The sequence below is a fragment of the Rhodococcus sp. ZPP genome, assembly GCF_017656075.1.
Taxonomy (GTDB): Bacteria; Actinomycetota; Actinomycetes; order Mycobacteriales; family Mycobacteriaceae; genus Rhodococcus_F; species Rhodococcus_F oxybenzonivorans.
The window spans coordinates 3,607,331-3,838,016 of sequence record NZ_CP058638.1 but is presented as its reverse complement, the minus strand read 5'-3'; the positions used below and the strand labels follow the sequence as shown (position 1 = coordinate 3,838,016).

The 230,686-nt window shown below is 65.2% G+C and carries 206 protein-coding genes and 9 pseudogenes (1 of these 215 only partly in view); 89 read left to right on the top strand and 126 right to left on the bottom strand.

Going from position 1 to position 230,686, the window contains the following annotated elements; genetic code table 11:
- Positions 1 to 849 carry the 5' portion of an AMP-binding protein gene (locus HYG77_RS18165; RefSeq protein ID WP_208960127.1) on the bottom strand. 831 nt of this gene lie to the left of the window's left edge, so 849 of the gene's 1,680 nt are visible here — the first part of the coding sequence; it begins with the start codon at positions 847 to 849; its stop codon lies beyond the left edge, outside the window.
- A 106-nt stretch (positions 850 to 955) separates the two neighbouring features.
- Complete coding sequence (locus HYG77_RS18160; protein ID WP_208960126.1) at positions 956 to 1,735, bottom strand: enoyl-CoA hydratase/isomerase family protein; 780 nt, start codon at positions 1,733 to 1,735, stop codon at positions 956 to 958.
- 244 nt (positions 1,736 to 1,979) lie between these two features.
- On the opposite strand from HYG77_RS18160, the gene HYG77_RS18155 reads away from it, so the two are divergent.
- Both HYG77_RS18155 and HYG77_RS18150 read left to right on the top strand, forming a co-directional pair.
- Positions 1,980 to 3,122 (top strand): LuxR C-terminal-related transcriptional regulator, encoded by a 1,143-nt coding sequence (locus HYG77_RS18155; protein ID WP_208960125.1) that lies wholly within the window; start codon positions 1,980 to 1,982, stop codon positions 3,120 to 3,122.
- A gap of 82 nt (positions 3,123 to 3,204) precedes the next feature.
- Positions 3,205 to 4,095 (top strand): helix-turn-helix transcriptional regulator, encoded by an 891-nt coding sequence (locus tag HYG77_RS18150; RefSeq protein ID WP_208963440.1) that lies wholly within the window; start codon positions 3,205 to 3,207, stop codon positions 4,093 to 4,095.
- A gap of 8 nt (positions 4,096 to 4,103) precedes the next feature.
- On the opposite strand, the gene HYG77_RS18145 is transcribed toward HYG77_RS18150, so the two are convergent.
- A complete protein-coding gene (locus tag HYG77_RS18145) occupies positions 4,104 to 4,424 on the bottom strand; it encodes a 2Fe-2S iron-sulfur cluster-binding protein (protein ID WP_208960124.1) in 321 nt (106 codons plus the stop codon).
- Between the two features lie 344 nt (positions 4,425 to 4,768).
- Between HYG77_RS18145 and HYG77_RS18140 the strand changes: the two genes are divergently transcribed.
- From HYG77_RS18140 to HYG77_RS18105, 8 genes are all read left to right on the top strand, one after another.
- Complete coding sequence (locus tag HYG77_RS18140; protein WP_208960123.1) at positions 4,769 to 6,091, top strand: cytochrome P450; 1,323 nt, start codon at positions 4,769 to 4,771, stop codon at positions 6,089 to 6,091.
- A 4-nt stretch (positions 6,092 to 6,095) separates the two neighbouring features.
- Positions 6,096 to 7,319, top strand: coding sequence for an FAD-dependent oxidoreductase (locus tag HYG77_RS18135; protein WP_208960122.1), 1,224 nt, complete (start codon positions 6,096 to 6,098; stop codon positions 7,317 to 7,319).
- 56 nt (positions 7,320 to 7,375) lie between these two features.
- Positions 7,376 to 8,482: an NAD(P)-dependent alcohol dehydrogenase gene (locus tag HYG77_RS18130; RefSeq protein WP_208963439.1), complete on the top strand. Its 1,107-nt coding sequence runs from the start codon at positions 7,376 to 7,378 to the stop codon at positions 8,480 to 8,482.
- 36 nt (positions 8,483 to 8,518) lie between these two features.
- A complete protein-coding gene (locus HYG77_RS18125; protein ID WP_208960121.1) occupies positions 8,519 to 9,955 on the top strand; it encodes an aldehyde dehydrogenase in 1,437 nt (478 codons plus the stop codon).
- Between the two features lie 620 nt (positions 9,956 to 10,575).
- A complete protein-coding gene (locus HYG77_RS18120) occupies positions 10,576 to 11,580 on the top strand; it encodes a hypothetical protein (protein ID WP_208960120.1) in 1,005 nt (334 codons plus the stop codon).
- Between the two features lie 92 nt (positions 11,581 to 11,672).
- A complete protein-coding gene (locus HYG77_RS18115; protein ID WP_208960119.1) occupies positions 11,673 to 12,824 on the top strand; it encodes an NAD(P)-dependent alcohol dehydrogenase in 1,152 nt (383 codons plus the stop codon).
- A 3-nt stretch (positions 12,825 to 12,827) separates the two neighbouring features.
- Complete coding sequence (locus HYG77_RS18110; protein ID WP_109334183.1) at positions 12,828 to 13,994, top strand: phosphotransferase family protein; 1,167 nt, start codon at positions 12,828 to 12,830, stop codon at positions 13,992 to 13,994.
- Positions 13,995 to 14,003: 9 nt separating this feature from the next.
- Positions 14,004 to 14,501 (top strand): hypothetical protein, encoded by a 498-nt coding sequence (locus HYG77_RS18105; RefSeq protein ID WP_208960118.1) that lies wholly within the window; start codon positions 14,004 to 14,006, stop codon positions 14,499 to 14,501.
- A gap of 275 nt (positions 14,502 to 14,776) precedes the next feature.
- Here HYG77_RS18105 and HYG77_RS18100 read toward each other — a convergent pair whose 3' ends face one another.
- The 7 genes and pseudogenes from HYG77_RS18100 to HYG77_RS18070 all read right to left on the bottom strand — a co-directional run bounded on the left by HYG77_RS18100 (position 14,777) and on the right by HYG77_RS18070 (position 22,935).
- A complete protein-coding gene (locus HYG77_RS18100) occupies positions 14,777 to 15,652 on the bottom strand; it encodes a helix-turn-helix transcriptional regulator (RefSeq protein WP_208960117.1) in 876 nt (291 codons plus the stop codon).
- 10 nt (positions 15,653 to 15,662) lie between these two features.
- Positions 15,663 to 16,784: a LuxR C-terminal-related transcriptional regulator gene (locus tag HYG77_RS18095; protein WP_109334189.1), complete on the bottom strand. Its 1,122-nt coding sequence runs from the start codon at positions 16,782 to 16,784 to the stop codon at positions 15,663 to 15,665.
- A gap of 71 nt (positions 16,785 to 16,855) precedes the next feature.
- Positions 16,856 to 18,306, bottom strand: a pseudogene (locus HYG77_RS18090) (aldehyde dehydrogenase).
- A 406-nt stretch (positions 18,307 to 18,712) separates the two neighbouring features.
- On the bottom strand, positions 18,713 to 19,249 hold the full coding sequence (locus HYG77_RS18085) for a hypothetical protein (RefSeq protein ID WP_109334193.1): 537 nt from the start codon (positions 19,247 to 19,249) through the stop codon (positions 18,713 to 18,715).
- Complete coding sequence (locus tag HYG77_RS18080) at positions 19,249 to 20,469, bottom strand: phosphotransferase family protein (protein ID WP_109334194.1); 1,221 nt, start codon at positions 20,467 to 20,469, stop codon at positions 19,249 to 19,251. Before HYG77_RS18080 ends, HYG77_RS18085 begins: the two co-directional genes overlap by 1 nt.
- Before the next feature lie 12 nt (positions 20,470 to 20,481).
- Positions 20,482 to 21,471, bottom strand: a complete 990-nt coding sequence (locus HYG77_RS18075; RefSeq protein WP_109334196.1) for a hypothetical protein — start codon at positions 21,469 to 21,471, stop codon at positions 20,482 to 20,484.
- Positions 21,472 to 21,519: 48 nt separating this feature from the next.
- Positions 21,520 to 22,935, bottom strand: coding sequence for an MFS transporter (locus tag HYG77_RS18070; RefSeq protein ID WP_162603293.1), 1,416 nt, complete (start codon positions 22,933 to 22,935; stop codon positions 21,520 to 21,522).
- Positions 22,936 to 23,327: 392 nt separating this feature from the next.
- Here HYG77_RS18070 and HYG77_RS18065 point away from each other — a divergent pair, with 392 nt between their 5' ends.
- On the top strand, positions 23,328 to 24,524 hold the full coding sequence (locus HYG77_RS18065; RefSeq protein WP_244461368.1) for an IS701 family transposase: 1,197 nt from the start codon (positions 23,328 to 23,330) through the stop codon (positions 24,522 to 24,524).
- A 52-nt stretch (positions 24,525 to 24,576) separates the two neighbouring features.
- Here HYG77_RS18065 and HYG77_RS18060 read toward each other — a convergent pair whose 3' ends face one another.
- A complete protein-coding gene (locus HYG77_RS18060) occupies positions 24,577 to 26,415 on the bottom strand; it encodes a helix-turn-helix domain-containing protein (protein ID WP_244372936.1) in 1,839 nt (612 codons plus the stop codon).
- Positions 26,416 to 26,982: 567 nt separating this feature from the next.
- Positions 26,983 to 27,774, bottom strand: coding sequence for an SDR family oxidoreductase (locus tag HYG77_RS18055; RefSeq protein WP_109334200.1), 792 nt, complete (start codon positions 27,772 to 27,774; stop codon positions 26,983 to 26,985).
- 390 nt (positions 27,775 to 28,164) lie between these two features.
- On the opposite strand from HYG77_RS18055, the gene HYG77_RS18050 reads away from it, so the two are divergent.
- From HYG77_RS18050 to HYG77_RS18020, 7 genes are all read left to right on the top strand, one after another.
- On the top strand, positions 28,165 to 29,808 hold the full coding sequence (locus HYG77_RS18050) for an AMP-binding protein (RefSeq protein WP_208960115.1): 1,644 nt from the start codon (positions 28,165 to 28,167) through the stop codon (positions 29,806 to 29,808).
- 157 nt (positions 29,809 to 29,965) lie between these two features.
- Positions 29,966 to 31,021: a nitronate monooxygenase gene (locus tag HYG77_RS18045; protein WP_208960114.1), complete on the top strand. Its 1,056-nt coding sequence runs from the start codon at positions 29,966 to 29,968 to the stop codon at positions 31,019 to 31,021.
- 42 nt (positions 31,022 to 31,063) lie between these two features.
- The gene (locus HYG77_RS18040) at positions 31,064 to 31,915 is read left to right on the top strand and encodes a PaaX family transcriptional regulator C-terminal domain-containing protein (RefSeq protein ID WP_109334206.1); all 852 of its coding nucleotides are present in this window, start codon (positions 31,064 to 31,066) and stop codon (positions 31,913 to 31,915) included.
- Positions 31,916 to 32,051: 136 nt separating this feature from the next.
- Positions 32,052 to 33,224 carry a 2-hydroxyacyl-CoA dehydratase family protein gene (locus tag HYG77_RS18035; protein ID WP_109334208.1) on the top strand — a complete coding sequence of 391 codons (1,173 nt, stop codon included), beginning with the start codon at positions 32,052 to 32,054 and terminating at the stop codon, positions 33,222 to 33,224.
- A gap of 27 nt (positions 33,225 to 33,251) precedes the next feature.
- The gene (locus HYG77_RS18030) at positions 33,252 to 34,592 is read left to right on the top strand and encodes a 2-hydroxyacyl-CoA dehydratase family protein (RefSeq protein ID WP_208960113.1); all 1,341 of its coding nucleotides are present in this window, start codon (positions 33,252 to 33,254) and stop codon (positions 34,590 to 34,592) included.
- The gene (locus HYG77_RS18025) at positions 34,592 to 35,527 is read left to right on the top strand and encodes an acyl-CoA dehydratase activase (RefSeq protein ID WP_208960112.1); all 936 of its coding nucleotides are present in this window, start codon (positions 34,592 to 34,594) and stop codon (positions 35,525 to 35,527) included. Before HYG77_RS18030 ends, HYG77_RS18025 begins: the two co-directional genes overlap by 1 nt.
- Entirely contained in the window at positions 35,524 to 36,000 is a 477-nt protein-coding gene (locus HYG77_RS18020) for an SDR family oxidoreductase (RefSeq protein ID WP_208960111.1), read from the top strand. The genes HYG77_RS18025 and HYG77_RS18020 overlap by 4 nt, the downstream gene beginning before the upstream one ends.
- Positions 36,001 to 36,341: 341 nt before the next feature.
- Here the strand turns inward: HYG77_RS18020 and ugpC are convergent, their stop codons facing one another.
- From ugpC to HYG77_RS17995, 5 genes are read right to left on the bottom strand one after another with little or no spacing between them, the layout of a single operon-like run.
- Positions 36,342 to 37,427 (bottom strand): sn-glycerol-3-phosphate ABC transporter ATP-binding protein UgpC, encoded by a 1,086-nt coding sequence (ugpC, locus tag HYG77_RS18015; protein ID WP_208960110.1) that lies wholly within the window; start codon positions 37,425 to 37,427, stop codon positions 36,342 to 36,344.
- 51 nt (positions 37,428 to 37,478) lie between these two features.
- Positions 37,479 to 38,357, bottom strand: a complete 879-nt coding sequence (locus HYG77_RS18010) for a carbohydrate ABC transporter permease (RefSeq protein ID WP_208960109.1) — start codon at positions 38,355 to 38,357, stop codon at positions 37,479 to 37,481.
- Positions 38,357 to 39,322 carry a sugar ABC transporter permease gene (locus HYG77_RS18005; protein ID WP_208960108.1) on the bottom strand — a complete coding sequence of 322 codons (966 nt, stop codon included), beginning with the start codon at positions 39,320 to 39,322 and terminating at the stop codon, positions 38,357 to 38,359. The genes HYG77_RS18010 and HYG77_RS18005 overlap by 1 nt, the downstream gene beginning before the upstream one ends.
- Positions 39,319 to 40,644 carry a sugar ABC transporter substrate-binding protein gene (locus tag HYG77_RS18000; protein ID WP_208963437.1) on the bottom strand — a complete coding sequence of 442 codons (1,326 nt, stop codon included), beginning with the start codon at positions 40,642 to 40,644 and terminating at the stop codon, positions 39,319 to 39,321. The genes HYG77_RS18005 and HYG77_RS18000 overlap by 4 nt, the downstream gene beginning before the upstream one ends.
- A gap of 52 nt (positions 40,645 to 40,696) precedes the next feature.
- Positions 40,697 to 41,719, bottom strand: a complete 1,023-nt coding sequence (locus tag HYG77_RS17995; RefSeq protein ID WP_208960107.1) for a sugar-binding domain-containing protein — start codon at positions 41,717 to 41,719, stop codon at positions 40,697 to 40,699.
- A gap of 149 nt (positions 41,720 to 41,868) precedes the next feature.
- On the opposite strand from HYG77_RS17995, the gene HYG77_RS17990 reads away from it, so the two are divergent.
- The 4 genes from HYG77_RS17990 to xylB are packed head-to-tail and all read left to right on the top strand — an operon-like array spanning position 41,869 to position 46,673.
- Positions 41,869 to 42,873, top strand: a complete 1,005-nt coding sequence (locus tag HYG77_RS17990; protein WP_109335427.1) for an NAD(P)-dependent alcohol dehydrogenase — start codon at positions 41,869 to 41,871, stop codon at positions 42,871 to 42,873.
- Positions 42,874 to 42,883: 10 nt separating this feature from the next.
- A complete protein-coding gene (locus HYG77_RS17985; RefSeq protein WP_208960106.1) occupies positions 42,884 to 44,365 on the top strand; it encodes a mannitol dehydrogenase family protein in 1,482 nt (493 codons plus the stop codon).
- The gene (locus HYG77_RS17980; protein WP_109334228.1) at positions 44,362 to 45,285 is read left to right on the top strand and encodes a carbohydrate kinase; all 924 of its coding nucleotides are present in this window, start codon (positions 44,362 to 44,364) and stop codon (positions 45,283 to 45,285) included. The genes HYG77_RS17985 and HYG77_RS17980 overlap by 4 nt, the downstream gene beginning before the upstream one ends.
- Positions 45,282 to 46,673, top strand: coding sequence for a xylulokinase (gene xylB, locus HYG77_RS17975; RefSeq protein ID WP_208960105.1), 1,392 nt, complete (start codon positions 45,282 to 45,284; stop codon positions 46,671 to 46,673). The genes HYG77_RS17980 and xylB overlap by 4 nt, the downstream gene beginning before the upstream one ends.
- A 43-nt stretch (positions 46,674 to 46,716) precedes the next feature.
- Here the strand turns inward: xylB and HYG77_RS17970 are convergent, their stop codons facing one another.
- Positions 46,717 to 47,721: an NADP-dependent oxidoreductase gene (locus HYG77_RS17970; protein ID WP_109334232.1), complete on the bottom strand. Its 1,005-nt coding sequence runs from the start codon at positions 47,719 to 47,721 to the stop codon at positions 46,717 to 46,719.
- A gap of 34 nt (positions 47,722 to 47,755) precedes the next feature.
- Positions 47,756 to 48,142, bottom strand: coding sequence for a DUF1304 domain-containing protein (locus HYG77_RS17965; protein ID WP_208960104.1), 387 nt, complete (start codon positions 48,140 to 48,142; stop codon positions 47,756 to 47,758).
- 79 nt (positions 48,143 to 48,221) lie between these two features.
- Between HYG77_RS17965 and HYG77_RS17960 the strand changes: the two genes are divergently transcribed.
- Positions 48,222 to 48,815: a TetR/AcrR family transcriptional regulator gene (locus HYG77_RS17960; RefSeq protein ID WP_109334236.1), complete on the top strand. Its 594-nt coding sequence runs from the start codon at positions 48,222 to 48,224 to the stop codon at positions 48,813 to 48,815.
- 12 nt (positions 48,816 to 48,827) lie between these two features.
- Here HYG77_RS17960 and HYG77_RS17955 read toward each other — a convergent pair whose 3' ends face one another.
- Positions 48,828 to 53,303 (bottom strand): AAA domain-containing protein, encoded by a 4,476-nt coding sequence (locus tag HYG77_RS17955; RefSeq protein WP_208960103.1) that lies wholly within the window; start codon positions 53,301 to 53,303, stop codon positions 48,828 to 48,830.
- 223 nt (positions 53,304 to 53,526) lie between these two features.
- On the opposite strand from HYG77_RS17955, the gene HYG77_RS17950 reads away from it, so the two are divergent.
- Positions 53,527 to 54,669, top strand: coding sequence for a beta-mannosidase (locus HYG77_RS17950; protein ID WP_208960102.1), 1,143 nt, complete (start codon positions 53,527 to 53,529; stop codon positions 54,667 to 54,669).
- A gap of 4 nt (positions 54,670 to 54,673) precedes the next feature.
- On the opposite strand, the gene HYG77_RS17945 is transcribed toward HYG77_RS17950, so the two are convergent.
- The 3 genes from HYG77_RS17945 to HYG77_RS17935 are packed head-to-tail and all read right to left on the bottom strand — an operon-like array spanning position 54,674 to position 57,104.
- Positions 54,674 to 55,126 (bottom strand): MaoC family dehydratase, encoded by a 453-nt coding sequence (locus HYG77_RS17945; protein WP_109334239.1) that lies wholly within the window; start codon positions 55,124 to 55,126, stop codon positions 54,674 to 54,676.
- 48 nt (positions 55,127 to 55,174) lie between these two features.
- Positions 55,175 to 55,921, bottom strand: a complete 747-nt coding sequence (locus HYG77_RS17940; RefSeq protein WP_109334241.1) for a GntR family transcriptional regulator — start codon at positions 55,919 to 55,921, stop codon at positions 55,175 to 55,177.
- A 31-nt stretch (positions 55,922 to 55,952) separates the two neighbouring features.
- Positions 55,953 to 57,104 (bottom strand): acyl-CoA dehydrogenase family protein, encoded by a 1,152-nt coding sequence (locus tag HYG77_RS17935; RefSeq protein WP_208960101.1) that lies wholly within the window; start codon positions 57,102 to 57,104, stop codon positions 55,953 to 55,955.
- A gap of 193 nt (positions 57,105 to 57,297) precedes the next feature.
- Here HYG77_RS17935 and HYG77_RS17930 point away from each other — a divergent pair, with 193 nt between their 5' ends.
- The 3 genes from HYG77_RS17930 to HYG77_RS17920 are packed head-to-tail and all read left to right on the top strand — an operon-like array spanning position 57,298 to position 60,375.
- Positions 57,298 to 58,137 carry a CoA ester lyase gene (locus HYG77_RS17930; RefSeq protein WP_208960100.1) on the top strand — a complete coding sequence of 280 codons (840 nt, stop codon included), beginning with the start codon at positions 57,298 to 57,300 and terminating at the stop codon, positions 58,135 to 58,137.
- Entirely contained in the window at positions 58,134 to 59,141 is a 1,008-nt protein-coding gene (locus tag HYG77_RS17925) for a MaoC family dehydratase (protein WP_208960099.1), read from the top strand. The genes HYG77_RS17930 and HYG77_RS17925 overlap by 4 nt, the downstream gene beginning before the upstream one ends.
- Positions 59,142 to 59,166: 25 nt before the next feature.
- Positions 59,167 to 60,375: a CoA transferase gene (locus HYG77_RS17920; RefSeq protein WP_208960098.1), complete on the top strand. Its 1,209-nt coding sequence runs from the start codon at positions 59,167 to 59,169 to the stop codon at positions 60,373 to 60,375.
- 9 nt (positions 60,376 to 60,384) lie between these two features.
- On the opposite strand, the gene HYG77_RS17915 is transcribed toward HYG77_RS17920, so the two are convergent.
- Together HYG77_RS17915 and HYG77_RS17910 are read right to left on the bottom strand one after the other, a co-directional pair.
- Positions 60,385 to 61,602 carry a hypothetical protein gene (locus HYG77_RS17915; protein WP_244372934.1) on the bottom strand — a complete coding sequence of 406 codons (1,218 nt, stop codon included), beginning with the start codon at positions 61,600 to 61,602 and terminating at the stop codon, positions 60,385 to 60,387.
- A 114-nt stretch (positions 61,603 to 61,716) separates the two neighbouring features.
- Positions 61,717 to 62,355 (bottom strand): TetR/AcrR family transcriptional regulator, encoded by a 639-nt coding sequence (locus tag HYG77_RS17910; RefSeq protein WP_109334250.1) that lies wholly within the window; start codon positions 62,353 to 62,355, stop codon positions 61,717 to 61,719.
- Positions 62,356 to 62,433: 78 nt separating this feature from the next.
- Between HYG77_RS17910 and HYG77_RS17905 the strand changes: the two genes are divergently transcribed.
- Complete coding sequence (locus HYG77_RS17905) at positions 62,434 to 63,327, top strand: SDR family oxidoreductase (protein ID WP_208960096.1); 894 nt, start codon at positions 62,434 to 62,436, stop codon at positions 63,325 to 63,327.
- Positions 63,324 to 64,850 (top strand): NAD(P)/FAD-dependent oxidoreductase, encoded by a 1,527-nt coding sequence (locus HYG77_RS17900; RefSeq protein ID WP_208960095.1) that lies wholly within the window; start codon positions 63,324 to 63,326, stop codon positions 64,848 to 64,850. Before HYG77_RS17905 ends, HYG77_RS17900 begins: the two co-directional genes overlap by 4 nt.
- Before the next feature lie 14 nt (positions 64,851 to 64,864).
- Here the strand turns inward: HYG77_RS17900 and HYG77_RS17895 are convergent, their stop codons facing one another.
- The 3 genes from HYG77_RS17895 to HYG77_RS17885 form a co-directional block, all read right to left on the bottom strand.
- Complete coding sequence (locus HYG77_RS17895; RefSeq protein WP_208960094.1) at positions 64,865 to 65,737, bottom strand: hypothetical protein; 873 nt, start codon at positions 65,735 to 65,737, stop codon at positions 64,865 to 64,867.
- 118 nt (positions 65,738 to 65,855) lie between these two features.
- Positions 65,856 to 66,647: an SDR family NAD(P)-dependent oxidoreductase gene (locus HYG77_RS17890; RefSeq protein WP_208960093.1), complete on the bottom strand. Its 792-nt coding sequence runs from the start codon at positions 66,645 to 66,647 to the stop codon at positions 65,856 to 65,858.
- 5 nt (positions 66,648 to 66,652) lie between these two features.
- Complete coding sequence (locus tag HYG77_RS17885) at positions 66,653 to 66,808, bottom strand: lipopolysaccharide assembly protein LapA domain-containing protein (RefSeq protein ID WP_208960092.1); 156 nt, start codon at positions 66,806 to 66,808, stop codon at positions 66,653 to 66,655.
- A gap of 331 nt (positions 66,809 to 67,139) precedes the next feature.
- Between HYG77_RS17885 and HYG77_RS17880 the strand changes: the two genes are divergently transcribed.
- A complete protein-coding gene (locus tag HYG77_RS17880; protein ID WP_208960091.1) occupies positions 67,140 to 67,844 on the top strand; it encodes a hypothetical protein in 705 nt (234 codons plus the stop codon).
- A gap of 3 nt (positions 67,845 to 67,847) precedes the next feature.
- On the opposite strand, the pseudogene HYG77_RS17875 reads toward HYG77_RS17880, so the two are convergent.
- The 7 genes and pseudogenes from HYG77_RS17875 to HYG77_RS17845 all read right to left on the bottom strand — a co-directional run.
- Positions 67,848 to 68,193 (bottom strand): annotated as a pseudogene (locus HYG77_RS17875) (catalase); the annotation flags it as partial.
- Between the two features lie 59 nt (positions 68,194 to 68,252).
- Complete coding sequence (locus HYG77_RS17870; protein ID WP_208960090.1) at positions 68,253 to 69,167, bottom strand: oxygenase MpaB family protein; 915 nt, start codon at positions 69,165 to 69,167, stop codon at positions 68,253 to 68,255.
- Positions 69,164 to 69,838: a TetR/AcrR family transcriptional regulator gene (locus HYG77_RS17865; RefSeq protein WP_109334266.1), complete on the bottom strand. Its 675-nt coding sequence runs from the start codon at positions 69,836 to 69,838 to the stop codon at positions 69,164 to 69,166. The genes HYG77_RS17870 and HYG77_RS17865 overlap by 4 nt, the downstream gene beginning before the upstream one ends.
- A 536-nt stretch (positions 69,839 to 70,374) precedes the next feature.
- Positions 70,375 to 71,760 (bottom strand): acyl-CoA desaturase, encoded by a 1,386-nt coding sequence (locus HYG77_RS17860; RefSeq protein ID WP_208960089.1) that lies wholly within the window; start codon positions 71,758 to 71,760, stop codon positions 70,375 to 70,377.
- A gap of 20 nt (positions 71,761 to 71,780) precedes the next feature.
- Positions 71,781 to 72,881 (bottom strand): ferredoxin reductase, encoded by a 1,101-nt coding sequence (locus HYG77_RS17855; RefSeq protein ID WP_208960088.1) that lies wholly within the window; start codon positions 72,879 to 72,881, stop codon positions 71,781 to 71,783.
- Between the two features lie 92 nt (positions 72,882 to 72,973).
- On the bottom strand, positions 72,974 to 74,047 hold the full coding sequence (locus tag HYG77_RS17850; protein ID WP_109334270.1) for a YihY/virulence factor BrkB family protein: 1,074 nt from the start codon (positions 74,045 to 74,047) through the stop codon (positions 72,974 to 72,976).
- 58 nt (positions 74,048 to 74,105) lie between these two features.
- Positions 74,106 to 74,543, bottom strand: a complete 438-nt coding sequence (locus tag HYG77_RS17845; RefSeq protein ID WP_109335431.1) for a hypothetical protein — start codon at positions 74,541 to 74,543, stop codon at positions 74,106 to 74,108.
- Between the two features lie 119 nt (positions 74,544 to 74,662).
- On the opposite strand from HYG77_RS17845, the gene HYG77_RS17840 reads away from it, so the two are divergent.
- From HYG77_RS17840 to HYG77_RS17820, 5 genes and pseudogenes are all read left to right on the top strand, one after another.
- Positions 74,663 to 75,181, top strand: a complete 519-nt coding sequence (locus HYG77_RS17840) for a hypothetical protein (RefSeq protein WP_208960087.1) — start codon at positions 74,663 to 74,665, stop codon at positions 75,179 to 75,181.
- A gap of 13 nt (positions 75,182 to 75,194) precedes the next feature.
- Complete coding sequence (locus HYG77_RS17835; RefSeq protein WP_208960086.1) at positions 75,195 to 76,364, top strand: zinc-dependent alcohol dehydrogenase; 1,170 nt, start codon at positions 75,195 to 75,197, stop codon at positions 76,362 to 76,364.
- A 43-nt stretch (positions 76,365 to 76,407) separates the two neighbouring features.
- Entirely contained in the window at positions 76,408 to 76,833 is a 426-nt protein-coding gene (locus HYG77_RS17830) for a hypothetical protein (RefSeq protein WP_208960085.1), read from the top strand.
- A gap of 35 nt (positions 76,834 to 76,868) precedes the next feature.
- Positions 76,869 to 77,402 carry a DUF1360 domain-containing protein gene (locus HYG77_RS17825; RefSeq protein ID WP_208960084.1) on the top strand — a complete coding sequence of 178 codons (534 nt, stop codon included), beginning with the start codon at positions 76,869 to 76,871 and terminating at the stop codon, positions 77,400 to 77,402.
- A gap of 71 nt (positions 77,403 to 77,473) precedes the next feature.
- Positions 77,474 to 77,634: pseudogene (locus tag HYG77_RS17820) on the top strand (ABC transporter substrate-binding protein); the annotation flags it as partial.
- Between the two features lie 85 nt (positions 77,635 to 77,719).
- Here HYG77_RS17820 and HYG77_RS17815 read toward each other — a convergent pair.
- The 7 genes and pseudogenes from HYG77_RS17815 to HYG77_RS17785 all read right to left on the bottom strand — a co-directional run bounded on the left by HYG77_RS17815 (position 77,720) and on the right by HYG77_RS17785 (position 82,475).
- Positions 77,720 to 77,920 (bottom strand): hypothetical protein, encoded by a 201-nt coding sequence (locus tag HYG77_RS17815; RefSeq protein WP_208960083.1) that lies wholly within the window; start codon positions 77,918 to 77,920, stop codon positions 77,720 to 77,722.
- Between the two features lie 276 nt (positions 77,921 to 78,196).
- Entirely contained in the window at positions 78,197 to 78,634 is a 438-nt protein-coding gene (locus HYG77_RS17810; RefSeq protein WP_208960082.1) for a DUF4383 domain-containing protein, read from the bottom strand.
- A 693-nt stretch (positions 78,635 to 79,327) separates the two neighbouring features.
- Positions 79,328 to 79,745, bottom strand: a pseudogene (locus HYG77_RS17805) (MerR family transcriptional regulator).
- A gap of 40 nt (positions 79,746 to 79,785) precedes the next feature.
- Positions 79,786 to 80,493 (bottom strand): annotated as a pseudogene (locus HYG77_RS17800) (SulP family inorganic anion transporter); the annotation flags it as partial.
- Between the two features lie 148 nt (positions 80,494 to 80,641).
- Positions 80,642 to 80,860, bottom strand: a complete 219-nt coding sequence (locus HYG77_RS17795) for a hypothetical protein (protein ID WP_159927909.1) — start codon at positions 80,858 to 80,860, stop codon at positions 80,642 to 80,644.
- 13 nt (positions 80,861 to 80,873) lie between these two features.
- On the bottom strand, positions 80,874 to 81,062 hold the full coding sequence (locus HYG77_RS17790) for a hypothetical protein (protein ID WP_208960081.1): 189 nt from the start codon (positions 81,060 to 81,062) through the stop codon (positions 80,874 to 80,876).
- Between the two features lie 327 nt (positions 81,063 to 81,389).
- On the bottom strand, positions 81,390 to 82,475 hold the full coding sequence (locus tag HYG77_RS17785; RefSeq protein WP_208963436.1) for a potassium channel family protein: 1,086 nt from the start codon (positions 82,473 to 82,475) through the stop codon (positions 81,390 to 81,392).
- A 220-nt stretch (positions 82,476 to 82,695) separates the two neighbouring features.
- Between HYG77_RS17785 and HYG77_RS17780 the strand changes: the two genes are divergently transcribed.
- From HYG77_RS17780 to HYG77_RS17760, 5 genes are all read left to right on the top strand, one after another.
- Positions 82,696 to 85,674 (top strand): UPF0182 family protein, encoded by a 2,979-nt coding sequence (locus tag HYG77_RS17780; RefSeq protein WP_208960080.1) that lies wholly within the window; start codon positions 82,696 to 82,698, stop codon positions 85,672 to 85,674.
- A gap of 72 nt (positions 85,675 to 85,746) precedes the next feature.
- Positions 85,747 to 87,408, top strand: coding sequence for a cation:proton antiporter family protein (locus HYG77_RS17775; RefSeq protein ID WP_208960079.1), 1,662 nt, complete (start codon positions 85,747 to 85,749; stop codon positions 87,406 to 87,408).
- Between the two features lie 161 nt (positions 87,409 to 87,569).
- Positions 87,570 to 88,265 carry a TetR/AcrR family transcriptional regulator gene (locus HYG77_RS17770; protein ID WP_244372930.1) on the top strand — a complete coding sequence of 232 codons (696 nt, stop codon included), beginning with the start codon at positions 87,570 to 87,572 and terminating at the stop codon, positions 88,263 to 88,265.
- A gap of 41 nt (positions 88,266 to 88,306) precedes the next feature.
- The gene (locus HYG77_RS17765; RefSeq protein WP_208963434.1) at positions 88,307 to 89,215 is read left to right on the top strand and encodes an ABC transporter ATP-binding protein; all 909 of its coding nucleotides are present in this window, start codon (positions 88,307 to 88,309) and stop codon (positions 89,213 to 89,215) included.
- A complete protein-coding gene (locus HYG77_RS17760) occupies positions 89,212 to 90,813 on the top strand; it encodes a hypothetical protein (RefSeq protein WP_208960078.1) in 1,602 nt (533 codons plus the stop codon). The genes HYG77_RS17765 and HYG77_RS17760 overlap by 4 nt, the downstream gene beginning before the upstream one ends.
- 42 nt (positions 90,814 to 90,855) lie before the next feature.
- On the opposite strand, the gene HYG77_RS17755 is transcribed toward HYG77_RS17760, so the two are convergent.
- From HYG77_RS17755 to HYG77_RS17730, 6 genes are all read right to left on the bottom strand, one after another.
- Positions 90,856 to 91,755: an alpha/beta hydrolase gene (locus HYG77_RS17755; RefSeq protein WP_208960077.1), complete on the bottom strand. Its 900-nt coding sequence runs from the start codon at positions 91,753 to 91,755 to the stop codon at positions 90,856 to 90,858.
- Between the two features lie 250 nt (positions 91,756 to 92,005).
- Positions 92,006 to 94,012, bottom strand: coding sequence for an APC family permease (locus tag HYG77_RS17750; RefSeq protein WP_244372928.1), 2,007 nt, complete (start codon positions 94,010 to 94,012; stop codon positions 92,006 to 92,008).
- A 256-nt stretch (positions 94,013 to 94,268) separates the two neighbouring features.
- Entirely contained in the window at positions 94,269 to 96,431 is a 2,163-nt protein-coding gene (locus HYG77_RS17745; protein WP_208960075.1) for an acyltransferase family protein, read from the bottom strand.
- A 96-nt stretch (positions 96,432 to 96,527) separates the two neighbouring features.
- Positions 96,528 to 97,199: a TrkA family potassium uptake protein gene (locus HYG77_RS17740; protein ID WP_244372926.1), complete on the bottom strand. Its 672-nt coding sequence runs from the start codon at positions 97,197 to 97,199 to the stop codon at positions 96,528 to 96,530.
- Complete coding sequence (locus tag HYG77_RS17735; protein WP_280123268.1) at positions 97,192 to 98,559, bottom strand: potassium transporter TrkG; 1,368 nt, start codon at positions 98,557 to 98,559, stop codon at positions 97,192 to 97,194. The genes HYG77_RS17740 and HYG77_RS17735 overlap by 8 nt, the downstream gene beginning before the upstream one ends.
- A complete protein-coding gene (locus HYG77_RS17730; RefSeq protein WP_208963431.1) occupies positions 98,556 to 99,758 on the bottom strand; it encodes a glycosyltransferase family 87 protein in 1,203 nt (400 codons plus the stop codon). The genes HYG77_RS17735 and HYG77_RS17730 overlap by 4 nt, the downstream gene beginning before the upstream one ends.
- A 536-nt stretch (positions 99,759 to 100,294) precedes the next feature.
- Between HYG77_RS17730 and HYG77_RS17725 the strand changes: the two genes are divergently transcribed.
- A complete protein-coding gene (locus HYG77_RS17725; protein ID WP_244461365.1) occupies positions 100,295 to 101,416 on the top strand; it encodes a PQQ-dependent sugar dehydrogenase in 1,122 nt (373 codons plus the stop codon).
- A gap of 68 nt (positions 101,417 to 101,484) precedes the next feature.
- On the opposite strand, the gene HYG77_RS17720 is transcribed toward HYG77_RS17725, so the two are convergent.
- The 6 genes and pseudogenes from HYG77_RS17720 to HYG77_RS17695 form a co-directional block, all read right to left on the bottom strand.
- The gene (locus tag HYG77_RS17720; protein WP_208960074.1) at positions 101,485 to 102,456 is read right to left on the bottom strand and encodes a TIGR00341 family protein; all 972 of its coding nucleotides are present in this window, start codon (positions 102,454 to 102,456) and stop codon (positions 101,485 to 101,487) included.
- A 404-nt stretch (positions 102,457 to 102,860) separates the two neighbouring features.
- Positions 102,861 to 103,871, bottom strand: a complete 1,011-nt coding sequence (locus tag HYG77_RS17715) for an alpha/beta fold hydrolase (protein WP_208960073.1) — start codon at positions 103,869 to 103,871, stop codon at positions 102,861 to 102,863.
- A gap of 111 nt (positions 103,872 to 103,982) precedes the next feature.
- Positions 103,983 to 105,044: a helix-turn-helix domain-containing protein gene (locus HYG77_RS17710; protein WP_230989996.1), complete on the bottom strand. Its 1,062-nt coding sequence runs from the start codon at positions 105,042 to 105,044 to the stop codon at positions 103,983 to 103,985.
- A 9-nt stretch (positions 105,045 to 105,053) separates the two neighbouring features.
- A complete protein-coding gene (locus HYG77_RS17705) occupies positions 105,054 to 106,025 on the bottom strand; it encodes an alpha/beta hydrolase (RefSeq protein WP_208960072.1) in 972 nt (323 codons plus the stop codon).
- A 102-nt stretch (positions 106,026 to 106,127) separates the two neighbouring features.
- A pseudogene (locus HYG77_RS17700) lies at positions 106,128 to 106,915 on the bottom strand (pirin family protein).
- Between the two features lie 48 nt (positions 106,916 to 106,963).
- Positions 106,964 to 107,473, bottom strand: a complete 510-nt coding sequence (locus tag HYG77_RS17695) for a VOC family protein (protein ID WP_208960071.1) — start codon at positions 107,471 to 107,473, stop codon at positions 106,964 to 106,966.
- 135 nt (positions 107,474 to 107,608) lie between these two features.
- On the opposite strand from HYG77_RS17695, the gene HYG77_RS17690 reads away from it, so the two are divergent.
- The 3 genes from HYG77_RS17690 to HYG77_RS17680 all read left to right on the top strand — a co-directional run bounded on the left by HYG77_RS17690 (position 107,609) and on the right by HYG77_RS17680 (position 109,160).
- A complete protein-coding gene (locus HYG77_RS17690) occupies positions 107,609 to 108,070 on the top strand; it encodes a MarR family transcriptional regulator (RefSeq protein ID WP_159923131.1) in 462 nt (153 codons plus the stop codon).
- 72 nt (positions 108,071 to 108,142) lie between these two features.
- Complete coding sequence (locus HYG77_RS17685) at positions 108,143 to 108,496, top strand: GNAT family N-acetyltransferase (RefSeq protein WP_208960070.1); 354 nt, start codon at positions 108,143 to 108,145, stop codon at positions 108,494 to 108,496.
- Between the two features lie 109 nt (positions 108,497 to 108,605).
- Complete coding sequence (locus HYG77_RS17680) at positions 108,606 to 109,160, top strand: YceI family protein (protein ID WP_208960069.1); 555 nt, start codon at positions 108,606 to 108,608, stop codon at positions 109,158 to 109,160.
- A 126-nt stretch (positions 109,161 to 109,286) separates the two neighbouring features.
- On the opposite strand, the gene HYG77_RS17675 is transcribed toward HYG77_RS17680, so the two are convergent.
- The 6 genes from HYG77_RS17675 to HYG77_RS17650 all read right to left on the bottom strand — a co-directional run bounded on the left by HYG77_RS17675 (position 109,287) and on the right by HYG77_RS17650 (position 115,314).
- Entirely contained in the window at positions 109,287 to 109,673 is a 387-nt protein-coding gene (locus HYG77_RS17675) for a hypothetical protein (protein ID WP_208960068.1), read from the bottom strand.
- 55 nt (positions 109,674 to 109,728) lie between these two features.
- The gene (pip, locus tag HYG77_RS17670; RefSeq protein WP_208960067.1) at positions 109,729 to 110,676 is read right to left on the bottom strand and encodes a prolyl aminopeptidase; all 948 of its coding nucleotides are present in this window, start codon (positions 110,674 to 110,676) and stop codon (positions 109,729 to 109,731) included.
- A gap of 35 nt (positions 110,677 to 110,711) precedes the next feature.
- Positions 110,712 to 113,063, bottom strand: coding sequence for an FHA domain-containing protein (locus HYG77_RS17665; protein WP_208963429.1), 2,352 nt, complete (start codon positions 113,061 to 113,063; stop codon positions 110,712 to 110,714).
- 186 nt (positions 113,064 to 113,249) lie between these two features.
- Positions 113,250 to 114,221, bottom strand: a complete 972-nt coding sequence (locus HYG77_RS17660; RefSeq protein ID WP_208960066.1) for a YhjD/YihY/BrkB family envelope integrity protein — start codon at positions 114,219 to 114,221, stop codon at positions 113,250 to 113,252.
- Between the two features lie 108 nt (positions 114,222 to 114,329).
- Positions 114,330 to 114,896 (bottom strand): YdeI/OmpD-associated family protein, encoded by a 567-nt coding sequence (locus HYG77_RS17655; RefSeq protein WP_208960065.1) that lies wholly within the window; start codon positions 114,894 to 114,896, stop codon positions 114,330 to 114,332.
- A 1-nt stretch (position 114,897) separates the two neighbouring features.
- Positions 114,898 to 115,314 (bottom strand): VOC family protein, encoded by a 417-nt coding sequence (locus HYG77_RS17650; protein ID WP_208960064.1) that lies wholly within the window; start codon positions 115,312 to 115,314, stop codon positions 114,898 to 114,900.
- Positions 115,315 to 115,403: 89 nt separating this feature from the next.
- Here HYG77_RS17650 and HYG77_RS17645 point away from each other — a divergent pair, with 89 nt between their 5' ends.
- A complete protein-coding gene (locus HYG77_RS17645) occupies positions 115,404 to 116,351 on the top strand; it encodes a YafY family protein (protein WP_208960063.1) in 948 nt (315 codons plus the stop codon).
- 32 nt (positions 116,352 to 116,383) lie between these two features.
- Here the strand turns inward: HYG77_RS17645 and hadA are convergent, their stop codons facing one another.
- The 6 genes from hadA to HYG77_RS17615 form a co-directional block, all read right to left on the bottom strand.
- Entirely contained in the window at positions 116,384 to 116,917 is a 534-nt protein-coding gene (hadA, locus tag HYG77_RS17640; RefSeq protein WP_109334385.1) for a (3R)-hydroxyacyl-ACP dehydratase subunit HadA, read from the bottom strand.
- Positions 116,914 to 117,777, bottom strand: coding sequence for a cyclopropane mycolic acid synthase family methyltransferase (locus tag HYG77_RS17635; protein WP_208960062.1), 864 nt, complete (start codon positions 117,775 to 117,777; stop codon positions 116,914 to 116,916). The genes hadA and HYG77_RS17635 overlap by 4 nt, the downstream gene beginning before the upstream one ends.
- Before the next feature lie 205 nt (positions 117,778 to 117,982).
- Positions 117,983 to 119,335 (bottom strand): MFS transporter, encoded by a 1,353-nt coding sequence (locus HYG77_RS17630; RefSeq protein ID WP_208960061.1) that lies wholly within the window; start codon positions 119,333 to 119,335, stop codon positions 117,983 to 117,985.
- A gap of 25 nt (positions 119,336 to 119,360) precedes the next feature.
- Positions 119,361 to 120,566, bottom strand: a complete 1,206-nt coding sequence (locus HYG77_RS17625; protein ID WP_208963428.1) for a cytochrome P450 — start codon at positions 120,564 to 120,566, stop codon at positions 119,361 to 119,363.
- Between the two features lie 28 nt (positions 120,567 to 120,594).
- The gene (locus tag HYG77_RS17620) at positions 120,595 to 121,569 is read right to left on the bottom strand and encodes a PDR/VanB family oxidoreductase (protein WP_208960060.1); all 975 of its coding nucleotides are present in this window, start codon (positions 121,567 to 121,569) and stop codon (positions 120,595 to 120,597) included.
- Between the two features lie 101 nt (positions 121,570 to 121,670).
- Positions 121,671 to 122,426, bottom strand: a complete 756-nt coding sequence (locus HYG77_RS17615) for an IclR family transcriptional regulator (protein WP_208960059.1) — start codon at positions 122,424 to 122,426, stop codon at positions 121,671 to 121,673.
- A 111-nt stretch (positions 122,427 to 122,537) separates the two neighbouring features.
- On the opposite strand from HYG77_RS17615, the gene HYG77_RS17610 reads away from it, so the two are divergent.
- A complete protein-coding gene (locus tag HYG77_RS17610; protein WP_208960058.1) occupies positions 122,538 to 123,761 on the top strand; it encodes an Ig-like domain-containing protein in 1,224 nt (407 codons plus the stop codon).
- Here the strand turns inward: HYG77_RS17610 and HYG77_RS17605 are convergent.
- The 3 genes and pseudogenes from HYG77_RS17605 to HYG77_RS17595 all read right to left on the bottom strand — a co-directional run bounded on the left by HYG77_RS17605 (position 123,731) and on the right by HYG77_RS17595 (position 125,391).
- Positions 123,731 to 124,159, bottom strand: a complete 429-nt coding sequence (locus HYG77_RS17605) for a hypothetical protein (RefSeq protein WP_208960057.1) — start codon at positions 124,157 to 124,159, stop codon at positions 123,731 to 123,733. The genes HYG77_RS17610 and HYG77_RS17605 overlap by 31 nt on opposite strands.
- A gap of 361 nt (positions 124,160 to 124,520) precedes the next feature.
- Positions 124,521 to 124,831 (bottom strand): annotated as a pseudogene (locus tag HYG77_RS17600) (DNA-binding protein); the annotation flags it as partial.
- Between the two features lie 107 nt (positions 124,832 to 124,938).
- Complete coding sequence (locus tag HYG77_RS17595) at positions 124,939 to 125,391, bottom strand: nitroreductase family deazaflavin-dependent oxidoreductase (protein ID WP_109334397.1); 453 nt, start codon at positions 125,389 to 125,391, stop codon at positions 124,939 to 124,941.
- A gap of 160 nt (positions 125,392 to 125,551) precedes the next feature.
- Here HYG77_RS17595 and HYG77_RS17590 point away from each other — a divergent pair, with 160 nt between their 5' ends.
- A complete protein-coding gene (locus HYG77_RS17590) occupies positions 125,552 to 125,851 on the top strand; it encodes a hypothetical protein (RefSeq protein ID WP_208963587.1) in 300 nt (99 codons plus the stop codon).
- 106 nt (positions 125,852 to 125,957) lie between these two features.
- Positions 125,958 to 126,737: an acetoin reductase gene (locus tag HYG77_RS17585; RefSeq protein ID WP_208960056.1), complete on the top strand. Its 780-nt coding sequence runs from the start codon at positions 125,958 to 125,960 to the stop codon at positions 126,735 to 126,737.
- 48 nt (positions 126,738 to 126,785) lie between these two features.
- Here HYG77_RS17585 and HYG77_RS17580 read toward each other — a convergent pair whose 3' ends face one another.
- Together HYG77_RS17580 and HYG77_RS17575 are read right to left on the bottom strand one after the other, a co-directional pair.
- Positions 126,786 to 128,096: a GAF domain-containing protein gene (locus tag HYG77_RS17580; protein WP_244372924.1), complete on the bottom strand. Its 1,311-nt coding sequence runs from the start codon at positions 128,094 to 128,096 to the stop codon at positions 126,786 to 126,788.
- Positions 128,093 to 129,139 (bottom strand): 2,3-butanediol dehydrogenase, encoded by a 1,047-nt coding sequence (locus HYG77_RS17575; protein WP_208960054.1) that lies wholly within the window; start codon positions 129,137 to 129,139, stop codon positions 128,093 to 128,095. The genes HYG77_RS17580 and HYG77_RS17575 overlap by 4 nt, the downstream gene beginning before the upstream one ends.
- Positions 129,140 to 129,319: 180 nt before the next feature.
- Between HYG77_RS17575 and HYG77_RS17570 the strand changes: the two genes are divergently transcribed.
- Both HYG77_RS17570 and HYG77_RS17565 read left to right on the top strand, forming a co-directional pair.
- Positions 129,320 to 130,474, top strand: a complete 1,155-nt coding sequence (locus HYG77_RS17570; RefSeq protein ID WP_208960053.1) for a hypothetical protein — start codon at positions 129,320 to 129,322, stop codon at positions 130,472 to 130,474.
- Positions 130,475 to 130,552: 78 nt separating this feature from the next.
- Positions 130,553 to 132,376: an NAD(P)/FAD-dependent oxidoreductase gene (locus HYG77_RS17565; protein ID WP_208960052.1), complete on the top strand. Its 1,824-nt coding sequence runs from the start codon at positions 130,553 to 130,555 to the stop codon at positions 132,374 to 132,376.
- 286 nt (positions 132,377 to 132,662) lie between these two features.
- Here HYG77_RS17565 and HYG77_RS17560 read toward each other — a convergent pair whose 3' ends face one another.
- Positions 132,663 to 133,727: an IS110 family transposase gene (locus HYG77_RS17560; RefSeq protein ID WP_208960051.1), complete on the bottom strand. Its 1,065-nt coding sequence runs from the start codon at positions 133,725 to 133,727 to the stop codon at positions 132,663 to 132,665.
- A 335-nt stretch (positions 133,728 to 134,062) separates the two neighbouring features.
- Between HYG77_RS17560 and HYG77_RS17555 the strand changes: the two genes are divergently transcribed.
- Complete coding sequence (locus tag HYG77_RS17555; protein ID WP_208960050.1) at positions 134,063 to 135,097, top strand: IS110 family transposase; 1,035 nt, start codon at positions 134,063 to 134,065, stop codon at positions 135,095 to 135,097.
- Between the two features lie 332 nt (positions 135,098 to 135,429).
- A complete protein-coding gene (locus HYG77_RS17550; RefSeq protein ID WP_208960049.1) occupies positions 135,430 to 136,116 on the top strand; it encodes a response regulator transcription factor in 687 nt (228 codons plus the stop codon).
- A gap of 46 nt (positions 136,117 to 136,162) precedes the next feature.
- Here the strand turns inward: HYG77_RS17550 and HYG77_RS17545 are convergent, their stop codons facing one another.
- A complete protein-coding gene (locus HYG77_RS17545; protein WP_208960048.1) occupies positions 136,163 to 136,399 on the bottom strand; it encodes a sigma factor-like helix-turn-helix DNA-binding protein in 237 nt (78 codons plus the stop codon).
- A gap of 166 nt (positions 136,400 to 136,565) precedes the next feature.
- The gene (locus HYG77_RS17540) at positions 136,566 to 138,935 is read right to left on the bottom strand and encodes an FdhF/YdeP family oxidoreductase (RefSeq protein WP_208960047.1); all 2,370 of its coding nucleotides are present in this window, start codon (positions 138,933 to 138,935) and stop codon (positions 136,566 to 136,568) included.
- Positions 138,936 to 139,063: 128 nt separating this feature from the next.
- On the opposite strand from HYG77_RS17540, the gene HYG77_RS17535 reads away from it, so the two are divergent.
- The gene (locus tag HYG77_RS17535) at positions 139,064 to 139,762 is read left to right on the top strand and encodes a Clp protease N-terminal domain-containing protein (protein ID WP_208960046.1); all 699 of its coding nucleotides are present in this window, start codon (positions 139,064 to 139,066) and stop codon (positions 139,760 to 139,762) included.
- A gap of 53 nt (positions 139,763 to 139,815) precedes the next feature.
- On the opposite strand, the gene HYG77_RS17530 is transcribed toward HYG77_RS17535, so the two are convergent.
- The 8 genes from HYG77_RS17530 to hppD form a co-directional block, all read right to left on the bottom strand.
- Positions 139,816 to 140,028: a hypothetical protein gene (locus tag HYG77_RS17530; protein ID WP_208960045.1), complete on the bottom strand. Its 213-nt coding sequence runs from the start codon at positions 140,026 to 140,028 to the stop codon at positions 139,816 to 139,818.
- 57 nt (positions 140,029 to 140,085) lie between these two features.
- Positions 140,086 to 143,883 carry an ABC transporter ATP-binding protein gene (locus HYG77_RS17525; RefSeq protein ID WP_208960044.1) on the bottom strand — a complete coding sequence of 1,266 codons (3,798 nt, stop codon included), beginning with the start codon at positions 143,881 to 143,883 and terminating at the stop codon, positions 140,086 to 140,088.
- Entirely contained in the window at positions 143,880 to 145,241 is a 1,362-nt protein-coding gene (locus tag HYG77_RS17520) for an LLM class flavin-dependent oxidoreductase (protein WP_208960043.1), read from the bottom strand. The genes HYG77_RS17525 and HYG77_RS17520 overlap by 4 nt, the downstream gene beginning before the upstream one ends.
- Before the next feature lie 12 nt (positions 145,242 to 145,253).
- Positions 145,254 to 145,988 (bottom strand): ABC transporter ATP-binding protein, encoded by a 735-nt coding sequence (locus HYG77_RS17515; RefSeq protein WP_208960042.1) that lies wholly within the window; start codon positions 145,986 to 145,988, stop codon positions 145,254 to 145,256.
- Positions 145,964 to 146,821 (bottom strand): ABC transporter permease, encoded by an 858-nt coding sequence (locus tag HYG77_RS17510; RefSeq protein WP_208960041.1) that lies wholly within the window; start codon positions 146,819 to 146,821, stop codon positions 145,964 to 145,966. Before HYG77_RS17510 ends, HYG77_RS17515 begins: the two co-directional genes overlap by 25 nt.
- Complete coding sequence (locus HYG77_RS17505; RefSeq protein ID WP_208960040.1) at positions 146,818 to 147,885, bottom strand: PhnD/SsuA/transferrin family substrate-binding protein; 1,068 nt, start codon at positions 147,883 to 147,885, stop codon at positions 146,818 to 146,820. Before HYG77_RS17505 ends, HYG77_RS17510 begins: the two co-directional genes overlap by 4 nt.
- 292 nt (positions 147,886 to 148,177) lie before the next feature.
- Entirely contained in the window at positions 148,178 to 149,389 is a 1,212-nt protein-coding gene (locus HYG77_RS17500; protein WP_208960039.1) for an ROK family transcriptional regulator, read from the bottom strand.
- A 154-nt stretch (positions 149,390 to 149,543) separates the two neighbouring features.
- On the bottom strand, positions 149,544 to 150,749 hold the full coding sequence (gene hppD, locus HYG77_RS17495) for a 4-hydroxyphenylpyruvate dioxygenase (RefSeq protein WP_208960038.1): 1,206 nt from the start codon (positions 150,747 to 150,749) through the stop codon (positions 149,544 to 149,546).
- 183 nt (positions 150,750 to 150,932) lie between these two features.
- On the opposite strand from hppD, the gene HYG77_RS17490 reads away from it, so the two are divergent.
- From HYG77_RS17490 to HYG77_RS17480, 3 genes are all read left to right on the top strand, one after another.
- Entirely contained in the window at positions 150,933 to 151,463 is a 531-nt protein-coding gene (locus tag HYG77_RS17490; protein WP_109334445.1) for an Lrp/AsnC family transcriptional regulator, read from the top strand.
- Positions 151,464 to 151,653: 190 nt separating this feature from the next.
- On the top strand, positions 151,654 to 152,880 hold the full coding sequence (locus HYG77_RS17485) for a Glu/Leu/Phe/Val dehydrogenase (RefSeq protein ID WP_208960037.1): 1,227 nt from the start codon (positions 151,654 to 151,656) through the stop codon (positions 152,878 to 152,880).
- 97 nt (positions 152,881 to 152,977) lie between these two features.
- Positions 152,978 to 154,342 carry an amino acid permease gene (locus HYG77_RS17480; protein ID WP_208963427.1) on the top strand — a complete coding sequence of 455 codons (1,365 nt, stop codon included), beginning with the start codon at positions 152,978 to 152,980 and terminating at the stop codon, positions 154,340 to 154,342.
- A gap of 50 nt (positions 154,343 to 154,392) precedes the next feature.
- Here HYG77_RS17480 and HYG77_RS17475 read toward each other — a convergent pair whose 3' ends face one another.
- Positions 154,393 to 154,881, bottom strand: a complete 489-nt coding sequence (locus tag HYG77_RS17475) for an SRPBCC family protein (RefSeq protein ID WP_109334447.1) — start codon at positions 154,879 to 154,881, stop codon at positions 154,393 to 154,395.
- Positions 154,878 to 155,210: a metalloregulator ArsR/SmtB family transcription factor gene (locus HYG77_RS17470; protein WP_208960036.1), complete on the bottom strand. Its 333-nt coding sequence runs from the start codon at positions 155,208 to 155,210 to the stop codon at positions 154,878 to 154,880. Before HYG77_RS17470 ends, HYG77_RS17475 begins: the two co-directional genes overlap by 4 nt.
- A gap of 185 nt (positions 155,211 to 155,395) precedes the next feature.
- On the opposite strand from HYG77_RS17470, the gene HYG77_RS17465 reads away from it, so the two are divergent.
- Both HYG77_RS17465 and HYG77_RS17460 read left to right on the top strand, forming a co-directional pair.
- The gene (locus tag HYG77_RS17465) at positions 155,396 to 156,691 is read left to right on the top strand and encodes a glycosyltransferase 87 family protein (protein WP_208960035.1); all 1,296 of its coding nucleotides are present in this window, start codon (positions 155,396 to 155,398) and stop codon (positions 156,689 to 156,691) included.
- Positions 156,692 to 156,782: 91 nt separating this feature from the next.
- Complete coding sequence (locus tag HYG77_RS17460) at positions 156,783 to 159,086, top strand: serine/threonine-protein kinase (protein ID WP_208960034.1); 2,304 nt, start codon at positions 156,783 to 156,785, stop codon at positions 159,084 to 159,086.
- Between the two features lie 143 nt (positions 159,087 to 159,229).
- On the opposite strand, the gene HYG77_RS17455 is transcribed toward HYG77_RS17460, so the two are convergent.
- Positions 159,230 to 159,805 (bottom strand): TetR/AcrR family transcriptional regulator, encoded by a 576-nt coding sequence (locus HYG77_RS17455; protein WP_244372922.1) that lies wholly within the window; start codon positions 159,803 to 159,805, stop codon positions 159,230 to 159,232.
- A gap of 176 nt (positions 159,806 to 159,981) precedes the next feature.
- Between HYG77_RS17455 and HYG77_RS17450 the strand changes: the two genes are divergently transcribed.
- Positions 159,982 to 161,208, top strand: coding sequence for an oxygenase MpaB family protein (locus tag HYG77_RS17450; protein WP_208960032.1), 1,227 nt, complete (start codon positions 159,982 to 159,984; stop codon positions 161,206 to 161,208).
- Here the strand turns inward: HYG77_RS17450 and HYG77_RS17445 are convergent.
- The 3 genes from HYG77_RS17445 to HYG77_RS17435 all read right to left on the bottom strand — a co-directional run bounded on the left by HYG77_RS17445 (position 161,193) and on the right by HYG77_RS17435 (position 165,196).
- Positions 161,193 to 161,699: a DUF664 domain-containing protein gene (locus HYG77_RS17445; protein WP_208960031.1), complete on the bottom strand. Its 507-nt coding sequence runs from the start codon at positions 161,697 to 161,699 to the stop codon at positions 161,193 to 161,195. The genes HYG77_RS17450 and HYG77_RS17445 overlap by 16 nt on opposite strands.
- 314 nt (positions 161,700 to 162,013) lie before the next feature.
- Positions 162,014 to 163,525, bottom strand: a complete 1,512-nt coding sequence (locus tag HYG77_RS17440) for a histone-like nucleoid-structuring protein Lsr2 (RefSeq protein WP_208960030.1) — start codon at positions 163,523 to 163,525, stop codon at positions 162,014 to 162,016.
- A 762-nt stretch (positions 163,526 to 164,287) separates the two neighbouring features.
- Positions 164,288 to 165,196 (bottom strand): hypothetical protein, encoded by a 909-nt coding sequence (locus HYG77_RS17435; RefSeq protein WP_208960029.1) that lies wholly within the window; start codon positions 165,194 to 165,196, stop codon positions 164,288 to 164,290.
- A 557-nt stretch (positions 165,197 to 165,753) separates the two neighbouring features.
- Between HYG77_RS17435 and HYG77_RS17430 the strand changes: the two are divergent.
- Together HYG77_RS17430 and HYG77_RS17425 are read left to right on the top strand one after the other, a co-directional pair.
- Positions 165,754 to 166,145, top strand: a pseudogene (locus HYG77_RS17430) (hypothetical protein).
- A 146-nt stretch (positions 166,146 to 166,291) separates the two neighbouring features.
- Entirely contained in the window at positions 166,292 to 166,492 is a 201-nt protein-coding gene (locus tag HYG77_RS17425; protein WP_109334463.1) for a DUF4177 domain-containing protein, read from the top strand.
- Between the two features lie 127 nt (positions 166,493 to 166,619).
- On the opposite strand, the pseudogene HYG77_RS17420 reads toward HYG77_RS17425, so the two are convergent.
- The 3 genes and pseudogenes from HYG77_RS17420 to HYG77_RS17410 form a co-directional block, all read right to left on the bottom strand.
- Positions 166,620 to 166,874 (bottom strand): annotated as a pseudogene (locus HYG77_RS17420) (Fic family protein); the annotation flags it as partial.
- Positions 166,875 to 166,897: 23 nt separating this feature from the next.
- A complete protein-coding gene (locus HYG77_RS17415; RefSeq protein ID WP_208960028.1) occupies positions 166,898 to 167,701 on the bottom strand; it encodes a hypothetical protein in 804 nt (267 codons plus the stop codon).
- Positions 167,702 to 167,812: 111 nt separating this feature from the next.
- On the bottom strand, positions 167,813 to 168,367 hold the full coding sequence (locus HYG77_RS17410) for a lipoprotein LpqH (protein ID WP_208960027.1): 555 nt from the start codon (positions 168,365 to 168,367) through the stop codon (positions 167,813 to 167,815).
- A gap of 208 nt (positions 168,368 to 168,575) precedes the next feature.
- Between HYG77_RS17410 and HYG77_RS17405 the strand changes: the two genes are divergently transcribed.
- The 6 genes from HYG77_RS17405 (at position 168,576) to HYG77_RS17380 (ending at position 174,661) form a co-directional block, all read left to right on the top strand.
- On the top strand, positions 168,576 to 169,910 hold the full coding sequence (locus tag HYG77_RS17405) for a hypothetical protein (protein WP_208963426.1): 1,335 nt from the start codon (positions 168,576 to 168,578) through the stop codon (positions 169,908 to 169,910).
- Positions 169,910 to 170,980: a hypothetical protein gene (locus HYG77_RS17400; RefSeq protein WP_208960026.1), complete on the top strand. Its 1,071-nt coding sequence runs from the start codon at positions 169,910 to 169,912 to the stop codon at positions 170,978 to 170,980. The genes HYG77_RS17405 and HYG77_RS17400 overlap by 1 nt, the downstream gene beginning before the upstream one ends.
- Before the next feature lies 1 nt (position 170,981).
- Positions 170,982 to 172,499 carry a tetratricopeptide repeat protein gene (locus HYG77_RS17395; RefSeq protein WP_208960025.1) on the top strand — a complete coding sequence of 506 codons (1,518 nt, stop codon included), beginning with the start codon at positions 170,982 to 170,984 and terminating at the stop codon, positions 172,497 to 172,499.
- Complete coding sequence (locus tag HYG77_RS17390; protein WP_208963425.1) at positions 172,499 to 173,779, top strand: CHAT domain-containing protein; 1,281 nt, start codon at positions 172,499 to 172,501, stop codon at positions 173,777 to 173,779. The genes HYG77_RS17395 and HYG77_RS17390 overlap by 1 nt, the downstream gene beginning before the upstream one ends.
- Before the next feature lie 119 nt (positions 173,780 to 173,898).
- Entirely contained in the window at positions 173,899 to 174,309 is a 411-nt protein-coding gene (locus tag HYG77_RS17385; protein ID WP_109334474.1) for a VOC family protein, read from the top strand.
- Between the two features lie 148 nt (positions 174,310 to 174,457).
- Complete coding sequence (locus HYG77_RS17380; protein WP_109334475.1) at positions 174,458 to 174,661, top strand: cold-shock protein; 204 nt, start codon at positions 174,458 to 174,460, stop codon at positions 174,659 to 174,661.
- A gap of 331 nt (positions 174,662 to 174,992) precedes the next feature.
- On the opposite strand, the gene nuoN is transcribed toward HYG77_RS17380, so the two are convergent.
- The 15 genes from nuoN to HYG77_RS17305 all read right to left on the bottom strand — a co-directional run bounded on the left by nuoN (position 174,993) and on the right by HYG77_RS17305 (position 192,111).
- Positions 174,993 to 176,639, bottom strand: coding sequence for an NADH-quinone oxidoreductase subunit NuoN (gene nuoN, locus HYG77_RS17375; protein WP_208960024.1), 1,647 nt, complete (start codon positions 176,637 to 176,639; stop codon positions 174,993 to 174,995).
- Positions 176,636 to 178,237: an NADH-quinone oxidoreductase subunit M gene (locus tag HYG77_RS17370; RefSeq protein ID WP_208960023.1), complete on the bottom strand. Its 1,602-nt coding sequence runs from the start codon at positions 178,235 to 178,237 to the stop codon at positions 176,636 to 176,638. Before HYG77_RS17370 ends, nuoN begins: the two co-directional genes overlap by 4 nt.
- Positions 178,234 to 180,228: an NADH-quinone oxidoreductase subunit L gene (nuoL, locus tag HYG77_RS17365; protein WP_208960022.1), complete on the bottom strand. Its 1,995-nt coding sequence runs from the start codon at positions 180,226 to 180,228 to the stop codon at positions 178,234 to 178,236. Before nuoL ends, HYG77_RS17370 begins: the two co-directional genes overlap by 4 nt.
- 1 nt (position 180,229) lies before the next feature.
- A complete protein-coding gene (nuoK, locus tag HYG77_RS17360; RefSeq protein ID WP_109334483.1) occupies positions 180,230 to 180,529 on the bottom strand; it encodes an NADH-quinone oxidoreductase subunit NuoK in 300 nt (99 codons plus the stop codon).
- The gene (locus HYG77_RS17355; protein WP_208960021.1) at positions 180,526 to 181,410 is read right to left on the bottom strand and encodes an NADH-quinone oxidoreductase subunit J; all 885 of its coding nucleotides are present in this window, start codon (positions 181,408 to 181,410) and stop codon (positions 180,526 to 180,528) included. Before HYG77_RS17355 ends, nuoK begins: the two co-directional genes overlap by 4 nt.
- Entirely contained in the window at positions 181,404 to 182,000 is a 597-nt protein-coding gene (gene nuoI, locus HYG77_RS17350) for an NADH-quinone oxidoreductase subunit NuoI (RefSeq protein WP_109334487.1), read from the bottom strand. The genes HYG77_RS17355 and nuoI overlap by 7 nt, the downstream gene beginning before the upstream one ends.
- Entirely contained in the window at positions 181,993 to 183,336 is a 1,344-nt protein-coding gene (gene nuoH / locus HYG77_RS17345; RefSeq protein ID WP_208963424.1) for an NADH-quinone oxidoreductase subunit NuoH, read from the bottom strand. The genes nuoI and nuoH overlap by 8 nt, the downstream gene beginning before the upstream one ends.
- 5 nt (positions 183,337 to 183,341) lie before the next feature.
- Entirely contained in the window at positions 183,342 to 185,828 is a 2,487-nt protein-coding gene (locus HYG77_RS17340) for an NADH-quinone oxidoreductase subunit G (protein WP_208963423.1), read from the bottom strand.
- 8 nt (positions 185,829 to 185,836) lie between these two features.
- Positions 185,837 to 187,135 (bottom strand): NADH-quinone oxidoreductase subunit NuoF, encoded by a 1,299-nt coding sequence (gene nuoF, locus HYG77_RS17335; RefSeq protein WP_109334489.1) that lies wholly within the window; start codon positions 187,133 to 187,135, stop codon positions 185,837 to 185,839.
- A 1-nt stretch (position 187,136) separates the two neighbouring features.
- Positions 187,137 to 188,111 (bottom strand): NADH-quinone oxidoreductase subunit NuoE, encoded by a 975-nt coding sequence (gene nuoE, locus HYG77_RS17330; RefSeq protein WP_109334491.1) that lies wholly within the window; start codon positions 188,109 to 188,111, stop codon positions 187,137 to 187,139.
- Positions 188,108 to 189,448: an NADH dehydrogenase (quinone) subunit D gene (gene nuoD, locus HYG77_RS17325; protein WP_109334493.1), complete on the bottom strand. Its 1,341-nt coding sequence runs from the start codon at positions 189,446 to 189,448 to the stop codon at positions 188,108 to 188,110. Before nuoD ends, nuoE begins: the two co-directional genes overlap by 4 nt.
- Positions 189,448 to 190,164, bottom strand: coding sequence for an NADH-quinone oxidoreductase subunit C (locus HYG77_RS17320; protein ID WP_109334495.1), 717 nt, complete (start codon positions 190,162 to 190,164; stop codon positions 189,448 to 189,450). Before HYG77_RS17320 ends, nuoD begins: the two co-directional genes overlap by 1 nt.
- Positions 190,165 to 190,399: 235 nt before the next feature.
- The gene (locus tag HYG77_RS17315; protein WP_109334497.1) at positions 190,400 to 190,954 is read right to left on the bottom strand and encodes an NADH-quinone oxidoreductase subunit B; all 555 of its coding nucleotides are present in this window, start codon (positions 190,952 to 190,954) and stop codon (positions 190,400 to 190,402) included.
- Between the two features lie 85 nt (positions 190,955 to 191,039).
- The gene (locus HYG77_RS17310; protein WP_109335456.1) at positions 191,040 to 191,399 is read right to left on the bottom strand and encodes an NADH-quinone oxidoreductase subunit A; all 360 of its coding nucleotides are present in this window, start codon (positions 191,397 to 191,399) and stop codon (positions 191,040 to 191,042) included.
- A gap of 289 nt (positions 191,400 to 191,688) precedes the next feature.
- Positions 191,689 to 192,111, bottom strand: a complete 423-nt coding sequence (locus HYG77_RS17305; protein WP_109334499.1) for a response regulator transcription factor — start codon at positions 192,109 to 192,111, stop codon at positions 191,689 to 191,691.
- Positions 192,112 to 192,317: 206 nt separating this feature from the next.
- On the opposite strand from HYG77_RS17305, the gene HYG77_RS17300 reads away from it, so the two are divergent.
- From HYG77_RS17300 to HYG77_RS17265, 8 genes are all read left to right on the top strand, one after another.
- Positions 192,318 to 192,761 carry a hypothetical protein gene (locus tag HYG77_RS17300; protein WP_208960020.1) on the top strand — a complete coding sequence of 148 codons (444 nt, stop codon included), beginning with the start codon at positions 192,318 to 192,320 and terminating at the stop codon, positions 192,759 to 192,761.
- 88 nt (positions 192,762 to 192,849) lie between these two features.
- Positions 192,850 to 194,241 (top strand): cytochrome P450, encoded by a 1,392-nt coding sequence (locus HYG77_RS17295; protein ID WP_208960019.1) that lies wholly within the window; start codon positions 192,850 to 192,852, stop codon positions 194,239 to 194,241.
- 260 nt (positions 194,242 to 194,501) lie between these two features.
- Positions 194,502 to 195,467: a thiamine pyrophosphate-dependent dehydrogenase E1 component subunit alpha gene (locus HYG77_RS17290; protein ID WP_208960018.1), complete on the top strand. Its 966-nt coding sequence runs from the start codon at positions 194,502 to 194,504 to the stop codon at positions 195,465 to 195,467.
- 14 nt (positions 195,468 to 195,481) lie between these two features.
- Positions 195,482 to 196,513 carry an alpha-ketoacid dehydrogenase subunit beta gene (locus HYG77_RS17285; RefSeq protein WP_109334504.1) on the top strand — a complete coding sequence of 344 codons (1,032 nt, stop codon included), beginning with the start codon at positions 195,482 to 195,484 and terminating at the stop codon, positions 196,511 to 196,513.
- A gap of 1 nt (position 196,514) precedes the next feature.
- Complete coding sequence (locus HYG77_RS17280; protein ID WP_208960017.1) at positions 196,515 to 198,074, top strand: 2-oxo acid dehydrogenase subunit E2; 1,560 nt, start codon at positions 196,515 to 196,517, stop codon at positions 198,072 to 198,074.
- A gap of 9 nt (positions 198,075 to 198,083) precedes the next feature.
- Positions 198,084 to 199,493 (top strand): dihydrolipoyl dehydrogenase, encoded by a 1,410-nt coding sequence (gene lpdA / locus HYG77_RS17275; RefSeq protein ID WP_109334508.1) that lies wholly within the window; start codon positions 198,084 to 198,086, stop codon positions 199,491 to 199,493.
- A 63-nt stretch (positions 199,494 to 199,556) separates the two neighbouring features.
- Positions 199,557 to 200,576, top strand: a complete 1,020-nt coding sequence (lipA, locus tag HYG77_RS17270) for a lipoyl synthase (RefSeq protein WP_208960016.1) — start codon at positions 199,557 to 199,559, stop codon at positions 200,574 to 200,576.
- Complete coding sequence (locus tag HYG77_RS17265) at positions 200,573 to 200,833, top strand: DUF3263 domain-containing protein (RefSeq protein ID WP_208960015.1); 261 nt, start codon at positions 200,573 to 200,575, stop codon at positions 200,831 to 200,833. Before lipA ends, HYG77_RS17265 begins: the two co-directional genes overlap by 4 nt.
- Here HYG77_RS17265 and HYG77_RS17260 read toward each other — a convergent pair.
- The 8 genes from HYG77_RS17260 to HYG77_RS17230 all read right to left on the bottom strand — a co-directional run bounded on the left by HYG77_RS17260 (position 200,812) and on the right by HYG77_RS17230 (position 206,394).
- Positions 200,812 to 202,011: a GAF domain-containing protein gene (locus HYG77_RS17260; protein ID WP_244372920.1), complete on the bottom strand. Its 1,200-nt coding sequence runs from the start codon at positions 202,009 to 202,011 to the stop codon at positions 200,812 to 200,814. The genes HYG77_RS17265 and HYG77_RS17260 overlap by 22 nt on opposite strands.
- Positions 202,012 to 202,157: 146 nt before the next feature.
- Entirely contained in the window at positions 202,158 to 202,634 is a 477-nt protein-coding gene (locus tag HYG77_RS17255) for an Lrp/AsnC family transcriptional regulator (RefSeq protein ID WP_208960014.1), read from the bottom strand.
- A 232-nt stretch (positions 202,635 to 202,866) separates the two neighbouring features.
- Positions 202,867 to 203,277, bottom strand: a complete 411-nt coding sequence (locus HYG77_RS17250; protein WP_208960013.1) for a PIN domain nuclease — start codon at positions 203,275 to 203,277, stop codon at positions 202,867 to 202,869.
- On the bottom strand, positions 203,274 to 203,495 hold the full coding sequence (locus HYG77_RS17245) for a ribbon-helix-helix domain-containing protein (protein WP_208960012.1): 222 nt from the start codon (positions 203,493 to 203,495) through the stop codon (positions 203,274 to 203,276). The genes HYG77_RS17250 and HYG77_RS17245 overlap by 4 nt, the downstream gene beginning before the upstream one ends.
- A gap of 304 nt (positions 203,496 to 203,799) precedes the next feature.
- Positions 203,800 to 203,928 (bottom strand): hypothetical protein, encoded by a 129-nt coding sequence (locus tag HYG77_RS40685; protein ID WP_280123267.1) that lies wholly within the window; start codon positions 203,926 to 203,928, stop codon positions 203,800 to 203,802.
- A gap of 212 nt (positions 203,929 to 204,140) precedes the next feature.
- Entirely contained in the window at positions 204,141 to 204,335 is a 195-nt protein-coding gene (locus HYG77_RS17240) for a hypothetical protein (RefSeq protein ID WP_208960011.1), read from the bottom strand.
- 191 nt (positions 204,336 to 204,526) lie between these two features.
- A complete protein-coding gene (locus HYG77_RS17235) occupies positions 204,527 to 205,201 on the bottom strand; it encodes a response regulator transcription factor (RefSeq protein ID WP_230990003.1) in 675 nt (224 codons plus the stop codon).
- A complete protein-coding gene (locus HYG77_RS17230) occupies positions 205,198 to 206,394 on the bottom strand; it encodes a histidine kinase (protein ID WP_244372918.1) in 1,197 nt (398 codons plus the stop codon). Before HYG77_RS17230 ends, HYG77_RS17235 begins: the two co-directional genes overlap by 4 nt.
- A 170-nt stretch (positions 206,395 to 206,564) precedes the next feature.
- Between HYG77_RS17230 and HYG77_RS17225 the strand changes: the two genes are divergently transcribed.
- On the top strand, positions 206,565 to 206,966 hold the full coding sequence (locus tag HYG77_RS17225; protein WP_109334518.1) for a hypothetical protein: 402 nt from the start codon (positions 206,565 to 206,567) through the stop codon (positions 206,964 to 206,966).
- A gap of 599 nt (positions 206,967 to 207,565) precedes the next feature.
- Here HYG77_RS17225 and HYG77_RS17220 read toward each other — a convergent pair.
- Together HYG77_RS17220 and HYG77_RS17215 are read right to left on the bottom strand one after the other, a co-directional pair.
- A complete protein-coding gene (locus HYG77_RS17220; protein WP_208960010.1) occupies positions 207,566 to 208,366 on the bottom strand; it encodes an SDR family oxidoreductase in 801 nt (266 codons plus the stop codon).
- Positions 208,363 to 208,698: a nuclear transport factor 2 family protein gene (locus HYG77_RS17215; RefSeq protein WP_208960009.1), complete on the bottom strand. Its 336-nt coding sequence runs from the start codon at positions 208,696 to 208,698 to the stop codon at positions 208,363 to 208,365. Before HYG77_RS17215 ends, HYG77_RS17220 begins: the two co-directional genes overlap by 4 nt.
- Positions 208,699 to 208,799: 101 nt before the next feature.
- Here HYG77_RS17215 and HYG77_RS17210 point away from each other — a divergent pair, with 101 nt between their 5' ends.
- Positions 208,800 to 209,522 carry a TetR/AcrR family transcriptional regulator gene (locus HYG77_RS17210; protein WP_208960008.1) on the top strand — a complete coding sequence of 241 codons (723 nt, stop codon included), beginning with the start codon at positions 208,800 to 208,802 and terminating at the stop codon, positions 209,520 to 209,522.
- 332 nt (positions 209,523 to 209,854) lie between these two features.
- Here HYG77_RS17210 and HYG77_RS17205 read toward each other — a convergent pair whose 3' ends face one another.
- Positions 209,855 to 210,616: a hypothetical protein gene (locus HYG77_RS17205; RefSeq protein ID WP_208960007.1), complete on the bottom strand. Its 762-nt coding sequence runs from the start codon at positions 210,614 to 210,616 to the stop codon at positions 209,855 to 209,857.
- A 162-nt stretch (positions 210,617 to 210,778) separates the two neighbouring features.
- Here HYG77_RS17205 and HYG77_RS17200 point away from each other — a divergent pair, with 162 nt between their 5' ends.
- From HYG77_RS17200 to HYG77_RS17165, 8 genes are all read left to right on the top strand, one after another.
- Positions 210,779 to 211,264, top strand: coding sequence for a MarR family winged helix-turn-helix transcriptional regulator (locus tag HYG77_RS17200; protein WP_208960006.1), 486 nt, complete (start codon positions 210,779 to 210,781; stop codon positions 211,262 to 211,264).
- 1,163 nt (positions 211,265 to 212,427) lie between these two features.
- Complete coding sequence (locus HYG77_RS17195; protein WP_208960005.1) at positions 212,428 to 212,970, top strand: hypothetical protein; 543 nt, start codon at positions 212,428 to 212,430, stop codon at positions 212,968 to 212,970.
- Positions 212,971 to 213,091: 121 nt separating this feature from the next.
- Positions 213,092 to 213,424: a hypothetical protein gene (locus tag HYG77_RS17190; RefSeq protein WP_208960004.1), complete on the top strand. Its 333-nt coding sequence runs from the start codon at positions 213,092 to 213,094 to the stop codon at positions 213,422 to 213,424.
- A 207-nt stretch (positions 213,425 to 213,631) separates the two neighbouring features.
- Positions 213,632 to 214,102, top strand: a complete 471-nt coding sequence (locus HYG77_RS17185; protein WP_208960003.1) for a hypothetical protein — start codon at positions 213,632 to 213,634, stop codon at positions 214,100 to 214,102.
- Positions 214,103 to 214,106: 4 nt separating this feature from the next.
- A complete protein-coding gene (locus tag HYG77_RS17180; protein ID WP_208960002.1) occupies positions 214,107 to 214,538 on the top strand; it encodes a hypothetical protein in 432 nt (143 codons plus the stop codon).
- 344 nt (positions 214,539 to 214,882) lie between these two features.
- Positions 214,883 to 215,449 (top strand): hypothetical protein, encoded by a 567-nt coding sequence (locus HYG77_RS17175; protein ID WP_208960001.1) that lies wholly within the window; start codon positions 214,883 to 214,885, stop codon positions 215,447 to 215,449.
- A 98-nt stretch (positions 215,450 to 215,547) separates the two neighbouring features.
- Positions 215,548 to 216,153 (top strand): hypothetical protein, encoded by a 606-nt coding sequence (locus HYG77_RS17170; protein WP_208960000.1) that lies wholly within the window; start codon positions 215,548 to 215,550, stop codon positions 216,151 to 216,153.
- A 266-nt stretch (positions 216,154 to 216,419) separates the two neighbouring features.
- Positions 216,420 to 217,046, top strand: coding sequence for a hypothetical protein (locus HYG77_RS17165; RefSeq protein WP_244372916.1), 627 nt, complete (start codon positions 216,420 to 216,422; stop codon positions 217,044 to 217,046).
- 141 nt (positions 217,047 to 217,187) lie between these two features.
- Here HYG77_RS17165 and HYG77_RS17160 read toward each other — a convergent pair whose 3' ends face one another.
- The 7 genes from HYG77_RS17160 to HYG77_RS17130 all read right to left on the bottom strand — a co-directional run bounded on the left by HYG77_RS17160 (position 217,188) and on the right by HYG77_RS17130 (position 223,190).
- Complete coding sequence (locus HYG77_RS17160) at positions 217,188 to 217,418, bottom strand: hypothetical protein (RefSeq protein ID WP_208959999.1); 231 nt, start codon at positions 217,416 to 217,418, stop codon at positions 217,188 to 217,190.
- A gap of 239 nt (positions 217,419 to 217,657) precedes the next feature.
- Positions 217,658 to 218,035: a helix-turn-helix domain-containing protein gene (locus HYG77_RS17155; protein WP_244372914.1), complete on the bottom strand. Its 378-nt coding sequence runs from the start codon at positions 218,033 to 218,035 to the stop codon at positions 217,658 to 217,660.
- Between the two features lie 49 nt (positions 218,036 to 218,084).
- Positions 218,085 to 218,993, bottom strand: a complete 909-nt coding sequence (locus tag HYG77_RS17150) for a DUF6670 family protein (protein ID WP_208959998.1) — start codon at positions 218,991 to 218,993, stop codon at positions 218,085 to 218,087.
- Positions 218,994 to 219,162: 169 nt separating this feature from the next.
- Positions 219,163 to 219,675: an SRPBCC family protein gene (locus HYG77_RS17145; protein ID WP_208959997.1), complete on the bottom strand. Its 513-nt coding sequence runs from the start codon at positions 219,673 to 219,675 to the stop codon at positions 219,163 to 219,165.
- Between the two features lie 713 nt (positions 219,676 to 220,388).
- A complete protein-coding gene (locus tag HYG77_RS17140; RefSeq protein ID WP_208959996.1) occupies positions 220,389 to 221,294 on the bottom strand; it encodes an SDR family NAD(P)-dependent oxidoreductase in 906 nt (301 codons plus the stop codon).
- An 88-nt stretch (positions 221,295 to 221,382) separates the two neighbouring features.
- Entirely contained in the window at positions 221,383 to 222,279 is an 897-nt protein-coding gene (locus HYG77_RS17135; RefSeq protein WP_208959995.1) for an SDR family NAD(P)-dependent oxidoreductase, read from the bottom strand.
- Complete coding sequence (locus HYG77_RS17130; RefSeq protein ID WP_208959994.1) at positions 222,276 to 223,190, bottom strand: alpha/beta hydrolase; 915 nt, start codon at positions 223,188 to 223,190, stop codon at positions 222,276 to 222,278. Before HYG77_RS17130 ends, HYG77_RS17135 begins: the two co-directional genes overlap by 4 nt.
- 126 nt (positions 223,191 to 223,316) lie before the next feature.
- Here HYG77_RS17130 and HYG77_RS17125 point away from each other — a divergent pair, with 126 nt between their 5' ends.
- Positions 223,317 to 223,940: a TetR/AcrR family transcriptional regulator gene (locus HYG77_RS17125; RefSeq protein WP_208959993.1), complete on the top strand. Its 624-nt coding sequence runs from the start codon at positions 223,317 to 223,319 to the stop codon at positions 223,938 to 223,940.
- Between the two features lie 494 nt (positions 223,941 to 224,434).
- The gene (gene zapE / locus HYG77_RS17120) at positions 224,435 to 225,208 is read left to right on the top strand and encodes a cell division protein ZapE (protein ID WP_348273584.1); all 774 of its coding nucleotides are present in this window, start codon (positions 224,435 to 224,437) and stop codon (positions 225,206 to 225,208) included.
- 118 nt (positions 225,209 to 225,326) lie between these two features.
- On the opposite strand, the gene HYG77_RS17115 is transcribed toward zapE, so the two are convergent.
- Positions 225,327 to 225,482, bottom strand: coding sequence for a hypothetical protein (locus HYG77_RS17115; protein ID WP_208959991.1), 156 nt, complete (start codon positions 225,480 to 225,482; stop codon positions 225,327 to 225,329).
- A gap of 701 nt (positions 225,483 to 226,183) precedes the next feature.
- Here HYG77_RS17115 and HYG77_RS17110 point away from each other — a divergent pair.
- Positions 226,184 to 226,366 carry a hypothetical protein gene (locus HYG77_RS17110; RefSeq protein ID WP_208959990.1) on the top strand — a complete coding sequence of 61 codons (183 nt, stop codon included), beginning with the start codon at positions 226,184 to 226,186 and terminating at the stop codon, positions 226,364 to 226,366.
- A gap of 262 nt (positions 226,367 to 226,628) precedes the next feature.
- Positions 226,629 to 228,344 carry a cutinase family protein gene (locus HYG77_RS17105; RefSeq protein ID WP_208959989.1) on the top strand — a complete coding sequence of 572 codons (1,716 nt, stop codon included), beginning with the start codon at positions 226,629 to 226,631 and terminating at the stop codon, positions 228,342 to 228,344.
- A 12-nt stretch (positions 228,345 to 228,356) separates the two neighbouring features.
- Here the strand turns inward: HYG77_RS17105 and HYG77_RS17100 are convergent, their stop codons facing one another.
- Positions 228,357 to 230,567 (bottom strand): acyltransferase family protein, encoded by a 2,211-nt coding sequence (locus HYG77_RS17100; RefSeq protein ID WP_244372912.1) that lies wholly within the window; start codon positions 230,565 to 230,567, stop codon positions 228,357 to 228,359.
- Positions 230,568 to 230,686 lie beyond the last annotated feature (119 nt).

Genomic DNA, 230,686 nt, shown 5'->3' with positions numbered 1-230,686 from the left:
TTCCTTGATCTGCTCCATCCCACGAACCGGGTCCCACACCTCGATGAGATGCGACGCCGCGCCATGCATGAGAGGGAGGATGATGCTCGTGACCAGACCGGTGGTATGGGTGATCGGCGAGGGCCCGAACTGCACGTCGTCGGGCGTGTAGGCGAACCCCTTGGCCAGCAGACGCGACCCACAGGCCATCGTATTGAACGTGTGGATGCAACCCTTGGGACGGGACGTCGTGCCACTGCTGTAGACGATGACGAACGGCTCGTCGGGTCCGACACCGGGACCGAGTTCGGCAGTCGCCTCCTCCGGGCTCACCTCCACCGACAGCGACTCGAACGACACTGATCCGTTCGGCAACTCGCCGTTACCGCGGACGACGGCGACGTCTTCGAGCGAGTCGACGGCATCCAGGAGTTCGGTGTACATGCCGGCGTAGTCGAACTTCTTGAAATGCTGCGGCGTCATCGCCAGCCGGACCCCGGCATTATTCAAAATGTACTCGACGTCGGCGCGGCGGTAGATCGGCATGATTGGCACGAGGATGGCGCCCAGTCGAGACAACGCGACGGAGATGACAGCGAACTCGATCCAGTTCGGAACCTGAACCGACACACGGTCGCCGGTGGTGACGCCGTGACGTCGGAGGCCCACCGCAAGGCACAGGGCCTTGTCGCGCAGTTGCCGAAAGGTGATGCCTCCGCTGGTGTCGTCGGTGAGGAAGATGCGGTCGCCCCGTTCGGTGACCTGAGCCTCGAGCAGGTCGAAGAAGGTGTCACGGTGCCACTGCCCGGTGGCATAGAACTCTCGGATCTGTTCATCCGAGTAGCGATCGGTGACCGATGCGAACGCCATGGGAAGCCTTCCTCTGAGCGCAGATGTGAAGAGGGAATAACACCCCGTGTTGGCTCTCACAATATAATGGTTAGACCGAAGGATCAAACAGCTACCGGTTCCGCTCTCATCGCATGGCCCATACGGGAGAACGCTTTTCGCGAAAGGCGGTGACCCCCTCGACGATGTCCTCGGTCGTGAACGCGAGTGCGAGCTGGGATTGCAGCGCCGTGAGGGCGTCGGGCAAAGACATGTCGCGGGTGTTGTTGATCGCGTCCTTGCCGAGACGCATGAGAAGCGGCGACTTGCTCGCGAGCTGGCGCGCCCATTCCTGGACTGCGGCGTCGAATTCACCGTCCGGGATGACCCGGTTGACGAGCCCCAATTCGAGCGCTTCCGCGGCGGTGATCGACTCGCCACACATCATCAGCTCGTTCGCCTTGAGCCGCCCTACATTCCGGTAGATCAAGGCGGAGATCATGAACGGGAAGACGCCGACATTGATTTCCGGGCACCCGAACGTGACCGACTCCTTGGCGAGCACGAAGTCGCAGGCCAGAGCGAGCCCGAACGCGCCCGCCACGACGTCGCCACCGGCCGCGCAGATCACGGGTTTCCCGAGGCCGCCGATGAGTTGGTAGAGCCTCGGAAATCGGTCCAGTCCGGCGTATTTGACGATCGTGGGGGTGTCGCTCGCGAACGCCTTCAGGTCACCACCCGCCGAGAAGATCTTCTCGTGCGACGAGGCCAGGACGACCACCCGGACGTCGTCGTCCCCACGGGCGCGCTCGAGCGCGGCCAGCAGCTCGTCGAGCAGATCGTCGGATAGCGCGTTGCGCGTCTCGGGCCGGTCGAGAGTGAGGACGGCGACATGCTCGTCGACGTCGTATCGGACAGGCTGCCCCATGGTACGGATCCTTTCAATTTTGGTCGTACCATTCGACCCTAGTACTTGGTCGTCGCTGGAGACAAGAACCGATGCGATTTACCTGAAGAGGGTGACTAATTTGGACTGACCATATACATTGGTGGCAGGCTCGCGACGGTGGCGAAAGGCCCAGGTGACAACGCTCTATACTGTGCTTTGTGTCACAGGGCGTGCGGCAGCGTCGTCGCCGTCCGTGCGGCAGCCGCGGCGCAAGGAGTAGTGAGTGGTCATTTCGACGAGTCCGTTCGAGCTTGCCCAGCAAGCAGTTGCCGAGTTGCATGAGCTACTGGGGAGCGAACCGAACCTCGTCCGCTTGGCGGACGGCGAGCCGGATCTGACAGTGATCCGCGCGTTCGCGGCCCGGAAACTGCGGGAAGGCCCCGAGTCAGCCGAGCTAGCTGTGCGCCTCGCGGAACTCGTGACACGACTCGACGCTGCGAGCCGGGACGACATCGCTCGCCGGCTCCACGTCCATACCGAGCAGTTCGAGGCGTTGCAGCAGGTGGTCCGCGCCATCGATGCCCGCGCCGACCACATCGCCCGGACAGTGACGCAGGAATTGTGCACGAGCCTGGGATACGGCAAGGCGATGTTCTCCGTGGTTCGCGGTTCCACCTGGTCTCCCATTGCGCTAGCGGTCAACCCCAGCCTGACCGAAGACTTCCACGAACTGGTCACGGCGATCGACGGCCGGGAGATCTCGCTGCGCGAGGCGCCCCGCGAGGCCGAACTGGTGCGGCGCCGTCGGCCGTATGCCGTAGACGGCGTGGACACCTACCGGCACACGTACCGCCCTCTTATCGACCTGTCACGTCCGGCGGGATACATTGCGGTCCCCATCGTCGTCGACTCACGCACGGTGGCAATGATTCACGTGGACCGCCAGAGCGACAGCCTGACCGACACCGATGTCCATATCGTCGGAGCGTTGGCAGGTGTCTGCGCGTCGGTGAAGGAACGTGCAGACCTGCGGCAACAGATCTCTGCGCGCAACGAGCACGTCGACGCCGAGATCCAACGCCTCACTCGCGCACTGCGACATCTCGAGCAGGCACCCGTCACGATGCCGGAACTGGCTACCTGCGAACCCCCCGCAGGCGGGCCGCGTACGGATGTCAATGCGCAAGCACTCGCCATCCCTCGCGCGCACACGCTGACGGCCCGCGAGCGTGAGGTGTTGACGCTGATGGCGACGGGCGCGACAAACGGGACCATCTCTCGGCGGCTGTGCATTTCCGACGGCACCGTCAAGTCTCATGTCCAGCGGATTTTCAAGAAACTCGGTGTCTCGACGCGAGCCGAGGTGGCAGCGCTGTGTGCCCATGCCAAGACGAATGCCCATGCCAAGACGGTGAACGGTGGCTGACGTTCCCCGCTCCGCATCACAACCCGGCGAGAACACTGCGGACGACGAACTCGATCGCGCCATCTCGGACATCCTCACCGAAATGCGCACGGCGAGTCCGGAGCACGCCGTCGAACTCGGCCGGCGTCTCGTCGACCTACTCGACCGCAGAAACACGCTCGCTTCGACGCGGACCGCCGAGATCGATGCAATCGCGAGGAGTATCGATCGCGCCGTGCACGCACTCGACGATGCCGCCTCGAGTGCGGAACTCATGCGGCGAGCGTGCGAACGCGTCGCCGAACTCAGCTCCGCGGACAAGGTTGTGATCTCGCGACTCGACGGCGACCGAATCGTTCCCCTCGCCTCATTCAGCGCCGACCCCGGCACAACGCCCGCTCTGCCCGCCGAGTTCGACCTCCCGGCAGGTTCTCCCGAAGAGCGCGCCCTCGAGACGAGCACGGTCGCGGTCGGCACCCACGTTTCCGCCGAGCTTCGAGAGGCACTGGGCGTTAACGGATTCACCGTCGTCCCCGTCGTCGTCGGTGGAATCGCTGCTGCGCTGCTCCACGTCGGTACATCACTCGACGGCGCGAGGCGCCACGCCCTGGGAGTGTTCGCCGAGGTGCTCGGCGGGTGCTTCGAGCGGGTCGGGCTCGAATCCCGCCGCGACCGCCAGGACGTCCTTCTCCGGGAAGGCACCCAGCGGTGGACCGGTAACACGGAATTCGACGCGGTGACCGCAGGTTCTCCCGACCTTGGGTCGGCCGGGACCCGGCAGGACGATGCCGAGCGGCGACTGCTCGACCCGCTGACCGAACGCGAGGCGGACGTCGTGCGGTTGATTCTCACCGGCGCGTCGAACTCCACCATCGCTGCCGAATTGGTTATCACGGTCGATACGGTCAAGTCGCATGTGAAACGCATCCTCCGCAAACTCGGCGCCACCAACCGCGCCGAATTGATCGCCAAGTATCAGTCCATCACCCGGTGACCCGGCCGTCAGGTGTCCGAGGACGGGACGGTTACCGTGACGGTATCCACGTCCGGCGTCAGCACGAGCTGGCACGCGAGGCGAGAGCACGGCCGGACACCGTCAAGGAACTCGAGGAGATCCTGTTCCTCCAACGTCGGCTCGTCGAAAGCGGGTGCGGAGTCCTCGTCCAGATATACGTGGCAGGTGGCGCACGAGCAGCTACCGCCGCATTCGGCGACGATGCCGGGAAGGTTGTTACGCACCGACCCGTCCATCACGCTCTGGCCTGCTGGGACGTCGACGGACGACGTCGAGCCGTCGGGTAGCTGGTATACGACGGTGGGCATGGGCGGTCTCCTTCGGATTGATCGGTGAGCATCTGCGCGGTCCATCTCGCCGAGGGGTTGCCGTTCCGGGGATCCGGCCGCGTTCTGTACCAGAATTGTGTCGCGGGTCACTCAACCGGCACATCACCACTTCGACGGATTACCCCCCTCCGGTGGGGTGAAGTTCCGCCGCACGAGGCCGCCCCCGACTGCGTGACCGAGCACACATACCCCGTTAGGTGGACAACTTTCGATCAATGGTGTGATGCCCCTCACTCTCGTGGCTGACAGGCTGAAGTCACTCCAGTCGGCGAGGGCGCCGCGCCACACAGCGCCGGAACTCACTGCACCACGAAGGGGAATTGATGAGCACCACAGAACAGGCCACGGAACTGATCCCGGACGCCGTCGCACGTCAGATCGTTTTGCCCGAGGGCCACCGGGACAACGACGCGCTATTCGAGGCCTACCGCTGGCTACGCGAGAACAATCCCCTCGGCCGCGCCGAGGTGGAGGGCTACGACCCCATCTGGCTGGTGAGCAAGCACGCCGACATCATGGAGATCGAGCGCCAGCCCGACATCTTCACCAGCGCTGGGGGTGAGGACAAGGGGTCCGTCAATCCGATCCTGGCGAACCAGGCCGGCGACGCGTTCACCAAAAGCATCAACAACGGCAGCCTCCGCATCCTCGAGACCCTCACCTACCTCGACCCTCCGGAGCACACCGCGATCAAGGACATCGCGCTGGACTGGTTCCGGCCGACCAACCTCGCCAAGTGGGAAACAGTTATCCGCGACCTGGCCAAGGCAGCCGTCGGCAAGCTCCTGGAGACGGATGGGCGGATCGATTTCGTCAAGGACTTCGCACTCCACTACCCCCTCCACGTCATCATGAGCCTGTTCGGGGTACCCGAGTCGGACGAGACTCGGATGATGGCGCTGACGCAGGAATTCTTCGGCACCGCCGATCCCGACGCCGTCCGTGAGGATGTCGAACCTCTCACCCCGGACGCCGCCGCGAAGCAGTGGGTGGCCACAATTCAGGACTTCTACGCCTACTTCGAGCGACTGCTGGAGGACCGTCGCGCCAACCCGCGTGACGACCTCGCGACGATCATCTCGGTGGCGCGCAACGAGAGTGGCGAGTACTACCCCAACGAAGTGGCGTACGGCTACTTCATCGCGATCGCCACCGCGGGACACGACACCACGTCGAGCACCCTCGCCGGCGGCATGCTCGAACTCGGCCGCAACCCCGACCTGCTGGCGAAGGCGAAAGCGGACCTGGCGCTCGCTCCACACATCGTCAACGAGTCGCTGCGCTGGGCATCGCCGGTCAAGCACTTCATGCGGCAGGCGACTCAGGACTACACGCTCCGCGGTCGCGACATCAAGAAGGGCGACCGATTCATGCTTCTCTACCAGTCGGGCAACCGTGACGCGGACGTCATCCCGGATCCCGACCGCTTCGACCCGACCCGTCGGCCCAACAAGCACATCGCGTTCGGCTACGGCCCGCACATGTGCATCGGCCAGCACCTGGCTAAGCTGGAGCTCAAGATCATGTTCGAGGAGTTGCTCCCCCACATCGAGTCGCTCGAGCTGGTGGACGACACCAAGATGATCCAGACCAACTTCGTCGGCGGACTCAAGAACATGCCCGTCCAGATCCAGTTCACCAGGTAGCGTGATGTCGCACCCAACACCGACCGTGGTGATCGTCGGGGCCGGGCATGCCGGCGGCACACTCGCCGGCATGCTGCGGCAGCAGAAGTTCGACGGCCGCATCGTCCTGTGCGGGGACGAAACCCACCCGCCCTATCACCGCCCACCACTGTCGAAAAAGTACGCCGACGACGAGTTCGTCCAGTGGCTCAGACCGGAAGCGTTCTACGCCGACAACGCGATCGAGACGCTGCTGGGAGACCCGGTGGTGGGGATCGACCGCGACGCCCGAACCGCGACGACGGCGTCCGGCTCAGTCCTCGAGTACACGACACTCGTCCTCGCGACAGGCGCCGCGCCGCGAACCTTGACGTTGCCGGGGAGCGATCTCGAGGGTGTGCTCAGTCTGCGCACGCTCGCCGACGCCACGCTGCTGCGCGACGCCGTGCACACCGGATCGGCACTCGTCATCATCGGCGGTGGGTACGTGGGTCTCGAGGTCGCAGCGTCGGCCCGGGCGCGCGGATGCGACGTCACGGTGATCGAACGGGAAGACAGGGTGCTGGCGCGGGTCGCCAGTCCGGAATTATCCAGTGTGCTCACCGCATTTCATCGAGACCGCGGAACTCGCATCATCACAGGCGCCGAGGTCCGCGAGATTTCAGGCACGGACGGACGGGTTAATGGGGTCGCGCTCGGGGATGGTACCGAAATCCCCTGCGACATGGTCCTGGTGGGTGTGGGTGCGATCCCGAACGACGCGCTGGCCCGGGAATCGGGTATCGAATGCCTCGCGGGTATCGTCGTGGACGGTTCGGCACACACCAGCGACCCGGACGTCCTTGCGATCGGGGACGTGACCTACCGACTGCACGACACACTCGGCAAGATGGTGCGGCTCGAAAGCATCCCCAGCGCAGTCGAACAGGCGAAGCAGGCGGCGGCGGTCATCATGGAAGCGCCACTTCCTCCGCACGAGGTACCGTGGTTCTGGTCCGACCAGTTCGACCTGAAAATGAAGATGGCCGGGATGGTCGGCCCCGACACGAGAGCTGTCCTGCGCGGCAACCCCTCCGAGTCTTCCTTCGCCCTCTTCCATCTGAACACCGACGGCATTCCGGTCGCCGTCGAGACCGTCAATGCTGCAGCCGAATTCATGGCGGGCAAGAAATTCATCAGCAACCGCACCAAGATCGACCCCGCCGCGCTCGCCGACCCCGTTATTTCGTTACGGGAAGCCGTTCTCTGAGCATTTCGATTTCGGCCGGTCTCACTCGCCGGCCTTCAAGACATGGAGTAATGATGATGGAAGCATTCGCAGCAGTCGCGAGAGAACCGGGCACCGAGTTCACCCTGGAGTCGATCACTATCGAAGGCCCCCGCGCCGGTGAAGTACTCGTGGAGATCGAGGCGGTCGGTATCTGCCACACCGACCTCGCCGCCCGCGACGGGGCCCTGCCGACCGCGCTGCCCGCCGTCCTCGGACACGAAGGATGCGGCATCGTCAAGCAAGTCGGCGACGGCGTCACCAAGGTCGCCCCCGGTGATCGGGTCGCCATCACCTTCAACAGCTGCGGTACCTGTCCGTCCTGCACCACCGGGGCGCCCTCGTACTGCCACCAGTTCATGCACCTCGCCTACGACGGCGTCCGCGACGACGGCACCGGCCCGATCACCACCACCGACGGTGAGTCTCTGACCGGTCTGTTCTTCGGGCAGTCCTCCTTCGCCACCCACAGCATCGCGTTCGAACGCAACGTCGTGAAGGTCCCGGGCGACGTCCCCGCCAAATTCCTCGCACCCCTGGGTTGTGGGATTCAAACCGGCGCAGGTGCGGTGATGCGCTCACTGAACTGCCGACCCGGATCGGCCGTGCTCGTCGCCGGTGCCGGATCCGTCGGTCTGGCCGCCGTGATGGGCGCCGTCGTCCGCGGCTGCGCCACGATCATCGCCGTCGAACCGCACCAGTCGAGGCGTGAGCTCGCCCTCGAACTCGGCGCCACCCACGTGGTCGACCCCACCGCCGGCCCGGTCGCCGAGCAGGTCCGGGCCATCATCCCCGCCGGGGTGGACTACGCCATCGACACCTCCGGCATCCCCGCCGTGATCGAATCCCTCGTCGGCGCCATGACCTTCCACGGCAAGATCGGTCTCATCGGCGTGCCCGCCGACCCGGAGTCGTCGGTGCCGCTCAACATCATCAACTCCCTCGCCATGGGGCTGACCATCACCGGGATCATCGAGGGCGACAGCGTCCCCGACGACTTCATCCCCGAACTGGTCGACCTGTACAAGGCCGGCAAATTCCCCGTCGACAGACTCGTCACCACCTTCCCCTTCGCGAAGATCAACGACGCGATCGACGCCCAGCACCGCGGCGAGGTCCTCAAACCCGTCCTCGTGCACCACTGACCACCCACTCCGACCCTCACTGACGAAGGACACCCGATGACGATCGACTACCCCGATCTCTACATCCGCGGCGGATGGGCACGGCCGTCCGGCGATGCCACCATTTCGGTCATCTCCCCGACCACCGAGCAGCAGATCGGCTCCGTGCCGGAGGGCACCGACACCGACATCGACGACGCCGTCGAGGCCGCCCGCACCGCTCTCACCGACTGGGGGTCCCGGACCGCGGCCCAGCGCGCCGAGGTTCTCGGGCGCTTCGCCGACGAACTCGAATCCCGCGCCGAAGACACCGCGACCCGGGTGAGCAGCCAGAACGGCATGCCCATCACCCTCGCCCGGCAGTTCGAGGGCGGCTTCCCGCCGGTCCTGCTGCGCTACTACGGTGAGATGGCCGCGAAGCAGGAAGACGAGATCCGGCCCGGCATGCTCGGCGGGTCCACCCTCGTCACCCGCTCTCCGATCGGCGTCGTCGGCGCCATCGTCCCCTGGAACGTGCCGCAGGCCATCACGTTCCTCAAACTCGCCCCCGCCCTCGCCGCCGGATGCACCGTCGTCCTCAAACCCTCCCCCGAGACCGTCCTCGACGCGTTCCTGATGGCCGAGGCCGCCATCGCCGCCGGACTTCCCGCCGGGGTACTCAATATCGTGCCCGGCGGCCGAGAACTCGGCGCCTACCTCGTCGCCCACCCCGGCATCGACAAGGTGTCCTTCACCGGCTCCACCGCCGCCGGCCGAGCCATCGGCCGCACCTGCGGCGAACTGCTCCGCCCCGTCACCCTCGAACTCGGCGGCAAATCCGCCGCCGTCATCCTCGACGACGCCGACCTCGCCGCGAACCTCGAATCCTTCTACGCCGCAACACTACTCAACAACGGGCAGATCTGCTGGCTCGGCACCCGCGTCCTCGCACCCCGCTCCCGGTACGCCGAGATCGTCGACACCATCACCGACCTCGCCAAGGGACTGTCCGTCGGCGACCCCCTTGCCGACACCACCCAGATGGGACCGCTGGTGTCGTCGCGGCAACGCGACCGCGTCGAGGGCTACATCGAGAAGGGCCGCTCCGACGGCGGACGGGTCACCGCGGGCGGCGGCAGGCCCGCCGACGCCACACACGGGTGGTTCGTCGAACCCACCGTCTTCGCCGACGTGCAGACCGGCCACACCATCGCGCAGGAGGAGATCTTCGGACCCGTTCTGTCCGTCATCCCCTACACCGACGAAGCCGAAGCGATCGCCATCGCCAACCACTCCGACTACGGCCTCGGCGGCTCCATCTGGACCGCCGACCCCGAACGCGGCACCGAATTCGCCCGCCACGTCGCCAGTGGAACCGTCGGCATCAACGGCTACACCAACGACCCCACCGCCCCCTTCGGCGGCATCAAGAACAGCGGCCTCGGCCGCGAACTCGGACCCGAAGGCCTCGCCAGCTACCAACAACTCAAAAGCATCTACCTCGACGTCCGCTAACCCCCGGGTCGGTGCAGCCGTGCGACACACGCACGGCCGCACTGGCTTATTCAGACAATGAGCACCGGAGACGCCGTCACCGAAGAAGAGCTCGCCATGGTCGACTTCGCAGGACGAATAGATCTTTTCGGTGTGAGTAACTTGAAAAGGTTGCACCACCGCGGACTTGGAATCGCGGGTTCGCAGTACGCGCGAAAGTTCTTGCTCTCGAGGACTGCGCACATCTGTGAACGTGCGCGTTGGCACCGAATTCACACAGGTCAGTCCACGTCGTCGAGGCGCAGTGTCGGCATTTCTGTCCCGACTATCACCCTCAGGTTCCTCGAGAGCCTACGTTCCCCACTACGGTAAAGGTCCTTGCTGCGTGGCGGGTGAACATCGCCCTCATCGGTGACGAGCAGCTGGAATCAACGACGGCCTCTAACACGGCACCATGCGCGGTATTCGGCTGCGGTGAACGGCCGACGGTTCCAAGAGCTCGAATAACCGTCTCGTCTCACTCCCCCGCAAGGAAGAAATCGCGTGCTCTTCTGGGTCATTTCGGGGAGCACACGTAGCGTGGATCACACTGCGCTGCCTACGGTCATCAGGAATTCATTCCGAACAACCGAGGAGCTGCTGTGATCACCGCTGCGGACGTGGACTACCACACAAGCGAGCCATCGGCCCATACCTGGGCTGAGACCATCGTCTTGGTCTTCTCTGTTCCGGAAGCCGGAATCCTGGGCAACGCCTACGTGTTGTCTCGGCCGAATGTCGGCGCCACCATTTCGTCGGTGGTCGTTCACTCCGGATTCTGCACCCATCCCTATGAGATCGACTTCACCGACCCTCAGATGCATGTGCCAGCGCCGAAGACGTTCTCGAAGTTCACCCTCGAGAGTGGGCTGAGTCTCGAGGCAACGAACGCGCCCCGCGATTTCCGAGTGTCGTACGAGCACGCACTCGGCGCCTGCCGCTTCGACCTCGAGTTCCGGGGGCTGCACGAACCCTTCGACGTTCACGATGCCACGCAAAACCCTCTTGTGGCCAGTACCGACGGCCCGATCGACACCGGACTCGGTGACGTATGGGCGAACGGCCATTACGACATGATCGGGCACGTAACCGGAACTCTGGAACTTCGCGGCAAGGAGTACCAGGTCGATTGCTTCGACGGGATGGATCGCAGTTGGGGCCCCCGCGCCGAGCTCGGCCACAGCGGTGCTGCTTGGATCCATGTGACGCTCGGCCCCGACTTCGGCCTACACCTGGGGATGGCCCTAGGCATTCGAAACGGCGAGGTGGTCTACGAGGGGCTGCGGTTCGGCTACATCGTCGAGGACGGCGAACTTTACGGAATCACCCACGCGACCGTCGAGGCGGCCCGGGTCGATCTGATCGCCGTCACCAACCACATCACCGCAGTCGACGTCCGGGGCAAGAAACACGAGTTCTTCGGGACCGCTGTGGGTGGCGCTCCGTGGTACAGCTTCAGCCCCGCCTATGTCAGTTGCCAGAGCTTGTTTCGCTACCAGGTCGGCAATCGGGTCGGTTACGCCGAGGCGACGGACGTCCTCGGTTTGGAATTCCTGGGCGAACGGATGTCTCGGCACGGTCGACTGCGTGCCGGGGCTCGTCCCTGAAAAGTCGAGTCTTCCCGACGATCGAGCCGGCTCTACTCCTCCGTCCTATTTCGGCGCGCTGCGCTGCTGAAGGTCACGAAAGGTCCCTGTCCATGTCACGTTCCATTACTGCCGCGGTGGTCACCGAACCCGGCGGCCCGTTCACTTCTCAACAGGTTGAGCTCGCCGACCCCGGGCCTGGCCAGGTTGTTGTCGAGATTCGTGGGATCGGTGTGTGTCATACCGATCTCGCGGCACGTGACGGTTTCTTCGGGCTGGCATATCCGATGGTCCTCGGGCATGAGGGCAGCGGTGTCGTTGTCGAGGTCGGCGCGGACGTGACCTCGGTGGTGCCCGGTGACCATGTGGCCCTGTCGTTCGCATCGTGCGGAACATGCAGCCCGTGCGGCGATAATCAACCTGCCTATTGCCTCGAATTCGGTGCCCGCAACTACGGCGACGGGCTACGTGCGGACGGCACCAGCTCGATCCATCGGGACGGTACTCCCTTCACCGCAGCGTTTTTCGGCCAATCGTCGTTCGCGACACATGCGCTCGCGTCCGAACGCAATGTCGTCAAGGTGAGCGCGGATGTGCCCGTGGAGCTCGTCGGTCCGCTCGGGTGCGGTATCCAGACAGGTGCCGGCGCCGTGTTCAACAGCCTGGATTGCAAAGAGGGCGAGTCCCTGCTCGTGCTCGGTTCCGGACCGGTTGGCCTGGCCGCGGTGATGGCGGCGAGGGTACGCGGTTGCGCAGCGATCATTGTCTCGGATCCCGATCCGCGCCGCCGTTCGCTCGCCACCGACCTCGGTGCCACCGCCACGCTCGATCCCACGGACGGACCGCTCGTGGAGCAGGTCCGTGCCGTCGAGGGCGCAGGCGTGGACTATGCGTTCGACACGACGGGGGTCTCGGCCGTCGTGGAGGAGTCGCTCGGCGTTCTCGCACCGCTGGGCACCATCGGCTTGGTAGGGGTGCCCCACGACATGGCGGCTACCCTGCCGCTGCCCATCGTGCCGGCCATGGTGGCCGGATTGACCGTGCGGGGCATCACTGAGGGTGACAGCGACCCGCGCACCTTTATCCCTTACCTGCTCGATCTCTATCGGGCAGGCGAGTTCCCATTCGATCGACTTATCGGGACGTTCCCATTCGCCGACATCGAGTCCGCAGTCCAGGCACAGCTGCGCGGTGAGGTGGCGAAGGTGGTCCTGCTACAGCCCAGCGCAGTTACCGCGCCGTCGACGTACGCGACAGGAGCATGACCCATGGTGGCGACAACGAATACTTCCCGTTCCACCGGCCAGGTGGAACCCACGATCGACGCCGTACTACGCCGAAAGCTGGAACGGCGGGGAACGGTAATCCACGAACAGCCCGTCGTCGACACGGTGTCGGTACGATTGCACGAGTTCCTCTCCCGGCGAATCGACGGAGACTTCCGGATCGACGGCATCGCCCGACTCGCGGGCGGCGCTTCGAAGGAGCAGTTCGTCTTCGGCCTGGACTGGGAACAGAACGGGCGGCGGAGACAGGACCGAATGGTGTTGCGCATGGATCCACCCGGGTCGATGGTCGAGACCCCACGGTTGCGAGAGTTCGAGGTCTTGCAGATGCTCGGCGGTGTCGTCCCAGTGCCGCAGGCGTACTGGGCGACTGACGACCCGGCGGAGCTCGGCGCCCCGGCGATGATCTGCGGCTATGTTCCGGGATCGGCGAGCGCGAAAGCGGCGCTGAAGACGGCGTCTGGACTTGGCACCGTATACGGTCCGGCGTTGCGCCCGATCTTGGGACCCCAGTTCGTCAGCCATCTGGCCCAGCTCCACCGGTTCGACTGGAGCACCCATGATCTCCCGTCCTTCGAGCGTCCACGCCCCGCGACGACCGACGCAATCGATTGGCGCCTGGCAGCCACCGACCGCGCATGGCGAGAGGACGCCTTCGAGGCGCATCCGGTGATCGCCCTGACCCAGCAGTGGTTGTGGGACCGCCGGCCAGCGGTCGATCACGTCTCGGTGGTGCACGGAGATTACCGAAACGGCAATTTCCTCTTCGACGAGGACTCCGGGGAAATCACCGCTCTGCTGGACTGGGAACTCACCTATCTCGGTGACCGCCACCATGACTTGGCTTACGCGATGATGGAGGGGTGGGGTGAGCACGACCCGGAAACGGGACAGTTTTATTGTTCGGCGTTGGTGACCCGCGAGGAGATGATCGCGGAATACGAGAAACTGTCGGGCCTGCCTGTGGATGCAGAACGACTCGAGTACTACACAGTCGTCAACATGTACTGGGCCGCGGTCGCCCTGATCGGCACCGGACCGAGAAACGCGGCCGAGCGCCTCACCCACCTGGATGCGATGCAGACATTCCTCGGCGGGCTCGGCGCCTTCTATCTCGACCAATTGCTGACCATCGTCGGCAAAGATTAGGAGGTCCCCATGATTCCCACTGTGGCCCAACAGATCGGCGCAGTCCGAAACACAATCGCCAAGACGGTGCTTCCGGCGCTCGATCCGAACGATTCGTTCGCGGCGGAGCAGGCCGGGCTGGTGCTTGCCTGCCTGGACTGGGTGCTGGACGTGCACGCGTCCGAGTACCCGTACGAGCTCGCAGAGCATACAGACAACCGGTGCACGCTCGAGGTCCTGGCCGATCTGGATCCAGGGGTTTGTGACGAATCTCAGACACTACTTGCCGAAACTGCCACTCCCCCAGCTGACCTAGAACAGATACGAGCGCAGGTACGCCGCCTGAAAGAGGCTGTCGCGCACAGTTACCAGGTGCTCGCTGCTGCGGGGTCACCCGACGCGGCTGCGGCGCGCCGCACGGTCACTGATGCCGCCGCGCGGCAGGTTGCGCGAGAGCTCTCGTGGTGCCGGATGACGGGATTCCCTCGAGGCGAGGTGCCGAATATCACCGAGATACTCGCGTCCTAGGGACATCGATGGTGGCAGATTGCGCTAGCCCCCTCTAACTCGACAGGCGTCACCGTTGAGACAGCCATCGAGTCGGGTGGCATGGCGCAAGAGAGTGAGGAAAGGGGCGCAAGGCGGCGTGGTCAGCCGGACCCGCCGCCTTCCCGTGCGGTGCAGCAACTCGGGTAAGAAGCCCCACGTGTTGGTCGTACCGGCAAGCGGCGAACTCCGGGGTTATGGCATCTGCGGCACGATGTCGCACAGAATGCCCACCCGGTTATCGGTGTTTGTGGTGGCTATTTGTTGTCCGTTTCCTGAGCCGGCGAGTCGGTATCGAAGCGAGCGATGAGTTCGGCCCGGTTGGCGACGCCGCACTTACGCAGCACCTTCTTCACATGGGACCGCACCGTCTCTACAGAAATGACCAGATCGGTGGCAATCGCGGCGTTCGAGGAACCGGTCAGCATCAATGCAAGGATTTCGCCCTCGCGGATGGTCAGAGCATGGGCAACCTCGGGCATGGGCGGAACCCGAGTCGGCGCGGCGGCGGGCTCATGGGGTGAATAGTCACGGCCCCAGCGCGTATGGAGGAGGTCGCGCTGGCGGTGCCGCCGCCGGTCCAGGGCAGCGCACTCGAGGGCGGTGCCGACCAGTCCCGCGTAGGAAGTCAGGGCATCGACGACCGGTTCGTCGGGCGTTGCCCCGACGTGAATCACGGCGGCCGGACTGCCGTCGATGTCGACCCGGAACACCGTGTATCCCGCATGGGGGAATGCCGCCGGGATACCGGAATTCCCCCGGCCGATGATCGACGAGGGGAGTTGGAACGGCGAAGGGAGGGAGGGGCCCGGGGCGGCGCCTAGTGGTGTCGCGTGTAGTCCGTCGAGTTCGGAGAACAGTACGTTGTTGCACTCGGCGATATCGGCGGCACCAGGGCAGACCGCCCGAACAACATCGTCGACGGTGGTGGCGCGCTGCAGGATGGATGTGGCCGAGTGCAACCCCCGCGCCGCAGTCTCCAGTTGGCTGAGTTCGACGGACTGGGTCCGGTCGCGTCGTTCGATCAGGTCGGCGAGTCGGATGCCCGCCGCGCAAGGATCGGTCGTCGAACCGGAGGCAAGCTCGGCCAGTATTCGGTCGATCTCGACGTTCAAAGCCTCATCGGGAGCCATTGGGATTTCCTCAGCACCCGCCCCGCCCGTGGCGGTGCAGATTCCTGTAGAGCGCTGCCGCCTCGGCACGGGTGGACACGGCGAGTTTGCGGTAGATCCGTTGAATATGGGACTTCACGGTGCCCTCGGAGACGAACAGTGCTCGGGCGATGTCGGCGGACGGGGTGCCGTGGGCCACGAACTCGAAGATCTCGTGTTCCCTTGTGGTCAGGGCAGTGCAGTGCGGGGCTCGGGCGGGCCCGTCCGCGCTGTCGGGCCGATCGGGTGCGGAGCCGAGTGCTTCAGCGAGGCTCAGTTGGGTCTGCTCGAGTTCGGCGAGCGCGATCCGCATCGCCGTGATTTCCTCGGCAACCCGGTGGTTGCGGGTGGCGATTGCTGATCTGAGTGTCTGATATTCCTCGGTCAGCGCGCATACCGCCGCCGCGGCCCGCAACGTTGTCATGTCGGTCTCGTCGACGTCGACATCGTGGTGGTCCGCGTGGAGCAGGGCGGTTACCCGGCCTGCGGAAACGACCGGAACTGCCAGATAACCGCGTGGCCGGGACAGCTCGACGAGTGGGCGGTAGGTGTCCCGGTAGATGTCGACCGAATCGACGGCAATTTCGCGGCCGCTCCGCATGACCTCCTCCTCACGTGGTGCGGCTCCCGGCGGAAGGGTGAGGGACTCGACCGCCCGGCGTAGGGGGAGGAACGAGTCCCCGAAATCGGGGTGAATCGCGATCGTGGTGGGAGACCACCCGGAGTTCGTGGCTGGGGAGTACACAGATTTCCGGAAGCCTAGGTCCTGGCACAACCGAGTGGTCACGATGTAGGGGCGCTCGGCCCGCGACGCCCCACGCAGGTGGGTGAGCAGTGACCGGAGTCCGGCGAATTGGGACCGACGGTCGGCAATTCGTCGCGCCTGTTGCCGACGCCGGATTGCCTCGATTTCGGTGAGAAGCTCTGCAGCACTGCGCAGTTCGTGACCGTCCCCTCCAGAACGCAGGCGCGAAAGCAGTGCCTGACGGGTCCATTCGAGGGTGAGCAAATCCTCGGCGGCCTGCTCTGCCAGGCGGGTTGCGGCTTGGCTATTCCCGCTCCGGACCGCGAGGTCGAACAGAGGGGCGAGCCGGTGATCGTGTGAGTGTGTCATCGAATTCTCTCAGCTCCCGTGTTACGTGCGACCGGGCGGGCCGCGCGATCGAGCGGGCGATTGCGGTGCAGTCAGAAGCTGGCCGGGGGAAGGTAGACGGTCTTGTACGTGCGGAACGCGTCTCGGGGCCGAGTTCACGACCCAGGCCGCTGGCCTTGACACCGCCGAATGGGGCGTGCGGATCGTTCGAGTAGTGATTGATGCCGATCGTGCCCGAGCGGATTCGGCGGGCGACGGCGGTTGCTCGTTCGACGTCGGCGGACCAGACCGAGCCGCCGAGTCCGTAGTCGCTGTCGTTGGCGATCTCGATCGCCTCGGCCTCGTCCTCATAGGGTATGACCGTCAGCACTGGGCCGAAGATTTCCTCGCGGGCGATCGTTGCCGAGTTGGTGACGTCGGCGAAGACGGTGGGCTCGACGAACCACCCCTGCTCGAGGCCTGCGATCCGCCCCCCGCCGGTCGTCAGTCGGGCTCCCTCTGCGCGTCCTTTCGCGATGTAGCCCTCGACTCGGTCACGCTGTTTTTCGGACACGAGCGGGCCGATCTTGGTTTTCGGGTCGAGGGGATCCCCGATCGGCAGCGATCGCGCGAGGTCGGTGATGGTGTCGACGATCTCGCCGTATCGGGAGCGTGGTGCGAGGACACGGGTGTTGAGCCAGCAGATCTGGCCGTTGTTGAGGAATGTGACGCCGAAGAAGTTGTCGATCGACGAAGCCAGGTCGGCGTCGTCGAGGACTACGGCCGCGGACTTTCCGCCGAGTTCGAGCGTGACCGGGCGCAGCAAGCGGCCGCACGTTTCGGCGATGGCGCGGCCGGCGCCGGTCGAACCGGTGAACGAGACCTTGTCGACGCCCGGATGCGCGACAAGGTAGGCGCCGAGATCCCGTCCGCCCGGAACGATGTTGAGCACACCGGCAGGCAACCCAGCGGCGTGCGCGGCCTCCGCGACGAGGAACGCGTCGAGCACCGTCTCTTCAGCCGGCTTGAGCACGACGGTGCATCCGGCGGCGAGGGCGGGGGCAATTTTGAGGAACGAGATGGCTTGGGGAACGTTCCACGGCACGATCGCCGCGACGACACCGACCGGTTCGCGGGTCACGATCGCAGACCCACCCAACATTCCGGGGCGCATCTCTTCGGCGGGCTCGGCGGTGGTCAGGCCGGCGTAGTAGCGCAAAAGTACGGGCGGGAACCCGCCCTCGAACTGTTCGGCGAGCCAGATCGGCATGCCGTTCTGCAGCGACACCCGCCGCGCTGTTTCCGGGCTGCGGGACTCGAGCTCCTCCGCGAACCGTTCCAGGACCTTGCTGCGGTCCACCCGATCCCACGCGGCCCAGCCGGTCGGATCGTCGAAGGCGGAGCGAGCAGCCGCGACGGCGGCATCGATGTCGGTTTCGACGGCCAGCGGGACGGACCCGACGGTGGCGCCGTCGGCTGGGGAGCGCACGGTGATCGTCTCACCGGAGCTTGGGGCTGACCATCCTCCGCCGATGTACAGGCTGGAGTAATCAATCGTGCTCATAGTCCTCCTCTGGCGAAACCGCCGGTACGGCGGGGAGACCCTCATGGAGAGGGACATCTGGTGCAACCTTGCTGGACGGCAGAGTTTGGTTCAATAATTTTCGTTTGTTCTGGGTGAAGATCACCCAGAAGGAATAAGCCCTCTCACCCACGCCGGTTTGCGCGCGCCGTTGCAGACATAGCCAGGGAGTGTCGACCCATCCCATTCTCTCCTTTGGCCCAATATTAAGTCCGTCGTTGGCTCTCGGCAAGAGTGTTCTGCACATGTATCCCACCGCGGGAGGTAAACGTACTGACGGTCGGGCCTGCATTACCCTGGCGGGCCACAGGCGAGGAGGTACCGCCTCCCCACAGACGGCGGTACCTGTGCCCCGCATTCGGTGGATGAAGGCTCAGTTCGTCACCTATTACGCGTCCGCGCAGGATCTTCCTGCCAGGAAGTCATCGATGCTCCGGAGCCGATCCCGGTCGGATTCGAACCCGAACGGTGCGTACCAGGATCGCTGGAACGCGAGGAGCCCGCGTGAGGATTCGACCACCCACCGGCCCAGTGTCTGGCGAACCTCGTCCGGCAGCGTCTCGTCCTGTGCGACGGTGCTGACGGCGGCGGCGAGTGCGGCGCCCTGCTCGATGAGTTCGGTGGTGCCGGTGGACGCGGCACCGTGTGCGGCCCGGGCGACATCGAGGCGCTTGGCCAGGTCGCCGGTAGGGGTGGCTGTTGCGGAGAGGTGCGTCAGCACTCCCTCGGCCATTCGAAGATATTCCGCCAGTTCGAATCGGGACCGTTCGTGGATCCGGTAGATCCGCGTACCCAAGAATTCGAGGTAGTCGGCGACGAGGGGTAGTTGCTCGGAGGCAAGCGGATCGGCCGGGTCCACGGCCGGTGCGACCGAGTCGAGGAGTGATTTGCGCAGGGCTCCGAGAGTGTTGCGCGTGTGGTCCATCAGAGCACCTCGCTCAGTAGGGTGTTCAGTTCGTCCGCGGCGACCGCGGCCATGCCCTTGACCCGGCACAGGACGACATCTTGATGAGATTTTCCCAGCTTGGCGACGCGGTGTGCCGAGGCCATGGTGGATACGACGATTTGGTAGGCGTTGAGAATTTTGTAGAATCTGATCCTGTCCGGGTCCACCGGAAGTCCAGTGGCTTGTTCGTAGCGTCGGTAGAAGTCATCTTCGGGGATCAGTCCGCAGACAAGGTAGCGGCCGTGCTCGTCGTGGTGGCCGAAGGTGGACTGTGTGGTCCAGGCAAGGTCTCGGTGCCGGTCGCCGAGATGACCACGTTCCCAGTCGAGCCAGGCCGTGATCTCGAGGGTGGATTCGTCGTAGAGGAAGTTTCCGCTGCGGTAGTCGCCGTGGACGATGCCGGCGTGATCGAGGACGGGCAGGTTGTGGCGCATCCATTGCTCGGCCACGTCCATCAGCGGCAGGTCGGCCGCCCGGTCCTCTTCCCAGGTGCGCCTGGCCTGGTTGAGTAGCCACCGTGCCGCGTCGTCGGTCCCGACCCGGGGTTGGGCCAGGCTGGTGAACGTCGCTGCGGACAGATCGAAGGTGTGAAGTGCCGCCAGGTAGGACAGGAACTGGTCGGCGAGAGATTCGCGGGTGCCGGGACCGAAGTTCGTCCCCAGTCCGCTGATCTTCCCGGTGGTGGTCGCCGACGGTTTGGTGACCCCGCAGACGTAAGAGTAAATCAGTGCGGGTTCGGGAAAGTACTGGCCATCGGTGTCGATGAAGTGCGGTTGTGGGACGGGAATTGTGTCCTGCACTGCGGCGACGAGTTCGAACTCGCGTAGCCGACTGGTGGCATTCGACCCTTCGGCGGGGTCCATTCGGACCACCATCTGCTCACTCGTCCACTCACCGGATTCGTTGCGGTGCAGGGTGAAGCCCATCTGGATCTTGGACACACCACCGGTGAACCATCTCGCGTCCGAGACTCGGAAGGAGCCGTCGATGCGAGTGGAGAGGAACGACTCGACGCACCGGACGAACTCGTCGAGGTCCATCCGCCGGTACGGGCCGAGTGCCCGCCGCTTCATCTTGCGGGTCAGCGTCCGATCCACTTCGGGTTCGGTCGGGTACAGCGCACGCAGATGTTCGATCTGTGTGTCGGTGGGGTCGTCGGCCCAGTCCCGGTCGGGCAAGGCAAGGGTTGCGTTGGTCATTGAGGTTCGCTCCTACTTCAACCGGCCGTGGCGGGACATCCGCTCGGCCAGGTAGTCCAGGCCGAAGATGTCGCCCATCTCGCCGTAACCGACGGCGGAGCCGCGCTCGTAGCGGAACAACGACTGGTAACAGACGTGGGACGGGTTGAACGTGTACCACGGGTGGCCCGCGATCGCGCTACCGAAGAACTCGTACTTCTTGCCGCGCACGTCTGTGGCTGTGACGTGGTTGCTGAAGGCGAGCATGTCGACGCGCTCGGCCTGGATCGTTCCGTCGATCAGGCCGTGGACCTCACCGTGGTCGACGACGTAACCGAAGCGGATCTTGTCGTAGAAGACCTGGCCTCGTTCGATCCGCATCGGCACCGCCATGTGCATCGCGAAGTCCTCACCGAAGTTGATCGAGACCCAGGAGACCGAGCGGGTGCCGATTTCGGTGCGTGGACCCCAACTGTGGTCCATCCCCTCATACGATTCGACCTGGTAGCTCTTGCCCCGCAGTTCCAGTTCGCCGCGGATCCGGCCCTTGACCTCGAAGTGACCGTTTTCCCATTCGTCGCCCTTGCGGGAGTCGTCCGAAGTGGTGAGGTCACGCTCGAAGAGTGGATTCTGATCGGGGTCGTGCGGATCGAACGGGTCGTGTAATCCTTCGAAGGTGAGATCGAAACTCGCTGCGCCGAGGGCATTCTTGTACTGCATGCGGTAGTTGCGGGGACCATCCGAGGAGACGGTCAAGCCGTTATCCAGGGAGTAGTTGCTGAACGATTCGGGGCAGGGAAGGTGCATTTGGGGGTCGGTGAAGTCGACCTCATAGGGTTGCCGGCAGAATCCTTGGCCCAAGATCACCGAGGACAGGGTGACGCCCAGGTTCGGACGGGCCAGCACATAGGCGTTGCCGAAAATCCCCGCTTCGGGTACGGAGATAATCAGAACAGTGGTTTCAGTCCAGGTCCGGTCGGTGAGGTCGCGGGGGTGGAACTCGGTGTCGGTGTAATTGATCACAGTGTTTCCTTGCGTGGTCGAGTCGGTGAATTTTCTGGGTCAGTGATGTCAGTCATGTTGCAGCTGTGCGAATTTCGCGTCTTTCGACGTGGTCGAGGGCAGAGTGTTCGTGGTGGAGGGCAGAGTTTTCGAGATGGTGATCATGAGGATGCCTCCGACGCCCAGGACGATCGCGCCGACGAGGAAGGAGAGTCGGTTGCCGGCATCGCCGGGGAACGCATCGCGGATGATTCCGAACATGTACGGCGAGACGAATCCGCCGATATTGCCGATGCTGCTGATCAATGCGATTCCGGAAGCGGCGGCCGCGCCGGAGACGACCTTCGGCGCGGTGGTCCAGAACGTCGGAATGGTGGCCATCGCGCCGACGGTGCCGACGCAGATCGCGATAGCGGCGACGAACGGATTCGAGGAGACGGTGGCGGCGGCGACGACCCATCCGCTCGCGCCGATCAGAGTGGGAACGGCAAAGTGCCACATGCGTTCCTGGGTTCGGTCCGAGCTTCGGGAGATCAGGACCATGGCGATTCCGGTGAAGATGTACGGTACTGCCGCGATGTAGCCGATGCCGATCGTGCCGATGGTGCCACCGGTCATCTCCTTGATGATCGACGGGAGGAAGAAGCCCATGAGGTAGATGGGCACGACCATGGAGAAGTACACGACCGAGAGCATGAGGACCCGGTAGTTCTTCAGTCCGTCCGTCCATGAGGAGTGGCCGATTCCGTTCCCGGTGGTGTCGGGGTTCTCCTGACGAATTTTGTTCGTAATCCACTGCACCTCAGAGGCATCAAGCCATCGTGCATCGCTCGGCTCGTTCGGGAGGAACTTGAGGATGACGACAGCGAGGAGCAGGCAGGGCAGTCCTTCGGCGATGAACATGAACTGCCATCCGGTGAGACCCCAGGGCTGGAGTGACATGAGGGTGCTTGTGAGGGGTGAGCCGATGGCCGAGGCGACGGGAATGGCAAGGAAGAACAGTCCGAGGATTCGTCCACGGTTCGCCGACGGTACCCATCGTGTGAGGTAGTAGACCACGCCCGGGAGTAGGCCTGCTTCCGCGGCGCCGAGCAGAAAGCGCATTCCGTAGAACATCCAGAGGTTGTCGACCAGCGACATCAAGGCGGTGATCAGGCCCCACGTCACCATGATGCGGGCAATCCAGATCCGGGCGCCGAGTCGGTGGAGCGCGATGTTGCTCGGAACCTCGAAGAGTACGTATGCGATGAAGAAGATACCGGCACCGAGACCGAAGGCCGCTTCAGTAAGACCGAGGTCTGCCTGCATCTCGAGCTTGGCAACGCCGATATTGGTGCGGTCCACGTAGCTGAGTAGTGCACCGAGAAACAACATTGGAACGATCCGGAACGTGATCTTCCGCGAAATGGTGGATTCCGGACTGTGGGGAGCGGAATCGGATGTCTGCGCGGCCGTGTTTCGCCGGCGGTGGTTGTCCATGGTCATCTGAACCTTCTGAGGTGAGATCGCGGAGGGGAGGTGAGCCCCAGCGGTAGTGACGACGTCACCGCGAACCATAAGAAGGTCCACAACAGCAGAACAACGTTGTGTCCGGCTTCCGCAGGAATAGCGCACGCACGCCGCCTGTCGTAGCCGACACTGACACTTCGCCCTACTATTGCCATTCATTGACTGATGGGATATAGCCATTTTCCGGGAATCACTCGGAAATGTGCGCCAGTACGCAGATCCGAGCGCGAAAAGGGTTCTATTCGGAGACTGAGACCACTTTCACCGTCGTGGAGTGATCCACACCACCTGTGGCATACCGGGGTTCCTGAACTATGCTAAATGCACTACAACGACACATCGTGACCAACGAACCGGATCTCGCGTACTTGCCTGACGGCCGCGACGAAACACCTCGGCGAGACCTCCCGCGGGGACTCGCCGTTTTCTGTGCCCAGTTCGCACATCGATTCCCCCGCGTCGAGCCTCGCCGCAGGATGTCTGCCTACGTCCACGGACTCTTGGGCGGCTTGGAACGCACGAATGGGTGGACCCTGGCGGAGGCGGCGGGCGAGACCGGCCCCGAGGGCATGCAGCGATTGCTGAACGCGGCATCGTGGGACGAGGATGGGCTGCGCGACGACGTGCGAGACATGGTGGTCCGGGCAGTCGGTGACGTGTGGCAGGGACGGCTGATAGTCGGGGACACTCGGTTCCTGAAGCGAGGAGACCGTTCTGCCGGGGTGACCACAGGGGTCTCGGCGGACACCGGGAGGCCCGAGAACGCACAAACCGGGATCTTCTTGGCGTACGCGTCCGAAGCGGGTGGGGGCCTGATCGACCGCGAGCTGCACCTGCCGCGTGAATGGACAGACCACCGGGACCGGTGCCGCGCGGTCGGCATCAACGACTCGGTGCGCTACCAGAGCCCGCCGGATCTAGCGCGGGCGATGATTGGGCGGGCTCTCGATGCTGACGTGCCCTTCGCGTGGGTCACGGCCGGTGAGCCTTATGGGCGGTCGGGGCATCTGCGGAGCTGGCTGGAGGAGCGAGGTGTCCCCCACGTAGTCGAGGTCCCGGGCAACTGTCGGGTCAGCACCGCAAACCTGGAAGTCCGACCCGCCAGCGAGGTGATCGACGCACTATCGGACACGGTATGGCACCGCCTCAGTCACGTCGACGATGTCATCGGATCCCGTGTGCGCGACTGGGCAGCCGTAGATCTACACCGGGCGGGACGACAATACGGAAACTGGTTGCTCGCCGGGCGATCGATCACCAACCCGTCCGACGTCACCTACCACTTGTGCTTCGGTCCGGTCGGCAGCATCCTCTCCGAACTCGCCCGCGTCGCGGACGGACGGCAGGCAATCGAGGAGTGTCTCCAATCCGCCCGGAACCAGGCCGATCTCGGGAACTACCAGGTCCGCCGGTACCAGGCGTGGTACCGCCACATGACCTTGTCGATGGTCGCGGCGGCGTACCTGTTGATCCTGCGACGAAGAGAGGTAAACCGGGATGTGGACGACTTATCGCAGGTGCGGCCGGTTCGCTCCCGACCGAACGCCGTCGCACCTTGGTGGTGAGACGAGCGTTGCGAGACGAGTTCGATACTCGTCCTTGTCGGCGCCGAACCGTCTACGCCGGCATTGCCGCGCCAGTCGCCCCTACAGAGTCTGACCGGGTGTGGGGTTGCGAATCTGTGGTGAGCCCGCGCGCCGAAGCGTGAAGGTCCACCTCGCCAGCCGCCATTCGGCCGGGGACGACGAGTGCGGGGTGGCCTTGAAAGCGAAGTACGAGAAGCGCGGTCTGGATGCTCAATTGGTCCGCGGCGTTGCCGACGACGTCGAGCCCGGTCATGGCGTGAACGCGCGAGAGGCGTAGTCGCACGGTGTTCTCGTGCACACCGAGATGTGTTGCCGCACCACGGGGACTGCGCCCGGCATCGAACCAGCACTGCAGAGTACGCAGTAGATCTGCCGAACCTGGAGCGTCTCCAAGAATGGGGCCGAGAACGTCACCGACGAACCGTCGCAGCGCCGCAACGTCACCGTTCGCCAGGAACACCCGAACCGGCCCCAAATCGTCGACGGCGAGGATTCGGTGCGCCGTCGGCTCGGTAAAACGGTCTACACACCGGACGACTTCGCGGGCCTCACGGTACGCGCGGGAGAACGCGGCAGGTTCGCACACCGACGACACGCCGGCGATCAGTCCAGTTGGCTGGGACACCGCGGCAGCAGCCTGAGTGATCGCGGTCTTGACCCGCGACACCGCCACCACCGACCCGACATCGTCAGAGGCCTCGACCAGCAGGAGCAGCCCCTCCGACCCGCGGGTCGACAGCACCTCGACACCGAGGGAGCGCTCCAGGTGTTCGACCAGGGCATGGTCGAGATCCTCGCTCTCCCCGTCCGGCACCTGTACGAATACCAGTACCCGACGAGCCTCGGTGTTGACACCCAGATACTCACCGCTCGCCGCGAGGTCCTCCTGAGCACCCGTTCCGCGGACGAGTTGTCGAGTCAGTGCAGATTTTGCATTCCACGCGACACGAGCGATGCGCCGTTGGATCAGGAACTGAGCGCCGATACGGCGGGCACTACGAGCGGCGGTGTATTCATCGGTGGGGCGCAGCGGCGTGGGATGTTCATCGATCACCAGCCAGCCGAAGTGCTCACCCCGCTCGACGATTGGGGTGACGATCTTGCGGCGGGCCAGGTCGGTCGTCGGTCCAGCAGCGAGAACGACTGGTCGCGGTCCCGCGGTCGCGTCCGGCGGGTACGAGCGGAGAATTGTTTCGAGCGAAGGCATCGAAATTCGTCCTGCGGAGTTGGGACCTGCGGCGGCGATTCTTCGCTGCCGCCGGTCGAACAGGACCACAGCTTTACCCGTCAACTCCGCACAAACCCGAACGATCGCAGACATGGTGTCGGCAGTCGCGACAGCATCATCGAGTCGCTCGACCACCGCCCCACGCTCGTCGGCGAGCAGTTTGCCATGTTCGAGGTCCCGCCTTCGACGGCGCTGCTCCTCGGCATCGAGAACCGCGGCGGCAGCGGAATCGACAAGCGAGCGGAACGAAGTCAACGCGGCGGAATGTCGAAGGGTGAAGTCACCTTCTCGTCGCGGGTCGCTGAGGAAAAGAAGCCGGATGGGAGCTGACGAGGAGGCGGACAGGCGCAGCAGAACTACCCGCCCGGAATCGCGTTCCCGCAAACAGCTGCCTGACAGGGTCCAACCGGCCGCATGAATCGGCTCGGTCGACGCCAATGCTCGACGAATGAGCGCGTCATCCGGCAGCACTCGGAGTCCGGAGGGCCGCGATCCGCTATGCGAAAGAGGGACGAACATGCCACGAGCACCGTCCTCCACTAGTACGCAGGCGTCCGCAAATCCAGCCTGTGCGGCCGTGTGGGCGAGCAGGCCCTCGAGCACGCGCAGATACAGAGGCGTCGTAGGCAGTTGCGCAGTCATGAGTCCTCACCTAGGTCGGCGTCCGCAAGCATCACCGCCCAGCGTGCACGGGCCGCGAGGGGATCTCGCGGGTAGGGCCGGTGCCCCCACGAGAGCCTCTTTGGACTGACCTTAAACGCTATAAGTGAGAGCGACAAGTACAACCAAGCGACAAAACCAACGATTTCGACATGAGAACATCGGCTTGACGCGGCACGGGCCCGTCCAGGACTTCTGCTGCCAAATGAAGCGGAGTCTCCCAACACACACGGATCGACTCAAGCGCTGACCTGGGGCGCCTCAGAAAGGTGGCAAGACGACTCACTGATGTTCTTGCCGCTTTCTCGAGGCAAATCAGTGTCGGCTGAGGCAGCCGATTGACCCTCGACGCCGTCGTGCGCAAACTCCAGGGCGCACTCGCTTATGGATCGGGATCGTCACCATGAGTTCGAACACTCGAGTGTGCAGCGGAGTTGATTGCTGAGATCACGACGCAGACTTGGGCGAGAGTGGTTGCAGAGGCGACGGTTCGCCCGCGGTGTGAGATTCGAATCCACCGGGATGTGGAGTGATTCCTGGCAGATTCGCTCACATGGCAGAAATCCCACCGTTCACACTGATCGTTTGGCCCGTCAACCGAGCCGAATCCGGGCCGCCGAGAAATACGATCAATGACGCCAGATCTTCTGGCACGGCAACCCCCAGATGCGCTTGCGCCGCAGCTTTCTCGAACAACGACTTGCTGAACCCATCGCTGAGCACGTTAGCCGCGGTGGGCGTTCCGTTGATGAGCGACGGGGTCACCGCGTTCACCCGTACACCGTTCCGCTTGCCCTCGATCGCAGCGACTCGCGAGAACATCACGATCGCCGCCATCGCCGCGCCGAGAGCGCTCTCGCCAGGGGTGGGCACCTTCGCGGCGTCCGACGCGATGTTGATAATGCTGCCCCCTCCCTGCTCTTGCATCAGCGGCAGCACTGTGCGAGTCAACAGCATCGGCGGTAGCGCCTGCCCCATGAGAATGCCTGCGATGTCAGATGGCGGAGTGCGATGCAACAGCTCGGGCCGGTACGCCGTCGTAGTCGAATTGACGAGCACGTCCACGGTCCCCAATGCGCGGTGAGCAGCGGCGACCGATCGCTCCACCCAGTCGACATCCGACGCGTCGGTTGCAATGAAGGTCACCTCGACGTCCGCGCACCTGTCGAGGACCACCTGGCATGCATCGCGACCTCGCGCCTCGTTCCTGCCGAGCAACACCAACCGACGAACTCCCGCGTCGACGAAGGCGCATGCGGTCGCGAGACCGACACCCGATGTTCCGCCGGCCAGCAGAACGCCGGAGTCGCCATAGGCTCGGACGAGTGGAGAAGAGTTCACAGTGACCTCCCGGTCGAGATTATTCTACAGATTATGATGCTTGCTCACTGTATATGTATAGAAGTCGCCCCTTCGCCGTCATGCGTGTCGTATCTTCACGCACACCTCGAACGCTCCCGCATCGATTCAATCCTTAGCCGTTCAAAGGGCCTATCTACCTCGATCTTCTGCCTACCCAAAGATAGCCTTGCGATACGTCGGTACGCGAAGCGAGAGCACCCGCCAGTGAACACCGATGTTCGATACAGAACTAGACAGTGAATCTCTAACGATGTATTACTTTGATGGGTGTGATCGACGCAACAAGGTCACTTCCCCCGTCACCTGTGGGGTATGTCGACTTGCCCTGACACCTAGCAGTCCTCGCCCGTCCAGACAGGAACACGCATCATGCACCCAGAAATGTCTCTCTGGCTGTCCTCCCCCAGTTCGGGAGTACGCGACATCACCCTCGGCGATCTCCTCAGGGAAGCTGCGAGCACAGTGCCGGATCGAGTTGCACTCGTCGACGGCGTTCCCGAAGCCGACCAACGCACCGAGTGGACTTACAACCAGCTGCTGTCGGAGACGGAAGCTGTGGCCCGTGCCCTACTCACGGAATTCGAGCCCGGGGACCGAATCGGGATCTGGTCACCCAACAGTGCGGAGTGGGTCATTCTCCAACAGGCCGTCGCGATGGCGGGAATGGTCGTCGTTGCCGCCAACCCCGCATATCGTGCCCACGAACTCGAGTACATACTGCGACAATCCGGAGCGGTAGCACTGTTCTATCGCGACTCCTACCGCGGAACCGATCTCGGATCGATCGTCGACGAGATCCGGCCCCGCGTCCCAGCCTTGCGCATGACCATCAGCACAAGCACCTGGCGATCGTTCGTCGCCGCCGCCGCCGACCAGACCATGGAGCTACCCACGGTTGTCCCGACCGACCCCGTCCAGATCCAATACACCTCCGGAACAACAGGCTTCCCGAAGGGAGCTTTGCTGCATCACAAGGGCATCATCAACGAGGCGAAGTTCGTCTTCGAACGTGCGGGGATGGAGGAGGGCGGAGTCTGCATCAACGCGATGCCGATGTACCACATCGGCGGTGGGGCAGTGACTGAACTGGGGACGTTCTCGTCGCTGGGTACATACGTCGTTCTACCCGGATTCGACGCGGGGCAGACGCTCGAGATGATCGAAACCTACGGCGGTACACATTCGTTGATGGTTCCGACGATGCTGATCGCGTTGCTCGAACACCCCGATCTTGCGACACGGGATATTTCCAGCTTACGCACGGTGCTGTCCGGGGCCGCGACCGTACCCGAGAGTCTGATCAAGCAGGTCATCGAACAACTCGATTGTCAGTTCACGATCTTGTTCGGACAGACCGAAATGCACGGCGTGATCAGCCAGACGCGCGTAACCGACGACCCTGCCGATCAAGCAACCTCGGTGGGCCAGCCCCTTCCCGAACTCGAGGTCAAGATCGCCGACCCCGAATCAGGTGAAGTCGTACCGATCGGGGTACAAGGCGAAATCTGCTGCCGCGGTTATCAGAACATGCTTGGCTACTTCAATATGCCAGACGCTACCGCCAAGACGATCGACGCTGACGGCTGGTTGCACATGGGAGATCTCGGCACCATGGATGCACGCGGATTCATCAGGATTACCGGTCGCCTCACTGACGTCATCATTCGCGGCGGAGTGAACATCTATCCACGGGAGATCGAAGAACTACTGTTCCAGCACCCGGACGTCGCTGACGTGATCGTAGTGGGCATCCCGGACGAGAAGTGGGGCGAGCAAGTCGGCGCCGTCATCCGACTCCACGAAGGTCGCGAACGCCCGGCGCCCGATGCAATGAAAAGCTGGTGCCGTGAGCGTATCTCGGCTCACAAGGCTCCAACTCTGTGGTTCTTCACCGACCAGTTCCCGATGACGCCGACCGGTAAGATCCAGAAGTTCAAGGTGTCTGAACAGATCAGCGCGGGTGAGCTGAGGTCGGCAGTCGAAACCGTGGTTTCCTCCTCCCGATCGCGTTGAACGTCCGTTTCCAGTGAAGGAGCCGCCGAACACCGGCGTCGGAATGGTCAGGACGGAATAGCACGTCGCGCGCTGGTTTCGATAACCATCTACTCATGCGGCGATGATATCGCCAAGAATGTCACAACACCAGTTCCACTTGGTCTCGGAAGGACACATGAATCCCATCGCAAACCGCTACACCGAGCTCGTCGGGATCGACCACCCGATCGTTCAGGAGGGTCTTGGGCCGTTCCGCACTCCCAAGCTCGCGGCCGCCGTATCCAACGCCGGGGGGCTAGGTACTGTCTCGATGCCCGGCATGCCCACCGATCTCGATGCGGGGGCGCGAACGTTCCGCGAACACATCGAAGAATGTGCTGCACTGACGGACCGACCCTTCGCAGTCAATATCCCGGTCGGTGTCGACAACAACGGCGTCGTGCTTCCCTTCACCGACATCTACATTCGCACGGTGCTCGACGCCCGACGGGTCGATCAGTCCCTCGCTGCCCAGCTGACAGTGCTCACCACCTCAGCAGGCTTCCCCGGTGACTACATCGCGATGATCAAGGACGCCGGCCTCATCCATCAGCACAAGGTGGGATCGACGCGACACGCCGTCAAAGCCGCCGAAGCCGGCGTCGACGTGATTATTGCCGCGGGATTCGAGATGGGCGGACATGCCCCGAGCAAAGCCGTGCACTCGTACGTACTGCTCCCCAACGTGACCGAAGCGGTCGATGTTCCGGTCTTGCTCACTGGCGGGGTTCGCGATGCGCGAGGCTTGGCTTCGGCGCTGGCAATGGGCGCCGACGGGGTCGCGATGGGAACACGATTCATAGCCAGCACTGCGAACTCCGACTGGCATCCGACCTACATCCAAGCCCTTCTCGACGCCAAGGAAGGCGACGACGTCGCATTCGACGGCGTCTACGGACCATGTCGAGGGCTCAAGAATGCTGCGTCGCTGAAGCTCCTCAATCACCAGGAAGACGGGACGGGTGAAGTCATCGATGCCGTGGAGTTGACGCGATGGAAGATCGAATCGATGCAGCGTGCCCAGACTACGGGGGACATCACTGACGGTTTGGTTCTGACGGGTCAGGTCGCCGCTGCGATCGACGACATCATCGACATAGCTCAATTCGTGCCGAACATGGCCGCCGGAGCAGCCGACATTCTGCGCGAACTCGCATCGGCGCTGCCGGATACAGAGCCTGCGTTCTCATGACTCTGCGCTCCTGACGATAATGATCGACGCGGCGCAGATACCATGACGCCCGTGACCGACCCCATGCCGAAGCCGGCGGAGACGAAATCGAGTTCGATCGGCAGCGCTCGTTCCGCGCTCATCTCGATTCTCGGTGAGTTCGTCGCCCCATATCGTCGGCCGGTGCGAACAGCTGCACTACTCTACGTCCTCACCGGCCTCGGATTCGGCGAGCCGGCGAGTAGGCAGGCGATCGCGAGGGCGGGTGCGTCCGGGCTGATCACCGCGGAGCGCGACGGTCGGCAAACGAAGTGGAGTCTCACCGAGCAGGCTCATCAGCTCTTCGTCGAAGGTGTGACGCGGGTGTTCCCCGACATGTCCGGGTCGAGCCGATGGGACGGCAGGTGGCTCGTCGTCATCGCCCCGATTCCGGAATCACACCGCGCGATGCGGAAAAAGTTGTACGCGGCGTTTCGGTGGGCGGGCTTCGGCAACCCGAGCCCAGGCGTCTGGGTCACTCCGCACGTCGACCGCTTGCCCGAAGCAAAGACGGCGATCGATTCCTTGGGGTTGTCATCGAACACCATTTCCTTCATCGGGTCTCCCGTTGACGTGGGGATTCCGGAGAACGAGTTGGTCCATCGCTCGTGGGATCTCGAAATGGTCGCCAGCAGCTACGACGAACTGTTGGCTCGGTTCGACGGAAAAAGACCCCTGTCCGGCGAGGAAGCTCTTTTTGCTCACCTAGAGCTTGCCGATGCCCTTCGCCACACTCCGTACATGGATCCGCAACTGCCCGCCGCGCTTCTTCCCAACTGGACCGGCCTCGACGTGGTCAAGCGTCTGCAGAATTTGCGTGCCGAATGGACGCCAGCAGCCCATGCGCACTGGCTATCCATCGCGCGTCTCGACTGACTTTCTCCGATACCGACCGTCTCTAGCACAGCCTTACCCACATAGTTATACATTCTTGGACACAACGTGTACTGAAATGTATCATTGAGTGAAGCGCCAATGCGGTGCGTTCCACCAATGAAGTCGAAGGACAAAAGTGAGCGAACTCCACGCATCCTCGATGGCGACGCTACGAACTGTCGCCGACGACCCGGTCTCGTATGCACTGAATTGGAAAGCTGCACATAGCCGCCCCGTCATCGGATCCTTCCCCATGAATTTTCCGTCGGAGATCGTCCACGCCGTTGGCGCACTCCCGGTGATCATCCAAGAGAGCAAGACCCCGATCACCGAGGGCCGCAGCATGCTCGCCGAGTTCTACTGCGGATACACCCGGAGCGTCGCCGATCAGGCATCCATAGGGGAACTCGATGTCTTCGATGGTTTCGTTGTTGCCGACCATTGCGTTCAGCTCCTGGGAGCTGTGGACGCCATCCGCTACTCCCGTCCGGAAAAACCGGTGCACTTCGCGCAATTCACCAGCGCGATGGACGACGCTTGGACCAAACCTCGCGTCGACGGGCGGATCAGTGATCTGAAGACCGAGATCGAGACCGTCGTGCGCGCCCGCCTCACCGACGCCGATCTGGCCCGAAGCATCAAAGCCTTCAATGAGAACCGCCGTCTGCTTCGCCACTTCTACGACTTACGCCGGTCCGGACGAGCACGCATCACCGCCAGCGAGATGCAGCTACTCGTCAAGTCGAGCATGGTGATGGACATCCATGAGCACACAGCGGTCTTGCTCGAACTGCTCGATAGAATTGTCGTACGCGACGAGGCACCGGACGACCTCGTGCGGCTCCACCTGTCGGGTCACTTCTGCCATGCACCCAAGCCCGAGATTCTCGACGTCATAGAAGAATCCGGTGGTCTCGTAGTCGACGACGATCTTTACACCGGCTTCCGGTACATCTCCACGGACGTCCCCGAAGACGGAGATCCCCTCGCTGCGCTGTCAACGTGGTACTTGGAACGAAACATCAACGCGCCGTGCCCGACACGAGTTACCAATAAAGTCGACTGGGACACCTACCTGCTGGAATCGCTCGAGGCGAGCCGCTCGGTAGGCGTCGTCGTGCTGATGGCCAAATTCTGTGAACCTCACATGCTGTACTACCCGGAGTTACGCAAGGCGCTAGAGGCCCACGGAGTTCAATCGCTACTGATCGAGACCGAACACGAAGGTATTCCGATCGAGACTTTGCGCACAAAGATGGAGACGTTCGTCGAGCGAATCCGCCGTCACCCGTCGCCCCTTCCGGCTTGAATCCGCCGCACACTTCAGGAGTTCACCATGACGCTCGCAGATCAGAATCAAGACAAGACCAACCGCCTGAAGAGCACTCGGCTCGGCGGGAAGATGACCGCAGACTACTGGGACAACATCTTCACCGCGAAGGAACGCGGCAAACACGTCGTCTGGTACAACGGCGCCGCCATGAATCCGCTCTTCCAAGCGGCGGGACTCGAATGGTGCCACGGTGAGGCCTTCGCTGCTCGACTGGCCGCGCAACACCTCGAAGAGCCTGCGCAGGCCGCCGGGGCCGAGTACGGCTACATCGGCGAGCTCTGTTCATACGCCCGTACGCACCTAGGGTGCGCGGTTCTGACCCAACAAACCATCAGTGAACGACAGACCGGTGTGGTCGGGTTGGTGGACCAGCAGGAACTTGCAGCGAAGTTGCCCGCACCGGACTTCTTCGTCAACGGCTACGCAGGGTGCAGCACCGGACAGCAGTGGGACGCCATGACCTACCGCGTCTTCGACCGCAAGCTTCCGATCTTCAACGTGTCGCTGCCGATGTTGTGGGGCAACAAGCCCGACGCCGGCTATATGCGCGGCGAAGAATGGGAAGAAGTCAGCACGTACGCCGAAGGCCAGTTGCGCGAACTCGTCAGCTTCCTCGAGCATCAGACCGGACGACCTTTCGACTGGGACCTGTTGAGCGAGAGTATGTCCTACATCAAGCGCGCTTCCGAACTGCGACTCGAAGCGATGCAACTGTGCACGCTGGCGCCGACACCCGCGACGTACTGGGATTGGGTTGCCAGCATCGCACCTATCAACTTCCTACCCGGCAACCAGGCACTGGTCGACTACTTCGCCGGCGTGAAAGCCGAGATCCAGCAACGCATCGTCGACGGCATCTCCGGGGTGGCGAACGAACGCTACCGCGTCTACTTCGATGGCATCATGAACTGGAACAAGCTCGGTTTCCTCACGAGGAAGTTCGCCGAATACGACGTCGCGGTCGTCGCCGGTCGCTACACCCACGAATCATTCTGGCAGGAACCACAACTCATCGATATCGACAACCCTCTCCGCGGCATGGCTCAGCACTACCTGCTCTGCCCGCTCAACCACGGTTTGAGAAACCTGCAGGAGCTGCTGCTTCGCCGTCTCGACGAGTACTCGATCGATGGCATTGCCTTCCATTCGACCCGAACGTGCCGAGCGATGACAAATCCACAGTCGATGCTCGCCAAATCCGCTGAGCGTGAGCGAGGCGTCAAATCGTTCTTCTTCGAAGGCGACGTCGCAGACGCCTCGTTCTACAACGACGAGCTGTTCGACAGCCGCCTCGAGGCAATGCTCGAAGCAATCGACGTGCAGCGGATGAAGACTCTAGCCTGATGGGTTGGTACGTGATGGGCGTCGACCTGGGTTCGACGACGGCGAAGGCAGTCATAGTCGATCAGGACGGCGGGTTGGCCGGATCGAGTGTCGTGCAAATGGGGGCGGTCAGCCGTGACGCCGTGCTGCGCGCGATGGATCACGCATTGACCTCGGCCCGCATCGGTCGCGACAGCATACGACACACCATCAGCACCGGGTATGGACGCAAGCTCGTACCCGGCGCGGACCGCTCGTTCACCGAGATCACCTGCCATGCACGCGGCGCGGCTGCTCTGCATCCGGGTGTCCGGCTGGTAATCGACATCGGCGGGCAGGACAGCAAGGTCATCGCCGTCGACTCCGACGGACTCGTCGACCGCTTCGCCATGAACGATCGGTGCGCCAGCGGGACCGGACGCTTCTTCGACGTGCTCGCCCGTGCATTGGAGGTCGACGTCAACAATGTCGGCGACCTTGCGCTCTCCGGCGCGGAAGGTCTGGAAGTCAGCAGCATGTGCGCCACGTTCGCCGAGACCGAAGTCATCTCGATGCTGGCGCAAGGTCGGGAGAAGTCGGACATCGCCGCCTCGGTTCACAAAGCCGTTGCCGCCCGTACGCTGGGCTTGCTAGCACAGGTCGGGAAGGCGACGCCAACCGTGATGACCGGCGGCGTCGCGCAGAACGCTGCCGCTCGGCACTACATCGAGAAGGCGCTGCGGCACCCCATCGATGTGCTTGCACAGCCGCAGATCGCCGGAGCATACGGAGCCGGGCTGCTCGCACGGGACGAGTACGCGGGTTCAGTTTCTTCGGCCGAATCGCGAGACGCAAAAGCCAAAGAGCAACTCTCCGTACGGGCCGCAGGAATCGTGCCGCAATGCGCCGGCTGTGACGGTACCGCCGGCGATCACAACCACGTTTCGGTGCCGCTGACACTTCGGCGCAAGTCATGAGTTCGATTGACGTTGCCGATGCCACCGTCTTCATCGTGGGCGGTGACAGCGGCATCGGCCTTCTCATCGCACAGCACTTCGTCCGCGCCGGAACACAGCGCATCGGTCTGATCGCTCACGATGCCAAGCAAGGCGACGCGGCTGCGAGGACGCTCTTCACATCTGCATCCGGGATCTGGGCCCTCTCCGCCAGCGGAGACCCGGCCTCAGAATCCGACGCCGACCGCCTGTTATCCGAACTGAGCGCGTCGCTCGGAGATCCGGACATTTTTATCAACTGCTTTTCCGACGCCGGCGCAATCAGGAAATCCGTACTGTGTGCCATGCGAGAGCATGGTTCGGGGACGGTAGTCGACGTCGGCACTCGCATCGAACCGCCGCACTATACGGATGGCATCCGCATCACTTGGGTAGCTGCCGAGAATGCCGCACCGGATGCGGTCGCAACCGCAGTCCTGCAGCGTTGCGGCTGAAGAGGACCACTTGCTTGCCGCGTTCCTTCGCTGTGAACAGGTTCTCCGACCATGTTGGTGGCGGTCGGGATGACGATCTTGAACTGATCGTCCGGCATGACCGTACCGATCTTGTGACACGGCCCCACCAGCCCCGAAGAACGACCGTTGATGAACCCATCACCTCCTGCCAGAATCGGTGCTTCAGAGATTTCTTTTGCAGCAGGGGATAGCATCCGGGGCACTGACCGCCACACGACTCGACGAGAAGCCGGCGCCGGAACGTCTGTCCAACAGCTGATTCGACGATCGGGACAATCGGGTGGACGCGGGCCCGATCGCGGATCGGCCGCGCCCACGCTCTAGTCGCCGATCCGCTCGCCCGTCTCCGGGTGGAAGAGGTGCACCGCTCCGTCGCGCTTGCGCAGGGACACCGTGTCGGCCAACCGCGCGGGCGTGCGAGTCAGTGACCGCGCGGTCAGTTGCGTACCGTCACCGGCGATGTGGGTGTGGACGTAGGATTCACTCCCCAGTTCCTCGACCAGGTCGACGATCACCTCGATGCCGCCCTCTCCGGTGGACAACTCCAGCTGCTCGGGACGCACACCGACCGTGACGGTCTCCAGTCCGGCGGCGTGCAGCGCCGACAGTTGGTCGCGCTCGAGCGCGAGCGTCGAGTTCCCGAGGCGCACGCCGTCGCTGACGATGGGCATGGTCATCAGGTTCATCGCGGGCGAACCGATGAAGCCGGCGACGAAGGCGTTGGTGGGCCGGTCGTACAGCTCGGTCGGCGCCGAGAACTGCTGCAGCTTACCGTTCTTCAGGACAGCCACCCGGTCACCCATCGTCATGGCCTCGACCTGGTCGTGGGTGACGTAGACGGTGGTGGTGCCGAGCCTGCGCTGCAATGCCGCGATCTGGGTACGCGTCTGGACGCGCAGTTTGGCGTCGAGGTTGGACAGTGGTTCGTCCATGCAGAACACCTGAGGTTCACGCACGATCGCGCGTCCCATCGCGACGCGCTGCCGCTGGCCGCCGGACAGCTTGCCCGGCTTACGATCGAGGTATTCGGTGAGGTCGAGAACCTTGGCCGCCTCGGCCACCTTGCGCTTGCGTTCCTCGAGTCCGACCCCGCGCATCTTCAGCGCGAATCCCATGTTCTCGCCCACCGTCTTGTTCGGGTAGAGGGCGTAGTTCTGGAACACCATCGCGATGTCGCGGTCCTTCGACGGCACCCCCACCATGTCCTTGCCGTTGATGGTGATGGTGCCCTCGTCGATGTCCTCGAGGCCGGCGAGCATGCGTAGTGCCGTGCTCTTGCCGGAACCGGACGGTCCGACGAGGACGATGAACTCGCCGTCTTCGATCTCGAGGTCGAGCGAATCGACCGCCAGCGTGTCGGCGTTCTCGTAGATGCAGGATGCGCCCTTGTACGCGATGTCAGCCATGATTGCTCCTCTAGTGAGTACTGAAGTCGGTGGAAGTTTTTGTCGGGATGATCATTTGATCGCGCCGAAGGACAGGCCGCGGACCAGCTTGTTCTGCGCGACCCAGCCGGCCAGGATGACCGGGAGCGCCGCCAGCGTCGCCGCTGCCGACAGCCGGGCCCAGTACAGTCCCTCACCGGTGATGAATCCGACGAGGAACACCGGAATGGTCTGCGCCTGAACGGCGGTGAGGTTGACCGCGAAGAAGAACTCATTCCACGAGAAGATCACACAGATCAACGCGGTGGCCGCAATGCCGGGAGACACGAGCGGAAGAATTACCTCACGCACCGACCTCCACAGGCTCGCTCCGTCCATGCTCGCCGCCTCGAGCAGTTCGCCCGGGACCTCGAGGAAGAACGAGCGCATCATCCACACCGCGATGGGCAGGTTCATCGCCGTGTACAGGATGACCAGCGCCCAGATGTTGTCGAGCAGACCGATGTCGTTGACGATCACGTACAGCGGGATGATTGCGGCCACGATCGGCAACATTTTCGTGCTGATGAAGAAGAACAGGGCGTCCTTCGTCTTACGTACCGGCCGCAGCGACAGCGCGAACGCCGCCGGCACACCGAGTACCAGCACGAGGATCGTCGACATGGCGGTCGCGAAGGCCGAATTAAGCAGTGCGATGCCGATTCCGCTCTCGAGCACTGCCGTGAACTGGTCCAGGGTAGGCGTGAAGAACAGCTTCGGCGGAGTCGTGTAGGCGTCACCCTCCTGCTTGAACGCGGTGAGCACCATCCAGGCCACCGGGAAGAAGAAGCCGAGGGCCACGATCCACGCCACCACACTCCACGGGCTGAACTTGCGGTGCTTGCGCGCCCGCTTCGTCTCCGGGACGGCGGGAGTCGATTCCACCGGCGCCGCCGCAGTGTCGGTACTCATTACGCTGCCTCCTCGTTACCGGTAAAGCTCTTGAAGATCAGGCGCAACGCCAGGGTCGCGACGACGATGGTCGCGATCACGACGATGACGCCCATCGCGGCGGCCTGCCCGATGTCGAATCCGAGGAACGCCCGCTGATAGATGTAGAAGGGGAGGTTGGCACTGGCCGTGCCAGGCCCGCCCTGGGTCATCATGTAGATGGCGTCGAACGTGTTGATCAGGTAGATCGCCCCCAGCACCGCACCCAGTTCGATGAACCGGCGCAAATGCGGCAGGGTCAATTCACGGAACATCGCGAAGGGCTTGGCGCCGTCCACCCGTGCCGCCTCGAGGATATCGCGCGGCATGGACTGCAGACCCGCCAGAATCAGCAGCATCATGAAGGGCGTCCACTGCCAGATCAGGTTCACCATGACCGCGGGGAGCGGGAACCTGCTGACCCAGTCGACCTGCCCCACACCGAACGGGGAGAGGACGAAGTTGACGATGCCGAACACGGGGTCGAACATCGTGGTTTTCCACAGCAGCGCACCGGCAACAGGCGTCACCAGGAACGGGGTGATCAGGAGGGTACGCACGATGCCCCGGCCGAGGAAGGCGCGGTCGAGCAGCAGCGCGAGCAGCAGTCCGAGCACCACCGAGATCAGCACGGTGCCGACGATCAGGATCACGGTGTTGACCGCGACCTCACGGAACTGGCTGTCCTGGAACACGTCCACGTAGTTCTGCAGTCCGACGAACGCCTGGGAGCCCGGACGTACCAGGTTCCAGGACTGCGTCGAGTAGTACAGCGTGAACAGGAACGGGATCTGAGTCACCACGATCATGAAGATCAGGGCGGGCAGCAACGGTCCTCGGCGACGCCATCCCTCGGCGCGGGAGACGCTGTCGTCCTTGGCCTCCCGCAGTTCTCGCACCCGGTCAGCGGTGGTATCCGCGGCTGGCTTCTCCGCGATGGTGGTCACTGTTCCTCCCGATATGTCGCGCCGACGACCTCGGCGTACTGCTGTGCCTGGGCGAGCGCCTCGGGCACGGTCTGCCGGCCCGCGATGGCCGCACTGATCTGCTGACTGACGCGGGTTCCGAGATCCTGGAACTCCGGGATCGCCAGGAACTGCACGCCGGTGTACGGAACCGGTTGCACGGTAGGCGCTTCCGGTGTCGCGTTCTCGATCGCCTCGAGCGTCAGCGGACCGTAGGCCGCCGAGGCCTCCTTGTACTCGGGAATCTCATAGGTCGACAGACGGCTGCCCGGGGGCACCCGCTCCCAGCCCAGATCCTCACCGACCGTGCGTATGTATTCTTTGTCGGTCATCCACGAGATGAACTTCCACGCCGCATCGGGGTTGTCGCTGCTCTCCGGTATTCCGAGTGACCAGCTGTACAGCCAGCCGGAGTTTTCCTTCACCTCGATCGGTGCGGGTGCGTACCCAATCTTGCCGACGACGGCGCTCGACGACGGATCCTCCAGGGTGGACACCGCGGACGTCGAGTCGTACCACATCGCCACCTGCCCCTGAGCCAGCTGTGTGGCGCACTCACCGAAACCGCTCGTCGCGGCACCGGGCTCGCCGTACTCGCGCACCAGATCGACGTAGAACTGCACGGCGCGTTCCACCTCCGGACTGGTGAGCTGCGCATTCCAATCCTCGTCGAACCAGCGGCCACCGAACGTGTTGATGACGGTGTCGAGCGGCGCGAGCAACTCACCCCAGCCCGGCTTGCCACGGAGGCAGATACCGGCCATGTCTTCGGAGTCGAGTTGCTGTGCGGCTGCGGCGACCTCGGTCCACGTCGGCTTCTCCGACAGGGTGATCCCGGCCTGCTCGAACAGGTCCTTGCGGTACATCAGGAACGAGGACTCGCCGTAGAACGGCACCGAGTACATGTCCCCTTCGTAGGACAGCGACTCGCGCAGGGTGGGGATGAAGTCGGCTTCGTCGTACCCCTCGGTCGCCTCGGCGTACTCCGACAGATTCTTCAACCAGCCGTACTTGGCCCATTGCGGAGTCTCGTAATTGCTGATCATCACGACGTCGAACTCGCCGCCACCGGTTGCGGTGGATGCCGTGATCTTCGCGCGCGCCTGATTCTCCGACAGTGTCACGAACTTCAGGTCGATGTCGGGGTTCTCTTCCTCGAACTGCGACGCGAGCTTCTGAGCATCTTGCATCTGTGAGTTGGACACCATCGCAATGGTGATGGTCTGATCCGACGCGCCCAGCGATCCGGCGCCCGCGCAACCACTGAGCGTGAGGCAGAGCGCTCCCGCGCCCGCCACCAGCATCGTCGCCGGTTTCCTGTGTTTCTTCACCGATCTTCACCTCTCTTGCGTGGTGCTACTGATCGAGCAGCCAACGCGCGCATTCGATGTCGCAGACCAGCATCTTGGCCAGTCCGCCGTTGAGGGCACCCAGTGCCGCATGGTGTTTCGCGGCTCCACCCGTGACGAGGATCGATCCCTCGCAGGCCCGGATGTCGTCGAGTGGAACAGACATGGCCCGCTCGTTCAGCGGCCCATCCACGTCAGTGCCGTCGAGCCGGAAGAAACGGCCACCCACCTCGCCGACCGCGCCGAGGTCGGTAAGTACGGAGAGCATGTCGGTGTCGAGGAAGCTTCCCTCGAACAACGTGGTCGACGTGGAGACCGCGCCGGTGCCGAACATCATCATCTGCGCCGTGCGACCGACCTCGAGCGCCTTGGAGATCACCGAGTCTCCCCGCATGGATACCACCGTGGACGCATCCGCGTACAGCGGAACGGGAAGCCGAATAGTGTTCGCCTGCAATTGTTCAGCACACCTACCGAGGACGTACTCGGTGCCGGTCTGATAGTTGATGGCGCTCACCGAGCCGTCGAGCTGCACAACGGTGGCGCACACGGCCGCGCCGGAGGGCAGACCCTGCGCCACGGCCACCGTTTCCGGGCCCCAGGTGAAACCGAGCGTGTCGGTGTCACGGATCCGCCGTACGAGCAACGACGCAGCAGCGCGTCCCACCCCGGCGAAGCTGCCGTGTTGGTCGATCGGGCCGGCGGCGTCCACCGAATCGGCCACCACCACCGCTTCCACCAGGTTGAACCGTTCTTCGAGAGCGCGTTCCTCGTCGGAGCGCAGCGCGTCACTGAGATGCGCCGGAACCTGCACGTCGATGCGGACCAAGCCCTGCGCCTTGGCGCGGGCAACCAAGCGGCCCGCGGTGGGCCGGGAGACGCCGAGCCGAGTCGCGACCTCGGCCTGCGTCAGCCCGTCGAGGTAGTAGAGCGTTGCCGCTCGTAACGCGAGTCGTAGATCTTCCGTGGTCGACGGTGACGGGACTGCGGTGAGAGACGGCGTCGGCGCCGTCGCGTCGGGGGATGTCACTGGTTCTCCTCGCCATGATCTCGGGCCGTGGAGCGGTACTTCGGTTGCCCGAGAAGCCGTGAGCAAATGATCACTATGCGTTCTTCTGCTCAGTACGTTAGCATCGAGATGTGACGCACACAACACTTCCCTCGCGTATCCCCAGCACGATGCGAGCCAGCGTTCTCGTCGAACCCGGTCGCATCGAGATCAGGGAGCGCGCGGTACCTACCCCCGCTCCGGGCGACGTGCTGGTGCAGGTCTCGTCGGTCGGCGTCTGCGGATCCGATGCGCACTACTACCGGGAGGGACGCATCGGGGAGTTCGTCGTCGAACAGCCCATCGTTCTCGGCCACGAGGCGTCGGGCACCATCGTCGGTGTCGGCGAGGGCGTCGCGACAGACCGGATCGGGCAGCGGGTGTCGATCGAACCCCAGCGCCCCGATCCCGGTAGCGACGAGACCCGGCGCGGCCTCTACAACCTCTGCCCGCACATGCAGTTCTATGCGACCCCGCCGATCGACGGGGCGCTCGCCGAGTACGTGACGATCGGCGCCGCCTTCGCGCACGCCGTCCCGGACGAGATGTCCGACGACGCGGCAGCGCTGTGTGAGCCGCTGTCGGTGGCCATCGCCACGGCCCGGAAAGCCGGGCTGACCGCGGGGTCGCGGGTGCTCATCGCGGGCGCCGGGCCGATCGGAATCGCCACGGCGCAAACGGCACTGGCCTTCGGCGCCACGGAGGTGATCGTCTCCGATCTCGACGCACAAAGGCGGGCAGTGGCCGCCAAGTTCGGCGCCACCACCGTGCTCGACCCGCGCGAGCAGGACGTGTCGGCCCTTCGGGTGGATGCCTTCGTCGACGCGTCCGGAGCGCCGAGCGCCGTGCTGGCCGGAATCGGCGCGGTCCGGCCGGCGGGCACCGTCGTCCTGGTGGGCATGGGTTCGAGCGAGATGACACTTCCGGTGCAGACGATTCAAAACCGGGAACTGATACTCACCGGCGTCTTCCGGTACGCCAACACCTGGCCCGCTGCGATCGCACTCGCCCGTTCCGGCCGGGTCGATCTCGATTCGATGGTCACCGGAAAGTACCCGTTGGCCGAGGCCGAACAAGCGTTGAATGCAGACCGGATGCCGGGCAGCCTCAAGGCCGTCGTACGCGTCCAGGAATGAGGAGAGAGCGATGCAACTGAACGCGCAGACGCTGGAGCGTCTCAGCGATGGAGTCGAAGTACCCACCTACGACCGAAACGACATCTCCGTCGGGATAGTGCATTTCGGTGTCGGGAGCTTTCACCGTGCACACCAGGCGATGTACGTCGACAAGCTGCTGCGCCTCGGGCAGGCCCGCGCGTGGGGCATTTGCGGAGTCGGGGTTCTGCCCGGCGATCGGCGCATGAAGGACGTACTCGAGGCACAGGACGGGCTCTATACCCTGGCCCTGAAACATGCCGACGGGACCTGGGACGTGAGCGTCATCGGCTCCATCGTGGACTACCTCTTCGCACCGGATGACCCCGAAGCGGTGATCGAGAAGATCGCCGCCGAGTCCACCCGGATCGTCTCGCTCACCATCACGGAGGGCGGCTACAACTTCACCCACGACACCGGCGAGTTCGACCGCGAGAACCCCGACATCGTCCACGATCTCCGCGACGGCGCCGCGCCGACAAGCACATTCGGGCTCATCGTGGAAGCGCTGGCCCGTCGACGGGCCCGCGGACTGGCGTCGCCGACCATCATGTCGTGCGACAACATCGAGGGAAACGGCACCGTGGCGCGCAAGATGTTCCTCGCCTACGCCGAAATGAAAGACCCGGAACTCGCGGCGTGGATGCGCACCGAGACCTCCTTCCCCAACTCCATGGTCGATCGAATCACCCCGGTGACCACCGTAGAAGTGACGCAGGCACTCTCGACTCGATTCGGCGTCGACGACCAGTGGCCCGTCGCCGCCGAACCGTTCACCTCCTGGGTTCTCGAAGATTCGTTCGTTCTGGGCCGGCCGCCGTTCGAGCAGGTCGGCGTGCAGTTGGTAGAGGATGTGGCACCCTACGAACTGATGAAACTCCGCCTGCTCAATGCCAGTCATCAGGCCCTCTGCTATTTCGGGTACCTCTCCGGGTATCGCCTCGTGCACGAGGTCGCGCAGGACCCGCTGTTCGCCGAATTCTTGTTGTCGTACATGGACGACGAGGCCACACCTACCCTGGCGCCGGTTCCCGGCGTCGACCTCGACGAGTACAAGCGCACGCTCATCGAACGTTTCTCGAACCCGGAGATCCGCGACACCGTCGCCCGCCTGTGCGCCGAGTCCTCCGACCGCATCCCGAAGTGGCTGCTGCCGGTGATCCGCGAGAATCTGATCGCCGACCGGCACATTCGACTGTCGGCCGCGATCGTCGCGAGTTGGGCCCGGTACGCCGAGGGAGTGGACGAGGACGGCGAACCCATCGACGTCGTCGACCAGATGAAGGACTCCCTCGTGCCGATCGCGCGGAGCCAGCACGAGAACCCTACGGCCTTCATCGAGAACCAATCGGTCTTCGGCGATCTGGCCGACTATCCACGGTTCGTCACCGCCTATCTGTGGGCACTCGATTCGCTACACCGGGTCGGCGCGCGAAAAACACTCGAATCCCTGCTCGAGAAGGTGCAGTCATGAGCATGGTCGTCGGGGAAGCCCTCATCGACATCGTCACCGCTGCCGACGGCACCACCACCGAGTACGCCGGAGGCAGCCCCCTCAACGTGGCGGTCGGACTCGCCCGCCTCGGCAGACCGGTCGAGTTCGTCACCCGCATCGGGGAGGACGCACGGGGAGGAATGATCCTCGACCACCTCGCAGCCTCGGGCGTCCGTGTGGCGTCGGGAAGCATGTCCGCAGAGTCCACGGCCACCGCCCGCGCGACACTCGACCCGACAGGTGCGGCCACCTACGAGTTCGACCTCGAATGGGCGCTGCCCGCCCCCGCCTGGGCCTCGACTCCGGAGCTGGTTCACACCGGGTCCATTGCCGCCGTGACGGAACCTGGATGTGCCGTGGTGGCCGATATCCTCTACCGCCTCCGCTCCTCGGCGACCATCAGTTTCGACCCGAACGTCCGGACCGCACTGATTACCGACGAGGTACGGGCCCGGGAACGAATCGAGCACCTCGTGTCGATGTCCGACATCGTCAAGGCCAGCGACGAAGACCTCGCCTGGTTCGACCCCACCCGGGACCCCGTCGACATCGCCCGCGACTGGCTGGCGCTCGGACCCGCAGTGGTCGCCGTGACCAAAGGCTCCGAGGGCGCTTTCGCGGTGTGCGCGGCGGGTGTCGTCGAGATGGCCGCGCGCGAGGTCCAGGTGATCGACACCGTCGGCGCCGGTGACGCCTTCATGGCCGGACTGCTCGACGGCTTCTGGTCCCAGGGCCTGCTCGGCGCGAAACACCGCGGCGCCCTGCGCGCACTCGATCCCGCACGGCTGCGCACCGTACTCGCCAACGCCGTTCTCATGTCCGCCCTCACCGTCGCCAAGGCCGGCGCGGACCTTCCCGACCGCGAGACGCTCGACCGAGAGGCCGGGATTCTGCAATGACACTCGTCGCAGGAATCGACTCGTCGACCCAGTCGTGCAAAGTGCTCGTCTGCGACGCCGACACCGGAGAACTCGTCCGTAAGGGCACAGCGCCCCATCCCGACGGGACCGAAGTGCACCCGCAGGAATGGGCGCGGGCCCTGGACACCGCGATCACCACGGCCGGTGGTCTCGACGACGTCGCCGCGGTGTCGGTGGGAGCCCAGCAACACGGCATGGTGTGCCTCGACGACAGCGGGTCGGTGGTACGCCCGGCGCTGCTGTGGAACGACACCCGGTCGGCGGGGGCTGCCGCACAGTTGGTGGAGGACCTCGGCGGTCCCGACGCCTGGGCGGACGCCGTGGGTGTCGTCCCGCTCGCGGCCATCACCGTCAGCAAGCTGCGATGGCTCGCGGATTCCGAACCCGCACAGGCAGACCGAACGGCAGCGGTGTGCCTCCCGCACGACTGGATCGGCTGGCAGCTCACCAGTGCCCGCGATCTCGACGCCCTGGCCACCGACCGCGGCGACGCCAGCGGCACCGGATACTTCTCGGCCGCGGCCAACGCGTATCGACCCGACCTGTTGTCGCTGGCCCTCCGTGGCCGCTCCGTGCAGGTGCCCCGAGTGGCAGCGCCCTCCGAGCGGATCGGCGAGACGCGGTCGGGCGCGGTACTCGGCCCCGGAACAGGTGACAACGCCGCTGCCGCACTCGCTCTGGACGCACAGGAGGGTGACGTCATCGTCTCGGTGGGCACATCGGGGGTGGTGTCCGCGGTGTCGGACATACCGGCCAACGACCCCGGCGGTTTCGTCGCAGGGTTCGCCGACGCGACCGGACGCCATCTGCCGCTCGTCTGCACGCTCAACGCGGCGCGGGTACTCGACGCCACCGCGGCACTACTCGGGGTCGATCACGAAGAGCTGTCGCGGCTTGCGCTGTCGGCACCGTCCGGCAGCGGCGGCCTGGTGATGGTGCCGTACTTCGAAGGCGAACGCACACCGAACCGACCGAACGCCACAGGGTCGATAGAGGGCCTGCGGCTCAGCAATTCGACGCCCGCCCACTTCGCACGGGCGGCCGTCGAAGGGTTGCTGTGCGGGTTGGCCGACGGAATCGACCACCTGGTCGCGCAGGGTGTCGCCGTGCGCCGGATCCTGCTCGTCGGTGGCGGCGCACGCTCGCGGGCACTCCGTGAGATCGCCCCGGCCATCTTCGGTGCGCCCGTCCTGGTGCCGCAACCCGGCGAGTACGTCGCGGTCGGCGCGTGCCGTCAGGCTGCGTGGACACTCGCCGGCACCACGCAACCACCCAAGTGGGATCAGACGTCCACCCAGCGTTACGAGGCCGACCCTGCCCCCAACGTCCGCGAACGCTACAGGCGCTCCGCGCCCGTGAGTGGTTAACGAGTCTCTGGACTCCTCAACCACTCACGGGCGGCGGAGCCGCCTACACCTTGACCAGCATCTTCCCGACGTTCCCGCCGCGCATGAGCTGGAGGAATGCGTCCACCGAATTCTCGATGCCCTCGACCACCGTCTCGTCGTGCACCACGTCACCGGACGCAAGCCACGGTCCCATCTTGGCGGCGAACTCGGGGAACACGTGGGTGTAGTTGCCCAGCGTAAATCCCTGCAACGTGAGACCGCGGCTGATGATGTTCATCATGTTGTCCGGTCCCGGCACACGCTCGGTGGCGTTGTAGCCGGCGATCGCGCCGCACAGCGCGGCTCGTCCCCCGTTGCGCATGGCGGCGAGTGCCGCCTCGAGGTGATCGCCGCCGACGTTGTCGAAGTAGACGTCGATTCCGTCACCCGCGACTTCGAGCAGCTGCTTGCGGATGGGTGCGGCCTTGTAGTCGAGCGCGATGTCATAGCCGTAGCGGTCGGTGAGTAGCGCCACCTTCTCGGCTGAGCCCGCGGATCCGAGGACCCGGGAGGCGCCTTCGAGGCGGGCGATCTGCCCGGCCGCAGTTCCGACGGCACCGGCGGCACCGGAAATGAACACGGAGTCACCGGGCTTCATGTGGGCGATGTGCAGAAGACCCACATAGGCGGTGAGGCCCGTCAACCCCAGAATGCCGAGGTATGCGGACACCGGGACACCGGGAATCTCTTCCACCACACGGAATGCGGAGGCATCGCCCTGCGCCACGTCGCGCCATCCCAGGTCGTGCACCACGACGGAGCCGACGGGGTGGCTGTCGGCGGTCGACTCGACGACTCGCCCCACTGCGCCACCGGTCATGGTCTCCCCCAGCACGAACGGCGGAATGTAGGACTTGACGTCGTTCATGCGACCGCGCATGTATGGGTCGACGGAGGTGAACTCGTTGACCACACGAACCTGATCACCGGCGAGGTCGGGCAACTCCACGGTGACAGTCCGGAAGTCGTCCTGGGTGGGCCAGCCCGCCGGCCGGTTGATCAGTTGAATCTGCGTGCTCGATACCACGAGTAGTTCCTTTCACTGCTTTGACGAAAGATGTCTAGAGCGCCAGTCCGAGCGCGAGGAGAAGGACCGCGAGCAACGGAAGCGTGCCCTGGGTGAGAGCGGCGCGTGCCTTGTCCGGTGACGAAACCAGCAGGACAGCCGCGGCGAGAACCATCGATCCGGCACCTGCGAAGACGAGGGCAGCACCCACCGCAGTCGCGCCGACAGCGACCGCAACGATGCCGACCGCGGTCACGATGGCGAGAAACAGGTTGTAGAAGCCCTGGTTGAAGGCCAGCTCCTTGGTGGCGGCGGCCTCGTCGGCGGTGGTGCCGAAGGTCGCGCGGGTACGCGGCGCTGTCCACAGCACCGACTCGAGCACGAAGATGTACACGTGTAATGCACTGGCGAAAGCGGCGAGAACCAGACCGGCGGTGACCATGCAAGCTCCTCCTGATTGTGAACTGACCATTTCAATATATACTGAAATGAGCGTTTCACAACAGTGAGTGAGGATCGTCATGCCACGGACACAGGACTTCGACACCGCCGAGGTGATCGGACTCGCACGTGACGTGTTCTGGGACAAGGGTTATGAAGCCACGTCGGTGCCGGACCTCGAACGCGCCACCGGACTCAACCGCTCGAGCCTGTACAACGCCTTCACCAGCAAGCGGGGCCTGTTCGACGCCGCCGTGCAGGACTACCTCGACCGGGTCGTCCGCCCGCGTCTGAAAATCCTCACCGCTGAGCCCACCCGGCCCGACGCGGGCGTGCGCTACTACCGCGCTCTCGCCGAGACCTTGGCCACGCTCCCCGAGGACTGCCCGGGTCGTGGGTGCCTGCTCCTCAACAGCGCTGCCGGGTTCGCCGCCCACGACGAGACTCAGCGGATGGTCGTGGATGCCTACCGCAGCGAACTGTCCGCAGCGCTGACCCACGCGCTGCGTGCCCTGGATCCGGACGCGCCTGCCGCCGTCGTCGAGCACCGCACGCGGCTGCTGACGTCGTTGTCGGTCAGCGCGTTCCTGCTCTCGCGCATCAACCGGGACGAGGCGATCGCGGTGGCGCACACGGCGATCGAACAGCTCGAGGAGTGGCGCGGGACCGCCTGACCGCGCCGCCCGTCAGTCGGCCAGAGCCGGCGCCGCGTGCTTGCCGCGCTCGGGAGGAACGCCGTCTCCGGACGCCCGCTCGGCGGCCGCCGTCTCGATCGCGGTGGCGTGGTCGACGGCGTGGGGGGCGATACCCAGGTTGTCCAGGGTGTCCCAGAGACCGGCCATCGCCGCCTTCGGGTCGAGGTAGTACTCGGATTCGCGCACACGCCAGAAGGTCCAGCCGCAACGCTTGAGTTCCTGCTCGCGTTCGAGGTCGGCGATGCGCTGTGCCGGCGTAGTGGAGAAGGCGTCCGCATCACATTCGACGGCCAGCCTCATCGTCCCGCCGGTGACTACGAGGTCGATACGCCGATTGTTCACCTCGACTTGAGGATTGACGTGATAGCCGCGCTCGGCGATGTCGTGGAACACCCGCTGCTCGAGGAGGTTGTCGAACGGTGGCGTCCGGACGTCTCGGCTCACGCCCTGGGGCATCGGCTCGGCCGGCGCCGGCGACGTCGACATGACGTAGCTCAGCAGGGAGTTACGGAGGTCGGCTCGCTTCAGTTCGTCGACGGTCACCGAGTGGAACAGCCACAACTGGTCCTGCGCCCGCGACGCCGCGACGTTGAATCGACGCTTGTACTGATTGGCCGTCAGCGGCACGAAGTGCTGCTCCGGCGTCACCACCATGGACAGGAAGACGACGCTGCGTTCATCGCCCTGGAAGTCGGGCGGTGTTCCCACCCGCAGCCGCCGTTGCTCCCACTGCTCGATTCCGATGCGCCGCACCAATTCGCCGCGGATCGCGTCGACCTGCGACTGCCCTTGCAACACAACGATTCCGAACGTCTTTCCGTCGTACCGGGGATCGACGAGACATTCGATGAGCTGATCGACGAGCGCCTTCGCCTCGACGTGGTTGGCGAGCGTCGCGTCCCTACCCGACACCGTGGCGTCGGGAACGTAGGTGTGCCGCAGGGGCGGTAGCCGGTCTGCACCGAACTGCCGCACCGGCACCAGAGGAAGCTCACCGTAGAACTGGGTACTCGACCAGTTGATGATTTCGGGCATCGACCGGAAATGCTCACGCAACCTGACCACCTGGCCGAAACTGGTACGCAGGATGGAGAACAGGCTCGACCGGGGAGTCAGCGTCGCTTGCACGTATTCCGGGAGATCCGGAAGGTAGGCATCCAATCTGGTGAAGACGTCGTCGAGCGTCCCGTTGGTGGGGATATCGGCGGGCGCGCATTGCTTGTCGTCGCCTACCACGATCACCCGCGGTGCCAGCCACAGCAGGAAGAGGTTGGTGATGTCGGCCTGGCTCGCTTCGTCGACGATGACGACGTCGAAGCTGCCCGGAACCGGCGGTATGGACGCGAGAACCTGCTGCAGCGGCATCACCCAGGCGGGCACGGCTCCCTGCGCCTCTCCCATTGCGGATCTGGCTGCACTGCGGTACTTCTCGGCGTACTTTCCGCCTCCGGCACCGATGTTGGAGATGTGCTCTCGGTACGTTTGGAGCGCCCGCACCTGGTCGGCGGTGAGATTCTCGAGGCAGTCCCGCCACGCGGCCGCGGCCGCCAGCCGAGCGGTCAGATGTGCCAGATCGGCGTCGAGGCCGTTCAGTTCGGCTTCGAGTTCCTGCTCGCGCCCGGCGCGATGCTGTTCGGTGACCCACTGACGGGCACGACGCCACGCCCACGCCTCCGACAGCTGCCAACTCATCTCGTCCCATTCGGGAAGCGTCGCTGTCCGGCGCACCAGCTCGTAAAAAGCCGGGGCGACGGGGGCGAGGCGGTCGGACAACTCGTCGAAGAGCAACTGATCGTGCTGCTCGGCGCGCGCCCTGGCGTATTCCGCGAGGGCAGCGGACAGTGCCGCGTTGTCGGCACGGTCGAGTGCGGAAACCAGAGCGGTGCCCTCGGGGGAGGGACCCGAGTCGATCTCGGCAGACACCGCCGAGACGATGGCGTCGAGTTCTGCACGCGCACTGTCGACGTCGGTACGGGTGGTGATGGCCTCGGCCGCACCGGCGACCGCGGTGGCGTCGCGAAGTGTGCGCATGCGGGGGGCAGTGGGCGACAGCGCGAACAGCTCACGGGCAAGCGCATCGCGCGCCACGAGCAAGGCACGCACCCGCGCGATTCTGCCGACCATCAGGTTGAGGCTGTCGACCTGAACGGCGCGGGAACCGTTCATCTCCACCGGAATGCCGAGATCGCCCAACAGTGTTGCCGCGGTCTGGGCGGCGTCGTGCGCGCGTAGGTGTTCCGTGACGAGCCGGACGGCAGCGGCCGTGGTGGCGGGTAGTCCGTCGACGGTCGCCTCGATGCCGAGCTCCTCGACGGCCTTCTGCTCGTCGCTGCGCCGAAAGCGCGACTTCCATTCCACGGCACCGGATTCCATGGCCACCGCCAGCGCCCCGACCGCGTGGAGTGCAGGCCTGCTCATGACGGAACTCTGGACGTCGTGCGCGCCGATGTAGCGGTCGGCGGCGGCGGCCGCTTCCACGATGGCAGGCAGCGCATCCAATCGGCCCCACAAATGCGTGGCCCGGCCGGCGAGAACCGTGTCGGCCAGTTCGTGGAATCTGCCGTCGAGTTCGAGGACGTCGTGCGCCCGGGCCTGCAGTTCCTTGCAGTGCCGGCGGACCGTGTGCGCGGTATCGGTGTCGACGCCGCCGAGGACGTCCAGTAGATGCGCCGACTGCGGGGTGTCGATGGGAACGGTGGTCGACGCCCGTGCGCAGAGCCGTTCGAGCTCTGCGCGGTTGGGCAGAAGTGCGTCGAGTGGCGGCAGACTTTGCCGCGAGCGCAGGGCACGTTCCGGTGTTGCCGTCACACAGAGTGCGCGCAAGGTGTCGAGCTCGGCGCCCGTCAGCGGCGATTCCTCGCTCAGCAGGGGTCCGGGGAGCCATTGGAAGTCGGCCTGCAGGGCAATGACCTTACGGACGATCGTGGCGGCCGTGCCTTCGTAACCCTCGGCCACGGGATCGTAGAGGTACGTCTCGGATTCGCGCAGTGCCGTCACGCGGTCGAGTACGACCGCACGTTTCTGCATTGCCTCCGCCCGCTGGGCCCGCAGGTCGGCGATCCGCTTGCCCTCGCTGTCCGGGTTGAACGACGACTTCCGCTCGGCGATCGTCGCGACACTGCGGTTGAGCTCGTCGGATCCACCGCGCGAGAGGTCGGTGATCGAGACGCACAGTTCCTGCATCTCGGGCGGCAGCTTGTCGCGGAGCACACGCAGCGCCTGAGCCTTCTCGCTGGTGACCAGCACCCGCTGTCCCCGGGCGAGGAGGGCCGAGACAAGATTCGCGATGGTGTGGGTTTTCCCCGTCCCGGGCGGCCCCTCGACCACCACCCCACTGTCTCCACCGAGGCGCTCGATGATCTGCGACTGCTCGGCGTTGGCGGGAAGGGGGAACAGAGGGTCCTCGGCGAGCGTGGCGGGCGCGGCAGCACCCGTGCGCTGCAGCCACGTCACTCGGTCCGCAGGCTCGATCGCGTCGACCAGCTGGGCAAGCCCGAGCGGGACCGTGGCACCGTCGCGTTCGAGATGGGCGATCATCTTCTCGTAGTACTCGACGAGCGCGAATGCGCTGCGCTTGCGAAGGACCAGCGCGGGTGCGGGGGCGAGTGTGGCCGTCCCCGTCTCGTCCGGGGGCTCGACAGCGTCACGGACATCGATAGCGGTGGTGACCGCCAGCGGTGCCCACTCCCGGAGGAACTGCCCGATCTCGGGGCCGAGCGGGGAGGTCGCGACCTCCTGCAACTGCTGTTGCAGTCGCATCGACTGCGAGCTGTCGTAGAGTCCGAGCCCGGTCAGCAGCTGGGAATCTTCGAGCCGGGGCGCTGTGCTCGGCGTCAACCGCACGAGGAGGTCACCTGTCCGAACGTCGCGGGAAATCCCTGCGGGCTGCGTGACGAGGTGGGTGCGGATACCGGCATCCGGACCCACACCGGGAACGGTGAGCAGACCGCAGGCGAGGACGAGTTCGATCGACTCGGGCCGGGCATTCAGCTCCTGCAGTATCGACTGCAGTGACTGGTACAGCTCGGCGTGCGGGCGCTGTTCGCGATCCGTCGCCGCCCAGGCCTTCCACCGCGGCAGGTACGCGTCGAAGGCTTGCCGGACCTCGTACGCCCGGCGGACGTCGTATTCCTCGTCGGAGTCTTCCGCATAGGCGTCCGATGCATTCAAGGTCAGTTCGGGCCGCGAGCTGTCGGATCGGGCAGCCGCATCCACCCAGCCGTGCAGAACGGGCGGCAGTGCCGGTGGATCCTCCACGGCAGCGACGGGCGCTCGGAGGACAATGTCACCCTGTGCTGCATCTGCCGAGGGTCGGAGCACCCTGCCTTCGCGGTACAGCCATTCCACCTGTTCGTGCTGGTCGACGCGCAGTACAGGCTTGGTGCGAGCCCTGACGATTTCGCGCAGGAACTGCAGCAGCCGCTGGACGCGGCCTGCAAGCTCGGCGTCGGTTTCGGGACTCGACAATGTAAACCTCTGAGAGTTCTCGGTGATGGTCGGCGCTGGCCCCCGCCCCGCACACTATCGGGTCGACAGGGAGGAGATCGAGGCGTAGTCCCCGTTCGGAGGCAGGAAGAGCGCCCGGCAGTTGCGCAGGTCACAGGGACTGGACGGTCGCCTGGCACCGCCGCGCATCGATGCCCGTCCCCGCCACACCCCATTCGGACCATTCGGTCTCTAGTATCTGTCCATGGCCGATTCGCGCATCACCAAAGCCGGTGCCGTGCTGGCCACCGCCACTCTGCTGGCTTTCGGAACCGGTGCCGTCGGGGCTGCCGACCCCGCCCCGGGGTCGCGGGTCACGGCGTCTTCCGAGGGATTCGCCCTCGACGGTCAACACTGGTGGCCGACGGGTTTCAACGCCTATCAGTTGGCCACCAACTGGTCTGTGAACTGGGGTTGCGGGGCCATGGTCGATCTCGGGTCCTACTTCTCGTCACTTCCGCCGCACTCGCTGACCCGGTTCAACCTCTTCCAGGCACTGGCGATCAACCGGTTCACCGGGCAGCTCGACTTCGGACCGATCGACGCCGTCTTCGCTGCCGCCGAGGCACACGACCAGATGGTGATCCCCGTCCTCGCACCTCAGGACGGCGCGTGTGAAGACGACGTGTTCAAGGGCCGGCAGTGGTATGTCGACGGGTGGCAGACCATGACACCGGGGGCTCCCCGCACGTTGATGAGCTTCCAGGACTGGATGCACACCGCCGTCGACCGGTACAAGAACTCGTCCTCACTCGCCGCCTGGGAATTGGTGGGCGAACCGGAGACGAGCACTTGCACGGACGCGGCCTGTTCGTGGTGGACTCGGTCGTGTGGCCCAGACGCCGCGCAGGTATTGCGGGACTTCTTCGACGACGCCGGCGCCGAGCTCCGCGCCCGCGACCCGCGGACCCTGATCACGGCCGGATTCACCGGCGGCGGGCAATGCGGCACCCAGGGCGATGAGTACCAGTTCGTCGGGGCGTCGCCGTATGTGGACGTCGTCCAGTATCACGACTACGGCGCCGACGCCGTCCCGCTGCCGGGCGATCAGTGGAACGGTCTGGGTCGACGACTCGAACAGGCGGAGGCGCTGGGGAAGCCGCTCCTCATGGGCGAGATCGGTGAACTCGCCGGATCGTGCGGCGACCTCGATGACCGGGCCGCACACATCACCACGAAACTCACCGGCCAACGCGATGCGGGCGCAGCCGGGGCACTGTTCTGGGCGTTCGTTCCGGATCCCCGGCCCACCGAGTGCACTTACGACGTGGGGCCCGACGACCCGCTGTGGGATGTGGCCGAGCAGTTCGGGTTCCTCGGCTCGGGTACCGCCCCGGGCGCCTACTGAAGACTCAGGACACGAGCACGCGCACCGTCTCCGCTACGCACGCCGGCTTGTCGGATCCTTTGATCTCGATGGTGTTCTTCACGACCACCTGGGCACCTTTGGCCGTGCGTTCGCAGGAGACGATCTCCCCGCCGGCGCGGATCGACGCCCCTACCCGGACCGGTTCCGGGAAGCGAACCTTGTTGAGCCCGTAGTTGATCACCATCTTCACTCCGTCGACGCGCATGATTTCTGCGCCGAGCTTCGGCAGCAGTGAGAGCGTGAGATAGCCGTGCGCGATCGCCGCGCCGAACGGGCCGTCCGCGGCACGCTCCGGGTCGACGTGGATCCACTGGTGATCTTCGGTGGCGTCGGCGAAAAGGTTCACGCGGTCCTGCGTGACCTCCAGCCATTCGCTGAAGCCGAGGGACTCCCCTACCGCAGCTTCGACCTCGTCGATTCCGTTGAACACGCGCATGTCGGTACTTCTCCTCGTTGGTTCACAGTTCAGAGTGGTTGGGGTTGTTCAGTGCCCACCGCGGCGGAGCGTGACTCGGTAGGTGTAGTGCTCGGGCAGGAAGTAGCTGACCGCGAGTTCGACGATCCGGCCTTCGGCGTCGGTGTACAGGCGGTCTACTCGCAACATCGGGTGCTCGACGTCGCAACCCAGCTCCCGGGCAACGAACTCGGTGGCCGGCGCCACGGTGATCGACTGCGCCGCCTCGACGATGGGGCTTCGCAGGTGCGGTTCCAGCAGGCCGATGATCGTGTACGAGCTGACGGCACCCTCGGCCATCTCGGGCGCGTCGACGACGAGCCGTGCGATCTCGTCGGGAAGGTAGACGGTGGTCAGCACGAAGGGTGTGTCGTCGTGACGTCGCCGGAACACGACCGTGTGGACGAGGTCGGTATCGAGCCGGAGCCTGCTCGCCGCCTCGATGTCGACCCGGCGGCGCAGCGGCGAGACCACCTCCATGGTTGTGTCCGTGGACAGATTCATCAGGTCTTCGATGGATCCGAGCTGACGCAGGTAGCGGCCATCGGACTCGGCCGCGAAGGTGCCACGCCCGGGCACCCGGTAGACGATGCCCTCGGCCACCAGATCCTGGAACGCCCGCCGGACCGTTTGACGACTCACCCCGTGTTGCTCCGCGAGCTCGAATTCGGTGGGAAGTTTCACGCCGTCGCGGTATTTGCCCGCAGCAATGTGCTCGCGCAGCTGTTTAGACACCAGCTGGTACGCCGGCTCGCTCTCTCGTTCCCTACCGTTCATCGCGCACCGATCCTACGTGCAGGTTGTGGGACTATAGACCGCCTCGGGCCACGAGTTGCGAGACGATGACGTTGCGCTGAATCTCATTGGTGCCCTCGCCGACGATCATCAGCGGTGCATCCCGGAAGTACCGCTCGACGTCGTACTCGGTGGAGTAGCCGTACCCACCGTGAATACGGACCGCCGACAGCGCGATCTCCATCGCCACCTCCGACGCGTACAGCTTCGCCATACCCGCCTCCATGTCGCACCGCTCGCCGCTGTCGTACTGCTCGGCCGCATGCCAGGTCAGCTGCCGCGCCGCCGTCAACTTGGTCGCCATGTCGGCCAGATAGTTGCCGATCGACTGGTGCTTCCAGATCGGCTGGCCGAAGCTCTCCCGCTGCTGGGCGTAGGCGAGGGAATCCTCGAGCGCCGCCGTCGCCACTCCCAACGCCCGGCAGGCCACCTGGATGCGCCCGGTCTCGAGACCCTTCATCATCTGCCCGAACCCCTTGCCCGGGGCGCCGCCGAGGATCGCCGTGGCCGGAATGCGATAACCGTCGAACGAGAGCTCGCACGTCTCGACACCCTTGTACCCAAGCTTCGGCAGATCCCGCGACACCGTCAGACCGGGACCGTGCTCGACCAACACGATCGAAATACCCCGGTGCTTCGGATTCGCACTCGGATCGGTCTTGCACAGCAGAGCGATCAATCCCGAGCGGCGGGCGTTGGAAATCCACGTCTTCGACCCGGAGATCACCAGATCGTCGCCGTCGGACTTGGCATTGGTCGACATGGCCTGCAGATCCGATCCCCCACCGGGCTCGGTCAGCGCCATCGTGGCCCGGATCTCGCCCGTCGCCATCTTCGGCAGATACTGCTGCTTCTGCTCCTCGGTGCCGTATAACGACAGCAACTTCGCCACGACGGTGTGCCCGCCCATCGCCCCGGCCAGGCTCATCCACCCACGGGCCAACTCCTGCGTCACCTGCGCATAACACGGCATCGACACCGGCGATCCGCCGTACTCCTCCGGCACCGCCAACCCGTAGATCCCGATCTGCTTCATCTGCTCGATCCACTTCTCGGGGTACTCGTTGGCGTGCTCCACCTCCTGCACCGTCGGCTTGACGTCGCGGTCGATGAAAGCCCGCACCGTCTCGACCAGGTACGTCTCTTCCTCGTTCAACTTGCCCATGAACCCTCACCTCGCGCGCTCGACATTTGTACGGCCATAGTTGCGCTTTGTTCGTCGTAAGTCAAGAATCCGTCTTGACATAGCCGGTTAGGCCCTGCCAGCATCGTGTGCGGTCCTGAAGTTCTGGCCGTACATATCGGCCGTGCCCGGCTATCTCGAAACCCGGCAATCCCGAAACGAGGAATGAAGCATCGTGCAGAACCTCACCCGCAGGCGCGCCGTCCTGGTGGCCCCCGGATCCGACGAACGCAAAGCACTGAAGGCTTTGCAGTCGAACGCCGACGAGGTGGTCCTCGATCTCGAGGACGCCGTCGCACCGGCGAAGAAGGCTGCGGCCCGCGATCTCGTCTCTCGCCTCGTGCGCGAATCGGACGGCTCCCGGGCAGTCTCCGTCCGCATCAACGCGCTCACCACACCGTGGGCAGCGGACGACCTCGCCGCATGTGCCGAGCTCGGCCCCTCGTTGACGAGCATCGTCGTTCCCAAGACCGAGACGCACCAGGATCTGCAGGACGCCGCGGACGCCGTCGGGACCGTCCGACTCCAGGCGCTGGTGGAAACACCGCGCGGCGTACAGAACATCGATGCGATCTCACGGGCCGATCACCTCGATGCGGTCATCATCGGCTACGCCGATCTGGGTGCCGCACTGGGACGTTCCCGCGCAGCCCTCCCCGAGCACTGGCTCGTCATTCAGGAGGCGGTCCTCGTGGCCGCTCGCGCCGCAGGTATCCAGGCGATCGACGGCCCCTTCCTCAGCATCGCCGACGACGACGCCTTCCGGCACTCGGCGTCGTGGACGAGCGCCCTCGGATTCGACGGCAAGTGGGTGATCCACCCGAACCAGATCTCCTCTGGCGCCGCGGCATTCACTCCCTCGAACGCCGACGTCGAGAATGCGCGACGAGTGATCGACGCGCTCGCCGACGCGGAGGCGGCCGGAAACGGCGCCGCGCAACTCGACGGTCAGATGCTCGACGAGGCCGTCGCAGTTGCGGCACGACGGGTTCTCGCACAGGTGGGTGGACAATGACGATCACGCAGACGTACGTCGGTGGACCGTATTTCGACGAACTCGAGATCGGTCAGGTTTTCGATTCGGCTCCTGCCGTCACTCTGACCAGTGGCCTCTCGGCCACCCACCAGGCAATCCTCGGCGACCGGATTCGGCTGCCACTCGACACTCACCTGTCGCGGGCGGTCACCGGAGCGTCCGAGGGTGTGGCCAACCCGGGACTCGTGTGTGACCTTGCGATCGGACAGTCGACGGTGGCCACCCATCACGTGAAGGCCAACCTCTTTTACCGCGGCCTGCGGTTCCACCACTTCCCGCACCTGGGTGACACCCTCCATACCCGCACGGAAGTAGTGGGATTGCGCGAGAACTCCGCGAAACCCGGGCGGAAGCCCACGGGCCTCGCCGCCCTGCGGATGACGTCGACCGATCAGGACGGCCGGACGGTCCTCGACTTCTACCGCTGCGCGATGCTTCCCCTCTCCGAGAGCCCCGATGAGAACCGCGTCCGGAAGGCGGACGACCTGTCGGCCGTCGGTCCGCAATCGGAGCAGCCCTTCGGCGCACCGGAAGGATGGGATCTCGGCGTGTACCGCGAGAAGGTGCCCGGCGAACATTTCACCCCCGCCCTCGCCGGTGCGGTGTTCCGCAGCAGCGGTGATGTGGTGTCCAGCGCACCGGAACTCGCACGCCTGACCCTGAACATCGCGGCCACACACCACGACGAGCGCGTCGGCGCCGACGGCCGGCTCGTCTACGGCGGCCACACGATCGGAATCGCCCTCGGGCAGGCCACTCGCGCCCTGCCCAATCTCGTCACCGTCCTCGGCTGGAAGTCGTGCGATCACACCGGGCCCGTCCATGAGGGCGACACCCTCACCAGTGAACTCCGCGTCGAGAGCGCCGACGCCCTCGCCGCTGGGGGTGGACTACTCCACCTTCGGTCGCTGGTGTTCGCGCACAACGCCACAGCCTCCGACGTTCCCGTCCTCGACTGGCGTTTCACCGCCCTCATGGCCTGATCTCCACCATCAAGGAGCTTCTCTCGTGACTGCCCACACTCCCCTTGCCGGACTTCGGATCGTCGAGGTCTCCAGCTTCATCGCGTCCCCCCTGTGCGGGCTGACGCTGTCTCAGCTGGGGGCCGAGGTGATCCGGGTCGACCCCGTCGGCGGCTCCGCCTGCTACAAGCGCTGGCCGGTCACGAGTGACGGTGAGAGCATCTACTGGACCGGTCTCAACCGCGGTAAGCGGTCCGTGGCCGTCGACATGCGCAGCCCCGAGGGGCAGGAACTGGTGCAGCAACTGGTGACGGCCCCCGGTGCGGGTGGCGGAATCCTCGTCACCAACGCCGGTGGCCGTGACTGGCTCGCCCACGACGCGCTCAGCGCCCGGCGCTCCGACGTCATTACCCTCGAAGTTCTCGGTGGCACCGACGGTTCCCCCGCCGTCGACTACACCGTCAATGCGGGACTCGGTTTCCCGTCCATCACCGGTCCCACCGATCATGCCGGTGTCGTCAACCACGTCCTGCCCGCGTGGGACGTGGTGTGTGGGTTGTACGCCGCGCTGGCTGTTGCCGCCGCCGTCCGGCACCGCGACGCCACCGGTGAGGGCACCCACATCCGCCTGCCGCTCGAGGACGTCGCGCTCGCCACCGCCGGCACGCTCGGCTACCTCACCGAAGTCCAGATCAACGGCACCGGCAGGCCGGCGACCGGAAACTCCGTCTACGGCACGTACGGAACGGATTTCACCACCAGCGACGGCGAACGGTTCATGATCGTCGCCCTCACCCCACGTCACTTCCGTGACCTTGTCGCCGTCACCGGAACCACGGCCGCGGTGGAGGCACTCGCCACCGCACTCGACGTGGACTTCGCACGCGAAACCGATCGCTTCACCCACCGCGACGTCCTCACAGCCCTGTTCGCCCGCTGGTTCCGCGAACACACCGCAACCGAAGTGGCCGAGGCACTCTCGAAGACGTCCGTGCTCGCCGAGCGCTACCGCACCTTCGAGGAAGTGGTGAAGTCCGGTGAACTCGAGAAGAACCCGATGTTCACTCCCCTCGATCAGCCGCGCATCGGCACCTACCTCGCGTCCGGGCATCCCGCTTCGTTCGACGGCCACCATGCCACCGTCGCACCGGCATCCGCGGTGGGAGAAGACACCGCACAGGTCCTGAGGGACTGGCTCGGCACGCCGGAATCCGACATCGCCGCGCTGCACGAACGCGGAGTCGTCGCCGGCTGAGCGGAAGAACTACTGCGCCTCCACCAACTCCCAGCCGGTGCTGAGATCACACACGAGGTCGGGGATACGCCGGACGACGCGTTGGGTGTCGACGAAGTCCCGGAACGGCATCGCGAGAATCGCGTGCATCTCTCCGGGACGTGTCTCCACCAGCCGTTGGTAGGACGGAACGATATCGCTGACGATGTACTCCCAGCGTGGTTTTCGGTCCGCCCAGTTGAATTCGGGCAGGGGTGCCCGCAGTCGCAATTGGCGTCCGTCGATATACCCGGTCACCGACAGCGGTGCCGCCTTTCCCGGCGACCTCGAGCCGGGGACCGACGGTTGGGCGGCCACCGTGGTGGTGTAGGTCAGCGCCCTCCCCACTCCGTCGCGGGCCGCGGAGGTGGTGTCCCACTGGTCGGCGATGATCTGGTTCTGCTCGCGTGACGCCATCCGGAACAAGGCATCGGCGTATCCGGACTTCGTGCCCGAGAAGACACCTTCCCACGCGATCCTGGCGTTGTCGTCGAGCAAACGTGCCGCCGCGAACTCCTCGACTGCTGCCCGTCCACCGTTCAGGTACGCCTCGTGCATCGGCACCATGTCGAAGTAGATATGCTTCTGCATCATCAGCAGTCGCTTCTGATACCAGTCGACGTCCTCGGCTGTGATCGACGGCCCGACGGTTGCCAACGTCCTCACATCGGACGGTAGCCACGACAGCGCCTCGGCGGGCAAACCGCGGATCGACGATGCGACTGAGTTACCGAGGGCGTGGATGGCGTCGACGTCGAGCACGGTCCTGCCCATGTCGAGGTCCCAGAAACCGGCGGCGAACGAACCGCCGGCCATTCCCGCCATGCCCGACCAGTAGAGTTCGGCGCGCTCGCGTTGATAGCGGCCGTAGTTCTCGTAGACGCGATCGACGACGGTCGCATTGGCGATCAGTCCGGCATTCGGATCCCACGTCGCCAGATCGATGCCGGACGCTTCCGCTCCTCGGGCCAGCCAGTACTGGTGCAGCAGTGCCGAATACCGCACCGGGGCAATACCGTCGGCCCTGGCCGAGGACAGTGCGGTGCCGAGGACGGCCGGGTCGGTGGGCAGTCGTGGGTCGAGACCGCCGATCGCCTCGGCGTCGGCGTTGGACGGCGCGAGATCGATCAGACCGTCGTACCCAGCGGCGTGCGCGACGCCCTGACCTGGGACCGCCAGGGCTGCCACCCCCAGAAGTGCAGTGAGCAAGGCGCGAATCGCTGGTCTCCGACGCGAAGGCCGGTGGTCGGGCAGGCGCATAGAGATATCGAACAACATATATGTGATGCGGCGCGGTCGAATGGCGGAACTGTCCCGCTTCGATCAGTCGGTCAGGCGGCCCAGCACGGACGAGAGGATCGTGTGCGCGTCGGCGATGACCGCCTCGATGGGCTGAGGTTTCTCCGACAACACCCACTGCTGCGCGATCATCAGGACGGCACCGACGAGCCCGGTGGCGAGGGTGTGCAGATGGGGATCCGGCGCCCGATCGATCGCCGGATTGATGACGAAGAGAACGGCGTCGACGAACTCGAGGGTGACCCGGCGATAGGCGCGGTCCACTTCCGGCCCGACACCCAGAACCTCCTGGAACGCGATCCGCGGGATTCGGGGATCCTCGGCGACGGACTCGAAGAATGCGGTGAGGGCGCCTCGCACTCGGGTGTCGAGGTCGGCGGGGTCACGGCCGGCGCCGGCGAGCACATCCTCCCGCAACCGATCGGTCACCGTGCCATACGCCGCAAGCAACAGCGCCTCGCTGTCGGTGAAGGATTCGTAGAAGTAGCGCTTGGTGAGCCCGGCGACCGCACAGATCTTCCCGACCGTCGCCGAGCGGTATCCGGTAGTGCCGAACACCTCGACCGCGGCGTCGATCAAGCGCAGTCGGCGCTCTTCCTGACGTTGCTGGGGTCCCGCACCGCGGTAGGTGCGACCCGGCTCCTCTAGCCTGGGCGAACTCACGACCCAATATTGACACTGACCGGTTCCAGATACAAACTGACACCGGACGGTGCCAGATAACTACGCCAGGAGATCGCCATGCCCACGCTCAGGAACAAGGTCGCGCTCATCACGGGCGCCGCACGGGGCATCGGGGCAGACACCGCCCGTGCGCTCGCCGCGAAGGGCACCAAGCTCGTCCTGATCGACCTGGATGCTGCGCCCCTGCAGGCTCTGGTCACCGAACTCGGCGACGACGTTGCCCTCGCCACCGTCGCCGACGTGTGCGACCTGCCCGCGATGCAGAGAGCCGTCGACGCCGGGGTCGCGAAGTTCGGCGGCATCGACCTGGTGCTCGCGAACGCCGGAATCGCCAGCTACGGCTCGGTGTCGCAGGTAGACCCGGCCACCTTCAAGCGCGTTCTCGACATCAACATTCTCGGCGCCTTCCACACGGTCCGGGCCGCGCTCCCGTCCGTCATCGAACGCAAGGGCTACATACTTGTCGTCTCCTCGCTCGCCGCATTCACCGCCGCACCCGGCCTCGCCGCGTACTGCGCCAGCAAGGCCGGGGTCGAGCATTTCGCCAGCGCCCTTCGCCTCGAACTCGCTCACCTCGGTGTAGCGGTCGGATCGGCGCACATGTCGTGGATCGACACGCCACTCGTCCAGGACGCGAAGGCGGATCTGTCGGCGTTCAATCAGCTCCTCGCCGTTCTGCCCGGCCCCCTCGGGAAGACGACGTCGGTACAGGCGTGCGTCGACGCCTTCGTTCATGCCCTGTCTCGCCGCAAGCGCCGCGTGTACGTACCCCGCTGGGTCGGGCCGGTGGGCTGGTTCAAAGCGGTGGTCACCTCCAGGATCGGCGATCGCGCGGTCCTGCCCCACATCCCGCGGATTCTTCCGTTGATGGACGAAGAGGTGGCCGCCCTCGGCCGGTCCACCTCCGCGCGCAACGTTGCGCTCGACGACGTGGCGGTCGACCCGTCATGACGTCCACCGACACCGCCGCCGACCTATCCGACACCGAGCGCGCAGTCGAGCATCTCGATGTGATCGTGATAGGCGCCGGCCTCTCCGGAATCGGCGCCGCGTACCACCTGCAGGACAAGTTCCCTGGCCGCACGTATGCGATCCTCGAGGGCCGCGACGCGATCGGTGGCACCTGGGACCTGTTCCGCTACCCCGGAATTCGTTCCGACTCCGACATGTACACCCTCGGCTACCGGTTCCGGCCCTGGGAGAACGACAAGTCGATCGCCGACGGCTCCTCCATCCTCGAGTACGTACGCACAACGGCCGCCGAGGCCGGCATCGATCGCCACATCCGGTTCGGACATCAGGTTGTCCGAGCCGAATGGTCGAGCGCCTCCTCGACGTGGACGGTCGAGGCCGAACGCACGGACTCCGGCGAGAAGATAACGCTGACAGCGGATTTTCTCTTCTCCTGCAGCGGCTATTACCGGTACGACGAGGGCTACACCCCGGATTTCCCGGGGCTGGAACGATTCGACGGCCAGGTGGTGCATCCCCAGCAGTGGCCCGAGGATCTCGACTACGCCGGCAAGCGTGTCGTCGTCATCGGTAGCGGCGCGACCGCGGTGACCCTCGCGCCGTCGATGGCGGCCGAGGCCGAGCACGTCACCATGCTGCAGCGCTCGCCCACGTACATCCTCTCCATGCCGGCCGAGGATGCGCTGGCCAACCGCTTCCGCAAGCACCTTCCCGCGCGCGTCGCCTACGGCCTTACGCGGCTGAAGAACGCGTCGGTCGCGGTCGCGATATACCAACTGTGCCAGCGTTATCCGGAGTTCATGAAGGGCCGTATCCGGCAACTGCAGACGAAGTGGCTTCCTCACGGTTACGACATCGACACCCACTTCACGCCGCGATACAACCCGTGGGATCAGCGTCTGTGCCTCGTCCCCAACGGAGACCTGTTCCGTGCCATCCGTCATGGTGAGGTGTCAATCGTCACCGATCACATCGACAGCTTCACGAGGAACGGCATCGCCCTGAAGTCGGGCGAGGAACTGAAGGCAGACATCGTGGTGACCGCCACCGGGTTGAATTTGCTTGCTTTCGGCGGAATGACGCTCGCCGTCGACGGCCGCGACATCGATCTCGCGGACACGATGGCTTACAAGGGCATGATGCTCAGCGGCGTACCCAATTTCGCGTTCGTCATCGGGTACACCAACGCATCGTGGACCCTGAAGGCGGACCTCGTGTGTGAGTACGTGTGCCGTCTTCTCGAGCACATGGACGAGAAGGGGTACACGAACTGCGTGCCCGAACGTGACGCGTCCGTCGACGAAGAACCGTTCCTCGACTTCGCCGCGGGTTACGTACTCCGCTCGGTGGAGTCGTTCCCGAAGCAGGGTTCGAAAGCCCCGTGGCGGCTGCGCATGAACTACTTCCGCGACCTCGTCACTTTCCGCCACGGCAAGATCGTCGACGACGCGATGACCTTCCGTGGGTCACGGCCGCCCCGTTCGCTCACGACAGGACACTGATTTCGCCCAAGCAGTCACGGGGCGGGAAGGATGTCCGCCGGGAGCGTCCATTCGGGTGGGATGGCCGTGGCCAGCTGACTGACGAGGGGATTGTCGGTGGTGTCGAGACACTCGATCAGCTCGCGCACCGGCACCTGGTCCGGCGCAGACGTCGGCTCGGGACCGAAGGCTCCCAGCACGTCGGATGTGTGCTGTTCCTTGCTCCCATAGGTGTTGGCGGCCACCGAGAAGTCGGGACCGAACGAGGCCGATGCGACGATGTCCGGTCCGTAGTCGGACCAGCCCCATTTGGTGCCGACGACGGAGGGAAGCGTGCTCGTTCCCCAGTCCTGGGTCGTTCCGTCCGCCGCGACGGGGGCGGCGGTGGCCATCCAGCGGAGAATAGGACTCGACGGGTCGGTGGCCTTCTTCGCCTCCAGGAAGGTGACGGTGTCGGCCGTGCTGGTGCTCGAGTTGCCCCAGAAGGCGGCGCCTCGCGTTGCAGTGAGACCGTACTCGCGGGCCACGGCGTCGATGGAGTGCGGATACTTGGCGTACGCCTGGGAGGCGGCGCCGTCGTCGCTGTCCCGAATCATGCGCTGACCGAGCTCACGGTCCTCGGCAGAACCGTCTCCGTGCCGGAGCATGTAGTCGGCCACATACAGTTTGACGGTCGACAGGCCGGGTCGGGCCTCCGCGGAGTTGGCGGTACCCACCCGCGTTCCGCTGGGTGAGTGCGCGAAAGACAGCGAGGTACGGTCGGGGACGGTGTCGAACCCATCCGGTGAGGGAGCGGCGTTCACCGAACCGGATTGGGCGGCCACTCCACCGCCGAGGAGGACTGCCACGGCTGCACAACGCGCGCAGAGCTTCTTCGCGCCTGCGGGGGTGAAATGGGGAAAACGCATAGTTGCGGGTACCCGCAGCGGGGACGGTGACACATCCCTGCCGGCGCGAGCAGTGCCCGCCGCGAACAACTCGACGCCCTTATGAGTGTGATACCTACTGTGGACTGAGCGTGTCAGGTCACCGGCCGGATCCTGGTTTGGCGAGTAGACGATGCGCTGCCGCCTTGACCGCGTCCGGGGTCACCGTGTTCACCGCCGCCATCGCCTTGGACATGATCGACCCGGCCACTACTTTGCGCTCACCCTTCATCATGGCCTCGTAGCCCTGCTTGGCGACCTCGGCGGGATCATCCTTGGGACCTTGACCGAGCTTGGTGTCGTCGAGCTCGGCGCGGCTGAAGAAGTGGGTGTCCGTGGGCCCGGGCATCAATGACGTGATGGTGACCGGGCTGTCTTTCAGCTCCCCTTGCAGCCCCTCCGCGAACGACTGCACAAACGACTTGGACGCGTTGTAGACGGCTTGATACGGACCGGGCATCGTGGAGGCCACGGACGAGGTGATCAGTATCCGCCCCGCACCACGGGAGACCATGTCGTCGAGCACGAGTTTGGTCAGGTGCACGGTCGACCTCACATTGAGGTCGATGATGGCGAACGTGTCGGCGAGGTCGGTGTCGACGAAGGCGCCGCCATGTCCCACACCGGCATTGAGTGCAGCGGCAGCGAGCGGGCGGCCGTCTGTGGTGATCGCCTCCCACACCGACGCCACACCCTGTTCGGTGCGCAGATCGGTGCGCACAGGTATCACACCGGCACCCGTCGACCTCAGTTCGGCGACGGCGGAGTCCAGGGCTTCGGAGTCCGCCACGACGACGAGGTCGTAACCGTCCTTGACGAACAATCTGGTCAGTTCGAGCCCGATCCCCCGGGACGCTCCGGTGACGAGAGCCAGTGGGCGTGCCATGGTCATAGTTCTCACCCCTCCGTGGTGTGGTTTCTCCGTCTACGGAGCCGCAGAATTGCCGAGGTCAGCATGCCGAGAATGAAGCCGAGAACTGCGGCGAGTAGTAAGGACAGCCCCAAAGCGAGGTCCAGATCCCAGCCGAAGTTGCTGGTGTCCCCGTTCTGCACGACGAACACGATCAGCGCTGCAAGGACGACGAGCGCGAATGGTCGTGAGTACCGCGGGTACGGAAGTGCGGCGCTTGACGGTGGTGGTCTGTCCAGCCGTTCCCGTGGGAACGTACGGTTGCTCGGTCACGAAAGAACCCCTCTTCACTGGGAGAAACAGTCGGCGATCACGGTGCCGAATACCCAGGTGCCGGCATCTCACACCGGCATATTTACCTCACACCGGCAGATCAGGGTGCGGTCGGAGTTGTGCGGGGAACACGGGTCACCGACGATGGAACAAGACTCATCTGACGCAGGTTTCCGCACACCTCACCGAGGAGAAGGCACCATGGGCGATTCTGGACGAGCACTCGACACCGTACGCAGCGCATTCGTGGGTCCGTTCCGCATTGCCGCGTCCGTCCGCCATGCACGGGTGTTCCACCCCAAGGGGCTGGTTATCGGCGGCACAGTCGAATTCAACTCGTCCTGGTGGCCGGGACGTACCCGAATCTCGTTGCCGGTGACCGCGCGGATGTCCGGTGGAATCGGTACTCCGTCCATGATCCCCGACGTACTGGGTCTCGCTCTGCGGATCGACCTGGATGAGGGCCCCACGCCGTGGGATCTGCTGTTGGCGAGCTCGGGCACCTCGTCGCTGACCCGCATGCTGCCGCTTCCTGCCACGGGATGGAACACCGCCCGATACAGCAGTCTCATGCCGCTCTCCTCGACGGGCGGACCGCCCACCTGGGTGCTTGCCGAACCGGTCGGTGAGCACCCGCCGACGACGTCGATCAACGCACTCGCCGATGCCCTCGCGATCGCGCCGCTCGCGTTCTCCTTACAACTGACTACTTTCACCAATTCACCCACGCCGTCAGGGCGTGTCGTGCTGAGCGATGTGCGCGACCTCGCGGATGACGAACAACCGTCTTTCGATCCGGTAGTGAACTGCCCACCCTCGATCGCGTTGCGGCCCGAGTGGCTTGCCGCAGCGCGGATTGGGGCGTATCGGGGCAGTCGCCGAGGTCGGGGCGCTACCGACGAATAGCGGTCAGGGCTTGTCCGGGTCGAGTGCTTCCTTGACCTTGCCGACGAGACCCCTTTTCCGTGCCCAGTGCGCTCGAGGCCGGGTCACCCAGGCTCCCGTCGTACGTCGGATAGAGCTTCGGATCCGGAGCGGGCGCACCGCCCTTGCCTCCCAGCGGCTGCGGGTCCGCGAGGAACCGATTCTCGTGGACGCCGTCGGGTGCCGGACCCGACGCCCAGCGCCCCTGATCACACGTCGTGCCATCGGACATGTGCCACAACGTTTCTGCGTGCTCGCTGTATTCCTCGTCGAACAACGCGTTCGGGGCGATACTGCCCTCGAGTCCGTCCGCCTTCAACTCCTCGATCGCCCCAGTCCGCCCCGAGGACCGAGATACTGCTTACGAGAAAATGATTGACGGTGGCGGGTCTATCCGGCGTCCGCCTGGTAGCCGATGGTGTCGAAGTCGGGGTCGGGGCCGACGCGGCTGAAGCTGTTCACCCAGGTTCGGTCGAGGCGGAAGCGGTCGATGGGCCTGACGGTGCGCAGCGCTCGCACGGCGGCGCGGAGCGCGGGTCTGTGGACGGGCCGCGGTGCACTCACCCCGAGCAGGTCCCGTACTTCCGGTTTGAGGGTGTCGATGACCAAATGCCGGATCGCCGGCCGCAGCGGTCGCGGGACATATGCACTGATGCCGCGAAGCTGTCCCTTGAAACTCTCGGCGGCGGCGATCGTCGGGGTGAAGGTGCGACGTTCGTAATCGTCGATCCAGTCGAGGAACTCGGCGCGGGTTTCCGGGACATCGCGCAGGCGCATGCCGCGGGCGACGCCCAACCAGAAGTTGAACCGGGCGTCGTTCTCCTTGTCGGTGAACCAGCGGTGTCCCACGGCCTTGGCGAATCGTTCGGGATCGAAGATCAGCATTCCCAGGACATGGACCTGGGTCTCGTTGCCGACGCCCTTGACCTGGCGATGAATGTCCTGGACCCGGTCGAACACCGCCTGCGCCTGCGGACTGCGGTGGCCGCGACGCATGAACTCGCCGAAGAACGTGAGGGTGTCGCGGTCACGCCGAACCGGTGTGCGGATCTGATCACCGGCGCCTTCGCGCCAGATCCGGTTCGCCACCGCCGGATTGCCGAGCGTTCGGGCGAATCCAGACGTGTACGCCATGTAGGCGAACAGCGGTGGAATGAGGACGTCCATGCTCAGATGGGTGATCTCGACATCGTGATCGATGGGGTCGAGGGAGTCGATCATCCGCATGATCTGCGCACCGCTCGCCCTCCTCGGCTCCCAGTACTGCGGAAGTGGATTTGCGGGGGTGGTGTTCTGCGGCGTCATGGTGATCCTTCATCGGTGGCGGTTCGGGTAGTTGCGGCAAGCCCGGTGACGACGATGTGGCGGGCCTGTTGCAGACATGCCTGCGCATCGGCGCGATCGAGCGCCGCCGCGTCACGGCGCAGGGTCAGTGCAGCCACGCCGTTCCATGCGCCGAACAGGAAATGGGCCAGCAGTCGGGCATCGACCGGGCCGGCCTCCCCGCAGTGCACGGCGTCCTCGATCCGGGACTGGAATGCCGCCCGCAACGCTTCGATTCGTGTGGACACGACCTGCTCGACCGCACCCGCAGCTCCGTCGGCCGGTTCGGTCGCGAGATAACGCACGAACACAGGGTTGTCGAGCAGGAACTGCATGTAGGCGGTGCCGGCGGCGGCCACCTGCTCCAGAGGCGAGGTGCTCGCGTCGAACGCCGCGGTCAGGTAACCGGTCGCCCGTTCGGCGACGCGTTCGGCCACCGCGACCGCGATCCCGTCTTTACTGCCGAAGTGCACGTAGACCGAACCGACCGAGACATCCGCAGCTTCGGCGATGTCGTCGATCCGGACCGCATCATGTGGCTTCGCCGCCATCAGGCCCTCCGCGGCATCGAGCAGCGCAGTCCGGGTACGCATCCGCCGACGGGCACCGCGCGGCAACGCCGGGCCGCCTCCCGTATTTGTAGTGGCGTTCATAACTGAACCGTACAACAAACCTGAGCGACACTTCAACCAACCGTCTGAGCTCGCGATCTGATCTCGCGAGATGGTTCGAAAGACATCGCTGAAAGCGAGCTTTCGAAACGTGGGCACAGGTGCAGATGGATGGGTGACCTCGGCGCTCTGCTGCGCGGGCGGCGGCCAACGTTCGGGTGCGCTCCGCGGCGCAGAGCATGCATCAGCGGCAGTATGGTTTCCCGCGAGACCGGGGTGCCGAGCGCCTCCTGGCTGCCAGACGCTTGCCCGGAAATGCCCTCGCCGCTCTGCCTCTCACCGGATTGGACCGTTCACGGGATCGACTGGATCAGGTGTCCCGCCGGGCGCACTCCCCCTTGGCCGTGGGGTGCCGTCGAACGAGCCATGCGCTCGCGACGGTCGCCGGTGCCATCGAGCACCTGCCACCATTGCGTAGCGGCGATGATCCTTCCACCCGCGCCTGACCCTGGTTTGCGACCGACGCCAGGAAGGGCAGACGTCCAAACGTAAACTACGGCACCCGGCGCGCCCGCCTGTCAGTCCCGCGGTGGCGGAGTCACTTCCACTCCGCCGGAGTCGTGTTCGGGTCCGGCGGCAGGGTTGTCGGCGGGTACGCGGCTACGGAACGCCGCCGCCTCGCTTCGTTTGCCGGCGTCGGTGCCCTTCTCCCCGCGGTACGGTCCTGGCTTCGGACGCGGCTTCCCGCCCGGGAATGCCAACCGCAGGATCGTCCGGTGCACCATTCCCCACTGCTGCATCAACGGTCCCGAGTTGTACGGCAATTGGTACCGTTCGCAGATGTCCTTCACCTTCGGTGCCACCTCCGAATAGCGGGTGCTCGGCATATCCGGGTAGAGATGGTGTTCGACCTGATACCCGAGGTTGCCGCTGATGATGTGGAACAGCGGGCTGCCGTCGATGTTGGCGGCGCCCACCAGTTGACGCACATACCAGCCGCCCCGGGTTTCGTCCTCCACTTCCTTCTCACTGAAGGTGTACGTCTGATCCGGGAAGTGACCGCAAAAGATGATTCCGTGCGCCCACACGTTACGGATGATGTTGGCGGTGAAGTCGGCCAGCGCGGTGGCGAGAAAGGTCCGCTCCATTCCGGGCAACATGCGGTCGAACACGTCCGCGACCGACGACCACCGGCCGCGAGCCCGATTGCCGCGCAGCAGTCGGCCCGCTTTCGACGTTGCCGGTTGACCGAGTCGCCCGCGGGCGGCGAGTTGTGCGAGCCCGAAGGCGCCTGCGCTGATCAAGGGCCAGCCGACATAGTCCTTCACGACCTGGGCGCGAGCCTTTCCGCCGATCCCTTTGAGGTCCTGCCACACTTCCTTCAACGGCTTCGCACCGGAGCGGACCGCCTCGAGGTCCATGTCGTGGAGCGCGACACCCCATTCGAAAAATGCCATCAGCACGACGTTGTAGAACGGCTGGGCGAGATAGACGGGGTGCCACCGCTGGTTCGGGTCGATCCGCATGATCTCGTATCCGAGGTCTTTGTCCTTCCCCCGGATATTGGTGTACGTGTGGTGAATGTAGTTGTGCGAATGCTTCCACGCCTTCGCTGTCGACGCCGTGTCCCAGTCCCACGTGGACGAATGGATATAGGGGTCGTTCATCCAGTCCCACTGGCCGTGCATCACGTTGTGGCCGATTTCCATGTTCTCGAGAATCTTCGCCATTCCCAGACACGCGGTCCCGGCCAGCCAGGCAGGTTTGCTGACCGAACCGAGCAACAGAACGCGACCGGCGACCGCCAGCTGACGTTGCGCGGCGATGACGGACTTGATGTATCTGCGGTCGCGTTCACCGAGATCGGCGTAGATCTCGTCGTGGATGGCGTCGAACTCGCGTCCGAGCGCCTCGATGGTGTCGTCACTCAAATGTGCGAGCGGGCTCTCGATGTCGATACTCACCAGCAGGTCCTTCCCCTATTTCACAGCTCGATTTCGATGTCACCTTCTGCGGTGTGGACGCAGGTGCGGACCGCCTGTCCGACGGCGTCGTCGACGACGTCCCCCGTTCGCAGGTCACGGAGCCGGCCCGCCTTCAGCGTCCCGACGCACGTGTGACAGATGCCGATGCGGCACCCGAACGGGAGCGTCAAGCCGGCGTTCTCCCCGGCAACGAGGATCGGTGTTCCCCCGTCGACCTCGGTTTTCACGTCGCTGTCCGAGAAGTGGACTTCGCCTCCTTCACCGCCGGCGTCATCGCCACCGATCACGGGCTGGAAGCGTTCCATGTGCAGGCGCTGCGGATCGCCGTGGTCGTTCCAATGCTCCACCAACTGATCGAGCATCTCGCCAGGACCCGACGCGAACACCTCGCGTTCACGCCAGTCGGGACAGAGTTCGGCGAGCGCGTCCGGTGTCAGCCGGCCCTCCCTCCCCGTGAGGCGGAGCACCAGCCGGAACCCGTCGTGGCGACGGTCGAGATCGCGGAGCGTCGAATCGAACATAGCCTGCTCCTCGCTGCGGGCCGAGTGCGCGACGACCACGTCGTCGACCGCATTCTTGTGGTCGAGGCTGCGGAGCATGCTGATGATCGGTGTAATACCGCTGCCGGCACTGATGAACAACAACTTGTCCGGCAAAGGGTCCGGAAGGGTAAAAGTGCCTTCCACCTCACCGAGACGCACGATGTCGCCGGGACGGATGTCGCGGACGAGATACGGCGACACTTTGCCGCTCTCCACCAGCTTCGGCGTAACGCTGATCAGCCCGTCATCCGGGTCGGGGTCCGAGGTGAGCGAGTAGGCGCGCCAGTAGTAAACGCCGTCGAGGACGACACCGAGTCGAACATACTGTCCGGCCTCGTGCCCGAACCACTCGTACTGGGGACGGATCAGGACGGTGGCGGAGTCGGCGCTGGCGGGCTCGACCCGTTCCACTCGCCCCCGCAATTCACGGGTGGTCCACAGCGGATTGATGAGCTCCAGATAGTCGTCCGGGCGGAGCGGGCTGAACAGGTGCCGCACCGCGCGCAGCATGAATCTGCGCACTACGGGAACTTTGGGACGAGCACCACGTTCCGCCATGACGACCACCGTAACTATTCCGCACTGCTCGGGTCAGCGTTCCGGGCGCGATCGGGTGAGAAAATCCGTCGGCGCGAATACTCCTGATGTGATTAACGCTGTTGTTCTTCGGGTACCGCGTCTGGTTCGGCAGTGTTCCCGTCGCTCTCGCGAAGTGCTCGTCCCTGCTCGATGTACTTCTGATACTTCTCGGCATTCTTGTCGGACACGCGGGTGTCGCGCGGCGGAAGCTGCAGCTCGTCTTCCGCCGGCAGTCCGGCTTGCAGTTCCCGGCCTCGCTCGAGTTCGGAATCGAGCTCGGCTCCGAACAGCAACGCCAAGTTGGTGATCCACAACCACAGCAGAAACACGATGACCCCGGCGAGAGAGCCGTACGTTTTGTTGTAACTGCCGAAATTCGAAACGTAGAGGCCGAACAGGACGGACGCCACGATCCACGTCACGATCGCGAGAAATGCGCCCGCACTGATCCAGCGGAACTTCGGCTGCTTCACGTTGGGTGTCACGTAGTACAGGATCGCAACCGCGACGACGACCACTCCCAGCACGAACGGCCACCGCGCAATGTTCCACACGGTCAGGGCGGTGTCACCGAATCCGATGGCGTCACCGACCGAACGGGCAACCGGCCCACTCAGCGCCAGCATGACGGCCGCCGCCGCCACGAGTAGGAGTCCGATCAGAGTGACCAACAGCATCAACGGACGTAACTTCCACACCGGACGCCCCTCGTCGACCTCGTACATGCGGTTCATGGCGCGGCCGAACGCGCCGATGTAACCGGACGCCGACCATACGGCGCCCAGGAGGCCGAAGATCAATGCCACACCGGCAGTGGGCGTTTGGACGAGCTGGGCGATGGGGTCCCGCAGGGTGTCCACTGCGGACGAGGGTCCGAGGTCGTCGACGATCTGCAACACCGAATCGGTGGTGCGCTGTCCCTGTCCGAAAACGCCGAGAAGCGACACCAGCGCGAGCAGGGCAGGGAACAGCGACAGGACGGCGTAGTACGTCAACGCGGCCGCAAGATCGATGCACTGATCGCGACCGAACTCGTGCGCTGTCTTCCGCAGAACGTACCCCCACGACGGTTTCGTCAGATCCGCGGGCGAGTCCGGTTTGCGGGGATCGTCGGGATCCGGTTCGGCTTGCTTTTCATCGACCATCGTCTTCTCCTACCCAGGAACCTCCTCCCGGAAACGGCGGCGGAACGGCGCGTCGCGGCTATGGCCGCGCCTCGTGCCTGGGTTGCCCGTGCGTTCGACGGGATTCCTTCATTTCGGACTCGAACACGTGCCGACGGCCGCCGCACAGCTGGCCGCGCACGGTGGCCTCACAGTCCCGGAAGGTGGACCAGTAGTGGTCGTCGAAGTCTTCGACGATCTGGAACGTCCATCGCCCGTGCAGGACGTTGCGGCCTACCAGCTCCTTTTCCACCTGCTCGGCGATGTCGTCACGTCCTGCGTCACGGAGTTTCTGGACCGCCTCGTCCAACATCAGGTCGGCGTGACCGATCAGCTGATGGAAGTCATACAAACGTCCACGGGCACGTTCCACCGTCTCGAGGGCCTCGGACAACTTGCCGGCCGCGGCGACCTCTTCGTCCGTCGCCTGCTCAGGCCTCGCATGGTCGGGGGGATTCGGGGTCTGCTGGTCTGTCATGGACTGCGTGTACCCGATCCGCCAGGCTCGTACCACCGCGACAGAGCGTGAGTCGGCGTCGGTCCGGCTGTTTCCGTCCGCAGGATCCGGGTAACGCGGAACAGACGAAGGGAGGATCCGTGCACTACATCGACAAGGCGAGAGAGCAGCTGGTCGACCTGGTCGGGAAGGTGGTCGACTCCACCGCCGGAAGCGGGAACAGTCAGACGCTGACGATCAGCAGGCCCCGCTCGGAGGTGGAACAGTTCTGGCGTGACCCCGGGAAATTGTCCGAGGTGCTCGGCGATGTGGCCGAGGTCCGGTCGACCGAACCCGGTATCTACGAGTGGACGCTGAATCCCGGCGCCGACGAGCTCACCACGTGGAATACCACGCTGGTGGAAGAAGACGGCAGGCTGCGGTTCGTCGGCAAGACGGGTGACGACTCCACCGCCGATCCACCAGAGGTCGAGCTCACATTTCGCGACGCACCGCACGATCTCGGAACCGAGGTGACGATCCGGGCGAAGACGCCGGTGCCCGACATCCTTGGCGGGGCGGCGACATTCAAGGCTCTCTACCGTGCCCGCGCGCTCTTGCAGACCGGCGAACTGCCCACTCTCAGGCATAATCCGAGCGCGCGTCACGCCGCTCGTTGAACGAGGAGAATCCATGCGTGCACTGTGCTGGAACGGCGTCAACGACCTGAGAGTCGAGACCGTCGACGACCCCGAACTCGTCAACCCACATGACGTCATCGTGCAGGTACGGCTGACCACTACCTGCGGTTCCGACCTTCATTTCATCGACGGATACCTGCCGGGCATGCGGGAAGGTGACGTGTTCGGTCACGAGTTCATGGGTGAAGTGGTGGACGTCGGCCCCGAAGTGACCGACACCAGGGTGGGTGACCGCGTGGTCGTTCCGTCGTTCATCGGATGCAAGTCGTGCTGGTACTGCGACCACGACTTGTATTCGGTCTGCGACACGACGAATCCGAATGCCGAACTGCAGCAAGCGGTCTTCGGCTACCCCACGGGCGGAATCTACGGGTATACCCACCCGTTCGGCGGATATCAGGGCTCCCACGCTCAGTACATCCGCGTACCGTTCGGCGACGTCAACTGCTTCACCATCCCCGACGGCATCACCGACGAGCAAGCCCTGTTCCTCTCCGACGCCGTCCCCACCGGCCTCATGGGCGCGGATTTCTGCGACATCTCGCCCGGTGACACGATCGCGGTGTGGGGCAGCGGGGGCGTCGGGTTGATGGCCGCACACACTGCCCGCCTCCTCGGCGCGGAACGGGTTATCGTCATCGATCGTTATCCTGAGCGACTTGCGTTGGCACGTCGGGAGTTCAGTGCTGAAACCATCGACTACACGTCCATCGACAGCGTGCAGGAGGCGCTACGCGAGACGACCGGCGGGCGGGGCCCGGACGCGTGCATCGACGCTGTCGGCATGGAAGGGCATGGCACCGGACTGCAGCAACTCTACGACCGCGCCAAACAACTGCTGAGGCTCGAATCCGACCGGGCAACCCCGTTGCGCGAAGCGATTCTCGCCTGCCGTAAAGGCGGGATCGTGTCTGTCCTCGGCATCTACGGACTGACGGACAAGTTTCCGATGGGTGTGGTGACCAACAAGAGTCTGACGATCCGGACGGCACAGCAACACGGTCAGCGGTACATGCCGCGGATGTTCGACTACGTCCAGCAGGGCGACCTCGATCCCTCATATCTGATCACCCACGATATGTCCCTCGAGGAGGCAGTGCGCGGATACCAGGTGTTCAAGAGCAAACAGGAAGGGTGTGTCCGGGCCGTCTTCCGGCCGTGACTGCCAATGTTTCGGTAACTACTCGATCGGGCACGCAACAACTATGAGTATCGAAGATGGTCCTGGTGACACCCTCAACCCAGCCGAAAGCCTCGATGCCGACGACGTGCGGAACAACGACGGCGACGACGTCGTGGACCCGCCGGAGCACTGGAGTGAGGCCGACAAGTTCGGCATGACACCACGCGAAGAGCGTGAAGGCGAGACTCTCGACGAGAAATTATCCGAGGAAGAGCCCGACGTCGAGGTCGAGGTGCCGCCGGACATTCCCGTGGCCGCCGCACCGGACGACTCCCTGACCGAGGAGGACGTCGACCGAGTCCTCGACGACGACGTCGAGATTCCGGGCGAGGGCAGAAAGTCCGCGGATGTGGTCGAGGGCGTAATCGTCGAAGATTCACGGGTCGACAAAGGTCAGGTCGACGGCACTCCTGAAGACGGCGACTCGCTCTTTCCCATCGTGGACTGACAGCGCACTCGGCACAGTGAACAAGGGAAAAGTGGATGAACGTGGCACAGGCGCCGGAGCGCGAACGCAGCGCGGCGACAAGCGAGCGCGAACAGAATTCGACCGGGGGCGAACGCTCACTGAACGGCTACGCGGCGACGATGGCCGCGTACACCTTCGTCGTCGCCGTGGTCACGGTGTTCGGCGCTCTCACCAACCGGCAACTCCCGCGTGCCATGACCGTGCGAGAACTCGTCATCACCGCGTTTGCGGCGCACAAACTTTCCCGCACGGTGACCAAGGACGCCGTCACCACGCCGCTCCGCGCACCGTTCACCCAGCATGCCGGGGACGGGGGGCCCGGCGAGGTGATGGAGAAGCCGCAGGCCTCCGACGGCGTCAAGCACAGCATCGGCGAACTGCTGACCTGCCCGTTCTGCTTCGATGTCTGGGTGATCACCGGTTTCACCATCGGGCACGTCTTCGCCCCCCGCGCGACACGCATGGTGGCCGATGCGATGGCGGCTCTGGCCGGCGCGGACTTCCTGCAACTCGCGTACGCCACCGCCCAACAGGTGGCGGAAGGCTAGTTCGCGGCCCGGCCGGCGGACTCGGCGGTGAAGTTGTCGACGATGTCCGACGCGGTTTCCCGCAGTTCACGTTGATCGAGAATTGCGCCACAGCGTCATCGTCGACGCGCCGCCGCAGCGGGCGGTGTCCCTCAATCAGGGCTCCACCGAGATCCTGCTCTCGCTCGGGCTGGCCGACCGGATGGCCGGAACCGCCACCTGGGCCGACCCGATCCGCGCGAACCCGGCCGAAGGTGAACGGTGTTGTCAGACCCGGTTGCAGCCCGCCGGGCACGGTGAGCTGCACGGTGATCGGCTCGTCGGGGCGGCCGGTTCGGTCAGCTGCTCGACCGGCTGCCCGGAGGCCAATGCCGTTCCCGGTGCAGCGTGAGCGCGGCGGGCGGTGCGAGAATGTTCACGGCGGCGGCCGCGGATTTGATGGACACCAGCCGGTCGGTGAGGCTGCGGCTGGCGTTGACGACGGTGAACGCCAGCCGGGCGCGGTCGGCGGGATCGTGCTCGAGGTAGATGTTGTGCACCTAAATGTCCCGATCTCGAGGCTGCTGCCGTTCACCGCGGACACCTGATCGGAGGTCTGCAACATTCGGTGGCCGGGTGAAGCCCGGCTCGATGAGCATGTCGATGTCCGCGCAGCCGTCGTCACCGAACACCGCCGAGTCGGTATGCCAGGCCAGGCTGACGTTCGCAGAAGCGCGTGTTCGAGGATCAGGAATTAGTACTACTTGCGCCATCAGTTGTTTCATCCGACGCTCGCGCGATCGGGGACAGACCAGGAAGCGGTCGCGGCCACCTGATCAGGAAATGTTCGTGCGGGCGGCGGCGCGACTTCCGCGTGTGAGCAGGATTCCGAGCATGATCATGCCTGCGCCGAGAGTGAAGTGGAGCCAGTCGTCGGCGGAGTTGAGTGGAATGAAATTGGCGGATTCGTCCTTGTCGATCACCAACCCGAAAACCCATAATCCCAGGTAAATGAAGCCACCGAGGAGTAAGTAGATCCCGGCGGCTGACGCCAGGCGGGCAGCGGCGATACCGGCAACACCGAAGACTATGTGAACGATATTGTGGAGCACGGATACCTGAAACAGACCCACCAGCATCGCGCCGGAGTCATGCCCAGCGCCCGCGAGCTGGTCGAGGTTGGAGGTGACTCCAGGAATGAAGCCGAGGATGCCGACGAGTAGGAACACCGCACCTAGAACCAACGAGGCGGCCTGCACTGGGGTGGAGGTCATCGAGTTTCGAGTCGGACGAGATCGGGGAGTTGCCATCATGCGTCCCTTCCCGCAGTCGGTGCAAGATGTGTCTCTCCGAACGAGGGTTTCCTCTGCGTGCCGCGGGCAAACCGCGAGTGACCTGATTGCGTCCCTCTTTGGTGGAGTGGCACCCACGTTGCAGTCGAAGTCCGTTCATCGAAAGTGACCAGAATCTACTGCTCCTTGCTTGCAGCCGCGACGCGTAGTGAAGTAGCGAAGCACCGGCACCTTTCGAGATCGCAAACACTAGGGCGGCGTCCCGGCAGGACGTTCCCGGCTGAGGAGTAATCCATACGGATTCGGGTATCCGACTTGTGTGTTGCCGCGAAATCGCGGACTGCAACCGCCGCGACAGCCACACCCTCCGGCCGTCTAACCCCTTCGGCTGGAGGGTTCGTACACCCCGCCGAGACGCCATCCAGGCCGGCTGTTCAGGCTCGGCCGTTCAGTGAAACAGCGTTGTCGACGTTCGCGGTCAGCCGGAGGGCGATGGTTCAAACCGCGGGATGCTGCTGCACCCCAGTCCTTTTCCACACCAGTGTGGGTAGCCAGGTGCGTACAGTTCGGCCTCACCGCATCGTCACAGAGGTCGGTGAAACTTCGAGCGTCGTCAGCACCGTCACGACGATCGTGAAGGCTCGGGCGTGACCACAGACCGCCGGCCTGGGGCAGCTACGGTACTTCGGTGGTCGCATTGTCGGCGAGTAGTGCGGTCAACTCTTCAGCGTAGGCCAGTTGTGTGCGGAGTTTGCGGCAGCTTTCCTTGGCCCGCGTGTGGCAGTCGGTGACGAATGCCTGGGCGTCGGCGCGTTCGTCGGCTGCGGGGTCGGACGCCAGAATTTCGAGCGAGTCGAGGAGCTGGCGCATCTCGTCGAGGGTGAATCCGAGCGGCTTCATCCGCCGGATGACGAGCAGGCGTTGGACATCCGCATCGGTGAAGAGGCGGAAGCCGCCGGCACTGCGTTCAGAAGGCCGTACCAGGCCGACCTCGTCGTAGTGGCGGATCGTCTTGATCGACAGTTCGGTGCCGTTCGGCGACCTCACCGATCTGCATGTGCCGCAAGGCCGAACCCTCGAGGCGGTCCGTCATCTTCTCACCTTTCTCTGCATTCGTCCGGGCACTGATGATGTCAGTGCTTCGCACCCATCTGCCCGCTCAGGCGCACGTGGCGTTCGGCGGAGGCGGCGTTGAGGCCGACGATCTCCGCCTGCTTGCCCTTGGCAGCGTATTTCGTGGTGATCGCGTCGAGGGTCGCGACGGTCGAGGCGTCCCAGATGTGGGAGTCGGACAGGTCGATGACGACGTTCTCCGGATCGTTGACGTAGTCGAACTGGTAGATCAGGTCGTTGCTCGAGGCGAAGAACAGTTCGCCGCGCACCTTGTAGATGCGGGTGTTCTCGTCGGGGTGGGCGACGTCCACGACCTCGGTCAGGTGCGCGACCCGGCGGGCGAAGAGCACCATTGCGGTGATCACACCGACGATCACCCCGTAGGCGAGGTTGTGGGTGGCGACGGTGACCGCGACGGTCGCAAGCATGACGGATGTTTCGCTGCGGGGCATACGCCGCAACGTCTTCGGGGTGATGCTGTGCCAGTCCAGGGTGCCGACCGAGACCATGATCATCACCGCGACCAGGGCGGCCATCGGGATCAGCGCGACGATGTCGCCGAGTCCGACGACGAGGATCAGCAGGAACACCCCGGCCAGGAAGGTGGAGATGCGGGTGCGGGCTCCGGAGACCTTGACGTTGATCATGGTCTGGCCGATCATGGCGCAGCCGCCCATACCGCCGAACAGTCCGGTGACCAGGTTCGCGATCCCCTGCCCCCAGCCCTCGCAATGCTCCGCCTTCTGCGGCAGAATCTGCCTCACCCCGGCCCCACCACTCGCCACCGAGCACCGGATCAGGCCAGTGGGGTGAACGCCCCATGACCGGAATATCGACCTGCAACGCTCGCCCACCGGAGTAGCGGACCAGGCTCACCTACGAGGCAGGCTGCGGGTATTGGCAGTCGACGGTGGGGTTCACGCCGGCGTAGTTCAGCGGTCCGGCCACGATGGTGACGGCGATGGTGCCGACGCTGGCGCAGTGAGTCGAGGCGTCGTCGTAGTATCCGCGTTGCCCGGCGGCGACGGCGCCGATGATCAGCCAGATCAGCACCAGCACGCCGAGCAGGCCGGAGAGCCTGCTTCGGGTTCGCATCGTCTTCTCCTGTCTACGAGATCTTGGTAAAGGATTCCTGCGCTGCCCCGATTGCACGCTCATTGAATCCGGCGACGCCACCTCGGTGACCATCGGCAGCTACCGCCACCGACGGAGCCTGAATGAGCCATTCAGCCAGGAAGCCGCGCGCGGGCGGAATCGACTCCCCCGCCACCACCAGCGGCGGAGTGTCGGTGAGCACAAGGATCTCCGGGCCTCGGAGGCGGTCGAGAGTGCCGGCGAATCCGCCACCACGTCCTTCGACGAGGCTGCGCCGGCCTCCTTCGCGGGGCGCAGCAGCCGTCGATGGGCTCGGTCAGTGACGTGAACCTCAGCCCCGCGCTCGAGGGTCCGATCCGAGCGCCACACGACGAGGGCGTCATAAGTTTCAGCATTACCGGGCCGGAAGTCGATGACCGTTACACGTCGTCGTAATGAGGCTCGGCCGGCTTACCCAAAGCTCCCGACGTGTGCGCGCCAGATTCGGCCGTGGCGTTCAGCCTCCGCCCAGGTCGGTCTGATGATCGAGTTATGCGCTGTGGTCGGCGCGATCCATCACCCGACGAATGTAGAGCAGCTTGTCACCGGCCTCGACAACATCGACCTCCGCCGTTCCGGCGCGGAGCAAGCGGCCGTCACGGACCACCCCGAGCACGATGTCCGGCAGATACCGCGGTGAACCACCGATCTCGTCCCGCTCGACGGTGCGTTCAGCGATAGCGAGCCCCGATTCCGGGGTGAGGAGGTCCTCGATCATTTCCACCACGGTCGGAGTGGTCGTAGCGGCGCCGAGTAACCTGCCCGCGGTTTCGGAAGAAACAACCACGGAGTCGGCACCGGACTGGCGCAGCACGTGCACGTTCTCCGATTCGCGAACCGCCGCGACGATCTTCGCGTTCGGTGCGATCTCGCGGGCGGTCAGGGTCACCAGCACCGCCGTATCGTCCCGGTTCGTGGCGACGATGATCGACGAGGCGTGCTCCACACCGGCCAATCGCAGCACATCGGACTTCGTGGCCGACCCCTGGACCGTCACCAGGCCCTGCCCGGCCGCGATGTCGAGCGCCACGGCATCGGTGTCGACCACGACGATGTCGGACGGCACCAGCCCATCACCGAGCATCGCTGCGACCGCACTACGCCCCTTGGTCCCGTACCCGACGACGACGACATGGTTGCGGGCACGGCGTCGCCATCGCTGAATCTTGAAACTCTGGCGGGAATTCTCCGTCAGCGCCGCGAGCGTGGTACCGACCAGAACGATGAGGAAGAAGATCCGCAACGGCGTGATGATCAGGGTATTGACCAGCCGCGCCTGCTCGGTGATCGGGGTGATGTCCCCGTAGCCGGTGGTCGAGAGTGAGACGGTCGCGTAGTAGATGCAGTCGAGCAGCGAGAGCCCGTCTTCCTGGGAGTCGGCATACCCGTCGCGGTCGAGGTAGACCACCAAAACAACCAGAGCCAATGCGGTCAGCGCGTAGCCGATTCTGCGGGCGATGGCCCGGCCGGGACTGTTCTGTATCTGGGGTACCCGCAGGATCCCTACCAGCGCGAAGTCGGGGCGTTCGGTGAGCACATCGGACCGGCTGAACCGTGCACGCCAACTACCGGGCATCGTGTTGATCACCTCAGTTCTCATCTCCCGCGCCGCGCAGCTTACGCGCCGCCCGCGCACCGTTCCCCGCACGGGCGGTTCGGGTACTTCCTGATCGCCATTCCCCCGGGTGGGAGATGGCCAAGACCCCTAGAATAGGACGAAACAGACAGCCAATCTGCGGTGTAGGAGCCGATCGGGCCGCTCACCGTGCGCGTGCGGGCCGCGGGAGGTGGGCCAATTGCAACGGGCCGAGCAGGTGCGACCGTTGTCACGCCGTGCGATGGTCTGGACGGCGGTGCTGGCGGTCTTCGCCGCGGTGCTGGTCTTCGGGCCACGGTTGATCGCCGTGTACACGGAGTGGTTGTGGTTCGGCGAGGTCGGTTACCGTGAGGTGTGGGGCAGGGTCCTCATTACCCGTCTCCTCTCGTTTGCAGTGGTCACCGCCCTGGTGGGGGGACTGATCTTTCTCGTGCTGTTGTGGGCGTACCGGGCGCGGCCGTTGTTCGCGGCGGCAGTGTCGAAGAAGGACCCGATCGAGGAATACCGAACCGTGGTGATGAGCCGGCCGCGACTGTTCGGTATCGGCATCCCGTTGCTGTTCGCGCTCCCATTCGGTCTGAGCGCCCAATCGCGGTGGGAGACCGTGCAGCTGTTTCTGAATGGGGGCAGCTTCGGCACGGTGGATGCGGAGTTCGGGCACGATATCGGCTTCTACGTCTTCGACCTGCCGTTCTACCGGCTGGTACTGACCTGGCTGCTGGTCGCGGTGTTTTTTGCCTTCCTCCTCAGCCTGGGAACGCACTACCTGTTCGGCGGGATCCGGCTGTCACCGAAGAATGAGACCGCGGGGCGTGAGACCGCGTTGATCCCGGCGGCGCGGGTCCAGCTCGCGGTCCTCGCCGGCACCTTCATCGCACTCAAGGCGGTCGCCTACTGGTTCGATCGGTACTCACTGCTGTGGGGCAACCGGAAGGAACCCACCTTCACCGGCGCCGGGTTCACCGATATCAACGCGGTGCTGCCCGCGCGGCTGATCCTGTTCTCGATCGCCATTGTCTGCGCCGTCGCATTTTTCGCCGCGATCTGGGTGCGTGATCTGCGAATCCCGGCGATGGCCGCAGCCCTGTTGGTTCTGTCCTCGATCCTCGTCGGCGGGGTCTTTCCCGCGCTGATGGAACAGTTCTCCGTCCGCCCGAACGCCGCCGACCGGGAGAGCCCGTACATCGAACGCAACATCGCCGCCACCAGGCTGGCCTATGGAATCGGGCCCGAGCAGGTCGACTACCGGGACTATCCGGGGGTGGGCACCCGGCCGCCGCGGGATCTGCCCGCCGATGTCACTACCATCGCCAACGCCCGACTGCTCGACCCGAACGTGCTCTCGCGGACCTTCACCCAGCAGCAGCAACTGAAGAACTTCTACGGCTTCACCCCGACCCTGGATCTCGACCGCTACACCGTCGACGGCGTGCTCGGCGACTACATCGTCGCCGCCCGCGAACTGTCCCCGAACAGCCTCAGCGGCAACCAAACCCAGTGGATCAACCGGCACACCGTGTACACCCACGGCAACGGATTCGTCGCCGCCCCGGCGAACCGGGTCAACGCCGCCGTCCGGGATGCGGCCGGCCAGAGTGCCAGCAGTGACAGCGGCTACCCCATCTACACCGTCAGCGATATCGCCTCCCAAACCGCTGGCCGGCAACTGATCCCGGTCGAGCAACCCCGCATCTACTTCGGCGAGGTGCTCGCAAACTCGGATATGCCGGACTACGCCATCGTCGGTGCCCAGCCCGGAGCGCCACCGCGCGAGTACGACACCGACACCTCTACCTACACCTACACCGGAGCCGGTGGAGTGCCCATCGGGAACTGGGTCAACAGGTTTGCGTTTGCCGCCAAGTACGCCGAACGCAACATCCTGTTTTCCGGGGCCATCGGCGGCGACTCGAAGATCCTCTTCAACCGCGACCCGAAGACCCGCGTCGAACACGTTGCGCCGTGGCTGACCACCGACACCAACCCGTACCCGGCCGTCGTCGACGGCCGGATCACCTGGATCGTCGACGGTTACACCACCCTCGAGCACTACCCGTACGCGGAGACCGGGGCCTTGACCGAACCCGTTGCCCCTGAGACCGGCCGACCGCCGCCCCGGGACGAGATTTCGTACGTGCGTAACTCCGTCAAGGCCACCGTCGACGCCTACGACGGCACCGTCACCCTCTACCAAATCGACCAGCAGGATCCGGTCCTGGCTGCGTGGATGAGTATCTTCCCCGGCACCGTGCAACCCGAGGACACGATCTCGGCGGATCTGCGCGCGCATTTGCGCTACCCCGAGGACCTGTTCCGGATCCAACGCGAACGCCTCGCAAAATACCATGTCAACGACCCGCGAGAGTTCTTCACCAATAACGCATTTTGGTCGGTTCCCTCGGATCCGACGTCGGAGTCCACCGGGCAGCAACGCCCGTACTACATCCTGGTCGGCGACGCCGACACCGCGGCACCGTCGTTCCGGCTGGCCAGCGCGATGGTCGGATTCAATCGGGAATTCCTCTCCGCCTACATCTCGGCGCACTCCGATCCTGAGAACTACGGCAAGATCGAGGTGCTGCAGTTACCGACGGACAGCATCACCCAAGGCCCGCAGCAGATCCAGAACTCGATGATCTCCGATACCCGTGTCGCCTCCGAACGCACCCTGCTCGAGCGGTCCAACCGCATTCACTACGGCAATCTGCTGACCCTGCCGATCGCCGACGGCGGCGTCCTCTACGTCGAACCGCTTTTCACCGAACGGCTCTCGAGCGCCGCGGACGGGTCGACGTTCCCGCAACTGTCCCGGGTGTTGGTCAGCTACCGTGAACAAGGCACCGGCGGCGTCCGGGTCGGCTACGCCCCCACCCTCGCCGAAGCGCTCGACCAGGTGTTCGGCGCCGGAACCGGTCGGGCCGCGACCGCGCCCGGCGGTGACGCGGCCACCCCGCCACCCCCCGGCTCGGAGGCCACCCCACCCCAAGAGGGCGCGGAACCGGTATCGCCGCCCGTTCCCTCGCAGGAGTTGACCGCCGCCGTCCTCGAGCTCAACGACGCCCTGGCGGATCTGCGCGAGGCCCAGCACACCGGCGACTTCACCTCCTACGGCGCCGCCCTGGACCGCCTGCAACGGGCCATCGACGGCTACCTTGCCTCCGGGGGAAACCCGAATTGACGTCGTACCGGGAGTGACGCGGTTATGGGATGGCCTCACCGCGTCGACCGGGCGGATGTGAAGGAGTCGAGCATGGTGGAGTTGCACGACTTCGCCTTGATTGCGGTCATCCTGGCCATCGCCGCGGTGGCCGGGTTGCTGGCCACACGGCTGCGGCAGCCGATGATTGTCGCGTTCATCGGGGTCGGTGTCCTTGTCGGTCCCGCCGGCACCGGCTGGGTGGTGGCCGACAGCACCGTCGAGCTCCTCGCCCGCATGGGCATCGCGATCCTGCTCTTCCTCGTCGGGCTGCGGCTCGACATGCATCTGATCCGCACCACCGGGACGGTGGCCCTGATCACCGGTTCCGGACAGGTGCTTTTCACCTCGGTGGTGGGATACCTCCTCGCGGCCGGCTTCGGCATGGACACCGTCGCCGCCCTGTACGTCGCACTGGCCCTGACCTTTTCGTCGACAATTATCATCGTCAAACTTCTCTCCGACACTCGTGAGCTCGAACAGATCCACGGCCGCATCGCGGTCGGCCTGCTGATCGTGCAGGACATCATCGTGGTGGTCGTCATGATCGCGATCAACGCGCTCGATCAGCGCACCGACAATGCTGTGACGGTAAGCATCGTGGTAGTCCTAGCCAAGGGTGCGGGACTGTTGGCAGGTGTCGCCATACTGGCGAAATGCGTGTTGCCGTGGCTGCTGAAGCAGATTGCCCGGTCACAGGAATTGCTGGTGCTCTTCGGCGTTGCCTATGCGGCCTCGGTCGCGGCGGTGACCGAGGCGCTCGGATTCTCTTCGGAGGTGGGGGCGTTCCTGGCCGGGGTTTCGCTCGCCGCCACCGCCTACCGCGACGCGCTCGGGGCACGTCTGGTGAGCTTGCGTGATTTCCTGTTGCTGTTCTTCTTCCTCGACCTGGGCGCCGGGCTGAACTTCGCCGACACAGCCGGGCAGGTAGCGAAGATAGCGGTCTTCTCACTGTTCGTCCTGGTCGGCAAACCGCTGATCGTCACGGTGATCATGGCCGCGCTGCGATATCCGATCCAGGTCGGATTCTCTACCGGAATTCCCCTCGCCCAGATCTCGGAATTCTCCTTGATTCTCGCGGCGTTGGGCGCGAGCCTCGGCCACATCACCACCGCCACCGTCAGCCTGATCACGGTCGTCGGGCTTCTCACCATCGGCGGCTCCACCTATCTGATCCTTTACTCGCACAAGCTCTACCGTCGACTCGAGCGGTGGCTGCGGGTGTTCGAGCGGGCCGGGACCCGAACAGTCGACATCGCCGATAAGGATGCCGAGGTGTACGCGATTCTCTATGGGCTCGGCCGCTTCGGCCGACACGTCGCCGACCACCTCAGCCGTGCCGGGCACCGAGTACTGGCGGTCGACTTCGACCCCCACCGGGTGGGTGCCAACACCCGGGACGGGGTCACCGCGGTCTACGGCAGCGCCGAGGACCTGCATTTCCTCGAAACGCTGCCTTTGAACCAGGCCCGGTTCGTGATCAGCACCATCCCGCTACTCGAGACCAATCAGGCGCTCCTGCACGGCCTGCGTCACCACGACTACCGCGGACACATCGCCCTGACCGCGCACACCGTCCACGACGCCGCCCAGCTGCGCGCCGCCGGTGCCGAGGTGATCCTCGAACCGTTCTCCCTCGCCGTCGAAGCCACCACCGAGATACTCGGCCGCCTCATCGATGAAGACGCCGACAGCGACGACCGAAACGATGACTGAATCTTGTTTACCTTTGAGCCCATTACGCAGCGGTGCCCTGCATCGATCGCCGGGTAGTCGCGGCACCGACCGCCTCGACGTCGCCCCCGGACTTTCTGGGCTCACAAGAAGCGCACCCCACACCATTGCCCCGGACTGAACATGCGTTTAATATACTGATTGTGCATTCAATCCGTGGGGTTGGGAGGGACGACGCCGACCTGACCACGTCGGCGCGGATCCGGGATGCGGCAGTTGCGCGGTTCGCCCGGGAGGGTTTCGGTGCGAGCCTGCGGGTCATTGCCGAGGACGCGCGGGTCAGCGGCGGGTTGATCGTGCACCACTTCCGCTCCAAGGAGGGTCTACGCCGGGTCTGCGACGAGTGGGTGCTGCGGCAGATCCGCGAATCGAAGCAGCAGGTGGTCGCCTCCGGTGATACCGGCCCCTGGTTGGCCCAACTCGGGCAGCTCGAATCCTATGCGCCGCTGGCGATGTACGTGGCCCGCTCGTTGCAGGCCGGAGGTCCCGGAGCCACCGCATTCTTCGACCACCTGGTCGACGACGCGGTCGCCTATCTCGCCGAGGGAGTGCGCAATGGGGTGATCAAACCCTCCCGCGATCCCTACGCGCGGGCCCGGTTCCTCACCAGCTCCAGTGTCGGGATGATGCTGCTGGAGATGTCCCTGCAGGCGGAGATGCTCCGCAGCGGTGACTTCACCGGCTTCTTCCAGAAATTGTCGGACGCGGTGACCGCACCCGCCCTCGAACTCTATGCCGACGGGTTGTTCACCGACCGGCAGATGCTCGATGACTACCTGATGTATGTGACTGATCCCCCTGCCGGGGCAGGCGACGGCGACGCCGCCGTAACTCCCTGACAACTGCCGATCCCTTCCGACATCAGGAACCTCCATGAGCACTGTCATCGAGGCACGTTGGCCTCAGCAAAAAATTTGGACCCGTCACCGCCCTCGACCACCTCGACCTGGCAGTCGGCGCCGGCGAGGTGGCCGGGTTCCTCGGCCCGAACGGGGCCGGGAAATCGACCACCATCCGCATCCTGCTCGGGTTGCTGCGCCCCGACGGCGGGAAGGCGACCGTACTCGGACTAGATCCGTGGCGCGACGCCGTTCAGCTGCACCAGCGCCTGGCCTATGTGCCCGGCGATGTCAGCCTGTGGCCCACCCTGACCGGCGGTGAAGCCATCGATCTGCTGTGCCGGTTGCGCGGACACGTCAACCCTGCCCGCCGCGCCGACCTGATCGACCGCTTCGAACTCGACCCCCGCAAGAAATGCCGGACCTACTCCAAGGGCAACCGGCAAAAGGTCGCCCTGATCGCCGGGTTGGCCTCGGATGTGGAACTGCTCATTCTGGACGAGCCCACCTCCGGGCTGGACCCGTTGATGGAACAGGTTTTTCAGCAGTGCATCGACGAGGCCACCGAGGCCGGCCGCTCGGTGCTGCTGTCCAGTCACATCCTGGCCGAGGTCGAAAAGCTCTGCGACACCGTCACCATCATCCGGGACGGGCGAACGGTGGAAAGCGGAACGCTCGACCAGCTGCGGCACCTGACCCGTTCGACGATCACCGTCACCGCCGAACGCGATCCCGCCGGGCTCGCCCAGCTGGCCGGGGTACACGAACTGCGGATCGAACGCGGCCGCACCGTCTTCGAGGCCGATCATGCCTACCTCGGCGACATCGTCCGGGCTCTTGCCGACTACGGGGTGCGCAGTCTCGAAAGCGCCCCGCCCTCACTCGAAGAGTTGTTCCTGCGCCACTACGGCGACGCTCGCACCGCGGCCGTCGTGGGGGGTGTGCGATGACCGCCCTGCGCGCCACCCTCACCCTGCTGCGTTTCACTCTGCGGCGGGATCGGATCAAGCTGCCCGCCTGGGTGCTCGGGATCGCGGTAATGACGATGTATTTCGCCAATGCCCTGAAACTGGCCTACCCCACCGAGCAGGACATCGCGAACGTCGCCTCCTTCGCCCGCAGCCCCGCCGCGATCATGATGTCCGGCCCCGGCTACGGCATGGATACCCCCACCCTGGAGGCGTTCCTAGCCAACCAGTACGCCCTCTATCTGATGGTCGCGGCGGCGCTGATGAATATTCTGCTGGTTGTGCGGCACACCCGGCTCGAGGAGGAAGACGGGCGTACCGAACTGGTCCTGGCCGGGGTGGTCGGCCGATTCGCGCCGCTGACTGCGGCGATGCTCACCGCCCTCGTCGCGAACACCGCTTTGATCGTGGCCGGCACCGCTGCCCTGGCCGGTACCGGGTTCGATGCCGCCGGTTCGCTGCTGCTTCTATCCGGATTCGCCGCCGTGGGAATGGTTTTCGCTGCGGTCGCAGCGCTGACATCTCAGTTGACCGAGCACGCGCGGGCAGCCACCGGGTGGGCCGGCGCCGTCCTCGGGGCCGCGTTCGTGGTGCGGGGGGTCGGTGACCTTGCCGCCGAGCACGGCAGCGCCCTGTCCTGGCTGTCCCCGATCGCCTGGTCGCAGCAGACCCGGGTGTTCGTCGACCCGCGCTGGTGGCCGCTGACACTGTCGGCCGGGTTCGCCGCGCTCGCCCTGGCCTGCGCCTACCGGCTCGTGGCCCGTCGCGATATCGGGGCGGGTCTGCTGGCCCCGCGTTTGGGGCGGGCCGACGCATCGGCGGCCCTGACGAATCCGTTCGCGCTGGCGGTGCGACTCCAGCGCGGCAGCCTGATCGGCTGGGCGCTCGGGTTGAGTGTGGCCGGGCTGTTCTACGGGGCCTTCACCGAATCGATCGCCGACGCGTTCGGGGACCTGCCCGACGACATCCTGGTGATCATGGGCGGCTCCACCGGCAACCTCGTCGACGGCTACCTCGGGTTGATGGGCTTTACGATGGCGTTCCTCGCTTCCTGCTTCGCGATCGGGTCCGTCAGGCGCCTGCGCAGCGAGGAGACGGCCGGGCGAGCCGACCCGGTGCTGGCCACCGCAGCCAGCCGACTGACCTGGATGGGATCGGGGGTGGGCGCGGCGGCTGCGGGGGCGGTGCTGCTACTCGGCCTCTCCGGCGTCGCGACCGGAATCGGGGCGGCGTTGGTGACCGGGAACACCGGCTACGTCATCACGCTCGAGCTCGCGTATCTCGCGCACACCCCCGCGGTCTTGGTCGTGGCCGCGGTAGCCGCGCTGTTGTTCGGTCTCGCACCGAAGGCGTTCGCCCTGGTGTGGATTCTGCCGGTGTTCGGGTACCTGGTCGGCACCTTCGGCCCGCTCCTGCAACTGCCGGGCTGGGTGCAGGGCCTGTCCCCGCTGGGCTACATCCCGCAGATGCCGCTGGAATCATTCACTGCGACACCGCTGGTGGTCCTCGCCGCGCTCGCGGCCGTGGCCGCGGCCGCGGGACTGGTCGCCTTCCACGGCCGGGACGTCGCCGCCACCTGAATCACACGAGGGTACAGCGGCGCCCGAACCGGGAACGAGTGCTCACACGGTGTCCTTCTCACTGGGAGGAATCGAGGAGGTCAGGGCCGCCACCGATTCGGGGGCTTCCCGCAGGGCGAGATGCCCGCAACCGGGCAGGATCTGGACGTCGACGCCGAGCAACGAGCGCACCCGCCCGCGCAACCGGTCCGGGCCGACCAACCGGTCGTGCTCACCGGTGGCCACGATCACCGGCACCCGCTCGGCCCAGCGACCGACCGTGCGAGCCGGCAGTGGTCGCGGCAACCGACCCGGGAAGCAGTGCTCGGCGATCATGGCGTACCAGCAGACCAGGCCCACATCCGGAATGAACCGAGGCGCCAGCAGATACGACAGCAATTGTTCGCTGTGGTCGAGGGTGGGACTGTACATCCACTGCGCCCGTATCCGGGTCAACTGCCAGGTGCGTCTGATTGCGGCGATTCCGGCCGGATTGACCAAGACCAGTCCCGCCACACGGTCACCCGGTGTAGCGGCGAGCGCGATCGCCGCCCCGAGGGCGTGCCCGACCACGATCACCGGATCGGTGCTCAGCTGGGGAAGTACTTCGTCGAGCCACTGCCCGTACAGGTGGTGCCAGTGCCGGTGCGGGCGGCGCGACGAGCTCAGACCCGGCTCGCCGGGCAAGTCAGGGACGAGGACTCGATGATTTTCCCCCAAGGCGGCGATAGCGGCCAAAGTTGTCGATGCGTTCAGGCCCGCACCGGGCAGCAGCACCACCGGTGGCCTACCCGTGTGGGTGCCCGCGGTCAGGACGGTGGTCGAGCCCAGGGCGGTGTCGAACCGGGTCAGGGCGTGCGGGAGGTGCCAGTGCTGCAGGCGGTCGCGGCAGGCGCGCCGGACCGGGACCCGGTCCTCGGTCTCGTGGTAAATGCCGTGGGTACCGACGGGAAGGTACTTCATGCTCATCACCGCCGGCCCGGGCGTTCCGAGCCGAACGGTGATCGGGCGGGAACAGGCAAACGGTACGGCGCGATCCACATGGCGGAAGTCCTTGTCCTGGTCGGGATAGAGCGGAACACTTTGCCGACCAGACTTCCCGGCGCACCACCCTCACCCTACCGTGGCCGACGGAAAATCGGACACCGCCCCGCCGGTGGGGACGTCCCGCGGCGGTGGGTGCCGCCGTCGACCGCGGTGGTCACAAAGGTGGTCAGGGTGGGGAGTCCGTGCCGGTGATGCCGCGGCGGACCTCCCCGGGGCTGTGCTCGATGTGGGTGAGATCCCGGCGGCCGGTCGAGTGCAATTGCCAGGGCACGCTGGTGACCATCACACCCGGCTCGAACAACAACCGTCCTTTCAGGCGCAGTGAGCTCTGGTTGTGCAGCAGGTTCTCCCACCACCGCCCGACCACGTACTCGGGGATATAGACGGCCACCACATCGCGGGGGCTGGTGCGGCGGAGTCGTTTGACGTAGTCGACGACCGGCCGGGTGATGTCACGGTACGGGGACTCGATCACGGTGAGCGGGATGCTGACCTCGTGACTGTCCCAGTCCCGGTGCAGCTGGCGGGTGTCGGCGTCGTCGACATTCACCGTCAGGGCGACGAGGGTGTCCGGGCGGGTGGCACGGGCGAACTTGATCGCCCGGTTGGTGGCCTTGTGCCAGCCGGAGACCAACACCACGGCATGCACCCGGCTGGGCAAGGTCTCCTCGTCGTCGCCGTCGGACTCGAGTTCAGCCCGCACCGCCGCGTAGTGCCGGTGAATGCCGTGCATGAGCAGGCACAACACCGGAATGGCGATGACGACCAGGAAAGCGCCGTGGGTGAACTTGGTGACCATGACGACGACGAGGACGATGCCGGTGAAACAGGCCCCGAATGCGTTGATGCCGCGGGCGCGGTAGATGCGGCGCCGGTCCACCGGGGTGGGAGCGCCGGCGAGTTCGCGGTTCCAGTGGCGCACCATCCCGGCCTGACAGAAGGTGAACGAGGTGAACACCCCCACGATGTAGAGCTGGATCAGCCGAGTCGCGGATCCGTCGAACGCGTAGATCAGGGTGCCGGCGATCACCGCGAGCACAATGATGCCGTTCGAGTAGGCCAACCGGTCCCCACGGGTGTGCAGCTGACGAGGAAGATATCGGTGCTGGGCCAGAATCGAACTCAGCAGCGGGAACCCGTTGTAGGCGGTGTTCGCGGCCAGGATCAGGATCAGCGCCGTCGTGGCCTGCATATAGAAGAACAAGATGCTCTCGCTACCGAACACCGCTGCAGCGATCTGGGCGATGACGGTGCGCTGCGGATCGGTGGCACAGTCCCCGGCGAATCCGATGAGATCGCAGGTGTTTTCGGTGACCCGAGTATGCGAGACCAGCGCGAGCGCGGTCACCCCGGTGAACATGGTGATCGAGATGGCACCCATCGCGACCATCGTGCGGGCAGCATTGAGGGCCTTGGGTTTACGGAAGGCGGGGACCCCATTGGAGATGGCCTCGACCCCGGTCAGTGCAGTACACCCGGAGGAGAACGCGCGCAGCACCAAAAACGCCACCGCCAGACTGTTCAGACCGACCTGTTCGGCATGGATCTGATACTGCGCGCTTTCCGCGACCGGCGGATCGCCCAGCAGCGCCCGGGAAAGCCCGATCACCATCATCACCAGGACTCCGGCGACGAACGCGTAGGTCGGAGCGGCGAACGCCCGCCCGGATTCACGGATCCCGCGCAGATTCATCGCCGTGAGCAGCACGATGAAACCCAGGCACAGTGCGACCCGGTGCGCGTTGAGATCAGGGAATGCCGAGATGATGTTGTCCACCCCAGCCGCGACGGACACCGCGACGGTCATCACGTAGTCGACCAGCAACGCGGCCGCGACGATCAGCCCGGCAACCGGCCCCAGATTCTCCGAAGCCACCTCGTAGGAGCCGCCGCCACTGGGATAGGCCCGCACCACCTGCCGGTAGGACAACACCACCACCGAGAGAAGCACGACGACGGCGCCGGCGATCCACGGCGCCAGGTAGAGATAGGTCAACCCGCCCAGGGTCAGGATCAGCAGAATCTCCTGCGTCGCATACGCCACCGACGACAGCGGGTCGCTGGCGAACACCGGCAGCGCGATCCGCTTCGGCAGCAGGGTGCGCCCGAGCCGATCACTACGGAACGGGCGCCCCAGCAACACCCTTTTGAGCACCGACGCTGTGGAGGCCACAACGATCGAGCCTAGATTCACTCGGGCGGCCATGGCGGTGTTCGGACATAGAGATCCCGTAAAGAATCGTCGGTGCGCGAAGCCCGTCGAGACCCTGCCGGGGTCGGCGGGGTCCTATCGTCGCGGGCGGGGAGATCCCGACGCGAGTTCGCCAGAGGCACGGGTCCCCGGGATGGTCGCCACACACTGCTCCCCGGTTGCCCGTGTGGATCGAAGGGCACTGTCGTCCGGTCAGTGCCGTGCGGTGGGGGCTGGGCTACCACCAGCCGGTGGTAGCCCCGATCTGCCGGTCGAGTTCGGGGGCGAGGCTGCGCACATAGGTCGCCGAGAGATGGTGGGAGTCGTGGTAGATGAGGATGTTGCCTTCCACGACCCGGCAGAGCGACACATCGCACACGGCGTCGGACAGATCGAGCGGATAGACCAGCGGGAACTCTGCGGCCGGGGCGAGGGCGGGATTGTGAGCGGCCAACACCGCATCGCGCGGCATCCCGCAGGTGTCGACGTCTCCGCCCTCCGCCAGGCAGTCGATCGCCCGATACGGAACCCCGTCGCGATGCAGCCAGGGGGTGTCCCGAAGGCCGAGGAACGTCAGCCCGTAGTCGGCGTACCGGGTCCAGACCTGAATGTAGTCGTCCGGGGTGATGTCGCCCGGCCCGTCCGGGTTCGGGCGGGTCGCGGTCGAAAGCACCGCGTCCGGGCGGTCGTCGCGGAGGCGGTCGAGGACCTCGGCGGACCAGTCCCGGCAGTCGGGGTACGGCTGATCGCCGAGCATCGGTTCGTCGGAAAGGGTGAGTGGGCAGCCCATCTTCAGATACGACACGATCCGAACACCGCGGGTACTTCCGATGGTGTCGAGGGCGGTGAGCCAATGTTCGGCGTGGGAGCTGCCGACCACCGCGAGTGTCCGGTCGGCGGCGGGATCGCCGTAGGTGCAGGTGATCACGTCCCTGGTGCTCATGTCAGAGATGCACCCGTCGAAACTGGAGGGGGGTAGGTCGCCAGGTGCCTCGAGGAGGGTGGGGCGCATTTTGGCGTGCGGGGTGAACGCGCCATCGAGTAGTTTCGCGGCACCGGGATAGATTTTCGGGTCGAGCTCACCGACTCGGGCCGCGGTTTCCGGATTGTGCGACAGATACCACTGCCAGCCCCCTGCTGCGGCTATCACCGCAGCCCCGGCAGCGGTGACGACCGTGGTGACGATTCGAGGGCGACCGCGGCCGGGTCGCGCGGCCGAGGGTGACGCCGATCCGCGGCGCAGTGGTGTTTCCACCCACACGTGGGTGAGCCGGGCCAGGACCAGCGAAACGGCGAGCACGATCAGCCCACCCACCGGCCCGACGGCGGGCCGTTCACGCCAAGTGAGGTAGAAGATCAATACCGGCCAATGCCACAGATACAGCGCATACCCGATCGCACCGAGCTCGACGAGCGGCCGTGCGGCGAGGAACCGCACCACCGTGGGCGCGTTTGGGGTGTGGGCGTCGATCCCGGCGCCGGCCAGGATCACCGCGGCGGTGGCAAGGACGGGGATCAGTGCGGCCGGGCCCGGAAACAGGTGTGCCCCGTCCACCACCAGCCCGCACACGACGATCGTCGCCAGGCCGGTCCCGGCGAGCACCGCACGAGTTACCGGCGGCAGCGTCACCCGGCCGATCACACATGCCAGCAGGGCGCCGACCAGCAATTCCCACACCCGGGCAGCGGTGTCGTAGTACGCCCACCCCTGGTGGGTGCGGGAGACCTCTGCCGCATACAGCAGCGACACCGCACCGGCTGCCGTGATCACTGCGGCGGTGACCGGCCGCACCACCGCCGCGATTCCGGCCCGGCGGCACCCGGCAGCGAGTATCACCACGACGATCAGGATCAGAAAATAGAACTGGCCCTGCACGGACATCGACCACAGGTGCTGCATTGGGGAAACCGAGGCGTCGGCGGCCTGATAGTCGGCGGCCGTGGTCGCCAACTGCCAGTTCTGCACATACAGCAGCGACGTGACCAGCTGCTCGGCGACCACACTCCACTGAGTGAACGGTCGTGTGAGGACGGTGACGGCCGCGGTGGTCGCCAACACCACCACCAGCGCCGGCAGCAGCCGGCGGGCGGTTCTCCCCAGTACCGCTCGCATCGATGGGCCACCCCCGGCACCGGATCGCCGCAGCAGCATGCCGGTGAAGAAGAACCCAGAGAGCACCAGGAACACATCGACACCGCCGGACACTCGGCCGAGCCACAGATGAAAGATCACCACCAAAGCGATCGCCAGGCCCCGCAGCCCATCGAGATCGTGTCGGTACCGGTGCGGGTCGGCGCGGGTAGCGGACACCGGGGCGCTGGGCCGGTGCCCGGTTTCCGGACTCGCGCCGGTGTTCTGGCCCCCGACGGGTCTGCCGTGGGGGTGGGGATCGGTGTTCATCGGTGTCTTTTCGGTCGGCCGGCGTCGACCCGGTCCCTGGAACTCGTCGTCCGACAAGGGAAACGGGACCGGGAGGTTCAGATGTCAGCTGGCGGGTCAGGTCAGGTCGGCGAAGAGTTCGACCTGGGTGCTACGGCCGGCGACGATGAGGATGTCCCCGTCACGCACGACGGTGTCGAGGGCCGCGTGGGTGAAGTCCTCGCCGGGATGCTTGATCGCGACCACGGTGATCCCGTATTTGCTGCGGATCCCGCTCTCGGCCAGCGGGGACCCGATGATCGCCGGTGGGGCCAGGGTCTTGACCATGGCATAGTCCTCTTCGAACTCGATGTAGTCGAGCATCCGTCCGGTGACCAGGTGCGCGACCCGCTCACCCATGTCGTGTTCGGGCAGCACGACATGGTGGGCGCCGACCCGTTCCAGGATGCGTCCGTGCTGGCGGCTGGTCGCCTTCGCCCAGATATTCGCGATCTCGAAGTCCGCCAGCAGGGAGGTGGTCAGGATGCTCGATTCGAGATCGGTGCCGATGCTGACCACGGCGTGCCGGAACTCCGGGATCCCGAGCTGCTCGAGAGCGTCCCGGTTGGTGGTGTCGGCGACGGCGGTGTGGGTGAGCTCGTCGGCGTAGCGCTGCACCCGTTCCGGGTCGGAGTCCACCCCCAGCACGTCGGAGCCGCGGACAACCAGTTCCCGGGCGAGGGAGCCGCCGAAGCGTCCCAGCCCGATCACGGTGACGCGGGGGACGTGGCGTTTCGGTGTTCTAGCCAACGATGGGTCTCTCCTCAGGTAGTTCGTAGCGGCGGCCACGTTCGCGCAGGGCGAGCGCGGAGGCCAGGGTGATCGGGCCCAGGCGCCCGACGAACATCAGCGCCACCAGCAGTATCTGCCCGGCCGCCGGCAGGTCGGCGGTGATCCCCGCCGACAGGCCGACGGTGCCGAATGCGGAGACGACCTCGAACAGGACAGCGTCGAGATCGAAGTCGGTCAGCAACAGCAGAGTCAGGGTGCCGGCCATGACCGCGCCCACCCCGAGCAGGGCCACGGTGATCGCCTGCCGCTGCACCATCGCCGACAACCGCCGGCCCATGACGTGCACGGTGGGTTCGCCGCGGATCTCGGTGATGATGACGAACGCCAACAACGCGAAGGTGGTGACCTTGATCCCACCCGCTGTGCCCGCGCTGCCGCCGCCGATGAACATCAGCACATCGGTCAGCAGCAGGGTCGACGGGTGCATGCCGGCGATGTCGACCGAGTTGAAGCCCGCCGTCCGCGGCGAGATACCGGCGAACGTCCCGGCCAGGAGCTTGCCGGGCACACCGAGCGGACCGAGGGTGTGCGGGTTGGCCCATTCGATCGCCGTGATCGACAGCACCGCGACCACGGCGAGGACACCGTAGGTGAGCAGGGTGATCTTGGTGTGCAGCGACCAATGCGACGCAGTTCGATTCCGTGTGGCAGTGCGCCTCATCGAGCGGGTGACCTCGAAGATCACCGGGAATCCCAGACCACCGATGACGAGGGCGGCCATCACTGGGACGATGATCCACGCGTCGGTCTGAAACCGGGTCAGGCTGTCGGCGTAGAGAGCGAATCCGGCGTTGTTGTACGCCGAGATCGCGTGAAAGATCCCCGAATACATCGCCTGCCCGAGCGGTTGGTGATACCCGGCCGCGAACCGGGCGGTCAGAATGATCGCGACGACGACTTCGACGGCCACACTCATTTTCAGGACCCCGAGGACGACCCGTTTGCTCTCACCCAGGCGCAGGCTCTTCGTCTCGGTCTGCGCCACCAGTTGCATCCGCAGCCCCATCCGGCGGGCAACGAGCAGGCCGAGTAGTGATGCGAGGGTCATGATGCCCAACCCGCCGATCTGGATGAGTCCGAGGATGACCAGTTCACCGAACAACGACCAATAGGTGCTGGTGTCGACCACCACGAGACCGGTCACGCAGACCGCCGAGGTGGCGGTAAACAGCGCGGTCACCGGATCGGTCGCCTCCCCGGCTTCCGACGAGAACGGCAGCATCAACAACACGGTGCCCAGCACGGTGGCCGCGCCGAAGCCCATCACCACCAACCGGGCCGGGTGCCTGGCGCTGGGCAGAAACCGGGTCGGCGTCACTGGACCATCACATCTTGTTTGGCCGGTGACGCCGGCGCGACTCGTCGAGCCGCGAGCCGGCGGTGCAGCAACACCCCAAAGATCACGATCAGCAGCAGCGACCACCCGAGGGTGGTCTTCATGTACTCGGCGGCGCGCCCGGCCTCGGGAAACCTGCCCGAGAGCCAACTGTCGTAGCTGAGGAACCCGTACACCGCCAACCAGGCCGGCCAGTTCCGCATCACCGAGTTCGGCAACACCACCGACAGCAACAACGGCACCAGCATCATCGAGTAATACATCTGCCCGAGCGAGCCGAGCAGGAACGACCCGGTCAGCAACACCCCGGAGGTGGTGGTGACGAAGAACACCTCGTCACTGCGGTGATACCGGCACAGCAACCACACCGAGCCCAGCACCAGCAGCGCGAACAACCCCCGCAGACCGGTGATCAGCAGCGACGGGAGACCATAGTAGGTGCCGTTGCCGACGATGGCGCTGTTGAAGTAGTCCCGCGACTGCATCAGATACGGGGCGGTGTGTGTGAGGAACGCGGCAGGATCGGCCGCCAGCGGCCACGCCACAGCGGTCAGCACCACAGGTATCCCGAGCGCGGTGACGAAGACCCTCCACTGGCCCCGCACCAACGGCAGCAGCAGCAGCGGCGCAAGAATCGGTTTCACCGCGAACGTCAGTCCGATCGCGGCGCCGGACCAGTAGTCCCGGCGGCGCAGCAGCAGAAGCAGAAAAACGATCTCCCCGAGCAGTACCAGACCGTTGATATTGGTGAACACCAACGTGTTGGTCACCGCCTCCGAGAAGAAGGCCCCCAGCAGCAGAAGCGGGGCAGCCAGCGACCGCAGTCCGAGGCCGAACATGCGCAGCAGAAGATACAGCGCCACCAGGATCGCGGCGGTGTTGGCAAGGATGAACACCCACCGGGACAGCTCCGGCGGCAGCACCGCGATCGGAGCGATCAACAGCGTTCCGCTCGGCGGATACAGATAGTGCGGGTCCACCGACGAGAAGTCCGCGGTATAGACCTCCCGGCGGTTCCAGAACGCCACCGCCGCCGTGTAGACCGGCGCGAAGTCGTCGGTGATGTACCCGTCGACCGCCTTGATCAGCACCCGCTGCAACGCCGTCATCACCGCGACCGGCCACAGCACCGCAGCGGCCACGGCAACCGGATCCCGCGGACCCTCGACCAGTTCGGCCATCGTCCGCCGCCAGGTAACCGGCCGCCACGCGGAGCTCACACCGCTCCCGAAGAGCGCACCCGAGATCGGGGGAAAACAGCCGGGTGCACCACACACCGTGAATTCATACGGAAGTCCTTGCTCTGCGTTCGCCGAATACACCGCCGACCAGACTTCCCGGCACACCGTCGGCCACTCTAACGCCGCCGGGTCATCCGAAGAAACCGCCATCGACTCGGAAGTCCGGCGGCGAGCTGCAGTCGCAACCGCCCGTTTCGGAGGTGGCGGCACAGCAACGCGTAGGGTGCCCGCCCGAGAGCTCCTCCGCCGGCGGCTCCCGCTCCGGCCGAAAAGAGGAGGAAGCACGCCTCGAGTGGTTGACGATCCGTTATCGAAAGCCTCTTTGGCATAGATTCTCGCCGGGCTCGCCGGGCCAGAAATTTCGTGTCGACCACCGACCCTTCCGATGCACCTGCTGCCATGATTAGAGGGTGAGTCGGGTGCCCTCAGTGTGGTCACTGGTCGGTCGCTGCCGCCGGCGACGGGCATCGGTCGTCGTGATCGTGACCTGTTGGACGGCCGCGACGGCATGCGGTCCAGCGCCGTCTCACGATGCGGAGTCCTTTCCCCCGCTCGACGTCGTCACCGAGATCGACGGGCTCGACCATCCCTGGGACGTAGTGGCCGCCCCGGACGGCACCCTACTGACGGGCGAGCGCTCCGGCCGCTTCGCCGTCCGACGACCCGACGGCAGCACGGGCGTGCTCGCGGCGGATGTGTCCGACCTCGTCGTCCACGACGAACTCGGCCTGATGGGAATCGCCCTCGCCCCCGACTTCGCCGCCACCCGCACCCTGTACACCTGCCAGACCCACACGACCGGCGAGGTCACCGACATCCGGGTGCAAGCCTGGACCGCGGACCTCGACTGGACCGTGCTGGCCCCGACCCGAGTCTTGGTCACCGGACTTCCGCTGAGCGTCCGCGGCCGGCACGGTGGCTGCCGCCTCCTCCCCCATCCCGACGGAACACTGTTGATCGGCACCGGTGACGCCACCCAAGCGAGCGCACCTCAGGACCCAAACTCCCTCGGCGGGAAGGTGTTACGAGTCGACGCCATCACCGGTGAACCCGCCACGGGAAACCCGTTCGCTGACAGCGCGGTCTACACGCTCGGCCACCGCAACGTCCAAGGACTGGCGATCCGCCCCGACACCGGCGACATCTACTCCATCGAACAGGGCACTCATCGCGACGACGAAGTGAACCGGCTGATTCCCGGCGCAAACTACGGCTGGCACCCGGACACCGGAGACGGCTTCTACGACGAATCCGTGCCGATGACCGACCCGGATCGAGTACCCGGGGCGATCGAGGCGGTGTGGAGTTCCGGCCCTGCCACCATCGCCACCGCGAGCGGCTCATTCGTCACCGGATCCGGCTGGGGCACCTGGTCCGGTGCTCTCGCGGTCGGAGTACTGAAGGGCCGCCAGGTACGGTTCCTGCGACTCGACCCCGCCGGGATCCGTGTGATCGCCGAGGCCATCCCCCCGGAACTGACCGGCACATTCGGCCGCATCCGCACCGTCGCCGCCCAAGCCGACGGGTCACTGCTCGTCACCACCGACAACGGAAACGACGACAAAGTGCTCCGTATCACCCCCGCCAGCAGACGATAGGCTCCCACCTGCCCTGCGGGTGCACCCGAAGCGTGACGAAACTTATCGCCACTATCGGTGAGCGGTTCTCATTCAGCCACGAGCCGGCTCCCGACGGTGTGCACGACCTGCACGTCCGGGTTCCAGGGGATCAGCGCCTCGACGGTTTGCTCGAGCTCGCCGAGCGACGGCAGCGTTTCGGGACCGAGGACCGCGACCGTGGCCGTGCCGCCCTGCCAGGTGACATCGGTGACCTCGGCGCCGGGGGTGCCGGCCAGCCATTGCTCGGCTGCGGTGTTGATCTGCCGTGCCCACACCGATGACAGGGAGTTGACCACCATCGGGATCGCGACCACGAGCAGCACCACCGTCAGGAGGGTATAGGCCCGTCGCCGGTGCGAGCCGGTGACACTGTCGACCTCCCCGGCGTATCCCGCGGCCACGAGCACAGCCGTCGAGGTGATAACCATCGCCACCACATTCGATGCGAACAGCACGAATGCACCCGCTGCCAGGGAGGGGGACCCCGATCCCAGGCACACCCCCACGACCGCGAGCGGAGGTACCAGGGAGATGGCGATGGCGACCCCGGGCAGGACGTCACCGACATCTTTTCGGGCGATGGCGATGGCACCGACCAGTCCGGTGGCCAGTGCGGCGGCCAGGTCCATCAGCGTCGGGGAGGTTCGGCCGAGTACTTGCGAATTGGATAGCACGTTCGTCGGATTCGGCAATACCTGCGCGAACACCACACCTAACACGACGACCAGAACGATGCCCGCTGCGACGTAAAGCAGACTCTGTGCGATCAGGCGGCCGCTGCCGGTAGTGATGCCCAACCCCACCCCGAGGATAGGCGTCGACAGCGGTGCGACGATCATCGCGCCGATCACCGTGGCGGTGGAATCACCGACCACCCCGGCCACTGCGATCACCGCCGACAAGGTCAACATCACCCAGAACGCGGAACGCTTCGCGCCTGTATCACCGACCGAGAAGTTGAGGCGTTCGTCGAGCTGGGCCAACGTCCGACGTTGCCCATCGGGAACGAGTTTCTGCATACAACCCCCTCACCGTCGCGGCCGAACACCACTGTTCGCCGTCGAATCGCCTCGCATCCCCAACTAGACGGGGCGTCAGGATCGCGAAGTTCGGGGCCGGGTCGTCGAGGTAGCCGACCAGTTCGCCCAGCAGGGCGCGGTGCAGGTCCGGTTGGTCAGGGTGAAAGCCGCGTCCTGACTCGTCATGGTTCTCCTCTCACGAGAACACGACCGTCGACGGCGAGATCCCCGACGATCGCGGTCGGTTCGTCACGTCAACACGCAGTATCCAAACGTGTCGACGTGGGCTCGACCCTGTCATCACCCGCTGGCCGTTGCTTCATCCGTCGTGGGTGATTCTCCGTCCGAGCGGCGAGGAACTGGCCTCCGCGGAGCCGTTGTGCTGGGGCCGGGAAGGCACCCACCTACGTAGGGCTTCCGAATCCGGGCATTCCAAGACTGTCGGCGAGCCACCAGCAGACCGCCTGCGCGTAGAGGTCGGGCGCCTCAACGGGTAGTAGGTGTCCAACGTCATCGATGGGTCGGGGTGTCCAGCCCGGCCGTCGGGCGTGCTGCATGAGCGACGTGGGGTCGACAATGTGATCGTCCCTTCCCCACAGCACAAGCACGGGCACCCGCACGCAATCGAGCGCCTCGTTCGTCTGTCTTTGCGTGATGAACATCGCTTTGACGATCGACGCGAATGCCGTGGCCGTGCCCCCGAGCCGTTCCGGGTGTGCGCGTGCCGCCTCGAGGCCATCGAGCCACAGCTCGACTTGTGCTCGTGAGACACGAGCCGGGTTGCCACCGACGAGGCCGGTCCTGAGACCTGAGATGGAGCCCGCGTTTGTGATCGCGGTTCGCTTGGCGTCGAGTATGCGCCCGCCCGTCAGTCGCAATATCATCCGCGTCGTCGGCGGGCCGGCTGCGACGACGAGGCGCCCCAGCGTCTGCCACCCGAGTGCCTCGGCTAGCGACGTCCGGCGCCACGGTAGCGTCGGAGCCGCCAAGACGACTCCCAGCGTATTCTCGGGCATTTTCGTGGCGGCCAGCGCCGCCACCAAACCACCCATCGACCAGCCGTGCAGCACCAGCTGGCTCTCGAGGCGGAGCTGCCGGACGAAGGCCGCCACGAAGCGAGCGTCCAGGTCCGCGCGTGGCCCGTGCCGATACAGATCACCGGTGTGGCCGGCAATCGTCCCTGGGACGTCGACGGAAATCACCGGCCCGAGCCGGCGCAGGTGAGGAACGAGATCAATCCACATGCTCGCGCTACCGGTCATCGGGGGCACCAGCAGGTGAACTGGCGCGTCGGGAGGCGCGGTCGAAGCGGGCTCCGCTCGGACATAGTGCACGGCCACGCCGCACACGCTCGTCGACACGCTGCGCAACCCCGCCCACTGCTGCGACCGGGCGCCCCAGTCGTCGTATCGCACGTGTATCCCTTCCTCCTCATTCAATGGGAGTCGACCAGCGAGTTTTCGACAAGTAGTCGATCAGGAGGGGGAAGTGATCACCGAGCCGCCGGCCGCCGCGGGGTGAGCTCGTCACCGGTTGTCGATCACCATCATCAGTGCCGTCGCACGAGCCCGATTCTCGATCGCGTCGACAGCGAAACCCAGATGCCTGGACAGCTTGGTCAGCCGGTGCGCAACGCTGCTGTGGTGCAGGTGCATGCTCTCCGCCGCGGCCCGCAGTGTTCCCGACCGCAGATACACCCGCAGCGTCGCCAGCAACTCCGCCCCTTGTTCGGAGTCGCGCAGTTCGGCGGCGTGAACAAGATCGGGAATCGCGGCGTGTGCGAGGCTCTGTCCTGCGACCAGTAGGTTGAGGGCGCCGAGGTCGTCCGCGTTTCCGATCGGTTCAAGTCCGGAAGCCTGACTACGAGCGAATTTCGCTGTGCCGACAAGTGTGTTCGCGTCCGACGCCGGGCCCGCCAGTGAGAGACCCACCTGCACGGATCGAGAGCGGGCCACGTCGGCGAATTCCTTTGTCGGCTCGCAAGATTCCGCAAGGAGCATCAGCGAATCGCCGTCCACCTCGATCTCGGTGGAGCGGCCGGGTGCGAGCTCACCGGGTAGCGGTAAGCGCGCGCCGCCGCGGGCCGTGTACACGAGCACACGGACCGGAGTCGACGGTTCGATCCGCAGCGCAGCGCATGAGGTAAGCACCGCCAGCTCGTCCATCGGAAACAGAAGATTGCGTGTGTGCTCGGCGTCGCTGAGCACACGGCGCGGTTGCAGGATGATCGCCGCGGTCAGGGCCATCCGATCGACGAGCATGTCGTCGAGCGGCAGACTCGCACCCGGTCTCTCTATCCAGACAGACCCGACCACCACATCGTCGACCACGACGTCCTTCGATGCACTGGGCGCGAGCCGGGGCTGCGGAGACCACCGCCCGCGAGGGTCGCAGCGGCGCGGCTCGGAACTGCCGGACCACCCAGAAATGTCGATACCGACGACGCAGTCGGCCAGCGCGGCACTCGCCCGGAGCATCGACGCCGTGTCCGCGCCGTGTCGGACCAGCGCGTCGAAATAGTCGATCACTCGTACCAGTCCCGCCGAGTCCGCATCGAGCTCGGCGAGCCGGTACATCAGTCCCTGCATCCAGCAACGCTACGAGGCTGGTGACACCACGCGCAAGCCTCTCCGCAGCGCGTCGAGTGCCTCCGCCATCGCGCGTTTGCTGACCTCCGCCGTCGCCAGCAATCCGGACCCGTGGAAGGTGCCGGGGAACGAATGCAGCTCCACGCTGATACCGGCGCGGAGCAGCCCGAGGGCGTAGTCGATCCCCTCGTCACGCAGCGGGTCCAATTCCATCGTGCAGAGATAGGTAGGGGGCAGGCCACGAAGATCGGTTGCGCGGGCCGGCGCCGCGTAGATCGACACATTCGGGTCTTCCGGCCCAGTGTAGGACGCCCCGAGGTAGTACTGCCACGACAGGATCGCATTGGGGCGGTGCCACAACGGAGTGTCCACGAACGTCGTCATCGAGGCGGTGGTCAGCCGGTCGTCGAGCTCGGGAATGTCAAGAAGCTGGAACGCGACCGGGACGACGCCCTCGTCACGCGCCCTCAGGACGGTTCCGGCGGCGAGCCCACCACCCGCGCTCTGACCACCGACCGCGATGCGGGAGGGATCGATTCCCCACTCGTCCGCGTGGGCGTGGAGGTGAGTCAAAGCCGCGTAGCAGTCGTCGAGCGGACCCGGAAAAGGCGTTTCCGGAGCTAACCGGTATTCGACGCTTGCGACGGCGCACCCGAGTTCCCGCACCACCTCGACGCAGAAGGGGTCGCTGGAGGCCGCCGTTCCGATCGCGAACCCGCCCCCGTGGATCCACAGAAGAACCGGCAGCGGTCCCCCCGTGTTCTCCGGCGTGAAGAACCGGACACCGACGTCCGGGTCGTCGCCGAGGCCTGGGACCGACAACTCCTGAACACGGACTCCGTCGAACGACAGATCAGCCAACAGGGAGCCGACCAGAGAGTCGAAGGTCGCCCGTGCGGAGGGCAGGTCGGAGAAATCGAGATTCGGGAGCATGGTGACCGCGGCCGCGAGTTCGGGGTCGAGCGTGGGAAATGATGTCATGCACCCAGCATGAGTCCGAATGTGGCCCAGGTCACCCAACAGCTGGAGGAAGTTGGCGAGGGAATGCCCGACGGGTGTCGGACGCCCCGGAACCCCGACCGACTACCCGGCGATCTCGGCGTGCATCTCCCACACGATGACCTCGGCACCGGTTTCGGTAGTCAGTTGCTGACCTCCACCGCCGCTGACCCGAACGGCGTCGCCCTCGCCGAGCACCCCGACGCCCTCCAGCGATGCCTCACCGCGCGCCACGAACACATGGAGGAACGGCGCGTCGGGCAGGGCGATCGGCGCCTGCCCGGGTTGCATGCGCGCAACGTGCATTGCGGCGTACTTGTTCTTGATCCGAATCGCCGAGTGGTCGGCGTACGCGGGCATGCCCGACGCGACCGGCACCAGTCCCCGGCCAGCAATTCGTGGTCGATCTCGAGTTGTTCGTAACCGGGCGTAATACCGGCTTCGTCGGGAACGACCCACATCTGGATGAAGTGCACCGGGTCGCTGTGCTGGTCGGCATGGGCACCGGCGACACCGCCCAGACGCCACGAGTCGTTCTTCTCGGAGTGCAAGATGCCGGTGCCCGCGCTCATCCGCTGAGCCAGGCCCGGGTAGATGACCCCGGAATGCCCCATCGAATCCTGATGAACCAGCGAACCCTGCAGCACCCAGGTGACGATCTCCATGTCCTGATGCGGGTGGGTGTCGAAACCCATCCCCGGAACGACGATGTCATCGTTGTTGACCATCAACACCCCGTGGTGGGTATTGGCGGGGTCGTAGTGGCGGCTGAACGAGAAGGAATGCTTGGAATCGAGCCAGCCTGCGTGGGTCTTGAAGCGGTCGTCGGCCCTGCGGACATCCAACGGGGGACGAGTTACGGCAGTGGTCATGATCGGAGCACCTTTCGAGATGTGGGAGTGGTGGTTACGGGCTCTCGATCAGAGAACGTGTGACCCGTACATTTCCCCGAGCGGGTCGGCGATGAGTTCGAGGCGGGCACCGTCGGGGTCGCGGAAGTACAGGGAGACCTCGCTGTGCTCGATCAGCTCGATGCCGGCGTCGGTCAGCTTGCGGCGCAGGTGTTCCCATCGTTCGGGTTCGACGCTGATCGCGACATGATGCAGTCCGCCGAGAACCTCCTGATAGGGGCCGATGTCGAGTCCGGGGAAGTCGAAGAACGCCAGCAGGTTGCCGTTTCCGATATCGAAGAAGAAGTGCGACGACCCGGGGTAGTCCCGATTCTCGATCAGCTCCGTGAGCGGAAACTCGAGCACATCCTGGTAGAACCGCACCGTGCGCTCGACGTCCCCGCTGATCAATGCGGTGTGATGGAGACCGCGGGCCGACGACGCAGGCCGCGTCGATACCGGCTTCAGGTGCTCGGCACGGATTCGGTCGCGCTGCGCCGCGAACCCCTCGGAGCCCTTCTGCTCGGGCGTGGTGTTCATAGCCGTGATTCCTTTCGCGAGGTGGCGACGAGGACGCCGGTCAGCTTTCGGGCCAATCGGAGTGATTGCGTCTTCAACTACTTTGAGAATACCCCAAGTAGTTGCGCTGTCAACTACTCGGGGTATTGTTGATATGTGAAGACAACTCGGTGGCTCAGCGCGCAGGAACAGCAGACGTGGCGTGCCTATCTCGACGCCACTCGCCTGCTGCTGCAAGCGCTCGATCGGCAACTCACCCGTGATGCGGGCATCTCGTTCACAGATTTCGAACTGCTCGTCGTCCTCTCGGAGGCCCCGGAGCGGCGACTGCGGATGAGCGAACTGGCAGAGGCCGTCACCACGACTCGCAGCGGGGTGACGCGGGCAATCAGCAGGCTCGTCGACGCCGGGTGGGTACGCCGCGTGGAGTGCAAGCACGACAAACGCGGAATGATGGCCGAGTTGACGGATGCAGGCGCCGACAAGCTCGCCGCCGCAAGCCCTGGACACGTGGCCGAGGTTCGCCGGAACATGTTCGACCTGCTCAGCCCCCGGGACGTCGCGATTCTCGGCCACGACTACAGCGAGATGCGCACCCACATGCTCGAGAACACCTGAACGGCAGATTCCACCCACCCGAACTCCCGAATTCCACCCACCCGCAGTGTCACCGAGCAAGAAGGACGATCAATGACGGACTCCGACAACACCTCTCCCGCACTGTCCACCACGGTCACGCACGTGCCCGATCGGCACCGCTACGAGCTCGGCGTCTCGGGACAACCGGTCGGATTCACCGCATACCGCGACCACGACGGTCGCCGCATTTTCTTCCACACGGAAATAGACGGCGCATTCTCCGGCCACGGCCTCAGCTCCATCCTGGTCCGCCATGCACTCGACGATGTGCGCCGGTCGGGATTGCGTATCGTCGCGGTCTGCCCACTGGTGGCCGCCTATCTGAAGAAGCACGACGACTTCGAGGACATCACCGACCCGGTGACGTCCGAGATCCTCGAGCTCATCCGCTCGTCAACCCAGTAGTTTTACGTTTTAGTTGACATCGCAACGACATCCCTCTATTGTTGTAGTTGCAAGTTCAACTACTTCAGATCCTTCACCGCCCCGGTAGACCACTCTCGAGGAGTTCACCATGACCACCGCCATCACCACGCTGCCCGGCCTCACCGCAGGAACCTGGGCCATCGACCCCGTCCACTCCACCGTCGGCTTCTCCGTCCGCCACCTGATGGTCAGCAAGGTCCGCGGCACGTTCAACGACTTCACCGGCGCCATCACCGTCGCCGAGGACGGCACCGCCTCCGTCACCGCCGAAATCCAGGTCGCCTCGATCGACACCAAGAACGCCGACCGCGACGCCCACATCAAGTCGGCCGACTTCTTCGACGCCGAGCAGTTCCCCACCGCCACCTTCACCTCCACCGGCATCCGCACCAAGGGCGACGACTACGTGGTCGACGGCAACTTCACCCTCCGCGGCGTCACCCGCCCGGTCGAGCTCGCGCTCGAATTCAACGGCGTCAACCCCGGCATGGGCAACGGCCCGGTCGCAGGCTTCGAAGCCACCACCGTCCTCAACCGCAAAGACTTCGGCATCAGCATCGACATGCCCCTCGAAGGCGGCGGAGCCGTCGTCGGCGACAAGATCACCATCAGCCTGGAGATTGAAGCCGGCCTCGAGGCCTGACACCACCCGTCTCGCTCATAGCGGGAGCGCGCTGAATGTCGCAGTAGCCCAGTGTTTCTGGGCTACTGCGACATTCGTGCGTCGAGCCGAAGAGGAGGGGAAGCGGAACGCCGATTCCCCGAATCGTCAGGTCGGCGGTTCGAGGACCCGGACCGACCTCGGAAGCGGCTGTACCGCAATACCGCAACGTCTCGCCGCCGCCGCGAAAGAGTCTGTCCGGAGATCCACAGGCCAGGGCGCTTCTCCGGCCGGACCGAATACTGCGGCCGCATTCGCCGACGGGCCGGTCGTGAATCGCGTCTGATACCGGATGCCGTCGAACTCGACATCAAACGCCGCCGCCCACGCCCGGGCAATGTCATACGGGGTCATCGAACACAACTCCCGCGTGAGCACGAACGCGGCAGCCGTGCCGGCGCAGGTGTCCGCGAGGTCATGGGCACCCGGTATCCGCAAAGTCGACAGCACCCGCTCGGCCGCGAAGTCGTGGGCGATTACCCCGAGCGAGGCCAACGCCCACCCCTTCCGTCAACCTTGTCAACTACGGTGTCCTATGGTGTCAACCTCGTCAACCGAATGAGTCGATCGCAGCGATGAGTTGGTCGGTGAAGCTGCCACCACCGTGGCCGCCATCGTCGACGACGACGAGTCGACTGCTCTTCCAGAGGCGAGAGAGCTCCCACGCCGTGTCCAGCGGACCGGATACGTCGTGTCGGCCGTGGACGAGTACCGCGGGGATACCCGTCAATCGGTCCATTCCCTCGCGTAGCTGGTTGTCTGCGAGGAAATGATCTCGACCCCAATAGTGGGTGACCAGGCGTGCGAACACCATACGGAACGCAGGGTCGTGGTATCGAGGGTTCGGTGTCCACCCCGGCGCCAGGGAAACGTGGGTGTCCTCCCACTCGCACCACCGCAGTGCGGCGTTCTCGCGAACGGCTGGGTCGGGATGAGCGAGCAGGCGTGCGTATGCGGCCGCAAGGTTACCCCCGCGTTCGCCGTCCGGCACGGGTTCGACGAACCGTTCCCACTCGCGCGGGAACACCCTCCGCATGTCGCGGGTGATCCACTCGACCTCTTCGCGGGTGCCCGTGGTGATTGCACCCAACGCCATGCCGATCACACGGTCGGGATGACGCTGCGCGTAGGCCAACCCGAGCGTGACGCCCCACGAGGCACCCGCCACGACCCATCTGTCGATTCGGAGGTATTCCCGCAGTCGTTCGATGTCTTCGATCAGGTGCGCCGTCGTGTTCGTCGAGAGGTCGACGCCCGGATCATCCGCCAGTGGCCGGCTACGGCCGCATCCCCGTTGGTCGAACAGCACCGCCCGAAACGCATTGGGGTCGAAGAGCCGGCGCATTCCGGGTGTGCAACCAGAGCCGGGGCCGCCGTGCAGATAGACCACCGGAGTTCCCGCAGGATTACCGACCCTCTCCCAGTACAGGACCTGACCGTCGGAGACACCCAGAAATCCGGAGTCGTAGGGTTCGACAGCTGGATACAGCGCCACCATGGACCAAGTGTGACAGTGCAGCGTGAGGTGACCGACTACCCGGTTGCCGGGACCTCCGGTGCTCGGCGACGTGGGCGGCGGAGGCGAAGCCTGCTGTAGCTGACGATTGCAAGGACGACACCGATGAGCACCAGCATGCCGATGCTGAAGAGCCACCACGACGGAACGTGTTGCCAGAGCGGGTCGTCCTCCGTGCCAGGGGAGTTCGTGCGTAGATCCGCCGTCGAGGCGGCGGCGGCGAAGCCCCAGCGGGACGGGAACAGCCACGACAACTGGTCGAGCACGGCGCGGCCGGTGATGGTGATCATGCCGCCGCACATCACCAGCTGGACCATGATCGCGATGACGAGCATGGGCATCACCTGCTCGTTCGAGCGCGCCACCGACGACAACGCCATACCGAGCACCACGCAGGCGCAGGTGGTGACGGCGATGTCCACGATCAGTTCGAGGGCGCCCGAGGGGATGACCGTCCCCGGACCCGGCAGCCCTTTGCCGACGAAGACCACCGTCACCATCACCACCGACTGCACGACCCCCGCGGCGCAGAACACCACGATCTTCGCCGTCAGGTATGCGGATGGGAGCAGTCCGGCGGCGCGTTCCCGGTGGTAGATCAAGCGCTCACCGACGAGGTCGCGGATGGTCAGCGAACAACCCATGAAAGTCGCGCCGAGAATCAGAACGACCAGGATTTGGTTCAACTCGCTCGACTCGGGTGGCGCCGGACCGAATCCGGTGTCGCCGGGCACGAGCACGGACAATCCGCCGAGGACGAAAGGCAGGAAGGACAGGAAGATCAGATATCCCCTGTCGGCGCGAATCAGCCGAATCTGCCTTCGCGACACGGTGCTCCACTGCCTCCACCTCGAGGTGTGCGCGGGGCTCCCCAACGGTCCGGGCGGCGGCGGTGGACCCACGTCGACCGAGGTGCGGCGGGCACGGTACTCGGCGAACACCTTGTCGGGCTCGGCCGCGACCCGGGCGAAGACATCGGCCCAGTCGGAGCTGCCCAGCATCGACCCGACCTCGTCCGGCGGACCCACGTAGGCGGTCTTCCCGCCCGGTGCGAGGAGGAGAACCTGATCGCACATCTCGAGGTACGAGAGCGAATGCGTGACGATGACGACGACGCGGCCCGAGTCGGCGAGGCGGCGCAACGTGCCCATGATCTGTCGGTCGAGCGCCGGGTCGAGGCCCGAGGTCGGTTCGTCGAGGATGAGGAGGGACGGCCCGGTGAGCAACTCCAGCGCCACAGATGCCCGTTTACGTTGGCCGCCCGACAGGTGATCGACCCGCGTGTCCGCGTGCTCGGTGAGTTGCAGCTCGGCCAGTACCGACGCGATCACGTCCTCGCGGTCCGCCCGCGTCGTGTCCGGTGGCAGCCGCAGCTCGGCGGCGTAACCCAGTGCCTGCCGAATAGTCAGTTGCCGGTGCACGACATCGTCCTGCGGGACCAACCCGATGCGGGACCGCAGGACTTGATAGTTGGCGTGGACGCTTCGGCCCTCGAAGTCGACCACACCTTCGGTCGGGGTCAGTGAGCCGGAGAGAATGGTGGCCATCGTGGTCTTGCCCGCACCCGACGGGCCGATCACCGCGGTGAGGGTGCCCCGCCCTGCAATGAGATCGACTTCTTCGAGCAGTCGACGCCCGCCTTCGATGGTCAGTCCCACGCCCTGCACGTGCAGTCCGCTCACGGCCGGTGCCGTCGTTCGCCGCGGAACGAGCCGATCGCCCTCCACGCTGAAATCGGTGTTGCCGATCGTGACGACGTCACCGTCGTTCAGCCGGGCGCGAGTTACCCGGGCACCACCGACGAACGTTCCGTTGACGCTCCCGAGGTCCTCGATCTCCAGTCCGGATTTCCGTGCATGGAGGACAGCGTGCCTGCGTGAGGCGAGTACGTCGCGGACGACCAGGTCACTGTCCGGCGATCGACCCACCGTGACGGATCCGGCGGGAACTAATTGATCCTGAGGACGGGTCGGGACCGCGTCGTCACGCTTGGCCCCGACTTCGACCGTCGACTCGTTCCATCGCGGGCCGACCGCCTGCTGCGTCGCCTCCGGATCCTCGACGAAGATGCGCACCACGGGTCCGTCGGACGCGTTGCCGAGGCGGACGGTGACGGGATCGGAGACGCGGAGCCTATCCCTGCGCTTACCGTCGACGAAGAACCCGTTCTTGCTGCCTGCGTCGACGAGTTGCCAGCCGTCGTCCCAGCTCAGGCGCGCATGCTCCCGCGACACCGCCGGATCGATCACCGTCACTTCCATCTGCGGGTCACGGCCGATGCGAACGGTTTTCCCCGCGTCGTAGCTCACGCGGGCGTGCTCGGTCTCGACCACCACCCGCGGGCTCCCGGTGTCCGCCGCGTCGTCCATAGCCAAGGCCTCCGTCAGCGTCGTCCGGCGTCCGGATATCGACTCGTCCATCGTCTCACGCAGCCGCGGTCGCTCGCGGACGAAGCGATCACCAGAACCGGCCGGTCCGGCCGTTCAGATTCGCGTGATTGTCGCGAGCCACGCCGGTGCGCCGTCGTCGTCGTCGGATCTCGTCAGTATCCATCGTCAGCTGCGGTCGGCGCGTCTGTCGTCGAACGTGACCTGAATGTCTTCGTGGGCGACGGCACGCTGCGCCTGTGCCTGGTCGCTGAAGGTGCGCTTGTCCCCTTCGATGAGATCGACCTGGTCGGTGAACGGTGCGAGCAGGGCGCGCGGATGCAGATTGTCCACCCTCACCACATTGATCTCGACGCACAACACAACCGTGACCCCGGCAAGGAACAGAAACGCCAACAGTCCCAGAACGATGGCGAACACACCGTTCGTGACCGAGGTGGTGCGCACCACGCTGCTGACATAGAAGGCACCGAACGTTTGCAGCATCTGCCACAGTACGGCCGCGGCCACCGCCCCGGGAACGACATCTGCATTGGACAACGGCCGTGCGGTGGTGAGCCGGAAGGCGAGGATGAAGATCCCGGAATTCAAGATCAGCGTGGCGGCGATCAGAAGCACGCTGAGGGGTCCGTCGAGATGTGCCGCGGCACCGATGCCGGAGATCGCGGCGGTGCCGAGGACAGCCAGACCGATCGTGCCGAGGAGCAGAAAACCCTGACCGCGGGCGCGGATCGGGTCGGGCCGTTGATGGCGCGGCACCGACCACGCGGTGTTCATCGCGTTCTGGCACGCCAACGCGACGCCGAGACCTCCGTACAGTGCACCCACCACGCCGATCACCAAACCGGCCCACCCACCACCGATCCGATCCTGGGTCGCGAGATCGGTCCCGATCGCCGGGAACTGGCGCAGCGCCGAGTCGATGATGTCCTGCTGCAGGCCCGGATTGCCGGCGAGAACGAAACCGAGAACCGTGGACAGCAGGAGCAACAACGGGAAAAGCGAGATGAAGCCGTAGTACGCGATCAATGCGGCGAGATACACGCCCTGATCGTCGAGGAACTTGTACAGCACGGCGATCGGAAATCCGAGCGCCGGGTGACGACGCTGAAGGGCGTCCAACCGCCTCGCAATGCTCATGTTCCTCATTTTGCCCTGGCAGGCGGCGGAAGGCGCAGGTAAGAAGCATGCTGCCCTCGGGCACCAGTCAGCTCCGGGGATTCCGTCGATCCTCGCCGAGCGGCACGATCACCGTGTTTTCGGATGGTTGGCGCGGACGTTCACCTCGGCGAGCGCGACCGTTCGCTCGATCCGACGCTGCCTGGTGTCCGGCCTCTTCGCCTTCGCGATCCACTCCAGGATCAGCCGCCGCGACGACGGCGGAAAGACTTCGAAGTTGTTGCGTGCGTCTTCATTTCGATCGAGCAACATGCGCAGGTCGTCCGGGACACTCTCGTCGTCCGGCAGCACCTGCCACGTTCCCTTGGCCATGGCCAGGTCGATCATCGCCTGACCCTGCTCTGTCATCAGACCGAGCTCGATCATTCTCGCCGCACGCTCACGATTCACCCGGCTCCAGGAACTCCGCTCGGTGCGCGGAGTGAATCGCAGCCGCGAACTGTGCGCATCGTGCTTGCGGTGCACACCGTCGATCCAGCCGAAGCACAGCGCCTGCTCGATCGCCTCCGCGTAGAGCACGCTCGCGGTGCCACTGTCCTTGTGGTGGAGGACGAGCCACACTTCCTTCTCGGACCGACAGTTCTGTGTGAGCCAGTCCCGCCATTCGGCGGACGTACTCGCGGACACGGTGCTCACCTCAGGCTCCCGTCCGGGATCCGAGGACGTCGAGGTAGTGCTGGTTGTACATCACGCCGAGGACGTTGCCGAACGGGTCGACGACGGAAGCGGTGACGAATCCGGGTCCGTGCTCGACCGGCTTGGCATGCACGACGGCGCCCAGGGACAGCAACCGTTCGAAGGCGGCCTCGACGTCGTCCACCGCCCAGTAGGTCATTCCCGCCCCTGCCTCACCGGTCCGGCTCTCCGCCGCGAATCGACGATCGATGATGCCCAACTCGTGCTGGTAGTCGCCGAACCGGAATTCGATATACGCGGGCGCTCCCTGCACCTCGCGCGCGAAGTACGGCTCGATGCCCAGCAGTTCGGTGTACCAGTCCCGTGCAGCCGAAAGGTCGTCCGCGAAGAAGTTGACGGTGGTGAGTCCTCGCAACATGTGTGGTTCCTTCCATCGGTGAGTGACAAGAACCATCTTCCGCCCCAAAGTGCTCACCAAGTGAGCACTTTCTGGAGGAGACTTCACCTATGCGCGCAGACCGCCTCGTCGCCACCCTTCTACTCATTCAGTCGCGTGGCCGCGTGACCGCCGCCGAGCTCGCCGAGGAACTCGAAGTGTCCGTCGCCACTGCCCGCCGCGACCTCGAGGCCTTGTCGGTGGCGGGCATCCCGGTCTATCCCCAACCCGGCCGCGGAGGTGGTTGGTCACTCGTCGGTGGCGCGCGCACCGATCTGAGCGGCCTCTCGGCAACGGAAGCGCAGGCCCTGTTTCTGCTGGTCGGTCCGGCCGCGGCCGTCTCGGACGAGGCGAAAGCGGCGATGCGCAAACTCGTGCGAGCCCTTCCTCAGACCTTCCGGGCCGACGCTGAGGCCGCTGCCAGCGCCACGATGATCGACCCCACCCGGTGGGGGGAGCGGGACCGCCGCCGACCTGAGATGGTCAACCTTCTGCAGGATGCCGTGATCCGCCGACGCAAGGTACGACTGACGTACAGCAACAGCGCCCGACAGCAATCCGAGCGGCTCGTCGACCCGTGGGGGCTGGTCGACAAAGATGACACGTGGTACCTGCTCGCTGGAACCGACAAGGGGCAGCGCACCTTCCGCGTCGACCGCATCGTGGCCAGCGAGCCCACCGACCACCCGGCCGAGCGGCCGGACGGCTTTGCGCTCGCCACCGCGTGGGAGCGAATCGTCGGGCAAATGGAGGAGAAGCGGTCACGCACGTGGGCCACCGTCCTCATCGAAGCGCGGTTCGTGCCCATACTCCGTGACCACTTCGGCCGCCACTGCCACACCGACGCCGAGCTCGACGACGGCCGCGTCCGCGTTCGCCTCGCCGCACCCACCCCGTTGGACATCGCCCGCAACCTCGCCGGGTGGGGTGCCATGGTCGAAGTTCTGGACCCATCGTCGGTGCAATCCGAACTCGCACGGATCGGCGGTGAACTCGTCGGCCGCTATGGTCCGGGTTGATCATTCCCCGGACGACTGGGCCAGGGCCGACGTCAGTACCTTCGCGGCGCACGGCGGCGAGTGACATCGGCGACGACGCCGGCGAGTGCCTCGTCGATCACACCGCCGCTACGGGCGGTCATCGTCGTCCAGGATGTCTGCACGGCGCCGCCGTCACCATCGGTGATCTCGTTTCGAAACACCAGGACATCTTGTCCGTGCGACTCCCGGAACGACTCGAGAGTCGACTCGCAGTAAAGCTGGTCTCCCACCCGAACAGGTCTGTGTACCACGATGCGCTGGTCGGTGTGCAGAACCTGACTCAAATCGTAGACCGTCACGAATTCGGTGAAAAGATGCTGTTGGACAATGGAACCCAGGATCGACGTGAACGTGATCGGTGCGATCAACGTTCGATAGCCGAGTTCCGCGGCATCCTCCTCGAGGTGGTGTGCCGGGTGATCGTCGTGCACGGCATCGGCGAACTCGCGGATTTTCTCGCGGCCGACCTCGTAGTAACCCGGCATTCGATAGGTGTGCCCGACCAGTGCCGCAACCTGGTCGCTCACAGTCAATTCGGCTGTCATAAGGCGAGGCTGAACTGCATGACGTCGATGTAGCCGTCGCGGAAGTAATTCGCGCAGCCGCTCAGGTACTTCATGTAGGTGTCATAGGTCTGCTCCGAGGCGGCGACGATCGCCTCCTCGCGGTGCTCGGCCAGGGCGGTGGCCCACGAATCGAGCGTCCGCGCGTAATGCTGCTGCAGCGGCTGTATCCGCTCCACCCGAAATCCGGCCTTCTCCGCACCTGCCACCACCCACTCCGGTTCCGGCAGTTGACCCCCCGGGAAGATCTCGTGCTGAATGAACTGTCCGAAGAGTAGAACCTCACGATTGATGGGCAAGCCCAGCTCTCGGATGCGGTGGCGGTTGATCTGAGTGATGGTGTGCAGCAACATTCGACCATCTTCGGGCAGCATCTTCCGGCATCGCTGGAAGAAGATGTCGTAGCGTTCACGCCGGAAGTGTTCGAAAGCACCGATACTGACGATCCGGTCTACCGGCTCGTCGAAATCTTCCCAGCCCTCGAGGCGCACCTCCGCCGTGAGATCTCCGAGGGGCAGCCGCGAGAATTCCTCGTTCACGTGCTCGAACTGGTTACGGCTCAACGTCAACCCGATGACGTTCACCTGGTACCGGTCGATCGCCCGCAGCATGGTGGACCCCCAGCCACACCCCACGTCCAGCAGCGTCATACTCGGTCGCAGATCGCACTTACCCAACGCAAGGTCGACTTTGGCGATCTGCGCCTCTTCGAGACTCATCTCGTCACGTTCGAAATACGCACAGCTGTAGGTACGAGTGGGATCGAGGAACAGGGCGAAGAACTCGTCGGAGAGGTCATAGTGGGATTGCACATCGGCGTAGAACGGGGTCAACTTGTCCACCGTGCGACCCACCTCTCGTGATCAGTGCAGATGCACCAACGTCGAGCTGGCTGCTTAGCTCACAAACCTTTCACTGGAGCGATGACGTCGACCCCTCGGAGACGACGCCACCGTCCGGCTGATCTCAAGATACCCACTGCGTGCTCGGGCCGCGACCCAAACTCCGTGAAAATGTCGTTGGACACTCCGCTCCCGCGCCGCTGACTCAGTGTGTGGTCAGCGATACCTCCGTGGTCGCGGTGGTGTGCACCTCGGTGCGCTCCACGCGCAGGCGCGAGACCGCCAACGCGGCGAGACCGAAGGACACGGCGACAAGTACGTAGAGCTGAGCCGGGGACCAGTGCAGATCGAGGAGGGCCCCCGCAACGATGGGTGACGCGATCGCTCCGATCCTGCCGATACCGATACCCCACCCGACGCCCGTGGCTCGGACCGCGGGGGCATACACCGAGGGGGTGATCGCGTACAGGCCCGCGATACACCCGTTGACGAACACACCGATGAGAGCACCGAGGGCGAAGGCGAGCACGATGGTCGCGGTGGTGGGCACGAACACGGTGAGCAGCACACCCGCGACGAGCATGTAGGCGAACAGCACCCGCTTCAGTGCGAACCGAGCCGACAACGCCCCGAGCAGAGTGGCACCGAAAATGCCCCCGAGGTTGAGTAGCACGCCGCCGGTCACGCCCTGATTCGCCGACATACCGGCCTCGACCAGCAGCTTGGGGGTCCAACTGGTGACGAAGTAGAACCCGAACATCGCCATGAAGAACGCCGACCACACCAGCAAGGTGTTGCGGCGCTGCTGCGGTGCGAGCAACGCCCGCATCTTCGATCCGCCGTCGGCGGCGTCCTTGACCCTGGGCGCCGGCAACACGGTCAGGCTGTCCTGACCGACCTTCGCGGCGAAGGCGTTGATGCGCTCGAGGGCCTTGGCCGGGCGGCGTTCGAGGAGGAAGTCGATCGATTCGGGCAACCGCAGGTAGACGACGGGAATGATGGCGGCAGTACACAATCCACCGAACAGGAACACCGACCGCCACCCGTAGGACGTCTGCAGGACCACCGCAATGATGCCGCCGAGGGTGGCACCGATGGCGTAACCGGTCGAGTTGAGGCTCACCGCCAGACCGCGCCACCGCGTCGAGGCGTACTCACTCGCGATCACGTTGCTGCTGGCCAAGATTCCGCCGATGCCGATGCCGGTCAGTGCGCGCAGCAGCCCGAGTTGCATCGCGCTCTGGCTGATCGCGGACAGCAGCATTCCCGTGGACGCCAGCAGCAGGCACAGCAGGATCATCGCCCGCCTGCCGATGGTGTCCGCCCAGGGCGCGAGGAACAGCGATCCCGCCGCCATACCGAACAACCCGGCGCTGAGCAGGAGGCCGAGGACAGAACCTGATAGCGCCCATTCCTTCGACACCGACTGCGCTGTGAATGCCATTACCAGCACATCGAAGCCGTCGAGGACGTTGAGTAACACGCAGATCGCGACCGCTCCCCACTGGTACCGCGTCATCGGACTATGGTCGATACGCTCACGCAAGTCGAACGTCATCTGATCTCTCCCTTTTCTCGGCAGCTCAGCGCTGCACGGTCGTGACGCGTACCGGCAAGGACTTCCAGGAACGCAACGTGTTGTTGAGGTGGCGTCGAACCGGGCCCACGATGTCGATCGACTCCACTCGAGACGCCAGCGCTGTCAACAGCGCCTCGGATTCGAGCCTTGCCACGTGCTGACCGACACATTGATGAATGCCCATTCCGAATCCGACGTGCCCGGAGGGGTTTCGGGTGAGATCGAAGGCGTCCGGGTTGTCCCATCGGCGAGGGTCCCGGTTGGCGGCACCCAGGAACATCAGGATTTTCTTGCCGTCCGGGACGACGGTGCCCGCAATGTCGATGTCGCCGGTGGCGGTGCGGAAGAACGTCTGGACCGGCGACTCCCACCGCACCGCCTCGTCGAAAGCGGTGCGCGCCAGAGCGGCGTTCTGCCGCAGCAGCGCCCACTGGTCGGGGTGTCGCGCGAACGCGTAGAGGACGGCGGCGAGCCCGTTGACCGTGGTGTCGACGCCCGCCGTCAAGAGGGAGCGAACCACGAGCGGTGCCTGCTCATACGTGATGTCACCGCGATCGGAAGCCGCCCAGATCTGCGCTCCGAACCCGTCGTCAGCGAGTACCTCGCGGCGGCATCGGTCAGCGACCCAGTCCGACAGTTCGGCCACTCGGGGTGCACCCCGCTCCACCAAACTGTTGACGGGACCGAACGCATTGAACGCGTGGTCCCCGTAGGGCAGCAAGTTGTCGCGGCCCTCCTCGGGAAGTCCCACCGCGTCGGGAAAGACTCGGAGCGGGAACGCAGCGGCCAGATCGGTGACCGCATCGAACTCTGTGGACTCGAGTAGCCGGTCGACCAGCACTTCCGCGTCGGCGAACCACGCTGCGCGCAGTTTCTGCAGTGCGCGCGGTCCGAGAATCTTGCTCAGCACGGCCCGTGGTGCGTCGTGGTGCGGGGGATCCGCTTCGAGCAGAAGGCTCGGTGGCCGCCACGGCTGCTCGTACCGGAAGTTGGTCAACCCGACACCGGCGGCAGACTGGAACGACTGCCAGTCGGTCAGAGCAGTGTGGACCTGTTCGTAGCGCCCCATCGCGAACACGTCGTACCGGCTCAGGTAGACGACGGGGCCGGCATCACGCAGATGCGCCTGAAACGGCAACGGATCTTCCAGGACACCCAGTGCGAACGGGTCGACGTCGCTGACGGGCAGGGTGGGGGCAGGGGCGAACATCGTCACGGTAAAAGTCCTTCGCTGGTAGTCAGAGGTCGAGCACGAGGCGGTCGGAGCAGGACCGGGACACGCAGATGAACATGCAGTCGGCGGCGGACCGCTCCTCGTCGTCGAGGATGGAATCGCGATGATCGGGTTCGCCCGCGAGGACGGTGGTCTCACAGGTTCCGCAGGTGCCCTCACGGCAGGAGGACAGAACGTTGACGCCTGTTGCCTGCACGGCATCGAGCACACTGGCACCCGGTGTCACCGTGACCACCGAGCCGGAACGGGCCAGTTCCACCTCGAAGGGTTCGTCCCGAACCGGTGCGCCACGTTGCTCGGGCACGAACCGTTCCGTGCGCAACTTCCCGGCAGGCCAACCGGCGCAGAGTAATTCGGCGGCTGCGAGGAGAGGCGACGGCCCGCAGACGTAAACTTTCGCATCGGTGCCGGACAGCGCGCCGATCCAGGACGGAAGGTCGAGACGACCAACCTCGTCGTGGGGTGCGACGACGACGCGCTCACCGTAGGACTCGAGTTCCTCGAGGAACGCCATCGATCCACGGGTACGTCCACCGTAGAGCAGTTGCCAGTCGATCCCCAGAAGGTCCGCCTGGTGGATCATCGGGATGAGCGGCGTGATACCGATGCCGCCGGCGACGAACAGGTACCTCGGCGCGGGAACCAGCCGGAAGTTGTTGCGGGGACCGCCGGTACCGACGAGATCACCCACTGCGAGCCGATCGTGGATGAAGGCAGACCCTCCTCGTCCGTCCTGCTCGCGCAATACCCCCACCCGATAGGTGTAGGCGTCCCATCGGTCGCCGCACAACGAGTACTGGCGGGTCGCACCCGAGGGCAGCATGACATCGATGTGGGCGCCCGGTGCCCAGTCCGGCAACCGTCGGCCCGCCGGGTGCCGCAGCGTCAGCGCGACAACGTCTTGCGCTACCTCCGCTTTCGCGACGACTTGCAGGGTCGCGTCCACCGCGGCACTGGGGGCGATCACATTTTCCGGCATCTGGCACTCCTCGATCTGGCTGTCCGTCGAGGATCATCGACAGCCGGATATCGGCACCACACCACTTTCAATAGTTGAAAGTAAATCTGTCAGCCCGGTCACTACGGTGCGTGAACGGTGTCTGCCATCACTCGCGAGATTCCCCGTGCCGCCGCCTTGAGGGCCGGGATCTGCGCGTAGGCCTGCTCGTTGGGCACCACGACCGACAGCGCGGCAAGAACCCGACCGGACGGGTCTCGGATAGGAACCGCGACACCAGTCGTGTTGGGGTAGATGTAACCCGCACACAGGATGTAGCCGTGCTTGCGCACATCGGCCAGCGCGGTTCGCAACTGACGCTCGGTGCGGATCGTCTTGTCGGTGAACACCTTCAACGGCTCGCGCAGAATCCGCTCCTGTAGTTCGGCCGGCCCGTGCGCGAGCAGAACCAGGCCCGACGACGACGCGTGCAGGGGCATGCGACCGGCGATGCGGGTGTAGTTGACCACGGCACCGGGCGCACTGAGTCGCTCGATGAACAGCACCTCGTCGCCCTCGAGCACTCCCAGCTGTGTGTGTTGTCCGACCACCGAGTGCAGGTCTTCCATGAAAGGCATCGCCGCCTCCCTCAGTCCGAGAGTCGGCGATGCCCGGGAGGCCACCTCCCACAGCCGCACCCCGATCCGCACCCGGCGATTCTCCCGCTCGAGCCAGCCGCACCCGACCAGCTCGTCGATCAACCGCGAGGTGGTGGACAGGTGCAAGCCCGATCTGCGAGCTATCTCCGACACCGTCAGCAGGGAATCATCCGAGTGGAACGATTCCACGATCCGCACCGCCCGGGCCAGAACCGACTCACCGGTGTGCACACGCGCCATGTCACCAGTGTGCACCGAGAAGAATCCCGCGGAGGAAACTGCACCACGCCCGGCAGAGCGGCGAGATAGGTTTAGTCTGCACAACCCACACGGATCGAGGGGGCCGCCGTCATGCGCAATCACCGTTCCCACTGTCTGGCCGCACTTCTGACTCTGGTGCTGTGCACCGCGTTTCTCACCGCCTGTGGCTCCACCTCCGCACCGTCCGCGCCCACCAGTGCGCAACCGTCGGCAGGGCCGCAGATCACCGTGGTCCCGGCCGACGGGGTGGCGGCGGTGAAACCGCTCGATCCGGTGTCGGTAGACGCCACGGGTGGCACTCTCGAGTCGGTCAGGATGACCAACGACGAGGGCCGGGTCATCGACGGCATCTTCACCCCGGACCGCGTGTCATGGAAGCCGGGCGTACCCCTCGGCTACGGCAAGACCTACACCCTGGTGATCACCGCGGTCGGCGATGACGGCGCCCGTAGCGATCGAACGAGCACATTCACCACCGTGCGGCCCGGCAACCAGACCAAACCCTCGTTCCTGACGACCGGTGGCAACCTCCTCACCGACGGCGGCACCTTCGGCGTCGGCATCGTGATCGTCACCCATTTCGACGAGCCGATCACCGACCGCGCAGCCGCCGAACGGGCACTGAGCGTCGAAACGACGCCGCCGGTGTCCGGCTCCTGGTATTGGGCGGACGATCAGAATGTGCACTGGCGCCCGCAGAACTATTACGAACCCGGCACGAAAGTCACCGTCCGCGCGAATGTATACGGAAAACCTCTCGGTGAGGGTCTGTTCGGTCAGGAGGACGCGACCACCTCCTTCACCATCGGAGACGCCCACATTTCCGTGGCCGACGACACCACCAAACAGATCACCGTCACCGACAACGGCGAGGTGGTCCGCACCATGCCGACGTCGATGGGCATGGGCGGAAGTGAAGTCGTCGGCGGCCAGACCCTGACGTTCTGGACCCAGCCGGGCATCTACACCGTGATCGACAAGGCCAACCCGGTGGTGATGGATTCCTCCACCTATGGGCTGCCGGTGAACTCCCGACTCGGCTACAAGGAGTCGATCAACTTCGCAACCCGGATCAGCACCGACGGCATCTACCTCCACGAACTCGCGGACACCATCTGGGCTCAGGGCAACACCAACGTCTCGCACGGATGCCTGAACCTCAGCCCCGAGAACGCCCGCTGGTTCTACGACTTCTCCCGCCCCGGCGACATCGTCGAGGTGCGCAACACCGGCGGCGCCCCCCTGGAGCAATGGCAGAACGGTGACTGGAGCGTGCCCTGGGATCAGTGGCTGGCGGGCAGCGCGCTGCGCTGACGCTTCGACGTGGCAGTTCGTGCAGCGCCGCCGGCCGCCGGCGCCTCAGTCGCCGTTTTCGGGCGTCCCGGAGTCGTGTCGCCTGCCGTGCCGGGCTCCGCCGGTGCCTCAGCTTTTCCTTGGCCGGGCTTGAGCTGGTGGAGTAACAGGGCGGTACCGCCGGCCGCCGCAACGAGAGGCCACTCCACCACGCCGGTCAGCGCGACCGCCCCCATCGTCATGACGGCTGCTGGAGTGGAATGGCTGCCTCGACGAGCGCCCTCGACTGCCCCCTCCCCGACCCCCTTGACAGTGCCGACGACGCTACCGATCGCGGCACCACCGATCGCACCGAGAGTGGCCGTTGCAGCGTCACCGGCTCCGGAGACCACCCGAACGGTGTTGTGAACGATGTTCATGACATTCACCAAGTTTCGCGACAATCCTCATGTCGCTGATCGATCCGAATGGGACGTCCCCTGAGTACCCCGCTCCTGTGTCGGTGAACATGCTGACCGGCAGAAAGATGACTCACTTCCGGATGTCGGGTGGTGATGACTTCGCGGGGAGAGCGCCGCGGCGGATGTCGCCAGGCGCGGGAAGCGGTGCCGGGTCGCGGATGCGTTGGGCGGAGTCCAGCAACCAAGGGATGCTGGTCACGATCACACCGGGCGTGTATAGCAATCGGCCCTCGAGGCGTAGTGCGCTCTGATTGTGCAGAAGGTTTTCCCACCAGTGCCCGACGTATTCGGGAATGTAAATGGTGATCACCTTCCGGGGGTTGCGGTTGGCGACGTCGTAGGATCCGCCGCCGCTGGGGTACGCGAAGACCACCTGCCGGTAGGAGAGCACAAACACCGCGAGGAGCACCACCACCGCTGCACCCAGGTACGGCGTGAGGTAGAGGTACGCAAGCCCACCGAGCGACAGGATCAGCAGAATTTCCTGGGTCGCATACGCCACGGACGACAGTGGGTCGGACGCGAAGATCGGCAGCGCTAGCGCTTGGACAGCGACTGCTCGCCGAGGCGTTCGCTGCGCAGCGCACGGCCGAGGACCAGCCGACGGGCCGCATGTACAGCTTTGGACACTGCCGAAGCGTTCGTCCTCGGCACACGGTTTCGGCGGCGGAGACGCGAGATAGGGCAATAAACGGCGTCCCGGGGGTCCGGCGGCTTCGTGCGTTGTCGCTGCTCTTTTAGCCGAGTGGCTCGATCCGGAAGACGGCGCACTGGGGCGCGGCGGCTTCGAACGCTTCCGGCGACGCATTCTCGACCGTTCCGGCCTTCAAGAACATCGAGACGCCATGAGGCATTCTGGCCGGAAATTCTCGCAGGATCGGTCCCCGCTCGGACACCGGCAGGGCCACGAGCCGCACCTGCTCGCTGTGACGGCCGCGGGTCAACGTTCCACGGCCTGCCGCCTCCGCATTTCTTGCCCAATCCGATCGGGCATATCCGGCGACCACGTACCTCGAGCCGTCTACCTCGTACGGTGACACCGGCGTCGACCGCGGCTTACCGCTCTTTCGCCCGGGAACGGTGAGCGTCGGCATCGGCATGGCGATCCCCAGGTGATGCAGACCGATGATCACCTTGTTGACCCACGGCAGGTACCACGGGGGCTTCACGGTGTCGGGCGAGTGTTCCATGTCGTTCGGCCTCCACTGATGGTGTATCGCGTGGGCAGAAAAGAAAACTGGACGGTTTGGTACTCGCAAGTAGTGCAAGATCAATCGTAACCTGCACGGCGCAATGCAATTCCCGGCGAGGTCGTGTGCTCCACAGCGACCAATAGCGAAGGAAGCTTTCATGGGCGTGCGCGACACAGTCAATGGTGCACTCGCAGTAACGCGCCTCGCATTCGACGCAGCCGCTGCCGTCGCATCCGTTGTCGTTGTCATTCCCATCGCGTTCGCCATCGGCGAGGCCACCACCATGGCGCGGGCCGTCCGCGGTGACATCACCCCCGCCCCGGCCGATCGGTCGGCCGACGGCAGTGCACGTTTGCACAGCGCATCGGACATCGGCCCCGCTCCACTCGTCCTCCGAGGCGGCGCCTACCGCGAGAACCGACCGGCACGCGCCCTCTCCGTTCGGCGAGACAGCTGACTCGTCGTCACTCCTTCGCGCGCTACGGCGTGCAACCCTTGAGTGCCCACAATCGACAGTGCTTGCCTTCTCTGTGAGGACGATCACTATCGAGAGGAGCTCAGGGATGAGTATCGAAGGCAAAGTCGCTCTGGTCACAGGAGCAGGGCAGGGTATCGGGCGGGCAATCGCGTTGCGTTTAGCAGCGGACGGCGCAGACGTCGCACTCGTCGATGTCAACGGCGGCCGTCTGCACGCGGTGGCCGATGAGATCCGCGCCGTGGGTTCGAAGGCGATATCCGTAGTTGCCGATGTGACCGACCGAAGCCAAGTCCAGTCCGCTGTCGATCAGGCCGAGCACGAATTGGACGGCTTCGACATCATCGTCAACAATGCGGGAATCGCGCAGGTGAATCCCCTCGCAGAGGTGCAGCCCGAGGAAGTGTCGCGAATTCTCGCGGTCAACGTCGAGGGCGTGTTGTGGGGTATTCAGGTCGCGGCAGCCAAGTTTCGGGCGCGGGGGCATGGCGGCAAGATCATCAACGCATCGTCGATCGCCGGTCATGAGGGCTTCGCGATGCTCGGCGTCTACTCGGCGACGAAGTTCGCGGTCCGCGGGCTGACGCAGGCGGCGGCCAAGGAGTATGCGGCCGACGGCATCACCGTCAACGCGTACTGTCCCGGTGTCGTCGGTACCGACATGTGGGTCACCATCGACGAGCGGTTCGCGGCCCTCACCGGCGCTCCGAAGGGTGCGACGTTCGAGAAGTTCGTCGGCGGTATCGCTCTCGGGCGTGCCCAGACGCCTGAGGACGTCGCGGCCTACGTCTCCTATCTGGCGGGGCCTGATTCGGACTACATGACCGGGCAGGCGGGCCTGATCGACGGCGGGCTGGTGTACCGCTAGATCACCACCCCTGTGAGTACTTATTAACCTGCGGCGGTTAATAAGTACTCACAGGGGGTTGCGGGCTGCCACTACTGCCGGCGACACCGAATGCGGCAACAGCCGGGTACGGTCGTCGGGTAGGCGCACGTCCAGCGTCGCGGCCTCGTCGAACCGATAGGGCTGTCCCAGAACGATTCCGGGAAAGTGCCGACGCAGACGCGACATCTCCGCTCGCACCGTCATCGCACGACCGCTGTCGCCGAACAGGTCGTCGGCCAACTGCGCGGCCGTGCGGCCGTCGCGACTCCGGGTGAGGAGAAAGAGGATCTCCGCGTGTCGGGGTGTCGGCTCGTGCGCCCAGGACCCGAAGGAGCTGTGCACGTGCACGATCGGGTGTTGCGGCCGAGTGAGGTCGAGCCGCACGAGCGTCCGCGGCGTTGCCTCGCGGTCCGAGTTCCCGACCGGGCGCACCAACCACCCACCGGGAAGCGGTTCGACGTCACACGAGCCGAGGTCGGGCATCCACGCACGTCCCGGGGTCATGTCGTCGGGCAACAGCAGTCGCGGACGGAACGGCGACGACTCGATCGCGGCCGTCCATCCGTCACTGTCGACTGCCAAGGCGGGACCGGACATTCGTGACAGCATCGGCGCCGCGACAGCCCGCAGCCGGTCGAGGTGCTCCCGGTGTGTCTCTCGCAGATACGATTCGGCGAGGCGCGCGACCGCGTCGACGAGTGCGAGTGTGGCCGGGTGCACGGTGCCCACGGGACCGCTGACGTCGACGACACCGAGGACACGGCCCGTCCGGGGATCGCGAATAGGGGCTCCGGCGCAGGTCCAGGCGTGATGACTGCGCACGTAATGCTCGGCCGAGAAGATCTGTACGGGTCTGCGTGAGGCGAGCGCGGTGCCGATCCCGTTGGTACCGACGCTCTCCTCCGCCCAGGTTGCGCCCTCGACGAAGCCGAGCCGATCGGCCCGACCGAGTGCCGACGATGATCCCCTGCGCCACAACACAACCCCGTGGTGATCGGTGACGACGAGAATATTGTCGCCGCCGTCGACCACCGCGTCCAACCCGTGAACGAGGTGGTCGAGCACGTCGACGAGCCCGGATTCGCGGCGGCGCGTGTCCAGTCTCGACGGCGGGATCCGCGGCGTAGGCGGCGCCGACTCGGGGTCGATGCCCAGCCCCCTGAGCCGGCGCCACGAATCGTCCACCACTTCCCGGGGCCGTGCAGGGGATTTGTCTCCGGACATCGTGGCCTCGTACACGGCCGCGAGAATCCGCGCATACCCCGCTGGATCTTCTCCCGCACCGACCGCCGGTTCGGCGGCACGGCGTCGAGAAGCACCGCGTCGTGTGGAGGTCACCGCGACGGGTCCACGAGCACCTTCATCTTGGTGCCGGCGTGTAGGGCTTCGAAGCCGTCTTCGACCACGCTGTCGAGGGCGATGGCGCTCACCCATCCCGTGGTGTCGTACTTGCCTTCCGCCATCAGGGCGATAACTGCCTCGTAGTCAGCCGACGTGTAACACAGCGAACCCTGAATGCGCGACTCGTTCATCACCAGATTCAAGAGTGGTGTCTCGAGAGGCTTTTCGTAAATTGCGACACTGACCATGGGCTTACGTGCGCCCACGCAGGCAAGTGCGGTTTCGACGGACGGCTGCACACCCGCGGCGTCGTAGGCGGCGTCGGCTCCGCGGCCCTCGGTGGTGTCGCGGACATAATCGGGAACGTCCACTGCAGTGGGATCGAGGGTCTTCGCCCCCAGCGCCTCGATCGCGGCGCGGCGGGTCGGTGACGGTTCGACGACGAGGACGTCGTCGAGCCCCTTGCCGCGCAACGCGAACCACAGACCGATTCCGATGGGTCCGGCGCCGAAAACCATCGCGGTGTCACCCGGACGGACCTCGCCCAGGGTCGCTGCGTGATAGGCAACGGACATCGGTTCGACGAGGGCGCCGAGCTCGAGCGACACATTGTCCGGCAGCGGGTGGACCATGTCGGCCGGCACCACCGTGTACTCGGCCATGCCGCCGTCCGACATCAGACCGTGGAATCCGATCTGCTGGCAGATGTTGTAGTTCCCGGCCGCACACGGGGCGCAGTGCCCGCAGCGGTAGATCGGTTCGATCGCGACCCGGTCGCCCACCGATGTGCCGGTGACGCCCTTGCCGACCTCCGTGACCGTCCCCGAGAACTCGTGACCGAGGACCAGCGGCATCTGCTGTCCGGTCAAGGCGTGCGGCTCGGTGGGGATGAAGATCGGCCCGGCGTAGTACTCGTGCAGGTCGGTTCCGCAGATGCCGTTGAAGCCGACCTTCACCTTTACCTGCCCCGGCCCGGCCTGGGGTTCGGGCACGTCGGCGATCTTCACCTTGTTCGGGCCGTAGTACACAGCTGCGCGCATCGTTCACTCCCGTCGTTCCGGCACCCTGCCGGTATGCACTGAGTTGTATGTGACCTGGCCCACAGGCCGGAAGGGTTGCAGCGCGTTGCAGCGGCTACTGCCCGCAACCCTGCCGCGTTCTGTGTGATCCAGCTCATAGTTGCCGCGACATTGCACGCATTTCCGACGAAGGAGCACGACATGACGGCAACCCTGAGCCCGTCCTCGACAAGCGCGCCACCGAAAAGATCGCCGTCCTGGGCGGTGTTCGGTCTGGCCAACCTCGCCGTTGTCACGGCTGTAACACTCGCTACCTGGTATCTGCTCGCAGATCCGCAGACCAGTCCGTGGAACTTCTACCCGCTTCCCTTCAATGCGGCACTGTTCTGGGCGATCCTGTTCGTTGTCTTCATGGGCTTCAACTGTGAGTTCGCCGGCTTCGACCGGCTGGGCCAACCGACGCGAGGGATCGCAATCCTCGGCACGACGGCAGTGTTCGCGGTGGCGGTCACGTGGCTCCTCGCGAACGGACTCGGCCGGTTGTTCCCCGACTTCGCCGCGGACCGCGCCGACGGGCTTGGGTACTTTGCCGGGGCCCTGTTCGTGCTCTTCGGCTTCGGGACATGGGTGATGGCCGTCCTGAATTGGAAACACTGGCCGTGGACCACACTGGGACTGCGTCAACCACTGGTCGGCCTGTGCGAGATCGCCTTCATCGCCGTCCCGACGCTGGCGCTGTATCTGGTTCTCGGATTGCCCTCCGTCTCGCTGTCGGCGACGGACCCGCTGATGTCCGTCGACACAGTCCTCGGATGGTTCTATTCGATCGTCGTCTCCGTGATCTTGACGGGGCAGACGCTGGACAACTGGCCGTGGCGCATCTTCGGCGGTGAGCGCAATCCCCGAGCGGTGGCCCTTGCCTCGACGGTCGGCAACGTCGTCCTCGGAACTGCGATCTACTTCGTGATGGTTCCGCTGGTCGAGATTCTCGTCGGCAGCGTGGCCACCGCCGAACTGGGCGATGCCATCCATCAGTTCCCGGCTCAGCTCGGAGTGTGCTGGGCGTTCTGGATGATCTTCTGGGCCAACGCGTTCGGCAACCGGCCCACCCGTTTCGGTGACGGCAGAAATCTACTGCTGCGGGCTGCGCTCACCTTCGGACTCGCCGTTGTCACCTTCCTCATCTACTACCGGTTCGCCGCCGAGCACGTTCTCCACGAGCCCGTGGTCGCCGGTGACCTGCATGGCAACGCACTCGGGTTCCTCGACTGGCTGGTGCTGTGGACCCTGCTGTACGTCGTCGGGTTCCAGTCCTTCGGTCTGCGGCGGTGGGCGCCCTCCGTGGCCGGGTCGTGATTGCAACACGCTGCAACGCTGTTGCCCCCGCTCCGAACGGAGTGTGCTGTGAGTCACAACAGAGAGAAGGAGAGGTCCATGACACAGACTGTCCAGCCGCCCGCGGTCCAGACATTCTCGACGCCTCAGGAACGGGTCGACCTGTGGTTGGCTGATTTCGAAGCGGCTCTCGCTGCGCGGGACATCGAACGCGCTGCGGGCATGTTCGCGGTCGACAGCTTCTGGCGGGATCTGGTGGCATTCACCTGGAACCTCAAGACGGTCGAGGGACGCGACGGCGTCGCCGCAATGCTGCAGGCGCGACTCGACGACACCGAGCCGACGAACTTCCGCACCAGCGAGACCCCCGTAGAAGCCGACGGTGTCACCTCCGCATGGATCACGTTCGAGACCGCCACGAGCCGCGGAAAGGGCCACCTGCGGCTCAAGGGCGACGAGGCGTGGACGTTGCTCACCACCATGCAGGAACTGAAGGGACACGAGGAGCCCCGCGGAACGAAGCGTGTGAAGGGCGCGGTCCACGGCGCCGGCGGAGACACCCTGAGCTGGGCCGAAAGGCGCGAGCTCGAGGAGAAGGAACTCGGCTACACGCAGCAGCCCTACGTGCTCATCATCGGCGGCGGTCAGGGCGGCATTGCGCTCGGTGCCCGCATGCGTCAGCTGGGTGTGCCTGCCATCGTGGTGGACAAGAACGAGCGCCCCGGCGACCAGTGGCGTAACCGGTACAAGTCGCTGTGCCTGCACGACCCCGTCTGGTACGACCACCTGCCCTACATGCCGTTCCCCGACAACTGGCCGGTGTTCGCCCCGAAGGACAAGATCGGCGACTGGCTCGAGATGTACACGAAGGTGATGGAGATCCCGTACTGGGCGTCCACCACCTGCACCTCCGCCAGGTTCGACGAGGAGACCAAGGAATGGACCGTCGTCCTCGACCGTGCCGGTGAGGAGGTCGTGCTCCACCCGAAACAGCTGGTGCTGGCCACCGGCATGTCGGGCAAACCCAGCGTCCCGACGTTCCCGGGCCAGGACATCTTCAAGGGCGAGCAGCACCACTCGAGTCAGCACCCGGGTCCGGACGCCTACGCGGGTAAGCGCGTCGTCGTCGTGGGCTCCAACAACTCGGCCCACGACATCTGCAAGGCGCTCTACGAGAACGGCGCCGATGTCACGATGCTGCAGCGTTCGTCCACGCACATCGTGAAATCGGAATCTCTCATGGATCTCGGCCTCGGCGACCTCTACTCGGAGCGGGCCCTCGCGGCGGGCATGACCACGGAGAAGGCCGATCTGACGTTCGCGTCGTTGCCGTACAAGATCATGCACGAGTTTCAGATCCCGATCTATCAGAAGATCGCCGAACGAGACAAGGAGTTCTACGACCGGCTCGAAAAGGCCGGATTCAAGCTCGACTTCGGGGACGACGGCTCCGGCCTGTTCATGAAGTACCTGCGCCGCGGGTCCGGCTACTACATCGACGTCGGCGCCTCCGAACTCGTCGCCGACGGCAGCATCCACCTCGTCTCCGGACAGGTCGATCGACTCACCGAAACCGCCGTGGTCCTGCGCGACGGAACGGAACTGCCGGCCGACCTGGTCGTCTACGCCACCGGCTACGGTTCCATGAACGGGTGGGCCGCGGACCTCATGGGCCAGGAAGTGGCCGACAAGGTCGGCAAGTGCTGGGGCCTCGGCTCCGACACCACCAAGGACCCCGGACCCTGGGAGGGCGAGCAGCGCAACATGTGGAAGCCGACGCAGCAGGAAGCTCTGTGGTTCCACGGCGGCAATCTGCATCAGTCGCGGCATTACTCCCTGTATCTCGCCCTCCAGATCAAGGCACGGTACGAGAAGATCCCGACGCCGGTCTACGGCTTGCAGGAAGTACACCACCTCAGTTGATCCGCCCCCGTATCTGATCCGCCCCGTGTCGGGCGCCCCGCATCACACCGGTGCGGGGCGCCCGATTGCCCGTTCCCGACCGCCAACGGAGAGTTGCCCTCCCGATGCTCCACGCCCTCGTCGCTTGTTTCCTCTTCCTCACCGGACGATGGCTGTCCGCACCGATCAGAAACCCGATCACTGCACTGGCACAGGCACGGACGGTGATGCGGTGGGTTGCTCTCACCTCGTCCTGCAGTAACACTCCCGCCGATTCTCCCGATCTTGCCACTGACCCGTGATGCTCCTATGAGGAGTCAACCTGGGTGGGGTGTAGGACTCGGTAGATTTCGCGGGCGACGTAGCGTTTGAGGCAGCGGATGATCTCGCGTTTGGTTTTGCCTTCCTCGATGCGCCGGGCCATGTAGTCGCGGGTGCGGGTGTCGTTTTTGAGGCGGCTGATCACGATGGTGTGCAGGGCCCGGTTCGCCTGCCGGTTTCCGCCACGGTTGAGCCGGTGCCGGCAGATCTTGCCGGAGGAGGCTTGCAGGGGTGCGACACCGCAGCTGGTGGCGAAGGCGGCTTCCGAGCGGAGCCGGTCGGGGTTGTCGCCGACGCAGATCAGCAGTTCGGCGGCGGTGACGATCCCGATGCCGGGCGCGGCGAGCAGTGCGGGTGCCGCGCGGCGGGTCAGCACTGCGAGGTCGGCGTCGAGGGTTCGAATCTCCTCGCTCAACGCGGTGATGCGGCGGGCGGTCGAGCGGAGTGCGGTCTTGGTTGCGGCGAGGATGCCGCCGGCGGCGACCGGGTCGGGACGCAGGCCGGCGCAGGTGCCGATCAGGTCGGTGCGGGTCAGGTGCCGGAGTTGTCCGCGTAGTGGTTCGGGTGCGGCGACGATCATCGAGTGCAGGGCGGTCAACGCCTCGGCGCGGGCCTTGACCGCCAATGCGCGGGTACGGGAGAGGAAACGCAGGGCCTCGCTGTCGCCGTCACGGGTCTTCGGGATCGTGTTCGCTCGCCCGGACAGGGCTGCGGTGGCGGCGGCGTAGGCGTCGACCGGATCGGACTTGCCGCGGGCGCGGCGGGCGCGGCGGTCGGGTTTGTCGACCTCGACCACCGGCAACCCGGCCTCGGTGAGCATCCGGGTCAGGCCGGCCCCGTAGGTGCCGGTGCCCTCGATCCCGACCGAGGCGATGACTCCGGCATCGGTGATGAAGGCCAACAGTTTCCGGTATCCGGCCGGGGTGGTGTCGAACTGGTGATCCGCGACCGGGCGGCCGAGGTGATCGATGATCGCGGCGTGGTGGGTGTCTTTGTGGGTGTCGACTCCGACGAAGATCTCGAGGCTGACAGCGGTGGAAACATCGGTCATGCTGGACACAGGTCATCCCTTTCATCGCGGTGGCCACGTGCCGGTCGAGGCCGGGTGGACAACACAGTGATGGGACTTGGTCGCGTCAGGCTCCTGACTTGTTGAATCACCGGTGGATGTGATCGGGATCTGCAGTCTCGTAGCGTCCAGGGTGTCGATCGGCGCAGGCTCGCAGGCTTCTTGCCACCATCTTCGGAGGTTGGCTCACTGATAGCGTGCCATGCCGGTCGACACCCGCCCTGCGGTGTGGCTCGACAGAGGCGTGAACGAGATCTTCAAGTCAGGATGCCCTCCGCAGGCACGTTCGACTTCGCCTACCGAAGGAGTACTGCCAGGTGGTCATCATCGGAATCGACCCGCACAAGTCGTCATTCACCGCAGTTGCCGTCGACCGCAGCGGCGTCACCGTCGGGTCCCGTCGGTTCGTGGTCAATGCCGGCACCGCCACCGCGTTGGTGAAATGGTGCCAGCGATGGCCAGAACGGCAATACGCGATCGAGGGAGCAAAGGGACTCGGCCGGGGCATAGCGCAGATTCTGGTCGCGCGTGGTGAGGACGTCGTTGACGTTCCTTCCACCCTCGCAATGAAAGTCCGGGTCCTGAGCACCGGCGGCGGACGCAAAACCGACCCCGACGATGCCCGGGCCGTCGCGCTGACCGCCTTGTACCACCACGGCTTACATCAAGTTCACCGCGAGGACCAGAGCACGATCTTGCGGCTGCTGTCCGAGCGCCGCGATGACCTCACACGTGAGAAGACGCGTGTGCTCAACCGGTTGCACCAGCTGCTACGGGAACTGATTCCAGGCGGCGTTCCGATCGGGCTATCGGCGGACAAGGCCGGCGCTGCGATGCGACGGATCAAACCGACCACCGCCACCGACGCCTGCCGCCGGGACTTGGCCAAGGACGTGCTTGCCGACCTCCGGCGCATCGATTCGAACATCAAAGCCAACGAAGCTCAGATGCGCGACGCGGTCGCCGCCACGACGACGACTCTGCAGGAAGTCCACGGAATCAACACCGTCCTTGCCGCCAAACTTCTCGGCCACATCGGGAACATCACCCGATTCCCCTCGGCCGATCACTTCGCCGGCTACACCGGCACCGCTCCTCTCGCAGCGTCGAGCGGCGAGAACACACGCCACCGGCTCAATACCGGTGGTAATCGTCAACTCAATTCCGTGCTGCACACCATCGCCGTCTGCCAAGCCCGCGACCCAGGGCCCGGCCGCGTCTATTACCAGCGCAAACTCGACGAAGGCAAGACACGAGCCGAAGCCCGGCGCGCACTCAAACGCCGCCTCGCGAACGTCCTCTATCGCCGAATGCGCAGGGACCAACAACACGCACCACCTACGGCTGCTTGACACACAGAGGCGCTATCAGGTCACACCCGCCCGGCCGGCACGTATCAGGCACTGGCTGGTCCGGGCGGTACGAGGCCGACACATCACGGGAAAGACAGTCCGCGGTGGACGTCGGAGTACTTGCGAGTCAGATCTCGTGCCGACCGGACTGCTCCAGTATCACTGAGTACTTATTAACAACCCGTGGTTGAGAAGTACTCACGGGCGGCGAAGCCGCAGGAGGGAGGGGCCCACCGATGTACTCCTTTGCCGATCACGGTGCCGTTCCGGGAACGGTTGTCCTCTTTCCGAGCGCCGAACCATGGCTCCTCGGGTACCTACGCTCGGCGGGAATGCATGTGCAGCCCGGTTCTGCCACGCTCGATGGAGCAGATGTCGTGCGGCGTGCCGACGTGGTGATCGTCGACGCCCGTTCACGAAACCTCGAGGCGCTGGACACCATCCGAGTCTTGCGTGTTTTCGGAGCAAGAACGGGCATCCTCGTCGTCGACGAGTTCGCGAACGAGGAAACCCGGTGTTCCTACTTCGAGGCGGGCGCAGACGACGTGATGTGTGTTCCCGTCAACGTCGACGAGGTTATCGCGAGGCTTCGCGCTCTCCTCCGACGACTGGGGCCAGCTCGCTCGTCGTCGAATTCGTCCACCTCGTCCGGCGTCTCCCTGGACACCGACAACGCAGTGCTCAACGTCGGCACTGCCCGCATCGCGCTGAGTAGAACCGAACTCGACGTGCTCGTCGCTCTCGCGGGCAATGCCGGCCGCGTAGTCCGCCGGGGACAACTGTTGCAGGAAGTGTGGGGGCTGCCGGCGGGTTCCAAGTCGAACGTCCTCAACACGTGTGTCTATCTACTACGCCGCAAATTCGAATCTCACGGGGCACCGGACGTCATCGATACGGTGCGCGGCGTCGGTTTCAGGCTGAAATCCGAGACCGACGAGCACCCGGTTTCGGCACTCCTTGCCCGAAGCAGCCGAAACACCTGTGCTGACGCGGGATACACCTTGTCGGATGCGGTGTGAGTTGCGGCCCCGTCGTGCGTTGAGCATTCGGTGCGGGCAACCTGACTCACGGCATCCAGCGTTCGATCTTATTGCGGCGTCCGTCCGCGAGTTCTCGCCGGAGAAGGTTCATCGCGGCGTGCTGGGTGAGCAGCACAGTCTCGGTCGAGGTGCCGAGAACCCGGGCCACCTGCTCGACCGGCAACTGATGAGCGAGCCGCAAGCGCAGCACCGTCCGATACCGCTCGGGTAGCGCGTCGAGGAGCGTCGACGGCCGCGTTGCGCTCTTGTCATCGATGGTCACCACGGCTCGCCTTTCGCTCGTCGAAGTCGCTTCACTGTGCCGGGCCCGATGTCCCGTGAGGAAGGGACCGGCGTCCCGATCAGCCGGGATGTTGCGCGGGCGAGCATGGGTGACACCCGTCGAACAGAGCACGGTAAGGGGCCACAGTGGCGAACTGCGGACGAACTCAGGACAGGTGGTGGGGTTCCGGGTTGGCCTTGTGTGTCCAGTCAGCGCCCACCTCGTCTTGGTCGCCGGTCTGATTGCCGTCCCGCCCCTTCGCTCGGGCGAGCGAGATGACGACAGATTTGGAGGTAGGGCAATTGCTGCCCAGCGCCGTCGAGTCCAGCGGCACCAGCGGATTGGTTTCCGGATAGTAGGCGGCGGCGGAGCCGCGCGGGGTGTCGTAGTCGACGATGCGGAAGTTCTGCGCGCACCGGACCCGCTCGTCGGCGTCCCAGCGCGTGAAGAGATCGACCATGTCGCCGTCATCGAATCCGAGCGCCGCGATGTCGTCGCGGTGCATGAAGATGACCCGGCGGCCACCCTCGATGCCCCGGTAGCGGTCGCTGTACCCGTAGATCGTGGTGTTGAATTGGTCGTGACTTCGCAGGGTCTGCAAGATCAGATGCCCCGGCGGCACCTGCAGGACCTCGATCGGGGACACCGCGAACTCTGCACGACCTGAACGAGTTTCGAAGGTGCGGGCGTCACGCGGCGGGTGCGGAAGGATGAAACCGCCCGGACGTCGGACGTTCACCTCGTACCCCTCGCATCCGGGCACGACGCGGGAGATGTGCAGCCGGATGTTTGCGTAATCGTCCCGCATTCCCTTCCAGTCGATTCCGTAGCGGTCACCGATGGTGGCTTCGGCAATGCGCGTCACGATGCCCACTTCCGACTCCAGGTGTGGACTGGCCGGGTCCAGCGGACCCCGCGACGCGTGAACCGAGCACGTCGAATCCTCGACCGATACGAATTGCGGACCGGACGCTTGAACGTCCTTCTCGGTGCGTCCCTTCGTCGGCAGAATGAGCGCCGTCTCCCCGCACACCAGGTGCGAACGATTGATCTTGGTGGAGATGTGCACGGTCATGCGCGTCTTGCGGAGCGCCGCAGCGGTCACCTCCGTGTCCGGGGCGGCCTGAACGAAGTTGCCGCCCAGCCCGAGGAAGAAGTGCGCCTTGCCGTCGCGCATGGCACGGATCGAGTCGACGGTGTCGTACCCGTTCGCGCGCGGCGGATCAAAACGGAACTCCTTCTGCAGGGCATCGAGAAAATGCCCGGGCGGACGCTCCCAGATACCCATCGTTCGGTCACCCTGCACGTTGGAGTGCCCGCGAACCGGAAACAACCCTGCACCACGCTTCCCGATATTGCCCTGGGCCAGTGCGAGATTGGCGATCTCCTTGATGATGGCCACGGAGTTTCGATGCTGGGTGAGTCCCATCGCCCAGCAGAACACGGTGGCGTCGGAGTCCCGAAGCAACGTGGCGGCGTCGGTGATCTGCTCCCGGGACAGCCCCGTCGTCTCGGTGACGACGTCCCAGTCGACTGCGGCGACATGCTGTTTCCACGACTCGAAGCCGATCGTGTACTGGTCGATGAAAGCGTGATCGAGAGCATCCCATTCGACGAGCAGCGAACCGAATGCCTGAAGCAGGGCGAGGTCCCCGTTCAGCGCGATCGGCAGGTGCATGTCGGACAGGTCGGTACCCGATCCCACCATGCCGCGTGGGGTCTGCGGATTCTTGAAGTTGACCAGACCGGCCTCACGGAGCGGATTGATCGACAGGATCGTCGCACCGTTCTGCTTGGCCTTCTCCAGCGCCGACAGCATCCTCGGATGATTCGTGCCCGGGTTCTGCCCCTGTAGCACAATCAGTTTCGCGTCGTACACGTCCTCCATCACGACACTTGCCTTGCCGATGCCGATGGACTCTTGAAGGGCGATGCTGGTGGATTCGTGGCACATGTTGGAACAGTCGGGCAGATTGTTCGTGCCGAAAGCGCGTACGAAGAGCTGGTACGCGAACGCCGCCTCATTGGACGCCCGACCGGACGTATAGAAAATGGCCTCGTCCGGGCTGTCGAGCGCCTTCAACTGGCCGCCGATCAGGGCAAACGCGTCGTCCCAGTCGATCGGTTCGTAATGCGTCGCCCCGGGCCGCTTCACCATGGGGTGGGTGATCCGCCCCTGCTGCCCCAGCCAGTGTTCGCTGTGACTGTCGAGGTCGGCGATACTGTGCCGGGCGAAGAACTCCGGAGTGGCGCGGGACCGGGTCGCTTCCTCCGCAACCGCCTTCGCGCCGTTCTCACAGAATTCGGCTTTGTGCCGATGACCCGGGTCGGGGTCCGGCCAGGCGCAGCTCATGCAGTCGAATCCCTCGGCCTGATTGAGTCGCAGAAGAGTCTCGGCCGTCCGCCTCATGCCCATGTGTTCGAGAGAACGTTTCATCGACACTGCGACTGCAGTGGGGCCGGCGGCATGATCTTCTTGGGGTCGGATCTCGAGGTCGGCCTCGTCGTGGTCGCGGCCCTCATCGTGGTGACGCATCGTCAGTCTCCCGTCCGGCTCGACGTTCTTCTTGACATCGTATTCGCGCGGCGCGGCGTCGGCTGGAGAAAAATGCGCATCGTCAATTCGGCCTTGACGGCCATCATGCGTCAATCTACCGTTGACGCATGATGAAAATACGACTCGACGACCTCATCGACGGAATCCGCTCCGGATATCCCGATCAACCCCTCGAACAGTTGACGGCTGCGGTCTTGACCGCCGAGCACCTCAACGAAATTTCCGACCACCTGATCGGCCACTTCGTCGATCAAGCGCGGCGTAGCGGTGCGTCGTGGACGGAGATCGGTGGCTGTATCGGTGTCACGAAGCAGGCCGCCCAGCAGCGGTTCACACCCAAGGGCAGTGCCAACATGTTCGCGCGTTTCACCGAGAAGGCCCGGCAGGCGGTGGTCCAATCGCAGGAGGAAGCGCGGGCGCAGCGACTGTCCGAGATTCAGTCGGCGCATCTGCTGCTCGGCATGCTGTGCGCGCCCGACAGCCTCGCGATGCGGGCGCTCGCCGACCAGGGCTTTACACCGCAGGCAATCCGGGAAGCCGCGGAGGCAGACCTAGCTGCCGGACCGGCCGACGCCGAATCCCCCGCTCTGATCCCCTATGCGGCGGGCGCGAAAAAGGTGCTCGAATTGTCCACCCGCGAGGCGCTGCGATTGGGCCACAACTACATCGGAACGGAACACATGCTGCTCGCGTTGATGGCCGACGAAACTGACAATCCGGGTCCGCTCCGACGCCTTGGCGCCGACACCGATGCCGTCGAGCGATTCCTGCTGACGGCGCTCGGCGGAGCGGAAGTAAAGGAATAGAGCCGCTTCCGGTCATCAGTCAGTCGGCCGGGGATTCCACCCACCGCCGGTGCTCACTCGACGAAGGCGAGTCCTATTTCCTCGAGAGCGCCTTCAAGGATTCGAACAGCTTTGGGGCCCACGCCATGCATGGCGAGAAGTTCTCGACGACTGCGAGCGGCCACCTGTGCCAGGGTGGTGATGCCCGCCTCGAGCAGGGCGCTGTTCGCCGGACGCCCGATCGGAGGAAGGTCGCCAATCTGTGCTGGAACATCGCGGGTGCTCATTCCGACAAGGTACCGAAGCCATACCGTCCGACTCGAACACCACGTCGCGCACGAAGATCACCGAGTCCTGTGCACCCCCCGACCCAGGGTCACTCCTTGTGCGAGCATCACGGGCGGCGAAGCCGCATAGGCGTCCCAGAGTTCCCGGTAGACGCCGCCCCGGCCGAGTAGCTCTTCGTGTGTTCCGACTTCCGCTACCCGTCCGCCGTCGAGGACCACCACCCGGTCGGCTCGCGCCGCGGTGCTCAACCGGTGCGCCACGACGACGGTGGTGCGCTTCCGGGAGAGCTTCTCGGTTGCGAGCCGGACGCGGTCTTCCGTGGCCAGGTCCAGCGACGCGGTGGCCTCGTCGAGCAGCAGGATGTCGGGATCCACCAATTCAGCGCGGGCGAGGGCCAGCAGCTGGCGTTGCCCGGCCGACAGGTTGCGCCCGCGCTCCCCGATCGGCTGCAGGTAGCCGAGGGCGAGCCCGGACACCATCTCGTGTGCCCCGACCGCTCGGCTGGCGGCCTCGACCTCCGCGTCGGTCGCGTCCGGGCGCCCGTAGGCAATCGCGTCGCGGACGGTCGCGCCGAACAGGTGCGGCTCTTGCGGTACGACTCCGAGTCGCTGCCGGAACGACGCGAGGTCGAGTGACCGGGTGTCGATGCCGTCGACGCGCACCGCGCCGTCGGTGGGGTCGTAAAACCGGGCAAGCAGCTTGAGCACCGTCGATTTGCCCGCGCCGGTCTGGCCGACGAGGGCGACCGTCTCACCCGGTTCGATGCGAATCGCCACCCCTCGCAGCGCCTCTCCCTTGCCGGATTCGTACGCGAAGTGGACGTCGTCGAACACGATGCCGCCCTGGACGCGGTCGAGGACGATCGGATCGCCCGCCTGCGGCGTGGTGGTCGGTGTCCGCATCAGACCCCGCAGTCGACCGAGTCCGATCACCGCCTGCTGGTAGCCGTCGAAAACCTGCGAAAGCTGTTGCACGGGAGCGAAGAACAGTTCGACGTAAAGCACGAAGGCGATCAGGGTGCCGACGGTGAGGGTTCCGCCGTGGATCCGCGCCGTCCCGGCTGCGAGCACCAGTCCGGTCGCCACCACGGACAGGAACTCGACGAACGGAAAGTACAGGGCCATGTACCGTTGGGCCCGTAGTCGCGACTCCCGGAAGTCCCAGGCCCGCCGGGCGAACTGGACGGCGTTGTAGTCCTCGCGCCGAAAAGCCTGGGTGACGCGAATATTCGTCACGTTCTCCTGCAGATACGCGTTGACGATCCCGACGCGATCGCGGGCCTCCGCGTACGCGGGCACGGACTTTCGTCGGAACACCACCGTGGCCGCGACGAGGACGGGCACCACGAGGACCAGCACGAGCGCCAGTTCCGCGTCGATCACCAAAAGTGCCACCAGCACACCGAAAATCGTCAGTCCGCTCACCACCGCCGTCGCCAGACCTGTCTGCAGGAAGTTGGACAGGCTGTCGACATCGGTGGTCATACGTGTCATGATCCGGCCGGCCAGTTCTCGCTCGTAGTACTGCAACCCGAGCCGCTGCAGCTGCGCGAACGTCCTGACCCGCAACGTGTACAGCAGCCGTTCGCCCGTCCGCCCGGTCACCCGCGCCTGGGCGATGTTGATGGCCCAGTCCAGCAGCACCACCAGAATGGTCGCGGCCGCCGCGAGGAGCAGCAGGTCGCGGGCGCCTTGCAGCACTCCCCGGTCCACCCCGGTACGGACGAGGACCGGCACCGCGATCTGCGCGACGGCGTCGAGCCCGACGAGCGCCAAGCCTGCGACCAGCGGCAGGAGGAGCGGACGCAGCAGTGAGCGGAGTCCGAACGCCGGGTCGGCGGCCCGGGCCTCGTCCGCGGCGACGTCGGGGTCTCCCGTGAGTGGCGGCAGGTCGTCGAGCCGAGCCATTACTTCGGGGCTGGGCGGCGCCGACGAGAGGATGCCGCCCGACGCGCCTCCGCGTGACGGCCCACTGGCACCCGCGGCTGCGGTCGCGAAAGCCGCTGCGGCTCTCGCATCGAACACCCCGGAAGCCTCGTCGCCGTCCTCCCGACGCCACAGTTCGGCGGTGACACCGTCGACGTCCGGCGGCTCGTTCGACGTGTCCGGAGCGGTCAGGTCGTCCGCGCTCGACAGCAGCGCGCGGAACAGGGGGCACCGTTCGTCGAGTTCGGCGCTCGTGCCCACATCGACGATGCGCCCGTGCGCCAGGACCGCGATGCGGTCGGCCAACGCGAGCGTGGACCGGCGATGCGCAATGATCAGCGTGGTCCGTTCGCTGGTCGCGACGCGCAGTTCGTGGTGAATGGCCGCCTCGACGCGGGCGTCGACCGCCGATGTCGCGTCGTCGAGCACCAGGATCCGCGGATCGGTCACCAATGCCCGGGCGAGGGCGATCCGCTGCCGCTGCCCACCCGACAACGTCACCCCCTGCTCCCCCACGACGGTGTCGAGGCCGTCGGGCAGTGCGTCGATGAATTCCTCCGCCTGCACCACGCGGAGCGCCTCACGCACCAGTGCCTCGTCGGCATCCGGCCTGCCGTAGGACACGTTGGCGCGGACGGTCTCGGACATGAGGTAGCTGTCCTCGAAGACGACGCCGAGCGCGGACCGCAGCGAGTCGAGCGACAGCCGGCGGGTGTCGATCCCCCCGACGGTGACCGCACCCGCGTCGGCGTCGTACAACCGCGGAACAAGCATGGCCAGAGTAGATTTCCCCGATCCGGCCGCGCCGACCACCGCCACCGTCTCGCCGGGTGCGATCCGAAGGGACAGTCCGTCGAGGAGGCGATTCGACGGGTCGTATCCGAAGGCCACGTCGTCGAACACCACTTCGAGGGGCCCACCCGGCAAGTCCACGGCGCCAGGTGGGGTCGTGACGGCCGGGGCGTTGTCGATCACCTCGCGGACACGCTCGACGCTGGCCCGGCCCTGTTGGCTCACGGTCAGCAGCGTGGCGAGCTGACGCACCGGCGAGGCGAACGACGCCAGGTAAGTAGTGAAGGCGACGAACGTGCCGAGCGACAGCGTGCCGTGCAGCGCCAGCCATCCTCCAAGTGCCAGGACGAGTGCCTGCCCGAGCATCGGGACCGCCTGCAGCGCAGGGTTGTAACGGCTGGTCAGCCGGGCGACGCGCAGCCGGGAACGGAACAGGTCCCCTGCCCGCATCTCGAGGTCTTCGAGTTCGCGGCCTTCCTGGCCGAATCCCTTGACGACGCGCACCCCCGTGACGGCGGCTTCGACTCCCCCGGCCACGATCGCCGCCTCTTCCTGGGCATGCCAGTTGGCGGGGAACAGGTCGACGCGGCTGCGCATCGAGATGAACCACAGCGCAGGCAGGACGGCGAGAGCGACCAGGGTGAGGATCGGCGACAGCACTGCCATCACGGCCAGGGAGATCGCGAACATCAGCAGGTTCCCTGCCATGTGCGGCAGTAACTGCAGGAGCATCTGGATCAGCGTGATGTCCGAGATGGACCGGCTGACCACCTGGCCGGTCTGCAGTCCGTCCTGCTCGACGCCGTCCAGCCGCAGCAGGGACCGGAAGGCGTCGCCCCGCAGGTCGTACTGCACTCCGAGGGACAGCTGCCCGGAGCGGTACCGGCGCGTGTACGCGGCGGCGAACCGGAGCGATGCGAGGGCGATGAGCACCGCGATCCACGGCGCCAGTGCGTGATTCGTGTCGACCGCGGCGTTGTCGATCACGTGCCGGACGGCCAGCGGAATGGTGGCGGTGGCCGCGGCCGCCACCGCCGCCGCCCCGTACGCGAGAACGAGATTGCGGCGTTGGCGCAGACAGTACCCGAACAGGTACCGCAGCCAGCCGACGTTCTCCCCCGAAGCTTCCGTCGTCACTGCGCAGACACCAGCGTGGAATCCTTCTCGACCGCAAACTGATTGGCGGGACGCGGCAATCCGTAGTGCCCGCGCAGTGTGGTCTCGGTGTAGTCGGTGCGGAAGAGTCCGCGTTCCTGCAGGATCGGGACAACGGAGTCGACGAACTTTTCCAGCCCGGACGGAAGGACCGCGGGCATGATGTTGAATCCGTCGGCGGCGCCGTTTTTGAACCAGTATTCGATCGTGTCGGCCACCTGGAGCGGGGTGCCTGCAAACGTGCGGTGGCCGCGACCACCACCGAGTCTCCCGATCAGCTGCCGGACGGTGAGCTTCTCGCGGCGGGCGAGGTCCACGATCAACGTGTACCGACTCTTCGCACCCTCGATCTCGTCCTCGGACGGCAAGTCCTCGGGAAGTTCCTCGTCGAGCGGGAGCTGCTCGGGTTCGAGATTGAACCGCTGCGCCAGCTGCTTGCGGGCGTATTCCGGCGAGATCAACCTCTCCAGATCCGCCTCGAGTTCGCGGGCCTCCTCTTCGGTGTCAGCGATGACCGGCACGATGCCGGGCAGGATCAGTACCTGCTCGGGGTCCCGGCCCACTTTCGCGACCCGGTCCTTGACGTCCGCGTAGAACGCCTTCCCCTCGTCGAGAGTGGGCTGGGCGGTGAAGATTGCCTCAGAGTACCGGGCGGCGAAATCCTTTCCGTCCTCGGATGACCCGGCCTGCACGAGCAGCGGATATCCCTGCGGCGACCGCGGCACGTTGAGGGGTCCCCGCACCTTGAAGAACCGGCCCTCGTGTTCGATGACGTGCACCTTGGCGGAGTCGGCATGGATCGCGACGTCCTTGTCCGCGACGATGGCGTCGTCCTCCCAGCTGTCCCACAACTCGGTGGACACCTCCACGAATTCCGCGGCCCGCTCGTACCGGCTACGGTGCTCGGGGGTGTCGTCGAGACCGAAGTTTTGGGCCGCATCGGCACCGGCCGTGGTGACGATGTTCCAGCCTGCGCGTCCGCCACTGACGAAGTCGAGGGACGCGAACCGTCGCGCCAGGTTGTACGGCTCGTTGTAACTGGTCGACGCGGTCGCGATCAGGCCGATCTTCTCGGTGGCCGCGGAGATCGCCGTGAGGATGATCGTCGGCTCCAGCTTGCCGCTCGGCCTGCGTTCCGGATTGCTGAACAGCACCGGGCTGTCGGCGAGGAACACCGAGTCGAACTTTCCGCGCTCGGCTGTCTGCGCCAACGAGATGTAGTGCTTGATATCGAGATTCGCGTTCGGATCACTCTCGGGCAGCCGCCAGGCGGCCTCGTGGTGTCCGATCGCCATCAGGAATGCGTTGAGATGCAGCTGGCGCTGGGGTGACGAACTCATGGTGTAACTCCCTTACTGTGCCGCTACCTCGACGCCGAGGGCGCCGAGCAGCGTGTTGCGAAACTCGTGGAACTTGCTGTCGCCGAGCGCTCTCGGCTTCGGGATGTCGATGATCTCGTCGACGACGATCTGCCCGCGGTCGAGAACGAGCACCCGGTCGGCGAGCGCGATCGCCTCATCGACGTCGTGTGTGACGAGCAGGACGGTCGGGCGGTGGCGACGGATCAACTCCTGCAGGAGGGCGTGCATCTTGATCCGGGTCAGCGCGTCGAGAGCGCCGAAGGGCTCGTCGGCCAGGAACAGTTGGGGCTCGCGGACCAACGCTCGGGCCAGCGCCACCCGTTGCTGTTCACCGCCGGACAGTTCGCTGGGCCACGCCTTCTCCCGGCCCGCGAGCCCGACTTCCGCGAGCGCCGACGTTCCCTTGCTCGTGCCGGTGCGGCCCAGTCCGAGCGTCACGTTGTCCAGCACCCTCAGCCACGGCAGCAGCCGCGAGTCCTGGAATGCCACCGACACCTCCTCGGGCACTCTTAGTGTTCCGCCGCGGCCCTCGACGTCGTAGTCGAGGCCGGCGAGCGCGCGAAGCAGCGTGCTCTTGCCGGACCCGCTCTTGCCGAGCAGGGCCACGAACTGGCCATCGGGAATGTCGAGGTCCAGGCGGTCGAGGACGATCTTGTCGCCGAATCCGCGGACGAGGGACCGCACCTGCACGGCGGCGGGTTCTAGCCGGCGAGCGTCTTGCGCCATTGCAGCGACCGCCTCTCGACGTAGCGAAGGACGGAGTCGGACAGGAGACCGAAGATGCCGTAGACCGCGAGCCCCACGAGAATCACGTCGGACTGTCCGTAGTTCTGCGCGTTGTACATCATCTTTCCCAAACCGGTCACCGCGTTGATTCCCTCGACGACGATGAGGGTGAGCCAGGCACCGGTCACCGAGAGGCGCAGTCCCAGAAAGAATCCCGGCATCGCACCCGGCAGGACGACCTTGCGGATGAACGTGGCCCGGGACAGCCCGAGGACTTCGGCGAGTTCGACGTACCGGTTGTCGATCGACGTCAGCGAGTTGTGGGTCTGGATGTACATGTGGACGACGACACCGAGCGCGATGATCACGATCTTGAACGTCTCGCCGATGCCGAGCCAGAGGATCAGCAGTGGGATGAGGCCGAGCGTCGGGATGGCGCGTTTGAGTTGGATCGGTCCGTCGATCAGGGCGTCACCGGAGCGCGTCAGACCGGCGACGACGGCCAGGGCCGTCCCGATCACCACGCCGAATGCGAAACCGATGGCGGCGCGGCTCACCGACGCGAGGACGTGTTCCTGCAGGATGCCGGTGGAGATCAGGTCGACGGCCGTGGTGACCACGGTCCACGGCGCGGACAGCTTTCGCGCGTCGATGACGCCCGTCAGGCTTCCCACTGCCCACACCGCGAGGAGGAGCAGGACACCGGCCAGCCGGGAGAACGGAAACGCCTTACGCAGTCCGAGTCGGCGGATCTGCCGGTCGGCGACGCCGAGCCTGTCTACAACGGGGGCGACAGTACGTGCCGGTGCGGGCGCAATGAGAGTGCTGGTCATCGCTGCACACCGCCCCGGTACTCGGCCGGAACGGCGTCGGCGGCGATCGTCTCGAATCGGCGGTCGAACAGCTCGTTGGCATCGAACCCGTTGAAGTAGCCTGCGTCGGAGAGCAATTGGACGGTGTCCTGTGTCCATTCGACGGCCGCGTCCCAGTTGGCCGGGTAGACCGGGCGCTGCCCGACGGAGGCGACGATGCGCTTGCCGTCCTCGGCCGATACCTGTTCGCTCTCCACGTAGTACTTCTGGATCCAGGCATCCTGGTTCTCCCACGCCCAGACCTCCCCGCGGGCCCAGAACGGAATGAACGCCTTGATCGCCGCCGCCTTGGCCGGGTCCTGGAGGACCTCCACGGGCGCCCAGAGCACGGTGAGCGCGTCCACGGCGTCGGTGGCCAGCGCCTTGGCTCCGTCCGGCCCGTACTGGTTCAGGTACTTCGTGACCGTCGGCTCCGACAGCGGCGCGATGTCCACCTGCTTCGACTGCAACGCGGTGAGGAACTGCGGGCTGGGGAGTTCGACGAGTTGGACGTCCTTCGTGGTCAGACCCTGCGCTTTCAGCGTTCGCAGGACTACCACGCCCTGGGCCTGCCCGGGCGAGAACGCGATCTTCTTGCCCCGCAGGTCCGGCAGCTCCGTGATGTCCGAGCCGGGAGCGGTGGCCAGCCGGTACTGCGGCTGTTCCTTCTCCCGGACCGCGACGATCTTCGCGTCGAGCCCGGTGGCGTGCGCCTGGATCGGCGGGATCGCGGCGTTGGTGGCCAGATCGACCGCGTTGCCCCGGAAGGCCTGGATCACGTCGGGACCGGCACTGACGTCCGGCCAATCCGACACGGTGAATGGGAGGTCCGCGAGTTGATCGGTCGCCTCGAGCTGAAGTCGGGTGGTCTTGATCGACACGCTGAGCGACGTTCCGTCCGGAACCTGTTCGGGCACAGCGTCATCGAGTGTCAGCCCGCCGGAGGAACCAGAGGAGCAGGACGCGAGCCCGAGCGCCACGACGCCGGCAAAGGCAGCGCGTGTGAGGCGCCGATACCCGGCGAAAGACACGAGTGAACTGGACATGAATGATCCTTCGAAGGAAGTGATCTCCGGTCGGGCACACCGGACGCGGTCGGTCGAGTGCCACAATGGAGCGAGAAAGGAAGAGTGGAACGGTGTTTCGGGCGTCCGCCTCAGTCAGCGCAGAGACGTCAGATGCGGCCCGGTCGCGTGCGGCGACAACAGGACTCGGAGCGACACGAGGATGTACGCACGCCGTCCGCCATGGTGATGATCACACCAATATCCTTGCGATCCAGTGCAATCGACGTCAACATTGCTTCCCACCGAATTAACTCCGGACTTGTGATACGCGTCACGATATGCCTGCCAGCGGCCGCACGAAGCTGGTGAGAGGCGCCCGGTAGAGCTCCGCGAGGATCACGGAACCGGCGGATACCGGCAGTGCCCGCCCGGGAAAACTGGTGGACAGCACCGACCGTGAGGGGTCGTCACACGTCGCCGACGACTCCCCGACTGCTCGCCGAACCGTGTCGAGAGAACCCGGAATCCGGCTCACGCCTTGGTCACAGACGATCAAAACCTCCGGATTGAACAGGTCGAGCAGACGCGCCGCCACCACCCCCACGCCGTACGCCCGTTCCTCGAACAGAGCCAGGGCCGCCGGCTGCCGACGTCGTCCCGCGTCGAGAAGTTCGCCGAAGATCGGCCGCTCGATGATGCCGAGTTGCATCGCCCTGCGCACCAGCACCCGATCCGACAGGGTGGCCTGCACGCATCCGGTCCGTCCGCAGGTGCACTTCTCGATACTGTTCTCGAGGGGCACGTGCGCCACTGCGCCGGCCGCCGCACGAGGGCCGTGGTGGATTACGCCTCCGGTCGCGAACGCGGCGTCGATGACGTTGCCGACGAAGAGCTGTACCACGCTGTCCCGCGATCTCGGCTCCCCGAACAGCACCTCCGCGTCGATGAGGGCGCGCGCGTGCGAATCCATCCGGACGTCCAGACCGGTGCGACGCTCGAGATCCGTGCGGACCGGGTACCCGTTCCATCCCGGAATCGGATGCTCACGCACCACACCCGATTCCGAGTCGATCCAGCCGCCGGCCGCGAAACCGACGCCGATCGGGACGGACACGTCACCGTATCCGGCGGCCAGTGCCTCGAGGGTCGTCACGGCATTACGCAAAATCTCTGCCGGTCCGAGCCCGAAGTGTGGATCCCGGGATCGGGCCAGCACCTGCCCGCGCAGGTCGAGCAACGCGGTGGTGACGTGGGTCATCGCCAGGTGAATGCCGTAGACGACGAAGCGGGTGGTGTCGAGATCCACCGGCACGTGTGGGCGTCCCAAACCCGTGGGACCCGAGATTTCCGGCAGTTCCCGCAGCAGTCCGCGTTCGACGAGCTGCGCACTGGCGGTGGTGACCGTCGCGGGCGAGAGCCCGGTGACCCGTGCGATCGTGCTGCGGGCGATCGGTCCGTGATCGAGGATGGTGCGCAGCACCGTGCCCGCGCTGGCGCCGGAGCGGCCGGCGCCCCGCCGGGCATCGGAGTGGGTTCGCACCATCGTTCTCCCTTCGCCGCGCGCAGTGATCTGCGTGATCTGCAACGTTAGCGAAGGGGAGCGGACAGTTGAACGGACTCGATACCCGTGAATTTAACTCCAGTACGGACAATCACCTACGGCATCCTGGCAACGTAGGCGCACTTGGTCACTCGTGTCAGAAGTTGCCGCGTGCGGCTTGTTCTCGCTCGATGGCTTCGAAGAGGGCCTTGAAGTTACCGATACCGAAACCGAGGGAACCGTGGCGTTCGATGAGTTCGAAGAAAACGGTAGGACGGTCGACGAGTGGTTTGGTGAAGATCTGCAGCAGATACCCGTCCTCGTCGCGGTCGACGAGGATCCCGCGCTTCTGCAGCTCCTCGATCGGGGCACGCACGTTCCCGATCCGGGCCCGCAGATCCGGATCCTCGTAATACGAATCCGGGGTGGCCAAGAACTCGACACCCTCGGCGGTCAGCTGATCGACGGCGGTGAGAATGTCATTGGTGGCCAATGCCAGATGCTGGGCACCGGGACCACGGTAGAAATCGAGGTACTCATCGATCTGCGACCGCTTCTTCGCGATCGCCGGCTCGTTGAGCGGGAACTTCACCCGATGATTGCCGTTCGAGACGACCTTACTCATCAGCGCGGAGTAATCGGTGGCAATGTCCTCGCCCACGAACTCCGCCATGTTCGTAAAGCCCATCACCCGGTTGTAGAAGCCGACCCACTCGTCCATCTTGCCCAGTTCGACGTTGCCGACCACATGATCGAGGGCCTGGAACAACCGTTTCGGGGCACCGTCCCGTTTGCGGTGCGTCGACGTGCGTTCGACATACCCCGGCAGATACGGCCCGGTATAGCGGCTGCGGTCGACGAGGGTGTGCCGGGTATCGCCGTAGGTCGCGATCGCCGCCAGACGAACGGTGCCGTGCTCATCGGTCACGTCATGGGGTTCGTCCAGAACGGTCGCACCCTGCGCCCGGGCATGCGAAATGCACTTGTCGACATCGGGCACCGCTAGCGCGATGTCCACGACACCGTCACCGTGGACGCGATGATGCTCGATCAACGAGCTGTCCGGGTCCACGGCACCCTTGATCACGAACCGGACCGCCCCGGACTCGAGAACGAAACTGTGATGGTCACGGTTACCGGTGGTAGGCCCGGAGTAGGCGACCAGAGTCATTCCGAACGCCGACTGGAAATAATGCGCGCTCTGGGTGGCATTGCCCACCACCCACACGACCGCATCCCAACCACTGACCGGAAACGGATCCGCAGCCGAGTCATACTCCACCAGACCCACCAACTGCCTGAGCTGATCGAGATCGAGATCCGCCAAACGTTCCTTGTCGGTAAGTGTCTGTTCGATCGTCATCGGAGTCTTCCTCTTTCGTGGGCCGGTGAGCCGGGACTGTCGCCTGCGTCACCACGAAAACCCACTCCGCCGTCGTAGGCAACCGAGCCAGGAGTTCCTAGCCGTAGTGCCACGTTCGAGGAGCAGATCGCGCGATTTGTTATACAGTCGGCCTAGTTGACCGGCCTCGGAGGTGGTGTACGCATGAAGGATGCCGTGCAGCTGGACGAGCTCGATTTCGCGCTGCTCGACGCCATGCACGCCGACCCGAAGGCGGGAGTGCTGGAGCTGTCGCGTCGAATCAAGGTGGCCCGAGCCACCGTTCAGGCGCGGGTACGCAAGCTCGAGGAGTCGGGCATCATCGCCGGTTACGAGCCGCATATCGACATTTCGGCTGCCGGTTTCGACGTGCAGGCATTCGTCACCCTCGAGACGGCGCAGGGCGCACTCGACTCGGTGACGTCGGAACTCGAGTCGATTCCCGGTGTGCTCGAAGCCTTCGCGACCACCGGTTCGGGCGACATCCTCTGCCGGGTCGCGGCCCAATCACATCTCGGTTTGCAGCAGACATTGATCGATCTGAACAAATCGAGCGTCGTCGCGCGGTCCACGAGCGTGATGGTGCTCTCCGTGATCGTTCCGTATCGGTCGATGCCGCTGTTGCGCACCCTCGACCGTCGCGGTTCGGCGAAGGCTCCCGCGTACCGGGCCACCGATCAGCACGTCGATCGCTGAGTTTGCCGGGCACGTTGCCTAGAAAAACACCGAAAACCTGTCGTGGTGATGTTCATCCTGGCTACGTGCTGCAGGGCTGCTTGCGGCATGGGAGTGGCGCCCGCCACAGTGATCGCCGTAACAGCGGGTGCTGATCGAGGGAACGGCTCGATCGCACTGCTGCCAGGCCGTCCGACTCCCGAAAGAAGCCATGAAGAACCTGCTCACCCGATTCGAAGAAAAGGCCCCCGAGATCGTCTTCGAGTGGCACGACACCGAGACATCCGCCCGCGGATGGACGGTGATCAACTCCCTGCGTGGGGGCGCTGCCGGCGGTGGAACACGGATGCGGCGCGGCCTGGACCGCCGGGAAGTGGAGTCCCTGGCCAAGACCATGGAAGTGAAGTTCACCGTCTCCGGGCCCGCCATCGGCGGCGCCAAGTCGGGCATCGACTTCGATCCGACGGACCCCCGCAAGGACGAGGTGTTGCGACGCTGGTTCAAGGCGGTCACCCCGCTGCTGAAGGCGTACTACGGCACCGGCGGCGACCTGAACGTAGACGAGATGGCTGAGGTCGTCCCGATCACCGAGAGCTACGGGCTCTGGCACCCGCAGGAAGGCGTCGTCAACGGACACTTCGCGGCCAGCGACCGGGAACGGGTGCAGCGGGTGGGGCAACTCCGGCTCGGTGTCGCGAAGGTGGTCGAGGATCCGCGCTTCACCCCCGATCCGCAGGCCAAGTACACGGTATCCGACCTGATCACCGGCTGGGGCGTCGCGGAGTCGGTGCGCCACTACTACCGCGTCTACGGCGGTGAACTCACCGGCAAGCGGGTGATCATGCAGGGCTGGGGCAACGTCGGGGCCACCGCCGCCTACTACCTGGCCCAGTCCGGCGCCCGCATCGTCGGAATCATCGACCGCAACGGCGGGGTGTCGAACACCGACGGCTACGACTTCGACCAGATCCGCGATCTGTTCCTCACCAGGTCGGGCAACGAGCTGAACGCTCCCGGCGCAGTGCCTTTCGCGGACATCAACGAGACGATCTGGAGCGTCGGTGCGGAGGTGTTCCTTCCTTGCGCGGCGTCCCGCCTGGTGACACGCGACCAGGTGGACCGGTTGATCGACGGCGGCCTCGAAGTGGTGGCGAGCGGGGCCAACGTGCCCTTCGCCGACGACGAGATCTTCTACGGCCCCACCTACGAGTACGCCGACAAGAGTGTGGCGGTGGTGCCCGACTTCATCGCCAACTGCGGCATGGCCCGAGCGTTCGCTTTGCTGATGGAGGGCGACATCGAGGTGTCCGACGACGCCATCTTCGGTGATGTGTCCACCACGGTGGCGACTGCCCTCGAGCGGTGCCACGCGCGATCACAGCAGCCGACCGGGATTGCCGGTACCGCCTTCGAGATCGCTCTCGATCAGCTCGTCTGACGTCCTGGGAGACCCCATGAACACAGTTCACGACACAGTGGTGAAGACACCGCCTGCACCCACGAAAGACATTGTCACCCGCGGACTTCAGCAGGCGATGAAGCCACGACAGCTGGTGATGATGAGCTTGGGCGGCGCGATCGGGGCCGGGTTGTTCGTCGGTTCCGGCGCCGGGATCGCCGTCGCCGGTCCGGCAGTGCTCGTGTCCTTCCTGATCGCCGGCTTTCTCGTCGTGTTGGTGATGCGCATGATGGGCGAAATGGTGGCAGCCGACCCCGACAGCGGCGCCTTCTCGGTCCACGCCGAGAAGGCGATGGGGCCGATCGCGGGGCGCACGATCGGCTGGCTCTACTGGGTGCAGGTGGTCATCGTGGTGGCCGCCGAGGCGACCGCTGCGGCGGCCATCACCGCGGCGTCGATACCGGCGGTGCCGCAATGGGCGGCGGCGCTCTTCTACATGAGTGTGCTGACCGCCGTGAACCTGGCGGGTGTCTCCCGATTCGGTGAGTTCGAATTCTGGTTCGCTGCACTGAAAATCGCGGCGATCGTCGGGTTCCTGGGCATCGGCTCCGCGATGATCTTCGGTTGGATTCCGAGCTTCGATGCTCCCGCGCTGGCCAACCTCACGGGTCACGGTGGATTCGCCCCCAACGGGGTCACCGGCATCGCTGCCGGACTACTCATCGTGGTGTTCGCGTTCGGCGGAACCGAAGTAATGGCCATCGCGGCCGCAGAGACGTCCGAGCCGCGCCGCAACGTGAGCCGGGCGGTGCGCTCCATCGTGTGGCGAATCCTGGTGTTCTACATCGGTTCCGTCCTCATCATGGTGACGGTACTGCCGTGGACTGCCGAGGAACTCTCCTCGGGCCCCTTCGTCGCGGTGCTGAACGCCGCGCACGTGCCCGGGGCCGGCGCGGTGATGACCGTCGTCGTGGTGATCGCTCTACTGTCCTCGCTCAACGCCATGCTGTTCAGTGGTTCACGGATGATCTACTCGCTGTCCGAGCGCGGCGCCGCGGCCAGCATTTTCGGGCGGGTATCGAGCAACGGCGTACCCCGCCTCGCGGTGCTCGCGTCCGTGGCCTTCGGCTTTGTGACGGTGGTTCTCAACTACCTCGCACCCGATCGGGTACTTCCTCTGCTGCTCAACGCAGTCGGGTCGACGATTCTGGTGTTGTGGACATTCGTCACGGTGTCGCAGATCGTGTTACGCCGCCGCGCCGAGAAAGAAGGCCGCAACGATCTGCCGCTGAAGATGTGGGGTTTCCCGTATCTGTCCTACGTCGCTCTCGCCCTGCTCGCCGCCGTGGCGGTTCTGGCCCTGTTCGACGACGCAGCGCGGAACCAGCTCATCGCGACCCTCACCTTCACGTGCGCGATCACCCTGGCTTGCTGGGTCCTCGGACGTCGGCAGCGGAGGACGAGCAGCGACACTCGGTCGACCATCGAGCACGCCCATTGAGAGGTCGACCTCCGGCCGGAGGACCGAGGCCGGTCAAGCGACCGGCGAGATCACCACGTCGACTGCGCCAGAACCGCGTCGAGGGCGGCGTAACTCTCGTTCATGCCACCTTCCATACCGGATTGCAGCATGCCATCGCGCTCTTCGGGCGTGTGGAACTGGCTGACCACCGTCAGTTTGGTGCGACCGTCGCCCAGATCGGTGTAGGTGTTGTGGTCGACCGTGACGTGCCCGGGCATACCGTCCCATTCGAAGGTGTACACGAGGCGCTCCATGGGAATGATTTCGCGGAACCGGCCCTCGAATCCATGGGTGTCTCCCTCGGAGTGTTCGACGAAACGCCAGTGGCCACCGCGCTCGAATTCCCAGCGCTCGATGTCGAGCCGATTTCCGCGGCCCCACCACTGTGCCAGCAGGTCGGGGGTGGTGAAAGCTGCCCACACCCGTTCGCGCGGGGCATTGAAAATGCGCTCGACGCGGATTTCGCGGTCCTCCGGGGTGGTGAGCGTCGCAGCCGTGGGGGGAGTGGAGGTGCTCATGAGGTGCCTTCCGTTCGTGTGAGGAATTCATCCAGACGGCCCAGTCGGCTCTGGAGGGACGTTTGGTAGTCCCGTATCCAGGCCACCTCACGCTCGAGGGGATTTGCGCCGAGCATGCAGTACCGCACCCGCCCGCGCTTTTCCGTCACGACCATTCCCGCAACCTCGAGCAGGTGCACGTGCTTCTTGATGCCGGTAAGGGTCATCTCGAAGTGCTCTGCCAAATCGCTGATCGTGCTGGCGCCCCTGCCGAGCCTCTGCAGAATTCCGCGTCGCGTGGGGTCGGCCAGTGCGGCGAACGAAGTGTCGAGAGCTGAATGCTGAACCATCTAGTTCAGAGTTTCACTCGCTGGGGGTGCCGTCAACCCCCCCTGCCTGCGCGCAGCTCGGGTCACGGCGTCTCGGAGCCGATACAGATGGATAACGAATCCGGTTGCCCCGCCCGCGCTACCGAAGCCGCCGACCCTCGCCGGTTAGCGTGTACCTCGGGGCGGGAGAAGAAGAGGGGACGCGCATGGCCGGGTCGGAGGCAGGCGACCGTGTTCCCTTACCTCGCAGCCTGACACTCGTGATCGGGTTGGTGGTGAGCGCAACTGTGGCCGCCGCCTTGGTGCTCGGCCCCATCGATCCGTGGACCCCGGACATCGGGTTGTTCGCCGGGGGCGCCGACCTCCACGTGTACCGGGACGGTGGGTGGCGGGTGCAGCACGACCTGCCGCTCTACGGTGGCCCCGTCGTACTCGGATTGCTGTACACCTACACCCCGTTCTCGGCACTCGCCTTCGTCCCGCTCGAGCGGATCCCCGGCGCCTACGTCGACGATCTGTGGATGGCACTGAATCTGTTCGTGCTCGCCGCGTGCATCGTGCTGTGCTGCCGCATCCTCGGCTACCGGATCACCCCCTACCTGCTGCTCGTCACGGCTCTGGGGACCCTCACGTGCACTTTCCTCGAGCCGGTACGGACAACCCTGTTCTACGGCCAGATCAATCTGGTGCTGATGCTGTGGGTGCTGTGGGATTTCTCCCGGCCGAATTCCAGCCGGCTGCGGGGAGTGGGGACGGGGATCAGCGCCGGAATCAAGCTGACTCCTGCGTATTTCGTGCTGGTGTTCCTGGCCTTGCGCCAGTGGCGTACGGCTGCCGTCGCCATATCGGCCTTTCTCGCGACGGTGGGTGTGGCCTGGGCGGTGATCCCCGGTGATTCGCGGCAGTATTGGACCAGCACGTTCTTCGACTCGACCCGCATCGCCGACAACAGACATCCGTCGAACCAGTCTCTGCGTGGCACCCTGGCCCGGCTGACCGACGGACAGGCGCCGCTGTGGCTGTGGTTCGTCCTGGCCGCGGCCATCACCGTTGTCAGCATTCTGGTGTCGGTGCGGTTGTACGAGCGCGGTGAGCACCTCCTCGCGGTTGCCCTCAGCGGCCTCACCATGGCCGTGGTGTCGCCGTATTCCTGGAGTCATCACTGGGTGTGGTTGATTCCCCTGCTCGTCTGGTTGGTGCACCGCGCGCTGACCGTGAGCCGACTCTGGTGGTGCGCCGTGGCTGGATTGTTCGCCGCGACCGCGGCATGGCCGTACTGGTGGAGCACGGACTTCATCGTGATCGGCCTGTTCCTGTACCCGCCCTCGTGGCCCGTCGCCCCGGTATTGCAGAACATCTACCTCGTCGTCTACGTCCCGGTCCTTGTCGCGTCGGCCGTTTTCGCCGGCAGAACGCGACCCCCCGCCCTGGCCACGGTGCCGTCCGAGCCCGTCGATCCGGTGCTCGAGGATCCCCCGCACTTGCCGTTGCGAAGCGCGTGACCGCCTTTCGCCACCGGCCGGACTCGAGCGGAATATCCTGAGAGTAGTCACGTTGCCGTGGCTCCCCGCCCCGTGTCCCGAATCGAACACCATGAACGATCGCCCGCCGAGTGACGTGACGGTCGCGACCGGCCCACCCACCGAACTGGGACCGGACACGGCCGTCGCGTCTTCGCCCGTCACTGCGTCGGACAGCGGATTCGTCGTGGACAGTGGCGTCGAACAACTGGTCGCCGACTGGGAGTCGTCCGGTTCCCCGGCTGCCCTCAGCGAATATCTTCCCGATACGGCAGCCATTCGACGGGCAGCACTGGTCGAACTGATCAAGGTGGATCTCGAATACCGCTGGCTGCGTTCGGGGCAGCCGAAACGGCTCGCCGACTATTGCCTCGAATTTCCCGAACTCCTGGCCGAACCGCTGCCGGCGGATCTCCTCTACGAGGAATTCCGGGTCCGACGCGACAGCGGCGACAAGGTGGAGGCCGACGACTATCTGAAGGCGTACCCCACTCAGGCGAACCGCTTCGAGGGCCTACTCACACTGGATTCGCATCGGCAGCCGCGCACGTCGGAGCCGACGGTGGGCGACGCATTCGATGTCGGAGCCCGGCTCGAGGATTTCGAACTCGTCCGGGAGCTGGGCCGGGGAGCGTTCGCGCGGGTATTCCTCGCCCGGCAACACTCGATGCAACGATGGGTAGCACTCAAGATCTCGCGCAACGTCGGCACCGAGCCGCAGACGATGGCCCAACTCGACCATCCGTACATCGTGCGCGTTTTCGATCAGCGACTCTTGGAAGAGCGCCAACTCCGGTTGCTCTTCATGGAGTACGTCCCGGGCGGCACCTTGCTGGACGTCGTCCGGTTGGTGCGCGCCACACCCCCCGACAAACGCTCAGGGCAACTTCTCCTCGATTCGATCGACCGTGTCCTCGACGAGAAAGGAGAGATGCGGCCCGAAGATTCCAGCGTGCGCAGCGAGATCGCTGCCCTGTCCTGGCCTGAGACCGTCGCCTGGATCGGATTACGCCTCGCCGACGCCCTCGAATACGCGTGCAAACACGGAGTGCTGCACCGCGACATCAAACCGGCGAATGTCCTGCTCGGTGTCGAGGGCGTGCCCAAACTGGCCGACTTCAACGTAAGTTCCAGCGACAATGTGGCAACGCCCGGCGCTGCAGGATTCGTCGGCGGTTCGGTGGCGTACATGTCACCCGAACAGCTCGAGGCCTGCGACCCCGGTGCGGCGCGAACCGCAGCTGACCTCGACACCCGGAGCGACATCTACGCACTGGGCGTCCTGCTGTGGGAACTGCTGACCGGAAGCAGGCCGTTCTCCGACGGCGAGGCGGGAGAGGCGACGCCGTCACCGCACGTGCTCCTCGAATCGCGACGCCTTGGTGTGGACCTCGAACAGAACCCGTTGCCCGACGGTTGTCCGGCGGCGCTGCGCCGCGTCCTGGTGAAGTCACTGGCACCCGACCGGGAGGATCGGTGGTCGAGTGGACGCAAGCTCGCCCGCCAGTTCGCGCTGTGCCTCGACCCGCACGCACGCGATCTCGTCGACCCGACGCCGGGAAGCCGGCGCGCGACGATGTGGCGCTATGCCCCGGCCATCGGGCTCGCGGCGATCGGAATCCCGAACCTGCTGGCGGCGGGGTACAACTACTACTACAACAAGGTCCTGATCATCTCCGCGCTTCCCGCGGAGGCACAGGAGAATCTCGAGCAGGTCCACCTGATCATCGGCGGTGTCGCCTTTCCGCTCGGCGCGGTTCTCATCCTCTACTGGTGTCGGCTGTCGATCACGGTGCCGCGTGGTCTCAGCCAGGGCCGCACCTACAGTTCCGGCATTCTCGGCAAAGCCCGCGCCGCCACGCTGACCCTCGGCCATCGTGCCGTCGTAGTCAGCTTCGCGTTGTGGCTGGTGGCCGGGGTCGCCTACCCGATTGCCCTGCAGATCACTGCCGGCGGCATACCGCTCCGCGCCTACACGCAAGTGTTGGCCTCACTTGCGGTGTGCGGCGCAGTGGCGGTGGCGTACCCGTTCTTCATCCTCACGTTCTACGCCGTCCGATGCTTGTTGCCGATCCTCCTGTCGCACGGCGAGTTGCGCAGCTCCGACTGCCGCGGCATCCGAAGCCTCGCCCGCAGCATGCCGCGCTACCTCGCGGTCGCGGCGGCGGTGCCGTTGATCGGAGTCGCCGGACTCAGTTTCGTCGGCGGCGATCCCAGCGACGCCGTCAATGCGACGGTTCGAGCATTGTGCTTGGGCGGAATCTTCGCGTTCATCGGCGTGTACCAGCTGTTCCGGCGGATCGAGAGCGATCTGCGGGCGCTGGAGCGAGTCGTTCGGATAGAGGTGCCCGGTGCACCTGCCGGGCGGCGTCGGTAGTCGTTCGACGGGCGGCTGCGGCTGCGGCTGAGGCTGCGGCTGCGGCTGCGGCTGCGGCAAGGAGAAAGCCCCTGGCGCTGCCGGGTCGGGGTCCGACAGCGCCACGGGGCTCAACTGGTATTTCTCTCGAGGGCCCCTTTGTGTTACAGCCCGCCGAGTTTTCCGCCTGCCAGGCCGCCCATCGTCATGTTGTACAACACCGCCGCCAGCTCGTTGCGGCGCTCCCGGAGGTCTCGGCGCAGGTACTCGACACTCACCGCTCGGTAGCTGACCGTGAGAACCAGCAGCAGCGATTCGAGATCCACGCCGGGAGCAATCGCCGACGGATTGAGCGTGACGTACGTGCGCAGCAGGTCCCGGCAGCGCTCCTCGAGGCGTGCCGAACGATGCGTCAATCCGAGGTGCGGAGCGTCGTTGAGCAGAGGCGCGAGTATCCCGCGATAGCTATCCAGCACGGCCAGGAGTTGCCCCTGGAGAGCGGGGTCTCGCAGGAAGGTGCCCTGCCCGACGGATCGGTCGAGGTGCTCCCCGAAGGTGCGCGTCGTCTCGTCGAGAATTCCGTCGAGGAGAACCTCGATGATCTCGTCCTTATTGGCGAAGTATTGGTATACCGAACCCTTCGAGATACCGGCCGCCTCTGCGATGGCGCCGGTGCTGCACCCGGCGTAACCCTTGGCTTCCAAAACCTGACCAGTGGCCGACAAGATGCGTGCCACCATCGCGTGTGAACGCTGCTGGGAAGGACCTTTCCGCTGGCCAGTGCCCATTGCCTCGACCGGTCCCTTCTGCGCCTCAATGCGACTTGTACCCGTCCGTTTTGGTGGTGTGCACTGTAACTCAGCAGCCGTCAGGGCTGGTCGGAAGTACCTACGCGCCCCGAATCGAGTTCATCGACATGACAGGAATGCAGACCCGGGAATCCGTGTCCGAGTTCGTCCCGCCCCGCCGATTCGCCCGTGATGTCGAGTGGGGTCGCCGGTCGATGCGGGCACTGTCACTGCTCACCCACGGAGATACGACACCGACTCCCGTCGAGGTGGACCGTCACGCCCGGGCGGTGGCAAGTCAGGACGAGCTCGGTGCGGCGCTCGCGCAGGCCATCCTCGTCGACAAGACGGTGACGATGGCGCAGTTCACCACCGCTCTGTCCCGCGGAATCACCGACGTGGAGGACCCCGCGGCGCCCCTCGCCGCCTTCTTCGACTCGGTGGATCACCGGCCCTCTTGGGTGGACGACGCACGACTCGAGCGAGGAGCCGCCGTCTGCCTCCGTAGCGGCATGACAGGGCTCGATCTTCTCGCCACGGGCTCGTTGATGAACGGGTACCGGAGCTCGGCGACCACCCGACAGCTCGTGTCCACAGGCAGGCTCGTCGGCGATCAAGCGGGTGCGCGTGTCGCCGAGACGGTCCGGTGGTGGTACGAGTGCGTCCTCCCCGGCGGGATGGACCGCGACCGGCAGGGCTGGCAGCTGTCAGTGCACGTCCGGTTGATGCATGCGTTCGTCAACCACAGCTTGCTGCGGGACGAGGACTGGGATGTCGCCGAATGGGGCATGCCGATCAATCAGTCGGATCAGGCCGGCACCCTCGCGCTCTTCTCGACGACCTTCCTCATCGGCCTGCGGTCGCTCGGCGTGTGGGTCTCCGCAGACGAGGGCCGCGACGTCATGCACCTGTGGCGGTACATCGGGTGGCTGATGGGCATCGACGACCACTGGCTGGTCGACGACGAAAACACCGGGCGCCGGAACATGTGCCAGATCGGGATGTTCGCGCCCGGGCCGGACGACAACTCGCGGATTCTGGCAGACGCACTACAGAAATCCTGGGGCAACTTCTCCTACGACCGTGCCCAATCGTTGCGACGCCGAATCAACCGGCAACGCCTCCTCAGCATCCAGCGCCTGTTCTCCGGCAAGGCCGGGATGCGGGAGCTGGGACTGCCAGCCACACTGGCCTGGTATGTACCGTTGGCTCTCGTCGGAAACGGTGCGCTGCACGGTGCGGCGAGACTGAGCCCGGCGGTCCGGCAGCGGGTGAGCCGGCGCTCACAGCGGCGAGTGGAAAATTGGCTCGCCGACAACGAACCGAAGCGTGGGCCGGGTCAGCGCCGTTCGTAGAGTCCGCGGATGTACGCGGCCTGCCCGGCGTGCTGCAGATCGTCGGAGATCACGCTGATCAGCCGCACGCCGAGAGTGACCGGCGGCTCCCAGTTCTCGTCGACGATGCGATCGAGGTCGTCCGTACCGATCGACTGGACGTAGTCGACGGTTCGGTCGTGGACCGCATCGTGGTATCCGAGCAGAAGTCCGGCTGCGGTCGTCACCCTCGCCACCTCGGCGGACGACTGCCCGTACCCGATCGCGGCCACCGGGAAAGGCAGGTCGAATCGTTCACACCACCCGCCCGACGTCCACACCTGCTCGGTGCCCGCGACCCCGGCAACGTGGTCGTCCTGCACCCGGGTGAGATGCCAGACCAACCAGGCGATGGTGTTCGCGTCCTCGTCCACCCGATAGGTCAGTGCGTCAGACGGTAATTCGGACAGCGCCTCGTGCACGGTCTCCTGGATACGGTCGAAAGCGTCGGTCAACAGCGCACTGTGATCCACAATGCTCCCCTCGTCGCGTATACGTTTTCCCTGTCCACTATGACCGTTCGCGTACCCGGGCGGGCAGAGATGTGACACCGGACGGGCATATCGCCTACGTCACCGACCACCCTGTGCCGCGTTCCTTGCCACACCGGCCGCGCCGGTGCCACGCCGCGGTCCGCTCGACGCATCGTGGATTACCCACTACGACGAACCGGACCGACGACGTGTCACCCGCGACGGTGCACAACAATTACCCGTCAGTCGAGCGGTGCCCACATCGATCCCACCAACAGGCGCCGATAAGTCCGCTCAATGGCGGACACCCCGTTTCAGCCGACCGCGACTGGCACCTGCGCCTGAGCGTCATGGAAGGCTTGCTTTATCTCGGCCGAAATCCGGCCACGGGAAGATACGTCCCTGCCCTCCCCGATCGCCCACTCACGAATCTCCTTGATCATGTTCTTCGACGGAGCCACCTTCCCCGTAGCCGTCGTCTTCGCGACCGTCATCTTGGTGGGCGTCGTCTTCGCGGGAGACTTCTTCACAGCCGTCGTTCTCGGACCCTTGGTCTTGGCGGCCGTTGTCCTCGCGGGAGCCCTCCTCGCGGCCGGCTTCCTCGCAGGCGCCGCTTCTACCTGAACCTTCTTTGCCGCAGCGTCATGAAAGGCTCGCTCGATCTCGGCCGAAATCCGGCCACGAGAGGACACTTCAAGACCCTCTCCGATCGCCCACTCACGAATCTCCTTGGTCATCTTTTTCGCGGGAGCTACCTTCTCCGTGGCCGCCGTTTTCGTGGCCGTGGTTTTCGCTACCGTCGTTTTCGCGGCCGTTGTTTTCGCGGGAGCCTTCTTCGCAGCTGCCCTATTCACCCGCGCCGCTTTTACCTGAACCTTCTTTGCCGAAGCGTCATGAAACGCTCGCTCGATCTCGGCCGAAATCCGGCCACGGGAGGACACATCGAGACCCTGCCCGATCGCCCACTCACGAATCTCCTTGGTCATCTTCTTCGCTGGCGTCGCCTCCGTCGCCGTCGTTTTCGCAGCGGCGGCTTTCGCCGCCGTCTTCTTCGCCGGAGCCTTTACCGGAGCCGTCTTCACGCCCGCTGTTTCCGGAGCCGTCTTCTTCGCGGCCGCCTTCTTCGCAGCTGCCTTATTCACCCGCGCCGCTTTTACCTGAACCTTCTTTGCCGAAGCGTCATGAAACGCTCGCTCGACCTCGGCCGAAATCCGGCCACGAGAGGACACATCGAGACCCTGCCCGATCGCCCACTCACGAATCTCCTTGGTCATCTTCTTCGCTGGCGTCGTCTCCGCGACTGCCTTCTCCACATTCGCCGTCTTCTTCGCCGGCGCCTTGCTCGCCGGCGTCTTCGCGACCGTCGTTTTCACTGCCGTCGTCTTCGCCGCTGACTTTCTCACCCGCGCCGGTTTTACCTGAACCTTCTTTGCCGCAGCGTCATGAAAGGCTCGCTCGATCTCGGCCGAAATCCGGCCACGAGAGGACACATCGAGACCCTCCCCAATCGCCCACTCACGAATCTCCTTGGTCATCTTCTTCGCTGGCGTCGCCTCCGCGACTGCCTTCTCCACATCCGCCGTCTTCTTCGCCGGCACCTTGTTCGCCGTGGCCCTCTTCACTGGCGACTTCTTCGAAACAACCTTCTTCACCGGCGCCGCTTCTATCCGAACCTTCTTTGCCGCAGCGTCATGAAAGGCTCGCTCGACCTCGGCCGACATACGGCCACGAGAGGAAACTTCGAGACCCTCCCCGATCGCCCACTCACGAATCGCCTTCGTCCTGTTCTTCGCCGATCCTTCGGAGCTTCTCGGTGATACCGCCATCGTGCTCTCTTTCTTCGCCGGGCAATCGTCCAACGCACACAATAACCGCAGGCGTCTCCCGGTGATCAGGAAGCTCACCCAAACGGACCTTGTGACGTTTACGACGTCGCCCATCTGGGCAGATCAAACACGACATCGTTCGAGCTCCACACTAACCGCGCGATGAACTTCACACATTCGAATAGCGCACGCCGACAACCTGATTCCCGAATTCATCCACGAGCATACTTCGATGACTGCTTCACGTTCATCCGAATTAGCACCGACGGGATTCAAAATGCCGGGCACGCGACCCCATTGCGCATAGAAAATTACCAGACCGACCAGCGTCCGCCGGCCGATCGGCTCGCGGACTGGCCATCAGCTCGCCCGTCGCGGTGCGGTTCCGTGCAGTGGATCGCACGCCCAGCACTATGCGAAGGTCTCGCACCGCCCAATCACACAATTCGTCGAAGGTGTGCGTCCTTCACTTCCCACTCGCCTCGCCGAGCCGGTCGTGTGACTGGCAGACATCCCGGTGCGCCACGCCCACCCCGACGAATGTCATCAAACCCCGGCCGTGTTCGCTAGCGTCCTCGTTCTCCTCCAAGCCGCGATGACTCCGCGACCACCGGACCTCGCGCGTCTGAGGATTCTCAAGACGTCCCTCTGCGACGACCTCGTCCGTGCGTGGAACGGATCGCCGACACACAACTGAACGTCACCCCCACATTGTCACTACTCATGCCATCGGGCCAGACTTCGCCGGACTCCTCGATCGGATTATTGGAAGTAGGACGCATAGTCCCTGAAAGGAACCTGGCCGGTGGGGCTCGACTGTATGGCGTCGGCAACTGCCGACGGAATGGGCGCCCAGTGGGCAGGCATCGCGGCGGCCAGGGACGGATTCAGTATGTAGAGCAGGGCGAAGTTCACTATCCAGAGTGGCGGTGCCATCGACATGCCAACTTCCGAACGCACACCCCCCTTGGTGTTGGTCACCAATTGAGCTGCGCCCGACATCTGTTGCGATGCGAAGCCGTAGATCGCTTGCACCGTGTATGCCGACCGATAGAGCGCTATCAGGGTGTGTGTCGCACCGTTGTTCCTCAACCATGTGCCCACGTAACCACCGGGGGCGATCAAAGAATTCACTTGCCTCGTCGGCGCATCCGCGTTGGCCGGACTCTCCAGCAATCCGCTGGTGTTCACGTAGAGGCCGTAGCTGGCCAGGACCGACGGTGTGGGGTGACCGCCGATGTCGGAATAGAGGGGACGACTGTTCGTATTGGTGAGGATTCGGGCGCATGCCTCGATCACCTCGGCAGCGTCGCGACTGCCGCCGACTCCGCCGCCGGTAACGAGGTCGCGATACTGCTGCTCCGATAGAGCATCAGCCCTGCCGAGCCCTATCTGACCGGCGATCTCGTCGGCCGCTTGCTGGCCGAGTGGCTCGTTGAGCTGGCCCGGACTGGTCACCTGCGTCGGTGCGAGGCGTTCATAGCCAGGCGCTCCGGCGAAGGGGATCGCGAATCCGGTGTCGACGGTTTCTGTCGCTGGTTGGCCGTAGGCTTCCTGCGTCGTTGCCAGTGGGAAAAGGCATGCACCCAGCAGTGCCAGTACCGAGAGTGTCCTGCGGCGGAGGGTTGCTCCGCGTCGATGACCCGGACCCGATATTCTCATGCCGCGCATACGTCAACCTCCCAGAACAGCGTCGGGCGAGCCGGAACAAGCTTGAATCCCAAGTCAAACGCCGTGACAGTGGTGCGTCAAGACTCGCGGCATGTACCTCCTGCGAGTGCCCGGGGTGAAGTTCGTCGAGTGTCCCCCGTGGACAAGGGGGTTTCAAGCCATCGACGACGTTGCGGCGGAATCGCATCCGTATAGGGGTGTGGCCAGCCTGTAGTTTTTATTTCAGTAGCCGCAACATGACGCATCGCGCAATGCTGACGGCTCCGCCGGTCGAGGCTCGCCACCCGCACCCTCGACGCCACGTACAGCCGTGGTTTGGTGCCGATGCCGACTTCACCGGCCCGGGGCAATCCCCACCCAGGCACGACAACATCCCGGGTTCATTCGAACCGCAATCCTAATTTCGCCGCGAACACACCACACGGCGGCAGATAATTGTGGTACCGGCAAGAACCGAAGCTCGGGAAGGGTCAGCCATGTCCGATCGTAGCTCGGGAGTGAATCCAGCGAGTTCCGAGTATCCCTCCGGCAAACAGGCTTTCGCGGCCGGCACGTCGATGGGGGCCGCCGTCATCATGGTCACCGTCGGCATCATCCAGCTCTTCCAAGGCATCGCGGCGGTCGCCGAAAACGAAGTATTCGTCAGCGGCATCAATTACGTCTACAAATTCGACCTCACCACCTGGGGCTGGATCCACGTCATCCTCGGCGTCCTCGTCGCGATCGTCGGCCTGGCCCTGTTCACCGGCGCCGGGTGGGCCCGCGTGTCGGCCATCGTCGTCGCCGCCATCTCGATCTTGGCGAACTTCCTCTGACGCCCTATTACCCCGGTTGGTCACTGCTGATCATCGCCCTCGACGTCGTCGTCATCTGGGCTGTCTCGACGTGGAATCCGGAACCAGATGTCAGAAACGCGAACCTTCGCGGTACCGGCACTCCCGCTCGGTAACTCGGCCGAAAATCGCGGGCACCGGGGACAAAACGAGCGGAGAACGGGTGACGACCCGGGAAGCACCTCATCTCGACGTTCACCCGTTCTGGTGAGCATCCGCGACTATCCCCGAGAACACAGTGAAACGAACGGGAGCGACAACAATGACATACACATACAAGGTCGTCGAGGTCCGCGAGAAAATGATCGGCGGCAAAATGTCCGGCGGCAAACTCGAAGACCTGCTCAACCAGTACGCCCAGCAAGGATGGCGTCTCAAAGCGATAACCTCGTCCGATGTCAAGGGCAGAATCGGCCCTGGCAGCGTGGAGGGACTGCTGATCACCTTCGAACGCGAAAGCTGAGCAGCTCCGGACACGATCAGCCGACGTGTTCGAGATCCTCGGTGCCATCGAGGTCGACATCGACGCCTAGCTCGCCCAACTCGGAGCCGTTACAGGTGCTCGATGGTGCGCTTACCGATCGAGGTGTCAGGGCGTCGATGATCTTCTCGTCGGCGGAGTTGCTGCGCGGCCGGGCGATGTCCCGCCAGTAGACCGGAAGTTCGGCCAGTGCGCGGGCAGAGTCCTGCGCAGCCTCGCTGGAGACGATCGCGGCGCGGGCGACGTACTCGACGAACCCGTCGGCATCCCCCGCTCGGTAGCGGGTCAGGTGGTCGAAGTAGCGGCGGGTGTCGGCGAACATCACCGACGCCAACGGGACGGTGAGCCGGTGGGTCAGGCCGCGACAGGGCACGGCAACGTGTCCGGTCACGCATTTACCGGCAGCGCGAGCACGACCTCCTGCTCGTTCGCGGGGAGGTAGTGGACGTCGAGTACCCGTCCCACCTGCACGTGCGCGACGCTGCGTGAGGGCAGGAACTTCTCGACGCGGGTGGTGAATGTCGATCCGTCGGGTCGGCTGACTACAAGGCCGAGGTGCACCTTGGGATGCCCGTTGCGAATCTCCCCCGGAACGCTGAGTGACTGCACCACCGCCTGGGCCGCGACTCCCCGCGCGGCGATGTCGAGCTTGTCCACAGAGGTGACGCCCTGCCGGATCATCGTGTGATTCCACGCTTCGGTGACCGCGGCGGTGTCGCCGGAGCGATCGATCTCGACCTTGTCCGTGCGCCCCGGCACGTACCGCACGGGTAGCACGACACCGGGCCGGAGCAGCGCCAGTTCGGTGAGCGGCACAATCATTTTCGCGTGCGACTCGAATGTCTTGCCGTCGGCGTCCTCGACACCGAGATCGATTCGGACCTCCGGCTGATCGTTGAGGGTCATCCCGGTCTGCCGTACCGCGCGCACGGTACCGATCCCGACCGACCCATTGCGGAACGCTGCACTGTTCGTCCCGGTCAGTGCCGCCATCACGCTGTCGCCGGTGAAGGCGAAAACCATGATGAGGAGGGTCGTCGCGAGAATCGGCCAGATCATCTGCGGCCCGACCCAGGCGAGACCTTCGATCCCGAAGTCCGTTGCCCCCCGGTTACCGAGGCCGTACCAGAGGTAGTAGCCGACGGAACCGACGAAGAACGTGAGTGCTGAGATGCGCAGGATCTTGTTCATAATGTTCCCTTTCGATACGTGTGAGTGGTGAGGGCAGTTTCCCGGCGCGCGCGAATCAAAGCAGAATCTGTCCGAGACTCGCGCGCGCCGTGGTGATAAGTGGTGTGCGGCTCAGCCGCCGACGATGGTGGAGCACGCGAAGGTGAGGTCGAACTTCGCCGTGGTCGGCGCGGTCGGATTGCTCATGTCGGGAGCGCCGACGCCTTCCCCCGTCACCTTGTACACGTCACCGTCCTTCTCGACCGTCGCTGTGCCGCCGGGCATTCCCTGGCCGAATCCGAGGGCGTAGGGCAGCCCGTTGGACCCGCCTTTGCTGCCGGCGATTCCGACGGCCTGCACGGTGTCCGCGCCGGTGATGGTCGCGCTCACGGCCAGGTCCCCGTACGTGGCATTGCCGGTGTCGGCGAGAGCCAGCGCCAGGGTGTCACCCTGCTTGGCGCAGGTGGCGTCGAATGTGGCGTCCAACGCCTTCCCGTCGATGACGGCCGCGGACGCCCCGGCCGGGCTCGCGGCGTTCGACGTCTCCGAGGCGACCGTGGGGGCGTCGGAGCTGTCATTGGACCCTTCGCTGTCACTGCAACCCGAGAGCAGCAGGGCTGCAGCCGCAACCGCGACGATGCCTGCGGTGTATGCGCGCTTCGGCTGAGTCCGAATGATCTTGTTCATGATCCGTCCTTCACATGTCGTGAGGGGCGCTCGGCGCCCGTCTCCGATCTCTTCGGCCCGCGGTGTGGGGCCGATGGCTAAAAGGTATGGACGGCCCGCGCCCTACCGATCCCAGATTTCTGCCGACCTCCGCCGAGCGCACCTGCGGTAGCCTGCTCGAATGCGGACGGGAGCGAGGGGGGCGACGGCTACTCGGCGACCCCGCGCCATGGTCCTGGACGAGGTGTGGCGGGAACTGGACGGCGTCGAACCGCTCAGCGGCCCGGACGGCGGGCCGCTCAGCCGCACAGTCAAACTGATCCTCGATCCGCTGGTGATTCGCCCGGTGCAGAACCCGGCGTGCGCCGGTCCGGTCGTCTCCTCCGACGGCGCGGAGCTTCTGGCCACACGCCTGCACGCCTCCGCTGATCTGCTGCGTGCCACGGCAGCATGGTTCACGCTGCTCAAGCGGGTCCGCCGTGCACTACGGATCACCGAGGGCAATCCGCAGGACCTGTACTTTCAGCGCTGTTTCGAGCTGGCCACCACGGCCGGTCCGCCGGATCCTGACCGCGGCGAGTCGATCGCGGCAGACACCCTGCGCGACGTGCACGAATACTCGGCCGGACGCACCACCCAGGCGTTGAAAGCCCATATCACCGACCCATCGCGGGCCCGGCAACTCACGGCACTCATCGATCTCGCCTGGGGCCGGCGACCGCTCTCGCGCGTCGCTCTCGAGGACGACACCTGGAAGATCGAGGCACTTCTCGACGCCTGCCCCGGCGCACGGCTCGATGATGAATCGGACGACTCCGGTCAGTGCGTGTTCGACGGGTTGGTCTCCGGTTCCGCCGGAACCCACTTCGGAATTGCGCTGTGGACACCCGCCCCTGCGTACACGGCTCACGAGCTGGGATTGACCACACATCCGGTGCCTGGGGCGCCCGTCCTGGGAATGTCTGCATCCACCGCGGCACTGGGGCTTCCCTTCGACCGCACCGTCCACGAACGTGTTTTCACAGTGCTGCGCGCCTCGAGTGAGCGAGCCGAACTTCCGCCCGTCGCCGAGTTGGTCACGACCGAGATCGCGCGGAGTTGCTCGCCGTGGGCCCTGCTCGACGAGTCGTTGCGGGTGATTGCGACCGCGGGGGCCACGCTGGCCGTAGATTTACGGCCGATCGGGGCCGGTGATCGTGGTCCTGCGGCAGACACGGCCTCGAGCCGGGTGATCAACGGCCGCTGGCAGCGCGAGGCGTATGTGCTGCAGGCCCGCCGGCTCGCGCTGAGCACCGACGACCAGTCTCTGCCCGACACCAATCCGCTTGCCGCCATCGCCGCCGAACTCCGGAAGCCGTGGCAGCCGTACCTGCGGCGCCTGTGGGTGCGCTTGCACGGCCGCGATGCCCGGGAGTTGTCGGTGCACACACTCGACGAGGTGTGGGACCTCCTCGACGGCGTCGCCCGATCGGTCATCCTCGACCACCGGATGCGGGTCAAGCAGGCACTGAGCGTGCTGCCGCTCGCCGACTCCACCGATTCGTCCCGATCGCGGGCAAGCTGATGCCCGACTCGGTGACGGTACGGGCGGTAGCGGGAGACCTCTGGGTAATCACTCCTGGCGACGCCCCCAGTGTTCTGGACGACGACCCGGGTATCGACGTTGCCGTCCTGGAGGTCGCCGGTGGTCATCTCAGCTGGAGTGTGCTCACCGAGCCCGCCCCGCCCACCGCCGTGATCGACGACGTCACCTCCGCGCAGGACTGGGTGTGGGCGCTGTACGGCGAGGCAGTCGCCCTGGCGCTGGCCGAGCCCGCAGTCGCCCTGGCGCCGGCCGAGCCCGGTGGGTCTGTGCACGAGGTCGAATACAGGCCGGCACGCCCCCGTCTGGCCGCGAATGTTCGGCGACTCGCCTTCGCGCTGTGGGCCGCACGCTGGTGGCCGGCCTCGACGATCGATGCCATACCAGCCCTCGACGACGCCCTGCTGGACCGCGACATCGCCGGACTTGTCGACGACTGCGAGTCGGTGGTCGCCGGTGCCGACGCAGTCCTCATGGCCGTGCCACCGCGGTCGGCAGGAAACGCGGCGCGCGCGGAGGATTACGCACTCGCGGCCGGCACTGCGACGGCAGTCCGGGCCGGCACCCTCGTGCTGGCACGGGGGACGGGCGGGACCGATTGGCACCGTTGCCCTTCCGGCCTGATCGACGCATCCGAACGGGCAGTGTCCTGGGAGGTGCAGCGGGTCGCCGGCACCACCACCGTGCGCGTGGCAGTGGTGGGAGCGCCGAATCTGGCCGGGGCCGTGGCCACACACCTACGGCCACGCGCGACCGTGGCCGGCGCCGATCCAGTCCACACCGCCGACGTCGAACTACACCTGATCGGCGACACCTGGGTCGGCGACACCGACGCCCCACCAGGATCGGAACAAGGGGTCACCGTGAACGTCTACCTGCCTGGCTTCGGCGGAAACCTCCACCCGGCACTCGGCGGGCGCGACGTCCGCGATCGAATCCGCGACCTCGCGCGACAGCGACTCCAGCGCGCCGCGGCACCGGATTCGGACGACGACAGCGACGTGCCCCTGCTCGCCGAGATCGACGCCGCTGCCTCGGAATCGGATTTCTGACATGACGGATTCCTTGTCACCGGACGAAGCCCGTGAACTGCTCGCCGTAGGCGGCGCCGCCTACGGTCGCGGTGATCTCACGGTAGCGCTGGCGACCTTCGAGCAGGTTGCGCGCAGCACCACCGGTGATCTACGGATCAGCGCAATGATCAACGCCGCGAGCATGTCAGACGAGTTGGGTGACCACGCTTCGGCCGTCGACCGCTATCACGAGGCCCTCGCTGCCATGCCGGCCGATGCCCGCAGGATTCGGCCCGCCGCGTTGATCAATCTGTCCCAGGCCCTCCAGCACGTGGGCGACCTCGACGGTGCGCAGACGGCCCTCGAGCAAGCGCGCTCCCTGCTCACGGACGCCGCCGACGACTTCGAGGACCTCCGCGTCCCGTGCCTGTTGTCGTTGACGGCCGTTGCCATCCACCGTCAGCAATGGGCCTACGCAGCCGACCTGGCCCACGAGTCACTGGAAGCCGCAGTACGTTCCGCGCCGAATCTCGCTGGTCACCCGTTGATGAATCTGGCGGCCGTCCATTTCGAGTCCGGACGCTTCGACCTCGCCGACGACTTCGCCGGCCAGGCGCTTGCCGCCTTCGACGAGGCCGGTGACAGCAACGCCTTCGCCGAAACGCAGCAGAATCTGGGGATCATGCGCGCCCGGTCGGGGCGTCACGAGGATGCCGAGCCACTGCTGCTGGAAAGCCAGAGGTACTTCGAGCAGGCCGGTGTCGGACATCGGGTGGGGATCGGGCTGAAGGTGCTGGCGTTTGTGGCGGAGGGACGCGACCAGACAGAACGTGCGAGCGCGCTCTACCGGCGCAGCGTCGAACACTTCGCGGAGTCCGGGGCCGTACTCGATGTCGCGGACGTCAACACTCGCCTGGCGACACTGGCTTTCAGCATCGGCCGCCGAGACGAGGGTGAGGCCCTGCTGGCTTCCGCTGTCGAAACCTATGCCGAACTGGGCCTCGGATTGCACTGCGCACAGGTCGACGTCTGGCACGCGACGCTGTTGGAAGCGGCGCTGAACGTCGACCCCGACGGGGCGCTGCACAAACGAGCCGTCGACCTCGCGGTGCCCGCGGCCCTCACCATCGACGCCGTCCGCTACTCCCTTCCCAACGGGTTTCAGCGCGAGCAGTGGAACCGGCACGTCGCGGACCCGGCCATGGCGTTGGCCTTCCGCCTCTCCTACGGTTGCGGTGACGCCCTTCTCGTCAGTGATCTCATCGAGGTGCACTGCGCGGGAACAGCACTCGACATCGGCCGCTCCACCGGCAGCGCGGCGCCGACGTTGCCACTCGTGATGCCCGACCTTCCCGACCGCACTCCCGACGTGTCGACCGCACTCCACCTCGGTGCCGCGCTGGCCGGGGTCGCCGCGGGTGCCGGCCTTCCTGTTTCGCTGCCACCGCAGCTCACGATGTCAGTCGGTGGCCGTGTTGCGCTCGAGCCGTACATCGCGGAGGCCGAGAAGCGGTACGGGCGGCCGATTCGCGACAGCCGATCGGTTCCGGCGTGGTGATGTCGGGGCGTCCCACCGTCTTCGTGCGGATGGCCGACGCGGGAGACCTGTACACGTCGTGGCGGTGGTCGAACGACACCTATCCCGGTGGAGTCTCGGTCGTCACCGCGACACAAGTGGACGAGACTCTCGCCGCGCTGACACCCGCGTTGCCCGATGCCGCTGATCCGAAGAGTTTCGAACACGTTCTGACGGCCGGCGCCCTGGCCACATACGACGCGGAGCATGCACTGGCGCAGCAGCTTTCGCGAACATTTCTCCCGTTCGGTCTCGCCGCGCAACTGTACGAGTTGTACACCCGCGGGGTCCGGCCTCACATCCGGATCCAGCCGTCACCTCGCGTCGCGCAGGTTCCGTGGGAACTGATCGCGCCGGACGCCCACCTGCGCCTGATCGATATCGCCGACGTCAGCCTGCTCGCACCACTGAGTATCGTCCACGCCCCCGGGCGCGTCCCGCGCTCTTGGCTCGACACGCGCGAGCTGCCTGTCGTCGCCGTCCTCGATCCACGGGTGCCGGGATATCGCGCCGATTCCGCGCTCGGCTCGGTGCTGGGCCGGATGTCCGGTGACGCTGCCCTGTCCCGCCAGGTCGGCGCCTACGCCGAGCAGAACAGGCTCCTACCGAAAGTGACCGGACCCGCCGACCTGTTCCGCCGAGAAGACGTAGACCGGGTTTGGCTGGGCGACGCGCTCCGGGGCGGTGCCAGCCGCCTGATCTACGTCGGCCATGTGACCGCAGCAGCGCCCGAGTCCGGTCAGAGTGAGCACGCCGAACTGCATCTGGCCTGCCGGGCAGAGACCATCGGGTTCGCGGAGGCGATGCGGGCACACCGACCGCTGTCGGCGAAGGATCTACTGCTGGGAACGCACACCCTGACCGACGATCCCGTGGCGGGACCCGAGTTGTGGCCCATCCCGAGCAGGGTCGCCCTGATCGCCTGCGAGAGCGGCGGTGACCTCCGCTTCGGCGAGGCGCTGGGGCTGGTCTCGGCGATGATCAGCGGTGGTGCCGAACTGGTCACCGCCACTCGATGGGCTCTGCCCACCGACCTCGCCTTCGAACGCCTGGCCGGCGCAGATCCGCGAGAGCGTCCCCTGCAGTCGGCCGTGTGTTCCGTCGATTCCGCGCACGAGAAACCGGACGCGGTGAGCGCGCTCTGCGACTGGCAACGGGAGCGGTCGGCGGCGTGGCGAGAAGAGCGGGCCATCGTCGACTCACCGGTGCTGTGGGGAGCGTTCGCGACGGTGTCCACCGAAACCGACCCACTGCTGCCCTGATCGGTAGTGCCGTGATCCGGTGCTGCACGGATCCGGGGTCGAGTGACTGCTCTTCGCTGTACCGTCGGTGTGTCGGATCGCCACGAGAAACAATTTCTGCACAAAGAAGGAGCTTCGCCATGGCCTCACGTCTCAACCCGTACATCAGCTTCGGCGGCAACGCACGAGAGGCGATGGAATTCTACAAGGAGGTGTTCGGCGGTTCGCTGTCGATCAACACCTTCGGAGAATTCGGTGCCCCCGACACCGAAAGCAGCGACAAGATCATGCACTCGCTGCTCGAAGCCGACAACGGATTCGTGCTGATGGGCGCCGACACCCCTCCCGGGATGCCGCACAATCCCGGTGACAACATCGCGGTGAGTCTTTCTGGCGACGACGCCGACGAACTGCGCGGATACTGGACAAAGCTGTCGGAGAACGGCACGGTATCCGTCCCCCTCGAGAAGCAGATGTGGGGCGACGAGTTCGGCGCATGCGTAGACCGATTCGGCATCTCCTGGATGGTGAACATCACGCAGCCGCAGTGATGCGGAGGTGCGCAACCGTGGATTTTTTCCCCGCCAGGAAGCCGAACGTCCGCAAATGCACTCGTTCCGCGTCGGAGGATGGCAGTATGGGTGGTACGACCGGACCTCGATATGAGCGTTCGGCGGACAGTTGCAGGGAGTTAACGGTATGGCGCAGGGTGTTGTGAAGTGGTTCAACAGCGAAAAGGGATTCGGGTTCATCGCACCGGATGACGGCAGCGCCGACCTTTTCGTTCACTACTCGGAGATCTCGGGCAGCGGCTACAAGTCGCTCGACGAGAACCAGCGTGTGGAGTTCGAGGTCGGCCAGGGACAGAAGGGCCCGCAAGCCCAGAACGTGCATCCCGTCTAAGGATCCAGACGTAACGCAAGGCCGCATCCGATCGTTTCGGGTGCGGCCTTCGCACGTTACGGCGAGGCCTCGAGACGCCTCCTTCCCGGTGCGGGGTGGGGTACCGAATCGTGATGCAGTGCACTCGTATGCCGGGCGGCAAGTGGGTACTCATCCGGTGGTCGTCGCACGACCACGAACGACCGGGCTCCCATGGAGGTGACAGCCGTGAACTTGTACTATCCGCTGGTCATTGTGCTGTATGTAGTGTCGGCCCTGTTGCAGGGCAATCTCGGGACCATTTTCTGAGAGCGACACATCCGTCGTTCCCGAGGCGGATCAGTGGCCCGGCTCAGCGCACGAACACTGCCGCCTTGTCTGCGATATCGAGCGCCGTCTGCGGAAGAATGCCCAGCACGATGGTGACCACCACGGAGACGGCGACGGCGGCGGTGGTCAGCACGCTGGGGATCACCACGGTGTGCGCGTCGTCCCCTGGCTCCGAGAAGAACATCAGCACGATGACGCGCACGTAGAAGAACGCCGCAATGGCGCTGCTCACCACGCCAACGAGGACCAGCGGGGTGGCGCCGCCCTCGATCGCGGCCTGAAAGACCGCGAACTTGCCGACGAACCCACTGGTCAATGGGATACCGGCGAAAGCGAGCAGGAACATCGCAAACACCACCCCGACGAGGGGTGAACGTCTACCCAATCCCGCCCAACGCGACATCTCTGTGACCTCTCCGTCGGCGTCCCGGACGAGGGTGACCACCGCGAAGGCGCCCAGGGTGCTGAAACCGTAGGCGAGGAGGTAGAACATCGTCGACGACAACCCGGCGTCATTGGCGGCGATGAGACCCGTGAGGATGAAGCCGGCGTGCGTAATCGACGAGTACGCGAGCATGCGTTTCACGTCGGTCTGAGTCACCGCCAGGACGGCACCGACGACCATGGTGAGGATCGCGACCACCCACAGCATAGGCCGCCAGTCGTCGCGGAGACCGGGGAGTGCGACATAGAAGATGCGGAGCATCGCGCCGAAGGCCGCAATCTTGGTAGCAGCCGCCATGAACGCGGTGATCGAGGTAGGAGCACCCTGGTAAACGTCCGGTATCCACGAATGAAACGGCACCGCACCGATTTTGAACAACAAGCCGACCGCGAGCAGTCCGGTGCCGATCAGGGCCAGCCCCTCGTTTCCGGAACGGTCGGCGACGGCATCGGCGATTCCCGCCAGCTGGACGGTCCCGGCGTAGCCGTAGAGCAGTGCCACTCCGTAGAGAAAGAACGCCGAGGAGAAGGCGCCGAGGAGGAAGTACTTGAGCGCAGCCTCCTGGGACAGCAGGCGACGGCGGCGGGCCAGTCCGCACAGCAGGTACAGCGGCAGCGACAGCACCTCCAGCGCGACGAACATGGTGAGAAGGTCGCCCGCGGCGGGAAAGAGCAGCATCCCGCCGATCGCGAGCAGCGTGAGGGGGAAGACCTCGGTCTGGGCGGCGCCCGCCTCCTCGGCCTCCCGTTCGGCTGCGCTCCCGGGAAGGGCCGCCGCTTGAGGGGCGAAGGCATCCGCCACCACGTCGTCGTCGGCAGTAGACCGGCCGGCACTCACCGCCACACCGGCCGACATCCGCATTCGGTCGAGCCCTCGCTCGCCAATCAGCAGTATTGCCGGAATCGAGACCAGCAGTATGGTTCCTTGCAGGAACAGGGTGGGTCCGTCGATGATCACGGCGCCCATGACCGCGGAGCTACGTGTTCCCGCGAGCAGGACGACAGCAACGAATGCCGCCGCGAGACCACCGAGGCTGAGAACGAGATGACTCGTGTACCGGGCCCGGCGCGGCAGGAAGGCCTCGACGAGCACGGCGGCCACGGCGACGCCGAACACGATGAGCATCGGGGAAAGCTGGCCGTACTCGATGTCCGGGGTGGGCAGCGCCGGACTCTGGGCGAGGAAGGCGTCGGAACGCCCGACCCAAGATGTACGAGCACTCATGGGTGAGTACCTCCGTCCGGTGCCTGCTCGGCTACAGAGCCGCTGCGGGGGTCGGTGGGAACAGTGGGCGCCGGGTCCTGCCGGTCGATCGTCGTGAGGATCTGACCGACGGCGGGGGTGATCACGTACAGGGCGGGCTTGGGATACACACCGAGGATGATCAGGAGAGCGATGAGGGGTGCGACCACAGCGAGTTCACGGGGCACGAGGTCCCGAACCTTCTCATTGTCTTCGGTGATCGGCCCGGTCATCATCCGCTGGTACAGCCACAGCACGTAGACGGCGGAGAGGACGAGTGCACCGGCCGCGAATACGGCGGCAACCTGGTATCGCGGGTACGTGCCGACGAGGACGAGGAACTCACTGACGAACGGTGCCAGCCCGGGCAGAGACAGCGTCGCGAGGCCGGCGACGAGGAAGGTACCGGCCAGAACGGGTGCCACCTTCTGTACGCCGCCGTAGGCGTCGATGAGGCGCGTGCCGCGGCGGGAGATCAGGAATCCGGCGATGAGGAACAATGCGGCAGTCGAGATTCCGTGGTTGACCATGTAGAGCGTCGAGCCGGCCTGACCCTGACTGGTCATGGCGAAGATGCCGAGGATGATGAACCCGAAATGCGAGATCGACGTGTACGCGATCAGCCGCATCATGTCGGTCTGGCCGATGGCGAGCACCGCACCGTAGAGGATGCCGATGACCGCCAGCGTGGCGATCAGTGGCGCGAACGTCGCGGACGCCTCGGGGAAGAGTTGGAGGCAGTACCGCAGCATCGCGAAAGTGCCCACCTTGTCGACGACGGCCATCATCAGCACCGCGCTCGCCGGTGTCGCCTCCACGGCCGCGTCGGGGAGCCAGGAGTGGAACGGCCACAGCGGCGCCTTGACGGCGAAGGCGAACATGAACCCGAGGAACAGGGCATTGAGCACAGCGGGGTCGGCACCGAGTTCCCCCGCGGATGCGGCTGCCACGACCTCTCTGAAGTCGAAGGTTCCGGTGCCCCCGTCGGCGGTCACGACATAGAGGCCGATCACTGCGGCGAGCATGATCAGGCCACCGAACAGGTTGTACAACAGGAACTTCACCGCGGCATACGAGCGGCGTGCCCCGCCGAAACCCCCGATGAGGAAGTACATCGGGATGAGCATCGCCTCGAAGAACACGTAGAAGAGCAGGATGTCGAGGGCGGTGAACGACACCAGCACCATCGCCTCGACCATCAGGATCAGCGCCACATACGTATGGGCCACCCGCCGCTGCGTGTAGTCGGGGGCGTCGTGGCCGTCGTTCCAGCCCGCTAGGAGCAGCAGCGGTACCAGCACCGCGGTCAACAGCACCAACACAAGCGCGATGCCGTCCAGGCCCAGCGTGTATCCGGTACCGAATGCCGGTATCCACGAATGGGACTCGACGAACTGGTACTGCTCGCCGCCCGCATCGAATCCGACCGCGAGCCCGCACGCGAGGACGAGAACGGCCACCGAAACACCCAGCGCAATCGACTTCGCGAGGTGCCGTCTGGGCGCAGGCACTGCCAGAACCACACCGGCGCCGACCATCGGCAGCAGCCACAGGACCGTCAGCCAGGGAAAGTTGTTCACCACAGCCTCACCAGCATCATCGTGGCGACCACGAGTGCCGCACCTGTGAACATGGACAGTGCGTACGACCGGACGAACCCGGTCTGCAGACGCCTGATCAACCCCGACCCCCCACTCACTGCGGCGGCGAAGCCGTTGACCACCCCGTCGACGCCCTTGTTGTCGAAGTACAGCAGTAGCCGGGTCAGGTGCTGGCCGGGGCGCATCACCATCGCCTCGTTGACCGTGTCACCGTAGAGGTCGTTGCGTGCGGCGATGGTCAGCGGGGAGACCGCCACCGGCGCGGTGTCGGGCACTTCTCTTGCGGCATATTGCCGATAGGCCGCGGCAACACCGGCGAGTACGACCACCAGGATGAGGACGGTCATCATCCACACCGGGATCGCTGCTTCTTCGTGGTGAGCGCCGACGACCGGCTCCAGCCAATTCACCAACGACGACCCGATGGCCAGCGCCGCACCGGAACCGACCGAACCGACCGCCAGGACGATCATCGGAATCGTCATGACCCGGGGTGACTCGTGCGGATGTGCGTCGGCCGCCCAGCGCCGATCCCCGAAGAAGGTCAGCAGCATGACTCGGGTCATGTAGAAGGCAGTGATTCCGGCGCCGAGCAGTGCGGCGGTCCCGAGGATCACGCCCTTGACACCCCCGGCAGCGAAGGCCACCTCGATGATCGGGTCCTTGGCGAAAAACCCGGCGAAAGGCGGAATTCCGATGATCGCCAGGTATCCGAGACCGAACGTTGCGAAGGTGATCGGCATGACGCTGCGGAGTCCGCCGTAGCGGCGCATATCGGTCTCGTCGTTCATGGCGTGCATCACCGATCCGGCTCCGAGGAACAGTCCGGCCTTGAAGAAGCCGTGGGCCAGCAGCAGCATGATCGCGAATGCGTATCCGGCCGGACCGAGTCCGGCGGCCAGCACCATGTATCCGATTTGACTCATGGTGGAGGCGGCCAGCGCCTTCTTGATGTCATCCTTGGCGCAGCCGATGATCGCCCCGAACAGCAGGGTGGCGGCTCCGACGGTGACGACGGCCAATTGAGCGGTGGGTGCCAGGTCGAAGATCGGCCCGGACCGGACGATGAGGTAGACACCGGCGGTGACCATGGTGGCAGCGTGGATGAGGGCCGAGACGGGTGTGGGGCCCTCCATGGCGTCGCCGAGCCACGATTGCAGCGGCAGCTGCGCCGACTTGCCGCAGGCGGCGAGTAGAAGCGTCAATCCGATTGCTGTGCTGATGTTCTGACCCGCAGCCTCCGCGCCGCCGAAGACCCCGGCGAAGGAGATCGTGCCGAAGGTCGCGAACATGATCATCATCGCGACGGCTAACCCCATGTCGCCCACTCGGTTGACCACGAAAGCCTTCTTCGCGGCGGTCGCTGCCGTCGGCTTGTACTGCCAGAAGCCGATGAGCAGATAGGAGGCGAGACCGACGCCCTCCCAGCCCACATACAGGCCGAGGTAATTGTCGGCGAGCACCAGCAGGAGCATCGCGGCGAGGAACAGGTTGAGGTAGGCGAAGAACAGGCGTCGACCAGGCGCGGAGCCGGCGGAGTGCCCGAGGTGATCAGGCGCGGAGCCGGCGGAGTGCCCGAGGTGATCAGGCGCGGGGCCGGTGGTGCGGCCGGCGGGGTCGGGGCCGTGTGCCATGTATCCGATGGAATAGATATGAATCAGCGAACCGACGCCGGTGATCAGCAACACGAAGCAGATGGACAGCTGGTCGAGTTGGAGTCCGAAGTCGACTTGTAGGCCGGCCACAGGAACCCAGCTGAACAGGTTTTGGTGTACCGCACGATCGGATTCGTCCGCGCCCAGCATGTCGACGAAGAGCGCAAGTCCCAGCACGAAGGCGGCCAGCGCGGTCCCGCACCCGAGCAGGTGTCCCCACTTGTTGCTGCGGCGGCCTGTCAAGAGCAAGACGGCAGCGCCGAAGAGCGGTAGTGCGGGCAGCAGCCAGACCAGCGACGCAATCCCCCCACTCATGTCAGTACCTCAGCAGGTTGGCGTCGTCGACCGAAGCCGATCGGCGCGAGCGGAAGATGGTCATGATGATCGCCAGTCCGACCACCACTTCGGCCGCTGCGACGACCATGGTGAAGAACGCGAAGACTTGCCCGTCGAGGTTGCCGTGCATCCGGGAGAAGGTGACGAAGGCCAGGTTGGTGGCGTTGAGCATCAGCTCGATGCACATGAACACGACGATGGCGTTGCGTCGGAGAAGCACCCCCGCCGCGCCGATTGTGAACAGCAGGGCGGACAGATACAGGTAGTTTTCCGGGTTCATCGTGTGCCCTCCTCACCGAACGCTGTGGACTGTGCCGGCGGCATACTCTCGCCGTTGTTCTCATTGGGCACGGCTCCGATGGGGTGACGTCCGCGCTGGTGAAGCACCCGGCTGACCGACAGCCGTGAATACGAACCGTCCGGCAGCAGGGCCGGCATGTCGACGGCGTTGTGCCGGGCATAGACACCAGGACTCGGCAGTGGGGTGACGTGGGCGTCGGGGGTGTCACCGACGGTCCGTTCCGCCCATCGACGGAAGCGGTCCTGCGACAACTCACGCTGCCCCTTGCGGGTGTCGAACCGCTCGCGATGCGCCAGCACCATGGCGCCGATGGTTGCGGTGATCAGCAACGCACCGGTCAGTTCGAAGGCCCATACGTATTGCAAGAAGATCAGCTCGGCGAGGCCCTCGACATTTCCGCCGGCGTTGGCCTGCTCCAGATCGGTGAAGCCGGGCCCTTCGGCCGAGCGCGCCCACTGCGTCGACGCATTGCCGAGGCCGCCGATCAGGAGGAGTCCGAACCCGATTGCCGCTGCTATCGCGGCGGTCCGCTGGCCTCGTATCGTTTCGACCAGCGAGTCGGACGAGTCGACGCCCACGAGCATGAGCACGAACAGGAACAGCATCATGACGGCGCCGGTGTAGACCACCACCTGCACGACACCGAGGAACAGTGCGCCCTGGGCGATGTAGAAGATGGCCAGGATGATCATCGTCATGGCGAGGAAGACGGCCGAGTACACCGCCTTCGGCGCAATGACCATTCCCACAGCACCGATGACCACCACCGCGCCGAGGATCCAGAATTGGACTGCCTCCCCCGTCGACGTCCGGGTGAGGGGCTCCGCGGCCAGGATGGCGGAAGACAGGGAAGTCACCACCGCGCCTCTTCTTTCCTGATCGTCTCGCTCACCTCGACCTGCCGTTCGTCGTCTTCGGCTTCCGCGGCAGGCGTGTCTGCGGACGCCGCCGTCACCGTGCCGCGGTAGTAGTCCTCTGCGGTGGTGCCCGGAGCCATCGGGTGCGGTGGGGCCGTCATGTCCGGCTCGAGAGGCGCGAGTAGCCGGTCCTTGTCGTAGATGAGATCGGCCCGGTTGTCGTCGGCCATCTCGTATTCGTTGGTCATCGTCAGCGCCCGTGTGGGGCACGCTTCGATGCAGAGCCCACAACCGATGCAGCGCAAGTAGTTGATCTGATATACCCGGCCGTACCGCTCACCCGGTGAATAGCGCTCCGACGCCGTGTTGTCGGCACCCTCCACATAGATGGCGTCGGCGGGGCACGCCCAGGCGCACAGTTCGCACCCGATGCACTTCTCCAACCCGTCCGGGTGACGGTTGAGCTGGTGCCGGCCGTGGTAGCGGGGAGCAGTCGGGGTCTTCTCCTCCGGGTAGTACTCGGTATTCGGTTTCTTGAACATCGTCGAGAACGTCACTCCGAAACCGGCAATGGGGTCGAGGAACTTAGACATCGCTGTCCTCCCTGTTCATTCGAGCGGAGCCTGCGGAACGACCCACGGTGACGGGGGTGCGTGGGGGCACCGGTGAGCGCTGGCCGGGCAACGGCGGCACCGGAAAACCTCCGGCCATGGGGTCGAACGTGCTGGCCGCAGGAACGTCTTCTCCGGCTCGGCGGGTCGCCTCGTGGTCGGGTACACGGGTTTGCCTGCGTCGTAGCCGATTCCACAACATGGCGAGCACGACGAGCCCGAGGATCACGCCGGCGGTGACGAGAGCGACCGGCCAGAAGCCGTACCCTTCGTTACGGAAGGCCCGCACCGTCGCGACGATCATGATCCACACCAGCGACACCGGTATCAGTATCTTCCAGCCCATGTTCATGAATTGGTCGTAGCGCAGTCGCGGAAGCGTGCCCCGCAACCAGATGAACACGAACAGGAATCCCCAGACCTTCAGGGTGAACCACAGCACGGGCAGCCAGCCCGAATTGGCGCCGTCCCACATGTTGAAGGGCCACGGCGCATGCCAGCCACCGAGGAACAAGGTGGTGGCGAGCGCTGACACCGTCACCATGTTCACGTATTCGGCGAGCATGAACATGGCGAATTTCAGCGAGGAGTACTCCGTGTGGAATCCGCCGACGAGTTCGCCCTCGGCCTCGGGCAGATCGAACGGGGCGCGGTTCGTCTCACCCACCATCGAGGTGACATAGATGAGAAACGAAGGAAGCAAGAGAAATACGTACCAGATGCGGTCTTGCGCCGCCACGATCCCCGACGTGGACATCGTGCCCGCATGCAGGAACACGGCGGCGAACGACAGCGCCATCGCGATCTCGTACGAGATCACTTGCGCGGTCGAGCGCAGCCCACCGAGCAGTGGGTACGTGGAGCCCGACGCCCACCCGGCCAAGACGATTCCGTAGACGCCGACCGAGGTGACCGCCAGGACGTAGAGGACCGCCACGGGGAGGTCGGTCAGCTGAAGTGCCGTGCGGTGGCCGAGGATCGAGACTTCCGGGCCGAACGGGATGACGGCGAAGGCCATGAACGCGGGCACCGCGGCGATGATCGGCGCAAGCAGATAAATAGGCTTGTCGACGCCTTTCGGGGTGATGCCCTCCTTCAGCGCCAGCTTGACCCCGTCGGCGAGGCTCTGCAGCATGCCGCCGGGTCCCACCCGATTGGGGCCGATCCGCATCTGCATCCGGGCCATCACCTTGCGCTCGGCGAGGATCGCGATCAGCGGAGTCAGGATGAGGAACACGAAGACGGCGAGGGCCTTCCCGAGGGTCAGCCACCACGGGTCGTGGCCGAACAACGTCGGGTCGGGATATTCGAGCGACAGAACGGTCACGAGACCTCCTCGGGCGCATTCGTCGGCGACGACCGCGTCGCCTCGGCACCGACGGCGTTCGCGACGCGGACGACGCTTCCCATCGGGGCTGCGAGTTGCCGGAAGACTGCGGATTCCGGCGAGTTGAGGGGAAGCCACACCACTCGATCGGGCAGATCCGTGACAACCAGCGGGAGGGTGACCGATCCCCGGTCGGTGCTCACGGTTACCGAGGAACCCTCGGCGGCACCGATTTCGGCGGCCGACGCGGCCGACAACCGGACAACCGGTGTTCGAGCGGTCCCGGCCAGATGGGGTTCCCCGTCCTGCAGACGTCCGGAATCGAGGAGCATCCGCCAACTCGCCAGAACCGCTTCACCGGGTCCGGGTTGGGACACCGCAAGCGGAGAATACGCGGGCCCGGCCGGTCGCTCCCCGTCCCAGCGGTCGAGCCGCCCCAGTTCCGCGCGTGCCGCCGCAGCATCCGGCAGTCCGAGCCGGATGTTCATCTCCGAAGCGAGGGCGTCGAGGACCCGTTGGTCGGGCATGGCCCCTGTCCCACGCAGGGCCGCCTCGAACACGCGCGGCCTGCCCTCCCAGTCGAGGAAGGTGCCCGGTTTCTCCACCACTGGTGCCACGGGGAAGACCACGTCCGCCCGTTCGGTCACCTCGCTGCTGCGCAATTCCAGACTGACGACGAAGGCCGCCGCCTCGACTGCCGACAGGGCGGCCCGCGGATCGGGCAGATCGCTGACCTCTACCCCGGCAATCACCAGTGCACCGAGCGTGCCTGCTGCCGCCGCGGCCAGAATTTCTGCTGTTCCACAACCGGGAGTCGACGGCAGTTCGGGCACGTTCCACATTTCCGCCACCTGTCGACGGGACTCCGGATCGTCGAGAGGCCGACCCCCGGGTAGAAGTGTGGGCAGGGCGCCTGCGTCGACCGCACCCCGTTCACCGGCCCGCCGCGGCACCCACGCCAGACGGGCTCCCGTGGTGTCGGCGAGGCGCGCGGCGGCGGAAAGCCCACCGGGAACGGTCGCCAGGCGCTCACCGACCAGGATGACCGCACCGGGTTGGCGCAACGCCTCCGCGAGTGCCGCGCCCTGTTCGTCGAGCCTCGTCTCCGGGTGGGAGGCGAGCGCGTCGAGCAACGCCGACTCCTCTCCCGGCACCGCGCGCAGCAACCGGCCCGACATCTTCGTCAGGCTGCGGGTGGTGAAGGGCGCCATCGAGTACACGCTGTGCCCGCTCTTGCGTACGGCCTTGCGGAGCCGCAAGAAAATGATGGGCGACTCCTCTTCGGGCTCGAACGCGACGAGCAGGACGGCCGGTGCTTTCTCCAGATCGTCGTAGGCCACTTCCAGTCCGCGGCCCGCGACCCGTGCCGCCAGGAACTCGGCCTCTTCTACCGAATGTGCGCGGATCCTGAAGTCGATGTCATTGGAATCGAGTGCAACCCGGGCGAATTTGGCGTAGGCGTAGGCGTCTTCTACCGTGGCTCGCCCGCCGACGAGAACTCCTGCATTTCCGCGTGCGGCCGCCAACCCGCGGGCCGCGACGGCGAGGGCTTCCGGCCACGAAGCCGGCACCAGAGCACCCGTGTCGTCGCGGACCAACGGGGTAGTGAGACGGTCGCTCTCGGTGGCGTAGGTGAAGGCCCACCGCCCCTTGTCGCAATTCCATTCCTCGTTGACCTGCGGATCGTCACCGGCCAACCGTCGTAGCACTTTGCCGCGTCGATGGTCGGTGCGCTGCGCGCAACCGCTCGAGCAGTGCTCGCATACGCTGGGGCTGGAGACGAGGTCGAACGGACGCGCCCGGAACCGGTACGCGGCACCGGTCAGCGCACCGACCGGACAGATCTGTACGGTGTTGCCGGAAAAATACGACTCGAACGGTTCCTTGGCATAGATGCCGACCTGCTGCAGCGCACCCCGCTCCTGAAGTTCGATGAACGGATCGCCGGCCACCTGCTGGGAGAAACGCGTGCACCGGGCACAGAGCACGCACCGCTCGCGGTCCAGCAACACCTGCGAGGACAGTGGGATCGGCTTGGGGAACGTGCGTTTGACTTCTTCGAAACGAGACTCCGTACGCCCGTTCGACATGGCCTGATTCTGCAGAGGACACTCGCCGCCCTTGTCGCAGACCGGGCAGTCGAGCGGATGGTTGATCAGCAACAACTCCATCACACCCTTCTGCGCCTTGTCTGCGGCAGCCGAGGTGAGCTGAGTGCGAACCACCATGCCGTCGGTGACGGTGGTCGTGCAGGAGGCCAACGGCTTCCGCTGCCCCTCCACGTCGACCAGACACTGTCGGCAGGCGCCCACGGGATCGAGCAGCGGGTGATCACAGAATCGCGGAATCTGGATACCGGCCAGCTCGGCGGCACGAATTACCAACGTGCCCTTGGGAACTCTGAGATCGACGCCGTCGATGACAAGGCTCACCTCGTTCGTGGGCACTGGGGGTGCATCTTTGCTCGCTGCGCTCGCAGGCACCTGGGCTGTCACGCGGGAACTCCTGCCATGAGAGTTGACTGGTGCGGATCGAACGGGCAGCCGCCCTGTTCGAAGTGCGCGAGATACTCGTCCCGGAAGTACTTCAGGGAAGACATGATCGGGCTTGCCGCCCCGTCACCGAGGGCACAGAACGACTTTCCGAGGATGTTGTCGGAAATGTCGAGCAACTTCTCGAGGTCGGTCTCGGAACCTCCCCCACTTTCGAGTCGCTGCAAAATCTGCACCAGCCAGTACGTACCTTCCCGGCAGGGCGTGCACTTGCCGCATGATTCGTGGGCATAGAATTCGGTCCAGCGCAGCACCGCGCGCACCACACAGGTGGTTTCGTCGAACAGCTGTAAAGCCTTGGTGCCGAGCATCGATCCTGCAGCACCCACACCTTCGTAGTCGAGCGGAACGTCGAGGTGCTCGTCGGTGAACATCGGGGTCGACGAACCACCCGGGGTCCAGAATTTCAGCTGATGCCCGGCGCGTATTCCCCCCGCATATTCCAAGAGCTCCCGCAACGTGATGCCGAGCGGCGCCTCGTACTGCCCGGGCCGGCTGACGTGTCCGGACAGCGAATAAAGAGTGAAACCGGGTGACTTTTCGGTGCCCATCGAACGGAACCACTCGACCCCGTTCTGCAGAATCGGCGGCACGCTCGCGATCGATTCGACGTTGTTGACGACCGTCGGGCAGGCGTACAACCCGGCCACCGCGGGGAATGGGGGACGCAAACGGGGTTGTCCGCGACGGCCTTCCAGGGAATCGAGCTGAGCAGTTTCCTCACCGCAAATGTACGCGCCGGCGCCCGCGTGGACGACGAGGTCGAGGTCGTACCCGCTGCCGAGGATGTTACGGCCCAGGTACCCGGCGGCATACGCCTCGGATACCGCGGCCTGCAGGCGACGCAGCACAGGCACCACTTCACCGCGCAGATAGATGAAAGCGTGACTGGCGCGAATAGCGTACGCGGCGATGATGACGCCCTCGACCAGTGCGTGCGGGGTGGCCAGCATCAACGGAATGTCCTTGCAGGTGCCGGGCTCGGACTCATCCGCATTGACCACCAGATAGTGCGGTTTGGCGTCGTCCTGCGGAATGAAACCCCACTTCACCCCGGTCGGGAATCCGGCACCACCACGACCCCGCAGTCCCGAGTCCTTGATCGTGTCAATGACCTCGTCCGGCTGCATCTTCAGCGCCTTGCGCAGCGCCTCGTACCCGTCGTGGCGGTGGTAAGTGTCGAGAGTCCAGGACTGGGGGTCGTCCCAGTACCGGCTGAGGACAGGAGTCAGCGGCACCTCAGTCTCCCTTGCGTGTCGGGTCGGTCCCGGAGGTGGATTGGTGCGGCGGCGTCGGCTCGGACGGTGCGGGAGCCGGCTTGTCCTTCGTCGACTCCGTCGCCAACGGCTTGCCGATCTCGGCGTGCGGCCCCGACCCCGATGGCCCGGCCGGCGGGGAAGGCGCATCCATGTCGAGCTCTCGGGCGACGTGCAACCCGGCCAGGGTGGCAGGGCCGGCGCCGCCGCCGGCTTCCAACGCTCCCGGTCGCTCGTCGGGGAATCCGGCGAGCACGCGAGCTGTCTCGCGGAACGTGCACAGCGGCGCTCCCCGGCTGGGTGTCACCTTCTCACCGGATCGCAGCGAATCCACCAGTGTGCGGGCCGACTCCGGGGTCTGGTTGTCGAAGAATTCCCAGTTGACCATCACGACAGGAGCAAAGTCGCAGGCCGCGTTGCATTCGATGTGCTCCACCGTGACCTTGCCGTCCGGCGTCGTCTCACCCGGTCGCACACCGAGGTGATCCTCGAGCGCCGCAAGGATCGCGTCACCGCCCATGATCGCGCACAAAGTGTTGGTACAGACTCCGACGAAGTAGTCACCGGTCGGAGAGCGCCGGTACATCGAATAGAAGGTGGCCACCGCCGCAACCTCGGCCCCGGTGAGACCGAGCTGATCGGCGCAGAAGTCCACACCCGCCGGACTGATGTACCCGTCCTCCGCCTGCACCAAATGCAGCAGGGGCAGCAACGCGGACCGGGCAGTGTTCTGCGGTCGCTCTCCTGGCCCCGCCCCGGGCTTCGGGTAGCGGCCGATGATCTCCGCGGCCTCTCCGTCCAGCCTGGCCCGCACCTCCGGCGGATAACTCTCCCGCGCACCCGGCCACACGAGTTGGTTGTTCTCCTCGGGCCGTGGTCCGAACTCGACGAACACCGGTGTGCTCTTGCTTGCTGCGGTCGCGGGCGCCGGACTCTGACTTCTCGGCAGGGAGCTCATCGGTCCACTCCGCCCATGACGGGATCGATGCTGGCGACCGCGGCGATCACGTCCGACACCATGCCGCCCTCACACATGGCGGCCACCGCCTGCAGGTTGGTAAACGAGGGGTCGCGGTAGTGCACCCGATACGGGCGGGTGCCACCATCGCTGACCATGTGCACGCCCAGTTCTCCTCGCGGCGATTCCACCGCCACATAGACCTGGCCGGGCGGCACCCGGAAACCCTCGGTCACCAACTTGAAATGGTGGATCAACCCCTCCATCGAGGTGTCCATGATCTTGCGCACGTGCTTGGTGGAGTTTCCCAATCCGTCACGATCCAACGCGAGATCCGCCGGCCAGGCGATCTTCCTGTCCTCGATCATGATGGGGCCGGGGCGTAACCGGTCGAGGCACTGCTCGACGATCTTCAGCGACTCCTTCATCTCGTCCACCCGAATCAGATACCGGCCGTACGCATCACAACCGGTATGGGTACAGACGTCGAACTCATAATTCTCGTACCCACAGTAAGGTTCCGACTTCCGCAGGTCGTGCGGCAAGCCGGTGGCACGAAGCATCGGACCGGTGATCCCCAGCGCCATACAACCCGTGAGATCCAAATAGCCGATCCCCTCGGTGCGGGCCTTCCAGATCCGGTTCTCGTTGAGCAGGTTCTCCATGTCCCGAATCCGTGACGGCAGCACCGTCAGCAACTCACGAACCTTCTCGACAGCGCCGGCCGGAAGATCCTGAGCCAGCCCACCCGGCCGAATGAAAGCATGATTCATCCGAAGACCGGTGATGGTCTCGAAAACATCGAGGATCAGCTCACGCTCACGAAAACCGAACAACATCGCGGTGACGGCACCCAATTCCATGCCACCCGTCGCCAACGCCACCAAATGCGACGAAATGCGGTTGAGTTCCATCAGCATCACCCGGACAACCGTGGCCCGCTCCGGGATCTCGTCGGTGACCCCCAGCAACTTCTCCACACCCAGGCAGTACGCCGCCTCATTGAAAAACGGAGACAAATAATCCATCCGCGTCACGAACGTGACACCCTGAGTCCAGTTCCGGTACTCCAGGTTCTTCTCGATCCCCGTGTGCAAGTAGCCGATTCCACAGCGCGCCTCGGTGACCGTCTCACCCTCAATCTCCAGGATGAGCCTCAAAACACCATGCGTAGAGGGATGCTGAGGCCCCATGTTGACGACGATCCGCTCCTCGCCCGTCCCCTGCGCGGTACCCTCCGCAGGCACCCTCGCCGCCGCAAGAATCTCGTCCCAATCCTGCCCGGCGACAGTGACCATCACCTCCGGTCGCTCCGTCCGCGCCGCACCCTCGCCCATCAGTTGTACCCCCTCCGCTCATCGGGCGGCGCTATCTCCGCACCCTTGAACTCCACCGGAATACCGCCCAGCGGATAGTCCTTCCGCTGCGGATGACCCGACCAGTCATCAGGCATCTCGATCCGAGTCAAGGACGGATGACCATCGAACACGATGCCGAAGAAGTCGAACGCCTCCCGCTCATGCCAATCATTCGTCGGATACACCCCATACAACGACGGCACATGCGGATCCGCATCCGGCATCGCCACCTCCACACGGACCCGGCGATTATGCGTAATCGACATCAACGGATACACCGCATGCAGCTCCCGACCCACCTCCTGCGGGTAATGCACCCCACTGACCCCCAAACACAACTCGAAACGCAACGACGGATCATCCCGCAACGCCCGCGCCACCTCCGGCAAAAACTCCCGGCGAACATGGAACGTCAACTCATCACGGAAAACGACAACCCGCTCGATCGCCTCCCCCACACCCCGCTCCGCCAACGCCGCCCCGAGGGCATCCGCCACCTCATCGAAATACCCACCAAACGGGCGAGGAGAACTGCCCGGCAACGCCACCGGACTCACCAACCCCCCATACCCCGACGTATCCCCACTGCCCCGCACACCGAACATCCCGCGGCGAACGCTGATTACCTCTGAGTCATGGCTCGCTTCGCTCGCGGGTGCTCGGCCTCCCTCACGGACCCTTCCCTCGTCACTCACTCGCTTCGCTCCCTCGCTGAGACATGGCTCGCTTCGCTCCCTCGCTGAGACATGGCTCGCTTCGCTCCCTCGCTGAGACATGGCTCGCTTCGCTCGCGGGTGCTCGGCCTCGATCGCGAACCCTTCCCTCGTCACTCACTCGCTTCGCTCCCTCGCTCCTCAGTCCAGGGTCCGCGGGCCGAGCACAACACAGCCACGCGGCTCGCGTCGCTCGCGCGTGTGACCACAGCGGCGGTCATCGGAGGAGGCCCTTCATCTCGATCGTCGGAGTGACGGCCAGGGCGGCCTCCTCCGCCGCACGTACCGCCTCTTCACGGTTCACGCCCAACGGCATTTCCTGGATCTTCTCGTGCAACTTCAAGATGGCGTGCAACAACATCTCCGGCCGCGGAGGGCAGCCCGGCAGATAAATGTCCACAGGGACCACGTGGTCGACTCCCTGGACGATGGCGTAGTTGTTGAACATGCCCCCCGAGGAGGCGCAGACACCCATTGCCAGCACCCACTTCGGCTCCGCCATCTGGTCGTAGATCTGGCGAAGCACCGGCGCCATCTTCTGGCTGACCCGGCCGGCGACGATCATCAGGTCGGCCTGCCGCGGAGACGCCCGGAATGCTTCCATCCCGAATCGGGCGATATCGAACCGGCCGGCACTGGTGGCCATCATCTCGATCGCGCAGCACGCGAGGCCGAAAGTCGCGGGCCACAGGGAGCCCTTCCGTACGTAACCGGCCAGACCTTCCACCGTGCTCAGCAGAAAGCCGCTCGGCACCTTCTCCTCGATACCCATATCCGACTCTTCCTACTTCCGGTTTCGCTATTCATCCGCTTCGCGGCCCGTCAGATGCGAGCGCTGCGAGCGATCGAAAAGACACCTAATCCCAACTGAGACCGCCCCGCCGCCACTCGTACACGTAGGCCACCGCAGCGCTGAAAATGAAGAGAGCCATAGCAACGAGACCGAAGAAGCCCAGGGCATCGAAATGGATCGCCCACGGATAAAGGAACACGATCTCGATATCGAAAATGATGAACAACATGGCGGTCAGGTAATACTTCACGGGAAAACGGCCACCACCCACCGGCTGCGGGGTGGGGTCGATTCCACATTCGTAGGCGTCGAGTTTGGCCCGGTTGTAGCGCTTCGGACCGACAACCGACGCCAAGATCACCGATACGACCGCGAATGCGACAGCAATTGCTCCGAGCACGAGAATCGGCACGTAGACGTTCATGCGCTGAGCACCTCCCTGCGAAGCCTGGCCGCGATACCCCATCTCCTCGAGCCGAGAATCCCTCAGCGCGTAGATATGTGAGTTGAGACACAGACTACCGGTTTCGGCGATCTTGTCTCGGTTTCAGCGCCCGCAGTTCCCCAGAGATTTACGCGGGTGTAATTCCCCAGGGCCGCAGCGGTCACACGACAGCTCACGCAGGGCAGGTCACAGGGCAAAGATGCAGCTCAAGCGGATTTCACGCATTGATGGCACCCGTCCCCGAGAAGCGAGGTTCGGAGAGCCGACCCTAAGACGAGATACGCGTGCGGAGCAGCGCGACGACCGCCTCGCCGAGCCTGATCGGGTCGATCGGGTGAGGAACCGCAGCCTCGGCCCGCGACCAGTTGGCCAGCCACGCGTCGTCAGCTCGCCCGGTCAGCACGAGCACGGGCGGGCACGGGTCGATCTCGTCCTTCAACTGCTTGGCGATCCCCATTCCGCCGGCCGGGGATGCCTCACCGTCCAGGATGGCCAAGTCGATTTCGCCCGCATCCAAGTGCTGGATCACCACCGGTCCGGTCGCCACTTCCACGTACTCGAGGTCCGGCAGATCGGGATGCGGACGCTTACCCAGAGCCGACACGACCTGCCGACGTGTGTTCGGGTCGTCGCTGTAGACGAGGACGCGCAGCGAGGTGGGGCGGCTGGGACGGGCGGTCGCGTCGGTCACGGACCCGATGCTACCGGCCGGCTACGGCCGGATCGCGTTGCTTTCGCCGATGATCCGGCACGGACGAGGTGGTGGTGGAGCGCGCCACCCGGGGCCGCCCAGCAGAGCACCCGCACCGGCGTCGGGCACCGCTACCGGCGCCGCTTCACATCCGTCAGGATGGATACACGATCTCGAACTACGACGATCGAACGGACGGTACGGCCATGAGGCGTTTCGCGTCGACATTGCTGGTGGTGCTTGCACTGTGCGCAGTGGCGGTTGCCCTGTTCTATTTCACGTCCCGGACGCCGCAGGACACCGCCGCGCGGCCGATGGAGGACAAGGCGTTCATGATCGACGGTAGACCGATGACCTGCCGTGAGCTCTTTCCGCCGGGTTGCGACTTCGACCTGCAGTATTCGTACAACCGGTGGGGAGAACGGCTCGAGAGTTTCGTCGATACCAGCGACCTCGGGCCCTACGCGCGGGACACCGGGTTCGCGGCGTCGGCGAAGCTGAGCCTCCAAGCCTGCCGACTCTCGGAGACGTCGGGAAAGACGATCCTCGAGTTCGTCGAACTCGCTCGACGTGACCATCCGGAGGCCGGCAGCCCCCAGGTCTTCCCCGTCTGGAACCGCGCACGTCAGTTCCTCTGCCCCGGGGTGTGACTCGGCGCGGTGGCCAGTTCCTGCCCGGACGGACCCTGGCGAGGAGCCCTTCTGTTTACCCACGACGGCTGCGGGTACCACGACCTCCATGGCGCCCCACACCGCGCGAGACGTTGAGCACCGTGCCTCCGAGACCGCCACCCCCGGGGTTGGTCCGGCAGTGTCGGGACTCGAGGCACTCCGCATCGCGGCAGTACTCGGATTCACCCCGATCGCTGCCGGTGTCATCGCGCGGCGTCCGTCGATGATGGCCGTCCTGGAGCGACTCGGCGCCGATGCGTCCACCGTGCCCTTCGTGCGGCGTCTGCGGGAGCGCTATGGGCCGGGACCGCTGCAACTACAGCTTCCGAAGCGGCGGCTGGCAGTAGTGTTGACCGGCGACGATGCGGGCCGAGTCCTCGGCGGCACACCCGAACCGTTCAACCCCGCCAACCGGGAGAAGAAGGGTGCACTGTCGCCCTTCCAACCGCACGGCGTGCTGATCTCGGAGGGACACCTTCGACAGCAACGAAGGCGCATCAACGAGGAGGCTCTCGACACCTCACACGCGATGCATCACCTGGCCGATCCGATGGTCGAGGTGATCCGGCACGAGGTTGCTGCCCTGCTGGCGTCCGCGCAGTCGAAGGGAACACTCGACAACGACGAATTCACCCGCACGTGGTGGCGGATGGTCCGCCAGATCGTCCTGGGAAAGTCGGCTCGCGACGACCACGCGGTCACCGATCAGCTACACAAGCTTCGGGCCAACGGTAATTGGTCGTACTTCCTTCCACCGCCACGCAAGCTCCGTGATCGGTTCATCGAAAGCCTGTACTCCTACGTCGACAAGGCCGAGCCTGGATCCGTGGTCAGTTCCCTGGCCGCCCTACCGGCCGGAGGGGCCATCGACCCGGTCGGCCAGATACCGCACTGGCTCTTCGCTTTCGATGCGGCGGGCATCGCCGCCAGTCGCGCTCTGGCACTGCTGTCCACACACCCGGAGCAGCGTCGGCTCGCCCGCGAGGAGGTTGCCGCCTGGGATACGACAGTGCCCCAGCAGTACCCGTATCTTCGCGCGTGCGTGCTCGAGTCGGTGCGGTTGTGGCCGACGACGCCAACCATTCTGCGGGACTCCACCCGCGACACCACGTGGGGTTCCGGCGACGGCGAGTTCACCATTCCGGCTGGAACCGCCTTCATGATCCTCGCCCCCGCCTTCCATCGTGATGACCGAACGTTTCCGTTCGCCAACGGCTTCGCGCCGGAGGTCTGGCTCGACGGAACTGCGCAGTCCCGCCCCGAACTGGTGCCTTTCAGCGCCGGCCCCGCCGAATGCCCGGGCCGCAACCTCGTGTTGTTCGTGACGAGCACCGTGCTGGCGTTGATGCTGGAGGCCGCCGACTTCCAGCTCACCTCCACCCCCGCACTGGCGCCGGGTCAGCCCCTGCCCCCGACCCTGAACAACTTCGGACTCCGCTTCCGCGTCACCTCGACCTAAGGGGTCGACGGCTCCTTTCTGCGGAGTCCCTGCGTTCTGCCGCCGTCTCGTTCCGATCTCCTGGGCGGCCTCTGTGCGAACCACCCCGACTGGGCGGCGTCCTGATTGCAATCCGATGCAACCTTTATTGCGTGCGTCATATCGCCCTACATTCATGACCCGGGTTACACGAGGTCGCGGGCGACAACGAAGTTGCAGCGTCGTCGTAATCGGAGGCGGGCCCAGCAACAGCGGCCCCAATGCAGAAACAGAGGAGAGCAATGGCGCTGACCAAAAGTGCACTATTGAGCGCGTATCGGAAGATGGCCGAGATCCGTGCGTTCGAAGACCGTTTGCACGAAGAGAACGCCACGGGCGACATCCCGGGGTTCATCCACCTGTACTCGGGGCAGGAAGCCATTGCGGTCGGTGTATGCGAGAACCTCGAGGACACCGATTACATCGGGTCGACCCACCGCGGGCACGGTCATTGCATCGCCAAGGGCTGTGACCTCCACGGGATGATGGCAGAGATTTTCGGTAAGGACGACGGGCTCTGCCACGGCAAGGGCGGGTCGATGCACATCGCCGACCTGTCGGTGGGCATGCTCGGAGCTAACGCCATCGTCGGCGGCGCCCCGTCTCTTGCGATCGGAGCCGCGCTGAGCGCCAAGACCCTCGGCAATGGTGGCGTCGCAGCATCGTTCACCGGAGACGGCGGTTCCAATCAGGGCACCGTGTTCGAGGCCATGAACATGGCCGTGGTTCTCGACCTCCCGATCGTGTTCGTGATCGAGAACAACGGATTCGGCGAGGCCACCGGACGCGACTACGCCGTGGGCGCCCCGAGCATCGCGGACCGGGCGTCGTCGTTCGGCATGCCGGCGGCCACGGTCGACGGCACCGACTTCTTCGCCGTGTACGAGGCAACGCGGGAGGCCGTCGAACGAGCTCGCGGCGGTGGGGGACCATCCACGATCGAGGCCGTCGCGCACCGCTGGCACGGTCACTTCGAGGGCGATGCGCAGCTCTACCGCACGGCGGACCAGGTGGCTGAGATCCGGCAGACCAAGGACCCGCTGCTCAATTTCCGCAACCACGACGACAGCAAGAAGGTCTCCGCGAAAGAACTCGACGCGATCGAGGCCGATGCCCGAGCGCGGGTCGACGACGCCGTCGCGAAAGCGCGCGCCGCGAGCTACCCCCCGGTGGAAAACCTTCTGACCGACGTCTACGTGTCGTACTGAGAGTGAGAACAGAGATGACCACGTCGAAAACGACGTATCGCGAAGCAATCAAGGCCGCACTCGCCCAGGAGATGGAGCGCGACGCGACTGTAGTGCAGATCGGTGAGGATCTGCGCGGTGGCCAGGCGGGCACCAACCCGGAACTCGAATCCGGGAAGGTTGAAGCGTTCGGTGGTGTGCTCGGTGTGACGAAAGGCTTGTGGACGGAATTCGGTTCCGAGCGTGTCATCGACACCCCGATCACCGAGTCCGCGATCATCGGTATGGCCGCGGGTGCCGCGCTCACCGGACTTCGCCCGGTCGCGGAATTGATGTTCATGGACTTCTTCGGAGTCTGCTACGACGCCCTCTATAACCAGGCCGCCAAATTCCGGTACATGTTCGGCGGCAAGGCCCGCACCCCAATGGTGGTGCGCGGCATGATCGGTGCCGGATTCTCCGCAGCCGCACAGCACTCGCAGTCCCCGTACAATGTGTTCGCCGCCGTCCCGGGTCTGAAGGTCGTCGCACCGTCCAACGCATACGACGCGAAAGGGCTTCTCATTCAGTCGATTCGCGACGACGACCCTGTCGTGTTCTGCGAACACAAGACCCTGTACGACCTCAAAGGTGAGGTGCCGGACGCCCCGTACACGATCCCGTTCGGCGTCGCCAACTACACCCGTGAAGGCACGGACGTCACGGTCGTCGCGCTCTCGGCCATGGTCAATGCCGCCAATACCGCCGCCGACAAACTCGCCACCGAAGGCATCTCCGTCGAGGTCGTCGACCCCCGCACCGTCTCACCGCTGGACGAGGAGGGCATCCTCGAATCGGTCGCTTCAACCGGCCGGGTGGTCATCGTCGACGAATCCGCGGCCCGATGCGGATTCGGGCACGACGTCGCCGCACTGATCGCCACGCAGGCGTTCGGCTCGTTGAAGGCCCCCATCGAGTTGGTCACCCCGCCGCACACGCCGGTGCCGTTCTCTCCCGTGCTCGAGCAGGCGTGGCTGCCGAACGCCGCCCGTATCGAGGCAGCCATCCGCAAGGTCGTGAGTGCCTGACATGAGTGACATCAAACTGATCGAAGTTCCCAAATGGGGCCTGTCCATGGACGAGGGCACCGTGACGGAGTGGCTGATCGAGGAGGGAACATCCTTCGCGAAGGGCGACCTGCTCTGCGAGATCGAGACCAGCAAGATCACCAACGAATTGGAGGCGCCATTCGACGGCGTGCTGAGGCGGGTGGTCGCCAAGCCGGGTGAGACGTTGCCGGTCGGTGCGGTGCTGGCGGTATCGGCAGAGGCCGCCGTGTCCGATGCGGAGATCGAAAAGGTCCTGACCAGTATCGGGGCCGATCAGGTACCGGTGCCTGCCGAGTCCGAGCGGTCCCCGGGCGGGCAGCCCACACCCGCCGAGCCGGATGTCAAGCACACCCCGTCTGCACCCGCGGCACAGGAATCAGCGCCGGCTGCCGGCACCATCGGAGCGACTGCAGGCGGGACGACGACCGTTCCGCAGTCGCTGCGAGGTCGGACCGAGGATGACGTGTTCGCCACCCCGCACGCGCACAGGTTGGCAGACGAGCTGACGATAAACCTGGGACTCGTCGCAGGTAGTGGTCGAGAAGGCCGGATCTCCGTCCAGGACGTTCAGGACGCGATCCGTGCGGCGGGCGGAGCCGTCGCGCAAGCACCCACTCCGGCGCGTTCGGGTGTGCCCGGCCGCTCCACCCAGGACGACAGCACGATCGACGCCACACCGGTGGCTCGGCGCCTGGCGAGAACCCTCGGCATCAATCTGCACGATTGCCGGGCAACCGGATCCCGCGGCCGGGTCTGTGAAGCGGACATCCGGGAAGCTGAGCGGAAGTTCCGGTTGCTGCCGGACCCGGTAACCACACCCCTCGCCGGCGAGGACACCGCGCAGGTTGCACCCGGATACGAGACGATTCCGTTCACCGCGATGCGCAAGGCGATCGGTCGGCGACTGCAGGAATCGAAGCGCAACGCCCCGCACTTCCGGCTCACCGCCGACCTGCAGATCGACAACCTCCTCGCACTGCGCAAGCAGATCAACGCGACCGTTCCCGCGGTCAAGTTGTCGGTCAACGACTTCATCGTCAAAGCGTGCGCGGCCGCGCTGCGCAAGGTGCCCGATGTCAACGTGCAGTTCGACGAAGCGGCGCAGTCGGTGCTGCGGTACGCGAGCGCGGATATCTCGGTGGCCGTTGCCCTCCCGTCGGGCCTGATCACGCCGATCGTCCGGGGCGCAGAGAGCAAGACACTCGCGGAAATATCCGGGGAAGTGCACTCTTTGGTGACGAAGGCCAAGGCCGGGAAGCTGAGCCCCGACGAGTTCCAGGGCGGAACGTTCACCGTCTCCAACCTCGGGATGTTCGGTGTGCGCGAATTCGACGCGATCATCAACCCGCCGCAGGGCGCCATTCTCGCGGTCGGTGCCGGACAGCAGCGCCCGGTCGTCGTCGACGGTCAAGTGGTGACCCGCACAATGCTTACCGTCACCCTGTCCTGTGACCACCGGGTGATCGACGGCGCTCTCGGCGCTACGTTCCTGCAGGAGCTGCAGCGCTTCGTCGAGTCGCCGGCATTGATGCTGGTCTAGGGAGCAACGATGACTGACAAATACGACGTCCTGGTAATCGGTAGTGGTCCCGGCGGCTACGTCGCCGCCATCCGCGCCGCTCAACACGGACTCCGCACCGCGGTGATCGAACGGGACCGACTCGGCGGCATCTGCCTCAACTGGGGGTGCATTCCCACCAAGGCCCTGCTCCACGGCGCCGACGTTGCACACACCCTGGCGAACCTGCGACCGCTCGGATTCACCGCTAGCGGAATCGAATTCGATATCACGCAGCTCGTCGAGTTCAGCCGTGGGGTATCAGGCCGGTTGTCCGATGGCATCGGCTACCTGATGAAGAAGAACGGCGTCGACGTGATCACCGGCACCGCCAAGCTGATCGACAAGGGCGTCGTCGGCGTCAGGTCCGGGAAGGACGAGTCGGTGCCGGCCACCGAGTACCGGGCCGATCACATCATCCTGGCGACCGGTGCGCGCCCGCGGTCGATTCCCGGAGTGACCCCAGACGGCGAACGGGTCTGGACCTACTTCGATGCCCTTGTCCCGACCGAACTCCCGAAGTCGTTGCTGGTCATCGGATCCGGTGCCATCGGTGTCGAGTTCGCGAGCCTCTACCGGGACCTCGGCAGCGAGGTGACAATTGTCGAAGTGGCACCGCAGATCATGCCCGTCGAAGACGCCGCCGTCGCCGCACACGTGCGACGGCAGTTCGAGAAGCGAGGTATCACGATTCGCACCGGCGCCTCGGTGTCCGACCTGACGGTCGGCACGGATTCGGTCGCGGTAACTGTGACGTCGACAGACGGCACGGTGGAAGAAGTAACCGTCGACCGGGTTCTCGTCGCCGCCGGAATCCAGGGGAACGTCGAGGACCTCGGGCTGGAGGACATCGGAGTCGAGGTCGACCGGAGCTTCGTCACCACCGACCAGTGGTGCCGCACCACCGCTTTCGGGGTCTACGCGATCGGTGACGTCGCGGGCGGTCCGTGTCTGGCGCACAAGGCCAGCCACGAAGGTGTGCTGTGTGTCGACAAGCTGGCGGGTGCCGAGCACGTGGTCCCGTTGGACAAGGACTACGTGCCGGGCTGCACGTACGCGCGGCCGCAGGTGGCCAGCCTCGGACTCACCGAGGACCAGGCGCGCGGCACCGGTCGTCGCCTGCAGATCGGGCAGTTCGATCTGCAGGCGTCCGGTAAGGCGCTCGCGATCGGCGAGGCCGACGGGTTCGTCAAGACGATTTTCGACGCCGACAGCGGCGAGCTCATCGGCGCGCACATGGTCGGTCCTGATGTCACCGAACAGATCCAGGGCTTCGGCATCGCCCGATCGCTGGAGGCCACCGGTGACGACCTCGCGGAAGTGATCTTCGCGCACCCGACGCTGTCCGAGGCCATGCACGAATCGGTGCTGGCTGCGCTGGGTCGCCCGATCAACATGTAGCAAAACCCGCCGAACCGCGGTTGCCCCGCGGTTCGGCGGGAACCACCACCCAGGAATCGACACGTGACTGCCACACCACGAACTCCGACCGACGCCGCGCAGGGCCCGCCCGGCCGCAAACTCCTTCGACTGGAAATCCGAAATGCGGAGACCCCGATCGAACGTAAACCGAACTGGATCAAGACGAGAGCGAAGATGGGCCCGGAATATTCCGAGCTCAAAAGCCTCGTCAAACGCGAGGGCCTGCACACCGTCTGCGAAGAAGCCGGCTGCCCCAACATCTACGAATGCTGGGAAGACCGCGAGGCCACCTTCCTCATCGGCGGGCAGCAATGCACCCGCCGCTGCGACTTCTGCCAGATCGACACCGGCAAACCCGACGACCTCGACCGCGACGAACCCCGCCGCGTCGCCGAGTCCGTCCAGGCCATGGGCCTGCGCTACTCGACCATCACCGGCGTCGCCCGCGACGACCTCCCCGACGGCGGCGCCTGGCTCTACGCCGAAACCGTGCGGCTGATCCACCAGCTCAACCCCGGCACCGGCGTCGAACTACTGATCCCGGATTTCAACGCCAAACCCGAGCAACTCGCCGAGGTGTTCGCCACCCGACCCGAGGTCCTCGCCCACAACGTCGAAACCGTCCCCCGCATCTTCAAGCGCATCCGCCCGGCGTTCCGCTACCAGCGCAGCCTCGACGTGATCACCGCCGCCCGCGAAGACGGACTCGTCACCAAGTCGAACCTGATTCTCGGAATGGGTGAAACCCCCGACGAGGTCACCCAGGCCCTGCACGACTTGCACGACGCCGGCTGCGACATCATCACCATCACCCAATACCTGCGTCCCTCGCCGCGGCATCACCCCGTCGAGCGGTGGGTCAAGCCCGAGGAATTCGTCGAGCACTCCACCACCGCCGAAGAGATCGGCTTCGCCGGCGTGATGGCCGGACCACTGGTCCGCTCCTCCTACCGCGCCGGCCGCCTGTACGCGCAGGCAATGGCCCACCACCGACGCGAAATTGCGGACCGACTCCTTCATCTCGCAGCCAACCACACCACCCGCCAGGAGCCTCACCCATGAGTAACCGTTCCATTATCGAAGACTCGCGGATCCTCGAGTTCGCCCGCCGCTGGCTGCCTTACGGGGGTGGGAATACCGGTGATCTCCTCGTCGAATTCGGTATGACACCCGCCGGCTACATCGCCAGGCTGGGAGAGATTCTCGACGGTCCCGCCGGCTGGCACCTCGACCCCCAACTCCGTGCGGACCTACGCAGCTTCGTCGACACACGTATCCAGGCCGTGCGCACCACAGCTCAGCCGAACACCCGAACCTGAACATTGTCTGCGAACCGGTACGGCTGAGCAATCAATATCGGGCCCAGACTTTTTCGGAGACGAGAGATCTCGGCGCGGACGGCGACGACGTGGTCACGGTCGCCGAACAGCGCCTCGCTCATCGCGGCGGCGTCAGTACCACCGGGCCCTGCGTCCGCGAGGACACGCAGAATCTGAGCGTGTCTCGGTGACAAGGCCCGGGTCCAATTCACATCTCCGCGCACCGTCGCGCGGGGCGACGCACCGAGGTCGAGCTCGAGGTCGATGTCTGCCCGATCTTCTCGGCGACGTACCAACCACCCCGCACCGAGCGGCTCAGGCACGCACCAACCCAGACCCGGTACGAGTAGCGGCTTTTCGGCGCACGGAGGCGCCAACCGTTCAGGTACAGCGATTCCGCCGGCTTCCACAACCCAGCCGTGCCGGTCCACGACGAGTGCGGGTCCACCGGCGGCGAGCACCGGCGCCGCTTGCGCGCGGAGCTTGTCGAGTTGGACGGTGTGCTCCCGCCACAACGTCGACTCGGCCAAGCGCACCGCAGTCCGCACGAGCGCCATGGTGGCCGGATGGACCGACATCGCCGACCCGCTGATATCGACCACGCCGAGCACCTCGCCCGTCCGCGGATCGCGGACCGGCGACCCGGTACACGACCAACCGGAGTGCGACCGCGCATAGTGCTCGGCCGAAAATAATTGCACCGGAGCCCCTTCGACCAGTGCGGTGCCGACGGAATTGGTACCGACCAAGTCCTCGGACCAGCGTGCACCCTCCATGAAACCGAGCGCATCAGCAGCCTTGCGCACGGCGCGGGAACCGTCTCGCCACAGCACCACCCCATCGGTGTCTGCGATCACCACGATGAACTTCGCATCGTCGGCCACCTCGGTCAACGTGCTCCGGAGCTCCGGAAGAACCGAACGGAGGGCAGTTCGGGTACGGCGAGACTCGAGTTCGGAGCAGTCCGCGAATACGACATCTTCGCACCGGGCGGGGCTGACACCCTCGGCCTGAAGTCGCGACCACGACCGGGCGACGACGTCGCGCGGCGGCATGGGCGGCTTCTGCCCGGACAGTACCGCGTCGTGCACCTCGCTCAACACTTGTGCGTGCCGGGAGAGATTCACACCGGAACCGACAGCCAGGAGCCTCTCAGGCGTCGAACTGGTTGCACTCACACACCGAGCTTACCGTCGTGTTGTGAGCCGGGACACGGGCGGTCGGAGCTCACACCAATGGCACGATTCGGGGAGGCCATTCCTTGAAAGCGGCTTCGCACCCGCCGATTCCAGGCCGGTGAGGATCGGGCCTCCCTCGTCGGCGCTTACCCGGCCTCCCCGGCGATACGTTCGAGCAGCGGACGGGTTCGGTAGGGAATGGCGTCGCGCATTGCGACAGACACCGTCGTGCGTTCGATCCCCGGAACGGCAAGAATGAGCCCGGCCACCCGGTACAGATCGTCGGCATCGACGGCGACTACGCCGATGTGGAGGTCCGCAGCCCCGGAGATGCCGACGACCTCGGTGACCTCCGCTATGTCTCTGAGGTGGTCGATGACCTCCTCGAGACGATGCTGATCGACCACCGCAGTGACGAAGGCCTGCAAGGGATAGCCGAGATCCCGGGGCGACACGCATCGGTCGACCGGCGCCAGTACCTTCTGTTCGTCCCACCGAGACATCCGCGCCTGCACAGTATTACGCGCCATTCCCAACAGAGACGCCAACTGCACGCCGGTCGCGCGCGGGACGTCGCAAAGCGCGAGAAGCAGGCGGGCGTCGGTCCGATCGAGTCTCGTCATGTCGCGGAGTATGCCACCGGGCGACTCAACCATGCTGCGCATTTTGCCTGATTTTTGTCAGCAATCTTGCGCATACGGCTCATCGCGCCGCGGTGGTGCACCGATACAACGGCACTGGATCTCGTCGTTGCCACCATCGCCCGGACCGTGATCGGCACCGACCACAGCGACGCGACCTGACCCGTCGGCGTCCACGTGTGGTGGAGACCGCGCGGGACGCGTGGCCAGACCGCTATGCCACCAGTCGTTCGAGTGGTTGGCTGGTTATCGCCGCGATCAGATCGAAGTCTTTGTCCAGATGGAGAACGACTCGGTTGTTGATTTCCGCGGTCGCCGCGATGAGCAGATCCGGGATCGATGGTGCGCGATGTTGGCCACGTTCAGCCAGTTGCCGTTGCACATCAAGGGCGCGGTCTTCGACCGCGGGTGTCGAATACTCCAGGGGCATGGCCGATAGCGGTGGGGTGCGTCGTCCCCGCGACAGGTCGTGGGCGGTACGTGCCGAGCAGCCGACCTCGAGCAGCGTCACGGTGCAGATGTGGACGAGACCGCGCTGGATTCGCTTGGCCCACTGTTCGGCGTCCGGGCTGGTGCCCAGGCGCACCATCGCGGACTTGTCGATGAGCCACGTGGAGCCACTCATGACCAGGCGCCGCGCATGACCTCATTGTCGTTCAAATCGGGGAAGTCCTGCGAGAACCGCATCAGGTCGGCGGTCGACACCGAGGTGGCGGTGCGACGTGCCTCCTGCTGCAGCTGACGGCGCAGGAATTCAGTTCGCGAGATACCGAGACGGGCAGCGTGCTCGTCGAGCAGCGCCAGATCCTCGGCGGGAAAGTTGCGGATCAAAATATCGGGCATGACAGCCTCCCTCGATATCAGATCGATATCACACCGCTTCTCGACGAGCGTGGGAGCAACCGCCTGTCAGCGGCGTAGCCGACTCGCCGAAGCGGGAATCGTGACACCTCCCACGAACAGGACCCGACTGGATGAAACCCTTCGCCCGAACGATTAACGCGGCAAAGTAGTACGTCGTGTCGAGCAACCTCGAGCGGGTCGATTGGAACGCGGAATTCGTGCGAGGGAAGCTAGCCACGGCCGCCCGCGGGGATTGCACGACGATCGCAACACCCGCTGGACGCTTACAACGCCGCGGCCGACGTCACCCGTTCGGGTAGAACAGTGCACCGGGCGCCCGGCGTGCGCTGGGCTTGGTGAGGACGCGCTGGAGTACCGTGCGGCCGCCGATTGCGCTGGCCAACAGGCCCAGTAGTAGCGCCACGTTGGTCATACCGCCATCCTCTCCGGTGCGGTGTGATCACCCCGGAGCGGTCGGGGCTCGGAGCGTTCACCGGCGAACATCGCCTCGATACGCATCTTGATTTCCTCGGTACTGATCGACCCCGCCCGGCGGGACGAGCGTGCATGGGTCGTTGATCCTGAAACGGGAAGACTCACGAATGTAGGTGTCCTGTCGATGCGATGTTGATGGTGGAAGAAAGGTCAGATCATTACCGATGCGGCGGCGACGCAGGCAAGGGTCGCGACCGCTGCGATGCCGGCCAGAAGCGCGGACCCGGTCACTACCACGGCGGGTGCCGCTGCTGCTGCCGCGGCACCGAGCGCTATCGAAGCGCCCGACCGCACCAGCGAGGTCGTCGACTCGTCAGGAAGCGGGGTGTGGTGGGTGGTGTGCACGCCGGGGTCCTTTCCGGATCAGGGTCGACTGCAATGACGTGGAGGTAGACGTTTTCCGCGGTCACGGTTAAGTGTGCGCTGGATCACATTCGGTCATGGCGTTAGTTGTACATCATCAAAAAGACGAATGCCACTTGTGATCGAGCCCAACAGAGCCGTGCGCCCCTCGGCTGGCACAACTGGACATCGGTTCAAGTTGCGTGGCCGGGCGTGACGATGCCGTGGTCGAATGCGTAGACGATGGCGGCGGCGCGGTCACGAAGATCGAGTTTGACGAAGATGTGCCCGATGTGGCTCTTCACGGTTACTCCCGAGATACCCAGCGCGCGGCCGATCTCACTGTTGCTGTATCCCCGGCCGATGAGCGCGAGCACATCGAGTTCCCGCGCCGTCAGCTCGTCGACGCTGCGACCCGCGCCGTTGGTGGGCCCGGCGGCGGTGCGATAGGTAGTCAGCACTCGGCCGGTCACCGCCGGATCGAGGCAGGCTCCTCCCTCCGCGACCGTTCGCACGGCACGAATCAATTCCTCGGCGGGTGAATCCTTGAGAAGGAAACCGGCGGCGCCTGCGCGCAGTGAGCCGGACAGCAGTTCGTCGTCGTCGAAGGTGGTGAGAACCAATACCGGCGGGGGTCGATCACCGGCCTGCAGCTCACGGGTGGCCGTAATCCCGTCTACCCCCTTCATGCGTAGGTCCATCAGCACGACGTCGGGTGCGTGGCGAGCCACGGCGTCGGGCACTTCCGAGCCGTCGGCGCATTCTGCAACGATGACGAAACCGTCCTTGCGTCGCAGGATCCGCCGGAGCCCCGAGCGCACCAATTCTTGATCGTCGACGAGTAACACCTTGATTTCGGGGGCGGTCACGACTGCTCCGGGGCACGACGCCGGAGCGACAGCGGGCAGGAGTCGGTGGGGAGGGGAATCTCGGCGCGCACCGACCACCCCTGTTCATCCGGGCCGGCCTGCAACGTGCCACCGAGGAGCTCGGCGCGCTCGCGCATTCCACGCACCCCCGAACCACTCGAGTCCATGGGTAGCGCTGCGGGAGCAGCGGTCGGATTGCGCACCACCAGCGTGATCGACTCCGGCGCGATCGAGAGGGTCACCTCGGCGCCGGCGCCCGGCGCATGTTTGATGATGTTGGCCAGGGACTCCTGCGATATCCGATAGAGACCTAGACCGGTCGCGCTGCTCACCGCGCCCGGGTCTCCTCGCATCTCGAAAGAAACCTCGAGTCCTGCGCGGCGGAAGTCGTCGATCAGATTCGGTATGTCACCGATGGCGGGTTCGGGCCGGGTTCCGGCCGGTTTCACCTCGAGCAGCCCGACCGTGCGCCGGATGTCTGCCATTGCCTGACGGCCCAGGCGCTCGGCGTCGGCGAGGGCCTCCACGGCGTCGTCGACGTCGCGATCCTCTTCGAGGGCGCGGCGGGCACCGGTGAGATGGAGCATGGTGATGCTCAACGAGTGGGCCACCACGTCGTGGATTTCCCGGGCGATTCGTTGGCGTTCGCGAGTGGCGGCCTGCTCGGTCTGGATGACATGGGATGCGCGCTCCTGGTGAAGGAGGCGGAGCTGGGTCTGCAGCAGATGTCCGATGACCCACCCCACCGCGACACCGGCGATGTACCAGGGCACGTCACCCAGCCGGTCGGCGACGGCGAATCCGGACAGCACCGCGACGGCACCCGCCGCGGTGGCAAGGCTGACGGCGAGCTTCGCCGTCGCCGCGACTTCGCCGACCATGAACACGAGAATGAACGGGGCGACGTCGAACTGACCGATCACTTGTTGCACCAACAGCAGTGCCGTCGCTGCGGTGACCACGACCGCCAGGAGAGGCCGGGGAATCATGGATCCAGGTCTCACCAGATCTCCTGTCAAGGATGTTCCCGCGGCCACCAGCGCGACCGGCAACGCCCATCCGGGGGGCACGAACGCATCTCGCTGCGCGACGGCGACACCGGCCACGGCAACTATGGCGACGTGCCCGAAGATCGGGACACCGGGCGGGTAGTCGTACTCACTCATCGTCATGCGGCGGCGGAAGTACTCCATGACCTGCACCTCACCAGCGTAGCCGGGTGAGGTTCCCCGGAACATCGTTCCGAGAGCGGAGTCGTTTCTCCGCCCGTAGTAGGAGAAGTAATCGCGACCCTGGCACGGCGAAATCGCCTCCACATCCCCGTAGCGTTTCCCGCATCACAAGATTCGACGGAGGTGGCGAAATGTCCTGGAGGAATTTCCACGAACGGCGGGCTGTGCTGGAGGATGTGCTGTCGGTAGCAGAGTTCGACGTGCACGCAGCCCTTGAGGCCAGCGAAAGTACCGACGTGTTAAGGCTTTTCGGACGCGCTGACAACCTTCTCCTTGCATTGCAGCATCGATGGAGCAATCACCTCGCTGCGAAACTCGATCAGGCCCTCGAGGACGGCACTCCGCTGGAGGACGAGTGGTTCCACTTGGCCGCCGAACAACCGGCGCTTCGCGCGCTCCTCGACGCGGGTGCCGCCGTGTCCCCGTCACTGCGTTTCGCTCAACGAGGCGAACAGCGGATGATCGACGCCCACTCGACGGGCCGTCTCGCCGGTCCGGCCACAACTCGACACCGGGTGCCTGCGCCCTGCTAGCCATCGCTTGGGTTCTATCGGTCGTCGCAACACCCGACAGTTCAGGGTGAGGATGGAATTCGAGATACGGAAGCAACGGGGTCCCTCGCGTGGCGAGACCCTGCATCAGGAACGGCGCGCCTATTTTGATCTCGTAAACAAGGGGGTGAGCAGTCAAGAACCCTGCCGAATCGTCGGGATCAATTACCGAACCGGCAAGCGGTCCTCCGCCGGGACGGTGTCGAGTCCGGGAATCGGTGCCGTCAAGGAGTTGCGTTCGTTGTGAGACGCGCCCAGGAATTCAGGGGTCAACGGACCGCCAATGAACGCCTCGAATGCCCGGCTCTAGATCGTTCGGGGTGTCCCGATTGACGCCCCGGAAGCAAAATCCTCACCGGACGGGTCGAACGGGAACGCGCAGCTCAGGGAGTCTCGGTCAACGCCCCGCCTCCGGAGATGTGCCGATCAACGTTCCCGCTACGGGGGACGGCGATCCGGGATGTCACGCCACTTTGAGATTTAGACGAGGCGACCTGCGCTGCAAACCATGGCACCGGTAAAACCGGGAGAGGGCTTGTCGGCTCGTTCTTCTGCTCGTTGGCATCGGTAGTGAGGCGGTGTCAGGTGGTGGGTATGGTGCCGCCGTCGATGGTGAGCTCGGTTCCGGTGATGGCTGCGGCCTGGTCGGAGGCGACGAAGGCGACGAGCGCGGCCACCTCGTGGGGCTGGGCTGGTCGGCCGAGCGGGATGCCCCCGAGGGCGTCCATGAGCTGCTGACGGGCGGCCCGGGTGTCGGTGCTCGACTCCTGCGCGATCCGCTCGATGAGGCGGGTGGCGGCGTCGGTTTCGACGAATCCGGGGGCGATGCTGACGACCCGAATCCCCTGAGGGCCCAGCTCGTTGGCCAGCGCCTTGCTGTAGTTCGACAGTGCGGCCTTCGACGCGGCGTAGGCGATCGTCGATTTCAGCGGGAGGCGACTTTGAATCGAGGAGATGTGCACGATCACCCCGGAGCCTTGCTCGACCATCGACGGCACCAGGGCTCGGTCCAGGCGGACGGCGGCGAGCAGGTTGGTGTCGAGGTCGGACTGCCAGTGCGCATCGGTGAGGGCCAGGACCCCACCCGGCGGGGCCGAGGAGCCCCCCACGACGTGCACAACGACGTCGACCCCACCAAACTCGTCCAGGGCCCGGGTGGCGAGTGTCTGCACGCCCTTCGGGGTGCTGACGTCGGCTTGGACAAACAAGTCCGCGGCCCGCTCCGGCCGTGAACGCGCGGTGGTCATCACCCGGGCGCCCGCCGCGGTGAGCTGGGCGACGACCGCGGCGCCGATGCCGGCGGTGCCACCGGTGACGACGACACGCTTGCCTGCGTAACCGTAGGAACTGGCACCGGTGCGGACGGCCTCCGTGGTGGTCACGGTGCAATCTCCAGACGGCTGATGAGTTCTCCGGTGACGGTGAACTCGAAGGTCAATACGGCGGTGCCGCCGGGGAAGTTGCCGTCGAGACGGCCGGTGACTAGGTAGCGGTCCTCGTCATCGGCAGCGGCAACGCCGATGACCTCCGTCGTGTACTCGAACTCCGACGCCGCCCCCGTCCGCCAGCCCCGGATCTCGGTGGCCCCCCGACGTGTCTTGCCCTCGTCGATGACGACCGCATCGTCGGTGAACAGCGCGACGAGAGCGTCGATGTCGCGGCGGGCGTCGGCCTCGAAGTAGCGGGTCACCACCTCGGGAACAGCTGTAGTCATGACATCTTCCTTTCGGATCGGGAGGTACACGCCGGCCGACCGAGCCAGCGCTACTAACGCTACATTGACTTATATAGCGGTACAAGTAGTAATATAGCGGAATGGCTGTGACACGCGGGGCCGGGGGTGCCCGAGATCGCTTGCTTCTCGCTGCAGCACAGCTGTTGGCGGAGTCGGGCGACCGGACGGTGTCCACAAGGGCGGTGTGCGAGCGCGCTGGTGTGCAGGCACCGACGCTCTATCACCACTTCGGGAACAAACAAGGTCTCATCGACGCGGTGCTCAACCACGGCTTCACCCAGTTCGTGGCGCAGGCTCACGCACCGGGGGTCTCCGACGACCCGCTCGAGGACGTGCGCGCAGGGTGGGACCGCCACGTCGAATTCGGGTTGTACAACCCCACCTTCTACGCCCTGCTTTATGGACGGGTCGAGCCCGGCACACCGTGCACGATCACCGCACCCGCCCTGGCGATGCTCGTCGAACTGCTCAACGCCGCCGCCCGGGAGGGCGTGTTGGCCGTGCCGCCACGCGACGCCGCGGCCCAGCTCCTGGCCGCGAACGTGGGGGTCACCCTGGCCCTGATCACCCAGCCCGAAGGGCAGGTCGACCACGGTCTGTCCGACCGAGTCCGTGAAGCGGCCATCGCGGGGGTGATCACCCACCCGTCCGACCGCCACCGGCAGGGCTCGACCCACCCGAAACCCGACCGGGCCAGTGCCGCGGTCGCACTCCGCGCACTCGTCGAGGACGACGCCAACGGACTCACCCCCGGAGAGACCGGACTGCTGTACGAGTTGCTCGACCGACTCAGCGAACAGTGAGTCACGCACAGTCCACGCCGGGGTGCACCGTGCGGCGGCGCGACCCGGGAGGTTCACCGCGGCCCCAAATGTCGCCGTCGCCCTTGATCGCCGGCTTCTTCGGCTCGTAGGGGGATCCGCTTCGCGGAAGCTCGTCCATAGCGCCCTGTCGCGGTGGACTCCGTTCCCGCTGGTTCCGGTACGGGCAGGCCCGTGAACCTGATCATTCGCCGTTCGCCGTTCGCCGTACCGAGTCTTCGGTCTGAGGTTGACCAGGAGTTTGCCTCACACCTGACGGTGACGCCCGGAGGCACCCTCCGGGCTCTGGCAACCTACAGTGGCGCGTCCAGCAGCTAGAACTTCACCGTCAGATCCTGGCTCGCGAGCCGGCGAACCCCCCAGAAATACGTCAGCAACGGCAACGTGCACCACAGGAGGTTCAGGAGCACGAACTTGATCCACATCTCTGCGGGGCTGGCCACGTTAGCCATGCCGTTGACGATCTCCACGCCGAAATACACTGCAGGGAGCGTCACCTCGACGATCATCCCTCCCATGATCAGGGATAGCTGAGTACTCGTGAAACGCTGACCGTTCCTGAAGAACTGCACGAGCGCGTACAACTCAAACGCTCCGACGAAGACCGCGATCCACTCGAGGGTGACAACGAGCGGGTCGCCATTGAGGTACCGCGCGTCGCCACCGAGGAGGATGGGTGACCACATATACGTCCAGAGAGACTCGTTGAGGACGCCTTGCTTGATTTGATCGTAAAAGAACAGCCACGGCAGTTCCCAGATAAATCTCGGGGTCAGCGCGATGAAGACCCACACGATGATCATTGCACCCAGACGTTCCGACTTAGTGCGATCGCGCTGCCCCGGCAGCCGTAGCCACGGCAGAGCAAGGGCGGTTACGAAAGCGCAGATAACCAGGACGACCAAGATGGTCGAAGTAATAGTCTGCGATACCCCGACCCGGGTCTCCAGGAACCAAAACACCGGGTGGATGGCAAAGAAGAACCCGAGGACGCCGAACAGGCCCTTCTGCAGTGAAGAAAAACCCGATCTTGCAGGCGAGTCTCGCTCGTCGCTCTCTGTAGACGTCTCTGCCATGGAGCTTGTCCCCATCATGTGTCAATGCCCCTGGCGGAGCCGTCGAGAGCAGGCGGTACCGTTGATAACAGTAGTGCAGAAGCTACATCATTAACTGACTTTATAATTAAGCTGCTTCACCATACCGTGCGGGAACCCTCCCGTCCATACCTGGAGTCGAACATGAACGAGGAGCGCGACCGCAACGCACTCGAAGGAGCCGTCACCGCATCTATGCTGCGAGTCTTCGACAAGGTGCAACGGTCCCGACGGCTGACAAGGGACTACGGCACCGGCGATCAATTGACGATGGTCGAGGCGCAGGTCTGCCAAATCGTTGCCTCCATGGAGGAGATCTCCCCCAGCGACCTTGCCGACCGCACCGGTGTCAGCCGATCGGCTGTCTCGCAGGCGCTCAACAAGATGCGAGTGCACGGGCTGGTCAGCGTCGAGCAACTACCCGGCAATGCCAAAGCCCGAGTCGTACGCGTAACCGATGCCGGGGCGATCGTCGCAAGGGGCGTGAACGCGATGCACCGTCAGATGGCCGACGCGGTCTACACAAATGCGACCGATCACCTCGAAGCGTTCCTCACGCTCTTCAACCGACTCGACGAGTATTTCGCCGAAGTGATAACCGACTCCGCCGCATCGTCGAGTGGCTCCTAGACCATCCAGCCAGCTGCGCCGATGGCGGACACCGACATTGACCCTCGAGCTTGACGAGCATGCGGTCTGCATGAAGTAATGCAGTTCTCCTACGACCAAAGGACTCGGACGGTTACAGCCGAAGTTCGAGCAGTTCCACTAGTGTCATGCCACTCACCGATCCGCTTGCGGGGCGTCGAGGCGACGTCGAGTCGCGGCGTTGGCACCGATGTCGTTCAGTTCATCGCGTCTAGAGCGTGTCTGAAAATGTGTCGCCCCAAGGCGTCTTCAGCACTGCCCTTACGCCGCTGCGGCAGAACCACGTCCTGACGTCCCCGGGCGCGGGACAGTTCGCTGGAACGTCGCGGCGATTGATCCAAGGACCGCCAAGGGAACAGCGAAGAGAAGCAATCCCCAGTAAGAGGTAGACGCCCAATTCACCAGCCCGGCGATCGACAAACCAACGAGTGCCGCGACGGCAAACCAGGAAACCCACTTTCGCATTGCTAATGCCGCCACCACAGGCGGTGCCGCGAGCAACAGTCCCAGGCCGACCAGTGGCCATACCCCCAGGACGTGGACGATACGGTCATCACACCGAAAGAAGGATCGGCTTTCGCCGATCTTCGAGCACGACAACGACACCTCAGCCATTGACGACGAGGTCCCGACATCCGCGGTGAACGCCAACCCGGCCGCAGCTAAGGCCCACCACACTGCTCTCGACACGGCCGCAGCCTAACCCGTCGCATGTCCACCACCCGGGATCGCATACTGACTGAGTGGAGCGGGACGAAGCGATAGCGACGAAGCGGATACAGCGCGGTACGCCGGTGGCCCACAGGGGGCAGGACACCGATCGCGACATTCTCAATCCGGCGTCGCGACCTGCCCTGCTATTTCATGGACATCCTGGGCGAATCACCGACCCGACGCTGCAACACGTCAAGGTGGATTGGGTGGGTCTCGAGGATGAGCCAGCGAGCTTCGCCGTCGGATTCTGCCCGACCACCGTCGACGGTGGATGGGCCGGTCCTACGGTGCCGGGGTTGGCAGAGATTTCGGAGGACGAGTTCAGGGTGCGGAAGCAACGAATTGAGAGCGGCCAGCGCCCTCTGCCGTGACCCGCTCCAGGCGGTGTCCGGTCATGGATGGTTATCCGGATCCGGACATACGATCGATAGATGGGCCGCCGCTCTGTGTTCGACAAACCCGCGCTCGCGCTCGCGAACGACCTCCAGAGCGTCGGGCGCCCAGACCTGCACCACCGCATCGTCGAGGCCCTCCGGGATGATCCACTCACCGACGATCATGTCGGCGAGGTCCAGGAGCGACTGGTCGAGCTTCTGAACGATCCACGGGTCGCCGAACGTGACAAGAACGAGGCGAGACGACTCATCGCCGTGGGTGACGATCTACTCGGTGCGATCGGGCGGTGTGGAGTGGTGCACATGACCTGGCGGCGGATTCCGACCCGCGAGCCCCGTCCGGTGCAGTGGGCTCGACCTGTTCTTGCCGAGGACGAGGGCATCTACCAAGGCTCCTGGGGCGGCGAGGAATCGTACGAGATGTCTCCGGAGTTCGCCTCGCTCGACGAAGCGCTCATGTGGGCACGTCTTCGAGCACCCTCGGTGATCGTGCGCCCGTGGTGGGACAATGGGACCGAGTACTGGGCCGGCGACGGCCCACCCCCCGATCGCTATCGCAAGCTTGAGCGTCCTCAATGACTCACTCGGTGCTCGTCGATGTCGTTCCGAACCCCGATCCGCATTGGCGCGACGGCGCGGACGGGAAGGGTGTGCTTGCGGGACAGTTCGCCTGTGGTGCGCAGTCTGCCACCATGATCAGATGTACGAGTCCGTGTTCGAGCTTGTCGACCGGTTCGCGTCCGCTCTTTCACGATCCGACGAGCTTGCACAACCGGTGGAATTGATCGTCCAGCAGTTGACCGCACGGGTCGCACGGCTCGGGCGCATCGCACGGAGGTTTGAGGCCAACTCCAGCAACGACACACTCGAATTCCTCCAGGGTGTGCGCGCTGAGCTCAAGGCCACCGAAGCCGAGCTCCTCCACTGGCAAGTCGTTCTTGCGCGGCTCACCGGTGGCGAAGTGCCAATAGATCCAGACCCCGTTCCTAAGGGAGAGTGGGTGACCGAAACACCGCATCAGGTCGACGAGTGAGTGTCCGTTGACGGATGGTGGCACGGTCACGATCGCGGCCGGCCACAGCGACAGCGACAGCGACAGCGACGGTTACAGCGCCGACAACCACACCGGCAGTCACTGCAACAATCACATGTCTGCGCATGATGCCACTGTCTCTTGTCAACAGAAAACGAATGAACCCGCGCTGTAGGTGCGAGGGTGCCGAGAACGGAGGAACGTCACGTGATCGACACCGCACTCTACGTGCAGTTCGGGTCCACCCTGCCCTTCCAGCAGTCCGGAATGCCGATGGCCGATCTGCCGGCGGCGGCCACCGACATCCTGACCTGGGTCGACGATCAGCGTCTCCTCGTCGTGGCGACCGGAACCCCTCTGGGCGCCGTGGCCTTTCGCGTCGAGGTGACGGACTCGGAACCACAACTCGAGAAACAGGGATGGGACGAGTGGCAGGAGGTCTCGGTCCGGTTCGACATCGGTGACGTGCGTCTTCGAGATCTGGACGCGGACAGAGAGTTGCTCGATGCAAGTCTTGTCGACGAGCCCGGCCGATACCGAGTGCGTATCTATGCAACAGGACGCGACTCCGGTATCGAGTTGCAGGAAGCCGGGGACGATCTGGTGGAACGCTATCTGATGCACCTGTGGCCCGAAAGCGAACCGCGTCCGGCAACCCCGCTCATGAGGCTGCAGTGACAGAATGACGATGCTTAGGATCGCATCAATCATCTCGGTGCTGTGCACGGTGCCGATCCTGTCGTTTGTCGTGCCGCCGCTTCTCTTATCCGGTGTCGTGGAGGTCTCGGGCAGTGTCGAGTACATGGTGGTGCTACCGACCTTGATCGGCTTACCCTGCGCGTTCCCTGCCTCGATCGTCGGCACCGCGTGCGTCCTGCAGCGTCGCACACGCACGGTGGCGTCGATTCTCATGACTGCTGGCCAGCTGACTACCATCGTTCTGGGCGCAGCAATTGTCGTGTGGGCGCTGAACTTCGGCACGACTGGATGGGAGCTGCTCGCCCTGCCGTTGGCACTGATCGGAGGGCAGATCCTCGTCGCGGTGGGTCTGCTGTTCTGGCGGCCGGACCACTTCCGCTGCCCCACAGGAGCCGTGACAGCTCGCCAGCGGTAGGGAGTGCGGTGAGACGAGTAACCACCTTCCCCGGCGCAACCTCGAGCAACGACCCGACGGACGTCAATCGATGCCGATGATGAGGTCGCAGATAGACGGAGCTGCGCTTCTAACAACGTGCTCCCCGGTTCGTCATTTGGTGTACTCGACGATATTCGGATGCTCATGAACCCTCCAGACCGCGCCCTGAGACCCGATGGATAGTCAGCAGTCTGTACATCGCAGAAGAACACCTGGCGGGGAGTCCGGCGATGTAACCGATCGTGACTGCATGCCATAAGACGATCGCTGACCGGTCCCGGAATCGTCATCAGTGCTTGCAGCAGTGATGTTTGACTGGACACATGACACAGTGGTTCAACGTTGAAGCTGACTATCACCAGTTCACCCTTTCGTCTCCTGAGACCGATACCACCGCGGTACGGGAAATCGGTAGCGTGTTCGACACCGGGGCTGGGTTTGCGACTTTTCATACCGGGATCGCGTGCGGACCAGTGACGGTGGGGATCGACCTTGTGCAGGCACCGCCACAGTGGAGCGATTCATCAGAGTGGGACAACGTTGACGAGGCGATCCTCGCTGTCACGACGCCACTTCGAATCATCACCAATGCGGGGAAGGTGCAAGACGAGTTCGAGCAGATCGAGGTACCCCCGTCAGGGAAACTCGGTATCCGAGGACACGTGAGCGGCCGTGCAGTTGCTTGGGACCTTGTCGTGGAGGTACCGACTGAGAAGTTCTGGATTGTGATGTGGCCTGCCAACGAGGCGGGGACAAAGCAACTTTTCCAACGCAGAGCTTCGGATGGACTGTGGACTCCTGAGTCACAGCAAGAAGAACCGGAATCAGAGATCGACATCTCAGAAGATGCCACCGCGAGAGTAAGCGGGCCGGTGCGCTGGAACGGGTAACAGGAAGCAAGGGCAGAGGAAGTCATTGGCACTCCCTCGACCATCGCTGACCGGATTAGGTCTCGCGTCGCGGGCCGTCGACCGTAACGTGGTTAAACGTGAGCGACGGTGTTCTAACATGGGCCGATTTGGCGAACCGTCATGAGGCGAGTCACGACCTGTTCGTATCATGCTCGATTGACTACTCGTTCCGTGTTCGCGAGGACGTCGAACAGACTGGCGCTTTCGCCGTTTGGCATGGTCCGCAGGATCGTTGGCGCGTTGAAGTGTCGGAGCAACCTGTGTACGTCCGCACCGGTGACCTTGCGTTCGCGCTGAAAAAGGGCACGATGCAAAGGCAGGAGCCCACAGCGAGGCAATTCACGGTGCTGCAGCCCGTCAATCCGCTGTGGTTCTTCGGACCCAACTCACTTCTGTCGAGGTCCGGCGTTCTTGCCCCGTCGGCTTCCGCAATCGCTGCAGAGGTTGACGGACGCAGTGGGTGGTCGTTCGTCGCCGACCAGGTGACACTGGGAGCACGAAACACACCGGGTGATGGATTGGAGTTCGTCATAGACGACAAGACCGGGCTGGTTCTTCGTATTGGATCGGTCAATGGGCGCCTGTCCGGAGAACTCCGGGCAGTTCAGGTTATCGAGTGGCTTCCGGATTCGTTGTTCGAGTGGTCCGATGAGGTCGTGGGGCCTAACGGCCTCGATGACTGAGACCGATTGCCGAACGCCTATCGGCACCGGATGACGATCCGCTTACGGAACGAGGGCGGTCTGCCGCCGGCATGCGCTGGGTCGCCACTTCATCCCGGTACGGGTTCGGCTTCTGGTGAATGCTCGTCGTGTCGACTCCTCTGAGAACGGGCACACCTTGTTGACGCCGTCTGTACCTTCGGGGCACTGCCTTCGCATTCCACAGGCAGATCGCTTCGCTCGTACGGCATGCGTGAACACGCCAGACTAGAGGGGAACGCATCGAGATGGCCGACTCAAATGAGGACTTCGTCCGGTTCTACGGGGACGGGCCACGACGAATGCCTCCTGGTCCCAAGGACGATTCACCACGAATTGTGCCGTATATTCCGGTTCTGCCGGACATACAGTCGGATCCGGGAGTCGAACTGCCCGTCGCTGCCGCACTGTTCGAGGGCAACGGCCTAGCGGTATCACTCGTGTCGCCGTTGCACGTCTATCCCTCTGGCCTGTACCTATGGATCCAATGGGACCTGCAACGCAGCGCCGCGAATTTTGATGCAATCCAGTCCGTTCTGCACGATCTGACAAAAGCCCGTCGGATCGAAACACCAACTGAACAGCTACCGACGATTGAAATCGATTACGGCAACGACCGCGTTCTTTCAACACAGAGACGCCGGCCCGAGCCTGAGGACAGGCCCCCAACCGTGGATACAGCCCTGCTGTTCTACAAGAACGCCGGGTGGATGAAGAATGATAACGGCGGCTACCAGTACAGATCGCCCTTGTGGGCATGGCCTCTTCCACCACCGCACGCGCTCACGCTGACCGTCGACTGGCCAACAATCGGCCTCCACTGCACCCCGGCAAGGCTCGACGGCGCGAACATCGTCTCCGCAATGACGGAGTAGGAATCGAGATGGAGCCGCATACTCCACCTGCGAAAGACGATCCGCTTACGGAACGAGGGCGGTCTGCCGCCGGCATGCGCTGGGTCGCCACTTCATCCCGGTACGGGTTCGGCTTGCGGTATCGGGAGGACGGTATGAGTATTAGAGGTTGTTGGCATGCAGGGACACAGCAAGGAACTCCAGGCCGCTGCTGCCCGCTTTGCGGAGGCACTTCCCATCACTTCGGAACTTGCTGCGGTAGCAGACGAGGTGCTCACTGAGATCCAGGCTGAGATCGACGCGACTGACGCTGAGATCGAAAAGTTCGGCCGCGAACAGCCGCTCACAGAGTCTGGAACCGAGATGGCGATCGCGTTCCGACGCGGAGCCCACCGGGCACTTCTTGCGGATCGCAGTCGATGGCGGAAAATCGTCAACACTCTTCGCGAGATTCCAGACCGGCCCATTGGATCCAAGCGATACTGCGTACATCGCGGGGGACCGAGGGAACGGTCCGAATGGGGACCGCACGACCTGATCTCCCGGTCATCGATGCTCTCTTGGCTGGCCCAGGACCCCGCTCAGTCCTACGCAGATTCCGCAGGACTCTGGCTGGGCTGCCCCCGGTGCGGTCAGGCGAGTTCGGTGTCGTGCGAGTCGTCGGGATTGACTCCGAGCGCGGCCGCCCACTCGTTCGACCACTTGAACAATGGCTCCAGAGCCACGTAGAGGGACCGTCCGAGCGGGGTCAATTCGTACGACGAACTCTCGTTGTCGCGATGGATGACCTTGGCATCGACCAGCTCCTGTAGGCGCAGTGACAGCACGCTCTTGGACATGTTCGATGCCCGCCGGCGCAGCTCGTTGAACCCCAACGATTCTTTGCTGAGCTCGCACACGATACGGAGAGTCCACCGCCGTCCGAGCAGGTCGAACGACGCCATGATCGGTCGGCCGGTAACGGAGCCACGGACTGGGCGCCCGGGTTGGGGTGGATGTTCCGCGCTCACCTGCGTCAGCATACGCAGGGAGGGGCGGCCGCCCAGACCGGTCAGCGTCTCATGGCGCACTCCGGACGTCGACATACTCGGAGTAGCCCCGGGCCCGCAGCGTCCGTCCGTCCATCTCGACGACAGCTTCATATCCCCAGATGTAGCCGCGGCCGACACCGTAGCGGGGCTCGGTGTCGTACACGCCGGTGACGAGGAGCTTGCCGCGGACCCCTAGTTGGAACCGCCGTGGAAGAAGCATGCGGTGGCCCCCCTGGTCGATGCGCGATACGTCTTCGTACTCGAGAACTTCGTAGTAGGTCCTGTCGGAAGAGGTTTCGTTGACGCGCCAATCACCGGCACCGGACGTTGTGCGGTGTTGCACGATATCTCCAAGCCGCTGCGACAGTATGCCGACACGGCAGAAAAGGATTTGGGCGTCCTCCGGTAGCTCGATGACGTGGTAGGTGAAGAAGTCGACCGGCACCTTCAGTGTCCGGGGCAGCAATTTGTTACGCACAGCGTACGGTCCGACACAGCGTGCATATTCGATGTTGCCCTTTCCCGAAACATCAAGAGCTGAGTCGTCAGTGTGGATGGCGCCTTCGAAACTGCCGAGAAGACTTAGGTGGTCGTACGGGAGTCCCTTGACGAACCAGGTGGCACGGTCGGCCATGGCGAAATGAAGGTCGAACTCGAGGCCGGGAATCCTTGCCTCCACGGAGAACTCGGGATGATGCCCCGAAATGGTGAGGAACGAGCCGAACTGAAGGTGCCTGCCGTCCGATTGAAGGGTGCATTCACTGGTCATGGATAGCGAACGGTACTGCGCGGCCGCCGCGGTCGAGATCGAGACGGTGACCGTGTCACGTGGGCTGGTCGATACAACCTCGTCGACGTCGAAAGCGCTCTGCCCTGGCATCCCGGCCATGACCATGATGCTGAGATAGTGATGCGGTGCGGGCAGGTCGGGGATCATGACGCCGTAGTGCGTCCAGCCGTAGACACGCCCTCCGACGTATGGGCGGAATCGATAGTCGTCACTTAACGGGACCGTAGAAGCGCGAGACGCGCGATCCGCAAGCGCCAGAACCCCTCTGCGAGTTCCAGTCAACATGAGTTCCTGTATCGGATTGCTCATCGTCACTTCACGTCCTTTGCTTCAGCCGGGCAAGGTGAGACCGCGTGTCGGCGCCGATCCGCGCAATGGTGGCACGGGTGGGCCGGCGAAGGACGGTCTGCAATGGGCCGGCGAGTGCCGGTTCGATCAGGAAGTCCCATTGCAGGTGAGTTCCCTCGGACGTGGTGGTCACGCGATAGCGCTCCCCAAACCGTCGGATACCGGGAACAGTGCACTCCGTGACAGTGAACGCGCACTCCAAGTGATCAGGCTCCTCCTGCCACAGGAAATACGACTCGTACACCCACACTCCCGGCGCCATCGACATGCGTCGCGTGGACCCCACACCCTTCGGCGACCCCGGGGACCACTCGCAGGCCCGCAGGGACGAACACCAGTGCAGGGGCCGTCGGCCGTGCAACTCCTCCCACACCTGAGCCGGGGTGGCCGACGACGTGGCGTCGATCCGATAGTGATTCGAGCGCCGACAAGGGTCATCGAAATCACCTGCCGTGACCGCTTCGAGAGCGAACCGGGCCATGCGTCCCCCTTCGTTGATTCATGGACGGCGTCACGTTAGCTGAAGCGGTTCGGAAACAGAACCACTTGACACGTTCTACTCCATCTGCAGGGTGGACGGCGGCAAGTGGGCCGACGAGTCCACAAAGGACTTCCTAGCTGCATGTTTGATCGAACAAGCCCGCGCGAAAATGGATGTTACATTGCGTCACATAAAAGTCCTCGCAAGCTCGATTTGTATCGTCCGGTGACGGGGAGGTGATGGCGGCCGGTCTGTCGCTTATCGAGCTCTGTTCAAGTACATCCGGGCGAGGTCCGAGGACAGCGGTTGACGGCGTTGAAGTGAGTCGGACATGGGCACCTCCCCGTGTCCGGCCTCCAACCAACTTGCCCGGCAGTCCAACTTCTTACACCGACTTACCAACTACCCGCAGTTCGCGTCGTGACCCTCTCAGATCGCCGCAGAGGGATCCGTCACCGGTCAGTATTGGTGGACGAGTTCGGGGTGGCGGGCACGGGGATACAGTCCACCGAACATCGCGCATTCGTCGGCGATCCACGTCCACGCTCGCTGGTCCCACTCGGCCAACTCGCTAAGGGCGTCCGCGACCGTGGCCGTCCCGATCGAGCTGTTGCGTAGTACGACGGTGGGAACGTCCCAGTAGCGGCGGCGTCGAGTCGATGGTCCGAAACCACGGCTGCCGCAGCCGCACCCACTGGGCCGCGGCCACCGAATCAGGTCGTCGGTGCCGGGCCAGAACGCCGCCGCGCGGGCGTGAACTCGGTCGGTCGCGACTCGGCTTCGATGCGGCGCACCAGTGCCTGCACCTTGCGGTTGCGGTCGAGGTAGGCGTCGCTGGCCGCGGCGAGCAAGCCGCGCAGCAGCGACAGCGGCGCCCACCGGCCCGGCACGACGATGCGGGGGCGGCGCTCGGCCAGCCCGTCGGCGACACCGGCGGCCACCACGTCGGGAGTGATCTGGGCGCGCAGCGGCGCCGGGAACACGGTCTGCACCAGCTGGGTGGCCAGGGCGTTGCCGCCGAAGGCGACCTCGGCGATCGGAGTGGCGATCCACCCGGGATAGAGCACGCTGGCGGTCGCGCCGGTGCCGGCCAGCTCGGCGCGCAATGCGCGGGCGAGCATCTCCACCGCGGCCTTGGACGCGGCGTAGGGTGCGTTGACCATGCCGTTCATGAACGCGTAGATCGACGAGGTGACGACCACCTGACCCTGATTGGCGACGATCTGCGGCAGCGCGGCCTTGACGGTGCGCCACACGCCGAGGAAGTCCACCTCGACGATCCTCTCGAACTCGTCCTCATCGCACCCGACCATGCTCGACGGCGCCCCGCGCCAGGAGATTCCGGCGTTGGCGAACACCACGTCGAGGCGGCCGAACCGGGCGACGACCTGCTCGACGACCGCCTTGGCGGCGGCCGCGTCGGTGACGTCGAGGACCAGCGGCAGCACCCGGGTGGGGTCGAATTCGGCGGCGAGCGCGACACCGGTGGGCTCGCTGAGGTCGGTGAGGACGAGATTCGCGCCGCGCGAATACAGTTCGCGCGCGGTCGCGGCGCCGATGCCGCCGGTCGCGCCGGTGATCAGGACAACCTTGTCCTGCAGGAAATAGTGCTTGCTCATGGTGCCGGGCTCCGGTTCGATTCGTGTCGTGGTCAGGACGGGGTGGCGCGCGCGAGGATCTGCGGCACCGCGGACAGGCCGAGGAAGGTTATCTGCTGCTGAGCGAGGACGTCGTGCTGCTGTTGTGGCGGTCGAGCACGTCGTGGTCGTGCCAGCCGGTCGGGTCGGCCAGTTCGACGGCCCGGGCGATGCTCTCGTCGCGGAAGACGCGGTCGAGGAGCGGGCGGAACAGTCCCGGGGCCTTGGCCAGCAGGGTGTTGGTCTTGGGGGCGACGATGAGATCGGCGCGTTTCTCGATCCCGCCGACGAGGGCGTCGACGACGGTGCCGATGGGCACCATCTTGAACAGGCCCTTGTCGTTGCCGCCCCACAGTTCGTGGCCGGCGGGGTCGGCGACGATGTCGTCCATCAACGGGGTGCGGAAGAAGGTGGGGTGGGCGCTGCCGACACCGACGCCGAGGTGGCGCAGCTCGAGCCGGATGCTGTCGCACATCGCCCACACGCCCGCCTTGCTCGCGGTGTACGAGCCCTGCAGCGGTGAGTGCGCGAACGCGGCGAGCGAGGAGATCGCGAGCAGATAGCCGCGGTGCTCGCGCACGTGCGGCAGCGCCGCCCGGAAGGTGCGCCACACGCCGGTGAGGTTGATGTCGATGACGCGTTCGAATGCGGCGGGGTCGAGGGTGCCCATCGGCGCCATGGTGTCGATGCCGGCACCGGCGACGACGACGTCCAGGCGACCGAAATGCTCGGCGGCACCGGTCAGTGCGTCCTCGAGGCCGACGAGGTCCCGAACGTCCGCGGGCCAGCCGCTGGCCACGGTGTCCGGGCCGAGCGCCCGGGCCTGCGCATCGGCCCGGTCGGCGTCGAGGTCGAGCAGCGCGAGGTTGGCGCCGCGGGCGCGCAGCGCGGCGGCGAGGGCGGTGCCGAGGCCGCCGGTGGATCCGGTGATGGCGACGGTGCGTCCGGTGAGGTCGTAGCGGGTCATGCCGCGTGCTCCGTCGAATCGGTGGGGGCGACTGGTACATGGGTGCTCAGGAAGCGGAGCTGGTCGGCGACGACACGCTCGAAGGCGTTCCCGACGTAGATGTCGAAATGCCCCTCCGGATAGAGTTTGATCTCTCCGTGCGGGGCCCTGCGGGCGTGCCGCAGGGTCGCCCTCGCCGGTGCCACGGAGTCGGTTTCGCAGACGCCGAACAGGATCGGGCAGCGCACCTTCGCGGCCTTGCGGCCGGGCACGTGGAAGGTGACACCCAGGGCCACCCGGGCGGCGACCTCGTTGCGGAACGGCGCATCCTCCGGCACGAGCGCGAGGAAACCGGGTTCGGCGTCGGGTGAGGCCATCAGCGCGGTCGATCCCGGACGGCCCGCGGTGGCGATCATCACCGGGTCCTTGCCGAAACGCGCCCCGATCGCATCGCGTAGGGCCCTGGCGGTGACCTTCAGAGAGTTCCACGGGGTCATCGCGAGCACCGACGCAGGCCCGTCGGTGAACGGGCACTGCGAGATCACGGCGGCGATGTCGCGGTCGCGGGCCGCGGCGACCAGAACGTGGCCACCGCCGAACGAGGTGCCCCACAACACGATCCGGTTGGTGTCGACGCACTCGAGGGTGCGGGCGTATGCGATCGCGGCCGCCCAGTCGTCGAGTTGCCGGCCGATGTCGAGCAGCTGGCGTGGTTGGCCGTCGCTGTCCCCGAAGTGCCGGTAGTCGAACACCAGGCAGGCGTAGCCGGCGTCGCGGAACCGCTGCGCGTAGGCGTCGAGCCGCATGCCGCGTACCGCCCCCAATCCGTGTGCCATCACGATCACCGGCGCCGGACCGCCGTCGGGCAGATACAGCCACGCGCTGCACTTGACATCCCCCGACGGGAAGTGCACGTCGAGACGGTCAGACATAGTGCTCACTCCTTTACCTGGAGGCGATCGTTGTGACCGCCACCACAGACATTACTGGAAGCAGTTCCAGAAATGGAAGTGATTACAACAATGGATTTGTTTCCAGGAATTTTGTATGGTGCGGGTATGACTTCGCAGGGGACGACCCGGACCGCGCGCCGGACCGCCGCGACCCACCGCGCGATCGTCGATGCCGCCGAGGCGGTCATGCTCGAAAGCGGGTCGGACGCGCTGACCCTCGACGCCGTCGCCGACCGGGCCGATGTCGCGGTGCAGACCATCTACAACCGGATCGGGGGACGATCGGCGGTGCTGATCGCCGTCGCCGAGCGGGCGCTCGAGGAGAACCGTCAGTACATGGACGCCGCCTACGCCACGGCTGGCACCCCGGTCGAGCGGATTCTCGCGGCCGCCGAGGCGTACACCCGGTTCGCCGCCGAACGCCCATACCAGTTTCGGCTGCTCGCTGATCCGCCGAACGAGCCCGCCGCGCTGGAACGGGTCGCCGACCTCGTCGACGAACAGAACACCAAACTCGCCACCGCCCTCCGGGACGGCATCGCGGACGGCAGCATCAACCCCGGCCTCGACCCGGCCACGGCAGCGACCACTCTGTGGGCGGCAATGAACGGCATCCTCGGCCTCAGCGGGCGTGCGGACCGACTGCGCGCGGACGACACGCAGATAGATCTGCTCGTCGCCACCATGATCGCGATCCTCACCGACGGGCTGGTCCAGGCTCCACGCTGACCCTGACGAGCGTTGTCACGGCATGATTCGAGGATCGCATCTCTGCCAGCTTTCCCGGCGGTCGGCCGGGCCGTGGCCGGCGCCGGCGCATGCGCCCCCATCTGACTTCTGTGGTGATAACCAGCACGCCTTGGCCAGGCTGCAAGAAACCCGCGGCCCCGTCGATCGTCGATGCTTGGGCTGCGAAAAGGTCGTCGAACAGGAAGAAGTTGCTGTTTTCACAGTGGACCTGTCCACTGAGTCGCCGCATCATCGGCTCCCGTCTCTCCGTTATCCGCTCCATCAGGAAGGGTGCCATGATTTCCGGCAGGTGATGCCCAACTGTCGACCGTCGCATCCGCTTAGGGATCCACCATCGGGACTCACCCTCCTGCTCCGTCGGCACGGCCAGCGACGCGCACGGTCGGTACGACCCCCACCACGTTCCGCGAACGGTACAGACGGGTCATCTCGCCGTAGCGCTCGAAGCACCTTGACCTGATGGATGGGTCGGGATCGCTGCACTGCCGACCGACCGGAAGATGCGGATGCATTTCCATGAGTTCTTTCGCGACCTACACCTGGCCATCCGGCGACATGGCAACGACCTTGCGGCAGCCTTGGACGAGCTCCTCGGTGGCTTGGATCTGGTGTGTTTCGACGAGTTCCATGTCCACGACCCCGCAGACGGCCGATTCATCGCCCGTCTACTGCCGGCGCTTCTCGAGCGGGAGATTCGGGTGATTCTGACCTCGAATTATCCTCCGCGCTCCCTGCTCCCGAATCCGCTGTTCCACGGTGATTTCGTACCCACGATCGAGCTGATCGAGCAGGCGCTGACGATCATCACCATTGACGGCCCCGTCGATTACCGCGCCAGCTCCAGCCACGAGGTGGGCTTCGCCGCCGGATGGTGGGTCACCCCTGGCACAGCGGAGCAACAAGCGCGTCTCGGGCTCCGCCCGCCCGGCTCTGCCGAACGCAGGACACTCACTCCGGCCGGGAATCCCGTACACGTCCGGCGTGCGACCGGCCAAAGTTTGTGGGTGGACTTCGCCGACCTCTGTGAGAACACCACCGCCCCCGTCGATTACCTCGCGCTCACCCAACGGTTCCGACAGTGGGTGATCAGCGACGTGCCGGATCTTCGAGCCTCAGGACGGGAGCCAGCGCAACGCTTTGCGAACGTCGTTGACGTGCTCTACGACCGCGACATCACCAGCATTTTCCTCGTTATCCCAGATCCAGAGCTGGCTGAGTTGATCGGAGGCTCCGCTAAGCCGTCATAGCCTTATCGAACCAAGGCTCCAGCTCGATCCCGTAATAGGATCCTTTTGCGGAACGTAAACGCCAGGTACGCCGCTAGCCTGATGCGATGACGCAATGGGGGATCGTCGGAGTCGACCATCACCAGTTCGTGGTGGGATCGCGGCAACAGACACCCTCGACGGTCAACAGCACGGAAGTCTGCTCGAGGTCGGCCCCGGATTCGCCACGGTGCACACCGGTATCGCTTACGGACCGGTACGAGTCGGGGTCGAGGTCCTGGAGTCGGCGCCGCACGCTGAGGCGTTCCCGGAGTGGGAAGTAATCGAGGAGGCCGACCTCGAGGTGACGTCGGAACTCGTCGTCATGACCCTCACCGGTGAGCTCGCTGACGGACTACGGGTGACACCGCTGCTTCCGGCTTCGCGCGCATGCACGGGGACGGGACGCCAATTGGGCTATGGATGTCAGCGGACCGTCAGAGGACTACTGGCTGCAAGTGTGCCTGCCACCGGCGAAAGCAGCTTCGCCCAACTCATGAAAGAGGACCTGGTTTGGAGTGACGGCGACGAGTCCACGGCGAAGGATTCGATGCCCGATCCGGCTGCTGATGCCACACCTGCGTCCGCCGGCCCCGCCCCGGCGGTTCTATCCGATCCCCATCGGAGTCTCGCTGAGAAGTTTGCCGAATGGGGTGGTCGCCCGCCCGCCGAACGATTCCGGCTATTCGACGACCGCGCCATCCGTGAGGCGGCGAAGCGACTCGCTCAACTCGACCGGGACCTCCTCGACCAACTGATCGAACTTCCGGAATCTCAGCAGGATGCCATTGCTCGTTGGGCAGCGAAAAGTGCATACGAGCGAGCCGGCCTCGCTGATATGGGTTGGGTGGCACCCGCCCTGACCGCACTCGACAAGCATGACCCACTTCCGCCTCCCTTCGACAATGAAGCGCGTGCCTCGAACGTCTCTCCAGAGAGCCGGAGACCCCGCAACAGATGTCCCTCCATGCGGACGGGCATGAGTACGTGCAATGGATCTATGCCGCCTCCTCGATCTTCCGGGCGCTCGAGACGAAGGAACTGGCGATGCTGCTACCCCTCATGCTCGCCGCTCTCATCTACGGAACCGACCACTACCAGGAACTTTTCGACGATTTAAGGCGAACATTCGACCTTTGATCGCACCCCGCTAGCCGAACCACCAGCGGAACGGTGTGGCCTGAGAACGCGCCGGCGGACAGGTGGTTCCCGCGAGCGGATCCTCAATCGGAGCTGCAATGTGCTTCTGCCAAACCATGCGTGTTGCGGCGACCGCTGGCGTCCGCCTCGAGTGCCTGCGCCCTGCTAACTCTGCCGCAGGTATGTAACGCATCGGTGTCGGATTCCGACGTGCCTGGTAACGCATTGTCATTGGTCGGGGCCGGACCGAATGAGGTTGACCATGAAACATGGCGTAACGACACGTGCGGCACACCGACGCCGGATGGCGTCGGGGCTTCTGGCGCCTGGCGTGCTGGGACTTGCCGCGCTGCTTGCCGCCCCCTGGTCGAACCCCGGGGCGCCGACCACGACGGCCACGGCCCTGACTGCTGCAGCCTCGACCGCGTGTTACGACATGGTGAGCATCGCAGTTGCCGGGCGCAACGACGCGCCGCACGCGGGCACGCACCAGATGCTGGTGGCGCCCGACGGCACGCCGCTCCCGGCGGCTCTGTCCAGCGAGTACAGCAGCGACTGGGTGGATCCGGTGGTCAACGCACCCGGTCAGGCCGTCGGCGAGGGTTCCTATGCCGCCGTCTACATCGACTATCCGGCGAACATGTCGTCGTACGAGGACGCGGTGAATGTCGGTGTCGACAACACCGAAACCGTGATGCGCACGATCGCCGCCTCCTGCCCGGACACGAAGTTCGCCATCGTCGGCTACAGCGAGGGCGCCGATGTGGCGCGCCGGGTCGCGATGGAAGTCGGCAACCAGGAAGTCGGCGAGGACGGCTACGACATCGTCGACCCGGCATCCGTGGTCGGTGTGGTGATCCTGGCGGATGCCGGACGTGAAGTCGGCGGAGGCCCCTTCCCCGGCGCCGAAAACGAATTCCGCAATCCCGACGGATTCGATCTCGCCTACCAGTCCGGCGGCAACAGAGCTCCGGGAGGGGGCGCCCTACCTGGCACATCCGGCGGATTCGGCGCACTGGACGGCAAAGTGGCGTCCTTCTGTTCGGAAGGAGACCTGACCTGCTCCGCGCCGGACAACATCGCCCTGCTGCAGCTCGCCGTCAACGTGGGCAGACAACTGAACGTCGATGCCCTCGAGCGCGAAGGCCTGACCGTCGCGACAGCACAGGACATGGCGACGGTTCTCGGACAGATCGCACTGGCAGCATTTGCCGAAATCCAGTCGCAGGAGAACTGGATGCAGTCGGACGAGACCTTCCTCGACGTTCTCATCAAGGTGTCGGACCCCGCCTACAAGCCCGGTACCCCAGTGGCGCAGTCGGATACACCCGCCGGACCGCTCTCGCCGAACCAGGCAATCGACCTGGTCTACCTGCCTGCCAAGGTTCGCAACGAGATCATCGGATTCATTGCGGACAACGAGAACACCGTCGCCGTAGTGATGAGCGATCCGTATCAGCAGACCCTCGGTCCGGGAACAGGTCATCACTTCGACTATTGGCGCGACGCCGACCCCGCGGGCGGAAAGCCGTTGACCTCTTCGCAATACGCTGCCGCCTGGCTGACTCATCTGGCCCGGGAAGCAGAGAAGGGACAGCCGGCGGCCCGCGCCGCCGACGCGTCCGCTACCGCTCTCGTCGCGTCGTCCGCCTCGACAGCGGACCCGAGCGACACCGCGTCGACTACCTCGACGACGTCCACCGCGACGAAAGAGCTTCTGTCTTCGACTGATTCGTCCACCGTGCCGACGACGACATCATCGGCCGTCCCCACCGCCGCTCCCCTGGCACCCACGGCGGCCGTGGTCACGCCCGACACGTCGGCCGCGTTCTCGGAGGAGCCGTCACCGTCCGCGACGGCGGCAGCCACCGACACCCCGCCCACACAGCAAGAGGTCCCGACGACGGTAGAGGTGACCGAACCGGAAACGACGACGATCCCGACCACCACGACCGCTCCACCGTCGCCGGTGCAGTAGAGAAGTTGCCGCTCAGCGCCGGGCGAGAGCGCGGTCGGCGAGTGCACCGACGACGGGAGCGAGGTTCTTGGCGTGCCCGAGCGTCAGATGGTTGTCGTCGCGGTACACCAGGTCGTTGCCGACGATCACCGGACAGCGGTCGGGGGTGCAGAAGAGTGAGGTGAGGTCGGCGTACTGGCCCCCGCCGGCCGCGGTCGCCGCCGCCTCGGCCGCGATACCGGCGGAGTTCACCGCGGCACCGTGCGGCGGCGAGCAGGCCGTGGCGTCCTCGAGGTGGCCGGACAGGCAGGTCGGCACGGTGGAGCGCGGATCGGGGATGGGGCCGAGAACGAGAACGGCCGCGCCGGTGGACCGCAATTGCGCCACCATGCGGGTCACGCCGTCGATCCAGGCCTGGTCGTAGGTGGTAAATCCGAAGTCGCCGCCGTACCGCCGGGACATGCTCACCACAATCAGTTGTGGACGCTCGGCCTGTAGCCGGGCGGTCACCTCGCCGCGCCACTGCTCGCACTCGGAGTACGCCCGGCCGAGATAAGGACTGGTGATGGGCAGCTCCATCAAGGGACAGGTGACCTTGCCCATCGTCGTGAGCCGCCAGTGTCGCTGCTCGGCGACCGGCTCGAACGCCGGGTGCCACATCGCGGCATGTGAGTCGCCGACGAGGGCCACCGTGGTGGCCGAAGCAGGATCACCCGACACGCAGTCCTCCAGCCCGACCTCGAGCCAGGAGCGCACGCAGCCGTTGTTGAAAACCGCCGGCTTGTCGGCCGGGGCGTCGGCGAGTGGCGGGGTCAGATTGGACGGGACGGCGCGCAGCTCGGCCGAATGCGCGACCGCGGCCGCCACCTGTGCGGTCACTTGATGCACCGCCGCGTCGTGCGGATCGACGGTGGGGACCGCCGTGACCTCCGGCGCGGTGACCGTGAGCGCCTCGGCCGCTGCACCCTGACCCACCGGCATAGGTCGCAATACCAGCAGTACGAGCGCCGCGCAGACGGCGAGCACGGTGACTGCGCCGCCGAGAGCCAGGCTGCGCGTGTCCGACCGACGCAGTGGAGCAGCGAACCGCGCGGGGTTCTCGATGAGTCGCAGCGTGAGGACGGCGAGGCCGCCCGACAGCGCGACCGCCGCGAGCCGGTCGAAGAGGCTCAGGGAATGGCCGAGCAGCGGCGGCAAGAGCAGCAGCACGGGCCAGTGCCAGAGGTACCAGGAGTACGACACCCGACCTATCGCCCGCATCGGGGCAAGCGAGAGTCCACGGGCGGCGCCCAGTCGGGGTTCGGCGCAGCCGGCGCCGATCACCAGCACCGTGCCGAGCACGGGCAGCAGGGCGGCGGTCCCGGGGTAGGGCGTCGTCTCGTCCAGCGCGAAACAGCCCAGAAGAATCAGGACCAGTCCCGCCCATCCGGCGACGGCAGCGGGAAGCGCCGGCAACCGGCGCCACAACGGGACGGACAACGCGACCAGTCCGCCGGCGGCCAGTTCCCACGCTCGCGAGGGCAGGGAGAAGTACGCCCACGGCGGCAGCGTGCTCGTCCAGGCCATCGAAATCGCGAACGACACGGCCGTCACGAGTGCGAGACCGAACAGAAACGGCCACACGGAGGGTGAGGCCTCGCCGTCGGCGCGCCTTCGAGCGCGCCGGACCAGCCAGACCGTGCCGATGATCAGCGCAGGCCACAGCAGGTAGAACTGTTCTTCCACGCCGAGTGACCAATAATGCTGAAACGGCGACGGAGGTGTATCGGCGGACAGGTAGTCGGTGCCCTGCAGGGCGAGCCGGTAGTTGCCGACGTAGAGCGCGCTGGCTATCCCGTCGCCCAGAACGGCCCGGGCTTGAAGCGGCGGCAGGAGCATGGCCGCACCGACCGCGGTGACCACCAGCACGGTGACACCGGCGGGCAGCAGCCGCCTGGCCCGCGCCGCGTAGAACCGGGCGAGCCGCACATTCCCGGTGGCGGTCACGTCCCGCCACAGCAGCCCGGTGATGAGGAAGCCGGACACGACGAAGAACACGTCGACGCCCACGAATCCGCCGTCGAGGCCGGGAACGCCCGCGTGAAACAACACGACTGCCAGCACTGCGACGGCCCGCAAGCCCTCGATGTCGGTCCGGAACCCAGTGCCGGGGGCTCGCTCATTGTCTGTACGCTCCGGCGCTCCACGATCGGGGCGATGACGACCGGCTCCGCGCCGCCGTTCCGGAGTCTCGACGATATTCACTCGACCATCGGTCCTCTCCCGAAGCCAGCCCCGGATTCCTGTGGCACCCGTCATATTGCCAACGATGCGGCAGGGTACCCGACAGCCACGCCGCGTCAGCCTGCAGCATGTCCGCGCTC

Coding starts and splice junctions, on each gene's coding strand:
- HYG77_RS18160 (WP_208960126.1), bottom strand. CDS start 1,735: ATGGGGCAGCCTGTCCGATACGACGTCGACGAGCATGTCGCCGTCCTC.
- HYG77_RS18150 (WP_208963440.1), top strand. CDS start 3,205: ATGCGCACGGCGAGTCCGGAGCACGCCGTCGAACTCGGCCGGCGTCTC.
- HYG77_RS18145 (WP_208960124.1), bottom strand. CDS start 4,424: ATGCCCACCGTCGTATACCAGCTACCCGACGGCTCGACGTCGTCCGTC.
- HYG77_RS18140 (WP_208960123.1), top strand. CDS start 4,769: ATGAGCACCACAGAACAGGCCACGGAACTGATCCCGGACGCCGTCGCA.
- HYG77_RS18135 (WP_208960122.1), top strand. CDS start 6,096: ATGTCGCACCCAACACCGACCGTGGTGATCGTCGGGGCCGGGCATGCC.
- HYG77_RS18130 (WP_208963439.1), top strand. CDS start 7,376: ATGGAAGCATTCGCAGCAGTCGCGAGAGAACCGGGCACCGAGTTCACC.
- HYG77_RS18125 (WP_208960121.1), top strand. CDS start 8,519: ATGACGATCGACTACCCCGATCTCTACATCCGCGGCGGATGGGCACGG.
- HYG77_RS18115 (WP_208960119.1), top strand. CDS start 11,673: ATGTCACGTTCCATTACTGCCGCGGTGGTCACCGAACCCGGCGGCCCG.
- HYG77_RS18110 (WP_109334183.1), top strand. CDS start 12,828: ATGGTGGCGACAACGAATACTTCCCGTTCCACCGGCCAGGTGGAACCC.
- HYG77_RS18105 (WP_208960118.1), top strand. CDS start 14,004: ATGATTCCCACTGTGGCCCAACAGATCGGCGCAGTCCGAAACACAATC.
- HYG77_RS18100 (WP_208960117.1), bottom strand. CDS start 15,652: ATGGCTCCCGATGAGGCTTTGAACGTCGAGATCGACCGAATACTGGCC.
- HYG77_RS18095 (WP_109334189.1), bottom strand. CDS start 16,784: ATGACACACTCACACGATCACCGGCTCGCCCCTCTGTTCGACCTCGCG.
- HYG77_RS18085 (WP_109334193.1), bottom strand. CDS start 19,249: ATGGACCACACGCGCAACACTCTCGGAGCCCTGCGCAAATCACTCCTC.
- HYG77_RS18080 (WP_109334194.1), bottom strand. CDS start 20,469: ATGACCAACGCAACCCTTGCCTTGCCCGACCGGGACTGGGCCGACGAC.
- HYG77_RS18070 (WP_162603293.1), bottom strand. CDS start 22,935: ATGACCATGGACAACCACCGCCGGCGAAACACGGCCGCGCAGACATCC.
- HYG77_RS18060 (WP_244372936.1), bottom strand. CDS start 26,415: ATGACTGCGCAACTGCCTACGACGCCTCTGTATCTGCGCGTGCTCGAG.
- HYG77_RS18050 (WP_208960115.1), top strand. CDS start 28,165: ATGCACCCAGAAATGTCTCTCTGGCTGTCCTCCCCCAGTTCGGGAGTA.
- HYG77_RS18045 (WP_208960114.1), top strand. CDS start 29,966: ATGAATCCCATCGCAAACCGCTACACCGAGCTCGTCGGGATCGACCAC.
- HYG77_RS18040 (WP_109334206.1), top strand. CDS start 31,064: ATGACGCCCGTGACCGACCCCATGCCGAAGCCGGCGGAGACGAAATCG.
- HYG77_RS18030 (WP_208960113.1), top strand. CDS start 33,252: ATGACGCTCGCAGATCAGAATCAAGACAAGACCAACCGCCTGAAGAGC.
- HYG77_RS18025 (WP_208960112.1), top strand. CDS start 34,592: ATGGGTTGGTACGTGATGGGCGTCGACCTGGGTTCGACGACGGCGAAG.
- HYG77_RS18020 (WP_208960111.1), top strand. CDS start 35,524: ATGAGTTCGATTGACGTTGCCGATGCCACCGTCTTCATCGTGGGCGGT.
- ugpC (WP_208960110.1), bottom strand. CDS start 37,427: ATGGCTGACATCGCGTACAAGGGCGCATCCTGCATCTACGAGAACGCC.
- HYG77_RS18010 (WP_208960109.1), bottom strand. CDS start 38,357: ATGAGTACCGACACTGCGGCGGCGCCGGTGGAATCGACTCCCGCCGTC.
- HYG77_RS18000 (WP_208963437.1), bottom strand. CDS start 40,644: ATGCTGGTGGCGGGCGCGGGAGCGCTCTGCCTCACGCTCAGTGGTTGC.
- HYG77_RS17990 (WP_109335427.1), top strand. CDS start 41,869: ATGCGAGCCAGCGTTCTCGTCGAACCCGGTCGCATCGAGATCAGGGAG.
- HYG77_RS17985 (WP_208960106.1), top strand. CDS start 42,884: ATGCAACTGAACGCGCAGACGCTGGAGCGTCTCAGCGATGGAGTCGAA.
- HYG77_RS17980 (WP_109334228.1), top strand. CDS start 44,362: ATGAGCATGGTCGTCGGGGAAGCCCTCATCGACATCGTCACCGCTGCC.
- xylB (WP_208960105.1), top strand. CDS start 45,282: ATGACACTCGTCGCAGGAATCGACTCGTCGACCCAGTCGTGCAAAGTG.
- HYG77_RS17965 (WP_208960104.1), bottom strand. CDS start 48,142: ATGGTCACCGCCGGTCTGGTTCTCGCCGCTTTCGCCAGTGCATTACAC.
- HYG77_RS17960 (WP_109334236.1), top strand. CDS start 48,222: ATGCCACGGACACAGGACTTCGACACCGCCGAGGTGATCGGACTCGCA.
- HYG77_RS17950 (WP_208960102.1), top strand. CDS start 53,527: ATGGCCGATTCGCGCATCACCAAAGCCGGTGCCGTGCTGGCCACCGCC.
- HYG77_RS17945 (WP_109334239.1), bottom strand. CDS start 55,126: ATGCGCGTGTTCAACGGAATCGACGAGGTCGAAGCTGCGGTAGGGGAG.
- HYG77_RS17940 (WP_109334241.1), bottom strand. CDS start 55,921: ATGAACGGTAGGGAACGAGAGAGCGAGCCGGCGTACCAGCTGGTGTCT.
- HYG77_RS17935 (WP_208960101.1), bottom strand. CDS start 57,104: ATGGGCAAGTTGAACGAGGAAGAGACGTACCTGGTCGAGACGGTGCGG.
- HYG77_RS17925 (WP_208960099.1), top strand. CDS start 58,134: ATGACGATCACGCAGACGTACGTCGGTGGACCGTATTTCGACGAACTC.
- HYG77_RS17905 (WP_208960096.1), top strand. CDS start 62,434: ATGCCCACGCTCAGGAACAAGGTCGCGCTCATCACGGGCGCCGCACGG.
- HYG77_RS17900 (WP_208960095.1), top strand. CDS start 63,324: ATGACGTCCACCGACACCGCCGCCGACCTATCCGACACCGAGCGCGCA.
- HYG77_RS17895 (WP_208960094.1), bottom strand. CDS start 65,737: ATGCGTTTTCCCCATTTCACCCCCGCAGGCGCGAAGAAGCTCTGCGCG.
- HYG77_RS17890 (WP_208960093.1), bottom strand. CDS start 66,647: ATGACCATGGCACGCCCACTGGCTCTCGTCACCGGAGCGTCCCGGGGG.
- HYG77_RS17880 (WP_208960091.1), top strand. CDS start 67,140: ATGGGCGATTCTGGACGAGCACTCGACACCGTACGCAGCGCATTCGTG.
- HYG77_RS17870 (WP_208960090.1), bottom strand. CDS start 69,167: ATGACGCCGCAGAACACCACCCCCGCAAATCCACTTCCGCAGTACTGG.
- HYG77_RS17865 (WP_109334266.1), bottom strand. CDS start 69,838: ATGAACGCCACTACAAATACGGGAGGCGGCCCGGCGTTGCCGCGCGGT.
- HYG77_RS17855 (WP_208960088.1), bottom strand. CDS start 72,881: ATGGCGGAACGTGGTGCTCGTCCCAAAGTTCCCGTAGTGCGCAGATTC.
- HYG77_RS17850 (WP_109334270.1), bottom strand. CDS start 74,047: ATGGTCGATGAAAAGCAAGCCGAACCGGATCCCGACGATCCCCGCAAA.
- HYG77_RS17845 (WP_109335431.1), bottom strand. CDS start 74,543: ATGACAGACCAGCAGACCCCGAATCCCCCCGACCATGCGAGGCCTGAG.
- HYG77_RS17835 (WP_208960086.1), top strand. CDS start 75,195: ATGCGTGCACTGTGCTGGAACGGCGTCAACGACCTGAGAGTCGAGACC.
- HYG77_RS17830 (WP_208960085.1), top strand. CDS start 76,408: ATGAGTATCGAAGATGGTCCTGGTGACACCCTCAACCCAGCCGAAAGC.
- HYG77_RS17825 (WP_208960084.1), top strand. CDS start 76,869: ATGAACGTGGCACAGGCGCCGGAGCGCGAACGCAGCGCGGCGACAAGC.
- HYG77_RS17810 (WP_208960082.1), bottom strand. CDS start 78,634: ATGACCTCCACCCCAGTGCAGGCCGCCTCGTTGGTTCTAGGTGCGGTG.
- HYG77_RS17795 (WP_159927909.1), bottom strand. CDS start 80,860: ATGCGAACCCGAAGCAGGCTCTCCGGCCTGCTCGGCGTGCTGGTGCTG.
- HYG77_RS17785 (WP_208963436.1), bottom strand. CDS start 82,475: ATGCCCGGTAGTTGGCGTGCACGGTTCAGCCGGTCCGATGTGCTCACC.
- HYG77_RS17775 (WP_208960079.1), top strand. CDS start 85,747: ATGGTGGAGTTGCACGACTTCGCCTTGATTGCGGTCATCCTGGCCATC.
- HYG77_RS17760 (WP_208960078.1), top strand. CDS start 89,212: ATGACCGCCCTGCGCGCCACCCTCACCCTGCTGCGTTTCACTCTGCGG.
- HYG77_RS17755 (WP_208960077.1), bottom strand. CDS start 91,755: ATGAAGTACCTTCCCGTCGGTACCCACGGCATTTACCACGAGACCGAG.
- HYG77_RS17745 (WP_208960075.1), bottom strand. CDS start 96,431: ATGAACACCGATCCCCACCCCCACGGCAGACCCGTCGGGGGCCAGAAC.
- HYG77_RS17730 (WP_208963431.1), bottom strand. CDS start 99,758: ATGGCCGAACTGGTCGAGGGTCCGCGGGATCCGGTTGCCGTGGCCGCT.
- HYG77_RS17720 (WP_208960074.1), bottom strand. CDS start 102,456: ATGCAGAAACTCGTTCCCGATGGGCAACGTCGGACGTTGGCCCAGCTC.
- HYG77_RS17710 (WP_230989996.1), bottom strand. CDS start 105,044: ATGCAGGGACTGATGTACCGGCTCGCCGAGCTCGATGCGGACTCGGCG.
- HYG77_RS17705 (WP_208960072.1), bottom strand. CDS start 106,025: ATGACATCATTTCCCACGCTCGACCCCGAACTCGCGGCCGCGGTCACC.
- HYG77_RS17695 (WP_208960071.1), bottom strand. CDS start 107,473: ATGAACACCACGCCCGAGCAGAAGGGCTCCGAGGGGTTCGCGGCGCAG.
- HYG77_RS17685 (WP_208960070.1), top strand. CDS start 108,143: ATGACGGACTCCGACAACACCTCTCCCGCACTGTCCACCACGGTCACG.
- HYG77_RS17680 (WP_208960069.1), top strand. CDS start 108,606: ATGACCACCGCCATCACCACGCTGCCCGGCCTCACCGCAGGAACCTGG.
- pip (WP_208960067.1), bottom strand. CDS start 110,676: ATGGTGGCGCTGTATCCAGCTGTCGAACCCTACGACTCCGGATTTCTG.
- HYG77_RS17665 (WP_208963429.1), bottom strand. CDS start 113,063: ATGGACGACGCGGCGGACACCGGGAGCCCGCGGGTGGTGGTCGAGACC.
- HYG77_RS17660 (WP_208960066.1), bottom strand. CDS start 114,221: ATGAGCATTGCGAGGCGGTTGGACGCCCTTCAGCGTCGTCACCCGGCG.
- HYG77_RS17650 (WP_208960064.1), bottom strand. CDS start 115,314: ATGTTGCGAGGACTCACCACCGTCAACTTCTTCGCGGACGACCTTTCG.
- HYG77_RS17645 (WP_208960063.1), top strand. CDS start 115,404: ATGCGCGCAGACCGCCTCGTCGCCACCCTTCTACTCATTCAGTCGCGT.
- hadA (WP_109334385.1), bottom strand. CDS start 116,917: ATGACAGCCGAATTGACTGTGAGCGACCAGGTTGCGGCACTGGTCGGG.
- HYG77_RS17630 (WP_208960061.1), bottom strand. CDS start 119,335: ATGACGTTCGACTTGCGTGAGCGTATCGACCATAGTCCGATGACGCGG.
- HYG77_RS17625 (WP_208963428.1), bottom strand. CDS start 120,566: ATGTTCGCCCCTGCCCCCACCCTGCCCGTCAGCGACGTCGACCCGTTC.
- HYG77_RS17620 (WP_208960060.1), bottom strand. CDS start 121,569: ATGCCGGAAAATGTGATCGCCCCCAGTGCCGCGGTGGACGCGACCCTG.
- HYG77_RS17615 (WP_208960059.1), bottom strand. CDS start 122,426: ATGGCGCGTGTGCACACCGGTGAGTCGGTTCTGGCCCGGGCGGTGCGG.
- HYG77_RS17610 (WP_208960058.1), top strand. CDS start 122,538: ATGCGCAATCACCGTTCCCACTGTCTGGCCGCACTTCTGACTCTGGTG.
- HYG77_RS17605 (WP_208960057.1), bottom strand. CDS start 124,159: ATGAACATCGTTCACAACACCGTTCGGGTGGTCTCCGGAGCCGGTGAC.
- HYG77_RS17595 (WP_109334397.1), bottom strand. CDS start 125,391: ATGGAACACTCGCCCGACACCGTGAAGCCCCCGTGGTACCTGCCGTGG.
- HYG77_RS17590 (WP_208963587.1), top strand. CDS start 125,552: ATGGGCGTGCGCGACACAGTCAATGGTGCACTCGCAGTAACGCGCCTC.
- HYG77_RS17585 (WP_208960056.1), top strand. CDS start 125,958: ATGAGTATCGAAGGCAAAGTCGCTCTGGTCACAGGAGCAGGGCAGGGT.
- HYG77_RS17575 (WP_208960054.1), bottom strand. CDS start 129,139: ATGCGCGCAGCTGTGTACTACGGCCCGAACAAGGTGAAGATCGCCGAC.
- HYG77_RS17570 (WP_208960053.1), top strand. CDS start 129,320: ATGACGGCAACCCTGAGCCCGTCCTCGACAAGCGCGCCACCGAAAAGA.
- HYG77_RS17565 (WP_208960052.1), top strand. CDS start 130,553: ATGACACAGACTGTCCAGCCGCCCGCGGTCCAGACATTCTCGACGCCT.
- HYG77_RS17560 (WP_208960051.1), bottom strand. CDS start 133,727: ATGACCGATGTTTCCACCGCTGTCAGCCTCGAGATCTTCGTCGGAGTC.
- HYG77_RS17550 (WP_208960049.1), top strand. CDS start 135,430: ATGCATGTGCAGCCCGGTTCTGCCACGCTCGATGGAGCAGATGTCGTG.
- HYG77_RS17540 (WP_208960047.1), bottom strand. CDS start 138,935: ATGCGTCACCACGATGAGGGCCGCGACCACGACGAGGCCGACCTCGAG.
- HYG77_RS17535 (WP_208960046.1), top strand. CDS start 139,064: ATGATGAAAATACGACTCGACGACCTCATCGACGGAATCCGCTCCGGA.
- HYG77_RS17530 (WP_208960045.1), bottom strand. CDS start 140,028: ATGAGCACCCGCGATGTTCCAGCACAGATTGGCGACCTTCCTCCGATC.
- HYG77_RS17520 (WP_208960043.1), bottom strand. CDS start 145,241: ATGAGTTCGTCACCCCAGCGCCAGCTGCATCTCAACGCATTCCTGATG.
- HYG77_RS17515 (WP_208960042.1), bottom strand. CDS start 145,988: ATGGCGCAAGACGCTCGCCGGCTAGAACCCGCCGCCGTGCAGGTGCGG.
- HYG77_RS17510 (WP_208960041.1), bottom strand. CDS start 146,821: ATGACCAGCACTCTCATTGCGCCCGCACCGGCACGTACTGTCGCCCCC.
- HYG77_RS17505 (WP_208960040.1), bottom strand. CDS start 147,885: ATGTCCAGTTCACTCGTGTCTTTCGCCGGGTATCGGCGCCTCACACGC.
- HYG77_RS17500 (WP_208960039.1), bottom strand. CDS start 149,389: ATGGTGCGAACCCACTCCGATGCCCGGCGGGGCGCCGGCCGCTCCGGC.
- hppD (WP_208960038.1), bottom strand. CDS start 150,749: ATGACGATCGAACAGACACTTACCGACAAGGAACGTTTGGCGGATCTC.
- HYG77_RS17490 (WP_109334445.1), top strand. CDS start 150,933: ATGAAGGATGCCGTGCAGCTGGACGAGCTCGATTTCGCGCTGCTCGAC.
- HYG77_RS17485 (WP_208960037.1), top strand. CDS start 151,654: ATGAAGAACCTGCTCACCCGATTCGAAGAAAAGGCCCCCGAGATCGTC.
- HYG77_RS17480 (WP_208963427.1), top strand. CDS start 152,978: ATGAAGCCACGACAGCTGGTGATGATGAGCTTGGGCGGCGCGATCGGG.
- HYG77_RS17475 (WP_109334447.1), bottom strand. CDS start 154,881: ATGAGCACCTCCACTCCCCCCACGGCTGCGACGCTCACCACCCCGGAG.
- HYG77_RS17470 (WP_208960036.1), bottom strand. CDS start 155,210: ATGGTTCAGCATTCAGCTCTCGACACTTCGTTCGCCGCACTGGCCGAC.
- HYG77_RS17465 (WP_208960035.1), top strand. CDS start 155,396: ATGGCCGGGTCGGAGGCAGGCGACCGTGTTCCCTTACCTCGCAGCCTG.
- HYG77_RS17460 (WP_208960034.1), top strand. CDS start 156,783: ATGAACGATCGCCCGCCGAGTGACGTGACGGTCGCGACCGGCCCACCC.
- HYG77_RS17455 (WP_244372922.1), bottom strand. CDS start 159,805: ATGGTGGCACGCATCTTGTCGGCCACTGGTCAGGTTTTGGAAGCCAAG.
- HYG77_RS17450 (WP_208960032.1), top strand. CDS start 159,982: ATGACAGGAATGCAGACCCGGGAATCCGTGTCCGAGTTCGTCCCGCCC.
- HYG77_RS17440 (WP_208960030.1), bottom strand. CDS start 163,525: ATGGCGGTATCACCGAGAAGCTCCGAAGGATCGGCGAAGAACAGGACG.
- HYG77_RS17435 (WP_208960029.1), bottom strand. CDS start 165,196: ATGCGCGGCATGAGAATATCGGGTCCGGGTCATCGACGCGGAGCAACC.
- HYG77_RS17425 (WP_109334463.1), top strand. CDS start 166,292: ATGACATACACATACAAGGTCGTCGAGGTCCGCGAGAAAATGATCGGC.
- HYG77_RS17415 (WP_208960028.1), bottom strand. CDS start 167,701: ATGAACAAGATCCTGCGCATCTCAGCACTCACGTTCTTCGTCGGTTCC.
- HYG77_RS17410 (WP_208960027.1), bottom strand. CDS start 168,367: ATGAACAAGATCATTCGGACTCAGCCGAAGCGCGCATACACCGCAGGC.
- HYG77_RS17405 (WP_208963426.1), top strand. CDS start 168,576: ATGGTCCTGGACGAGGTGTGGCGGGAACTGGACGGCGTCGAACCGCTC.
- HYG77_RS17400 (WP_208960026.1), top strand. CDS start 169,910: ATGCCCGACTCGGTGACGGTACGGGCGGTAGCGGGAGACCTCTGGGTA.
- HYG77_RS17395 (WP_208960025.1), top strand. CDS start 170,982: ATGACGGATTCCTTGTCACCGGACGAAGCCCGTGAACTGCTCGCCGTA.
- HYG77_RS17390 (WP_208963425.1), top strand. CDS start 172,499: ATGTCGGGGCGTCCCACCGTCTTCGTGCGGATGGCCGACGCGGGAGAC.
- HYG77_RS17385 (WP_109334474.1), top strand. CDS start 173,899: ATGGCCTCACGTCTCAACCCGTACATCAGCTTCGGCGGCAACGCACGA.
- HYG77_RS17380 (WP_109334475.1), top strand. CDS start 174,458: ATGGCGCAGGGTGTTGTGAAGTGGTTCAACAGCGAAAAGGGATTCGGG.
- nuoN (WP_208960024.1), bottom strand. CDS start 176,639: ATGAGTGCTCGTACATCTTGGGTCGGGCGTTCCGACGCCTTCCTCGCC.
- nuoL (WP_208960022.1), bottom strand. CDS start 180,228: ATGAGTGGGGGGATTGCGTCGCTGGTCTGGCTGCTGCCCGCACTACCG.
- nuoK (WP_109334483.1), bottom strand. CDS start 180,529: ATGAACCCGGAAAACTACCTGTATCTGTCCGCCCTGCTGTTCACAATC.
- nuoI (WP_109334487.1), bottom strand. CDS start 182,000: ATGTCTAAGTTCCTCGACCCCATTGCCGGTTTCGGAGTGACGTTCTCG.
- nuoE (WP_109334491.1), bottom strand. CDS start 188,111: ATGAGCTCCCTGCCGAGAAGTCAGAGTCCGGCGCCCGCGACCGCAGCA.
- nuoD (WP_109334493.1), bottom strand. CDS start 189,448: ATGGGCGAGGGTGCGGCGCGGACGGAGCGACCGGAGGTGATGGTCACT.
- HYG77_RS17315 (WP_109334497.1), bottom strand. CDS start 190,954: ATGGGTATCGAGGAGAAGGTGCCGAGCGGCTTTCTGCTGAGCACGGTG.
- HYG77_RS17310 (WP_109335456.1), bottom strand. CDS start 191,399: ATGAACGTCTACGTGCCGATTCTCGTGCTCGGAGCAATTGCTGTCGCA.
- HYG77_RS17300 (WP_208960020.1), top strand. CDS start 192,318: ATGAGGCGTTTCGCGTCGACATTGCTGGTGGTGCTTGCACTGTGCGCA.
- HYG77_RS17295 (WP_208960019.1), top strand. CDS start 192,850: ATGGCGCCCCACACCGCGCGAGACGTTGAGCACCGTGCCTCCGAGACC.
- HYG77_RS17290 (WP_208960018.1), top strand. CDS start 194,502: ATGGCGCTGACCAAAAGTGCACTATTGAGCGCGTATCGGAAGATGGCC.
- HYG77_RS17285 (WP_109334504.1), top strand. CDS start 195,482: ATGACCACGTCGAAAACGACGTATCGCGAAGCAATCAAGGCCGCACTC.
- HYG77_RS17280 (WP_208960017.1), top strand. CDS start 196,515: ATGAGTGACATCAAACTGATCGAAGTTCCCAAATGGGGCCTGTCCATG.
- lpdA (WP_109334508.1), top strand. CDS start 198,084: ATGACTGACAAATACGACGTCCTGGTAATCGGTAGTGGTCCCGGCGGC.
- HYG77_RS17265 (WP_208960015.1), top strand. CDS start 200,573: ATGAGTAACCGTTCCATTATCGAAGACTCGCGGATCCTCGAGTTCGCC.
- HYG77_RS17255 (WP_208960014.1), bottom strand. CDS start 202,634: ATGACGAGACTCGATCGGACCGACGCCCGCCTGCTTCTCGCGCTTTGC.
- HYG77_RS17250 (WP_208960013.1), bottom strand. CDS start 203,277: ATGAGTGGCTCCACGTGGCTCATCGACAAGTCCGCGATGGTGCGCCTG.
- HYG77_RS17245 (WP_208960012.1), bottom strand. CDS start 203,495: ATGCCCGATATTTTGATCCGCAACTTTCCCGCCGAGGATCTGGCGCTG.
- HYG77_RS40685 (WP_280123267.1), bottom strand. CDS start 203,928: ATGACCAACGTGGCGCTACTACTGGGCCTGTTGGCCAGCGCAATCGGC.
- HYG77_RS17230 (WP_244372918.1), bottom strand. CDS start 206,394: ATGGAGTACTTCCGCCGCCGCATGACGATGAGTGAGTACGACTACCCG.
- HYG77_RS17225 (WP_109334518.1), top strand. CDS start 206,565: ATGTCCTGGAGGAATTTCCACGAACGGCGGGCTGTGCTGGAGGATGTG.
- HYG77_RS17215 (WP_208960009.1), bottom strand. CDS start 208,698: ATGACTACAGCTGTTCCCGAGGTGGTGACCCGCTACTTCGAGGCCGAC.
- HYG77_RS17210 (WP_208960008.1), top strand. CDS start 208,800: ATGGCTGTGACACGCGGGGCCGGGGGTGCCCGAGATCGCTTGCTTCTC.
- HYG77_RS17205 (WP_208960007.1), bottom strand. CDS start 210,616: ATGGCAGAGACGTCTACAGAGAGCGACGAGCGAGACTCGCCTGCAAGA.
- HYG77_RS17200 (WP_208960006.1), top strand. CDS start 210,779: ATGAACGAGGAGCGCGACCGCAACGCACTCGAAGGAGCCGTCACCGCA.
- HYG77_RS17195 (WP_208960005.1), top strand. CDS start 212,428: ATGGGCCGCCGCTCTGTGTTCGACAAACCCGCGCTCGCGCTCGCGAAC.
- HYG77_RS17190 (WP_208960004.1), top strand. CDS start 213,092: ATGTACGAGTCCGTGTTCGAGCTTGTCGACCGGTTCGCGTCCGCTCTT.
- HYG77_RS17180 (WP_208960002.1), top strand. CDS start 214,107: ATGACGATGCTTAGGATCGCATCAATCATCTCGGTGCTGTGCACGGTG.
- HYG77_RS17175 (WP_208960001.1), top strand. CDS start 214,883: ATGACACAGTGGTTCAACGTTGAAGCTGACTATCACCAGTTCACCCTT.
- HYG77_RS17165 (WP_244372916.1), top strand. CDS start 216,420: ATGGCCGACTCAAATGAGGACTTCGTCCGGTTCTACGGGGACGGGCCA.
- HYG77_RS17150 (WP_208959998.1), bottom strand. CDS start 218,993: ATGATCCCCGACCTGCCCGCACCGCATCACTATCTCAGCATCATGGTC.
- HYG77_RS17145 (WP_208959997.1), bottom strand. CDS start 219,675: ATGGCCCGGTTCGCTCTCGAAGCGGTCACGGCAGGTGATTTCGATGAC.
- HYG77_RS17140 (WP_208959996.1), bottom strand. CDS start 221,294: ATGAGCAAGCACTATTTCCTGCAGGACAAGGTTGTCCTGATCACCGGC.
- HYG77_RS17135 (WP_208959995.1), bottom strand. CDS start 222,279: ATGACCCGCTACGACCTCACCGGACGCACCGTCGCCATCACCGGATCC.
- HYG77_RS17130 (WP_208959994.1), bottom strand. CDS start 223,190: ATGTCTGACCGTCTCGACGTGCACTTCCCGTCGGGGGATGTCAAGTGC.
- HYG77_RS17125 (WP_208959993.1), top strand. CDS start 223,317: ATGACTTCGCAGGGGACGACCCGGACCGCGCGCCGGACCGCCGCGACC.
- HYG77_RS17110 (WP_208959990.1), top strand. CDS start 226,184: ATGTCCCTCCATGCGGACGGGCATGAGTACGTGCAATGGATCTATGCC.
- HYG77_RS17105 (WP_208959989.1), top strand. CDS start 226,629: ATGAAACATGGCGTAACGACACGTGCGGCACACCGACGCCGGATGGCG.